Raw genomic sequence first — 230,686 nt, forward strand, 5'->3', positions numbered from 1 at the left:
GGTCAGCGCTGTTGCTGGGCATGCTTGCCGGCAGCGCGGCGTCGATCGCTACGTCGTTCGGCCTGGCCAGAGCGCTGGCGCTGGATAGCTCGGTGACGATGTCGCTGGTGCCGCGTTCGATCACCACGCCATTCGCCATGCCGCTGGCGCAGGATCTCGGTGGCGTGCCGGAACTGACTGCCGTGTTCGTGATGTTTACCGGCGTGTTCGGCGCGATGCTCGGCGGCGTATTGCTCAAGTGGCTGCCGTTGCGCAGTGCGTTGGCGCGCGGCGCGTTGTTCGGGGTTGGCGCGCACGGCGCAGGCGTCAGTCGGGCGCATGAAGTGGGGGGTGAGGAAGGCTCGGTGGCGGGGCTGGTGATGGTGCTGACCGGGCTGCTCAATCTGTTCGCCGCGCCTTTGTTGGCGTCGTTGCTTTGACATGGATCCAAGGAGTTTGCCTGGCTGACCCGCTCAGTCATCAAGCTGGCTGGCAATGCAACTACGCGATCCTCTGCGCCTGACTAGACTGCTCGTACGTGCAGAACAATAAGAACGCAGAGGTGCATACAGTGAGCGTAGCCCCCGTCCAATTGTCCCTTGATGTCAAAGACCAGGTCAGTGCCGCGGAATGGCAGACCCGGGTCGATCTCGCCGCCTGTTATCGGCTGGTTGCGCTACATGGCTGGGATGACCTGATCTTCACCCACATCTCGGCCAAGGTCCCGGGCACCGAAGACTTCCTGATCAACCCGTTCGGGTTGATGTTCCATGAGATCACCGCGTCGAGCCTGGTCAAAGTCGATCAGGCCGGCCACAAGCTCATGGACAGTCCCTACGAAATCAATCCCGCCGGTTACACCATCCACAGCGCCGTGCACGAGGTAAGGCACGATGTGGTTTGTGTGCTGCATACCCACACCGCGTCCGGTGTAGCCGTTTCAGCGCAAAGACAGGGTGTGTTGCCGATCAGCCAGCAATCGCTGTTCGTGCTGTCGAGCCTGGCCTATCACGCCTACGAAGGTGTGGCGCTGAATCACGAAGAGAAGGCGCGCTTGCAGGCCGACCTGGGCGAGAACAATTTCCTGATGCTGCACAACCACGGTCTGTTGACCTGTGGCGGCACCATCGCCGACACCTTTCTGATGATGTTCACCTTCCAGCGCGCCTGCGATATTCAGGTCATGGCGCAAACCGGCGCTGCTGAACTGATTGCCATCGAACCGCAGATCCTGGCGGGCGCCAAAGCGATGATCGCCGGCGTCACCAAAAGTGCTCAAGGCATGGGCGGCGCGCTGGCCTGGCCGGCGTTGCTGCGCAAACTCGATAAACAAGACCCCGGATATAAACTCTGATGCCTCTTGCCGAGATTCCTCTGTGTGTCTGGCGCAAACGCAGCCGGACGTTTGTCTTCCGCGGCCAGTCGATCCGTTACTGGACGGCGGGGCAGGGTGAGCCGCTGCTGCTGATCCACGGTTTCCCGACGGCCAGTTGGGACTGGCACTACCTGTGGCAGCCTCTGGCCCAGCGCTACCGGGTGATCGCCTGTGACATGCTCGGTTTCGGTGACTCGGCCAAACCGTTGAACCACCGCTACAGCCTGCTGGAACAGGCCGACTTGCAACAGGCGCTGCTGGCGCATCTTCAGGTCGAGCAGGCGGTGCATGTGCTGGCCCACGATTACGGCGACAGCGTTGCCCAGGAATTGCTCGCCCGGCATTACGAAAACCGGATCGAGGTCGCCAGTTGCGTCTTTCTCAATGGCGGGCTGTTCCCCGAAACCCATCGTCCGGTGCTGATGCAAAAGCTGCTGCTCAGCCCGCTGGGCTGGATGATCGGGCGTGCGTTCAGCCGTGATGCACTGGTAAAAAGTTTCCGCCAGATCTTCGGTCCGCAGACCGGCCCCAGCGAAAGTGAACTGGATGATTTCTGGAGCCTGATCGAGACCCATCGCGGCCCGCGTATCCTGCACAAACTGATCGGCTACATCCCCGAGCGCCGTGTGCAGCGCGACCGCTGGGTGGCGGCCATGCAGCGTGATGAAATCCCGCTACGGGTGATTGATGGCGAAGTTGACCCGGTTTCCGGTGCGCACATGGTCGAACGTTACCGCGAGCTGATTGCCGACGCCGATACGGTGCTGTTGCCGGGCATCGGCCATTACCCACAAATTGAAGCGCCAGTGCAGGTGCTCAAGCATTACCTGGCGTTTCGTGAGCGCCTGGAGTTGCCGCCGCGCAAGGTCGCGTGCTCCTGAAAGATCAAAAGATCGCAGCCTGCGGCAGCTCCTACACCGATCTTCTGTAGGAGCTGCCGCAGGCTGCGATCTTTTGATCTTTTGACGCCCTCATCATCCCTCACCCTTATCGCGCACCATTCAGCCTCAGCCGTATTCGTTGTGACCCAAAGCCCTGTGCCTGACACTCGGACTCAATACTGGCCTGCTGGAGTTCCTGCGATGAATGAATCCGTACGTTTCGAAGATAAAGTCGTGATCGTCACCGGTGCCGGTGGTGGCTTGGGTCGGGCGCACGCGTTGCTGTTCGCCCGGCACGGCGCCAAAGTGCTGGTCAACGACCTCGGCGGCTCGACCCAGGGCGAAGGGGCCAACGCTTCCGCCGCCGACCGTGTGGTGGCGGAAATTCGCGAAGCCGGCGGCATCGCCGAGGCCAACCACGACTCGGTCACCGACGGCGACAAACTGGTGCAGAACGCCCTCGACGCCTTCGGCCGTGTCGATGTGGTGGTGAACAACGCCGGGATTCTGCGCGACAAGACCTTTCACAAGATGGACGACGCCGACTGGGATCTTGTCTATCGCGTCCACGTCGAAGGCGCCTACAAAGTGACCCGCGCCGCGTGGCCGCACTTGCGCGAGCAAAACTACGGAAGGGTGATCTTCACCGCCTCGACCTCGGGCATCTACGGCAACTTCGGCCAGTCCAACTACGGCATGGCCAAACTCGGCCTCTACGGCCTGACCCGTACCCTGGCCATCGAAGGTCGCAAGAACAATATTCTGGTCAATGCCATCGCGCCTACCGGCGGCACGCGCATGACCGAAGGCCTGATCCCGCCGCAAGTGTTCGAACAGCTCAAACCGGAGCTGGTCAGCCCGCTGGTGGTGTACCTGGCCAGTGAACAGTGCCAGGAAACGTCCGGCCTGTTTGAAGTCGGTGGCGGCTGGATGGGCAAGGTGCGCTGGGAACGCAGCCTCGGTGCTGGCTTCGATCCCCGCAGCGGCTTCTCCCCGGAAGATGTCGCGGCGCACTGGCAGCAGATCGGCGATTTCGAAGGCGCGGCGCATCCGAAGGACAACATTGAAGCGCTGAAGGAAATGATGGCGAATTTGCAGAAGTATTCGCTGTAACGTTTGCCACGCCCCCGCAAATACCGATCCCGTCGGTAATGCCTTCGCCCATAAAAAAGGCCGCTGCAAACGCAGCGGCCAAGGTAAGACGTTGGATCAAGGAGCTACAAATCAACGTCAGTGAACACCGGGGCGATCAATCGAAGCATCGACTCATCTGAAATCGGTCAGCGCTGGCGCGAGTTGCTCAGCAGCCAAGGCTTGGTGCTTTGCGGCGTCTGCCTGAAAGCCCGCTCAGAATAAGCACTTGAACCCGAAGGAAAAATAGCGATTCCGGACATGCACTGTTACGGGGCGTGCAACAGTCTTGATCGCGCCACAGGATCCTGCACGGACTGCGCAAAGTGTTCGCGCCCGGAAATATATCGCTTCGCTGTCTATTCTGGATGGTTGAGTTAGTTACTTTGTATAAAGTTTTGTGCGGATTATTTGTTTGTGAATTTGTCATTTTTTACAGGTGGTTTTTTTGTTTCAGTTAATACCTTGTAATCTATATTTGTTGAAATGAACTGGCGCTTCTTGTTTGTTAAAAATAAAACTATCTTTCGCTATCGCAGTGATGCGGGGTTGCGTTCACTGAACTTGAAAGATAGGACTTGAATATGGATAAGTTATACAAAAGCTTGATGCGAGGTTCTGAAGGTGCAGAAGTAACCTGGAGGGCTGAGTGGGTAAAGGCCGCTGCCGCGCAGAATGATTTGTTCGCTATTGTTGAGGCGATCCCGACAGTTCGGCAAATTGCTCGGCAGGCATTGCAGCAAGAATTGCAGCAGCGGCAGAAGAATATCGATATTGATAATGTTTATATCAATATCACCGATCAGTCTAATGAGATTGAACGTCGTCCTTCGGGGAAACTCTCTGAGGTATTGCTTCATTGTCTTGATAATAATGTGCTGCCGAGCTATCTGGCTGGCGGCGGGGACGGTGTCTTTCACCTGCCCGATACCGTTGGCGAACAGATGAGAGTCAAAGGCTTCAGTATTATCGAGGCTGAGGAGGCTATTACTTATACGCTGCGAAATCTGGAAAGCAGCCTGCGTTCGGAGATGACCAAGTATTGGGCGGCTCCCGTAAAAGTCGCAACAACTGAAAAGACCGGGCTGACAAATAAACAGGCCTTGCAGCAGGCTTATAACGTTGTGCTGACAGCGGAGCTTTCTTTAAAAGCCATGGCGGGATTTCTGGATCACGGCATGGCGACGCGCTATTGCTATTTGTTGAACCTGGAAAACGGCGCCGGCGCTTATAACGTTGTGGTGAGTCCTGAATCCGACTCTCGCACTTCGCTTATTCCGGGGTTTGTCCTCGATAATGCGATGCGGGCGGATCCGCAAATGAAACTGCTCAATGAGCCCACCGGTTATGTCATTCACACGCCAGGCAACGGCTTTGAATACTTCGCCAGGAATCTCGAGGTGCATGCAACGCTGCTGGCGCGTGTATCGGCGTCCGGTAGCAAAATCGCTTTCCCTAAAGCCACGCAAAGTGTGTCCGCTCATTGTGTCGACGCTTACTTGAAGGGACAACTTGAGACGCTTGCAAGTCTGATGCGCGATCGCAAGGGCCAGACTCGAGCGTTCAGCCGGGTATTGCAGGACAATCAGATGTTGTCGGTGATGCGTGCTGACATCGGTCGTCGATTCGATCAAGTGCAGGCAGAACTCAAGCGGACCGAATGGCCACTCTGGCTGAAGAACGGTGGTAACACTCTTCAGCAGCGTTACGTCGAGCTTGAGCACTCGATGGAGAAATATCACTCTGACTACCAGGTGGTTTTCGACAGGTGTTTCTCGTTTAAAGATTATGTCTTGCGTTGTTTTTCCGAGTGGGCGATGAGCGCGTTGGGTGAGCAACTGGAAGCCGAGACGATAAAGGTGCGCAGCGTCCACAAGATGCAACTGGGGGGCCGCACCCTAGAGCAGGTCGATAACCGGACCCTGACGGAATTCATCATCTTCGGTCTGCATGACGAGGGGTATAAAGCCGAAATCAGCCTCACCGGGATGCCGCCCGGCAGCAAGCTGTCCGCTGCTGCACTTGAGCAATGGTTGAACAACATCAACGTGCGCTCGCAGTTTGTATCCAGTCTTCCGGCTGATCCATCGCCGGAGTTTGCACAGGCGTATCGCGACCACTTGCACAGCAACATCGAGTTCGCGCTTTTCGTTGCGCGCCATTCGGGCGTCTTCAGTGAAACCGAAGCGAAGGTAATCGAAAGGGCGCTGGCAGGTGACTCGTCGGTGTCTATCCGCGGATTGAAACTGAGCCTGCAGATCCCGGGGCCCGCCTTGAAAGGTGTGATGGTTTTTCAGGCACCGGAGACTCGGAACTATCTTGTTTATCTGATAACACCTGCAGGCAAGTCTGTTTTCATGACGTTTGCGGATGCATTCGCTCTGAACAAATGGTTTGAATCGGCCATGACCGCTGATCGTCAATACGCGGCGTCATTGATTCATCCGGACTATTTGCACGATGCCGGATCGTTGCGCGGTGCCAGCCGTCACTCCACCCATTATCTATATAAGCTGGATACCCAATACCCGGACCTTTTCCCCAATGGCACAGCGCCGTTGCTCAATGACGTCAAAGTCGCTTATCAGTCTGAACTGGCGTTACACAAGACCATTGCGCCTGCGCCTTACCGCTACCTCGGGATTGAGCCGCGCAAACGTTACGCTCGATTGAATACCGAACTGAAAGCGCTCTCCACCGTAGAGGCAAGGGACAATGCGTTCCCTTCTTTCGAACGCTTTACCCATGATGCGGTAAAGCAGAACCTTGAAAGCCTGTTGCGTTCGCGAGGACGAAATGTCGAGATCAGTCCGGATCAGATTATTGTCCAGACTGACGATTTTCAGAAAAGCGTAACGGATCTGCTCATCGAAGGGCTGTCGTTTGAAGCTGCCAATCCGGCATATCCGAGCAAGTATGACCCGAGGTATTTTTTGACGGGTGGCCATCCGGCAGTCGATCAGCTGGATATTCGCGATCTGTCCTCGTTATCGAAAACATTCCGTCCTGGCGACAGGTATACGGAAATGCTCAATACCGACTATCTGGACGGGAAGCATCCTGGCTATGCATTCAAGCGCGCCGTTCACGCAAAAAAAATTCGCTGTCAGATGCATTACGATCTGCTCTCCAACTACATCGATGGCAGGTTTGGGTCTGACATTTTTTTAGCGCTACAACGGGTTGTCGGGAATTTGAAAGAGGATGTCTATCACTACCCGATCAATGATTCGTCCGCAGAAGGTGATGAAGGTCTTTACGAATTCAATATCGGGAAAACAGGCTTGACCAAGTCGAGGGATCGTACGGTTGCGGGTGTCTACATCCTGCGGATGAACATTCTCGGCCAGTTCCACGACTGGTTATATACGCCCGATGCGCCGGATGGCGTTGCCTATCGACCCATCAACGATTTCATTCCATCGATTCGTTTCCAATATGGACCGATGCGCGATTACTACTTTGACCGGGTTGCAATCGTCGATCAAAAAGTAATCAATGATTATTTTGACGATCTTGCCGCAAGCGGGAAACCCCTGCCTCCGGTCAAGACGCAAGAACGCGCCAAGTTGAACAACCTCTTCACGTTCCATGATCGGAGAGTGCGTCGCGCATTGAGCGATATCGATGAGCGAACCACCAGTCTGAAGGAGGTTATCGCGGGACTGGTTTACGATGGCCTGATCAAAGTGGTGAATGTCATCAGTCTCGCCGTGCCGCCTATTGGCTCCGTGGCCGTTGCGGTGCAGATGATGAAAAGTGTCTACGACGGAGCACAGGCGCAACGGCGCGGTGACTACTCGGCGGCACTGGGATACGGCGCGGACGCGTTGATCGGACTATTTACGCTCGGCCAGGCGGCCACAGCCGGTGCGAGCGCAGAGGTGATCAAGCAGGTGACCAACGTTCAACGATCGTTTCTCGGTCTGGTCGATGATGCACGGTCGGCGGCGCAATTCGTCGCCGAGGCGGCGGGTCATAAAGCGGCAGATCAACAGTTGATCGATTTCTTCACTGAATTGATGAAGGATCGGGCAACCAGCATCAGCCAGACCATCGTGCGCTGATCCCCGGGCTGGCGCCTGGAGATCGCCTGACTCAACCGGCTTGCTCATACCCCATTCGCCAGCTCACGGCCCGCGACGCCGCCAGTAACCGCTGCGCCGCCGGGCCGTCTTCATCAGCGTGGAACAGTGAAGTCGGGCCGACGATGGTCAGCACTGCCGCTATCTGCCCGACTGCGTTGAACACCGGGGCTGACAACGCGTCCACACCTGGCATCAACAAGCCGTGCACATGATGCAGACCGCGTTCGCGGATCTGCTCGCACAAACCGCTGTAGGCATTTTGATCGGCCAGTGGATGGCCGGCGACGGCGATTTCCTGCGCGCGCAACTCATCGGTTTCCCGATGCGGCAGAAAGGCACTGAACACCAGCCCGGTGGACGAGCTGAGTAACGGCAACACCGAACCCAGTTGCGTCACCACCGTCACCGCGCGCACCGCCGGTTCGATGTGCACCACGGTCGCGCCCTGATTGCCCCACACCGCCAGAAAGCAGGTTTCATTCAATTCATCGCGCAACTCGGACAGGGGCAGGGCGGCGACTTTCAGCACGTCCATACTGTTCAGGGCTGCCAAGCCTACACGCAACGCTTCACGGCCGAGGCCGTAGTGGTTGGTGGCGGCATTCTGCTCGGCAAAACCGCTGGCGATCAGTGCCTGAAGATAACGGTGCACCTTGCTCGCGGGCATCTGCACATGTTCGGCCAGACGCGACAGTGAGGTAGAGGGCGACAACTCGGCCAACGCCTTGAGGATGTCGGTGCCGACCTCGGCGGAGCGGACTTTCTGTTTGCCGTTGCTGTCGCTGGTTTTTTCCATGGTGCGGCCGGGATCCGAAAACGAATGGGCGTCTTTATAGCTTGACGCTGGATAGCGAGCAAATTACGTTATGCGTAATCGAATTACGATAATAACAACCCCGGCGTGCGCAAAGCTCTGAGCCAGAGCGATGGGCCACTGCCGACTCCCTGTTCAGGAGGCTCCATGAACCTCGATTCAAACGCGTCGGAGCTGACGTACCAGTCCGGTTTCGGCAACGAATTCAGCAGTGAAGCGTTGCCCGGCGCCTTGCCCATCGGCCAGAACTCCCCGCAAAAAGCCCCGTACGGCCTCTATACCGAATTGCTCTCCGGCACTGCGTTTACCATGACCCGCAGTGAAGCCCGGCGTACCTGGATGTACCGGATTCAGCCGTCGGCCAATCACCCGGCGTTCGTCAAACTGGAGCGGCAACTGGCCGGCGGCCCGTTGGGTGAAGTGACGCCCAATCGCCTGCGCTGGAATCCTCTGGATATCCCGGCCGAGCCGACCGATTTCATCGACGGTCTGGTCGGCATGGTGGCCAATTCGGCGGCGGAAAAACCAGCCGGCATCAGCATCTATAACTATTGCGCGAATCGCTCGATGGAGCGGGTGTTCTACAACGCCGACGGCGAACTGCTGCTGGTGCCGCAACTGGGGCGGCTGCGAATTGTCACTGAACTCGGCGTGCTCGAAGTCGCGCCGCTGGAAATTGCTGTGCTGCCGCGTGGCCTGAAATTCCGCGTCGAGCTGCTTGATCCGCAGGCGCGCGGTTACGTTGCCGAGAACCACGGCGCGCCGCTGCGCCTGCCGGATCTGGGGCCGATCGGCAGCAACGGTCTGGCCAATCCGCGGGACTTCCTCGCCCCGGTCGCCGCCTACGAAAACCTGCAGCAGCCGACGACGCTGGTGCAGAAATTCCTCGGCCAGTTGTGGGGCACCGAGCTCGATCATTCGCCGCTGAACGTGGTCGCCTGGCACGGCAACAACGTGCCGTACAAATATGATCTGCGCCGTTTCAACACCATCGGCACCGTGAGCTTCGATCACCCGGATCCGTCGATCTTCACCGTGCTGACCTCGCCGACCAGCGTGCACGGTCTGGCCAACCTCGACTTCGTGATCTTCCCGCCACGCTGGATGGTCGCCGAGAACACCTTCCGTCCGCCGTGGTTCCATCGCAACCTGATGAACGAATTCATGGGCCTGATCCAGGGCGAATACGACGCCAAGGCAGAAGGCTTCGTGCCCGGCGGTGCCTCGTTGCACAGCTGCATGAGCGCCCACGGCCCGGATGGCGAAACCTGCACCAAAGCGATCAACGCGGAACTCAAACCGGCGAAGATCGACAACACCATGGCCTTCATGTTCGAGACCAGTCAGGTACTGCGCCCAAGCCGCTTCGCCCTCGACTGCCCGCAACTGCAATCCACTTACGACGCCTGCTGGGCCACGCTGCCCGCCACGTTCGACCCGACCCGGAGATAACCCATGACTCAGACTTCCATCACCCGCAGCTGGGTTGCTTCGGCCAATGGCCACGCGGATTTCCCGCTGCAGAACCTGCCGCTGGGCGTGTTCAGCACTGGCGGCTCGGCGCCGCGCGCGGGCGTGGCGATCGGTGAACATATTTTCGATCTGCAGGTGGCGCTTGAAGCCGGCCTGTTCGACGGCCCGGCACGCAGCGCGGTCGAAGCCATGCACGGCGGTCTGCTGAACGCCTTCTTCGACCTCGGTCGTGAAGCCCGCGTAGCCTTGCGCAGCCGCTTGCTGGAATTGTTCGGCGAGGGCAGCACTCATCGCGGCGCCATCGAAGCCCAAGGCGCAAAACTGCTGCCACTGGCTGCCGATTGTCAAATGCACCTGCCGGCGCGCATCAGCGATTACACCGACTTCTACGTGGGCATCGAGCACGCGCAGAACGTCGGCAAACTGTTCCGTCCGGACAACCCGCTGCTGCCCAACTACAAGCACGTGCCGATCGGTTATCACGGTCGCGCCTCCACCGTGCGCGCTTCTGGTACCGACGTGCGCCGCCCGAAAGGCCAGACCCTGCCGGCCGGTGCGAGCGAGCCGACCTTCGGCCCGTGCGCACGACTGGACTACGAGCTGGAACTGGGCATCTGGATCGGTCAGGGCAACGACATGGGCGAGCCGATTGCCATTGGTGACGCCGCCGAACACATCGCCGGTTTCTGTCTGCTCAACGACTGGTCGGCCCGCGATATCCAGGCCTGGGAATACCAGCCGCTCGGCCCGTTCCTCTCCAAGAGTTTTATCACCAGTGTTTCGCCATGGGTGGTGACCGCCGAAGCGCTGGAGCCATTCCGCATGGCGCAACCTGCGCGCCCGGAAGGTGATCCGCAGCCGCTGCCATACCTGTTCGACAAACGTGATCAAGATGGCGGCGCCTTCGACATCGAGCTGGAAGTGCTGCTGCTCACCGAAGCCATGCGCGAACAGAATCTGCCAGCCCATCGCCTGACCCTGAGCAACACTCGCTACATGTACTGGACCGTCGCACAAATGGTCGCGCACCACAGCGTCAACGGCTGCCAGTTGCAGGCCGGTGACCTGTTCGGTTCGGGGACTTTGTCCGGCCCGCAAAGCGGTCAGTTCGGCAGCCTGCTGGAAATCACCGAGGGCGGTAAAAAGCCGATCGAACTGGCCTCCGGCGAAGTGCGCAAATTCCTCGAAGACGGCGACGAAATCATTCTGCGTGCGCGCTGCGCCCGTGACGGTTTTGCCTCGATCGGCTTCGGCGAATGCCGCGGCAAAGTGCTGGCGGCGCGCTGACAGGAGCGGATCATGGATCTCTACACCTATTACCGCTCGACCTCGTCTTATCGGGTGCGTATCGCGTTGGCGCTGAAAGGGCTCGACTACACCGCGTTGCCGGTCAATCTGATCGCGCCGTCGGGAGGTGAGCATCGCCAGCCGGCGTATCTGGCGATCAATCCGCAGGGCCGGGTGCCGGCCCTGCGCACCGATGACGGCGAGCTGCTGATTCAGTCGCCGGCGATCATCGAGTACCTGGAAGAGCGTTATCCACAGCTGCCATTGCTGCCCGAAGACCTCGCTGCCCGTGCTCATGTGCGCGGTGTGGCGGCGGTGATCGGCTGCGATGTGCATCCGCTGCATAACGTCAGCGTGCTCAATCGCCTGCGCCAGTTGGGCCACGAAGAGCCGCAGGTGGTGGAGTGGATCGCGCACTGGATCAGTCAGGGGCTGGCGGCCGTCGAGCAATTGATCGGTGACAGCGGTTTCTGTTTCGGCGAGTGGCCGTGTGTGGCGGATGTTTATCTGATTCCGCAGTTGTATGCGGCCGAGCGCTTCGGTGTTTCGCTGCAGGCTTATCCGCGGATTTGTCGGGTGGCGGCGTTGGCGGCTGAGCATTCGGCGTTCATCAAGGCGCATCCGGCCAATCAGCCGGATACCCCTTAAAGCTTCACCTTGCCCCAATGTGGGAGCGGGCTTGCTCGCGAAAGCGGAGTGTCAGGTACCGGGATGCTGACTGATACACCGCTTTCGCGAGCAAGCCCCTCCCACAGGGGAGATTCGGCGCCCGCCAAAAAAATCATAAAAACAAAACAGGTACCTTGCGATGCATAACCAGATTGCCAGCTTTCGCGCGGCACTCGACGCCCGTCCTGTGTCCCGCTATCAGTGGTTATTGCTGATCCTGCTCGCCTTGCTGCTGGTCACCGACGGCTATGACGCCCAGGTGCTCGGTTACGTGGTGCCGGCCCTGGCTCAGGACTGGGGGCTGGAGAAAGCCGCGTTCGGGCCGGTTTTCAGCGCCAACCTGTTGGGCCTCACGCTCGGCTCGCTCGCGGTGACGCCGCTGGCCGATCGCTTCGGCGTGCGGCGAATCCTGCTCGCCTGCGTGCTGATCTACGCCAGCCTGACGGTGTTGATGGTGTTCGCCGATTCTCTGAACACCTTGATGATCGCGCGCTTCATCTGCGGCATCGGCATGGGCGGTGCGATGCCCAGTGCCATGGCCTTGATGTCGGAATATTCACCGCCGCGTCTGCGCACCTTGATGGTGACACTGGCCGCTTGTGGGTTTTCGTTTGGCGGTGCGGCGGGTGGTTTTGTCGCCGCTGGCTTCATCGACCGCTTTGGCTGGCAAGCGGTGTTCCTTGCCGGTGGTGTCACGCCGTTGCTGCTGTTCCCGTTCCTGTGGTGGATGCTGCCAGAATCGCTGCCGCGTCTGCTGCGCGATGCACCGCCCTATGCGCGTCTGCGCAAAGTCACCGCGCGAATGCTGCCGGACTGGCAACCGCCGGCCGCGACCGTCGAACAGAACGAGCGCGAGCAGGGCAGCAAGCTGACCGTGGTCGAGCTGTTCCGCAACGGTTATGCGCGCCCGACCCTGCTGATCTGGGCGACGTTTTTTGTCAGCCTGATTCTGCTGTATTTCATGATCAGCTGGCTGCCGACGCTGTTGCTGGAAAGCGGTCTGAAACTCAATGAAGCGAATCTGGTGACCTCGATGTTCCTGTTCGCCGGTACCTTGGGCGCGGTGTGCATGGCCTGGTTCGCCGACCGTTTGAAACGCAAGGTGCGGCTGCTCTGCGCGGTGCTGACAGGGGCGGCGCTGTGCACAATTCTGCTGGGCTTGAACCACGACAACCCGCGCTATCTGGTGGCCTGCGTGTTTGCCGCCGGTTTCTGCATCATCGGTGGGCAACTGACGCTGAACGCCTTCGCCAGCAACTTCTACCCGGCGCATGTACGCGCCACGGGCACTGGCTGGGCGTTGGGGGTCGGGCGCTTCGGTTCGATCCTCGGGCCGCTGTTCGGCAGTATGCTGCTGGCGATGCACATTCCGGTGACGCAGATTTTCTTCTTCTGCGCGATACCGGCGGTTATTGCGGCGCTGCTGATCATCCAGGTGCGTTCGCCTTCAGATATCCCGCAATCCAATGTGGGAGCGAGCTTGCTCGCGAAGAACGATAACGCGGTCTGACAGGAAAATCGGTGGCGCCTGCTTCGCGGGCAAGCCACGCTCCCACAAGGGATCGTTGTGATGCAGAAGAATGGGTTCACGCTGAACCCTGTGGGAGCGGGCTTGCTCGCGAAGGCGATTCACGCTTCGATGCATTCATCGCTGACACCACGCTTTGCGAGCAAGCTCGCTCCCACACAGGGATTAGTGGACGACTGAATTCGGCGGCAGGTGCCCAAGCCGCTCAGTCAGGCGCAGGCGCTGGATCGGATCATCACTGAGCAGCAGCGCATGCTCCAGATCGAAGCGCTCCGCGTTCGGGCAATCGAGCCGTTGATACAGGCTGGCGCGAGCCAGATAGTCGGCGGCGCTGGCACCGCCCAGTTCCAGCACGCGTTCGGCATCGATCAGCGCGGCAATGTAATCCTCATGCGCCAGATGCAACTGCCGCAGGTTGCGTGACAGGCGCTGGAGCATCTGCTCTGGGCTGGCGGTGGCCAGATGGTCAGCGTTGAGTTTGAGGTGCGCGCCGTACTGACGTTGCAACAACTCGCAACAGTCATTGGGGTACAGCCGCCGACCGCCGCAGGGATCCAGCAGGTGATCAGCACCGGGTACCCGCAGCAGGAAATGCCCGGGGAAGTTCACCCCGACCAGCGGAATCTCCAGACCACGGGCCAGTTCCAGAGCAATCAGGGACAGGGTCAGCGGCTGGCCGCGGCGGGTCTGCAACACTTTGTGCAACAACGCGACCTGTGGGCGTAGCGGCAGAAAATCGTCCTGAGAGAAGCCCAGATCATTCAACCGCCGCAGCAACGGTTGCGCCAGTTCGCTGACTGGCAGCATCGGCAAGCCGTAGCTGACGCGCTGTTGCAGCTCCTTGAAGTCCTGTTGCAGCGCTTCGACATCGAGGCCTTTTTCGTGCTCGGCAGCCATCCACAGCGCCGCTTCGAACAGCGCGGGCGGTGAACGGTGCAGACACTCGAAAAAGCGTTGGCGCGGACTCATCGAAATCTCCGGGGAATGCCTCGTTTTAGCCCCGTCCGCGCCATTCGTCCAGTACCGGCCAGGTTATGCCGCAAAGTCGCCGTCGAAGCGGGCGCTTATTCCGGTGCGCTTCAGCAATTTTTGGGCGCAAGCCTATACTGGCGTCTACCAGAAGTGATTCGGGAGCCTGCCGATGTTCGCTCTCATGCAAAGCACTCGCCTGGAATCGCTGCACCTCAGCGTTGACCCGGTCACCGGGTTGAAGGCGGTCATTGCCATTCATAACAGTCGCCTCGGGCCTGCCCTGGGCGGTTGCCGTTATCTTGCCTATCCCAACGACGAATCCGCAGTCGAGGACGCCATTCGCCTGGCCCAGGGCATGAGCTACAAGGCGGCACTGGCCGGGCTCGATCAGGGCGGCGGGGTGGCGGTGATTGTGCGCCCGGCGCATGTGGAAAACCGCGCTGCGTTGTTCGAAGCGTTTGGCCGCTGCATCGAGCAGCTCGACGGTCGCTACATCACCGCCATCGACAGCGGCACTTCGGTAGCGGACATGGATTGCATCGCCCAGCAGACCCAGCACGTCACCAGCACCACCTCGGCCGGCGACCCGGCGCCGCATGCGGCGATGGGCGTGTTCACAGGGATTCGCGCCACCGCCATGGCGCGGCTGGGCAGCGACAATCTTGAAGGCTTGCGCGTGGCGATTCAGGGCTTGGGCAACGTCGGTTATGCACTGGCCGAGCAGCTACACGCGGCAGGCGCCGAATTGCTGGTCAGCGACATCGACCACGGCAAGGTGCAACTGGCGATGGAACAGCTCAACGCGCATCCGATCGCCAACGACGCCTTGCTCAGCACACCCTGCGACATCCTTGCGCCGTGCGGTCTCGGCGGGGTGCTCAACAGTCACACGGTGACGCAATTGCGCTGCTCGGCGGTGGCCGGTTCGGCGAACAATCAACTGACGCATCTGGACGTGGCCGATCAACTGGAGCGGCGCGGGATTCTGTATGCGCCGGATTATGTGATCAACGCGGGCGGGTTGATTTATGTCTCGCTCAAGCATCGCGGCGAAGAGCTGGGGACAATTACTGCGCACCTGTCGAAGATCAGTTCGCGGCTGACCGAAGTGTTTGCCCATGCGCAGGCCGAGAAGCGTTCGCCAGCGCGGGTAGCGGATGAGTTGGCAGAGAAAGTCCTATATCGCTGAAAAGCAAAAGATCGCAGCCTGCGCCAGCTCCTACATATGGAATGCGTATTCCCTGTAGGAGCTGCCGCAGGCTGCGATCTTTTCGATTCAAACGTGGTTACTTGGCAGCTTTCGCCGCTTTAACCGGCTTCACTGGAGCTTCTTCCGGCTCAGCCGCTGCGTCTTTTTCGACTACTTCTGCCGGTGCATTGATCAGCTCCGACAGCGCATCAGGCTGGCTCTTGAAGGCCTTGGCGAACACATCGCGGTTCTTCGCCATGTAGATCCCGACTTCTTCAACCTGTTGCTCGTTCAGCGACGGCACGGCTTTTTGCAACACTTCGGACAGCATCTCGGCCAGTTCGAGCATTTTGTCATGACGGTCAGCTTCGGCTTTATCCATGAACAAGCGCTCCAGATCTCGGCTGCTGCGGTATACCACTTCGACGGCCATTCACCACCTCACATGCCTTCACATTTAGTTGTCTTAGCGACTACTGTATTTATATACAGCGAAAGGATAAGCGAATCCCTGCGCTTTGGGTAGTGGCTTTTCAATGTAGACCGGATTCGGGGTTTTTCCTGATTCACGCGCCTCAAACCAAACGACCCGCACACGGCGGGTCGTTTGGTTTATTTGGTTTCAGAACTTACCGCTGGCGTAACCGCCATCGATGGGCATGATCACACCCGTGACGTAAGCAGATTGATCGCTGAGCAGCCAGAGCACCGCGTTGGCCACTTCGTCCGCCGTGCCGAAGCGCTTCATCGACGTCACGTTGATTTTACGCTGAGTGTTTTCCGGTGCGGCTTTCAGGCGTGCCTCGCTGTTCATGCCGCCGAGGATCGGCCCCGGGGCGACCGCATTGACGCGAATGCAGCCGCCGTCTTCCAGCCGCGCATTCTCGATCGACGCCACCTGGGTCATGCCGTTGATCGCCTGCTTGCTGGCGACATAGGCGACCTGGCCGCCAATCGGTACCACGCCGGCGCAGGACGAGGTATTGACGATGGCCCCGGTGCCGCGGGTGAGCATCAGTTGCAGTTCATGGCGCATGCAGTGGTAGGTGCCGTTGACGTTGATGTTCATCACCTTCATCCAGTCCTCCGGGCACGATTGCGCGAGCGCTCCGTATTTGGCAGTCACGCCGGCATTGTTGAACGCGCAATCGAGGCGGCCGTAGGCCGAACGAATGGTCGCGAACGCCTGCTCGACCTGCTCCGGATCACCGACATCGCAGGCGATAAAGCGGCAGTGTTCACCCAGCCGATCGGCCAGCGCCGCGCCTTTTTCCTCGTCCCGGCCGAACACGATCACATCGGCGCCAGCCTTGATCAGGCGTTCGCTGACGGTTTCGCCAATGCCACTGGTGCCGCCGGTGACCAGGCAGACTTTTCCCAGAAAATCGTACATATGTCGCATCTCCTTATGCCAACGCGGGGCGTAAATATTTCGGGTTTACGCAGCAATACACCCGATCCAGTCGCGGATTGCTTTTGTCACTGAAGCACTGGCTGTCCCATCGACATTTGTGGATGTCGGCGGAGCGGCCCTGCAGGGTTTTATTGATCAGGTCGTTGTCGGCAAACAGCGCCCGCGACATCCCCACCCAATCGCATACGCCGTCGGCGAGCAACTGCTCGGCCTTGTCCAGACCGTCGATGAAACCGGCGTAACCCACCGGTACTGTCGACACCGACTTGATCGCCCGCACGCCGGCTTGCAGGTAGTGGTCCATGGTCTCCGAATGCACGATCAACTGGCCGAAGGTCGCGCCCATGCACATCGAACATTCCAGCGCGGCAACGCCGGCCTGACAGAGCGCCTGCACGGTTTCCTTGAGGTCCGGATATTGCAGCCCTTCAGCGCCCAGACGGTCGTCGATGCCCAGACGAATAGTGACGATCAGTTGGCCCTGGGTGCGCTCGCGGATGGCCTTGACCACGTCGAGCAACAGTCGCGCACGGTTCTCTTCGCTGCCGCCATATCGGTCAGTGCGCTTGTTGGTGTGCGGCGAGAGAAAACTGCTCAGCAGGTAGCCGTTGGACGCCTGCAATTGCACCAGACGCGCGCCGTTGGTCCAGGCCAGCCAGGCGGAATGGGCGAACTGCTCGATCACCAGGGCGATGTCGCTTTCGTCCATGATCCGCACGCGATAATCCGGATCAAGTTTCGACACGCGCGGGCAGGGCACGCCGCTCGGGGTCAGCACGGCAACGCCGGTGTGGGTGGTGGTGCCCTGACCGCCGTAATGCTGCAGTTGCACACCCACCGGCGTGTTGACCTGCTCGGCCATGGCGAACATCGCCCTGAGCGATTCGCCCTGCTGCTGTTCGAACAGGCCGAGCCCGGTGCTCTGTAAACGCGATTGCGGCGAGACCGTGGCGTTGCACAGAAACGCCATGGAGCAACCGCCCTCCATGATGCCCTGATAGAACTCGATCATGGCGGGCGTCACACACCCGCTGTGATCGGCCAGGTCCACGCCCATCGACGCGAAGAACAGCCGATTGCGCAACTCCAACCCGCCGGCCAGCCGCAGGGGCTCCAGCACGTGGGGATAGCGCGGCATCATGCTTCCTTCCTTTGTTCGGGCATCGCCGAAGCTTGGTCGAAGGTCATCCACAACGGTTGGCCGAGGACGGGCGCCGGAACCGGGGCGGTTTCTTCGTGGGAGAAGTAAGCGAACTGTTTGAGCACTTCGCGCCACTTGAAACGCAACGGCGAATCCAGCTCTGCCAGGTGCAGTTTGAGCGTGCCGGCCTTTGTCGCGTCGCTGGCGTGCAGCGATTGCAACGGCAGGCTGATCATCCCTTCGTTTTCCAGGTACAGGTAGACGTGTCCGCGCTCGGAGGCCTCAAGCGGACTGTCGCATTGCACTTGCAGGCCGGCCATCGACAGCAGCTCCAGACGGGCGGAGAGGTGACGACCTGAATCCAGGCGCACCAGCACTTCATGGCGGATGCCCTTGAGCGGACGGAACCAGCAGGCGGGGTCGATGTTGATATTGCGCATGCGCTTGAACACCGGCATCTTGATCACTTCACCGTGCAGGCGAATGTCGGCCACCAGCTCGCCCCGCTGGAAGAATCGCGCACGCTTGTCGACCTTGCGCGCCCGCGGCTGGGCCATGCCTTCGTAGTCGCCAACCAGCACATCCACCTGAAACGAAGACTCGGTGTAACGGGGAAAACTCGACAGCAGATCAACGATGGAAATCGACACCTCACCGCGGGCATAACCGCTGTGCTCGTAGAACTGCGCGTACATCGCCTGGCGTGCCGCTTCGATCAGCATCAGGCCGGGCACGTGCTCGTGGTGCTTGCGGTAGAAAAAGTAATTGGCGGTGTCGTTGAACAGGGTGAAATAGAGCAGACCCTGCTGCGGGCAGCCGTCCAGGTTTTTCAGGACATCATGTACCTGCCGGCGCTGATCGAGGCTCAGGCCGTTGCCGCAACCGGGCAGTCGAGCCAGTTTGGCCTCGGTGCTTTCCAGCACCCAGATGCCGCTGAGGATCAGGTGGTCGGTGGCCTTTTCGTAATTCGTCAGCAGTTCCGGCAGACAGTCCGACAGGCCTGCCTGTTCGAGCTCTTCCAGGTCAATGATGGTTGGCAGCGAGCGCAGCACCAGACGTTCGCTGTCCAGCCGATAGGCCTGATTGACGATCTCCAGATCCATTGGATCAAGGTTCGCCCGTTGCACGACGGCGGCCGGCAGCCAGGCCGGCAGCAAGTGGTGAGCGTCGTAAATCAGCACGTCGTCATCGTGGCCCTTGTGGACGATGTCTTTGGCAACTTTCCTGTGCATGTCGATCATGATCATCCCTCTGTGTTGAACGTTGGTTGTAAGGCAGTTGCTATCCATGGCGTGAAATCGACCCACACCGAAAGGTGCTGCTCGACGCGTGTCAGCAGCTTCAGTTGATGTGTTTTCTTGTTTTCTTGTTTTCTTGTTATCGAGTGTCGGGCAGGGTTACTGCACCGTGATGTAGCAGGCGCCCAGGGTTCGGTTGTCCAGAACCTGCAGCGGCGCCAGCCATTTGTAGTCGATGCCGCCACGTCTGAGCAGGCGTCCGATGGCAACCGGGGACACTGACACCAGATGTGAAACGCCGCAGGTTCGGGCGTACTCCAGCGTGGCCATGAACAGGCCGACGGTGTTTTCGTCGGACATCATCTGTTCGTTTTTGCCGCCCTCGGCATCGAGGTCCAGTGAGGTGAAGCGCGACAGCTCCCAGATGTCATCGCCGCACGGGGCAGGCTTGTCGCCGAGCAACGAAGTGAATACTTCACTCAGCAGATACGGCTGGGTGGTGGGCAGCAGGCGGGCGCATCCCTTGATGTTGCCGTCGTGTTCTTCGGCGACGATGTAGTGAGTGCCGCTGTGATCAAATTGGTCGAACTCGAAATCGTCCGGCGTGGATAATTGCCAGCCGAGGCGTTCGACGAACACCTGATAGCGATATTGAGCCAAGCGTTGACGCTTTAGTGTCGTCAACTCGTCATAACGTCCTGACAAGTAATCCATCACAGATTCCGTTTAGTGATTGGTTGGGTGGCGATTAAAGTGCACACTGCGCTCGCATACTACCTGTCACCCTTGACAGCTAGCGGAAACATTTGGAAATATGCTAGGCATGTTGGCAAGAGGCCGACAGCATTAACTGCGGGAAAGGAATCTCTATGTCATATTGGCAGGCTGAACTGTTGGAAAACGCCATGTCTGCAACGGATGTCGAGTTGTTGTTCGACAGTATCAAGACCGTCGCCAGGCAGTTGGAGTTTGATTATGTGGCTTACGGGTCACGCCGACTTTTCCCCATCACCAAACCTTGTCTTTTTCTCGCCAATAATTATTCGCCCGCCTGGCAAGCTGCCTATTCCGCCAATCGTTACCTGGACATCGATCCTTACGTCCAGCGCGCAATGCGCAGCGTGAAACCGGTGCTGTGGGACGCTGAACTCAAGGCTCAGATGCCCGAATTCTGGCAGGATGCGCAGGCTCACGGGCTCTCGGAGGGCTGGGGGCAGACGCTGCTCAACAGCGAAACTCAAGGGCTGGTGACCTTTGCCCGGGGCAGCGGGACGATCACCGCGCAGGAACTCGAAACCAAACAGGCGCAGCTGTCCTGGCTGGCCCAGATTACTCACCTGGGGCTGACGCGCCTGCAGATGCGCGGCGCCGATTCGGTGCTCCCGGTGCCGATAGAACTGTCGCAGAGAGAAAAGGAAATCCTGCAATGGACCGCTGACGGAAAGTCATCGGACGATGTTTCGGTGATCCTCGGTATCAGCAAAAGGACAGTAAACTTCCATATTAACCATTGCCTGAAAAAACTCGGTTGCCAAAACAAGATCGCCGCTGCAGTTAAAGCTTCGCTGATGGGCCTGCTGTGGAAATAATTACCCTGATAATTTATTGGATAACTAACTGGTGAATAACCGGAGTGTTTGTGCGCGAGTTCACAGATTTTCCCGATTAATAATATTTCATTTATAAGCTAATGCCTTTTCAAGCGTAACGAATTCATCAAGAAACTTCAGTTATAGCGTCACAAACATTCCTGGCGACGGTGCCTGTTCAACGGTGCGACCAAACGCCACGGCGCAGGTTTCATGCCGGCTCGCCATGATGCGTGGCCTCGTTTCTGCATGGCGCATAGCGCATACAGAAAACCGTCACGTCCAACCGGCATCATCCGCTCGCATCGGGCTAAGGAACATCATCGTGAAAATCAACTGGGCCGAGAAACTGCGGCAAAACGTGCATCAACTGGCCGAGTCCCTGGGCAACCTGTTCGTCGAGACCTTCCACTACCTGGCGCTGTTCGCCATTGGTGCGGTGACCGCATGGGCGGCGGTGATGGAATTTCTCGGCATGCTCGAAGAAGGCCACATCAAGATCGATGACATTCTGTTGCTGTTCATCTATCTGGAACTGGGGGCGATGGTCGGGATTTACTTCAAGACCAACCACATGCCGGTGCGCTTCCTGATCTACGTGGCGATCACTGCGCTGACCCGCCTGCTGATCTCCAACGTCTCGCACCACAACCCGCCGGACATGGGCATCATCTACCTGTGCGGCGGCATTCTGCTGCTGGCGTTCTCGATCCTGGTGGTGCGTTACGCCTCGTCGCAATTTCCGTCGGTGAAGATCGAAAAGCCGCAACGCAAGCTCGGTGCCGGCTCCGGTGAACACCCCGAGATCGAGAAGGGCGAGCTTTAAAGCCCCATCGACGGCCGAGGCTGGCCGTTGCTCTGCTGCGGTGGCGGAGGCAGCCCGTCACCGCTGGTCATCGCTTCAAGGATCGCCATGGCGCTGTGGCCCTGTTCGATGGCGATGCCGAACTGAATGCTTTGCACCAGCCGCTTGAGCCGTACCGGATCGTTGCGCTGTTCGGCGCTGATCATCCGTTTGGCGACGATTCGGCCGCTGTTCGACAGGGTCAGCATGATGCTGCCGTCCAGCCCCTGAATGCTCAGGTTGATCTGATAGTCCGGCGCGAAGGCATCGGTAATGATCTGAAAAGGGTTGTCCATGATGCGTCACCGCCTGATTGAACGTGCAGTTGTTGACCGGCCGTGATCGGGTTGGTTCGCAATACCTGATCATCGGCGATTCCGTGGCCTGTGTTGTTGCGTTTTGTAGGAGCTGCCGAAGGCTGCGATCTTTTGATCTGCGCTGTTTTGACTTCGGTCATGAAGATCAAAAGATCGCAGCCTCGTTGCACTCGACAGCTCCTACACAGCTCCTGCACAGGTCATAGCAAGGGCTGTGCCGGGAAAATTGTTGGACAATGGATACGGCATAAAAAAGGCGAGCCCATGGCTCGCCTTTGTCATTTGTGGCCCGTTTCAGGGCAGAACCGAGTAGATGATCGCCGACAGTGCAATCAGGCCGATCAGCACCACGAACACGTTGGACGCCTGTCCCGAGTACTGGCGCAAGGCTGGCACACGGCGGATGGCGTACATCGGCATCAGGAACAACAGGCAGGCAATCACTGGCCCGCCGAGGGTTTCGATCATGCCGAGGATGCTCGGGTTGAACGTCGCCACGGCCCAGCAGCTGAGGATCATGAACAGCGCGGTCGCACGGTTCAGCCAGCTCGCCGACATCACCTTGCCACGGCCGCGCAGGCTCTTGACGATCATGCCCTGAAAGCCTTCGCTGGCGCCGATGTAGTGGCCGAGGAAGGATTTGGTGATCGCCACCAGCGCGATCAGCGGCGCGGCGTAAGCGATGACCGGGGTCTGGAAGTGGTTGGCGAGGTACGACAGGATCGAAATGTTCTGCGCCTTCGCTGCTGCCAGATCGGCCGGCGACAGCGCCAGTACGCAGCTGAAGCAGAAGAACATCACCGTCACCACCATCATCCCGTGGGCCATGGCGAGGATGCCGCTGCTCTTGCGTTCGGCCTCGGCGCCGTAGCGCTGCTTCTGGTCAACCGCGAAGGCGGAGATGATCGGCGAGTGGTTGAACGAGAACACCATCACCGGGATCGCCAGCCACAGGGTCTTGAGGAACGTCGACAGCGGCATCGCTTCCTTGGCGCTGGCGAAGAACGCGCCGTTCCAGTTGGGGATAAGGCTCAGGCCGAGCAACAGCAGCGCGGCGACGAACGGATAGACCAGCACGCTCATGGCTTTGACGATCACGTTCTGCCCGCAGCGCACGATCGCCATCAGGCCGAGGATCAGCACCAGCGACAGGATTGCCCGAGGTGGCGGCGCGATGTGCAATTGATGTTCGAGAAAACTGCTCAGGGTGTTGGTCAGTGCAACGCTGTACACCAGCAGGATCGGGAAGATCGCGAAGAAGTACAGCAGGGTGATCAGCTTGCCGGCACCGATGCCGAAGTGTTCTTCAACGACTTCGGTGATGTCGCCCGAACGCCCGGACAAGACGAAGCGGGTCAGGCCCCGGTGGGCGAAAAAGGTCATCGGGAACGCCAGCAACGCCAGAATCAACAATGGCCAGAAGCCGCCGACACCGGCGTTGATCGGCAGAAACAAAGTGCCGGCACCGATGGCGGTGCCATACAGACCGAGCATCCAGGTGGTGTCGGATTTGCTCCAGCCCTTGTGGGCTATTTCGGTGTTGCGTGTGCGATCTACAGCGGGATTTTCGGCAGCAGGTGTACGTACATCGGTCATCGTTTTTGCCTCGTTATTATTTTTGCTCGGGCTCACGGTTGGCGGGCCGCAAGTTGCGGCCCGCCGGGGCGGTCAGGGAACGCGCGTCAGCATTCCACCCAGTTCACGGCCAGGCCGCCCCGTGAAGTCTCTTTGTATTTGTCGTGCATGTCGGCGCCGGTATCGCGCATGGTGCGGATTACCCGGTCGAGGGAAATGAAGTGTTTGCCGTCGCCGCGCAGGGCCATTTGCGTGGCGTTGATCGCCTTCACGGCGGCGATGGCGTTGCGTTCGATACACGGCACCTGCACCAGGCCGCCGACCGGGTCGCAGGTCAGGCCGAGGTTGTGTTCCAGGCCGATTTCAGCGGCGTTTTCCAGTTGCTCCGGGGTTGCGCCGAGCACTTCAGCGAGGCCCGCCGCGGCCATGGCGCAGGCCGAACCGACTTCGCCCTGGCAGCCGACTTCGGCGCCGGAGATCGAGGCATTTTTCTTACACAGAATGCCGACGGCGGCGGCGCCCATGAAAAAAGCGACGACGTCATCGTCAGACGCGTCCGGATTGAATTTCATGTAGTAGTGCAGAACGGCCGGAATGATCCCGGCCGCGCCGTTGGTCGGCGCGGTGACCATGCGCCCGCCAGCAGCGTTCTCTTCGTTGACGGCGAGGGCGAACAGGTTGACCCACTCCATCGCCGACAGCGTCGAACTGATCACGTTCGGCTTGCCGATTTCCAGCAGGCTGCGGTGCAATTTCGCCGCGCGGCGCGGCACGTTCAGCCCACCGGGCAGGATGCCTTCGTGACGCAGGCCTTGCTCGACACACTCGCGCATCACCGACCAGATGTGCAGCAAGCCGTTACGGATCTCAGCGTCGCTGCGCCAGGCCCGTTCGTTGGCCATCATCAGCTCCGACACGCGCAAGTTGTGCTGCTTGCACAGGCTCAGCAGTTCGGCGGCGCTGGAAAAATCGTACGGCAACACCACGTCGCCGGCCGGCGCCACACCGGACTCGGCTTCCGCCGCTTCGATGATGAAGCCGCCGCCAATCGAGTAGTACGTTTGCGTGAACAGCTCGGCGCTTTCGCCAAAGGCTGTCAGCGACATGGCGTTGGGGTGGTAGGGCAGGCTTTCGTCCAGCAGCAGGAGATCGTGCTGCCAGTTGAAGGAAATTTCTCTCTGGCCGGCCAGCAGCAACACGCCGCTTTCGCGCAGTTGCTGGATGCGTGGATCGATGGTCGCCGGATCGATGCTGTCCGGCCATTCGCCCATCAGGCCCATGACCGTCGCGCGGTCGGTGGCGTGGCCGACACCGGTGGCCGACAGCGAACCGTACAAACGGATTTCCACGCGACGCACATCGTTGAGCAAGCGTTGCTCGATCAGCGTCTGGGCGAAGGTCGCGGCGGCGCGCATCGGGCCGACGGTGTGGGAACTGGACGGACCGATGCCGACTTTGAATAGATCGAAAACACTGATAGCCATGCTAAACCCTTACAAGCAATGGAGTAGGAATCGCTGCCATTTTTTGTAGGACAAGCGCAATGTCGGCGATACTGCCTACCTCGGTCCTACGTGACCAACGAAACTTCCTAAGAAAGCCTTTAGCAGGACTAAACGATGAGTCGTCAATTGCATGCCCAGACCTACGTCTGGCTGCAGGTGTTTTCCTGTGCCGCGCGGCACCTGTCGTTCACCCGTTGCGCTGAAGAGCTGCACATCACTCCGGGGGCGGTCAGCCAGCAGATTCGCCAGCTGGAAGAGCGCCTCGGTTTTCGCCTGTTCCACCGACGGGCGCGGGGCGTGGAGTTGAGTGCGGAAGGCCAGCGGTTAGCGATTACCGTCAACGAGGCCTACGGCAGCATCGATGCGGAATTGCGTCGACTGGATGCGGGGATGATCAGCGGGATTCTGCGGGTGCGTTCGATTCCATCGTTCCTCAGCAAATGGCTGACCCCGCGTTTGCCGCGTTTGCAACAGCGTTATCCGGACATCCAGTTACGGCTGGTGGCAGAGGACAGCAGCGTGCCGTTGCATGAGGGCGATTTTGATCTGGCGATTGACCTGAATGACGGCAGCTATCCGGGGCTGTTATCCACAGCCTTGCTTGACGAACAGATTTTCCCGGTGTGCGCGCCGAGCCTGTTGCGTGGACGTCCGCCGCTGCATGGGCCGGTGGACCTGGTGCATTTCCCGTTGTTGCACGACATCACCGCCTGGCGCGGCAGTTATGAATATGCGGAATGGGAGTTTTATCTGAACGCGATTGGCTTTGAAGGTGCCGACGTACGGCGTGGGCACACGTTCAATCGCAATCACCTGACCATCGAAGCGGCGATCGCCGGTATGGGCGTGGCGATTGCCCGGCGCACGTTGCTCAACGATGAACTGGAGCGCGGGACGTTGATTGTGCCGTTCGGCCTGTCGGTGCCTAACCACAAACGCTACGTGCTGCTGTATGCGCCGGGGGCCTTGAGCCATCCGGGCGTGCGCGCGGTGCATGACTGGCTGGTGGAGGAAGCGGCGATTTTCCGCAGCTTGCACCCGTTGAACGACGGGCAATGGTGAGCAGATTTTGCAGGGTTGCGTGGCGACCCAACTCCCGACCTTACCAGTGACTTGCCCGGTTGTCCGGCTTTTTTTGCGAATGAATATTTATCTTTTTTCAGGGGTTGAAATGTTCGTCGGTCGGGCCGATTGTTGTAACCAGGAGGTCAGGAAATCCAATTCAAGGCCTCTGGCGAGCTAGCTGAAATAAGGGATGAACTATGCAAATCCAAGTCAACAGCGATAACCATATTCAAAGCAGTAAGCGACTGGAGGAGTGGGTACGTACAACTATTGAGAGCACGCTCGAACGTTATGAAGAAGACCTGACCCGTGTCGAAGTCCACCTGAGCGACGAGAACGGCGACAAACCAGGTCCCCATGACTTGCGCTGCCAACTGGAAGCGCGGCCAAAAGGCCATCAACCGATTTCCGTCACCCACAAAGCCGATTCGCTGGAACAGGCGATCGACGGTGCAGCCGAAAAACTGGAACACGCGCTGGAGCACCTGTTTGGCAAACTGCGAGGCAAACCTCGCGCCGCCATCGTGCCATTCAGCAAGGCGAATGATGCACTGCTGGAGGAAGAATTTCTCGAGAACGAACAGGCAGCGATCAACAGTTGATACGCTGATTTTTCAAGCCACCCAATGAGAACGGGCCTGCGCAAGCAGGCCCGTTTTTGTTTGTGGCGTTTTTTGCGCAAGGCATCAGAAAGCGGCCCCTCACCCCAGCCCTCTCCCTCCGGGAGAGGGGGCCGACCGAGGTGTCTGACGTGAAACATCGACCTGAAAGACCGACTCGACTATGGATTCGGCAAAGCAGAATCAGGTCGGCGTACTTCGCAAGCATCCCGCAATCAGTCCCCTCTTCCTTGGGAGAGGGTTAGGGTGAGGGGTTTTTCAATCTCAGAACGCGAGGGAGGTTTGCACATACACCGTGCGCGGCTCACCCACGTACTTGCCCTTGTTGTTGTCATCGAACGAGCGGGTGAAATACTGGGTGTTGAAAATGTTCTTCACCCCCACCGCCACGTTCAGATCCGACAATTGCGGGCCGAAGTCATAACCGGCGCGGCTGCTGAACAGCATGTAGCCGGGGATCTTGCCGGTGCTGCCGTCGGCGCTTTCCTTGGAGGTGTTGGCATTGTCGGCGAACTGGTCGCTCTGGAAGCTGCTGTCGAAATTGAGTTTCCACGGGCCTTCGGTGTAACCGACGCCAATCGTGCCTTTATGTTTCGACGAGAACGGCACGCGATTGCCCTTGTTCGGCCCGTCTTCGCGGATGGTCGCGTCAACATAGGCATAAGTGGCGTACACATCGAAACCGGCGAGTGCCGGGCTCAAGTCATCCAGCGCGTAGTTGACGCTGGTCTCGATGCCCTGATGGCGGGTCTCGCCACGGGCGATCACCGAATCGTTGGTCTGGTTGCTTTCGTACTGGTTGTCGAAGTTGATCAGGAACGCACCGATTTCTGCGCGCAGGGCGCCGTTGTCATAACGGGTACCGAGTTCCCAGGTGCGGGCCTTCTCCGGTTTGACTTCGCCGCTGCTCACACGGTTGGGCATCTGACTGTATTGCACGCTGCCGAACGAACCTTCGGTGTTGGCGTACAGATTCCAGCTGTCGCTCAGGTGATACAGCACGTTCAGCGCCGGCAGCGCGGTGTTGTAGTCGCCCTTGTATTTGACGTCGGTCAGGTTGTTGGTCTGCTGCGACTCGATCATCTCGTAGCGCACGCCCGGAGTGATGGTCCATTTGCCGATGTCGATGCGATCGTCGACGAACAACGCATTGGCTTCGGTTCCACCGCGGGTGTCGCGGTCGTTGCGGCTGTCGGTAGTCGGGTATTGGTTGCTGCTGATCGGCGTGCGATAGCGCAACTCGTGGCCGGCCTCGTTGATGAAGCGGTAACCGACGCCGACTTCATGGCTGGTCGGGCCGAGGTCGAAGCCTTGGGCGAAACGCGTTTCGAAACCGCGTACCCAATATTCGCGCGGTGACAGCGAGAGGAAACTGCCCTGATCCAGATAGCCGCTGCGCAGGGTCTTGGTGAAGAAGGTGTTGGCGGTGAATTCGCGGCGATCTTCCTGATAGCGATAGCCGAAGTTGAACATTGTGCGGCGACCCCAGAACTGGTCTTTCAGGCGCGTCGACTGATACGGATCGGCGTCGTAATCGGCAACGCTGAGGCCGCCGGGCATGTCGGCCTTGCCTTCGTAATACTGGGCCATGGCGTTGAAGCTGTTGGCCTCGTCGAGCTGGTATTTACCCTTGAGGATCAGGTCGTCGATTTCGCTGTCGCTGTGTTCACGCCAGTCACCGCCACGGGTGCCGGAGTACAGCAGCGCGCCGCCCAGACCATTTTCGTTGGTGCCGCCGGCCAGCAGGTTGGCGTTGGTCTTGAAGCCGTCATGGCTCGACGACGGACTGGTCTCAGTCTGGAAACCACCCTTGACCGTCGGCGCGTCGGGAATGGCGCGGGTCACGAAGTTGACCACGCCACCGACGTTCTGCGGGCCGTAACGCACGGCGCCGCCGCCACGCACCACGTCCACGGCATCCATGTTGCCCATGCTGATCGGCGCGAACGACAACTGCGGTTGGCCGTACGGTGCGAACGGCACGGGAATGCCGTCCATCAGTACGGTCGAGCGCGCGGCCAGGCGCGGATTGAGGCCGCGAATGCCGAAGTTCAGCGCCATGTCATGGCTGCCGGTGCCGTTGTTTTCCGGGGCGTTGACCCCGGGGATGCGGTTGAGCACATCGCGCGCCTGAGTCGCACCCTGACGTTCGAAGTCTTCGCGGCGGATCACATCGCGGGCGCCGGGGTGTTCGAACACGTTGACCTGCGCCGCTTCACCGAGCCAGTCACCGACGACTTTCGAGGTGTCCAGCTCCAGCGCCGTGTCGCCGACCGGTTGCAGGCTGAAGGCATTGTTGCCCTCGGCGCGAGCTTGCAGGCCGGTGCCTTCGAGCAGCGCATCGAGACCTTGTGCAGCGCTGTAGCTGCCTTCGAGGCCACGGCTTTGCACACCGCTGGTGACTTGCGAGCCAAAGGAAATCAGCACGCCGGCTTCACGACCAAACTGGTTGAGGGCGTTTTCCAGCGATGCCGGAGCGATGTGGTAAACCTTGGTTTCGGCAGCCATGACCGGCAGGGCGCTGAAGCTCAGGCTGGCGCCCAGTATGAGGTTGCGCAGGCGACGGGCCAGTGGCGTGAGGCGGGTGGGGTGCATGAAGGGTGATCCTGAGAAGGTTGAATCAAAGGGGCTTTCCTTCTCTGTCACGCCAGATCTGAAAAACGGCTCACGGTTTACGAATATTTTTTGCATGACTGATTTTGTGGCGAGGGAGCTTGCTCCCCGTTGGGGCGCAAAGCGGCCCCTGTATTGAGGGCCTGCTGCGCAGGCCAGCGGGAGCAAGCTCCCTCGCCACAGTTTTGTTTTAAACCCGGGCCTCGACGCTGACCCAATAGCGGGTAAAGCGCCGCACTTTCACCGGCAGACTGATTTGCAGCAGATCAAGAATCCGCTCGCTGTCGTCCAGTGGATAGGTCCCGGAGATCAGCAGGTCAGCCACTTTCGCATCGCAATGCAACTGGCCGCGACGGTAGCGGCTGAGCTCTTCAAGAAAATCGCCCAGGCGCATGTGCGCGGCGATCAACATGCCGTCGGCCCAGGCGCCGCTGTTGGCGTCCAGTGGCTTGGCTTCGCTGACCGAAGTGGCGCTGAAACTCAGCTGACGGGCGACGGGCAGCCACATCGGTGCGTGCTCGTGGCGGGTCAATTCGACCTGGCCTTCAAACAGCGCCACCTGCGTACGATCGGCAAATTGCCGGACGTTGAGCCGGGCAGCAGCGGTTCTCAACAGCCCTTGTGCCGTGCGCACTTCGAACGCTTGGGCGGTGCTTAGGAGGATCTCGCCTTCCAGCAAACGGATCAGCCGTTGCGTGCTGTCCACGTCCGCTGCGCTCGCGGTGTTGAGCTGCAACTGGCTGCCCGCACCCAGCGTAACCTTGCGGCGCTCCCCCAGCGGACTGCGGTAATCGGCGAGCAGCGTCGGCAGCGGATTGTGCTCGCGCATGCCCCAGGTGACGGCAGAACCGGCACCCAGAAGCAGCAGCAACTTGAGGGTCTGGCGTCGACTGGAAGACTTCGACCCGTTCAACGCGGCGTGGGCCAATGGCGACGCCACGCCGCGCAAGCGCTGGTTGACTCGCTGCATGTGCTCCCACGCGCGACGATGTTCGCTGTGGGCGTCCAGCCATTGTTGCCAGGCTTGTTGCTGACGGGGGGAGAGCGACCCTTGCTGCATTTCCACCAGCCAGTGCACGGCCTGTTCGGCCACTTGCGCGGAGAAATCCGGAGCGCGGTTCATAGGGCGAAATAGCAGCGCAGGGCGGCTTTGTGCAGATGGCGTTTGACCGTGGCTACGGAGATGCCCAGCTCGGCGGCGATTTGCGGATAAGTCAGGCCATCGACCTGCGCCAGCAAAAAGGCGCGCTTGACCAGACGTGGTAAGCCATCGAGCAGTTGGTCCAGCTCGATCAGGGTTTGCAGGATGATCGCTTTGTCTTCTTCCGATGGCGCAACCATTTCCGGCATCTGCGCCAGGGTGTCGAGGTAGGCGCGTTCCAGGTCCTGGCGGCGGTAGTGATTGAACAGCACACGTTTGGCGAGGGTGGTGAGAAACGCGCGCGGCTCGACAATTACCGATTGTTCACGTGCAGTGAGCACGCGGATGAAGGTGTCCTGAGCCAGATCCGCCGCGCTGTCCGGGCAGCCGAGTCTGCGCCGCAACCAGCCGGTGAGCCAGCTGTGGTGGTCGTGGTAGAGCGATTCGACGGGATGGGCGGACGGCAAGGGTATTACTCCGGGCGCACGTTGGATGCGTTAGAGAACAAGAACTGTTCGCATTGTAGGGGCGGGCGAGGGTGTCCGGCAATCAGATGCTTTTGCGTATGAGAATATTTATCATTAATATTGCTCGCCTGTTGGTTCGGCTTGTCGGCCGGACGTTTTTTCGTTTCAGGGTCGAAACATGAAAGGCAAACTCGCCTCACTTCCCATGTCCTATCGTCTGGCTGTCACTTCGCGGGTGCTGGCGGCGGTGTTCGGCGGCTATCTGGTCGCGGCGCTGGCCAGTGTCGCGTTGACGATGTGGCTGCCGTTGAGCCGCGCCGAAGCGGTGGTGACCGGTATGACCATTTCCTTTCTGGTCTATCTGGTCGCGGTGCTGTGGTGCTTCGCTTGCCGCACGGCGTGGTCGGCGTGGGTCGGTTTGCTGGTGCCCAGCGTGATTCTGGCAACGGTGTCGGGTGCCGCGCGGGGCTTGGGTTACGCATGAAAGAGGGCTTTCGTCAGTCGATGGCCTGGCTGCACACGTGGACGGGGCTGGTGTTCGGCTGGCTGCTGTTTGCGATTTTCCTCACCGGAACGCTGGCCTATTTCAAGGATGAGATCAGCCACTGGATGCAGCCGGAAATTCCCGCACGACCCATCAATGCCGAAGCGAGCCTGACCCTGGCGCAAAGTTACCTGCAGCAACACGCCGCCGGCGCCTCGCGCTGGCTGATCGACTTGCCCGACGCCCGTGACCCGGGCCTAACGGTGCGCTGGCAGCAGGCGCCGAACACACCGGGCGAGCGCGGCAAGTTCGAATCCAGAACACTCGACGCGCAGACCGGCAGTGAAGTCCAGGCCCGCGAAAGCCTGGGCGGCGAGTTCTTCTACCGCTTCCATTTCCAGCTGCAAATGCCTTATCCATGGGGCCGCTGGCTGGCGACGATGGCGGCGATGGTGATGTTCGTCGGGCTGATCACCGGCATCATCACCCACAAGAAAATCTTCAAGGACTTCTTCACCTTTCGCCCGCGCAAAGGCCAGCGTTCATGGCTCGACGGGCATAACGCGGTCGGCGTGCTGGTGCTGCCGTTTCACTTGATGATCACCTACAGCAGCCTGGTGATTTTCATGGCGATGGTCATGCCGGCGAGCATTCTGGCGTCCTATAACGGCGACGTGCGCGCCTTTTACGACGAAGTTTTTCCGGCATCGAAGACCCCTGAGCCAGCCAACCGGGCGGCGCCGCTGAGCCCGATGGCTCCACTTCTGGCCAAGGCCAGCGAGCAGTGGGCGGGAGGCAGCACCGCGCGGCTGACAGTGAACAACCCGGGGGACGCGAATGCCTCGGTGGTGCTGTCGCGCCGTGGCGACCGCGTCGTCCACGATTTCGGTCGCGCGGTGACGTTCAACGGCGTCACCGGCGAGCGCCTCGGCAGCACCCCGGAGCAGCCAGTGGCGATGGCCGTCGGCGGCACGTTCTACGGTTTGCACATGGGCCACTTCGCCGGGGCGACGTTGCGCTGGCTGTATTTCATCTGCGGTCTGGCGAGTACCGCGATGATCGGCACCGGGCTGGTGATCTGGCTTGGCAAGCGCCAGCTCAAACACGCCAAGAGCGGCGTGATGCCGTTCGAATTGCGTCTGGTGGAAGTGCTGAACATCGCCAGCATGGCCGGGCTGGTGTTGGCGGTGGCGGTGTTCTTTTTGGCCAATCGCCTGTTGCCGACAGATCTGCTCGGGCGCGCCGATCAGGAAGTGAATGCGTTTTTTATCGCCTGGGCTTTGAGTGTGGTGCATGCGTTGCTGCGCAAAGGGCGCAAGGCCTGGGTCGAACAGCTCGCGCTGGCTGCCGTGCTGTTTATCGCGGCGCCGCTGATCAATCTGACCACACCGTGGAATCTCGGGGTAACGCTGGCGCAAGGTGACTGGACGCTGGCGGGTTTCGATCTGACTTGCCTGGGCGCAGGTCTGTTCCTCGGCTGGGCCGCATGGAAAATGCAGCGTGCCGGCGGCGCCGTCAGCGTGAAAAAAACATCCCGCGAAAAGCCGCGACCGATCGCGCTTGAGCAGGAGGTCAGCTGATGTTGCTGGCGCTGTTGCTGTGCTACGCCGGGTTCAGCGCGTTGTGTCTGTCGATGCCTCGGCACCACGATGAGCTGCTCGGCAACAAACTCTCGGCGCGACGCGCACGGGTTTTGAAACTCGCCGGTTGGCTGTTGCTCGGGCTGTCGCTTTGGGCGGCAGTCGCTGCACACGGCTGGAGTTTCGGTCTGGTCGACTGGTTCGCGGTGCTCATGCTCAGCGCCTTGGCGTTGGTGCTGTTGCTGCCGTATCGCCCACGTCTGGCCCTCGCACTGGCCGGGTTGAGTCTGCTGGCCAGCCCGGTCGCTGCCTGGGCGCAGGTCTGACATGCTGATCGGTCATCCCCCGGAATCCCGCGACGACGAACCGCACGGCGCGCGTGCGCATTTTCTTCAGGTGTTCCTGTCGCAGCGGTCGCAGATGGAAGCGCTGGTCAACCGGCGCGTCGGCTGCCGGGCCACGGCGGCGGATCTGGTGCAGGATCTGTTCCTGCGTTTCTGGCGGCGGCCGCTGGTGCAGGTCGAAGAACTCAGCACCTATCTTTTGCGCTGCGCCGGCAACATCGCCATCGATCACTTGCGCAGCGAAGGCACGCGTGTGCGGGTCAATGAGGGCTGGCAACCGGATGCGCCGGACAGTCACGGCAGCGAACCGCAAGCCGCGCTCGAAGCGGGCAATGATCTGCGCCATGTCGAGGCGGCGTTGCGTGCCTTGCCCGAGCGCACTCGGCAGATCTTTTTGCTCAATCGCATCCACGGCCGCAAATACGCAGACATCGCCAAAGCCATGGGCCTGTCCCAAAGCGCCGTGGAAAAACATATGATGCGCGCCCTCGAGGCCTGCAAGGCCAGCCTGCGCGAACCCGCGCCACGCCTGCCAGGGAAAGCACCGTGAAAGTCACCGACCGCGTCACCCCGACGCCTGCTCAGGAGAAGGCCGCGCTCGCCTGGCTGAGCCTGCTGCACGACCGCCCGAGCACCGGCGATCAACTGACCTTCAGCCAATGGCTGCGCGCCGACCCGGCCCACGCCGAGGCCTACGCCCAGGCGCAAGTGCTCTGGGAGTTGAGCGAAAGTCCGGCGCGTACCTTGGCCGATGAAGAGGCGTTGGCGTTGCAGGGCTACCTCAATGCGATGGATCGTCCGCGTCGTTCAACGCTGCTGCGCTGGTCGGGCGCGCTGGCGATGGCCGCGTGTCTGATGCTGATGATCAGCCTTGGCACGGGTTGGCAGCCGCAGCGCTGGATCGATGATCTGGGTGCCGATTACGTTTCGGCACCGGGCGAGATCCGCACCGTGACCCTGGCCGATCAATCGCAAGTCACGCTGGATGCCGACAGTGCCATCGCGGTGGATTTCAGTCAGGGCGAGCGGCATGTGCAATTGCGTCGCGGTGCCGGATTTTTCAGTGTCGCGCATACGGGGGATCCGTTTGTGGTCGCGGCGGAGAAGGGCGAGGCGCGGGTGCTCGGCACGCAGTTCGAAGTGCGTCTGCAGCCCGGTGGTGCGCAAGTCACGGTGCTGTCCGGGCGTGTTGGCGTGACGGCGGATCGCAACGCGCAACAGCAGATTCTGACCGCCGGCCAGCAAGTGGCTTACGGGCAGGGCAGTGCAGAAAAACTGCACGCGGTGGACAGCGAGGCGCAACTGGCTTGGCGTCAAGGCTGGCTGAATTACTACAAGGCGTCGCTGGCCGATGTGGTGGAGGATCTGCGGCGCTATTACCCGGGACGGATTGTTGTGCTCAATGATGAGTTGGCTGCGCGCAAGGTCAGCGGCAGTTTTCCGAGCAAGGATCCGCAGGCGGTGCTCAGTTCCCTGCAAGGGGTGCTGGGGTTTGAGCAGCATCAGGTGCTGGGGCATCTGATTATTTTGCGCTAGGTCTACTGGCCTCTTCGCGAGCAAGCCCGCTCCCACAGGGGAATGCATTCCAGAATGTGGGAGCGGGCTTGCTCGCGAAGGCGTCAGAACTACCGACACTGCTCCCGAAAAATATTTTCAAATTTGTGGTGAGGTAAACCGCAGCCCCATCCGTGTAGTGACTGAAACTGCGAGTCATTCGCATCCGTTGCGGTTCTACACAGGTCATTGAGCAATGAAGTCCAGGGCAAAATCGGGTTCGGTCAAACAGTGGTTGGGTGTTTCGGCATTGAGTTTTTCGGCGTTGGCGCTGTTGCCGCTGAGTGTGGCGCTGGCCGCTGAAACCGTCAGCAGCCCGACACAGAAACAGTTCAGTTTCTCCCTGAGCGCCAAACCACTGCCCCAGGCTCTGAGCGACTTCAGCCGCGTCACCGGGCAAAGTGTGGTCTACACCGATGAAGCGCCGTACGGCCTCAACGCCCCGGCCGTCAGCGGCCAGATGAGCGCCGAACAGGCGCTGCAACGCCTGCTCAGTGGTTCCGGCATGACCTTTCGCCGTACCGACAGCCACACCCTGGCGCTGGAACCGCAACCCACCGCAGGCGCACTCAATCTTGGCGCGACCACCATCACGTCGATGCGTGACGAGTCGATGAGCTATCAGCCGCCGCAGACCAGTTCGGTGATGCGCTCCTCGGCTTCGCTGCAGGAAATTCCGCAGACCGTCAACGTGATTCCGGCCCAGGTGATCCGTGATCAGGCCCCGCGCAATCTCGACGATGCGTTGGCCAACGTCAGCGGCATCACCCAGGGCAACACCTTGGGCAGCACGCAAGACTCGGTGATGACCCGCGGTTTCGGCGACAACCGCAATGGCTCGATCATGCGCGACGGCATGCCGATCGTGCAGGGCCGTGGCATGAACGCGACGGTCGATCGGGTCGAAGTGCTCAAGGGCCCGGCCTCGTTGCTCTACGGCATTCAGGATCCGGGCGGCGTGGTCAACCTGGTCAGCAAGAAGCCGGAACTGACTCAATACAACGCCCTGACCCTGCGCGGTTCCACCTACGGCGACGGCAAAAATGGCAGCGGTGGCACCTTCGACAGCACTGGTGCGCTGGGTGAATCAGGGCTCGCCTATCGGCTGGTGCTGGACCATGAAGACGAAGATTATTGGCGCAACTACGGCACTCACCGCGAGACGCTGATCGCGCCGTCGCTGGCCTGGTTCGGCGAGCGTACCCAGCTGTCGTTCGGCTATGAACACCGCGAGTTTCTCACCCCGTTCGACCGGGGCACGGTAATCGATCCGCGCACCAACCATCCGCTGGACATCTCGCGCAACGAGCGTCTGGACGAGCCGTTCAACGACATGGAAGGCCGTTCCGACCTGTACCACTTCGAAGCCGACCACGAACTCAACGACGACTGGAAAGCCCATTTTGGCTACAGCTGGAACCGCGAAACCTACGACGCCAGCCAGGTACGCGTGACCGCCATCGACACCAAAAAAGGCACGCTGACCCGCAGCATGGACGGCACGCAAGGCGCGATCAGCACTGACCGTTTCACCACCGCCAGCCTCGAAGGCAAAGTCAACCTGCTGGGCATGCAACATGATCTGGTGTTCGGCGTTGACGATGAGTACCGCAAGATCTACCGCGCTGACCTGATCCGCCAGAAAAGCCTGAGCACCTTCAGCTATGTCAATCCGGTGTATGGCCGTGAAGTCGAAGGCACCACGGTCAGCCCGGCGGACAGCGCGCAGACCGATCTGCTGCGCAGCGATTCGGTGTTTCTGCAGGACTCGATACACCTCAACGACCAGTGGATTCTGGTCGCCGGCGGACGCTTCCAGGAGTACGACCAGTACGCCGGCAAAGGCGTGCCGTTCAAGGCCAACACCGACAGCAACGGGCAGAAATTCGTACCGCGCGCCGGTCTGGTGTATCGCTACACCGACGAATTATCGTTCTACGGCAGCTACACCGAATCGTTCAAACCCAACTCGACCATCGCCCCGCTCAGCGGCAGCAGCACCGTGCTCGACGGCAGCATTGCGCCGGAAGAGGCCAAGTCGTGGGAACTGGGTGCGCGTCTGGATATGCCGGGGCGCATCACCGGCAATATCGCGCTGTTCGACATCAAGAAGCGCAACGTGCTGGTCTCCAATTCTGAAGGCCCGACCACCATTTACAGCGCGGCTGGCGAAGTGCGTTCCCGGGGTCTGGAACTGGACCTGACCGGGCAGTTGACCGATCGCTGGAGCCTGATCGGCGCCTATGCCTACACCGATGCCGAGGTCACCGACGACCCGGACTACAAAGGCAATCGCTTGCAAAACGTGGCGAAGAACAGCGGTTCATTGTCGGCGGTGTATGACTTCGGCAGCGTGATGGGTGGCGACCAACTGCGGGTCGGTGCCGGGGCGCGGTATGTCGGCGAACGCGCGGGCAATGCGGTGAATGATTTCGACCTGCCGAGCTACACCGTGGCCGATGCGTTTGCCACTTACGACACCAGACTCGAAGGGCAGAAGGTCAAGTTCCAGCTCAACGTGAAGAACCTGTTCGACCGCACCTACTACACCTCCGCGGCGAGCCGGTTCTTTGTGTCGATGGGCGATTCGCGGCAGATTTCGCTCTCCAGTACGCTGGAGTTCTGATTCAGGACCGCGTCATCGTTCTTCGCGAGCAAGCCCGCTCCCACAGGTTCCCCGGTCGGACATAAACGTCTTGAACGGCCGCAGACCTTGTGGGAGCGGGCTTGCTCGCGAAGAGGCCCGAACAGGCAATAAAAATCCCGCCTCTAACGCAAAAATGCCTGCCGATATTCCCCAGGCGTCCCACCCAACACCTGCCGAAACCGGTTGGTGAAATGACTGGCACTGGCAAACCCGCACGCCAGTGCAATCTCCCCCAGCGGCAACGCCGTGCCGCGCAACAATTCCCGCGCCCGGTTCAAGCGCCGCGCCAGCACGTACTGATGCGGCGGCAGGCCGAAGCTCACGCGAAACATCCGCGCAAAGTGGTATTCCGACAGCGCACACAATCCGGCCAGTTGCCCGAGGCTGATCGGCTCGGCCAACTGATTGTCGATGAACTCGACCAGTTGCCGCCGCTGATGGGGCGCCAGTCCGCCCTTGAGGCGCACACCCTGCCGGGCGCCGACCTGGCTGAGCAGGGTATGGCTGATCAATTCATGCGCAATGCTGCTGGTCAGCAGGCGTTCGGCCGGTTCGTCCCAATTCAGTGTCAGTAACTGACGAAAGCGTCGGGCCTGCTGCGGATCTTCCAGAAAGGTCTGCTCGCGCAACTGCATCTCTCGCGGCTCGCGATCCAGCAGCGTGACGCAACCCAAGGCAAATTGTTCGGCGCTGAAATACAGATGAGCGAGACGCAGATCGCCGTTGATCACCCAGCCCGATTGGTGATCGGCGGGCAGGATGCACAACTTGTCCGGTCCGCCCTTGCGCCCCGGTTGGCCACGGCGAAAGGTGCCCGTGCCCCCGGCGATGTAGCAGGAAAGCGTGTGGTGGCTCGGCGTTTCGTATTCCTGGGCATCGTGGTGGTTGGTCCACAGGGCCGCAGACAAGCCGTCACCGAGATCGGCGCTGTGCAACAGGCGTGCATTCGGCGAGCGGTTGAGGGCTTGGAAGACTTGCAGGGTATCGATAGCGGCCATATTCGGTTCTCTCCAACGCCTTGCATCCTACTCCGTAGCTTTCGCGCTGCCAGCCTGTCGAGCGACAAAAGCGCAAGAATCTGCAAGCGCCCCGATCGTTGCTGTCGCACCCTGAACCTCCATACAACACAACCCTGTGGCGAGGGAGCTTGCTCCCGCCGCGCTGCGCAGCGGACCCATCAGTGAGTGCTGCGCACTCAAGCGCGAGCAAGCTCGCTTGCCACAGAGTGCCCGGTGTTCTCAGGAGTTTCGTCATGAACCTTTCGCTGTATCTGCTGACCGTGCTGATCTGGGGCACCACCTGGATTGCCCTGAAATGGCAACTGGGCGTGGTGGCGATTCCGGTGTCGATCGTTTATCGCTTCGGTCTCGCCGCGCTGGTGCTGTTCGTGCTGTTGCTGCTCAGTCGGCGGCTGCAACCGATGAATCGGCGTGGCCATTTGATCTGTGTGGCGCAGGGGTTGTGCCTGTTCTGCGTCAACTTCATGTGCTTTCTGACCGCCAGCCAGTGGATTCCCAGCGGGCTGGTGGCGGTGGTGTTTTCCACGGCCACTTTGTGGAATGCGCTCAATGCACGCGTATTCTTCGGTCAGCGCATCGCGCGCAATGTTTTGATGGGCGGGGCGCTCGGCCTGTTTGGTCTGGGAATGCTGTTCTGGCCGGAACTGGCCGGCCATCACGCCAGCCCCGAAACGTTGCTTGGTCTTGGCCTGGCGCTGTGTGGCACCTTGTGTTTTTCGGCGGGCAATATGTTGTCGAGTCTGCAGCAGAAGGCAGGCTTGAAACCCTTGACCACCAATGCCTGGGGCATGGCCTACGGGGCGGCGATGTTGTCGGTGTGGTGTCTGGTCAATGGCATTGCGTTCGACATGGAGTGGTCGCCACGTTACGTCGGGGCGTTACTGTATCTGGTGATCCCCGGTTCGGTGATCGGCTTCACCGCGTACCTGACGTTGGTCGGACGTATGGGGCCGGAGCGTGCGGCGTATTGCACCGTGCTGTTCCCGGTGGTGGCACTGAACGTGTCAGCGTTTGTTGAAGGTTATCAGTGGACGGCACCGGCGTTGTTCGGGCTGGTGTTGGTGATGCTGGGTAATGTCTTGGTGTTTCGTAAGCCGAAAACGCTGGTGGCGCCGGTGCAGGGGAAGTTGGTATGAAACAAACGATCACTGAACATCAGCGCTCGACTTTCAAGGTGATGTAAATCATCACCGGGAATATGAAGTCAATGATATGCCGGGCCCAGTCCTTGGCATTCCATGATTGTGAGGTGTCCATGTCAAACCATTCCACCCCCACGGTTTGCAGGCACACGTAATAAATGAAAATTGCCGCCAGTATGCCCATGATCGAGAACTTTTTTGCCTCATGGAATACCTCTGCAGGCGCATTGATGTGCCGATAGAGTTGATAGGTGCCTATCAGGCATAACGTCGTATACGTTACTTCCATCGTGATGATGAACCAGTAGATCCGGTGATGAATCATCGGTGAATCGATGGCTCGGTATTTTATGGACTCATTGGCGGTGGTAGTGTCCATGCTCAGGATATGAGCCACGTACGTGTAGTTCGAGTCATAGTCGGTAAAGTTGTGAATCATCACCAATACACCAAAGAAGCTGATGTAAGCCATCAATATAACTTTGCTGTAGCGAATAACTTTATCGGTTGTCAGGTTGTTCACGGGATTAGCTCTCCATAGCAGTGGTCGATCATTCGATTGCCAGGCAGAGCTTATAATGCTGTTGTTAAATTGGCTTTGTTGTTCAATTTCAAGTTGTGTAGGGCGGCAACTAACGGGCAAGTGCGGTTCTGCACTTGCCCGTCATTTTTTATCCGCGCCAGACTTGCGGATTGACCAGGTCCTGCGGGCGTTCGCCGAGCAGCGCGCTGCGCAGATTGGCCAGTGCACGATCGGCCATGGCTTCGCGCGTTTCATTCGTGGCGGAGCCGATGTGCGGCAATGTCACAGCATTTTTCAACTGGAACAGCGGCGACTCGGCCAGCGGTTCTTTCTCGTAGACGTCCAGTCCGGCGCCACGGATGCGATTGTTTTGCAGGGCTTCGATCAGCGCCGGCTCGTCGACCACCGGGCCACGGGAGATGTTGACCAAAATCGCCCCCGGCTTCATCAACGCCAATTCGCGATGGCTGATCAGGTGGCGGGTCTTGTCGCTGAGCGGCACCACCAGGCAGACGAAGTCGGCTTCGGCGAGCAACTGGTCGAGGCTGCGAAACTCTGCGCCGAGTTGCTGTTCCAGTTCGGTCTTGCGGCTGTTGCCGCTGTAGATAATCGGCATGTTGAAGCCGAAATGGCCACGGCGGGCGACGGCGGCGCCGATGTTGCCCATGCCGACGATGCCCAGGGTTTTACCGTGGACGTCACAGCCGAACAACGGTGCGCCGACGCTGGCCTGCCATTGGCCGGCCTTGGTCCAGGCGTCGAGTTCGGCGACGCGGCGGGCGCTGCTCATGATCAGGGCGAAGGCGAGGTCGGCGGTGCTTTCGGTGAGCACGTCCGGGGTGTTGGTGAGCATGATCCCGCGTTCATTGAAGTAGTCGAGGTCGTAGTTGTCGTAGCCGACGGAGACGCTGGAGACTACTTCGAGTTTTGTGGCGGTTTCGAGTTGGGCTTTGCCGAGTTTGCGGCCGACGCCGATCAGGCCTTGGGCGTGGGGGAGGGCTTCGTTGAATTGGGCGTTGATGTCGCCGTTCTTTGGGTTGGGGACGATGACGTCGAACTCTTGTTGCAGGCGTTCGATCATGGGTGGGGTGATGCGGCTGAAGGCCAGGACTGTTTTTTTCATTGGGCTTGGGCTCGGCTTCTGGGCTTTATTGCCAAGCAAGCTAACATTTCTGTTTTGGGTTGTCTTGGCGGCCTCTGGGCCGACCATGCTTTGGGTTGATGGGGGACATATCCGTTGCTTCGGGTGCTGCTGCTGGCGGTTTCGCTCTTACAGCGACTCCCTTTGGCAAACGCCCCAAAGGAAGCAAAGGTCTTGGCCCCTGCGTTCGGCCCTCGCTTAGGCTCGGGTTCCTTCGTTGCGGGGTTCATCCGGGGGCATCGCCTCCGGTTTGCTTCGCTGCACCTCCTCTCGATGTATGCGGCTTCGCCGCATGGCGCTGCGCGCCTCCCCCCGGATAAACCCCTCCACTGAGCCTGCCGATGGGGCCGGCACGGCAAGATCAAGAGCTTTCGGCGAGCTGACACTCGGCCATTTGAGTGGTGAAGAGCATGCGGTCTGTCTGGACTGCTTTGCTTTTCTGTAGGAGTGCGCCTGCTCGCGATGGCGGCCTGACAGCCGACCAGTTTCCAACTGACTGACCCAATCCCACTGTGGGAGCGGGCTTGCCAGCGAAGGCGGCCTGACAGCCGACCACTCTCTAACTGACTCACCCAATCCCTGTGGAAGCTGGCTTGCCAGCGATGGCGGCCTGACAGCCGACCAGTCTCTAACTGACTCACCCAATCCCCCTGTGGGAGCGGGCTTGCTCGCGAAAGCGGTGTGTCAGTCACCGAAAGTGTTGGATGTGCTGACGCCTTCGCGAGCAAGCCCGCTCCCACAATGGCTCAGCTGTGTGCTGCAGGTTGGCTGATTTCCACGTTGTCCAGCACCCGATTCACCGCCAGCTCGGCCAGCATGATGATTTGCTGGATCGCCAGTATCGTCTGTCGCTGCGGGCTTTCGACATAGGCCGCAATGTCGCTGGTCATGATGCTTGCCGAGGCCAGTGATTCGCAGGCGTGAACCAGCAGGCTTTCGTCGTCCATGTCGGGGACGACCTGGAACATGCTGCTGGGTTTGTGGAATCTCACAGCGGCGGCGGAAGGTTTCAGGTAATGGTCGAGTGCACGCTCGGCGGCGTCGTGGAGCTTTTTTGAATCGAGGGATTCGTAGGGGGAGGTGCTTTCGGCTTGGGGCGGATTGGGTGTGGGTTTGATCATGGTGGAACTCCATTCGGGATGTGGAGTTCGCCACGTACTGCGACCAAGCAATAGGGTGGCGAACCGTACGCAGGTTGGTCGACCAGGGAATGGAAACCCGGCAGGGCCAAGGCCCTCCCACGCACAGCTCGCCATTAAGCAAGCTTAAAAAGTGCGCCATTCTAAACCCGGACGACCAAGTCCGGTCGTTGATTCGTCAACGACCCCCTGAGCCTATCCACCCCACTTCCGAGTCACAACCGTCAAAACCTGTCGGAAAACTCCCTTCAAATCACCGCTTCTGTAGGAGCTGCCGTAGGCTGCGATCTTTTGATTTTTAAACATCAAGAGCAAAAGATCACAGCCTGCGGCAGCTCCTACAGTGAACACCGTATGTTGAAAATCAGTTGGCGACGCGGGCTCCGGCGAGGCTCCCACTCAACTCATACGCCGCCAGTTCCGCCTGATGCGCCGCCAATATCTCCGGCAGTGACCCGCGCAAATACTCGACCCAGGTCTTGATCTTCGCATCCAGGTACTGCCGCGACGGGTAGATCGCGTACAGGTTGAGTTCCTGCGAGCGGTAGTTGGGCATCATCCGCACCAGCGTGCCGTTGCGCAGGCCTTCGATGGCGGCGTAGACCGGCAGGACGCCGACGCCCATGCCGCTGATGATCGCGGCTTTCATCGCATCGGCGGAGTTCACCAGGAACGGCGAGCTGTTGATGGTGACCATTTCCTGGCCGTCCGGGCCGTTGAAGGCCCATTTTTCCAGGGGGATCACCGGGCTGACGAGGCGCAGGCAGGCGTGGTTCAGCAGGTCTGCGGGTTTTTGCGCGCAGCCGTTGACTTTCACGTAGGCCGGGGAGGCGCAGACGATGCTGTAGGTGATGCCCAGGCGTTGCGAGACGAAGCCCGAGTCCGGCAGTTCGCTGGCGAGCACGATGGACACGTCGTAGCCCTCGTCGAGCAGGTCCGGCACGCGGTTGGCCATGGTCAGGTCGAAGGTCACGTCCGGGTGGGTCTTGCGGTAGCGGGCGATGGCGTCGATCACGAAGTGCTGGCCGATGCCGGTCATGGTGTGCACTTTCAACTGGCCGGCGGGGCGGGCGTGGGCCTGGCTGGCCTCGGCTTCGGCTTCTTCGACATAGGCCAGGATCTGTTCGCAGCGCAGCAGGTAGCGCTTGCCGGCCTCGGTCAGGGCGATGCGCCGGGTCGTGCGATTGAGCAGGCGGGTTTGCAGGTGGGCTTCCAGGTTGGAGACCGCGCGCGAGACGTTGGCCGTGGTGGTGTCGAGTTGCACGGCGGCGGCGGTGAAGCTGCCGGCTTCGGCCACACAACTGAAGGCGCGCATGTTTTGCAATGTGTCCATGGGGTGCTCTCAAGGGAGATGGCAAATTGTGACACGAAGTTTCAGGGGCTGAGACCCCCGACCAACGGATTATCTCGTTAACGGTAACAAAGATTCACAGGAATCCCAGCTTATCGCCACCAAGGCGCCCACCTAGAATTGCGCCGCTCCCTGTAGGAGCTGCCGCAGGCTGCGATCTTTTGATTTTGTTTTAAGGGAATCAAGATCAAAAGATCGCAGCCTGCGGCAACCCCTGCACAAATCCCCGCCTTATCCTCTTTCAGGAATTCGCAGCTGTGCCGCGTCGCATCATCAGAGCGCTTTTGCCGCTCAGTGTTCTGGCTTTTACCCTGGGTCTCAGCGGCTGCATCTCAACGCAAGGAATTGCCCCGCATAGCACGGCATTGGAAGCCGACGCACTGGCCACTGACGACGCCATCGCCCACGCCGCCCGTGACGCCAACTGGCCCACCGCACAATGGTGGCAAGCCTACGGCGACCCGCAACTCAATCACTGGATCGACCTCGCCGTGCAGGGCAGTCCGAGCATGGCCATGGCCGCTGCTCGGGTGCGGCAGGCCAAGGCGCTGGCCGGTGTCGCCGAAGCGGCCGAGTCGTTGCAGATCAATGGCGAGTCGACACTCAAACGCCACAACTGGCCGACCGACCAGTTCTACGGCCCGGGCGAGCTGGCCAACACCACCACCTGGGACAACAACGCCGCGCTGGGTTTCAGCTACGCCCTCGACCTCTGGGGGCGGGAAAGCAATGCCAGCGAACGCGCGGTGGATCTGGCGCACATGAGCGCCGCCGAAGCGCGGCTGGCGCAGCTGGAATTGCAGAACAATATCGTGCGCGCCTACATCGAGCTGTCGCTGCATTACGCCCAGCGCGATATCGTCGCCGCGACGCTAAAACAGCAACAGCAGATTCTCGACCTGGCGCAGAAGCGTCTGGACGGCGGCATCGGCACGCACTTTGAAGTCAGTCAGGCCGAAACGCCGTTGCCGGAGACCCATCGGCAACTGGATGCGCTGGACGAAGAAATCGCCCTGAGCCGCAACCAGATCGCCGCGCTGGCCGGCAAAGGCCCGGGCGACGGTGCGCAGTTGCAGCGGCCGACGCTGGCGCTGGGTGCTGCGCTGAAACTGCCATCGGCATTGCCCGCCGAGTTGCTCGGTCAGCGCCCGGACGTGGTCGCCAGTCGCTGGCAAGTGGCGGCGCAGGCACGCGGCATCGATGTCGCGCATGCCGGGTTTTATCCCAACGTCGATCTGGTCGGCAGCCTCGGCTACATGGCCACCGGCGGCGGGGCGCTGGAGTTTTTGACTGGCAAGAAACTCAATTACAACGTCGGCCCGGCAATCTCGCTGCCGATCTTCGACGGTGGGCGTTTGCGCAGTGAATTGGGCGAAGCGTCCGCCGGGTATGACATTGCCGTGGCGCATTACAACCAGACGCTGGTCAATGCGCTGAAGAACATCTCCGACCAGTTGATCCGTCGCGAGTCGATGGACAAGCAGCAAGCCTTCGCCGCCGAGTCGGTGGCTACCGCGCAGAAGACCTACGACATCGCGATGATCGCCTATCAGCGTGGCCTCACCGATTACCTCAACGTGCTGAATGCGCAGACCTTGCTGTTCAAGCAACAGCAAGTGCAGCAGCAGGTGCAGGCGGCGCGCTTGAGTGCGCATGCCGAGTTGGTGACGGCGTTGGGTGGCGGCCTCGGGGCTGGCAATGATGTGCCCACAGCCGAGCAAACCCAGGCCCCGAAAACCCCGACCCTCCTGCGGTGAACACACGATCTCTTTGGCAATTTAATACCTGTGGTGAGGGGATTTATCCCCGATGGGCTGCGAAGCAGACCCAAGACGAGCGTGTGCAATCTGACTGTGAGAACTCAATTGCCTTGTTTAGGGTTGCTGTGCAACCCGTCGGGGATAAATCCCCTCACCACAGAGTTTGTGTTCACCACAAAAATTGATGTTTGCCACAGATGACTCTTCAGTCCTCAATTATTGAGCAAGACCAAATGACTCCCTTGCCCGCACCTCTACGCTGGCTCTACTCCCTGGAATGGCGCCGGGGTTTGTTTGACTGGGCGCGCAGCGATGGCGTGACCTGGGTGTATATCTTCAAGGTATTGCTCGCCGCGTTCCTCACGCTGTGGCTGGCGATGCGCCTGGAGTTGCCGCAGCCGCGTACGGCGATGATCACCGTGTTCATCGTCATGCAGCCGCAGAGCGGCCATGTGTTCGCCAAGAGTTTCTATCGCTTCCTTGGCACCCTGGCCGGGTCGGCGATGATGGTCACGCTGATCGCGCTGTTCGCGCAGAACACCGAGTTGTTCCTCGGTTCGCTAGCGATCTGGGTCGGCATCTGCTCGGCCGGTGCGGCGCGTTGCCGTAACTTCCGCGCCTACGGTTTTGTCCTCGCCGGCTACACCGCCGCGATGGTCGGCCTGCCGGCGCTGGCGCATCCGGACGGTGCGTTCATGGCCGCCGTCTGGCGGGTGCTGGAGATCTCGCTGGGGATTCTCTGCTCGACGGTGGTCAGCGCCGCGATCCTGCCGCAAACAGCCAGCGCGGCGATGCGCAACGCGCTGTATCAGCGCTTCGGCGTGTTCGCGTTGTTCGTCACCGATGGCTTGCGCGGACGCAGCAAAGCCGAATCGTTCGAAGCGAGCAACGTGCGTTTTATCGCCGAAGCCGTGGGCCTGGAAGGGCTGCGCAGCGTCACCGTATTCGAAGACCCGCACATGCGTCGGCGCAACGGTCGCCTCAGCCGTTTGAACAGCGAGTTCATGGGCATTACCACGCGCTTCAACGCGCTGCATCAGTTGCTGGAACGCTTGCGCGTGAATGACGAAGAACACGTGGTGGCCGCGATCAGGCCGGGCCTGCAGGATCTGGCGGAAGTACTCGACGGCTTCAGTGGCCGCGCCTTGACCAGCCCGGACGCGGCACGTTTGGCGACGGCATTGGCCACTTACAAGGAAGGCCTGCCGACGCGCGTGCGAACCTTGCGCGGCATTTTCCAGGAAACCGGTCCGAGTGAAGCCGAACAACTGGATTTCCACACTGCATACGAGCTGCTCTATCGCTTCGTCGACGACCTGCACAGTTATGCACAGACCCACGCCTCGCTGGCCGATCACCGCCACGAACGTGAGCGCTGGGATGAGCCGTTCACCCCGCAAACCAACTGGTGGGCCGCCGCGGCTTCGGGGATTCGCGCCTCGTTCATCCTGATTGTGCTGGGCAGCTATTGGGTCGCCACCGCGTGGCCGAGCGGCGCGACCATGACCCTGATTGCCGCCGCGACGGTGGGCCTGTCTGCCGCCACGCCGAACCCGAAACGCATGGCGTTTCAGATGGCCTGCGGGACTTTCCTCGGAGCGGTGATCGGCTTCGTCGAGATGTTTTTCATCTTCCCGTGGATCGACGGATTTCCGCTGTTGTGCGTGATGCTTGCGCCAGTGATCGTGCTCGGCTCGTTCCTCGCTTCGCGACCGCAATACGCCGGTGTCGGTCTCGGTTTGTTGATCTTCTTCAGCACCGGTTCGGTGCCGGACAACCTGACCATTTACAACCCTTACACCTTCATCAACGACTACATCGCCATGGTCATGGGCATGCTGGTCTGCGCTGCTGCAGGCGCAATCATTCTGCCGCCCAACAGCCGCTGGTTGTGGAAGCGCCTGGAGCAGGATCTGCGTGGCCAGGTGGTGTACGCGATCAGCGGCAAACTCAAGGGCCTGGCGTCGAGTTTCGAGAGTCGTACTCGTGACCTGCTGCATCAGGCTTATGGTCTCGCCGCCGGGCAGCCGACCGTGCAGAAGAACCTGCTGCGCTGGATGTTCGTGGTGCTCGAAGTCGGCCACGCGATCATCGAATTGCGCAAGGAACAGGCGATCCTCCCAGTGCATCCGGCGTATGCAGAATCGCAGCCGTGGCGTCAGGCGATCCGCGTCATGGGCCGGGCGCTGGTGCGGCTGTTTCTGCAACCGAACCCGAGCAATCTGGAGCGCGCACTGGTGGCGGTCGATCACGCGATCAGTCGGGTCGCCGCGACCGACGAGCCGTTTGCGCCGCACTTCGACACGTCCGCGTTACGCCGGGTGAAGAGCTATCTGCACTTCATCCGCACCTCGTTGCTCGACCCGCAATCACCACTCGCTGCCTATGCCGTCGCCAAGCCCGAAGGACTTGCCCATGCCTCGTGAAATCGCCTTCCACGGCGTGTACATGCCGACCATGACCCTGATGTTCTTTGTCGCTGCGGCGCTGGCCTGGGCGCTGGACCGGTTCCTGTCGGGGTTCGACCTGTACCGTTTTTTCTGGCACCCGGCGCTTTTGCGTCTGAGTCTGTTTACCTGTCTGTTCGGCGCCATGGCGCTGACTGTCTACCGTTGAGAACGTTCTGATGAAAAAGTTTTTCAGCCTGCTCGCGACCCTGCTGGTGCTGGCCCTGGCACTGTGGATCGGCCGGACCCTGTGGGAGCACTACATGAACACCCCGTGGACCCGCGACGGCCGGGTGCGGGCGGACATCATCAACGTCGCGGCCGACGTCACCGGGGAAGTGGTCGACGTGCCGGTGCGCGACAACCAGTTGGTGAAGAAGGGCGATTTGCTGATGCAGATCGATCCCGAGCACTACCGCATCGCGGTCAAGCAGGCGCAGTCGCTGGTCGCTTCGCGCAAGTCGACCTGGGAGATGCGCAAGGTCAACGCGCATCGTCGCGCCGACCTCGACAACCTAGTGATCTCCAAGGAAAACCGCGACGACGCCAGCAACATCGCCGACGCCGCGCTCGCCGATTACCAACACGCACAAGCACAACTGGAAGCCGCCGAACTCAACCTCAAACGCACTGAAGTGCGCGCGGCGGTGGACGGCTACGTGACCAACCTCAACGTGCATCGCGGTGACTACGCGCGCATCGGCGAAGCGAAAATGGCCGTGGTCGACATGAACTCGTTCTGGGTCTACGGCTTCTTCGAAGAGACCAAACTGCCGCACGTACGCGTAGGCGACAAGGCCGACATGCAACTGATGAGCGGCGAAGTGTTGAAGGGCCACGTGGAGAGCATTTCCCGCGGCATCTACGACCGCGACAACCCGGAAAGCCGCGAGCTGATCGCCGACGTGAACCCGACGTTCAACTGGGTGCGTCTGGCGCAGCGGGTGCCGGTGCGCATTCACATCGACGAAGTGCCGGAGGGTGTGTTGTTGGCGGCGGGGATTACTTGCACGGTGGTGGTGAAGCAAGAGTCTGTGGATAACTGACAGACCGCGCCGACTGAATCGCGAGCAGGCTCACTCCTACACTGGATCTCTGCCACACCGAAGATTCCTTGTAGGAGTGAGCCTGCTCGCGATAAGGACAACCCGGTCTTTCAGACCAAAACCGAGTAATCACTCAGCGCAAAACGTCTCCTGCAAATGCCGCCACAGCACCCGCCCGGCCTCGGTCTTTTCAAACACCACCGTCGACCGGCGATCGGTGCGCAACCCGCTCGCATCGCTCTGCTGCTCGCGATAACTCAGGGTCGCGCCATGCGCATGCAGCGCAATCCCGCGCAGCTCACTGAGCTCGATCCTGAACCCGGGCTTCTTCCCGCCTGCCGCGTGAAACAGCGCACGCAAGGCTTCGATATCCAGCGCCCGGCCCAGCGGCGTGACCATGGAAAAATCCGCCGAGAATCGGCTCAGCAAGCGCTCCATTTCGGCTGAATCCTGCTCCACGGCAAACCAGCGTTCGATCACCAGGTGGGCCTGGATCACTTCATCAAAATATTCGTTGTAGTCAGTCATGTGGATTTTTCCTGAAGGGGAGGTGGGCTCAGCAGGGCGAGCACTGTGGAGGCGTCGAAACGCAGCACGGCGATCATGGGCAACAAGGTGAGCAAGGCCGCCGCGACAAAGCAGTATTTGAATCCGTTGCCGCCCAGTGCACCCAACAGCGAACTGAGCAGCGCGGCGCCAAGACAGAAACCGAGCTGGCGATTGATGTTCCACAGAGCGCTGGAGTGGCCCATTTTTTCCGGCGCGATGCCGACAAACGCCAGGCTCTGCGCGGTGACGCTGCACAGGCTGCCGCCCAGTCCCATCAAGGCATAGGCAATGATCAACGGCGCGGCGGCGGGTTGTTCGATGCGCATCAGCAGGACAATCCCCAGGCACTGCAAAAGCATCCCGGTGATCAGCAGCGGTTTGGGGCCAATGCGGTTGAAACTGCGTTTGCCGAGCATGATCGCCACCCCCGATGCGGCCGCCCAGGACAGCATCAGCGCACCGGTCTGCGCGGCGCCGAAACCGAGGTCGTGCAGGTACAACACGGCAATCATGTTGGTGCCGGTAAACACCCCAGGCACAAACAGGTAGATCAGCATCGCCAGGCGCAACGACGGACTCTTTAGCAGTTGCAGGTCGAGCACCGCGTCGGGTTTGTGCCAGCCATCACGCAGGTACAACCATAAGGTCAGGACGCCGAGCAGCAGAACGCCGCTGGCGAGGTGTCGGGTAGCGGCGGCGCTCGCCAGGCTCACGGCAATCAACAACAGTGTCAGGGCTGCCACCGCCAGCAGCAGGCCGCGCAGATCCAGTGTCGGGCGTTCCGTGCCGGGTTGATCCGCTTGCAACCACAGCAGACCCAGGCCGAACGCGAGCAGCGCCAGCGGCATGTTCAGGTAGAAAATCCAGCGCCATGACAACGCCTCGACGATCAGGCCGCCCGCCGCCGGCGACAGGGCTGGCACCATCAGCGCGACCATCAGCACTACGCCGGTAAGGTGCGCGCGTTGCGTCGCTGGATACTGCCGATAAGCCAGGGCCTGACCGATCGGCAGCAACAAGCCGCCACCGAGGCCTTGCAGCAAACGCCAGCCGATCAGGCTTTCAATCGACCCGGCCTGGGCCACCAGACCGGAAGCGATACCGAACAGCAGCAACGAGCCGAGAATCAGCCGCCGTTCGCCCAGCCGTGCCGCCAGCCACACGCTCAGCGGAATGATCAGTGTCAGCCCGAGCATGTAGGCGTTGGTGATCCACGCCAATTGCGTCACCGAGGCCTGTAATTCCCGGGCGATGTCCGGGTAGGCGATGCTCGCGGCGAACATGTTCAGCAGGTCGAGGGCGAACCCGAACAGATACACCAGCGCGACTTTCGAGCGATAGGCCATGGCAGCTTCCCTGTGATGAGACGCGCAGGGTAGTGCGCTTCAGGCGTTAGGAAAACGCTGGTTTGCCTGCTAGTTTGTCAAAATAATTTTGACAGGGAGTGCGCTGGATATGGTCAGTCTGGACCGTTTTGACACTTTCAAAGCCGTGGTCGAGGCCGGGTCGTTGACGGCTGCCGCCGATACCATGGGCCAGACCCGTGCGGTGGTGAGCTTCAATCTCAAGCGCCTGGAAGAAGAACTGGGCGTCACTTTGCTCACACGCAACACCCGGCAACTGGCCCTGACCGATGCCGGCGAGCGCTTCTATCGGCGCTGCCTGCGCACCCTCGACGAAGCGCGACTGGCGATCGAGGAAGCGCGCTCTGAGCATTCGCAACTCAAGGGCACGTTGCGCATCACCACCACCGTGGAGTTTGCCCTGGCCCAAGTGGTGCCGGCGCTGGAGGTGTTTCGCCAGCAACAGCCGCAACTGAACATTCACTTGTCGACATCCTCGACCCACGCCGATCTGATCTCCGAGCGCTTCGACATGGCGATCCGTCTGGGACGCATGCACGACTCCAATCTGCGCGCGGTGCAGTTGTCGAGGTTCGAAGTGTTTGCGGTGGCGGCGCCGCAACTGGTCGAGCGCTTCGCGCCGGTTGCCACGCTGGCAACGCTGGAGTCGATGCCGACGCTGGGCCATGGCCGCGTCCCGGAAATGACCGTGACCGACCCGGCCGGCAGCGAGCATGTCTACCAGCCAAAACCGGGGACCACCGCCATCGTCGCCGACAACTCGGCGACGCTCAGGGCGTTTGCGCTGACTGGCCAAGGCGTGGCGATTTTGCCGCAGTGGCTGATTCAGGAGGATCTGCAGGCGGGGCGATTGGTGCGGTTGCTGGCCGATTATCGCTTTGCCCAGCAGGGTGTTTATGCGCTGTACCCGGATACCCGGCATCTGCCGCTGAAGGTACGGGCGTTTATTGATTTCATGAAGGGCTGGGGCTGAATGCTGGCTGATCTGGCCCCTTCGCGAGCAAGCCCGCTCCCACATTTGGAATGCATTCTCTTGTGGGAGCGGGCTTGCTCGCGAAAGCGTCAACCCGGTCTCAGAGCTTCCCACGCAAGCCGAACCGCTTCATCAACGTCGACTCCAGCAATCCCTTGGGCAATAACGTCGCCAGCAACGGCAACGCGCGGCTGCCATTACCAATGCGGATCAAGCGTGGCGGCGTGCTCTGCTGCACAGCCTTGAGCAACTCAGCCGCAAACTCACTGGCCGGCGTCGATTTCTCCTCCCACATTTGGAATGCATTCTCCTGTGGGAGCGGGCTTGCTCGCGAAAGCGTCAACCCGGTCTCAGAGCTTCCCACGCAAGCCGAACCGCTTCATCAACGTCGACTCCAGCAATCCCTTGGGCAATAACGTCGCCAGCAATGGCAACGCGCGGCTGCCATTACCAATGCGGATCAAGCGTGGCGGCGTGTTCTGCTGCACCGCTTTGAGCAACTCAGCCGCAAACTCACTGGCCGGCGTCGGCTTGTCCTGCGATGCCTTGGCCCGCGCACGAATCCCCTCGCGCAACGGAAACCACGGTGATTGCTCGTTGATCAGTTGCTCGGCTTCGTGCCCGGCATTCTTGGCAAAGCTCGACTGGATCGCCCCAGGCTGGACCTCCATCACGCGGATACCGAACGGCGCCAGCTCCATGCGCAGCGCATCGCTCAGCGCATGCACCGCGGCCTTCGAGGCGCAGTAGGCGCCGGCGAACGGCGTGACCAGTACCCCTGAGACACTGCCGATGTTCACCACCAGCCCCTTGGCCCGGCGCAGCACCGGGAACAGTGCGCGAGTGACGCCGACAATCGAGAACACGTTGGTCTCGAACTGGCGCTGCATGGCCGGCACGCCGCCATCGAGCAGCGGCCCCATCGCGCCATAACCGGCGTTGTTGATCAGCACGTCGAGGCCGCCGTGTTGCTGGTTGATGCGCTCAGCGAGTTGTTCCAGCGCCACACTGTCATTGACGTCCAGCGCGATTGCGCTGAACCCGGCAGCGGCGAGGGCCGCGACGTCTTCAGCCTTGCGCGCACTGGCCCAGACCTCGTAACCGGCGGCTTTGAACGCGTCAGCGAGGGCGCGGCCAATGCCGCTGGAGCAACCGGTAATCAACGCAACGGGCATGGCGCATTCCTTGTGCAAAAAATGGGAGGAGGGGGATCAGTCGGAGAAACTGCCCTGCAAGCGCTCGGCACGAAACTCCAGGGTTTGTGGGCGATAACCGGGGCGCAGTGGAGGCATCGGCAGGCAGTCTTCCCAGTCGCCACCGGCCTGCAGTTCGCCGGGGCCGCGATAGCGCGGGGCGGTGTATTGGTTGTCGGCCAGATTGACCGTGTCGCCCGGCGCGTAAGCTGCAATGCGCCAGCGCAGTTCAGTCAGCGGCACGTCGTTGCCGTTTTTCATTTTCAATTGCAGCGGCCGATCTGCCGGGCATTGCTCCGGTGCATAGCTGATGCGCATCTCAAGGCGCGCCAGTTGCTTGAGCTCGCGGTTGTCCAGCCACACCACCCACATGGCCACCAGGCCCAGACCGACAGCCGCGGCCACGGAGACCGGCACAGCCTTGGCGGGATAGCGCAGCAGCAGAATCAACCAGGTGATGATCAGCAGGATGCCGATGAACATGAGGGAACGCTCCTTGGTTCGTGAGTACCATCCTACCGGAGGGCCGGCGCAATGGACATTCGCGCGTATTCCGAATGTACCGTCAGTCGGTACTGTAATTTCTGACAGTTGAAAATCGTAAAGCGCGGATGCTCTGATGCCCTGAAGCATGGATAACGCTAGTGCCGGGAGCAAGCTGATGAACAAGCATGGCAAAACACCGACGCTTTCAGTAAGCGACCCGCGCGGACTGCAGGTTCGGACGGTTGGTTATTGGCGTGCCGACGACCTTTGCCCAGCTCAAACCCGCGTCAATCGCACGGCGCGCGACGCTGCCGGAAGGGTTGTGGAACAGTGGGATCCGCGCCTGTGGGCACTGCAAACGACCGAGCCGCTGACGCCAGCGAATCTGCGCACCCTTTATTCGTTGATCGGGCAAACGCTGCGTTCCGACAGCGTCGATGCCGGCACGCAGCTGGCGTTGTACGGGCTGGGTGCCGAGACGCTGTACGACTGGGACAGTCGAGAAACCTGGCGCGAGGTGCAACACGACCCGTTGCTGCGTCCGATTGCCGTGTTCGAAGAAGGCGCATCCGAGCCTAGGCGGTGCGTCGAACGTCTCACTTACGGTCAGCCCGGCGCGGGTGATCCCTCCCGGAATCAGCTGGGCCAGTTGATTCGGCACGATGATCCGGCGGGTAGTGTGTGCTCGCAAAGCTTTGCAATCAGTGGGCAATGCATTGAAAGCACGCGGCACTTCACCCTCGACCCCAGCGTCCCCGATTGGCCGCAAAACGTTGATGACCGCCAGCGCTTGCTGGAGCCCGGTGACGGTGCAACGACCCGCTGGCGCTTCGGGCCGCTGGGGCAGGTACTCGAACAAATCGATGCACGTGATAATCGACAGGATCGCGAGTTGACGCTGGACGGTCAGTTGCGCGCCTGCCATCTGCAATTGCGGCACCAGACCAAAGCGCAAACGCTGGTGAGCGACATTCGTTACAACGCTGATGGGCAAGTCACTCAGGAACTGGCGGGCAATGGTGTGCTGACGACGCTGACCTATCAGCCCGAGGATGGTCTTCTGCTAACCCGCCATGCGAGGAAAGCAGGGGGCGAGGTATTGCAACATCTGATCTACGACTATGACCCGATGGGCAACTTGCTGAGCATCGAGGACAAGGCACTGCCGATCCGGTATTTCGCCAACCAGCGTATCGATCCTGCCAGTCGTTTCGACTATGACAGCTTCTACCAGTTGCATGTGGCCACCGGTTGGGAAGCAGGTGCTGCTACTCAAGGTCCGGCGTCCATCGGACGTGACGATCCGGTAGCAGTGAGCAATTATCGACAGACCTTCGACTACGATGAATCCGGCAATCTGCTGCTGCTGACGCATGTTGGCGTGCGCAATGGCCGTGAGCTCAAAGCTGCGCGATCAAGTAATCGCTGTTTGCCTTACCGTAATGGCGTGCCACCGACGGAAGAGGAGATTGCCGCGGCGTTCGATCCCCGTGGCAATTTGCGAGCGCTGTACGCGGGGAGTTCATTGACGTGGAATCTGCGTAATCAGTTGCAATCGGTCACGCCGGTCGAACGTGCCAGCGGCCCCAATGACCGTGAACACTATTGCTACGACGGTGCCGGCCAACGTGTGCGCAAGATTCGCTCACTCCAGACGAATGCCCGCGGCGTCACGGCCCAGGTGCGCTATTTGCCTGGACTGGAGCTACGCACCGACACGGCCACCGGTGAGCAATTGCAAGTGATCTGCGTCGAGGGCCACATCAGCCGTGTACACGTGCTGCACTGGGAAAGTGCTCCGCCCACCGGTTCCAATGACCATTATCGGTACACGCTGACGGATCATCTCGGATCGACCTGCCTGGAACTGGGCGAGGATGCCCGGCTCATCAGTCAAGAAACATTCTTCCCGTTCGGTGAAACGGCGTGGAGCAAGGACACCGAGGCCAGTTACAAAACCCTGCGTTATTCGGGCAAGGAGCGCGATGCAACAGGTCTCTATTATTATGGCTATCGCTATTACATGCCGTGGTTGCAGCGCTGGTTGAATCCTGACCCGAAAGGCTTTATCGACGGGCCGAACCTGTATCAGATGGTGGGTAACTCGCCCATGAACCATGTCGACACCGATGGGGGCGGGAAGACCGCCACATCTGAGTTGGCTGACAGTGTGCAAAAGCAGCAGGCATTAATGAGCACGATGACCTCGGCGGCAGCGGACGTCAGAAACTCATTGCTCAACCACACTCAGGCGCGACACCGGTTTCAGGCCCTGGTCAGGCGCGTCGGCACGCAACTGGCCAGCAGCATGTTCAGCGCAGGCGCTCAAGCCGCAGGGGGCACGATTGGCACTGCAATGGGCACCGTGTTCGGACCGGTAGCCGGTTCGCTTGGGGGCAAGATTGGCACGAAGGTCGGCGATAAGTTGGCGGGTGCAGCCATCGACAAGGTGGTGGACACCTATCAGTTGAACCGACCCATCCATTTCAAGGGCAGCGAATTGAATCCCAAGGCTCTGGTTGAAAGCGTCGAGCCGAAAAAGAAGCTGAGTCTTGCCACAGTGAAACTGCAATTGGCAGCGCATGATCCGCGCACAGCCGACGGTCGATCACGATTGACCGAAATGGCGCGCGCCAAGGTCGAGGGCAAAGTGATCGAGGCAGTCTCTGAAAAACTGGGACCAGAAACTCGGGGGCTGTTCCAGACGGGGCGGGAATTCATCCATGCAGCGCAGGGACTGAATGCTGAGGCGTTAAGCAACACTCATGAACATCTTTCGGCAAACATCGACATGGTCGAGTTCAGGACGCAGGCCATCCTTACCGAGCTGGCAACCACCGGCAGCGCGGATCCGGGGCTTTTCGAAGCGGTCTCCGACTTGTCGATGCAAACGTCCAGTACGCTGCAGAGCCTCCAGCGGACCCAGGACTTTATCGGACTGCTCGCACCGGCTCCTTACGCGGGAAGGCAGCAATCGCTGGGGGGATATTCCCGGCCAAGGCTGACTCGACAACATTCGTTGAGTTGAAAAAAAGCCCCCGCCCAACCCACTGCGGATAGGGGACGCAGCGGGCTGGACGGGGGCTTCTCATTGCCGGGTGATCACTGCGCGATGGTTTTCACCGACACGCCACGTTCGATCGGGGTGGAGCGACCGTAGATATCTTCGAAGCGTTCGATATCGTCTTCACCGAGATAGCTGCCCGATTGCACTTCGATGATTTCCAGCGGGATCTTGCCCGGGTTGCGCAGGCGGTGCACCGAGGCGATCGGGATGTAGGTCGACTGGTTTTCAGTGAGCAGAAAGACGTTCTCGTCGCAGGTCACTTCAGCAGTGCCGCTGACCACGATCCAGTGTTCGGCGCGGTGGTGGTGCATCTGCAGCGACAGGCACGCACCCGGTTTGACCGAGATGTGCTTGACCTGGAAGCGCCCGCCCATGTCCACCGAGTCGTAGGACCCCCACGGACGGTAAACCTCGCAGTGGTTCTGGGTTTCGCTGCGGCCCTGCTCGTTGAGGGTGTTTACCATTTGCTTGACGCCCTGAACCTTATCCTTGTGCGCGATCATCATCGCGTCCTTGGTTTCGACCACGACGATGTTTTCCAGCCCGATCACCGACACCAGTTTGCCGTTGCCGTGGATCATGCAGTTCTTGCTGTCCTGGATTACCACGTCGCCTTTGCTGACGTTACCGTTGGCGTCTTTTTCGTTGACTTCCCACAGCGACGACCAGCAGCCGACATCGCTCCAGCCAGCGGTCAGCGGCACCACGCAGGCGCGCTGGGTCTTTTCCATCACCGAGTAGTCGATGGAGTTGTCCGGGCAGCAGGCGAAGGTAGCTTCGTCCAGTGTGACGGTGTCGGCATCCTGCTGGCTGCGCTCGAGGGTCAGCAGGCAGGTGTCGTAGATGTCCGGATCGTGCTTTTTCAGCTCTTCGAGGAAGCGGCTGGCGCGGAACAGGAACATGCCGCTGTTCCAGTAGTAGCCGCCGGATTCAACGTACTCGGTGGCACGTTTGACGTCGGGTTTCTCGACGAAGTGCGAGACGCGGCTGACGCCCTCGGGCAGCAGCGAGTCGCCGGTGGATTTGATGTAGCCATAGCCGGTTTCCGGTTTGGTCGCCGGCACGCCGAACAGCACCATCTCGCCGTTTTCGGCGGCGACGGTGGCCAGGGCGAGGGCGCGTTGCAGGGCTTTCTGGTCTTCCAGCACGTGGTCGGCCGGCAGCACCAGCATCAGTTCGTCACGGCCTTCGTTGACCAGCATCATCGCAGTCAGCGCTACCGCTGGTGCTGTGTTGCGGCCGAACGGTTCCATCAGGATGCGCTGGCATTCGAGGTTACGGTTGGCTAACTGCTCGTTGACGATGAAGCGGTGATCCTTGTTGCAGACCACGATCGGCGTGTCCATGCCTTCGAACACCAGACGTTCCAGAGTTTGCTGGAACAGCGTGTGTTCACCGGTCAGGGCGAGGAATTGTTTAGGGAATTGCTTGCGCGAAAGCGGCCAAAGACGTGAACCGCTACCACCTGACAAGATCACCGGAATCATATTGTTTACTCCATAAAAATCGATTGGTTAGAGGCACGAACGTTGTGTCGTTTCACTCTTGTTTTTGTCTCGTATCCGAACTGACAACCCGATCAAGGGTGGGAGGGGGCTTGCTCCCGAAGGCGGTTTATCAGTCGACATATCGGTTGAATGTCAGACCGCTTTCGCGAGCAAGCCCCCTCCCACAGTGGGGACGGGGTCAGTCAGGAAAAATGATTAGCGAGTCGACACCGGGCGTTTCACCCAGACTGGCGACAGGCTGCTGCCGGAACCGGTGACGTACAGCACCGCTGCTTCACCGCGCTCAAGGGCGACCGGTTTCACGTCGCCGACTTTCTTGTCGCCTTCGTACAGCGCCAGGCTGACTTTCACCGGGTTGATTTCACGTTCGCCACGGCCCTTGGCCGCCACGTTCGGCACCACGTCGGTCTTGCCGTCGGCGGTCTTCAGGGTCAGCGGCTTGTCGCTGAGGTTCTGCACGCGCACCAGGGATTTCTGCTTGTTCTTGAACGGCGGCTCTTCGATCAGCTGCGGCGCGCCGGACGCGTTGTTGACCAGGGTGTAGTAGTGGTCGCCGGCGAGTTTGACCGGCAGGGTCTGGCTGCCGACCTTGGCGCTGTAGTCACCGCCCGGCATGAAGCTGAAGTCGCTGCTGGCCAGTGGTGCAACGTCGCTCAGGTTGGTGCTGCCGACGGTGGCGCTGACTTCGGCGTTGCTGGCGTTGTAGACCCGCACGAAGGTCGAACCTTTCGGTGCGGTCGGGCCGTACAGCGCGGCGTCGCCACCGGCGAAAGCCTGGACGGAAAGCACGCTGAGGCCTGCAACCAGTGCGAAGCGTTTTGCGAGACGACGAGGAGTAGTTGTGAAAGTCATGGTGTTACCTCTCTTTCAGTTTTGCGCCCGATCGGGCGTCTCGGATTTGGAGTTGATGGCTACGTTTTGTTGGCGAGCACCGGCTTGTTTGAGCTCTGCGACCCACTGTGGGTCGGCGTCGCCGATTTCGTTGTTCACAGGCAGATATCGTTCAGGAAACTCCCAGATCAGCACCTGTGGCGGGCTGTTCTTGAAGTCATCGCTTTTCAGGTAGCTGAGCATCGGCAGGATCGGGCCGTGGCCGTCTTCGGCGTAATTGACCACGTCACTGTGCAGCGCTTGTTTCAGCGCACCGACGAAGTTCCAGTTGGGGTTGGCGCTGTAGCTGGTACCGATCAGCGCGACCGGTACTTCGCTGCTGGCGAACAGCGCGTCGTCACCGGCAGGCTGCTCGGCGGCCACGGTGTTGCGCTTCTGCAGCGGCTCTTGTGCCGGCATCAGGTTTTCGAACAGCGGATCCAGCGGCAGGAACAGACGCAGGTCGCCCTTGTGCGTGACCTTTTCCGCTGGCGTGGTGACAAAGCGCTGCGGCTCGCCGCTGAGCGGGAACTTGTCGGCGATGGTTTTCGCCAGGGTGTTGGCGGCGACTTCAGCGCCTTCCGGGGTCCAGTGGGTGTCGGTGCGCAGGAACACTTGCTGACCGTTCTGCTTGGCCTGTTGCAGCGGGCCGAGCAGATCCGGGGCGAGGATCTTGTCTGCCGCGACACGGGCGTGGAAGTCCTGATAGAGGTTGGCGTGGATGCTCGCCGGCTTCACTTCACCCAGGTGTTCCGGGTACAGGCGCACCTTGGCCGGCACGATCGCCATCACCAGTTTCACGCCTTTCTCTTTCAGAGTCTGGCGCACGCCTTCGACCAGCGCGTAGTTGCCTTGCAGGTTCAGCTCTTCGTTGACGATCGGGTTGAATTCCTCGTCGCTGTACAGCCACTGATCGCGACCGAGCACTACGCCTGGACGACCTTCGTTGAACAGTTTGAAATCCAGCGCCGCCCAGAGGTTGGTGCCCAGACGCTTGATCGGAAACTGATCGTCGTAGTGGGTTTCCACGGCTTTGGTCCAGCGACCGTTAAGCACGGTCGCATCGGCGTTGGTGCTGAAGCCGAAGAAGCTGCGCACCGACCACAGACCGAGCACCAGCAGGGTCACCAGAAACAGCGCGATGTAGAAGATGCGTAATGAGCGGGTCATGTCAGATCCCTCAGAACTGGAAATAAAGGAACGGCGAGAAGCTTTGCGCCGAGAGTTTGAGAATCGAGGCGATGAACAGCAGCAGGATCAGCCCGCGCATCACGTAGCGCGACCAGTCCGCCGTCCAGTAGGCCGGTTGCACCTGGGCTTCGACGCCGACGGTGTAGCCAGGCTCGTGGATGCTCGCCGGGTTTTCGCCAGGCGCGGCTTTGATCATGCCCGGGGTCGCGGTGGCAGGGCCGTTGGCTTCGACGTTGACTTCAGGTTTGCTCTTCACCGGAGGCTGGTTGGTGTACAGATCACGCAGGCCGAAGAACGCCAGGGTTGCGTACGCCACCACCAGGGTCGCCACTTGCAGACCGGTGAGGCTGGCGCGGTTGAGTTCCGACAGCGACCAGTCGCTGAAGCTGAACATCGCGCCGTACATGCGCCCGGCGACGTGCAGGTTTTCGGCACGGAAGATCACCCAGCCCATCACCACCAGCAGGAAGGTCAGCGCCCAGCGGATCGGGTTCAGGCTGCGCGGCGAGGTGTTGATGCCGAGCATTTTTTCGATCGCCAGCCACATGCCGTGCCAGGCGCCCCAGACGATGTAAGTGATGTTCGCGCCGTGCCACAGACCACCCAGCAGCATGGTCAGGAACAGGTTGCGATAGGTCATCAGCGTGCCTTTACGGTTACCGCCGAGGGTGATGTACAGGTAGTCACGCAGCCAGGTCGACAGGCTGATGTGCCAGCGGCGCCAGAACTCGGTGATCGACTGGCTGATGTAAGGCTGCTTGAAGTTTTCCATGAAGCGGAAACCCATCATCAGGCCCAGACCGATGGCCATGTCGCTGTAACCGGAGAAGTCGAAATACAGCTGCGCGGTGTACGCCAGTGCGCCAAGCCAGGCATCCCCGGTGGTCGGGTTTTGCAGGGCGAAGCAGTGGTCGGCGACCACCGCGAGGGTGTCAGCGATGAAGACCTTCTTGATGAAACCCTGCATGAACCGCGTGCAGCCCTCGGAGAACTTGTCGAGGGTGTGGGTGCGGTTGTTGAACTGGTCGGCGAGGTCGCGGAAACGCAGAACCGGGCCGGCAATCAGGTGCGGGAAAATCGCCACGAACGCCGCGAAGTCGATCAGGTTGCGCGTGGCCGGGGTGTCGCCGCGATACACGTCGATGATGTAGCTGATCGACTCGAAGATGTAGAACGAGATACCGATCGGCAGCAGCACGTGGGTCAGGATGAACGGCTCCAGACCGAACGAGCTCATGATCGCGTTGATGCTGTCCACGCCGAAATTGGCGTATTTGAAGTAGCCGAGGATGCACAGGTCGACCGCGACGCCGAGCAGCAGCCAGCGCTGTGCCGGTTTGGTACGCACGCCGGCAGCACCGACTTTCAGGCCGATCCAGTAATTCCACAGGGTGACGCCGGCGAACAGCGCCAGGAAGTCCACCCGCCACCACGCGTAGAACACGTAGCTGGCGATCAGCAGCAACAGGTTGCGATAGCGTTGCCCGCTCAGGTAGTACAAGCCGAGAAAGATCGGCAAGAACAGAAACAGGAACACGTTGGATGAAAATACCATCCCGATCTCTCCATGTTTGAACCAACAGTCAAGGGCCAAAGCCCCCCCAAACCCCCCGTGCTATTGGAGGGGTGATGCGTGTTTCTTTCAGGGTTGCGGAGGGACTTGAAATCTTTCCCTCACCCCCGCCCTCTCCCGGAGGGAGAGGGAGCCTGATCTCTGGCGCTGCCAATATCGAGATCGACTCGGTATTTCTGTGCAGCCTGATCTCGATTGTTTTTCAACACCTGAGATCGACTGGATGTATCAGGTCGGCGGATTTCTCAAAAACACCTCGGTCAGTCCCCTCTCCCTCCGGGAGAGGGTTAGGGTGAGGGGCTTTTAGCCCTTCTCGTGGGACGGGTCGTAGACCTTGGTCAGGTCGCCGCCGAGGCGGAAGGTCTTGAACGGCTGCATGCCGTGCTTCTTCTCGATCACATCCGCCGGGCAGGTGTAGAGGGTGCAGAACGGTTCGAGCCAGGCGAATTTCATGTCCTCTTTCAGGTCGGTCATGTCCTGCTCTTTGCCGTTCTTCTTCTCGAACTGATCCGGGTCTTTTACCCCGGCCAGCACCCGGTCACCCAGACGCTTGAGCGCGCTGTTGTTTTCCTGACGCAGATCGACACCGTTGACCTGGGCGAAACTGGCGATCATCGCCAGTGGCGGCAGGGCGTAGTTGTGATAGGCGAGGGCGCGTTGCTGGCGCTTGAGTTCGTTGGGCAGGAAGCCGTCGGCGTCGATTTGATTGACCCCGACCTTGTATTCCTTCACCGCCCAATCAAACAGGTCGCGACGGTTGGTGGCGATCGAGGTCGCCATCACCGACCACGCGGCCCAGTACGAGTGGTTGTTGGTTTTTTCCAGCGGCAGGTTGTCCCAGTCGCTGACCACCTGATCGGCCATCTTGCTGAACCACGCCTCGATCTGCTGCGCTTCTTGCTGATGCGTGGCCAACGGATGCGAGTCGGAGAACTTCAGGCGAATGTACGAAGAGGCCATGCTGCCCAGCGCCCATTTGCGCATCGATTTGCCGGTGTGGTTGAAGTCTTTCGACATCAACGCATCGGCCTTGGCCCACGCGGTCAGCCAGTTCAGCGTGCAGTCGAGCTGCTCCGGACGACCGTCGCGCATGAACTGCATCACTCGTTTGGCGGTGCCGCGCTCCAGCGTGGTGATGTCCTTGGTGGTGTCGCGGAAGGCTTTTTCCGACTGCACGTTCAGGGTCGCGCGGGCCTTGTCCGAGCCTTCGTACTTGCTGCGAAATTGCAGCGGCCCGGTGTACGGCGCGGGCATCGCATCGCAGCCTTCGCTGTTGTCGCCGCTCTTGAATTTATCCACAGGAGCAAAGTAGCCCTGCGGCGGACGCAGTGGCGCGGCGGCCTGAGTGGCCCCGGCGAACATCGCCAGGGTCAGCAGGGATGGCGCAAGCAAGTGTTTGATCGTTCGATTTCGCATAGCAGACCTCATTGCCCGAGCTGAGCGGTTTGTGGCCCAGCGCCCGGGAATACGTTGCGTTTGCAGATTTTCGCTTCGACTTTTTGCGGCGCGGTACCCGCTTCCGGGCCCTGGACTTCGACAGCCAGCAGATTTTGCGAGGCCCAGTCTTCGTCCGTGCGCAGCTCAAAGGCGAAACGACCGTCGGTGTCGGAGGTTTCCGGTTTCTCGATCTTGATGTCCTCGTGGCGACCGTTCATGTACCAGAGGGTGGCTTGCAGGGTTTTCACCGAGGGGTCGGCGAAGCGGATGTCGACCTGATGGCTGCTGTTCTGCAGGTTCAGGTTTTTGCTGTTGACCAGCAGTTCCTGTTTGCCGCCAGGCTTGAGCGTGGTGCTGGCGGACATTTGCGCGTCTTTGCCTTCGCAACCGTTGTCGAGAAGAGACATCATCTGGCGATAGATGGTTTCCTGGTCGAGGCGGTACAGCGGCGAGAATTCCCAGATCAGAATCTTCGGCGGAGTCTTCTGGAATTCGTCGCTACCGAGGTACTGCAGCATCGAACCTTCGAGACCACCGCCGGGGAAGGCGACGTTGAGAATGTCGGCGCCAATGGCCTCTTCGAGGAAGCCGGCGAAGTTGTAGTTCTTGCCGCTGTGCGAGGTGCCCACGAGGGTGATTTGCGGGTTGCCGGAATCACCGAACAGGTCGCCGTCACCGGCCTCGCCTTTCGGCTCGGTGGTGAACTGGTCCATGTACTGGATCGCGTAACTGGTGCCGCACAGTTGCCCGGCCATGTTGTGCAGGGTGCCGGTCTTGCCCATGCGTCCGGTGCGTTTGGTTTCGAATTCACGCTTGGGAATGTCGGCGAAGGCCGGGATCTGCTTGACCTTCTCGGCGACGATTTTCGCTGTGCGCTGGGCACCGTATGGGGTCCAGTGCTGGTCGCCGCGGAAGTAGAAATCGTGGGCGGGCAGGGTGTCCGGCAGCGATTCGTTGGTCAGCGGCGAGAGGTCCGGCACCACGTAACCCATCTGCGCGAAACGGCCGAGCATGGTCTTGTAGTTGCCCAGCGCTTTCTCGTAATCGAACGCGGCTTTTTCCTGCGGGTTGAGCTTGTTGCGGTTCACCAGGCCACGGGTCGGCTGATAGACGATCACCAGTTCGACGCCTTTGGCCTTGAACGCATCGTGCAGCTGTTGCAGGCGTTTGTAGCCGGCCGGGGTGGTGTTGAACTCGGTGCGCAAATCTTCCTGGGTACGGAACAGCCAGTCGCCCTGCGCCTGCACCAGGGTGGTGAAGTTCTGCTGATAACGCGTGGTGTAGTTCTTCGCGTCATGGGCGGCCGGGCACAGGTTGCAGCACGGTTCGGCGCTGAACTTTGGCGGGGTGGCGCCCGCCGCGTCATCGGCGCGGGCAGCATTGCTGGCCGCCATAATGCCCACGGTCAGGGCCGACAGGCTGAGTAATTTGATCAAGTGTGGGTGCATAAAATTATCCTCAGTCCCGCATTTCGGTCTGGCGTTCGACAGGGTCGATCAGTACGGCTTTCTGCTGGCGCACCAGCAGGTCGAGAATTTCATCCTGGCGCTCGCCAAGGATGCCGTTGAAGCTGATGCCGCTGGATTTGGTCGGCGCCAGCATCGATACGCGATACAGCTCGACGCTCAACGGCGAGTCGATGGCCATCGGCCCGCTGCCGTTGGCCGCCAGTTCACCGCCGACCACGATCAGCGAGACTTGCGCATCGAACGGGTCGAGCTTGATGTCACGGTCGGTGTCGGTCAGGTCCTTGATGTGGCCGTAGACGCCGGTCAGACCGTTGGCCATGGCGACGTTTTCGTAGAGGCGGATGTTCACGCTGTTACGAATGCGGATGCCGTGGCGCTTGTTGCTGATGACCTTGTTGCCCCACAGCAGGTTGTCGGCGGACTCGTAGAGGGTGATGCCGTCGGTGTGGTTCTTGTAGATCTCGTTGTAGGCGATGATGTTGTTGACGCTGTTACGGTCGATCACCAGGCCCGAGAGGTGGTTGTCGTAGCTCTTGTTGTTGAAGATGAAGCTGTCGTTCACTTCTCGGGAAATGATGATGCCGTGCTTCTTCTTCGTACCGTGGACGGTGTTCTCGGCAATGATCAGACCGTGGGAACGGTCGTGCGGGTCGATGCCGTAGACGATGTTGTCCTTGTAGGTGTTGCCCTTGACCACGAAGTCGCGGGTCTCGTAGCAGTAGAAGCCGTACCACATGTCGGAGAACTCGGAGCCGACGATCCAGCCGGTCGGTTCAGGGCGCTTGAGCACCTTGGCCATGTTCGGCGTGTACTGGGAAATACTCACCCCGTACGACTTACTGTTGGCGTAGCCGAAACTGGCCATCTTGCTGTTGACGATGTAGGTCTCGGTGCCGCCCCAGGCCAGCAGAAACGGCCGGAATTCCTTCGGCGAACGGAAGGTGGCCGGGCCGTTGTCCTTCTCGCGCCAGCCGGTGACTTTGGTGTCACGCACGAACAGCTGACCGTCGTTGACCAGGAACGAGCCGGCCTCTTGCGACAGACGCAACTCCTGGGTCTGGCCGTCGATTTCGAGGATGCCTTTACGGCCTACCACGATTGGCAGCTTCGCCAGGTACACGCCCGGCGAGGTCTCGCTGAAGTACTGCTTGGGCAGCTTCTGCGCCAGATCCTTGAGGTTCAGGTAACCGTCGTCGACGAAGATCGCCTGCGGGATGCCGTGCTGACGCACCACCCATTCGGCCATCTTGTTGTCGCCGCCGATGAAGTCCTTCAGCGCGTCTTCCTGCATCATCCGGCGCACGCTGATCTTGCCCGGTTTGCTGCGATTGATCTTCGCGGCAGCGGCCTCGGCGGTGAAGCCGGACAGGTCGGGCAGTTTCGGCTTGGCCAGTTCCAGCGCCTCGGTCGGCGCGCTGCTGACGGTGTAGGTCTTGGCTTGTTGCAGCTCTTTGGCGGTGGTCACAGGCTTGGCCGGTTCCACCGTGGCGAACGCGCCAGCGGAGGCCAGCAGCATGGCGCCGGCCAACAGGCTGAGCGAGCCTTTCCTTGCATGGTGCATGTCGGGCACTCCCTTGGCGGTTTGCATCAGAAGCGCCAGATCACGTCGATGAACGCGCGGTGCATGTACGAATCGACCTGGCTGCCATAGGCATCACCCGGCTTGAACACGCCGCCACGGAAACGCACCAGCGCCGACGGTTCGTCGATCGACTGGCTCAACGCCGCCGGCAACAGGCCTTGCTTGAAGTACTTGGTCACCACCAGATCCATTTCCTGGCCCAGGTCCTTGTTGCCATCCTGCAGCGGCAGCGAGGTGCTGGAGAGGATCGCGCCAGTGACGTCGTCGGTGTTGTTTTCCACGGCGTTGATGCCGTTGCTGCCCACCGGCTTGTTGCCGTCCACGCGCCAGAACTTGTGGTAGATCACGCTGGCGTCGTACTGGTCGTTGAGCATCCACGAACCGAACAGGGTGGCAGTCTGCATGTTGTTCATTTCGCCACGGAACGCTTCGCCGAAACGGTGCACGCGCGAGCGGGTACCGGTGTAGTTGGAGCGGTTGCTCTCCAGACCGTTCTGCTGGTAATCGGCGCTGGCGCGGGCGTAGGCCGCACCGACCTGCCACTGCGGATCAAGGCGCAGACGCACGCCCAGGTCGGTGGCCCAGCCGTTGATGTCATCACTGCGCTTGGCTTGGGCCGGACGGCTGCCATCGGCGTTCAGCGGGTTGACCGAATCAAGGTCGCCGCTCATGCCGGTGATGCTGCCCCAGTAGTTGACGGTGTTGGTGTTGCGCCAGTTGTAGGCGTCGCTGTCGGCGGTCAGACCGAGCCAGCTGATGTCGCCGTTCTGGGTTTTGTCGAGGGTGTCGCGGGGCACGCCCGGTTCGGCGTAATCGAGCTTGCCGTTGTCGTGGGTGTGATGACCGCGAATGCCGACCCAGTTACCCGGCGTCCACTGGTAGGCGGCATCGGCGTAGGCGTGCAGGCGATCCTTGTCTTTCGGCGCGAGCTCTTTGAGGTCGGTGCGGTATTCGCTGAAGCGTTCGGCGACACCGACGTTGGCGCGCAACAGGGTGGTGTCGAAGGTCCAGTTCAGCGCTTCGATGTTGGTGTCGCGCCATTGCCCGTCGTCATTGCGCAGGCGCTGGCGACCGAGCTTGAGCATCTCGCCGGGGTACGGCGTCAGGCCGCTGTAGCCGACCCAGAACTCGCGCATCGCCAAGTAGTTTTTCTTGGTTTTGCGGTCGCTGTTGTCGGTGGTTTGCTCACCGTCCGACTGCTGCAAGGTGTCGGTCTCGATGATGTCGGTCGAGGTCACGGCCTGACCCATGGCGTAGGCACTCCACGCGCCGCTTTCGCCGTAGATCCAAGGACGCAGGTCGAGGCCCACACCGTTGACGTCGCCACCGCTGGCGGTGCCGAGGTCGCGGTCGTCTTCGGACTGGCCGGTGATTTTTACTTCCAGACCGAAGTTCTTGGTTTCAGTGATCGCGGCCAGTGTCGGGCAAGACCAGATCAGCGCGAACGTGAGGCCAATGCCGGCCTTCACAAAGGGATTCAACTTCATAGGGATTCCTCGCCGTCTTCTTCTTGCAGGGCGTGCAGTTGCAGCGTGTTCTGGTTCAGGGCGCCACGGCTGGCCTGTTCCTGTTGCAGCAGGCGCTGGGCTTCGGCCAGACGCTCGGGCGGCAATTGTGCTGCCAGGGTGGTCGCCAGTTCATCGGCTTGCGGGGTGTTCTGCGCCTTGGCCAATTGGCTGAATACGTAGGCGTTGAGCGGGTCGGGCTTGGTGCCCTTGCCTTGGGAAAACAGTTGGGCGATGGCGAAATCGGCGCTGTTCTGGCCATTGCGCGCAGCGGTCAGCAGGTGGTCGAGGGCCTTCTGCGGGTAGACCTTGCCCAGGTAACCACGGCGATAGATCTGGCCGAGGTAATAGTCGGCGGCGACTTCGCGGCCGACGGCTTTCTGGAAGTGTTCTTCGGCGACTTTCGCGTCGGCCGGCACCAGTTTGCCTTCGTAGTAGAGCTTGCCCAGCAACAGTTCGGCGCGCGGCTGGTCGGCGGCGCGGCCGTTGTCCAGGTACTTCATCATCTGATCGACGTCGCCCAGTTCCGGGAAGTCGTAGAGCAGTTGCGCGAGGGTCACCCACGATGCCGGGTAGCCCGGTGCGACCGGTTCGAGCAGCGACTGCGCGGTCTTCTCGTCGGTCTTGCCCAGGGTCGAATCGGCCAGCACGCGGGCCACCGAATCGACGCGCTGCGCGCTGACCGTGCCACGGCTGTAACCGGCCTGCATCTGCTTGATCAGCTCGGCCTGTTGCTCCGGCTGGGCGCGTTTCTGATAGACCGTGGCCAGTTCGACGTAGCAGATGTCGGTGGTGTTGAGCGCGGCCTTGCAGATCTTTTCCACGTCATCCAGATGCTGGTCGTAAGTGCCTTGGGTGCGATACAGCAGCACCTGCGCCAGACCGGCTTCCGGGTAACCGGATTTGCGCCACTGATCGATCTGCTGCTGAGCGTTGATGTTCGGGAAGCTGTGCGGGTATTGCAGGTACAGCATCGCCAGCGGGATCAACGTGTTGCCTTCGCCATTGGCGGCGGCTTTTTTCAACAGGCTTTCGGCTTCGTGGTGCTCGGCTTCGGTGGAACCCGGCTTGGCTACCAGCAGGCGCCCGAGACGGGCCTGAGCCCGTGGCGACACGTCGGCGGCGGCACGGTAAGTCGCCTCGGCCTGTTTGATCTGCTCGGGGTCGCGGCTGTCGACCTGGATATCGGCGAGACCGACTTGCGCCTCGCTGTAGCCCAGGTCTGCCAGTGCGCGGTAGTTCTGCGCGGCGGTGGCGGTGTCGCCACGCTTGAACGCTTCGTTGGCCAGGCGTTGGTCGGGCAGGCCGGCGCAACCGGCCAGACTTACCGCCAGTGCGACTGCACACAGCGGACCCATGTGGGAGCGGGCTTGCTCGCGAAGGCGGTGTGTCAGCCCAAACTGATTTTGAATGTTGAACCGCATTCGCGAGCAAGCCCGCTCCCACAAGGGCTGCGGCGTGTTCAAAAGAGTAGGAATCGTCACAGGCATGTCCTCGACTTAAAGACCGGCAGCCATGGCTTTGTCGATCAGCCAGTTCAGGTTCGGGCCACGGTCGCTGTTCACTTCCACCGGGCGGCCGGCGAAGCTGCTGTCCAGCGGTTCGTCCGGCTGGATCTGCACGCGGATGTCGGAGGATAGGTCGGCGCTTTTCAGGCTGGTGCTGCTGACGATCTTGCCGGTGCGGGTCTGGTCTTCGCCGGCGATCTGGAAGCTCACTGGCGTCCCCGGACGCACGTCGCCGAACTGGCGATAGGAGAAGCGTGCATCGACGGTGGCCTGTGTATTGCGCGGTACCAGAGTGAAGATCACGTCGCCCTTGCTCGCGTACTGACCGTCAGCCACCAGTTGCTGGGCCACGGTGCAATCGCACGGCGAGGTCAGGGTGCCGGTCATTTGCTTGCCGAACAGTTCTTCAACCTTGGCCGGTTGCAACTGGTCTTCGTCCAGATGGCCCTTGAGCACGTCGAGCATGCTGGTGCTGAAGGTCGCCAGCGGGGCGCCTTTGGCGGCCACGCCGTCAGACTTGACCAGGCTCTGCACGGTGCCGTCACGCGGCATGGTGATGTTCATCCCCGGCACGCTGACCAGACCTGCTTGCGCGTGGCTGACGAAGTACATGCCGTACACCGACTTGAAGACGAAACCGAACGCGACCAGACCGATGGCGAAAATGCCGGCGCTGAAAGTCACGGCTTTCAGACGCCCGAACGGGGTCATGCCGCTGCCGCCGTCCTTGACCTTGCGCGCCTTGGTGAAGTTGTCGCGCTGCAGGGTCGCCAGCACTTCACCCATGCTGACGATGTCGCCGGCCAGGTGCGAAGTGATCAGGTGGCGCAGCGTGGAAATATCCTGCGGTTCCAGGTTCTGGAACTGGCAACCGGCGCGGCCGCTCTGGCGATCGTAGGAGCGCACTTGAAGTTCGACGTCCATGGCCAGACCGAGGTTGTCGATGACGAATTGCAGGCGTGCCTTGTACACCTCGCCGAGGGTCAGCGGCAGTTGCCCGGCGTTGAACGCCAGACCACCGGCGGACAGGTCGAGGACCCGCGCTTCGACCGGCGTCCGGTCGGGGCCGAAGAAACGCAGTTTGGCCGGGATTTTCACTCGGGCGTGCTGACGCTGGGCTTCGGATTCATGCACTACGTTGGCGTTGACGGCGGTATTCATGGGGGCGATTTCCTTGTTAATTCAATAGGGGCAGGTCAGACCATCATCAGCAGCACGGCGACGAAAATGCTGCCGGCGGAGAAGGTCATGGTCCGAGACGACCAGGTGTTGAACCAACGTTGAAAGCTGGCGAGATCACGGGTCAGGGAAGTGGGTTGGCGCGTCCAGGATTGCTGGTCGAGGCGGAAGAACACGTAGATCTTCACCAGCGCACCGACGATCTGGTTGTAATACAGAATCACGGGATAGGCCGGGCCGATCCGGTGACCGGAGCACGACAGCAGCAGGGTCAGAATCAGGCGGGTGATACCGATCCACAGCAGGTAGGCGAGGATGAACGCGCCGCCGTACTTGAAGCTGGCGATGATCGCCACGGTCAGGCCCAGCAACGACGTCCACATCGATACGCGCTGATCGAACAGCACCACCGAGGTGAAGGCGCCGAGGCGTTTCACACCCAGGCCCAGTGCTCGCGAGTTCTGGCGCAGGTTGTTGCCGTACCAGCGGAACATCAGCTTGCGGCTGGCCTTGATGAAGCTTTTTTCCGGCGGATGCTCAACGGTGTTGATCGCGGCGTCCGGCACGTAAAAGGTGTCGTAACCCAGGCGCATCAGGCTGAACCAGCTCGACTTGTCGTCGCCGGTGAGAAACTTGAAACGGCCCAGGCGCCAGTGTTGCAGCGAGTCGCTTTCGACGTCGGCGATGAATTCCGGATCGGTCACCACGGTGGCGCGGAATACCGACATGCGCCCGGTCATGGTCAGCACGCGCTTGGACAGGGCCATCGAGCACATGTTGATGTGACGCTGGGCGAAACGCAGCTTGTGCCATTCGCTCATGATGTAGCCGCCGCGCACTTCGCAGAACTCGTTGGTGGTCAGGCCGCCGACGTTGCCGAACAGCTGGAACCACGGCACGGTCTTGCGCACGGTGCCTTCGCCGAGCACGGTGTCGCCGTCGATCACGGCCACTACAGCGCGGTCGTCTGGCAGGTGACGGGAGATCGCGCGGAAACCGTAGGCCAGGCCATCGCGCTTGCCGGTGCCAGGAATGCGCACGAAGTCGAGCTTCACGCGGTCTGGCGGATTCATCCGCGCCCACAGCGCTTTCACCAGCAGCTCATCGGACATTTCGACGATCGAGCAGACCACGGTGGTCGGCAGGTCGCAGTCGATGGCTTCGCGGATCACCGAGCTGTAGACCTGCGCGGTGGTCAGCGCGTCGATACGGAAACTGGTGACCATCAGAAACACATGCGACGGATCCGCCGCCTTACCCAGCTTGCGCACTTTGCGGCGCAGGTGCGGGTAAACGATGTAGAGAAAAATCATGCCGCGCACAAAGTGCGTTGCACCCATCGAGTAGCGCCAGATACCCACGGCGCCAATCAGGAAAATAAAGTCCTTCGACTCGGAGTCGAACGTGGACGTGGGCAGCATCAAGGCCAGGCCCAACAACAAACTGAGGTAAAACAGCCAACCGGCGGCCTGAAGTAGGCCGTGCTTTAGCCTGTGCATAATCTGCATCCGTCTCTATCTCGGGCGAGCCTGTCGGGTGGCCCGATGGGGTTAAGGCAGGCGAAGAACCGGCCGAGGGTTCAAACCCCCCGGCCGGAAGGCTGACTTACCAGCAGATACCTTCAGTGCGAGTACCCGGATTGGTGGCTTTGGCCATGAAGCCGACCAGGTCGATGACCTGTTTGCCTTGCGGTGCTTCCTGGGCCAGCGAGCGGAATTTCTCGTCGCGGTTGCCGAGGATGATCACGTCGGAGTTGTCGATCACCGAATCGAAGTCCGAGTTGAGCAGGGACGACACGTGCGGGATCTTCGACTCGATGTAGTCCTTGTTCGCGCCGTGAACACGGGCGTACTCGACGTTGCTGTCGTAGATGCTCAGGTCGTAGCCCTTGCCGATCAGCATTTCGGCCAGTTCCACCAGCGGACTTTCGCGCAGGTCATCGGTACCGGCCTTGAAGCTCAGACCGAGCAGGGCGACTTTGCGTTTGTCGTGGCTTTCAACGATGTCGAAGGCGTTCTGCACTTGCGATTCGTTACTGCGCATCAGCGAGTTGAGCAGCGGCGCTTCGACGTCCAGCGAACCTGCGCGGTAGGTCAGGGCGCGCACGTCTTTGGGCAGGCACGAACCACCGAAGGCGAAGCCCGGACGCATGTAGTACTGGGACAGGTTGAGGGTCTTGTCCTGGCAGACCACGTCCATCACTTCACGGCCATCGACGCCGACCGCTTTGGCGATGTTGCCGATCTCGTTGGCGAAGGTCACTTTGGTCGCGTGCCAGACGTTGCAGGTGTACTTGATCATCTCGGCGACCGCGATGTCCTTGCGGATGATCGGCGCGTCGAGTTCTTCGTACAGCGATTGCAGAACGTCACCCGAGGCTTTGTCGAACTCGCCGATGACGGTCATCGGTGGCAGGTCGTAGTCCTTGATCGCGGTGGATTCACGCAGGAATTCCGGGTTGACTGCGACGCCGAAATCGACACCGGCCTTCTTGCCCGAGCAGTCTTCGAGGATCGGGATCACCACGTTGGCAACGGTGCCCGGCAGCACGGTGCTGCGCACTACGATGGTGTGGCGGGTGGATTTTTCACGCAGCACGAAACCGATCTCGCGGCACACTGCCTCGATGTAGTTCAGTTCCAGGTCGCCATTCTTCTTGCTCGGCGTACCGACGCAGATCATCGACAGGTCGGTGTCACGAATCGCCTCGGCGAAGTTGGTCGTACCGCGCAGACGACCGGTCTCGATACCCTGAGCCAGAAGTTCGCCCAGACCCGGTTCAACAATCGGCGACTTGCCGGCGTTGATCATGTCGATCTTGTCTTTGGCAACATCGACGCCAACCACGTCATGGCCCCGTGCAGACAGGCAACCGGCACACACTGCGCCAACGTAACCCAAACCAAATATGCTGATGCGCATCGCAATTACCTCTGTGTTTTATCAAGCCATTAGATGGCCGGAGTTAATGGTGTTCAGCGGTCATAGTGCACTCGAAAGTGCGGCATACAGGCGCCACAATGCCGTGTGCAGGCATACTAAGTTCCGAGTGTCTAAATAAGTGCACTCAAGATGTGCGCAACTAGGCCTTAGTTGTTATGACTTGCCCTGTTATGCAGCGGATCTTCTTGCTGGAAGACGCTTGTGCATGTGTTCAGTCCACCTGATGTCGGACGAAAGGCCCGTAGATCAAGCGGTTGGGTGCTCAGGCGAGCACAATTACAGGGGCGCAGCCTTGGCCTTGTAGAGGATGTTTATGGTGCGTATCACCTATCCATCGTTAGTTGATCAGATGAGTGAACCATCTAGGCAAGTTGCTGTGACAACTTGGTTACATGGTTCTCCGCTCTGCGTAAGTTATCTCGTACAAACTCGGCGAGAATCGTTACCGGTGGTATGAGCTATGCATTTGGACATAGTTCCTACCCGCTCATCGCGAAATCTGAAATTTTTTGAAATATTGCCAAAGATGGCACTGGTCTCAATTTGATAGCACTTTCGATTTGGGCCTTTGTTAATCGGTGCGTAATCGAGCTAGATAGTTTTGTGCCACTACCGTAAAAAAATTTACGTGCCACTACTGAAAAAAAGTGCGGCTGTCGAGTGAAACTAAAATTAGAATTGGGCAGGACGATTTTATGGCGCCAATAAAACGGCGAAATGTTGCGAGGGATTTTTGACGTCGTGCGAGCTGCACGACTCTTTATAGAAAGAGTCGTGCAATGGGCATGCTTTATTCCGGGGCGTGGTCGCGCAGAAACACCAGATTGTCCGGTTTCGATTGCTCGGCGCTGTAGCGATAACCCTGCACATCGAACTGCTTGAGCAGGGCAGGATCGTTGATTTTTTCCTGAATCACGAAACGGCTCATCAGGCCGCGGGCCTTCTTCGCGTAGAAGCTGATGATCTTGTACTGGCCGTTCTTCAGGTCCTTGAAATCGGTGTTGATGATCCGCGCGTTCAGGGCGCTGCGTTTGACCGCCGAAAAGTACTCGTTGGAGGCCAGGTTCAGCAGCACATCGTCGCCCTGATCGGCCAGCGCTTCGTTGAGCCATTCGCTGATGCGGGTGCCCCAGAACGCGTACAGATCCTTGCCACGGGCGTTGGCCAGTTTGGTGCCCATTTCCAGACGATACGGTTGCATCAGGTCCAGCGGACGCAGCAGGCCATAGAGACCGGAGAGCATGCGCAAGTGCTTTTGCGCATAGTCGAACTGAGCTTCGCTGAACGATTGCGCGTCGAGGCCGGTGTACACGTCGCCCTTGAACGCGAGCAGCGCCTGCTTGGCGTTTTCCGGGGTGAAGGCGGGCGTCCAGCTACCGAAACGCGCGGCATTCAGGCCGCCGATCTTGTCGGACACGTGCATCAGTTCGCTGATCTGTGCCGGGCTCAGTTCGCGCAGCTGCTGGATCAGCTCCTGAGAGTGATCGAGGTATTGCGGCTGGGTAAAGCGCTGGGTCGCCGGCGGTGTTTCGTAATCGAGGGTCTTGGCGGGGGAAATCACCATCAGCATGAAGTCGTCTCCTTTAATCGTGGGGGCGATTCTAGGGGGTTGGCCGAGTGGACTCCAGCTATGAGGGTAATAGGTATCAGGAAGCTCGGGCTTTTGCGACGGCTGGTGGATTTTCCCCTCACCCCAGCCCGCTCCCGGAGGGAGAGGGAGCTGACCGTGTTGTTCTAGAGTCATACATCGACCTGAAATATCCAGTCGAACTCAGGTTTGAAAACATGAAGATCGGCTCCCTCTCCCTCCGGGAGAGGGCTGGGGTGAGGGCAGCGTCCTTGAAGCTTGCACATCAGCTATAGTGCCGCGCGGGTTTGGTTATGGAGACACCCCTTTGCGCATTGTTCTTTTATTCACCGCGTGGCTGTTGAGCTTCGGGGCCATGGCGGCGCCGGGCGATGTGGCGACGCTGGATCGCAGCACCTGGCCGGAGCAACTGAGCAGCCCGACGCTGTTCGACGTCGCCTCGCGCGCGGAAATCCTCATGTTCGCCCGGGGCCTGCTCGGCACCGAGGCGCTGGACGAGGCCGCGCTGGCCCAGCGCCTTGGGCTGCGCACGGTCAACGTCGACGCGATCAGCCACCTGCGTCAGCGGCTTTGGGAACGTCTGTTGGCCAACTACAACTTCGCCCAGCAGAGCTGCGATCAGGATGCCTCGTTCTGCTTCCTCGTCGAAGACCTGCCTACCCTGCGCGAGCAGGCCGCCAAGTTCGTGGTCAGCGACGACAGCTATTACACCAAGTGGGCCGAGCCGAGCCGGTTGTTTCATCTGCAGTATCTGGACGAGCTGATGCGCAAGGCCGCGCTGTCACCGCAAACCAGCAGCGAAGTCGATCAATTCGGCGACTACGAGCGCAATGGCGACGAGATGCACGATCGACTGTTTCTGCTGAGCTTCGACAGCGCCGCCAATCTGCAGCCGGACAACACCGACTGGATTGCCGACTACCTGCGCAAATCCAATCTCAGCGGCACGTTCTTCCTGTTGGGCAAGGATGTGCAGGCGCGGCTGGCTGATCGCTCGGTGAGCAACCTGCAATCGGAGTTCTCGAAACAGTGTGTGGGCGTGCAGGGTTGGGAGTTCCGTTCCCACAGCTATTGGCAGGACTGGCAGGACTCGGTGCGCCGCAGCGCCGATCTGGTGAAGAACAAGTTGCCGGAGAACTATGTGCCACTGTTCCGTCCGCCGGAGGGGCAGCGCCGCAGTGATGCTGGCAGCTTCTTCCGCAATCAGGGCCTGCAAGTGGCGCTGTGGGACATCGATGCCCAGGACGGCGCCGGCAAGCTCAAGGGCGCACAGAGTGCGCAGCGGGTGCTGACCCTGATGCTGCTGTGGCGTCACGGGGTGATCAATTTCAACATGAAACAGGATGCGGTGAAGACCGCGTTGCCGTGGCTGATCACGCAAACTGCACAAAGCGGCATCGGCTTTGAAGACTGTCAGGACGGGTTTCGCTGACAAGCGCAAAAAAGCCCGGAAACATTGGGCTTGGGGCGATTTTTCCAGAGAATTCGATGCAGGCGGACTTCCGACTTTAGCGGGGTCTGGACGGTCCGCCAAGGGCTTTTCGTCACTCTGCAAAATAAACTTAAAAAAACCGTCAAAGTGCTTTTTTATGTCATGGGTTTTGGAGTATTACGAAGACAGACCGCCGAAACCTGCAACACAGGTGGCGTCTTCCAAGACTCCTTTTGTGTGCAGTTCATCCAGGCCCTCGTGGATGAATTCGGCAGTCACTTCGAGGCGCAGCACCGCCCAGGTATTGCGTCGAATGGCTCCCACAAAGGTGACCGAGTATGGATGATCACGGACGTAGCCCTTCTTCCAACCAGCCAATCCTTTATGTACTCGATACCAACGTATTGATTCACGATCCAAATGCCCTGCTGAATTTCGAAGAACACCACGTCGCGATCCCGATGACCGTGCTCGAAGAGCTGGACAAGCTCAAGAGCGGCCATCACAGCGTTGCTGCCGAATGCCGCCAGGCAATCCGCCTGATCGACAAGACCCTGGGCGATGCCTCCCCCGAGGACGTCGAGCTGGGTGTGCCGATTCAGCGCGGCAAGGGCGGGCCGAAGGGCTTGCTGTCAATTCTGATGAGCAAACAGGCCGAGTCGAACCTGATTCTGCCCGAGCATCTGAACGACAACAAAATCATCAACCAGTTGATCGACCTGCACACCCGTGATCCGAAGAAGGCCGTGGTGCTGGTCACCAAAGACATCAACATGCGCCTCAAGGCGCGCGCCTGCGGGATCGCGGCCGAGGATTACAGCACCGACCAGTTGGTCGATGACGTGTCCCTGCTGCCCAACGGCTACCACAACATGACCGGCTCCTTCTGGGACCGCGTGAGCAAGGTCGAAACCCGTCAGGATCACGGCCGCACCTGGCATCAGGTGCAGTTGATCGACAACCTGCCGGCGGTGCACATCAACGAGTTCATCATTGACGAACAAGGCTTTGTCGGCTGGATCAAGGAAATTCAGGAAGACAAGCTGCTGATCCTCGACCTGCATCAGGAACCGTTGCTGCATCAGGAAGCCTGGGGCCTCAAACCGCGCGACATCTACCAGAGCCTGGCGCTGTATGCGCTGCTGGATCCGGATATCCACCTGGTCAACCTGTCGGGTGCCGCCGGTTCCGGCAAAACCATTCTGGCACTGGCCGCGGCGATCGAGCAGACCATGGTCAGCAAACGCTATCGCCGGATCATCGCGACCCGCAGCGTGCAGGGCCTGGACCAGGAAATCGGCTTCCTGCCGGGTACTGAAGCGGAAAAAATGGAGCCTTGGCTGGGCGCCATCACCGACAACCTCGAAGCCTTGCACATGGATGACGAAAACACCCATGGCAGCGTCGATTACATCCTCAGCAAAGTGCCGTTGCAGTTCAAATCGCTCAACTACATTCGTGGTCGCAGCTTCCAGCAGAGCCTGATCCTGATCGACGAATGCCAGAACCTCACGCCGCACCAGATGAAAACCATCATCACCCGGGCCGGCGCCGGTTCTAAAGTGGTGTGCCTGGGCAACCTGGCACAGATCGACACCCCTTACCTGTCCGCGACCAGTTCCGGGCTGACCTACCTGACCGAACGCTTCAAGGATTTCCCCAACGGGGTGCACATCACCCTGCAAGGGGTGCCACGCTCGATTCTGGCCGAATACGCCGAATCGCATTTGTAACCCTCCACCAGAAAACGGGCGGCCTGACAGCCGCCCGTTTTTTATGGATGAACACATCACCCAATGTGGGAGCGGGCTTGCTCGCGAAAGCGGTGTGTCAGCCACCAAATGTGTGCCTGATACACCGCTTTCGCGAGCAAGCCCGCTCCCACAGGGGATAGTGGTGAATTCATAATCAGTGATGCGGAAATTTGACCCACAGGTTTACAATCCCTGCTCCTGATCAGGAGTAATCCCGTGCTGACTCATCTCGATTCCCAAGGTCGCGCCAACATGGTCGACGTCACCGAAAAAGCCGTGACGTTCCGTGAGGCGACGGCCCAAGCGCTGGTGCGCATGCTCCCCGAAACCCTGCAGATGATCGTCAGCGGCGGCCATCCCAAGGGCGACGTGTTTGCCGTGGCGCGCATTGCCGGCATTCAGGCGGCGAAGAAAACCAGCGATCTGATCCCGCTGTGCCATCCGCTGATGCTCACCGGGGTCAAGGTTGAACTCAGCGCTGAAGGTGACGACAGCGTGCGCATCGTCGCCCGCTGCAAGCTGTCGGGGCAGACCGGCGTCGAGATGGAAGCACTGACCGCTGCCAGCGTCGCCGCACTGACCATCTATGACATGTGCAAAGCGGTGGATCGCGGCATGATCATCGAAAGCGTGCGTCTGCTGGAGAAGGTCGGCGGCAAGAGCGGGCATTTTCAGGCGGAGCAGCCATGAAGCTGACGGTTAAATTCTTTGCCCGTTATCGTGAAGCGCTGGGCGTGGACTCGGTGGAGGTCGAAGGCGATTTCGCCACGGTCGACGCTGTGCGTGCGCTGCTCGCGCAACGCGAGGGCGCCGAAGTGCTGAGCGAACAGAACCTGATGTGCGCACGCAACGAAGACCTGTGCCCGCTCGACGAGCCGGTGAGCGATGGCGACGAAGTGGCGTTTTTCCCCACCGTGACCGGAGGCTGAGGCATGGCGATTCGGGTGCAGTCCATGGCGTTCGATCCCGGCGCTGAAGTCAACGCGATGCACGCGGCGAATGTCGGTGTCGGCGCGGTGGTGAGCTTTGTCGGCTACGTGCGCGACTTCAATGACGGGCTGGATGTGGCGGGTATGTTCCTCGAGCATTATCCGGGCATGACCGAAAAAGCCCTTGGCAAGATCGCCGTCGAGGCCGAGCAGCGCTGGCCGTTGCTGAAGCTGGAAGTGCTGCACCGCATCGGCGCGCTGGAGCCTGGCGAGCCGATCGTGTTTGTCGGTGCGGCCAGCGCCCATCGCCAGGCGGCGTTCGACGCCTGCGCCTTCGTCATGGACTACCTGAAAACCCGCGCGCCGTTCTGGAAAAAAGAAACCACCAGCGACGGCCCGCGCTGGGTCGAGGGGCGTGACAGTGATCATGCCGCTGCGGATCGCTGGAAGAAGTAATTACTGCATCGCCCTCTAGTCAGCCATCGCTGGCAAGCCAGCTCCCACATTGGATCTGTGTCGTTCCCAAATCCAATGTGGGAGCGAGCTTGCTCGCGAAGGGGCCATCTGTAACACCAAAAACCTCGCAGACACACTCTCTTCCCTAATTGACGGCTTGTACCTATAAGTCCAATATGGATTTCCAAGTACAAAAAAAGCTTCAATCTTGCCGCTCGTAGCTCCCTGCTCCCAGCTGCTCTTCTTCGTCTTGCCAAACCAACAACAACCCGCGAGAGAACGAACATGAAGAAACTCCCCCTGATCACCGGTCTGGCCCTGAGCCTGTTGGCGTGCACCAGCTCGTTTGCCGCCGAGAAAACCCTGCGCATCGGCATTGAGGCCGCTTATCCACCGTTCGCCTCGAAAACCGACAAGGGTGAGATCGTCGGTTTCGACTACGACATCGGCAACGCCCTGTGCGCGCAGATGAAGGTCAAGTGTGTGTGGGTCGAGGGTGAGTTCGATGGCCTGATTCCTTCGTTGAAAGTGAAGAAAATCGACATGGCTTTGTCGTCGATGACCATCAACGAAGACCGCAAGAAGTCGGTGGATTTCACCCACAAGTACTACTTCACTTCGTCACGGCTGGTGATGAAGGAAGGCGCCACGGTCGATGACCAATACGCCAGCCTCAAGGGCAAGACCGTCGGCGTGCAGCGCGCCACCACCACCGATCGTTATGCTACCGAGGTGTTCGAACCGAAGGGCATCAACGTCAAGCGCTACGGCAATAACGAAGAAATCTACATGGACCTGGCGGCCGGGCGGCTCGATGCGATTTTCGCCGACACCATCCCGCTGAACGATTTCCTGTCGATGCCACGCGGCAAGGGCTATGCGTTTGTCGGGCCGGAGCTGAAGGATCCGAAGTACGTGGGCGAGGGCGCGGGGATCGCGGTGCGCAAGGGCAATACCGAGCTGGTCAGTGAGTTGAACACGGCCATCGACGGGATTCGGGCGAGTGGCGAGTATCAGAAGATTTCCCAGAAGTATTTCAAGTCCGACATCTACGGCGACTGATAGTCCGCTATCGCGAGCAGGCTCACTCCTACAGGGGAACGCATTCCAACTGTAAGAGTGAGCCTGCTCGCGATGGGGCCGGAACTGCCAATGCAGATCTTCAGCCCTTCAATTCCTTCAAATGCTTATACACCGTCGCCCGCCCCATGTTCAGCACATTGGCCACATAGTTCGAGGCGCTCTTGCCCTTGAACGCGCCTTCGGCGTGCAGGGCCAATACCAGTTCGCGCTTGTGATCGCGGGTCAGCAGATTCAGGCTCAGCTGCCGCTCGCGCAGCCAGGCGTGGAGGAAGGTGTTGATGCGTTCCTGCCAGTCATCGCGAAACAGTGAATCCGGCTGCGGGATCAGTTTGCTCGGCGACAGGAACAGATCCAGCGCGGCCTTGGCATTCTCGAACAGCGAAATATTCAGGTTGATGCACAGCACCGCCAGCGGCCGCTCATCGTGGTCGCGCAGCACGGTGCTCAGGCTGCGGATTTTCTGGCCGTCCCAATTGAGCTTTTCGTACGGGCCGATGTTGCGCTCGCTGACCTCCTCGCTGAGCATGTCTTCAAGCGATGAATCGTCGCCGATCTCGCGCTTGGACAGGTTGTTGGCGATGTAGTCGACCTTCTGCGTGCGCAGGTCGTGCAGCACCACTTCGGCGTGGGGAAAGAACAGCGTGGCGATGGCGTCGGCGATGGCACGGAAGTTATCCAGTGCCGGATCGAATTCGGGGGCGGTCATGATTGTGGAGCTCCAGGCGGCGTCAGCGCCCCCGTGCACGGGGGCGCTGCGAGTGTGCCGCAATCCGTTGGGCGCGTCATCCGCAGGGGGCATCAGCGCAGTCGTGAAGGGGAGAGCATGGCGCTGCTCAGGCCGAACTGCTGCAACGACTCAGGCAACGGCTGACCACGCACCAATGCCGCGCTGGCCTGGCCCATGGCCGGTGAAGTCTGAATACCGTAACCGCCCTGGGCCGCGACCCAGAACAGCCCCGGCACCTGCGGATCGAAACCGCTGAGCAGATCACCGTCGGCGACGAAGCTGCGCAGTCCGGCCCAGGTGCGGGTCGGGCGGCGGATAGTCAGGGTCGTAGCCTCTTCGATCTGATAGATGCCCATGGCGATGTCCAGCTCTTCCGGTTGCACGTCATGCGGTTCGACCGGGTCGGCGTTGGCCGGCGAGCCGAGGAACATCCCGGCGTCGGGCTTCATGTAGAACGATTCGTCGAGGCTGACCAGCATCGGCCAGTGATGAATGTCCACGCCCTCGGGGCCGGCGAAAATGAACGCCGCACGGCGTTTCGGTTGCAGGCCCAGCGCCTGGGCGCCAGCCAGCGCGCCGATCTGGTCAGCCCAGGCGCCGGCGGCGTTGATGATGACCGGCGCGCGGAAGGTCTGACCGTTGGTTTGCACCTGCCAGAGGCCAGCGGCGTCGCGCGTCAGGCCCAGCACTTCGCAATCGGTGTGCACCTCGCCGTTGTTGCGGCGGATACCGCGCAGGTAGCCCTGATGCAGGGCGTCGGTGTCGATGTCACTGGCGGTCGGATCGTAGATCGCGCCGTGGACTTTTTCCCGACGCAGGATCGGCAGACGGGCGCAGGCTTCGTCGGCGCTGAGCAGCTGCATTTCTGGCACTGTGGCTTTGGCGCTGAGGTACTGGTTGTTCAGCTCGGCGGCGTCACCGCTGAAGTCCACGGTCATTTCGCCGCGCGGTGTCAGCAATGGGTGCTCACAGAAACCGCTCGGCGGATGGTCGAAAAACTCACGGCTGGCCAGTGTCAGCGCCCGCACCTGCGGCGTACCGTAGGCGGCGGTGTACAGCGCGGCAGAACGCCCGGTGGAGTGATAGGCCGGGTGCGATTCACGTTCGAGCACGATCACTTTGGCGTGGGGCGACAGCCAGAAACCGGTGGAAGCGCCGGCAATCCCGCCGCCGATGATGATGAAATCTGCCTGGCTCATGAAAGTCTCCAGTTGCTCGCAATATTGGAAAATTCGCTGATCCCCTGTGGGAGCGGGCTTGCTCGCGAAGGCGGTATGTCATTCGGCAAATGCGTTGCCTGATACGGCCTCTTCGCGAGCAAGCCCGCTCCCACAATGGGATTTGTGGTGTTAGTGGGTTAAGAGATAAACCGCATTCGCCAGCGCAATGTCTTCCAGGCCCAGGCCAATTGAACGGAAAAATACGTGACGGTCGTAACCGGGGCGCGGCACTTTCTCGCTGAGCAGGTCGGCGAGGTCACCGACAATCGCAGACTTGTCCCAGCCATGCTGCTCGGTCGCGATCAACATCTCACCGGCCGAGCCCGGCGTGGTCAGCCGATAGTCACAGAACACTTGCATGTCGCTCAGGCTCTGCGGCGGCACCTCATGGGCGCGTGGCGCGTTGGTGCTGATCGAGGTGATCAGCGCCGGTTTGCTCAAGCTGGCCGGGTCGATCACTGGGCCGGCGGACGAGGTGCATAGCATGATCACGTCCGCGTCTATGTGGGCGACATCGCGGCTGTCGGCAATCTTCACCCCCGGGTAGATCTCTTTCAGCAGCGCCCGGGTTTCAGCGTCTTCCGACAGGCTCGGCGAATACACGCTGATGTTCTGCCAGTCGCGCAGACCTTTCACGTAATGCAAATGAGCCTGGGCAACCTTGCCGCTGCCGATGAGCGCCAGTCGTTGGGCATTCAGCGGGGCGAGGGCATCGACTGCAACGGCGGTGGTCGCTGCAGTACGCGCGGTGGTCAGTTCACCGGCATCGCAAAGCAGCAGCGGTTGGCCGGTTTTCATCGACATTAATAGGGTCCACGCTGTCACCAGTGGCCCTTGCTCGCGGACGATGTAGGGCGAGGTCTTGACCCCGTACACGCCGTCCTCGGCCAGCACCCCCAGATAATTGATGAAGTCGCCGGCGCCCTGCGGAAACTCCACCAACTGCTGCGCCGGTTGCACGGCGTGGCCGGCGGCGAGGTCGCGGAACAGTTTTCGCAGGATCTGCGGCACGTCGATGCGCGCCAGCAGCTCGCGGGCCTGGGTATGGTCGATCACGTAGGGTGTACTGGACATATCAGGCTCCACGGTCTGGATGTAAACTAATTTGTCCATTATGGACTTTTAGTTATCTACCGCAAGCGCCTGTTGAAAACGCCGGGCAAAAAAAAGCGCAGTCCGTTGCCGGCTGCGCTTTTTGCGTTACAGATCGCTTACTGCGGCTGCGGACGCTTGCGTTCAACAGCGCGCAACAGGTGCGTCGGTGGTGTTTCGCAGCTGATCTTGCGACCGAGTTTTTCTTCGATCGACGGCAACTGGTAGGAGTCGTCCTCGCCGGCGAAGCTGATCGATACACCGTCGGCGCCCGCGCGACCGGTACGGCCGATGCGGTGCACGTAGTCGTCCGGCACTTCCGGCAGGGTGAAGTTGATCACGTGGCTGATGCCGTCGATGTGGATGCCGCGACCGGCGACATCGGTGGCCACCAGCACGCGGATCTTGCCTTCGCGGAAGCCTTCCAGGGTCTTGATGCGCTTGTGCTGCGGCACGTCGCCGGACAGTTGCGCGGCGTTGATGCCGTCCCGCACCAGGCGTTCTTCGATACGGCGCACTTCGTCCTTGCGGTTGGCGAAGACGATCACGCGCTCCCAGCCGTTATCGTTGACCAGGTTGTAGAGCAGTTTGTATTTGTCAGCCGCGGCCACCGCATAGATGTGCTGCTCGACGTTTTCGTTGGCCACGTTGGTGATTTCGATTTCGACGATTGCCGGATCGGTGGTCCATTGCTTGGCCAGGTTCATCACGTCTTCGGTGAAGGTCGCGGAGAACAGCAGGGTCTGACGCTCGGACTTCGGCGGGGTCTGGCGAATGATCTGCCGCACTTGCGGGATGAAGCCCATGTCGAGCATGCGGTCGGCTTCGTCCAGCACCATCACTTCGACCATGTCCAGGTGCACGTCGCCGCGCTGGTTGAAGTCGAGCAGACGGCCCGGGGTGGCGACGAGGATGTCGCAGTGGCGCGCTTCGAGGTGCTTGAGCTGCTTGTCGAAGTCCATGCCGCCAACGAACGTCATGACGTTGAGGCCGGTGTACTTGGTCAGGTCGGCAGCATCCTTGGCGATCTGCACCACCAGCTCACGGGTCGGCGCGATGATCAGTGCACGGGGTTCACCCATGTAGCGTTCTTTCGGCGGCGGCGTCTGCAGCAACTGAGTGATGATCGAGATCAGGAACGCGGCGGTCTTGCCGGTACCGGTCTGCGCGCGGCCGATGGCGTCTTTGCCGGCGAGGGTGAAACCCAGCACCTGCGCCTGGATCGGCGTGCAGTACGGGAAGCCCAGGTCCTGGATGGCGTGCATCAGTTCCGGAGCGAGCTTGAAATCGTGAAAGCGGGTTTTGCCTTCCTGGGGTTCGACAACGAAATCTTCGAGTTTCCAGGGAATGACCGGTGCCTTGGGCTTCGGTTCGCGGCGCGGCCGGGGTGGTTTCGGCGCTTCGGCGCGGACCGGTTCGGTAGCGACGGCAGGTTGCGGCTCAGGCTGGGGTGTCGCTACCGGAGCCGGACGTTCAGCCTTGGGCACATCGCTGCGAGGGCCGGGGGCGTGCGACGGCGCACTGGGGACTGGCGCGAGCTGCTCAGCCTCGCTTTTACCGAACATTTTCTTGAGTGCTTTGAGCACGGTCATCTCATCAATTGGTTAAGGAATGTACGCCGGCCAGTGTAATGCAAGAAACGGGCGCGGCGTAGTGGGATGATCAAAGGGGCGATGCAGCTGAAACGATCAACGCAGGCGTTCGCCCAGCCAGACGCCGATATCACGAATTTCTTCGGGTAACACTTCGTGCTCCATTGGGTATTCCTGCCATGTCACGGTGACACCATGCTTCACCAAATGCTCATAGGCGCTGCGCCCCATCGAGTTCTGCACCACGCCGTCGAACTGGCCGTGCAGGCACAGCGCAGGAATACGCTGCTGACTGGCTGAAAGCTCCATCTCGTCAGTGAAGGTCGGGGCATAGGTGGAGAGGGCAAGTACGCCACCCAAAGGACCTTGCCACTTTATATAAGCGGTGTGCAGAACGACGGCGCCCCCCTGGGAAAACCCGGCGAGAAAAATCCGCGAAGCGTCTATTCCGCTGGCGCGCTCCTTTTCGATCAATTCAATGATGCGATCCGCCGACGCTTCCAACTGCTCACGGTCAATCGACCGCGCCGGGCTCATGGCCTTTATGTCGTACCAGCTCGGCATCTCGTAACCACCATTGATGGTGACGGGCAGGGTAGGCGCTTGCGGCAATACAAAGCGGGTAGTCAGCAGGCTTTCCTGCAGCGCTTCGGCGACCGGCAAGAAGTCATAGCGGTCCGCGCCGAGGCCGTGCAGCCAGATCACGCAGGCGTCTGCGGGCTTTACGGGTTCAAGAATCAGGGGCTCGGTCATGGCTGCTCCAAAAATGTGCGGGCGCTCTCAATAAGTGCGTGATTGAGGTGCGCGTCCGGTCGATCCGTTAAGAAGATGTCGCAAGGCTACAAGTTTTGCTATTGACCTGTCGCGCAATCGCTTCAGCAAGCGGTGTGGTACGGGCTTTGCTATGGAGGATTCTGTACGAAGCGTCCTACGCCTTGCGGTAACACTATCAGTGTACGTCTTGCGACGGGATTGCAAAGAATCCGGTGATGGATGTTCGCCAATGGCCGCTACGGGCAAAGCGAACGTGAAAGGGCTACAGCCCGTTCGGCCGATTGGTGAGAAGTGAGTTGTCCATGATGTGGATTTTCTCCTACTAGACTCATAGCGAAGGTCTTACGTCGGTTGACCCCAAAAAAAGCCAACACGGGTCAACAACGCCTCAAAAGGGTGCGACTGGACTCAAGCTCCGACACAACAAGAGCAAAACTGGAGGTTTGAATGAAGATGTTGAAATCCACTCTGGCGGTCGTGACTGCAGCAGCAGTACTCGGCGTCAGCGGGTTCGCTCAGGCGGGTGCAACCCTGGATGCCGTGCAGAAGAAAGGTTTCGTGCAGTGTGGCGTGAGCGACGGTCTGCCGGGTTTCTCCGTGCCGGACGCTTCGGGCAAGATCCTCGGGATCGACGCTGACGTCTGCCGCGCTGTGGCCGCTGCCGTATTCGGCGACGCCAACAAGGTCAAGTTCAGCCAGTTGAACGCCAAGGAGCGCTTCACCGCGCTGCAGTCCGGCGAAATCGACCTGCTCTCGCGCAACACCACCATGACCAGCTCGCGTGACGCCGGCATGGGCCTGAAATTCCCGGGCTTCATCACTTACTACGACGGCGTGGGCTTCCTGGCCAACAACAAGCTGGGCGTGAAAAGTGCCAAGGAACTGGACGGTGCAACCATCTGTATCCAGGCCGGTACCACCACCGAACTTAACGTCTCCGACTACTTCCGCGCCAACGGCCTGAAGTACACCCCGATCACTTTCGACACCTCCGATGAAAGCGCCAAGTCGCTGGAATCCGGTCGTTGCGACGTGCTGACCTCCGACAAGTCGCAGCTGTACGCACAGCGCAGCAAACTGGCTTCGCCAAAAGACTACGTGGTGCTGCCGGAAACCATCTCCAAAGAACCGCTGGGCCCGGTCGTGCGTAACGGCGACGACGAGTGGCTGGCGATCGTTCGCTGGGTTGGCTACGCGCTGCTGAACACTGAAGAAGCCGGCGTGACGTCGAAAAACGTGTTGGAAGAAGCCAAATCCACCAAGAACCCGGACGTCGCTCGTCTGCTGGGTGCTGACGGTGAATACGGCAAGGACCTGAAACTGCCGAAGGACTGGGTTGTGAAAATCGTTTCGCAGGTCGGTAACTACGGTGAAATCTTCGAGAAAAACCTCGGCAAGAGCACTCCGCTGGAAATCGACCGTGGCCTGAACGCGCTGTGGACCAACGGCGGCATTCAGTACGCACCACCAGTGCGCTAATGGTTCTATCACCCGGCGGGCCAACCGCCGGGTGATGTTCTGTTCCATTTCTTCCGGGGCACTTCATGCAAAATTCAATCGGCGCACCAAAGCAGAGGCTCAGCCTCAGCGATCCGCGAGTGCGTGCGTGGCTGTTTCAGATCATCACCGTCGTGGCGGTGGTCGCCATGGGCTGGTATCTGTTCGACAACACCCAGACCAACCTTCAGCACCGGGGCATCACTTCCGGTTTCAGCTTTCTGGAGCGCAGTGCCGGGTTCGGCATCGCTCAGCACCTGATCTCCTACACCGAAGCGGACAGTTACGCTCGGGTGTTCGTGATCGGCTTGCTCAACACCCTGTTGGTGACCTTCATCGGCGTGATCCTGGCGACCCTGCTGGGCTTCATCATCGGTGTGGCGCGGCTGTCGCCGAACTGGATCATCAGCAAACTGGCGACCGTGTACGTGGAAGTGTTCCGCAACATTCCGCCGCTGCTGCAGATCCTGTTCTGGTACTTCGCGGTATTCCTGACCATGCCGGGACCGCGCAACAGCCACAACTTCGGCGACACCTTCTTCGTCAGCAGCCGGGGCCTGAACATGCCGGCCGCGCAAATGGCTGACGGCTTCTGGGCGTTCTTCATCAGTGTGGTGCTGGCCATCGTCGCCATCGTGCTGATGTGCCGCTGGGCCAACAAGCGTTTCGAAGACACCGGCGTACCGTTTCACAAGTTCTGGACCGGCCTGGCGATCCTGCTGGTGATCCCGACCTTGTGCGCGCTGATCTTCGGTGCACCCCTGCACTGGGAAATGCCGCAACTCAAGGGTTTCAACTTCGTCGGCGGCTGGGTGCTGATCCCGGAACTGCTCGCGTTGACCCTGGCGCTGACCGTGTACACCGCCGCGTTTATCGCGGAAATCGTCCGTTCGGGGATCAAGTCGGTCAGCCATGGCCAGACCGAAGCGGCGCGTTCGCTCGGCCTGCGCAACGGCCCGACCCTGCGCAAGGTGATCATTCCGCAAGCCTTGCGAGTGATCATTCCGCCGCTGACCAGCCAATACCTGAACCTGGCGAAGAACTCGTCGCTGGCCGCCGGTATCGGTTATCCGGAAATGGTTTCGCTGTTCGCCGGCACCGTGCTCAACCAGACCGGTCAGGCCATCGAAGTCATTGCCATCACCATGAGCGTGTACCTGGCGATCAGTATCAGCATTTCCCTGCTGATGAACTGGTACAACAAGCGCATTGCGCTGATCGAGCGGTGAGGAAACGCGCATGACAACCCATACTTTCAAACCCGACATGCCACCGCCGGCCAAGGTCTTCGGCCCGATGGCATGGATACGCGCGAACATGTTTTCCAGCTGGCTCAACACCCTGCTGACCCTGTTTGCGTTTTACCTGATCTATCTGGTGGTACCACCGATCCTCAGTTGGGCGATTCTCGATGCCAACTGGGTCGGCACCACCCGCGCCGACTGCACCAAGGACGGCGCCTGCTGGGTGTTCATTCAGCAGCGTTTCGGCCAGTTCATGTACGGCTACTACCCGACCGGCCTGCGCTGGCGCGTCGACCTGACCGTGTGGCTGGCGGTGATCGGTGTGGCGCCGCTGTTCATCTCGCGCTTCCCGCGTAAAGCGGTGTACGGTCTGAGCTTCCTGGTGATCTACCCGATTGTCGCCTGGTGCCTGCTGCACGGTGGCGTGTTCGGCCTCGACGCCGTGGCGACCAGCCAGTGGGGCGGTCTGATGCTGACCCTGGTCATCGCCACCGTGGGTATCGCCGGCGCCTTGCCGCTGGGGATCATTCTGGCACTGGGCCGGCGCTCGAACATGCCGGCGATTCGTGTGGTCTGCGTGACCTTCATCGAGTTCTGGCGCGGCGTGCCGTTGATCACGGTGCTGTTCATGTCCTCGGTGATGCTGCCGCTGTTCCTGCCCGAAGGCATGAACTTCGACAAGCTGCTGCGGGCGCTGATCGGGGTGATCCTGTTCCAGTCGGCCTACGTTGCCGAAGTGGTGCGCGGCGGTCTGCAAGCGATCCCCAAAGGTCAGTACGAAGCGGCAGCGGCGATGGGCCTCGGTTACTGGCGCGCCATGGGCCTGGTGATTCTGCCGCAAGCCTTGAAGCTGGTAATCCCCGGCATCGTCAACACCTTCATTGCGCTGTTCAAGGACACCAGCCTGGTGATCATCATCGGCCTGTTCGACCTGCTCAACAGCGTCAAGCAAGCCGCTGCCGACCCGAAATGGCTGGGCATGGCCACCGAAGGCTACGTGTTCGCCGCCCTGGTGTTCTGGATTTTCTGTTTTGGTATGTCGCGCTATTCCATGCATCTGGAACGCAAGCTCGACACTGGCCACAAGCGTTAGGAGTTCTCTGTAAATGAGCGAAGCAATCAAAAAGCCTGTCGGCCCTGAAGGCATTATCCAGATGCAGGGCGTGAACAAGTGGTACGGCCAGTTCCACGTGCTGAAAGACATCAACCTCAACGTCAAGCAGGGCGAGCGTATCGTCTTGTGCGGCCCGTCGGGTTCCGGCAAATCGACCACCATCCGCTGCCTCAACCGTCTGGAAGAGCACCAGCAGGGCCGCATCGTTGTCGACGGCGTGGAGCTGACCAACGACCTCAAGCAGATCGAAGCGATCCGCCGCGAAGTCGGCATGGTGTTCCAGCACTTCAACCTGTTCCCGCACCTGACCATCCTGCAAAACTGTACGCTGGCGCCGATGTGGGTGCGCAAGATGCCCAAGCGCAAGGCCGAGGAAATCGCCATGCATTATCTGGAGCGCGTACGCATTCCGGAGCAGGCGCACAAGTTTCCGGGGCAACTGTCCGGCGGTCAGCAACAGCGTGTGGCGATTGCCCGTGCGCTGTGCATGAAACCGAAAATCATGCTGTTCGACGAACCGACCTCGGCCCTCGACCCGGAGATGGTCAAAGAGGTGCTGGACACCATGATCGGCCTCGCCGAAGACGGCATGACCATGCTCTGCGTGACCCACGAAATGGGCTTCGCCCGCACCGTGGCCAACCGGGTGATCTTCATGGACAAGGGCGAAATCGTCGAACAGGCGGCGCCGAACGACTTCTTTGACAACCCGCAGAATGACCGCACCAAACTGTTCCTGAGCCAGATCCTGCATTGATTGCCTGAGAAGCTCGCCTGACAAAAAGCCCTGCCGGTATGCCGACAGGGCTTTTTTCATGGGGGCGAATCAGCCCGCATTTGTTTTGCGTTCCAGTGCCAGGTGCACGGCACGCAGCGCGTTGAGTCGGCCGTGCCCGTAGTAGTGACTGTGGCCGTTTTCGTCGTACTGGCCGCGCGGCCCGTCATCGGGGTGGCCGATCTTGTCGCAGCAATCGGCAAGTATCTGGCGTACCGCAGAGCGATCAAGCTCGGGATTGACTCCGAGCACCAGCGCAGCGATGCCCGCGGCGCCGGGGCAGGCGCTGGAGGTACCGCTGAAGGTGTCGGTGTAGGCCGGCAATGTGGCGGCGGCAAATTTTGCGCTCAAATCAGTGGTACGGATACCCCGGGTCTGCGGGATCGAAGTCGCAGGCTTGAACTTCGGATCGGGGTGTTGCTGATCTCCGCTGGGAAAGCAGCACCAGAGCGACTTGCCATAGTCACTGTAGGCACTGCGCCGGTTCTGATCGTTGCAGGCACCTACCGCAATGACGTGGGGGTGGCTGGAATAGCCATCGTTATCGGCGCACTCGTTACCGTTTCCCGCGCCAAAAAAGATCACACAGCCTTTGCCATTGCGGCCCTTGGTGGCGGCGTATTCGATTGCCAGCCGCGTGCTGGCGGCCAGGGGAAACACTTGCGTGTGACGCGGGTCCGCCGGGTCGGCCCAATGCCCTTCAGCCGGCCCCCAGCTGCAGGAAATGACGTCGGCTCCCTGATCGGCCGCCCAGAAAAAGGCGTCGGCCTCCGCGCGGGCTCCCAAGGGTTTGGTGAGTTTCAATGGCATCAGGCTGGCTTTGGGGGCGACACCGCTGGCGCCGTCCTCGCCATTGGCGCAAGCCACCCCGGCAGCGGCCGTACCGTGGCGTTCCAGGGCGTTCAGTGGGCGCGGCCCGCCTTTGGCGTTACGTCGGTCAAAGTTCTTTGCACCGACCACTTTGCCTTCTCCGGAAAATTCGGGATGGTCAATATCAAACGCGTCATCGATGACTGCGATGACGATGCCTTCGCCCTGCGCGAGCTCATGTGCGGCTTCGACGTTGGCGCTGGCATCGATTTCAACCTGATAGGTCACGGTGGTTTTCTTCAGGTGCCACTGATTGGCATGGATCGCTCGGCGTTGACCCTGGCGCAGCAGCTCCGGGTGGCAGTACTCGATCTCGTCGCGTTCCAGCCATTCACTCGTGAGGGTGCAGATATCGATGCCATGGGTGGCGGGGTGATGCACAAAAAAGGCATTTTTTGCATACGGCACCTGTTGCTTGATCATCAGGCCCAGCGCTTGAAGTATGACCATGCACTCAGTGGCTTTCAGTGAGTCGATGAACTTCAAAAAGATATTTTCGGTATAGAGCACCGGCTCCTGAGTGATGGGATCCACCAGCACGCTGCCCGCGAAGCGCACGTCGGGCAATTTGCGTAGCAGCGCCTTGCGTTGCGATGCGTCCGAGTGTCCAGGCAGTTTGAAAATCTGCACATCAGCGTCCTCGACATGCAGCAACAGCTCGCAACCTTCCAGCGCTGCGTGAGCAGATTCGCAGCAAAGCGTTTGGGCCAACTGCGTTCCCGCGTGGCTGCGGACTGCCAGCAATTGGCGATTTTTCTGCAGAACAAAAGGGCGGTCGTGCTGCTTGCCGAAATTGACTTCTACCATGAGCGTGCTTCTTCCTTTGGATAATGACGGGGCAAAATGCCCCTGGATCAATGTCCAAAGTCTGCAGTCCAGCGTCTGCAAGTGATGTCGGCAGTATTCCTGCGGAATGTGGGAAATCACTTCGCCTGTCAGCGGTTTTTACAACTCGACATGTAGGATTGGTGTCCCGTTGTTCCTTCCTGCGTGGGGTTGTGTGGAGCACCGCAGCTGACTAAGATGTCAGAAAATTCATCCTATGATTGGATGAAAGGGCGAATTTCATGACAGACATCTCACCTTTGATCAAGCGATCCCTGGTCGATCAGGCCTTGGATCAGTTGCGCCAACGCATCAGCGATGGTGTGTGGCAGGTCGGCGAACGGCTGCCGACCGAGCCTGAGTTGTGCGCCGAACTGGGCATCAGCCGCAACACGGTGCGCGAAGCCATGCGCGTGCTGGCGTTTTCCGGGTTGATCGAAATCCGGCAGGGCGACGGCAGTTATCTGCGCGCAGTGGTCGATCCGATGGACACGCTCAAGGCGTTGTCCCGTTGCTCGCTGGAGCAGGCGCGCGAGACCCGGCACATTCTCGAAGTCGAGGCCATTGGCCTGGCCGCGCTGCGTCGCACCGATGAAGATCTCGCCGCATTGCGCGAAGCGCTCGGCACCAGCGGCAGCCACTACCACGGCGATCTCGACACTTACATTGCCTGCGATCTGGTGTTCCACCGCCGTCTGGTGGACGCCGCGCACAACCCCACCCTCAGCGAGTTGTATCGCTATTTCTCCAGCATCGTCGGCGCGCAATTGCGCCAGACGCTGAACATCGTCCCGCGCCGTCAGGAAGTGTTCGACCTGCACATCGAGTTGCTCGATGCCGTCGAACAACGCGACCCGGAACGGGCCAAAGCCATATCGAGGCAGTTGATCAATGAACCTTGAAAGCGAGAAAAACTTTTCAACCCCCAAGCGCACGGCGGAGCTCGAAGAGCTGCTGATCGACGCCGAGGCTGACGACGAACAAGTACAGCAAAGCCATCCGCTGGTGCGCCGGCCGTGGCTGTTGCTGCTGGGGCTGATTCTGGTGGCGCTGAACCTGCGCCCTGCGCTGTCGAGCATGGCGCCGCTGCTCAGCGAAGTGTCGAAAAGCCTTGGTCTGTCTGCGGCTCAGGCCGGTTTGCTGACCACGTTGCCGGTGTTGTGCTTAGGACTGTTCGCGCCGCTGGCGCCGATTCTGGCGCGGCGTTTCGGCGCTGAGCGGGTGGTGCTGGGGATTCTGCTGACCCTGGCCGCCGGGATTATTGTGCGCAGCAACTTCGGTGAGATCGGGCTGTTTGCAGGTAGCGTGCTTGGCGGTGCGAGCATCGGCATTATCGGCGTGCTGCTGCCGGGCATCGTCAAACGCGACTTCGCCAGACACGCCGGAACCATGACCGGCGTCTACACCATGGCCCTGTGCCTGGGCGCCGCGATGGCGGCGGGTTCGACCGTGCCGTTGAGCGAACACTTCGACCACAGCTGGGCGCTGGGCCTGGGCTTCTGGGTGATCCCGGCGCTGGTGGCGGCGTTGTTCTGGCTGCCGCAGGTCGGGCAGAAACACGGCGCGCACAACGTCGCCTATCGGGTGAAAGGTCTGCTGCGCGATCCGCTGGCGTGGCAAGTGACCTTGTATATGGGCCTGCAATCGTCGCTGGCGTACATCGTGTTCGGCTGGTTGCCGTCGATCCTGATCGGCCGCGGCTTGACTCCGACCCAGGCCGGCCTGGTGCTGTCCGGCTCGGTGATCATCCAGCTCGCCAGCTCCCTGGCTGCGCCGTGGCTGGCGACCCGTGGCAAGGACCAGCGCCTGGCGATCGTGGTGGTGATGGCGCTGACCCTCGGTGGTCTGTTCGGTTGCCTGTATGCGCCGATTGAAGGGCTCTGGGGCTGGGCGATTCTGCTGGGGCTGGGGCAGGGCGGTACGTTCAGCCTGGCGCTGACCCTGATCGTGCTGCGCTCGCGGGATTCGCATGTGGCGGCGAACCTGTCGAGCATGTCCCAGGGCTTCGGCTACACCCTGGCGTCGATGGGGCCGTTCGCGGTCGGCGTGGTGCATGACTGGACCGGCGGCTGGAATGCTGTGGGCTGGATCTTCGGCATCATTGGCACCGGTGCGATCATTGCCGGCCTTGGTGCCGGCCGTGCGCTGTACGTGCAAGTACAAAGCGAAAAGATCTGACACGGTTCAACTTGTAGGAGTGAGCCTGCTCGCGATAACGGTGTGTCGGTCAACATTGCGCTGACTGATACACCGCTATCGCGAGCAGGCTCACTCCTACAGTGGTTCTGTGTGCGGCTGATATTCGCTTTGCGAATGCCGATAGTGTTTCTGCGATTTGCAGCTTATCGTGCTGGCAATCTGTCCATTTCCGGAGTTTGCCCATGAGCGAAGCCCACGCCGCCCTGATCACTCGCTTCTACCAGGCCTTCCAGCGCCTCGACGCCGAGGCCATGGCCGCCTGCTATACCGACGATGTGGTGTTCAGCGATCCGGCTTTCGGTGAACTGCGCGGGCGCGATGCCGGCGACATGTGGCGCATGCTCACCACCCGCGCCAAGGACTTCTCCCTGACCTTCGACAATGTCCGCGCCGACGAGCGCAGCGGCGGTGCGCACTGGGTGGCGACTTACCTGTTCAGCCAGACCGGCAACGTGGTAATCAACGATATCCAGGCGCGCTTCGTCTTTCGCGACGGCAAGATCTGCGAGCACCACGACCACTTCGACCTGTGGCGCTGGTCGCGTCAGGCCTTGGGTTTCAAAGGCCTGCTGCTCGGCTGGACACCGCTGGTGCGCAACGCGGTCCGGGCGCAGGCGCTGAAAGGTCTGAAGGCATTTCAGGCTACTCGCTGATAAGATCGCGGCCTGTTTCCTACACGTCCAGATCCCGAAGTGACTAGCCTCAGCGAAAAACCGGTTGAAGTCGTCGAGCCAGCGAGCAAGGCCTGGTTCGTCTACCTCGTGCGCGCGGCCAACGGTTCGCTGTATTGCGGGATCAGCGACGACCCGGTGCGCCGCTTCGCCAAGCATCAAAGCGGCAAGGGCGCGCGCTTCTTCCTGTCCAGCCCGGCGATGGCGCTGGTCTACACCGAGCGTTGCCGCGACAAGAGCGACGCGTTGCGTCAGGAACGGCTGATCAAAAAACTGCGCAAGAGCGCCAAGGAATGCCTGGTCGCGTCTTATCAATCTGACTGATCGGTTCCCATCAGGCAGATCTGTAGGCTGCTAACCAAATGCACGCTAAGCTGCGGACTCACTTTCTGTGCGGCGGAGCCGAGCATGTCCGAGTTGATTCTGCATCATTACCCGACCTCTCCATTTGCCGAAAAGGCTCGTCTGCTGTTGGGCTTCAAAGGCTTATCCTGGCGCTCGGTGCACATTTCGCCGGTGATGCCCAAGCCGGATCTGACCGCGCTGACTGGCGGCTACCGCAAGACCCCGGTGTTGCAGATCGGCGCCGACATCTATTGCGACACATCGTTGATTGCCCGTCGTCTGGAGCAGGAAAAAGCCCTGCCGGCGTTTTTCCCGGAAGGCCAGGAAATGACCAGCGCCAGCTTCGCCGCTTGGGCCGATTCGGTGGTGTTCCAGCACGCGGTCAGCCTGGTGTTCCAGCCAGAATCGGTGGCGGTGCGTTTCGGCAAGTTGCCGCCGGAAGCGATCAAGGCCTTTATCGCTGACCGTGCCGGGCTGTTCAGTGGCGGCAGCGCCACGCGGCTGTCGGCCGAACAGGCCAAGCATCAGTGGCCAACGCTCATGGCGCGGCTTGAGCAGCAGTTGCAGCGCGAGCAGGGCGACTTCCTGTTCGGTGAACCGTCGATTGCCGACTTCGCCCTGGCGCATCCGCTGTGGTTCCTCAAGGCGACGCATGTCACTGCGCCGTTGGTCGATGAGTATCCGGCCGTGACTGCCTGGCTGGCGCGCGTGCTGGGTTTTGGTCATGGTGCCGCGAGTGAGATGACTGCCGAGGAGGCGCTGGAAGTCGCGCGCAGTTCGACGCCGGCGGCGTTGCCGGATGAGCAGTTTGTCGATCCGAACGGTTTCAAGGCCGGGCAGCAGGTGGCGATTGCCGCGACAGATTACGGGGTTGATCCGGTGGTGGGTGAGTTGCTGTTTGCTGGCCGCGAAGAGCTGATCCTGCGTCGCGAAGACCCGCGTGGCGGCGTGGTGCATGTGCACTTCCCGCGCTTTGGATTCCGCATCGAAGCCCGCTGATCTCGCAAGTCAGATACATAACCTGTGGGAGCGGGCTTGCTCGCGAATGCGGTGAATCAGTCGCGATCATTATTGACTGGCACACCGCTTTCGCGAGCAAGCCCGCTCCCACAGTTGTTATTTCAGGGCAGCGAGAATTTCGTCCGGGTCAAACCCGCGAATCAACGTGCCATTCACGTCGATCAGCGGAATCCCGCGCCCGCCCAGCGCCTCATACGCCTTGCGCGCCTCGGCGTCCTTCTCGATGTCGAATTCCTTGAAAGGAATCCCCTTGCTGTCGAGAAAGCGCCTGGTCTGCTTGCAGTAGCCGCACCAGTCGGTGGCATACAGCACGACACGGGCCTGCGCTCGCGTCTGCTCAGAGACCAACTGCGACGGGTTGAACACCCGCTCGATCTTGCCCCAGTTCTGATAGATCACCACCACCAGCAGAACCAGCGCGACCTTCTTCAGTACATTGCCGAGCATCAGTTGCGGCGCTTGAGCTGATCAGTGAGCGAGGTCGGCAGGCCCTTGATGATCAGGGTGCCAGCCTCTTCGTCGTACTCGATCTTCGAGCCCAGCAGGTGCGCTTCAAAGCTGATCGACAGGCCTTCGGCGCGGCCGGTGAAGCGGCGGAACTGGTTAAGGGTGCGTTTGTCCGCGGGAATCTCCGGCGACAGACCGTAGTCCTTGTTGCGGATGTGATCGTAGAAGGCTTTCGGGCGTTCTTCGTCGATCAGCTCCGACAGCTCTTCCAGGCCCATCGGCTCGCCGAGCTTGGCCTGGCTGCTGGCGTAATCGACCAGGGTCTTGGTTTTCTCGCGGGCGGAGTCTTCCGGCAAGTCTTCGCTCTCGACGAAGTCGCTGAAGGCCTTGAGCAGGGTGCGGGTCTCGCCCGGGCCATCGACGCCTTCCTGGCAGCCGATGAAGTCGCGGAAATACTCCGAAACCTTCTTGCCGTTCTTGCCCTTGATAAACGAGATGTACTGCTTGGATTGCTTGTTGTTCTGCCACTCGGAGACGTTGATCCGCGCCGCCAGATGCAGCTGGCCGAGGTCGAGGTGACGCGATGGGGTCACGTCCAGTTCATCGGTCACCGCCACGCCTTCGCTGTGGTGCAGCAGGGCAATCGCCAGGTAGTCAGTCATGCCTTGCTGATAGTGGGCGAACAGCACGTGGCCACCGACCGACAGGTTCGATTCTTCCATCAGCTTTTGCAGGTGCTCGACCGCGACTTTGCTGAACGCGGCGAAGTCCTTGCCACCGTCCATGTATTCCTTCAGCCAGCCGCTGAACGGGAACGCACCGGATTCCGGATGGAACAGGCCCCAGGCTTTGCCCTGTTTGGCGTTGTAGCTCTCGTTGAGGTCGGCGAGCATGTTCTCGATGGCCGCGGACTCAGCCAGTTCGGAGTCACGGGCGTGCAGAACTGCGGGCGTGCCGTCGGGTTTTTTGTCGATCAGGTGGACGATGCAATGACGGATCGGCATGGGCTTCTCGGCTGGTGGAAGGGAGGAGGGCAGGCTCCCCCGAAAAAGCGCCCAGTGTACCGCAACCACTGGTTTTGGCGCGGGGTGAAGGGCAAATCCAGGGCGGGTGGGTGCCCTTATGCAGTTTTTTACCGATTTAGAGCAATAAACCTGACCAAATGGGTAGCTAGAGGCGGATATTTCCCCGTCTCTGTGCTAGTTTTGCCCGGTCTTACGCGAAGTCACTGCGTTAAGCGTGCAATCAGCATTTGTCAGGTCGAACCAAACCCTGATTTCGGCATCTATAACCCGACTCGTCGTGGTTATCGCCGAGGGTGCCAGATCCAGAAGATCGGGCTCGATGGCTGACACTGCACTCTGCAATCCATATGAATTTGATAGGGAAGGAACACTACATGGCTCTTACTAAAGACCAACTGATCGCCGACATCGCTGAAGCTATCGACGCGCCGAAAACCACCGCGCGTAACGCTCTGGACCAACTGGGCCAAATCGTTGCCGATCAGCTGGAAAACGGCGGCGAAATCACCTTGCCAGGTATCGGCAAGCTGAAAGTGACCGAGCGTCCTGCCCGCACTGGCCGTAACCCTTCGACTGGCGCTGCCATCGAAATCCCTGCCAAGAAAGTGATCAAGCTGGTTGTGGCCAAAGGCCTGACCGACGCTGTGAACAAGTAAGACGCAGCGATAAAAAAACCGTGCACCGGAGCGATCCGGGCACGGTTTTTTTGTGTCTGCGATTTGGCGATGCACCTCGAACCTTTGTAGGAGTGAGCCTGCTCGCGATAGCGGTGTGTCAGTCACCTTGATGTCGGCTGATACACCGCTTTCGCGAGCAAGCCCGCTCCCACAAGTAGCTCAGTGTCAGCGAACCCAGCGCTCGCGACGCCAGATCTGCTGCTCGGACTTGGTCTGGAAGGTCCAGGCCACGAAGCGGCTCTGTTTCTGCCCTTGCGACATCTCCACCACCTGGCTTTCCAGTACGCCGGCCTTTTTCAGCGCGGTTTCGATGGCAGGCAGGTTCGAGGCTTTCGACACCAGGGTGCTGAACCACAGCACCTTGTGCTGGAAGTTCGCGCTTTCGGCGATCAGTTGGGTCACGAAACGTGCTTCGCCGCCTTCACACCACAGCTCGGCGGACTGGCCACCGAAGTTCAGTACCGGCAGTTTGCGTTTTGGATCGGCCTTTCCCAGTGCGCGCCATTTGCGCTCGCTGCCCTTGGTCGCTTCCTCCATCGAAGCGTGGAACGGCGGGTTGCACATGGTCAGGTCAAAGCGTTCACCCGGTTCCAGAAGGCCGATCAGGATGTGCTTGCGGTTTTCCTGCTGGCGCAGCTGGATCACCTTGTTCAGCCCGTTGGACTGGACGATGGCCTTCGCGGCAGCCACTGCGGTCGGATCGATTTCCGAACCGAGGAAGTGCCAGCGGTATTCGCTGTTACCAATCAGCGGATAAACGCAGTTGGCGCCCATGCCGATGTCCAGCACGTTGACGATCGCGCCGCGCGGCACTTTGCCGTCGTTCATGCTCGCCAGCAGGTCGGCGAGGAAATGCACGTAATCGGCACGGCCCGGGACCGGTGGGCACAGATAATCCGCCGGAATGTCCCAATGCTCGATGCCATAGAACGCCTTGAGCAGCGCCCGGTTGAACACGCGCACCGCGTCGGGGCTGGCGAAGTCGATGCTTTCCTTGCCGTACGGGTTGGTGATCACGAATTTCGCCAGTTCCGGCGTGGTCTTGATCAGCGCCGGGAAGTCGTAGCGACCCTGGTGGCGATTGCGCGGGTGCAGGCTGGCCTTTTCACGCGGCTCGACGGCTTTGGCCGGGGTCGCGGCATCAGGCTTCTTGCGCGCAGGTTTGGGTGTGCGGGGGGCGTTCATGGGTGTGATCGATTCGGGTATGGCTGAAAGTGGCGGGTATTGTCCCACATCTAAAGGCAACACCGTTCAAACTGTGGGAGCGGGCTTGCTCGCGAAAGTGGTGTGTCCGCCAACACATAGGTTGAATGACACACCGCATTCGCGAGCAGGCTCGCTCCCACAGGGGATTCGTGGCGATTCTTGAATAAAAAAGGGAGGCCTTTGCGGGCCTCCCTCTTTCATTGCGGCTTGCCGTTACAGGCTGGAAATCCGCGCGTGCTGCTCGGCCAGTTTGCCCAGGGCTTGTTCAGCCTCGGCCAGCTTGGCGCGTTCCTTCTCGATGACTTCGGCCGGGGCCTTGTCAACGAAACCGGCGTTCGACAGCTTGCCACCAACGCGCTGAACTTCGCCCTGCAGACGCAGGATTTCCTTGTCCAGACGTGCCAGTTCGGCGCCCTTGTCGATCAGGCCGGCCATCGGCACCAGCACTTCCATCTCGCCGACCAGCGCGGTGGCGGACAGTGGCGCTTCTTCGCCAGCGGCCAGAACGGTGATCGACTCCAGACGCGCCAGCTTCTTCAGCAGTGCTTCGTTCTCGGTCAGACGACGCTGATCTTCAGCGCTGACGTTCTTCAGATAGATCGGCAGCGGTTTGCCCGGGCCGATGTTCATCTCGCCACGGATGTTGCGCGTGCCGAGCATCAGACCCTTGAGCCATTCGATGTCGTCTTCGGCGGCCGGATCGATGCGCTCCTCGTTGGCCACCGGCCAAGGTTGCAGCATGATCGTCTTGCCCTGAATACCGGCCAGCGGCGCGATGCGCTGCCAGATTTCTTCAGTGATGAACGGCATGAACGGGTGCGCCAGACGCAGCGCCACTTCCAGGACGCGCACCAGGGTGCGACGGGTGCCGCGCTGACGCTCGACCGGGGCGTTCTCGTCCCACAGCACTGGCTTGGACAGTTCCAGGTACCAGTCGCAGTACTGGTTCCAGATGAACTCGTACAGCGCTTGCGCGGCGAGGTCGAAACGGAATTGATCCAGTTGACGGGTCACTTCGGCTTCGGTGCGCTGCAGTTGCGAGATGATCCAGCGATCCGCCAGCGACAGCTCGTAGGCTTCGCCGTTCTGGCCGCAGTCTTCGCCCTTGTCCAGAACATAACGCGCGGCGTTCCAGATCTTGTTGCAGAAGTTGCGATAGCCTTCGACGCGGCCCATGTCGAACTTGATGTCGCGACCGGTGGACGCCAGAGAGCAGAAGGTGAAACGCAGGGCGTCGGTGCCGTAGCTGGCGATGCCGTCGGCGAACTCGTCGCGGGTCTGCTTCTCGATCTTCTTCGCCAGTTTCGGCTGCATCATGCCGGAGGTGCGTTTCTGCACCAGGGCTTCCAGCTCGATACCGTCGATGATGTCCAGCGGGTCTAGGACGTTGCCCTTGGACTTGGACATCTTCTGGCCCTGGCCATCACGCACCAGGCCGTGCACATAAACGGTCTTGAACGGTACTTGCGGGGTGCCGTCCTCGTTCTTGATCAGGTGCATCGTCAGCATGATCATCCGGGCAACCCAGAAGAAAATGATGTCGAAACCGGTGACCAGCACGTCGGTGGAGTGGAATTTTTTCAGGAACTCGGTCTTTTCCGGCCAACCGAGGGTGGAGAACGTCCACAGCCCCGAACTGAACCAGGTGTCGAGCACGTCGTTGTCCTGCTGCAGCGCAACGTCCGGGCCGAGGTTGTGCTTGGCACGCACTTCGGCTTCGTCGCGACCGACGTAGACCTTGCCCGACTCGTCGTACCAGGCCGGAATCCGGTGGCCCCACCACAACTGACGGCTGATGCACCAGTCCTGGATGTCGCGCATCCACGAGAAGTACATGTTTTCATACTGCTTCGGCACGAACTGGATACGGCCGTCTTCAACGGCAGCAATCGCCGGCTCGGCCAGCGGCTTGGTGGAAACGTACCACTGGTCGGTCAGCCACGGCTCGATGACGGTGCCGGAGCGGTCGCCTTTCGGCACTTTCAGGTTGTGATCGTCGACGCTGACCAGCAGGCCGGCGGCGTCGAATGCAGCGACGATCTGCTTGCGCGCTTCGAAACGCTCGAGACCGGCGTACTCGGTCGGGATCTTGCCGTCGATGCTGTCGTTCAACGTGCCGTCGAGGTTGAACACCTGGGCTGCTGGCAGCACGTTGGCGTTCTTGTCGAAGATGTTCAGCAGCGGCAGGTTGTGGCGCTTGCCGACTTCGTAGTCATTGAAATCGTGGGCCGGGGTGATTTTCACGCAGCCGGTGCCGAATTCAGGATCGCAGTAATCGTCGGCGATGATCGGGATGCGGCGGCCAACCAGTGGCAGCTCGACAAATTTGCCGATCAGGGCTTTGTAGCGCTCATCGTTCGGGTTAACCGCGACGGCGGAGTCGCCGAGCATGGTTTCCGGACGGGTGGTCGCGACGATCAGGAAATCGTTGCCTTCAGCGGTTTTCGCGCCGTCGGCCAGCGGGTACTTGAGGTTCCACAGGAACCCTTTCTCGTCGTGGTTTTCCACTTCGAGGTCGGAAATCGCCGTGTGCAACTTGGTGTCCCAGTTGACCAGACGCTTGCCGCGGTAGATCAGGCCGTCTTCGTGCAGGCGTACGAAGGCTTCTTTAACCGCTTCCGAGAGACCGTCGTCCATGGTGAAGCGCTCGCGGCTCCAGTCCACGGACGAGCCGAGGCGGCGGATCTGGCGGCTGATGTTGCCACCGGACTGATCTTTCCACTCCCAGACTTTCTCGAGGAATTTCTCGCGGCCCAGGTCGTGGCGGTTCTGGCCGGTGGCTTCCAGTTGACGCTCCACCAGCATCTGCGTGGCGATACCGGCGTGGTCGGTGCCCGGCTGCCACAGGGTGTTGCGACCCTGCATGCGGCGGAAACGGATCAGGGCGTCCATGATCGCGTTGTTGAAACCGTGACCCATGTGCAGGCTGCCGGTGACGTTCGGCGGCGGGATCATGATGGTGTAGGAATCGCCCGCGCCTTGCGGTGCGAAATAGTTCTCGGACTCCCAGGTGTTGTACCAGGAAGTTTCAATGGCGTGCGGCTGGTAGGTCTTATCCATGCGCGGCGGGACCCTATTGGCATTTATTCAGGAAAAGCCGGGAAGTATAGCGGGGCATGGGGCCGAGGGCGAGCGGGGGGGCGTCTGGGCGGACACTAATGTTGGAAGGAAACCTTTGTGGTGAGGGGATTTATCCCCGATGGGCCGCGCAGCAGCTCCAATATTTCATTCACGCTGCGTATTTGCAGGGTTCACGACTGCTGCGCAGCCGATCGGGGATAAATCCCCTCGCCACAAGGAGATCCATCCGGGTTATTCGTACTGGCTGAGGAGCCGCTCCATCCGCGCCTCGAGGCGGCGTTTGATTTCGGTTTCGATGTGCGGCGCGAAGTCGTCGATCACGTCCTGCATGATCAATTGCGCGGCGGCGCGCAGTTCGCTGTCCAGGTGCAGCAAGGCGTCCGGGCCTTTATCCACAGGTGCAACAGCAGGTGCCGGGGCCGGAGCGGGTGGTGGTTCGATGGCGGGCGGCGTGGCGTCGACGGCCTCGAACAACATCGGAATCTGTTCCTGTTCACCGTCATCGACCGTGTCGGTCAGCAGTGGCGGTTGCAGGTTGTCATCGCCGAGCAACTGGCGGATCGATTCGAGATCGTCCAGCAGGTGTGCAGGCTTTTGCAGCGGTTTTGGAGTGTCCATCGGCGTACTCAGAGTCGCTGTAAACGGTGATCTTGCAGAGGATAGCCCTGTTCGCGGTAGAAACGGAAACTCTCCCGTGCCGCCGCGCGAATCGCCGGATCTTCCACCACCACTTCCGCCACGCGGGCGAATTTACTGGCGAAAGCCGGGACTTTCAGGTCGAGGTTGACCAGCAAGTCCTGATGCTCGCCGCAGTCAGCGCCCGTTCCCAGCACGATCAAACCGTCCGGTTCGCTCTCGGCAGGGCCGTGCGGCACGAACGTTTCGCCCTTGAACGCCCACAGACGCGCATCGAGATCATCGCGCTGAGCAGCATCGCTGCAATGCAGGTAGATGCGATGGCCCATGCGCCAGGCTTTCTCGGTGAGCTTGCAGGCAAAGTCCAGGCGAGCCGAAGGATCGGCGCTGGGCAGGATATAGAAGTCGACTTTGGTCATTGCGGTTCCTGAGCCTTGAGCGGCGTCACCGCAAAGTGACGCCGCCCAGGTTCATCGGTTTCAGGCTTTGGCGCGGTCCAGCAGGTATTGGGTCAGCAGCGGAACCGGACGGCCGGTGGCGCCCTTGTCCTTGCCGCCGCTGGTCCACGCGGTGCCCGCGATGTCCAGGTGCGCCCAGTTGAGGTTCTTGGTGAAGCGCGACAGGAAGCACGCGGCGGTGATGGTGCCGGCCTTCGGCCCGCCAATGTTGGCGATGTCGGCGAACGGGCTGTCCAGTTGCTCCTGGTATTCGTCGAACAGCGGCAGTTGCCAGGCGCGGTCGTCAGCAGCTTTGCCGGCGCTGAGCAGTTGCTCGATCAGTTCGTCGTTGTTGCCCAGCAAGCCAGACGTGTGTGCACCGAGTGCAACCACGCAGGCACCGGTCAGGGTGGCGATGTCGATCACTGCTTGTGGCTTGAAGCGCTCGGAGTAGGTCAGGGCGTCGCACAGCACCAGACGGCCTTCGGCGTCGGTGTTGAGGATTTCCACGGTCTGGCCGCTCATGGTGGTGACGATGTCGCCCGGACGCGAAGCATTGCCGCTCGGCATGTTTTCGGCGCAGGCGAGGATGCACACCAGGTTGATCGGCAGTTTCAGTTCGAGCACGGCACGCAGGGTACCGAACACGGAGGCCGCGCCACCCATGTCGTACTTCATTTCGTCCATGCCGGCGCCCGGCTTGAGGCTGATGCCGCCGGTGTCGAAGGTGATGCCTTTACCGACCAGCGCGTAAGGCTTCTCGGACTTCTTGCCTCCGTTGTATTGCATGACGATCAGGCGCGGCGGCTGGGCGCTGCCCTGGCCGACGGCGTAGAACGAGCCCATGCCCAGGGATTTGATCTTCTTCTCGTCGAGGACTTCGACTTTCAGATCCTTGAACTCTTTGCCGAGGTTCTTCGCTTGCTCGCCGAGGAACGTCGGGTGGCAGATGTTCGGCGGCAGGTTGCCCAGATTACGGGTGAAGGCCATGCCGTTGGCGATCGCGGTGGCATGGTTCACGGCGCGCTGCACTTCGGCCTGCGCAGCCTTGATGGTCAGCAGGGTGATTTTCTTCAGGGCGCGCGGTTCGGCTTTCTGGCTCTTGAACTGGTCGAAGGTGTATTCGCCGTCCACTAGGGTTTCCGCCAGCAGACGGATCTTGCCGTAGCTGTCGCGGTTCTTGACGATGATTTCATCCAGGGCCAGCACGGCATCGCTGCCACCCAGACCTTTCAGGGTGTTGAGGATGCCAGCCACGATTTTACGGAACGGACGGTCGCCCAGTTCTTCATCCTTGCCCGCGCCGACCAGCAGCACGCGCTCGGCTTTCAGGTTCGGCAGGCTGTGCAGCAGCAGGCTCTGACCGACCTTGCCGGCCAGATCGCCACGCTTGAGCACGGCGCTGATCGCGCCACCGCTCAGCTCGTCGACCTGTCTGGCGGCGACGCCGAGTTTGCGGCCTTCGCCGACGGCAACCACCAGGGTGGCGGTTTTCAACGTTTCTGGGCTAACGCTTTTTACAACCAGTTCCATGTCCGGATCCCTGAATGAATGGTCAACACACAGGCGTTCGACGGTGTCCGCAGTCGCCTGCTTATAGATAGAAGAGGCGCAGGTCTGTGCCTGCGACGAAGGCGGCAGTTTGAACCTCGCTCACCGCGCCTGACAACCCTCGGTTGTGCGATCTTCAACGGAATCTACGCTTGGGTGAGTGTGCGCAGTGACAGGCGCCCTCAATCACAGGATAATGCCGCATCTTTTTTCGACGGCTCTGCCTTGCGGGTCGCTCGAAACGTTTGCTTGTTTGGCCGCCTTAGCCTGACAACCCTGGAGTGTCTGGTTTGATCGTCTTCCGTTATCTGTCCCGTGAAGTAATGTTGACCCTGAGCGCCGTCAGCGCCGTGCTGCTGGTCATCATCATGAGCGGTCGCTTCATCAAATACCTTGCCCAGGCCGCTGCGGGCCAACTCGATCCGGGATCGCTGTTCCTGATCATGGGTTACCGTCTGCCGGGTTTCATGCAACTGATCCTGCCGTTGGGTCTGTTTCTCGGGATCCTGCTGGCTTACGGCCGGTTGTACCTCGAAAGCGAAATGACCGTGCTCTCGGCCACCGGCATGAGTCAGCAGCGTCTGCTGCGCATGACCCTGTTCCCGGCGACGCTGGTGGCACTGGTGGTGGCGTGGCTGAGCCTGAGTCTGGCCCCGCAGGGCGCCAACCAGTTCCAGCTGCTGCTGAACAAGCAGGACGCCCTGACCGAATTCGATACCCTCGAACCTGGCCGTTTCCAGGCGTTGCGAGACGGCACTCGGGTGACCTACACCGAAAGCCTGACCGACGATCGCGTCAACCTCGGTGGCGTGTTCATCTCGCAGAAAAACCTCGGCTCCGATCAGAAGGACCGCGGGATTTCCGTGCTGGTGGCCGAAAAAGGCCGCCAGGAAGTTCACTCGGACGGCAACCGCTATCTGATCCTGCACAACGGCTATCGCTATGACGGCAGCCCGGGTCAGGCCGATTACCGCGCGATCAAATACGACACCTACGGCGTATTGCTGCCAAAACCTGATGCCAGTGACGAAGTCACCGACCGTGACGCGATCCCGACTTCGACCCTGCTGGGCGCCGACGACGAGCGTTCCAAGGCCGAACTGCAATGGCGGATTTCCCTGCCGTTGCTGGTGTTCATCGTGACCCTGATGGCGGTGCCGCTGTCGCGGGTCAATCCGCGTCAGGGCCGTTTCCTGAAGCTGCTGCCGGCGATTCTTCTTTATATGGCTTACCTGACCATCCTGATTGCCGCCCGCGGCGCCCTCGAAAAAGGCAAGATCCCGCCGGCCCTTGGCCTGTGGTGGGTGCACGGGATCTTCCTGGTCATCGGTCTCGGCCTGCTGTACTGGGAGCCGATGCGTCTGAAGCTGGCCAGCCGTCGCAGCGCTGCGCTGGAGGTGGCCCGTGGTTAAACTCGACCGCTACATCGGCAGCAGCGTATTCGTGGCGATCATCGCCGTGCTGGCGATCATTCTGGGTCTGGCGACCCTGTTTGCCTTCATCGACGAGATGAGCGACGTCAGCGATACCTACACGCTGACCGATGTGCTGAGCTTCGTCCTGCTCACCGCGCCGCGTCGCCTGTACGAAATGCTGCCGATGGCCGCGCTGATCGGCTGTCTGATCGGCCTCGGCAGTCTGGCCAGCAGCAGCGAACTGACGGTCATGCGTGCCGCGGGTGTGTCCATCGGGCGCATCGTCTGGGCCGTCATGAAGCCAATGCTGGTGTTGATGCTGGCCGGCGTACTTATCGGCGAATACGTGGCGCCGGCCACCGAAAGCATGGCCCAGGCCAATCGCTCGCTGGCGCAAGGCAGCGGCGACGCGCAGAGCGCCAAGCACGGCATGTGGCACCGTCAGGGTGAGGAATTCATCCATATCAACGCCGTGCAACCCGACGGCCTGTTGTATGGGGTGACCCGCTATCACTTCGACAAAGAGCGCCACCTGCTCAGCTCCAGCTTCGCCAAGCGTGCGGAGTTCGACGGCAAGCGCTGGCTGCTCAGCGACGTGACCACCACGGTGTTCCACGAGCGCAGCACCGAAGTGGTGAACGCGCCGAGCGAGGAGTGGGACGTGTCGCTGAGCCCGCAACTGCTCAATACGGTGGTGATGGCGCCTGAGTCGCTGTCGATTTCCGGTCTGTGGGGCTATATCCACTATCTGGCGGATCAAGGCCTGAGCAATGGCCGCTATTGGCTGGCATTTTGGGTCAAGGTGTTGCAGCCGCTGGTCACCGCCGCGCTGGTGCTGATGGCGATCTCCTTCATCTTCGGTCCGTTGCGCTCGGTCACCCTCGGTCAGCGAGTGTTCACCGGTGTGCTGGTGGGCTTCACCTTCCGCATCGTCCAGGATCTGCTTGGCCCTTCGAGCCTGGTGTTCGGTTTCTCGCCGCTGTTCGCGGTGCTGGTGCCAGCCACGGTCTGTGCGCTGGCGGGTGTGTGGTTGCTGCGACGGGCCGGCTGATGGCCGCGTTGTTGCCAACGCTTTAACCGCGAAAACGCCTCGGTCGACAGATCGGGGCGTTTTCGTATGCAATCGGGGTGACAGGCGAACGTGACGCTTGCGCCGTGTATCAGGTACAATTCCCGGCTATTTTTCGGCGGGCCAAGCCTGCAGCCTTTTTGAGTGTTGATCCGTGAGTGATTTGAGTCATATCCGCAATTTCTCCATCATCGCCCACATTGACCATGGCAAGTCGACGCTGGCTGACCGTTTCATCCAGATGTGCGGTGGCCTGGCCGAGCGTGAAATGGAAGCCCAGGTACTGGATTCCATGGATCTGGAGCGCGAACGCGGGATCACCATCAAGGCCCACAGCGTTACCCTCTATTACAAAGCCAAAGATGGCGTCACCTACCAGCTGAACTTCATTGACACCCCGGGTCACGTCGACTTCACCTACGAAGTCAGCCGTTCCCTGGCCGCGTGTGAAGGGGCGTTGCTGGTGGTCGATGCCGGTCAGGGTGTTGAAGCCCAGTCCGTGGCCAACTGCTACACCGCCATCGAGCAAGGCCTCGAGGTCATGCCGGTGCTGAACAAGATCGACCTGCCACAGGCTGAGCCGGACCGCGTCAAGGACGAGATCGAGAAGATCATCGGCATCGACGCCACCGACGCCGTCACCTGCAGCGCCAAGACCGGCCTGGGTGTCGACGAGGTGCTCGAGCGTCTGGTCGCGACCATTCCTGCGCCGACCGGCAACATCGAAGATCCGTTGCAAGCGCTGATCATCGACTCCTGGTTCGACAACTACCTGGGCGTTGTCTCCCTGGTGCGCGTGCGTCATGGCCGCGTGAAGAAGGGCGACAAGATCCTGGTGAAATCCACCGGCAAGATCCACCTGGTCGACAGCGTTGGTGTATTCAACCCGAAGCACACCGCTACCGCTGACCTCAAGGCTGGCGAAGTGGGCTTCATCATCGCCAGCATCAAGGACATTCACGGTGCACCGGTCGGTGACACCCTGACCCTGAGCTCGACTCCGGATGTACCGGTTCTGCCCGGTTTCAAACGCATTCAGCCACAGGTTTACGCCGGTCTGTTCCCGGTCAGCTCCGACGACTTCGAGGACTTCCGTGAAGCGCTGCAGAAACTGACCCTGAACGACTCGTCGCTGCAGTACACCCCGGAAAGCTCCGACGCACTGGGCTTCGGCTTCCGTTGCGGGTTCCTCGGCATGCTGCACATGGAGATCATCCAGGAGCGCCTCGAGCGCGAATACGACCTGGATCTGATCACCACCGCGCCAACGGTAATTTTCGAGCTGGTGCTGAAAACCGGTGAAACGATTTACGTCGACAACCCGTCCAAACTTCCGGATGTGTCGGCCATCGAAGACATGCGCGAGCCAATCGTGCGCGCCAACATCCTGGTTCCGCAGGAACACCTGGGAAACGTCATCACCCTGTGCATCGAGAAACGCGGTGTGCAGGTCGACATGCTGTTCCTCGGCAATCAGGTGCAGGTCACTTACGACCTGCCGATGAACGAAGTGGTCCTGGACTTCTTCGACCGTCTCAAATCCACCAGCCGCGGCTATGCTTCGCTGGATTACCATTTCGATCGTTACCAATCGGCTAATCTGGTGAAACTGGACGTGCTGATCAACGGTGACAAGGTCGACGCCCTGGCGTTGATCGTGCACCGTGACAATTCGCACTTCAAAGGTCGCCAGTTGACCGAGAAGATGAAAGAACTGATTCCTCGTCAGATGTTCGACGTGGCGATCCAGGCGGCCATTGGCGGTCAGATCGTTGCCCGGACAACCGTCAAGGCACTCAGAAAGAACGTATTGGCCAAATGCTACGGCGGTGACGTAAGCCGTAAGAAAAAGCTGCTTGAAAAGCAAAAGGCCGGTAAGAAACGCATGAAGCAGGTCGGCAACGTGGAAATTCCACAAGAAGCCTTCCTTGCCGTGCTCAGGTTGGAATAGTCAGGTCCTATGTCACTAAATTTCCCGCTGTTGCTGGTCATCGCCGTGTTGGTCTGCGGCCTGTTGGCGTTGCTCGATCTGCTGTTCCTGGCGCCGCGTCGGCGTGCTGCCATTGCCTCTTATCAAGGCAGTGTCAGCCAGCCCGAGCCCGTGGTGGTCGAGAAGCTGAACAAAGAGCCGTTGCTGGTTGAATACGGTAAGTCGTTCTTTCCGGTGCTGTTCATCGTGCTGGTGCTGCGTTCGTTCCTGGTGGAACCGTTCCAGATCCCGTCCGGCTCGATGAAACCGACTCTGGACGTGGGCGACTTCATTCTGGTGAACAAGTTTTCTTACGGGATCCGCCTGCCGGTGATCGACAAGAAAATCATCGAAGTCGGTGATCCGCAGCGTGGCGATGTGATGGTGTTCCGCTACCCGAGCGACCCGAACGTCAACTACATCAAGCGTGTAGTCGGTCTGCCGGGCGATACGGTGCGTTACACCGCCGACAAGCGTCTGTTGGTCAATGGCGAGTCGATTGCCGAGCAACTGGTCGGCTCCGAGCCGGGCACGCTGGGCAGCGCGGAACTCTACAAGGAAAAACTCGGCGCTGCCGAGCACCTGATCCGCAAGGAAATGAGCCGCTACCGCGCTACGCCGGACCATACCTGGACCGTGCCGGCCGGGCACTACTTCATGATGGGCGACAACCGCGACAACTCCAACGACAGTCGCTACTGGGATGACCCGAACATTCCCAAGGATCTGCTGGGCATGGTTCCCGACCAGAATATCGTCGGCAAAGCCTTCGCTGTCTGGATGAGCTGGCCGGAACCGAAACTCAGCCACCTGCCGAATTTCTCGCGGGTTGGCCTGATCAAGTAATCAATCACGGCGCTGTTGACCACAGCGCCGAATGCATTTCTGGAGTCGACACAAATCGGCACCAGGGCATGAAGCCACGATATTCAGGACGTCATTTTTGAACACAGCGTTAATTGTCCCAGGCCTGCGCCGTACCCCGGCGATGGCAGTGGAATCCAGCCACGAACTCAGCGTGGGTAAACCGTGAGCGTTTCTCTAAGCCGTCTCGAGCGCCAGCTCGGTTACACCTTCAAGGATCAGGAGCTGATGCTGCTGGCCCTCACGCACCGCAGCTTTGCCGGGCGTAACAACGAACGCCTGGAATTCCTCGGCGATGCCATCCTCAACTTCGTCGCTGGCGAGGCGCTGTTCGATCGCTTCCCGCTGGCCCGCGAAGGCCAGTTGTCGCGTTTGCGCGCACGTTTGGTGAAGGGTGAGACACTGGCGGTGCTGGCCCGTGGTTTCGACTTGGGCGACTACCTGCGTCTGGGCTCGGGCGAACTGAAAAGCGGTGGCTTCCGTCGCGAATCGATTCTGGCCGATGCCCTCGAAGCGCTGATCGGTGCGATCTACCTCGATGCCGGCATGGACGTCGCTCGCGAGCGCGTACTGGCCTGGCTGGCCGGTGAGTTCGAAGGCCTGACGCTGGTCGACACCAACAAGGATCCCAAGACCCGTCTGCAGGAACATCTGCAATCGCGCGGTTGCGAACTGCCACGCTACGAAGTGGTGGATATCCAGGGTGAGCCGCACTGCCGTACCTTCTTCGTCGAGTGCGAAGTGGTCTTATTGAATGAAAAAAGCCGAGGTCAGGGTGTGAGCCGTCGTATCGCCGAACAGGTAGCGGCCGCCGCAGCACTGATTGCCCTGGGCGTGGAGAATGGCAATGACTGATACAAACGCAACTCGCTGTGGCTACGTTGCCATCGTCGGCCGTCCCAACGTCGGCAAATCGACGTTGCTGAACCACATCCTCGGCCAGAAGCTCGCGATCACCTCGCGCAAGCCGCAGACCACCCGCCACAACATGCTCGGGATCAAGACCGAGGGTGACGTGCAGGCGATCTACGTCGACACCCCCGGCATGCACAAGGGTGGCGAAAAGGCCCTGAACCGCTACATGAACAAAACCGCTTCGGCGGCGTTGAAAGACGTCGACGTGGTGATCTTCGTGGTTGATCGCACCAAGTGGACCGAAGAGGACCAGATGGTGCTGGAGCGCGTGCAGTACGTGACCGGCCCGCTGATCGTCGCGCTGAACAAGACCGACCGCATCGAAGACAAGGCCGAGCTGATGCCGCACCTGTCGTGGTTGCAGGAACAGCTGCCGAACGCGCAGATCATCCCGATTTCCGCGCAGCACGGGCACAACCTCGACGCGCTGGAAAAGGTCATCGCCGATCACCTGCCGGAGAACGATCACTTCTTCCCGGAAGACCAGATCACCGACCGTAGCAGCCGTTTCCTCGCCGCCGAACTGGTGCGCGAGAAAATCATGCGTCAGATGGGCGCCGAGCTGCCGTACCAGATCACCGTCGAGATCGAAGAGTTCAAGCAGCAGGGCAAGACCCTGCACATCCACGCGCTGATCCTGGTCGAGCGTGACGGGCAGAAGAAGATCATCATTGGTGACAAGGGCGAGCGCATCAAACGCATCGGCACCGAAGCGCGCAAGGACATGGAGCTGCTGTTCGACTCCAAGATCATGCTCAACCTGTGGGTCAAGGTGAAGGGCGGCTGGTCCGACGACGAGCGTGCTTTGCGTTCGCTGGGTTACGGCGACCTGTAAATAGCGGTTTTCCGAAACACCGGAGAACCCCCTGTGGGAGCGGGCTTGCTCGCGAATGCGCAGTGTCAGTCGACCTATGCTTTGACTGATTCAGCGCTTTCGCGAGCAAGCCCGCTCCCACAGTAGTTTTGGGTTGTGAGTAAAACCGCGTTTCTTCATCGAGAACTCCATGTCGCAAACCCCACCTCCCGCCCAGCTCGCCTACGTCCTGCATTCGCGCGCCTACCGCGAAACCAGCGCGCTGGTCGACTTCCTCACGCCGCAAGGGCGGCTGCGGGCGGTGTTGCGCAGTGCGCGGGGCAAGGCCGGGACACTGGCGCGGCCATTCGTGCCGCTGGAAGTCGAGTTTCGTGGCAAGGGTGAATTGAAGAACGTCGGGCGCATGGAAAGTGCCGGCAACGCGACCTGGATGGTCGGTGAGGCGCTGTTCAGTGGCCTCTATCTCAATGAGCTGCTGATCCGCCTGCTGCCTGCCGAAGACCCGCACCCGGCGGTGTTCGACCATTACGCTGCAACACTGCTGGCCCTGGCCGAAGGTCGCCCGCTGGAGCCGTTGTTGCGCTCGTTCGAATGGCGCCTGTTGGACGATCTCGGTTACGGCTTCTCCCTGAATACCGATATCCACAGCGAACCGGTCGCGCCGGACGGTCTCTATCGTCTGCAAGTGGATGCCGGACTTGAACGGGTGTTTCTGTTGCAGCCGGGCCTGTTCAACGGCACCGAACTGCTGGCCATGGCCGAAGCCGACTGGACCGCGCCCGGCGCACTGTCGGCGGCCAAGCGTCTGATGCGTCAGGCACTGGCCGTGCACTTGGGCGGTCGCCCCCTCGTCAGCCGCGAGCTATTTCGCAAGCCCTGATATGCTGTGCGCCGAATCTTTCCCTTCAGGAGCGCATCCGTGACCACCAGCAATCGCATTCTTCTTGGCGTGAACATCGACCACGTCGCCACCCTGCGTCAGGCCCGTGGCACACGCTACCCGGATCCGGTCAAGGCAGCGCTGGACGCGGAAGAGGCGGGCGCCGACGGCATCACCGTGCACCTGCGTGAAGACCGCCGGCACATTCAGGAGCGCGACGTGCTGCTGCTCAAGGATGTGCTGCAGACCCGCATGAATTTCGAAATGGGCGTCACCGAAGAAATGATGGCGTTCGCCGAACGCATCCGTCCGGCGCACATCTGCCTCGTCCCGGAAACCCGTCAGGAGCTGACCACTGAAGGCGGTCTGGATGTAGCGGGGCAGGAAGAACGCATCAGGGCAGCGGTCGAGCGCCTGTCGAAGATCGGCAGCGAGGTGTCGCTGTTCATCGATGCTGACGAACGTCAGATCGCTGCGTCGAAGCGCGTTGGTGCGCCGGCCATCGAACTGCATACCGGGCGTTACGCTGATGCCGAAACTCCGAGCGAAGTCGCTGAAGAGCTGAAGCGTGTGGCCGACGGCGTGGCGTTTGGTCTGGCGCAGGGCCTGATCGTCAACGCCGGGCATGGCCTGCATTATCACAACGTCGAAGCCGTGGCGGCGATCAAGGGCATCAACGAATTGAACATCGGCCATGCGCTGGTGGCGCATGCGTTGTTCGTGGGCTTCAAGTCGGCAGTGTCCGAGATGAAAGCGCTGATTCTGGCTGCCGCCAAGCCCTAAGCAACACCCCAGAACCCAATGTGGGAGCGGGCTTGCTCGCGAAGGCGGTGTATCAGTCAAAGAATATGTCGACTGACACACCGCCTTCGCGAGCAAGCCCGCTCCCACATTGGATTTATGCTGTTGGTTAGAGCGGGGCAGGCTCTTGAGCCGGTTTTGACTTGTCGATACCGGGCACATGCAGATTGCCCTCGGCCACCTGATCGCCTTCAAGCTGCGGCTGGGTCACCCAGGTCAGGATGTCGTAGTAGCGACGGATGTTCGCCACGAAATGCACCGGCTCGCCGCCCCGGGCGTAGCCGTAGCGGGTCTTGCTGTACCACTGTTTCTGCGACAGGCGCGGCAGCATCTTCTTCACGTCCAGCCACTTGTCCGGGTTCAGGCCTTCGCGGGACGCCAGTTTGCGTGCGTCATCGAGGTGACCGCTGCCGACGTTGTACGCCGCCAGGGCAAACCAGGTGCGATCCGGCTCCTGAATCGATTCGTCGAGCTGATCCTTCATGTAGGCCAGGTACTTGGCGCCGCCCATGATGCTTTGCTTGGGATCGAGACGGTTCGACACGCCCATCGCCTGAGCGGTGTTCTGGGTCAGCATCATCAAACCGCGCACGCCGGTTTTCGAAGTGACTGCCGGTTGCCACAGCGATTCCTGATAACCGATGGCCGCCAGCAGGCGCCAGTCGACTTTCTCTTTCTTGGCGTAGGTTTTGAAGTGCTGTTCGTATTTGGGCAGGCGCTGCTGCAAGTGCTGGGCGAAGGTGGTGGCGCCCATGTAGCCGAGGACATCGACATGGCCGTAATAACGGTCTTTCAGGCGCTGCAGGGTGCCGTTCTTCTGCACCTTGTCGAGGTAGGCGTTGATCTCGTTGAGCAGGCTGTTGTCTTCGCCAGCAGCCACCGCCCAACTCTGGCTGCGCGCATCGCCGAGGTCGAAGGCCACGCGGATGTTGGTGAAGTACACCTGGTTCATCGCCACTTCGTTGGAGTCGACCAGCGTCAGGTCGATCTGGCCTTCATCGACCATGCGCAACAGGTCGACCACTTCAACGGCGTCGGATTCTTCGTATTCGATGCCCGGAAATTTCTTTTTCAGCTCCGCCAGTTGTTCGGCGTGGGTGCTGCCCTTGAGCACCATGATTTTCTTGCCGACCAGATCACCCGGGTCGGTAGGGCGCGACTGGCCGTTGCGATAGATGATCTGCGGAGTGACTTCGAGGTAGGAGTGGGAGAACCGCACCTGCTTCTTGCGATCCTCGCTGCTGACCAGACCTGCCGCCGCCAGCACCGGGCCGTTCGGCTTGCCGATCTGGTTGAACAGGTCATCAAGGTTGTCGGCGGTCTCGATCTTCAGTTCAACCCCCAAATCGTCGGCGAAGCGCTTCACCAGCTCGTATTCGAAGCCGGTTTCACCGCTGCGATCCTGAAAGTAGGTGGCGGGGCTGTTACGGGTAATCACCCGCAGCACACCATCCTCCTTTACGCGCTCGAGTGTGTTGGGTTTATCAACACAGCCACCGAGCATCAGGAAGAGTCCGGTTGCGATCAGCCATTTGGCGTACCGCGGACGCAAAGCCGTTGGGAAAAACATCTGCGCAGTATACGCAAACGGCTGCGGGCGCCATATCTCGACAGTGAGCGGCTTGTCTGCTAGAGATCACAAAACCGCACGAAACCCCGCAGGAATGGGGCTGAACGGCATTTTGTGACAGGAAAAATAAGCGCGGCTCGTGCACCCTCGGAATTTGACTTCAAAGGCAGAAACACAGATTGATATCCGAGTGCAACCGTGCGTAGCGTTTCGGGTGATGTTGAGGGCGGTTTAGGCTAGAATGCACGGCCTCAAAGCACACCCCTTCCCGAGGCTGTCCCGAAGATGTTGATCCTGCGCGGCGCTCCTGCCCTTTCTGCCTTTCGCCACAGCAAACTCCTTGAGCAACTGAGCCAGAAGGTTCCAGCTGTCAGTGGCCTGTATGCTGAATTCGCTCACTTCGCCGAAGTCACCGGCGTCCTGACCGGCGACGAACAGCAGGTGCTTGCGCGCCTTCTGAAGTACGGCCCAAGCGTTCCGGTACAAGAGCCGACCGGTCGTCTGTTTCTGGTGTTGCCGCGTTTCGGCACCATCTCGCCATGGTCGAGCAAGGCCAGCGACATCGCCCGCAACTGCGGCCTGAGCAAGATCCAGCGCCTGGAGCGCGGCATCGCGTTCTACGTGGCCGGCCAGTTCAGCGACACCGAAGCCCAGCAAATCGCCGACGTGCTGCATGACCGCATGACCCAGATCGTTCTGGGCAACCTGGAACAGGCCGCCGGTCTGTTCAGCCACGCCGAGCCGAAGCCGCTGACCGCGATCGACATCCTTGGCGGCGGTCGCGCCGCACTGGAAAAAGCCAACACCGAACTCGGTCTGGCCTTGGCCGAAGACGAGATCGACTATCTGGTCAACGCCTTCAACGGTCTCAAGCGCAACCCGCACGACATCGAACTGATGATGTTCGCCCAGGCCAACTCCGAGCACTGCCGCCACAAGATCTTCAACGCCAGTTGGGATATTGACGGCGAGAGCCAGGAAAAAAGCCTGTTCGGCATGATCAAGAACACCTATCAGATGCACAACGAAGGCGTGCTGTCCGCTTATAAGGACAACGCCTCGGTGATCGTCGGCAACGTCGCCGGCCGCTTCTTCCCGGATCCGGAAACCCGCCAGTACGGCGCGGTGCAGGAGCCGGTGCACATTCTGATGAAGGTCGAGACCCACAACCACCCGACCGCGATCGCCCCGTTCCCGGGCGCATCCACCGGTTCCGGTGGCGAGATTCGCGACGAAGGTGCAACCGGTCGTGGCGCCAAACCGAAGGCTGGTCTGACCGGTTTCACCGTATCCAACCTGCAGATCCCGGGCTTCGAACAGCCGTGGGAAGTGCCGTACGGCAAGCCTGAGCGCATCGTTACCGCGCTGGACATCATGATCGAAGGCCCGCTGGGCGGCGCCGCGTTCAACAACGAATTCGGGCGTCCGGCCCTGACTGGCTACTTCCGTACCTTCGAACAGTCGATCACCACCCCGCACGGTGACGAAGTTCGTGGCTACCACAAGCCGATCATGCTCGCCGGCGGCATGGGCAACATCCGTGAAGAACACGTCAAGAAAGGCGAGATTCTGGTCGGCTCCAAGCTGATCGTGCTTGGCGGCCCGGCCATGCTCATCGGTTTGGGCGGCGGTGCCGCTTCCTCGATGGCCACCGGTACCAGCTCGGCGGATCTCGACTTCGCTTCCGTACAGCGTGAAAACCCTGAGATGGAGCGTCGCTGCCAGGAAGTCATCGACCGTTGCTGGCAACTGGGCGACAAGAACCCGATCAGCTTCATCCACGACGTGGGCGCGGGCGGTCTGTCCAACGCCTTCCCGGAACTGGTCAACGACGGCGACCGCGGCGGCCGTTTCGAACTGCGCAACATTCCCAACGACGAGCCGGGCATGGCCCCGCACGAAATCTGGTCCAACGAATCGCAGGAACGTTACGTTCTGGCGGTCGGTCCGGCCGATTTCGAGCGCTTCAAGGCGATCTGCGAACGCGAGCGTTGCCCGTTCGCCGTGGTCGGCGAAGCCACTGCCGAGCCAAAACTGACCGTGACCGACAGCCACTTCGGCAACAACCCGGTGGACATGCCCCTGGAAGTGTTGCTGGGCAAGGCCCCGCGCATGCACCGTTCGGTGGTTCGCGAAGCCGAGCTGGGCGATGATTTCGATCCGTCGAACCTCGACATCAGCGAGTCCATCGAGCGCGTCCTGCATCACCCGGCCGTGGCGAGCAAAAGCTTCCTGATCACCATCGGCGACCGCACCATCACCGGCCTCGTGGCCCGTGACCAGATGGTTGGCCCATGGCAGGTTCCGGTGGCCGACGTCGCAGTTACCGCCACCAGTTTCGACGTCTACACCGGTGAAGCGATGGCGATGGGCGAGCGGACTCCGCTGGCGTTGCTGGACGCTCCGGCGTCGGGCCGCATGGCCATCGGCGAAACCCTGACCAACATTGCCGCCTCGCGCATCAACAAGATCTCCGACATCAAACTGTCGGCGAACTGGATGTCCGCCGCCGGCCATCCGGGCGAAGACGCGCGTCTGTACGACACCGTGAAAGCGGTCGGCATGGAACTGTGCCCTGAGCTGGGCATCACCATTCCGGTCGGCAAGGACTCGATGTCCATGGCCACCCGCTGGAACGACAACGGTGAAGAAAAAACCGTGACCTCGCCGATGTCGCTGATCGTGACCGGTTTCGCGCCAGTGGCTGACATCCGTCAGACCCTGACCCCGGAACTGCGCATGGACAAGGGGACCACCGACCTGATCCTGATCGACCTCGGTCGTGGTCAGAACCGTATGGGTGCTTCGATCCTTGCTCAGGTTCACGGCAAGCTCGGCAAGCAGGCTCCGGACGTCGATGACGCCGAAGACCTGAAAGCCTTTTTCGCGGTGATCCAGGGCCTCAACGCCGACGGTCACCTGCTGGCTTACCACGACCGTTCCGACGGTGGTCTGCTGACCTCCGTGGTGGAAATGGCGTTCGCCGGCCACTGCGGTCTGAGCCTGAACCTGGACAGCGTTGCCGAAAACTCGGCCGAAATCGCTGCGATCCTGTTCAACGAAGAACTGGGTGCAGTGATCCAGGTTCGTCAGGACGCCACCCCGGACATCCTCGCGCAGTTCAGCGCGGCCGGTCTGGGTGACTGCGTGTCGGTGATCGGTCAGCCGATCAACAATGGCCAGATCAACATCACCTTCAACGGTGACACCGTGTTCGAAGGCCAGCGTCGTCTGCTGCAACGTCAGTGGGCCGAGACCAGCTACCAGATCCAGCGTCTGCGCGACAACGCCGACTGCGCCGAGCAAGAGTTCGACGCGCTGCTGGAAGAAGACAACCCGGGCCTGAGCGTCAAGCTGAGCTACGACGTCAACCAGGACATCGCCGCGCCTTACATCAAGAAGGGTATCCGCCCACAGGTTGCCGTGCTGCGTGAGCAGGGCGTCAACGGTCAGGTGGAAATGGCGGCAGCGTTCGACCGCGCCGGTTTCAACGCGATCGACGTGCACATGAGCGACATTCTCGCTGGCCGCGTCGACCTGAACGAGTTCAAAGGTCTGGTGGCCTGCGGTGGCTTCTCCTACGGCGACGTACTCGGCGCCGGTGAAGGCTGGGCCAAGTCGGCGCTGTTCAACAGCCGTGCCCGCGATGCGTTCCAGGGCTTCTTCGAACGTAACGACAGCTTCACCCTCGGCGTGTGCAACGGTTGCCAGATGATGTCCAACCTGCACGAGCTGATCCCGGGTAGCGAGTTCTGGCCGCACTTCGTGCGCAACCGCTCCGAGCAGTTCGAAGCGCGCGTGGCGATGGTGCAGATCCAGGAGTCGAACTCGATCTTCCTGCAGGGCATGGCCGGTTCGCGTATGCCGATCGCCATCGCTCACGGTGAAGGCCATGCCGAGTTCTCCAGCGAAGAAGCGCTGCTGGAAGCCGATCTGTCCGGTTGCGTGGCGATGCGTTTCGTCGACAACCATGGCAAGGTCACCGAAGCCTACCCGGCCAACCCGAACGGCTCGCCGCGCGGGATTACCGGTCTCACCAGCCGCGACGGTCGTGTGACGATCATGATGCCGCACCCGGAGCGGGTGTTCCGCGCGGTGCAGAACTCGTGGCGTTCGGAGGACTGGACCGAGGATGCTCCTTGGATGCGCATGTTCCGTAACGCGCGCGTCTGGGTGAACTGAGGCCTGTGTACAAGCTCGGGTTTTTTGTTCCTGACAGTCATGTCGAGGTGGTCAAGGACGCTGTATTCGCTGCCGGTGGTGGGCGGATCGGGGACTATGACCACTGTGCTTGGCAGGTGCTTGGGTCTGGTCAGTTTCGGCCTTTGGACGGCAGTCAGCCGTTCATTGGTGAGGCGGGGCAGGTTGAGCGGGTCGAGGAATGGAAGGTTGAGCTTGTCGTTTGTGACGAGTTGATTCGTGATGTGGTGGCGGCTTTGAAGTTGAGTCACCCTTACGAGACGCCGGCTTATGAGGTGTGGCGGCTGGAGGATTTCTGATCTTTTTGCCGCTGGAACGGGAAACCCGCAGATGAGTGATTGTCTGCGGGTTTTTTGTTGGCTGCGATTTGCTTTTCTGTAGGAGTGAGCCTGCTCGCGATGGCGCCCTGACAGGCGACCATGCTCTGGCTGACTGTGTGAATATCCGTTTCTGCGGGTGCTGCGGCTGGCGGTTTCGCTCTTACAGCGAGTCACTTTTGACAAACGCCTCAAAAGTAACCAAAAAGTCTTGCTCCTACGTTCGGCCCGCTCGCTGGGGCTCGGGGTCCCTTCGCTCCGGGATTGATCCGGGCGCAGCGCCTCCGGTTTGCTTCGCTGCACCTCCTCTCGCTGTGTTTGGCTGCGCCAAACGGTCGCTGCGCTCCCACCCCCGGATCAATCCCTCCACTCAGCCTTCCGACGTCGCCCGTGGATCAAGATCAAGAGCTGCAGCCGAGCTTGCGCTCATCCTGTTGAGTGGTGAGGAGCACGGGTATTCGGCTTTGGGTTTGCGGTGCTCTCGCCCCTCATCGGAACGCCGCCCGCCCAGCCCTCTCCCGAGGGAGAGGGAGCCGATTTTTGGGCTTTTGAAAGTCTGAGTTCGACTCGGTATCGCATGTCGGCGTAGTTCTCCCAAACACCTCGGTCAGTCCCCTCTCCCTCTGGGAGAGGGTTAGGGTGAGGGTTGGCTTTTGGCTGTTTAAATCTGTGTCAAATAACCAGAACCTTCCCACAAGGTTTTCAGGTTGTCCCTCGGACGCTCGGTCTCTAGGCTTTGTCTGTCGCTGCCAATTCAGCGACCGGGCGTGAGATCCCCGGAATGCTTGCAACTAGCGCCAACACCACGATAATTGGCGCCAGCTCAATCTGCTGCCTGCTTTATGGCGGCTGTGTGCGGGCAGACTTCGGTCTGGCCGGTTGCCTGCTCCGGTGGATCTCACCCTGCACATAGCTGCCACCTCTTTGCCGCGTGAGATCCGGCGAACGATGGCATCTTCACACGCCATAGCAGGAGTTGAATTTTGGACAAACTGATCTCCGATCCACCCCACAAAACCACATCACCACCCGTAGAAGCCATCCGCGTCGAAGACCTGACGAAAGACCGTGAAGCCATCAAGCGCGCTGTCGATTTCTACTTCACCCCACAACCCGCTCAGGCGCATCAGCCCAGCACGATGTTCCTGGTCAACCCAAGCATCGACACCGAAACCCTGCTGGCCCACGCCTACGAATCGTTGGGCTGCGCCAGTGCCATGGCCAGCAACTTCGCCAGCGAACTCAGCGGCCTGCAACGCAGCACCGCACTGGCGATCCAGCAAATCGTCATGCTCGCCGAACTGGCGGTAAACCGCGCGCTGGATCGAGTCGATCCACAAACCTGACGAGCGCCCATCGTTCATCGCCAGCAGGCTGGTTCCCACATTTGAAATGCTTCACTGTGGAAGTGAGCTTGCTCGCGAAAGCATTTTCCTAGCTGTCGGAATACTTCCTGTACCTCATCAATTAGTAGATTTTTCCTACCGGGTTTTCAGGTTGTCCCTCGGAAGCAGCCTCTCTACCTTGGGTTGTCTCTGGCAAACAGCGAACTTGGCAATAGACCGAAAACGGGATGTTGCTCTTTTCACTGAGCCGTCGCTATGACTCTGAGGTTTAAAATGGAATTGCTTCCCGTCGTTACGCCCCGTATCAACACGAACACCGCGTTGGGGCGGGCGCTGGTATCGATGTTCAAGTCAGTCGAGGCGGAACTGATTCAAGAGAACGCTGCGCCGGGGGCGGTCAAGATCATCGTGTTTGGAGGATGCGCGGTTCACCTCTACACCAATCACCGCATATCGTTGGACGTCGACGCGGAAATCTATGAGGCTTGTATTCCGGCAGGATTCGACCTGCGTACGCTGCTTGCCGAGGTGCCGGAGCCGTTTGTCGATGAGCGTTCTGCGCGAAAGATGGAGTTGAACTACGACTTGCAATACAACACTAGCTTTGGCCCGATTCACGAAGATTATTGGTCTCGAAGTATTCCCATGCCAGAGTTTTCGCGGGTGTCCCCTCTCCGTGTACATATTGCTGCACCCGTCGACATAGCCATTACAAAACTGGGCAGGGCTACCGATCACGATATCGCCGACATCAATGCCCTTCTCAGGTTTGGATTCATACTGACCAGCGAGCTCCGGCGTCTGGCATTGCAGGCCATTGATGTATATGTTGGCAACAAAGAGCCACCAACTTCGGTTCTGACTAACATATTGCAAGACTATCTGGAGAAGGGAGATGACGAAGGTGAATGACGCGCACGTCCTCTCATCCGCGTTGGATACTCTCGTCAGGAGCCCTCTCAATCAGGCCGATGACGTCGCGCTGGTGAACGCTGCGAAAGAAGTGTGGTACTCGAATTCTAGTGTTGAAAGCGAGGTTAAGGCGTTTCTGAAAAATCACAGTGACGATATAGAACGCCGTCGCGCGGCTTACCTGTTGGAGCGGTTTACGCGCTTCTCTTGTGTGTCTGATAGTCGCGTGCTGGAAACGCTGCATGCGTTGCAGCTTTTCGCGCACTCGACGCCGAAGCAGGATGTTGCACCTCCAAAGATGGTTTCGTTACGCAATCGCAAGGATCAATTAGCCGTCTCTTGGGGGTTAGCAGAAAGCCTTGGATTGAAGGTTCAAACGCTGATGCCATTCCAGACTCGCCATTACCAGGCAGAACAGCATTTACCCTGAGCTGAACGTGTCAGCGATAAAAAAAACCGGCCTGAGCCGGTTTTTTTGTGTTGATTAAACCTTGACGCTGACCTCACTCCGATTAACCAACGCCTCAATCGCCCCACTCAAACTCGCCGCTTTCTCGCCAATCAACAAATGCCAGACCCCACCTTCCAACGGGCTGACACCCTGGCAACCCAGCTCTTTCAACTGAGCCTCGGACAACGCTTTACCATCGACCAATTGCAGGCGAATACGGGTCAGGGCGATGCAGTCCAGCTGCAGCACATTCTCGCTACCGCCCAACGCCGTCAGCCATTGCTGGGCTTCCGGTGCAGCGACCATTGCAGCTTTCGATTCCTCGACCACTACCGCAGGCGCAGCCACCAACGCACGCCCCAGCGTCGGCATGGCGAGGCGGATTTCGTCGGCGATGCTGTCGGCCAATGGCCCGACCACCACCTGCAAGCTGCCGCCCTTGCCCGGGCGTACCACGGCCATCGCACCCAGTGCCTTCAAGTCAGCATCGGATGCCTTGTTGCGATCGACCATTTCCAGGCGCAGACGAGTCGTGCAGGCGCCAACGGTGAGCAGGTTCTCGGCACCGCCCAAGGCCTTGATGTACGCAGCGGCACGTTCGTTTTCCGTAAGCACCGACTTCTCGGTGGCAGCCACGTCCTCGCGTCCCGGCGTCTTCAGGTTGAAACGACGAATACAGAAATCAAACACCGCGTAATACACCACGGCGTACGCCAGTCCGACCGGGATCACCAGCCAGCCATTGGTCGAGCGCCCCCAACCCAGCACCATGTCGATGAAGCCGCCGGAGAAGGTAAAACCGAGGTGGATGTTCAGCGCATTGGTGATCGCCATCGACAACCCGGTCAGCAGCGCATGCAGCAGATACAACAACGGCGCCAAAAACATGAAGGCGAATTCAATCGGTTCAGTCACCCCGGTCAAAAACGACGTCAGCGCCATCGACAGGAAAATCCCGCCCATGACCTTACGGCGCTCCGGCAACGCGTTGCGGTACATCGCCAGGCACGCAGCAGGCAGGCCGAAGATCATCATCGGGAACATGCCGGTCATGAACTGGCCGCCCTTTGGATCGCCGGCGAAGTAGCGTGACAGGTCGCCGGTGACCAGTGCGCCGGTGGTCGGGTCGGTGAAGTTGCCGAATACGAACCACGCCATGTTGTTGAGGATGTGGTGCAGGCCAGTGACGATCAGCAGGCGGTTGAACACGCCGAAGACGAAGGCGCCGAAGCTGCCGCTTTCCATCATCAAGGTGCCGAAGCTGTTGATGCCGTGCTGGATCGGCGGCCAGATGTAGCCGAACACCACGCCCAGCGCGACGGCGGCGAAACCGGTGACGATCGGCACGAAGCGCCGGCCGCCGAAGAATGCCAGGTACTCCGGCAGCTTGATGTCCTTGAAGCGGTTGTACAGCGCGCCGGCCATCAGGCCGCTGACAATCCCGGCGAGCATGCCCATGTTGATGCTCGGGTCGAGCACCTTGAGCGTGGAGATCATCACCAGGTAACCGATCACCCCGGCCAGGCCTGCGGTGCCGTTGTTGTCCTTGGCAAACCCGACAGCGATGCCGATGGCGAAGATCATTGCCAGGTTGGCGAAGATCACTTGCCCGGCATCGTGGATGATCGCGATGTTCAGCAGGTCGGTGTCACCCAGACGCAGCAGCAGGCCGGCAATCGGCAGGATCGCGATTGGCAGCATCAGCGCACGGCCGAGGCGTTGCAGGCCTTCGATGAAGAGTTGGTACATGGTGGTTCTCCCTGCTCTTTATAGAGAGCTTGTTGTTAGTGCAGAGGCCAATGCTGGTGGCAGGCGTGACGAACCGCAGCGGCGCTGTTCAGTTTCAACAGGTCGAGGCTGAGGCGTTGGCATTCGGCCTCGTGCAACTGGCGCACGCGATCCTTGATTTCACCGATCTGCACCGGGCTCACGGACAGCTCGGTCACGCCGAGGCCGATCAACACCGGTGTCGCCAGTGGGTCGGAGGCGAGGGCACCGCAGACGCCGACCCAGCGCTTGTGCACTGCCGCACCTGCGCAGGTCATGGCGATCAGTCGCAGCAGCGCCGGGTGCAGGGCATCGACCCGAGCGGCCAAACCTGCGTGGTCGCGGTCCATCGCCAGGGTGTATTGCGACAGATCGTTGGTGCCGATCGACAGGAAGTCGGCATGCTCGGCCAGTTGTTCGGCTTGCAACGCAGCGGCGGGGACTTCGATCATCACGCCGATTTCCGGGCGCTGATTGATGCCCAGTTCCAAGCACAGCGCATCGACCCGCTGGCGGATGTGCAGCAGTTCGTCGACTTCGGTGACCATCGGCAACAGGATCCGGAAACGGCGCAGCGGGCTGACTTGCAGCAGTGCGCGCAGTTGCTGATCGAGGATTTCCGGACGGGCCTGAGCCAGACGAATGCCGCGCAGGCCGAGCACCGGGTTGGCTTCGGCGGGCAGCGGCAGGTAGTCGAGTTGCTTGTCGCCGCCGACGTCGATGGTGCGGATGATCACCGAGTGCTCGCCCATGGCATCGAGCACGGCTTGATAGGCGGCACGCTGCTCTTCGATGTCCGGCGCGGTCTGCCGGTCGACGAACAGAAATTCGGTGCGCAGCAGGCCGACGCCATCGGCACCGTTGGCAAAGGCGTCTGCCGCTTCATGGCTGGAAGCGACATTGGCGACCACTTCGATCGCCACGCCATTGCGGGTTTCGGCGGGCAGATGCGCCTTGGCCTGTTGCGCATCGCGGCGTTGCTGACGCTCGATTTGCGCCTGTTGTACTTCGGCCAGGCGTTCGGCGTTCGGCGTCAGTTCGAGGCGACCGCCATCGGCATCCAGCACCACTGACTGACCTTGTGCTTGATCGAGTAATGCGGCGCCCAGTGCAACCAGGCACGGCAGACCTTTGCCGCGCGCCAGAATCGCCACGTGCGAAGTCGCGCCGCCCTCGGCCATGCACAACCCGGCGACACCTTGGGCGCTGAGTTGCAGCAGATCCGACGGCGTCAGTTCATGCGCAGCGACGATGGCGCCGGCCGGCACGTCGTAATGCCAGGCTTCGCCGAGCAGGGCGCGCAGGACACGTTGCTTGAGGTCGCGCAGGTCGTTGGCGCGTTCGGCCAGCAGCGCACTGCCGGTGTGTTGCAGCACTTCGCACTGCACGTCGATCGACTGGCTCCACGCGTGGGTCGCCGCCGTGCCTTGGTCGATGGAATGCTGCGCGGCGTCGAGCAGGGCCGGGTCTTCGAGCAGGGCCAGATGCGCGGCGAAGATCGCTTCTTCGTCGGTGCTCTTGTGCTTTTTCGCTTGGGCGAGGGTAGCGTTGATTTCGCCGCGAACCTGATTCAGCGCGGCTTCAAGTTTCTGCAGTTGCTCAAGCGGAGCATGATTGCCCGCATCTGCCGGCAGGCTGATCGCGTTCAGGCGAAACAGCGGCCCGCCGACCAGTCCCGGCGCGGCGCACACACCCTGCAGCACGCCAGCTTCGGCCGGGCGCTTGCGCGGTGCGGCGCTGACCGGTGCAGCGGCGTGATGATCGTCGGGCAGGGCAGTCGCCAACGCATTGAGCAAGGCCTGCAGCGCGGTTTCGGCGTCCGGTCCCTGACAGCTGACCTGCACCTCATCCTGCTCGCCGATGGCCAGTCCCATCAGGCCGATCAGGCTGTTGCACGGCGCCGATTTGCCGGCGAAGTGCAGCTGCGACTGGCTCTTGAAACCTTGTGCGGTCTGGCGAATCAGCGCGGCGGGGCGCGCATGCAAGCCGCCGCGATGCGCCACCAGCACCTGACCCTGAACCTCTGGCCCGCCAACCGCTTCGACGCTCGCCGCAGAGCTGTTGCGTGCAATGATGTGCAGCAACGGCTCGCCGACCTTCACCGCTCTGAGCGTGATCGGGCGCACCTGGAAATCCTGGCTGTTGGTCAGGATCAACAGGCTGACCAGGCTTTTGCACTGCTGGCCGACCTTGTCCAGGTCATAGCGCAACAACGGTTGGCCGTTGCTGACCCGCGCGCCTTCCTTGACCAGCATCGAGAAGCCTTCGCCGTTCAGTTCAACGGTGTCGAGGCCCAGGTGCAGGAGGATTTCTGCGCCGTTGTCGGCACGCACGGTCAGTGCGTGGCCGGTGCGGGCGACGTGGATGATCACCCCGGCGCAGGGCGAATACAGGGTGTCGTTCAGCGGATCGATGGCGATACCGTCGCCCATCGCGCCACTGGCGAACACCGCGTCCGGGACTTTGGCGAGCGTGAGCACCGGGCCGCTGAGCGGGGCGCTGAGGGTCAGCTCTTTATTGTTGTTGTGCATGGCTCGGTCTCATCAGGTGTGCAGTCATTCGGGCTTAGTGCGTACGGGTCACTTTGCTCAGGTGGCGCGGCTGATCCGGGTCCATGCCGCGGGCCACGGCTAAACCTGCGGCCATCACGTAGAAACTCTGGATCGCCAGGATCGGATCGAGGGCCGGGTGTTCGGCGCGGCTCAGGGTCAGGTCGCGCTCGAGGATGTCGTCCGGCGCCGCCAGCAGCACACGGGCGCCGCGTTGACGCATCTCTGCCGCAAGGCTGATCAGACCGGCCTGTTCGGCACCGCGCGGGGCGAACACCAGCAACGGGTAATGCTCGTCGATCAGCGCCATCGGGCCGTGACGGACTTCGGCGCTGCTGAAGGCTTCGGCCTGGATCGCCGAGGTTTCCTTGAATTTCAGCGCGGCTTCCTGAGCGATGGCGAAACCGGCACCACGGCCAATGACCATCAGGCGTTCACAGTCGCGCAAGGCGTCGATCGCGGTGCTCCAGTCCTGTTGCGCCGCGTCGCGCAGGCCTTCGGGTAGGGCGTTGTGCGCTTCCAGCAGTTCGCTGTCTTCTTTCCAGTGCGCGATCAGGCGGGCGCTGGCGCTCAGGGTGGCGATGAAGCTCTTGGTCGCGGCGACGCTGCTTTCGGTGCCGGCGAGCAACGGCAGGCTGAATTCACACGCCGCTTCCAGTGGCGAATCGGCGGCATTGACCATCGATACGCTCAGTGCGCCGCGCTTGCGTAGCAGACGCAGACTGTTGACCAGATCCGGGCTCTGACCTGATTGGGAGAACGCGAACGCCACCTGACCGCTGACCTTCAGCGGCGCCTGCTGCATGGTCACCACCGACATCGGCAACGACGCCACCGGTACGCCCAGTTGCTGCATGGTCAGGTAGGCGAAGTAGCTCGCTGCATGGTCGGAACTGCCACGCGCGACGGTCATCGCCACTTGTGGCGGCTGACGGCGCAGGCGCCCGGCGATTTCGATCATCTGCGGGTCGAGCTGTTGCAGTTGGGCTTGCACGGCCTCGAACGAGGACAGCGCCTCTTCAAGCATTTTTGAAGTCAATGTCTTCTCCTTCGACCATGACGGCGGTCAGTGTGAGTGAGCGATCCAGCCGCACGCAGTCGGCCCAGGCACCCGGTTCGAGGCGCCCGCGTTCGTTGATGCCGAGGTAGTCGGCGGGGAATTGCGAAAGACGTTGCGAGGCCTCGGCGATCGGCAATCCGATCTTCACCAGATTGCGCAGGGCCTGATCCATGGTCAGGGTGCTGCCGGCCAGCGTGCCGTCGGGCAGGCGCACGCCGCCCAGGCATTTGGTCACGGTGTGGCTGCCGAGCTTATATTCACCGTCGGGCATGCCGGCGGCCGCGGTCGAATCGGTGACGCAATACAGGCATGGGATCGAACGCAGGGCCACGCGGATCGCACCGGGATGCACGTGCAGCAAGTCCGGGATCAGTTCGGCGAATTTGGCGTGGGCCAGCGCGGCGCCGACGATCCCCGGTTCGCGGTGATGCAGCGGGCTCATGGCGTTGTACAAATGGGTGAAACTGGTCGCGCCAGCCTCCAGAGCGGCGACGCCTTCCTCGTAGCTGCCGAGGGTATGGCCGATCTGCATGCGGATGCCCCGGCTGCTCAGTTCACGAATCAACCCGTCGTGACCGGCGATTTCCGGGGCGATGGTGATCACCCGGATCGGCGCCAGCGCCAGATATTCCTCGACCTCGGCCATCAACGCGGTGTGGGCGAAATTCGGTTGCGCGCCGAGTTTGCCGGGGTTGATGTACGGGCCTTCGAGATGCACACCGAGTACCCGGGCGGCACCTTGCGGACGCTGTTCGCAGAACTCGCCGACCTCTTTCAGCACGCTGGAGATCTCGGCACTCGGCGCGGTCATGGTGGTGGCCAGCAGCGAAGTGGTGCCGAAGCGCACGTGGGTGCGGGTGATGGTCTCGAAGGCACTGGCACCTTCCATGATGTCTTTGCCGCCACCGCCGTGGACGTGCAGGTCGATGAAACCCGGCAGCAGGTACGGCAAGTCATTGTCGGCCGGATCGCAGGTCACGCCTTCGATCGACACGACTTTGCCGTGTTCGTGGATCAGCCGGCCGCGAACCCAGCCGCTGGCGGTGAGGATGTTGTCTTCGGACATTTCGGTTCTCTCGTTTGGCCTGGCTGCTGATCAGCGGCGAAGCTCTGCAACAAAGTCGTAGTAGTCGTTGCGGCAATAGGTGTCGGTGACTTCGATCGGCGTGTTGTCTTCCAGATAGCCGACCCGGGTCATCAGCAGCATGGCGGTGCCGGGGGCGATGCCGACCAGCGCGGCGAACTCGTCCGAGGCGTTGATCGCCTGGATGTGCTGCAGGGCGCGGACGATCGGTTTGCCGATGCCGTCGAGGTATTCGTAGAGTGAATCGCCGACCAGGTGCGGCTTGGGCATGATCGAGGCGGGCAGGGTGCTCATCTCGATGGCCATCACCGTGTCGTCAGCCTTGCGCAGGCGTTTCATGCGCGCGACCTTGTCGTTCGGCGACAGGCTCAGGCGGATCAGTTCTTCGTGAGTCGGCAGGGTGATTTCGCGTTCCAGCCACTGCGAGCTGGGGACGAAACCCTTGAGGCGGAGCATTTCGCTGAAGCCCGAGAGGCGTGACAGCGGTTGTTCCAGACGGGGTGTGATGAACGTGCCGGAACCTTGCAGGCGGCGGATCAGACCTTGATCGAGCAGCACTTCCAGCGCCTTGCGGGCGGTGACCCGGGAGATACCCAGTTGCTCGCTGAGGTTGCGCTCGGACGGCATCGCCTGCTCGGCCTTCCACTGCCCGGAATGGATCGCCGATTCCAGATTGCGCGCCAGCTGCAGGTACAGCGGCGTCGGCTGGGAGTCATCTGGGCGTAGGGCCTGGAGGTCGTTCATGTAGGTCATTTCCGACGCGAGTATAGGATTGTTGTTGCTCGCTTGTGGGGCGGAAATTAATACCACTTGAATACCATGTCAACGCAGGGAATTGGCGTGTAGCCCAATGAAATGGCGGTTTTCGAGGGTTGTGGTTTGAAGTGGTATTAGGGGTGGGCTTTAGAAAGCAGAAGATCGCAGCCTGCGACAGCTCCTACAGTGGGAAGTGGTATCAACCCTGTAGGCGCTGCCGCAGGCTGCGATCTTTTGATTTATTTTTTTCAGGTGACCAGTGGTCGCTGGTTAAGGACGGATCTCGATCATCGTGCCGTCCGGCACCAGACCCCAGACTTCACGCATGTCCATGTTGCGCATGGCGATGCAGCCGTCGGTCCAGTCCAGGGTGTGGAACAGGTCTTCGGGGGTTTCTTCCGAATCCGGGGTGCCGTGGATCATGATCATCCCGCCAGGCTCGACGCCTTCGCGGCGGGCGCGGGCCGAATCGCTGATGTTCGGGTAGGAGATGTGCATCGCCAGGTTGAATTTTTCACTGACCTTGCGCCAGTCGATCCAGTAGAAACCTTCGGGCGTGCGTTTGTCGCCTTCAATCAGTTTCGGTCCTTTTTTCGCGCCCTTGCCCAGGGAAATGCGATAGGTCTTGATCGGCTTGCCGTCGGCGATCAATTGCAGTTGATGAGCCGATTTGAGCACCAGGATTTTTTCGATCATCGGGGTATTCGATGGCGTCACGGTGGTCACGAATGACGCTTGGGATACGGTGACGAACGACAGGCAAAACAGGGCAAGCAACCAGCGCATTGAAACGATTCCCCAGGGAGTGACGCAGATATTTTATTTATAGAAGCTTTTAGGTGATGGCAGGCTGCGTCAACGGCGGAATCGATTCGGAGCGAACCGGGTAGCTTTCGGCGCGGCGATCAGCGAAGAAGCATTCTAAGGTACGCCCCACGGTGCGGAAAGCCAGCTCGTCCCACGGGATGTCGGCTTCGTCGAATAGTTGTACTTCGAGGCTTTCGGGCCCGGCAGCAAAGTCCAGATCGGCCAGTTCGGCACGGAAGAACACGTGCACCTGACTGATGTGTGGCACGTCGATCAGCGTGTAGATGCTCAGATTACGCACTCGGGCGCAGGCTTCCTCGGCGGTTTCGCGGATCGCGGCTTGCTCGATGGTTTCGCCGTTTTCCATGAAACCGGCGGGCAGCGTCCAGTAACCGAGGCGTGGCTCGATGGCGCGGCGGCAGAGCAGCACTTTACTGCCCCAGGTCGCGACGCAACCGGCGACGATATTGGGGTTTTGATAGTGAATGGTCTGACAGCTGTCACAGACAAATCGCAGCCGCGAATCGCCTTCGGGAATGCGCTGGGTCACCGGGTTGCCGCACTGGCTGCAAAATTTCATGCTGGGGTTCCTGAATGCTGCGCCTATCTTGGCGTGCAGCGGTGCCGGTCGGCAAGTTGTCGTTTCGCGACATGGCCCGGCGAGGGGCTTGGGCGGCTGCCATGATTGGTGCATGATGCAGGGTAAGGTACAGATCGAGAACACTCATGCTGGACGAGCTACTGCATAGGGTAAGCAACCACACACCGCGCACGCTGGAGACCGATAAACGTTTCCCCGAGGCCGCTGTTCTGGTGCCGATCACCCGCAGTGACGAACCCGAGCTGGTGCTGACCCTGCGCGCCAGCGGCCTCTCGACCCATGGCGGCGAGGTGGCCTTTCCCGGCGGGCGCCGCGACCCGGAAGACCCCGATCTGATCTTCACCGCTCTGCGCGAAGCCGAGGAAGAAATCGGCCTGCCACCGGGGCTGGTCGAGGTGATCGGTCCGCTCAGCCCGCTGATCTCCCTGCACGGCATCAAGGTCACGCCGTATGTCGGGGTGATCCCGGACTTCGTCGAATACCAGGCCAACGATGCCGAGATCGCCGCAGTATTCAATGTGCCGCTGGAGTTCTTCCGCAAAGACCCGCGCGAACACACGCACCGTATCGATTACCAGGGCCGCAGTTGGTATGTGCCGAGTTATCGCTACGGCGAATTCAAAATCTGGGGTTTGACCGCTATCATGATCGTCGAACTGATCAATCTGCTCTATGACGAACAGATCAGCCTGCATCATCCGCCCAAAAGCTATATCAACACCTGAAGCCATCGCTCGAATGGCCCGTCATCGTGAGCCCTGAGGAAAACAAGATGAAATACCGCCTGGGCGACGCCCGCGTCGAAACCCATCCACAGAGCTGGGTCGCGCCCAATGCCGTGCTGGTGGGCAAGGTCAGATTGGAGGAGGGCGCCAACGTGTGGTTCAACGCCGTATTGCGCGGCGACAACGAACTGATCCTGATCGGCAAGAACAGCAACGTCCAGGACGGCACGGTGATGCACACCGACATGGGCTATCCGCTGACCATCGGCACCGGCGTGACCATCGGTCATAACGCCATGCTGCATGGCTGCACCGTCGGCGATTACAGTCTGATCGGCATTAACGCGGTGATACTCAACGGCGCAAAGATCGGCAAGAACTGCATCATTGGCGCCAATTCGCTGATCGGCGAGGGCAAGGAAATTCCGGATGGTTCGCTGGTGATGGGCTCGCCGGGCAAGGTCGTGCGTGAACTCACCGAGCCGCAGAAAAAAATGCTCGAAGCCAGCGCCGCGCACTATGTGCACAACTCGCAGCGCTATGCGCGTGACCTGGTAGAGCAGGAAGAATGAACACGCCTGAAAGACCCGTTGCCTCGCCGTGCGTGAATATCTGCGCCCTGGATGAGGACGATATTTGCACCGGCTGCCAGCGCACGGTCGCTGAGATCACCCGCTGGGGACGCATGACCAATGACGAGCGGCGGGTGGTGCTGGGGTTGTGTCATGAGCGGGCGAAGGCGAGTGGGTTGGTGTGGATGGTTCCCGGAAAATCAGGCGCCTGACAGGCCGCCTTCGCGAGCAAGCCCGCTCCCACATTGGATTTGTGTTCACCTTCGATCAACTGTGGGAGCGGGCTTGCTCGCGAAGAGGCCAGAACAGCCGCTACTTCTTATTGGCCCAACTCAAAGCCTGAAGTAACCTGTGCGCCAATTTGACAGGTCGCCCCCATGATTTTCCTCATCGCCTACATCAGCAGCGTCGTGCTGATCAACTTCGCTTTCTCCACCGCGCCGCACCTGGACATCATCTGGTCGGCCTGGGGCGGGTTGGTGTTCGTGTTGCGCGACATGGTGCAAACCCGTTTCGGCCACGGTGCGCTCGTGGCGATGCTGGCGGCGCTGGTGTTGTCCTACGTCACTTCCGATCCATCCATCGCGTTGGCCAGCGCCACGGCGTTCGCGGTGTCGGAAATCATCGATTGGCTGGTGTTCAGCGTCACCAAACGGCCGTTGCGCGACCGCCTGTGGATCAGCTCGGCGCTGAGCATTCCCCTCGATACCTTCATCTTTTTCGGCATGATCGACCTGATGACGCCACCGGTGATCATCACCGCACTGGTCTCGAAGTTTGCCGGCGTCACTGCCGTCTGGCTGATCATGGCCTGGCGCGAGCGCAAACAGGCTGTCGCCAGCTGAGCCAAACCCTGCGGTTCATGTAAAATGCCGCGCTTTCTCCCCATGGAAAGCGCGTCTGGCGTTGCTTTCCTCGATGATCCGCTTCTTTGAGGACCTGAGATGACCCGTATCGGAACTCCATTGTCGCCGACCGCGACCCGCGTATTGCTGTGTGGCTGTGGTGAGTTGGGCAAGGAAGTGGTGATCGAGCTGCAACGCCTGGGCGTTGAAGTGATTGCCGTCGACCGTTACGCCAACGCGCCGGCCATGCAGGTGGCGCACCGCAGCCACGTGATCAACATGCTCGACGGCGCCGCGCTGCGTGCAGTCATCGAAGCCGAGAAACCGCACTTCATCGTGCCGGAAATCGAAGCCATCGCCACCGCCACGCTGGTCGAGTTGGAAGCCGAAGGCTTCACCGTGATCCCGACCGCCCGCGCCGCGCAACTGACCATGAACCGCGAAGGCATCCGCCGTCTGGCCGCTGAAGAGCTGGACCTGCCAACCTCGCCGTACCACTTTGCCGACACCTTCGAGGACTACAGCAAAGCCGTTCAGGATCTGGGCTTCCCGTGCGTGGTCAAGCCAGTCATGAGCTCGTCGGGTAAAGGCCAGAGCCTGCTGCGCAGCGCCGAGGATGTGCAGAAGGCCTGGGATTACGCGCAAGAGGGCGGTCGCGCCGGCAAAGGTCGGGTGATCATCGAAGGCTTCATCGATTTCGACTACGAAATCACCCTGCTGACCGTGCGCCACATCGGCGGCACCACGTTCTGCGCACCGGTCGGTCACCGTCAGGAGAAGGGCGACTATCAGGAATCCTGGCAGCCGCAGGCCATGAGCCCGATTGCTCTGGCTGAGTCCGAGCGCGTGGCCAAAGCCGTGACCGAGGCCTTGGGTGGTCGCGGGCTGTTCGGCGTCGAACTGTTCATCAAGGGCGATCAGGTGTGGTTCAGCGAAGTTTCGCCGCGCCCGCATGACACCGGTCTGGTGACCCTGATTTCTCAGGATCTGTCGCAGTTCGCCCTGCACGCGCGCGCCATTCTCGGTCTGCCGGTGCCGCTGATCCGTCAGTTCGGCCCTTCGGCTTCGGCAGTGATTCTGGTGGAAGGGCAGTCGACCCAGACCGCGTTCGCCAACCTGGGCGCAGCGCTGAGCGAGCCGGATACGGCGTTGCGTCTGTTCGGCAAGCCTGAAGTCAATGGTCAGCGCCGGATGGGCGTGGCGTTGGCGCGGGATGAGTCGATTGAGGCAGCGCGTGCCAAGGCGACCCGGGCTGCTCAGGCTGTTGTTGTAGAGCTGTAAACCGAGGCGCGGCATTCGCGAGCAAGCCCGCTCCCACATTGGATCTGTGGCGTACACAAAACCAATTGTGGGAGCGGGCTTGCTCGCGAAGCTTTTGATCTTCTGTCAGGCAACCTGATTCAGATCGTTATTGCGCGTTTCCTTCAGGCACAGCACAGCAATCAGGCTGAGCACCGCTGCCGCCGACACATAGCCGCCGACATAACTCAAACCACCCATTGCCACCAGTTTCTGCGCGAAGAACGGAGCCGCCGAGGCGCCGACGATCCCGCCGAGGTTGTAAGCGGCCGATGCGCCGGTATAGCGCACGTGGGTCGGAAACAGTTCCGGCAGCAGCGCGCCCATCGGGGCAAACGTCACGCCCATCAGGAACAGCTCGATGCACAGGAACAGCGCCACGCCCCAGGTCGAACCTTGCGTCAGCAGCGGCTCCATCAGGAATCCGGACAGAATCGCCAGTACACCGCCGACGATCAGCACCGGTTTGCGCCCGTAACGGTCGCTGGCCCAAGCGGACAACGGCGTTGCGGCGGCCATGAACAGCACGGCAAAACACAGCAGTCCAAGAAACGTTTCACGGCTATAGCCGAGGGTGGACACGCCGTAGCTCAGGGAAAACACCGTCGAGATATAAAACAGCGCATAGCACACCACCATGGCCGCTGCGCCAAGCAGGGTTGGCGCCCAGTATTGGCTGAACAGCTCGACCAGCGGCACTTTCACCCGTTCCTGACGAGCAATGGCGTTGGCGAATACTGGCGTTTCATGGAGCTTGAGGCGCACGTACAGGCCGACCATCACCAGTGCCGCGCTGAGCAGAAACGGAATCCGCCAGCCCCAACTGCGGAACTGCTCGTCGTCGAGGGTCATGGCCAGGGTCAGGAACAGGCCATTGGCTGCAAGAAAGCCGATTGACGGGCCAAGCTGCGGGAACATGCCGAACCACGCCCGTTTGCCCTTGGGCGCATTCTCCGTGGCCAGCAATGCCGCGCCACCCCATTCGCCACCCAATCCCAAACCCTGACCGAAACGCAGCACACACAACAAAATCGGTGCCCAGGCGCCAATGCTGGCGTAACCCGGCAGCACGCCGATCAGCGTGGTGCACACGCCCATCAGCAAGAGCGAGGCGACCAGTGTCGACTTGCGCCCGATACGGTCACCGAAGTGGCCGAACAAGGCCGAACCCAGCGGTCGGGCGAGGAAGGCGATGCCGAAGGTGAGAAACGCCGAAAGCATCTGCGCGGTGCCGGACGTCTGCGGAAAGAACACCGGCCCGATCACCAGTGCAGCGGCGGTAGCGTAAACGTAGAAGTCGTAGAACTCGATGGCGGTGCCGATGAAACTCGCTGTCGCCACGCGGGTGGCGGAGTTGGTCGGCTGGGCAGGCGCGGTGGCGCTGTAAGCGGTACTGGTCGTCATGCGGTGATCCCTGACAGTCATGAGCTCCGTTGGAGCGAATTATTATGGTTGAACACCCAGGGATGTGGGATGAGACGCGAGCGCTGTTTCGAGTAGGAACAGTCGTCGGGGTGGTGCGGAAAATTACCGAAACCGTTGGCGTGCGGGGTAAGCACAGGGCTCGGCGGCGCTTGGGTAAGCGGCTCGATTATAGGAAGGGGGCTAACAATCAAACAAGAGCAAAAGATCGCAGCGGATTGACGTCGATTGATCTTCCTGTGGCGAGGGAGCTTGCTCCCGCTGGGTTGCGAAGCGACCCCAACACATTTACGGCCGTTGCGCGCCCGAGCGGGAGCAAGCTCCCTCGCCACAAAAGCGCCTAAACCTTGGCGGGCACCGCGCTCGTATGCCAGATCAGCACCTTGCTCACCCGGTTGTCCTCGGTCTCGAGAATCTCCAGCCGATAACGCCCGATCTTCAGACACACCGCGCTGTCCGGAATGGTCTCCAGCGCTTCGGTCACCAGACCGTTGAGGGTTTTCGGGCCGTCGCTCGGCAAATGCCAGCCCAGGCATTTGTTCAACTCGCGGATCGACGCAGTGCCGTCGATCACCATGCGCCCGTCGGGCTGCGGATGGATGTGCGGGTTGTCGAGGCTGTGCTCGCTTTCGAATTCGCCGACGATTTCTTCGAGAATGTCTTCCAGAGTGACGATGCCCAGCACTTCGCCGTACTCGTCCACCACCATGCCCAAGCGGCGCTGCTGCTTGTGGAAGTTCAGCAGTTGCAGTTGCAGCGGGGTGCTTTCCGGAACGAAGTACGGCTCGTAGCTGGCGGCCAGCAGCGCTTCGCGGGTCAGCTGGCCATCGTTGAGCAGATGGCGGATCTGCCGGGTGTTGAGCACCGCTTCGACCTGGTTGATGTCGCTGTGGAACACCGGCAGGCGCGTGCGCTTGTTGTGGCGCAGTTGTTCGATGATCTCTTCGATCGAGTCGTCGAGGTTGATGCCGTCGACATCGCTGCGTGGCACCAGAATGTCGTTGACCGTGATGTTGTCCAGCGCATGGATGCCTGAGACCGGGTGGGTGCGAGACGGGTGTTCCGGATCGTTATCAGGGTCGGCAGGTTCTTCGTCTTCACTTTGCTGCACCACCTGGGGTTTGCGCGCGAAGGGACGCAGCAGCAGACCGCTGATGCGGCTCAGCAGCCAGGCCAGCGGGTAAAGAATCTTCAGCGGAACGGCCAGCAGGGTATTGCCGAACGACAGCACTGCATCCGGATAGCGCTGGGCCACGCTGCGCGGAAAGTAGTCGGCAAACACCAGCAATACGGCACCCGCACCGAGGCAGGCGGCCCACGGGCCGTTCTCTTCGCAGAGGAAGATCGCCAGCAGCGTGGCAATGATTACCGCGAGGGCGCGGCACAGGGTGTTGCACAGGATCAGACTGTCGAGCGGGAAGCTCAGCTTCGCCAGCGGTTTATCGCTGGCGCGCGAGGCGGTGCGTTGCGCGAGCAAGTGCTGCTGCGCGATTTCGACGGCGGTAAACAGCCCCGACCATAAAATCAGCAGGACAAATACCGCGAGCATCGGCCCTATGGGCAAACCGTCCATTTATGCCGCCCGTCAGATGTGCAGGATGTATTCACGAACCAGTTTGCTGCCGAAATACGCCAACATCAGCAGGCAGAAACCGGCGAGGGTCCAGCGAATCGCCTTGTGGCCACGCCAGCCGAGGCGATTGCGGCCCCACAGCAGCACGCTGAACACGATCCAGGCCAGGCACGCCAGCAAGGTCTTGTGCACCAGATGCTGGGCGAACAGGTTCTCGACGAACAGCCAGCCGGAGATCAGCGACAGCGACAGCAGCGTCCAGCCGGCCCAGAGGAAGCCGAACAACAGGCTTTCCATGGTTTGCAGCGGCGGGAAGTTCTTGATCAGGCCCGACGGGTGCTTGTGCTTGAGCTGGTGATCCTGCACCAGCAGCAACAAGGCCTGGAACACCGCGATGGTGAACATGCCGTAGGCGAGGATCGACAGCAGGATGTGGGCGAGGATGCCCGGCTCTTCGTCGATGATCTGCACCGTGCCGGCCGGGGCGAACTGCGCCAGCAACACCGTGGCCGCGCCGAGCGGGAACAGCAGCACCAGCAGGTTTTCAACCGGGATCCGCGAGCAGGCCAGTAGCGTCAGGGCGATGACAGCCGCGGCGATCAGGCTGGCGGCGCTGAAGAAGTCCAGGCCCAGGCCGATCGGCGTCAGCAGGTGAGTGAGCAGGCTGGCGCTGTGGGCGAGCACGGCGAGGATGCCGAGCGTAACCAGCAGGCGCTTGTTCGCCTTGGCGCCGGAGGCCAGGCGGGTGCCCTGATAAAGGGTCGCAGCGGCATAAAGAAGCGCGGCGGCGATGGTAGTCAGCAAACTGGGTGACAAGGGGAGCATAAATCCTGTTAGGCAGGCCCGAAAGGCGCTGAGTTTGGCATAGAACCGCCACACCACGAAAGTGCGAGGTGTCCGCCCGACGCAGTCTTCGCTATAATCCGCGACCTGCCCACGCCGCAGGCTCGCCGAGCACATGTTGAATCCGGTCTGGGCCGCCATTATCCCGGTCTACACAGGGCCTGAAAGGATCGCGCAATGTTTGAAAACTTAACCGACCGTCTCTCGCAGACGCTGCGCCATGTCACCGGCAAGGCGAAGCTGACTGAAGACAATATCAAAGACACCCTGCGCGAAGTGCGCATGGCGTTGCTCGAAGCCGACGTCGCCCTGCCGGTGGTCAAGGACTTCGTCAATTCGGTCAAGGAGCGCGCTGTCGGCACCGAGGTGTCGCGCAGCCTGACGCCGGGCCAGGCGTTCGTGAAGATCGTCCAGGCCGAACTCGAAAGCCTGATGGGCGCGGCCAACGAAGACCTGAACCTGAGCGCCGTGCCGCCAGCGGTCATTCTGATGGCTGGTCTGCAGGGTGCCGGTAAAACCACCACGGCCGGCAAACTGGCGCGCTTCCTTAAAGAGCGCAAGAAGAAGTCGGTGATGGTCGTGTCGGCGGACGTTTACCGTCCTGCGGCTATTAAACAGCTGGAAACCCTGGCCAACGACATCGGCGTGACGTTCTTCCCGTCCGACCTGAGCCAGAAGCCGGTGGACATCGCCACCGCAGCTATTAAAGAAGCCAAACTGAAATTCATCGACGTGGTCATCGTCGACACCGCCGGTCGTCTGCACATCGACGAAGAGATGATGGGCGAGATCAAGGCGCTGCACGCCGCGATCAACCCGGTCGAAACGCTGTTCGTGGTCGACGCCATGACCGGTCAGGACGCCGCCAACACGGCCAAGGCCTTCGGTGATGCGCTGCCGCTGACCGGTGTGATCCTGACCAAGGTCGACGGTGATGCCCGTGGCGGTGCCGCGTTGTCGGTTCGCGCAATCACTGGCAAGCCGATCAAGTTCATCGGTATGGGCGAGAAGAGCGAAGCGCTCGATCCGTTCCACCCTGAGCGTATTGCTTCGCGGATCCTCGGCATGGGCGACGTGCTCAGCCTGATCGAACAGGCCGAAGCGACCCTCGACAAGGACAAGGCCGATAAACTGGCCAAGAAGCTGAAGAAGGGCAAGGGCTTCGACCTCGAAGACTTCCGCGATCAGCTGCAACAAATGAAGAACATGGGCGGCCTCGGCGGACTAATGGACAAACTGCCGAGCATCGGCGGTGTCAACCTGTCGCAAATGGGCAATGCCCAGAATGCTGCAGAGAAGCAGTTCAAACAGATGGAAGCCATCATCAACTCCATGACGCCGGCCGAGCGCCGCGACCCTGAGCTGATCAGCGGTTCGCGCAAGCGCCGGATCGCCATGGGTTCCGGCACTCAGGTGCAGGACATCGGTCGCTTGATCAAGCAGCACAAGCAGATGCAGAAGATGATGAAGAAATTCACCGCCAAAGGCGGCATGGCGAAAATGATGCGCGGCATGGGCGGTATGTTGCCCGGCGGCGGCATGCCGAAAATGTGATTCAGGACACCAAGACTTCGCCGGTCGTCGCACCGGCGCAGACCCTGCAAGGACGCAGGATCAACAGCAAACCCGCACTCGGCGGGAGCTGACTGGCCGTTTTCATCGACGGCTCTATATGCAAATCCGCACGGCATGCCATAGGCGCCGGAAAAAGTCATTTGCAAAAGTCCGGATATTCCTTAGAATATGCGGCCTTTCGGGCACCCATGCCCGCTGTGCATTTAGATTTGCAGCACCGACTACAGGAACGATGTTCACATGCTAACAATCCGTCTTGCCCTTGGCGGCTCCAAAAAGCGCCCGTTTTACCACCTGACCGTAACCGACTCGCGTAACCCGCGTGACGGCTCCCACAAAGAACAGGTTGGCTTCTTCAACCCTGTTGCCCGTGGTCAGGAAATCCGTCTGTCCGTGAACCAAGAGCGCGTAGCCTACTGGCTGAGCGTTGGTGCACAGCCATCTGAGCGTGTTGCTCAGTTGCTGAAGGAATCTGCCAAGGCTGCAGCCTGAGCAGTATGAGCGCGACGCCAGAAAAAGCTGATGACCTGATCGTTGTCGGCAAGATTTTTTCGGTTCACGGCGTTCGCGGCGAGGTGAAGGTCTTTTCCTTTACCGATCCGATTGAAAACCTGTTGGACTACCGCAACTGGACGCTTCGGCGCGAAGGCGTGGTGAAACAGGTCGAGCTGGTCAGCGGCCGATCCACTCAAAAGGATCTGGTTGCCAAGCTCAAAGGCCTCGACGATCGCGATGAAGCCCGTCTTCTGAGCGGTTATGAGATTTGCATCTCGCGAAGCCTTTTGCCCAACCTGACAGGCGACGAGTACTACTGGTACCAGTTGCAGGGTCTGAGCGTCATCAACCAGGACGAGCAATTGTTCGGCAAGGTTGATCACCTGTTGGAGACCGGCGCGAACGATGTATTGGTGGTCAAGCCCTGCGCGGGCAGCCTGGATGATCGCGAGCGGTTGTTGCCCTATACGGAGCAATGCGTGCTGGCAATCGACCTGGATGCAGGCGTGATGCGGGTGGAATGGGACGCGGACTTCTAAGCAATGGCCAGCCTGCGCGTAGACGTCATTACGCTGTTCCCCGAGATGTTCTCGGCCATCAGTGAGTACGGCATTACCAGTCGTGCGGTCAAACAGGGGCTGTTGCAGCTGACCTGTTGGAATCCGCGGGATTACACGACGGATCGGCATCACACTGTGGACGATCGCCCGTTTGGCGGTGGTCCGGGCATGGTGATGAAGATCAAGCCCCTGGAAGATGCTCTGGTTCAGGCCAAGGCAGCAGCCGGGGAGGCGGCGAAGGTGATTTACCTGTCCCCCCAAGGCCGTCAACTGACTCAGTCGGCGGTACGCGAGTTGGCAAAATCGGATGCATTGATCCTGATTGCCGGCCGCTATGAAGGCATTGACGAGCGCTTTATTGAGGCTCATGTCGATGAAGAGTGGTCGATTGGTGACTATGTACTGTCTGGCGGCGAGCTGCCGGCCATGGTCATGATCGATGCGGTTACACGACTGCTGCCCGGAGCTTTAGGGCATGCGGATTCCGCTGAGGAAGATTCCTTTACGGATGGTCTGCTGGATTGCCCGCACTACACCCGACCTGAGGTGTATGCGGATCAGCGTGTTCCCGACGTGTTGCTAAGTGGCAATCACGCGCATATCCGGCGTTGGCGTTTACAGCAGTCCCTTGGTAGGACCTATGAACGACGCGCCGATCTTCTGGAAAGCCGCTCGCTTTCTGGAGAAGAGAAGAAGCTGCTCGAGGAATACATCCGCGAGCGGGACGATAGTTAACAACGTATCGATGGTAGATCAGTTGATTTACCTTAGGAGCACAGCATGACCAACAAAATCATCCTTGCACTCGAAGCAGAGCAGATGACCAAAGAAATCCCTACCTTTGCCCCAGGCGACACCATTGTCGTTCAGGTGAAAGTGAAGGAAGGCGATCGTTCCCGTCTGCAAGCGTTCGAAGGCGTTGTCATCGCCAAGCGTAACCGCGGCGTGAACAGTGCGTTCACCGTTCGTAAAATCTCCAACGGTGTTGGCGTAGAACGTACTTTCCAGACCTACTCCCCGCAGATCGACAGCATGGCTGTTAAACGTCGCGGTGACGTACGTAAAGCCAAGCTGTACTACCTGCGCGACCTGTCGGGTAAAGCAGCTCGCATCAAGGAAAAACTGGCTTAAGTCCAGCTTCCGATGCAGAAAAAAGCAGCCTACGGGCTGCTTTTTTGTTGCCTGCAATTTATCCACAGCATTTTTGTTTCAGGCCAGAACCATGACCACCCGTGACCAGGAAATCGAACGCCGCACCGAACTCTCGGTGACCCGCGTGACCAAAGCCGTCTTCCCGCCGACCACCAACCACCACAACACCCTGTTCGGCGGCACCGCGCTGGCGTGGATGGATGAAGTGTCGTTCATCACCGCTACGCGTTTCTGCCGTTTGCCGCTGGTGACCGTGTCCACCGACCGCATCGACTTCAATCACGCGATCCCGGCCGGCTCCATCGTCGAACTGGTGGGCAGGGTGATCAAAGTGGGTAACACCAGCCTCAAGGTCGAGGTGGAAGTATTTGTTGAGAGCATGAGTTGCGATGGCCGCGAGAAGGCGATCCATGGGCAATTCAGCTTTGTGGCCATCGACGATGACAAGCGGCCGGTGCCGGTGCTGCCCGGATTTCTTGCCTGATCCGGAACCGAGTCGCGGCCTTCGCGAGCAAGCCCGCTCCCACAGGTTTTGTGTCGTCTACAACGTTTATGTACGACACGGACACTGTGGGAGCGGGCTTGCTCGCGAATTCGTCAGATCAGGCGCCGCTGCTCTCAGGCTGGATCAACGCCAGCAACGTCCACCCGGATCCCGGTTTCAAAGCAGTCTCCGGCGTCACCACATGCACCCAGCCACTGTCATCGCGCATGAACAGCAGCGTCGCCCGATTGCCATGCAATGCCTGGTAATCCTCCCAACCGAAACCGTCCGTCAGCGTCGTGCTGTACACCTCGGCGCCGTTGCTGATCAGGCTGGCCAGCTTGGCGTAGGTCAGCGCCTCGCTCCCCAGCTGATTGCCGCGATGTTCCAGGCTTGCCCGATGCTTGTCACTGCGACGACTTTCCTGACCACTGGCCAGACCAAACAGGCGTTGATGACCAAAGTCGTGTCGAAAACGCATCGCCGCCAGGGTGTTCAGTTCGCCCGACGGCGATAGCGCCAGCAGATGCCCCAGCCCGACCAGATCCAGATGCGCATCGGCATGCTGCGAAGCCGGGTTACCAAAGTACGTCGGCAAACCCTCCATGCGCGCCGCACGAATATTCTCCCAGCTCGAATCGGTCAACAGTACGCGGCTGCCCAGTTGCTGCAATGACTTGCCCAGCAACCGCGCCGGGCCGTTGGCGCCGACGATCAGGAAGCCGCTCGGCGCCGGTTCAGCGACGTTCAGCAAGCGTGCAAGTGGCCGAGCGGTTGCGCTTTGCAGCACCACGGTGCCGATGATCACCGCGAAAGTCAGCGGCACCAGCAGCAGCGCACCTTCGTGCCCGGCTTGATCCAGACGAATCGCGAAAATCGCCGACACCGCCGCCGCCACGATCCCGCGCGGGGCGATCCAGCACAGCAGGGCGCGTTCACGCCAGCTCAGGCTGGAGCCGGCAGTGCTCAACAGCACGTTCAGCGGGCGCGCGATCAGTTGAATCACCAGCAGCAGAATCAGCACCAACGGCCCGAGGCCGATCAAAGCATGCAGGTCCAGCCGCGCCGCCAGCAGAATGAACAACCCGGAAATCAGCAGCACGCTGAGGTTTTCCTTGAAGTGCAGGATGTGCCGCACATCCACGCCCTTCATGTTCGCCAGCCACATGCCCATCAGCGTCACCGCGAGCAGGCCGGACTCGTGCATCACCTGGTTGGATGCAATGAAGATCCCCAACACCGCCGCCAGCGAGGCGAGGTTATGCAGGTATTCCGGCAACCACTGGCGCCGGATGATGGTGCCCAGCACCCAGCCGCCGACGACCCCGAATACGCTGCCGCAGACAATCACCCCGCCGAAGGTCAACAGGCTCTGTTCGAGGCCGTTGCCCTCGGAGCGGGCGATGATGAAGCTGTAGACCACCACCGCGAGCAGGGCGCCGATCGGGTCGATGACGATGCCTTCCCAGCGCAGGATGTTGGCGATCGAGGCTTTCGGCCGCACCACCCGCAGCATCGGCACGATCACCGTCGGGCCGGTCACCAGCGTCAGGCTGCCGAACAGGATCGCCAGCAGCCAGTCGAAGCCGAGCAAAAAATGGGTGGCGACGGCAATCACCACCCAGGTCGTGAACGCGCCGATTGTCACCAGCCGATGCACGACGCTGCCGATCTCGCGCCATTCCGACAGGTGCAGGGTCAGACTGCCCTCAAACAGGATCAACGCTACCGCCAGCGACACCAGCGGCATCAGCAACGGGCCGAACATTTCCTGCGGGTCGAGCCAGCCCAGCACCGGCCCGGCGAGAATCCCGGTCAGCAACAGAAACAGAATCGCCGGCAGCTTCAGGCGCCACGCCAGCCACTGGCAACCCAACGCAGCGACGCCGATCCCGCCAAATGCCAAGAGAATTTGCTGCTCGTTCATTGAAGCTCCCTGTTCCTTGAAATTGCGGGCTATGAAAGACTAGCGGCCATTCCTACAGTTCACTCTACATTTGCGCACAGCCCCGGAGGTTGTGTGCCTTGAGCGCCCATGCCTGCCATCGACCATCCACTGATTGACCAATTCCTCGACGCCCTGTGGCTGGAAAAAGGCCTGTCCGACAACACCCGTGGCGCCTACCGCAGCGATCTGGCGCTGTTCAACGGCTGGCTGCAAGAGAAAAACCTCGAGCTGATCAATGCCGGTCGTGAGTTGATCCTCGATCACCTGTCCTGGCGCCTGGAGCAGAACTACAAGCCGCGTTCCACCGCCAGATTTCTTTCCGGTGTGCGTGGTTTTTATCGCTATCTGCTGCGAGAAAAGCTGATTACGGTCGATCCGACCTTGCGCGTCGACATGCCGCAACTCGGTCGGCCTTTACCCAAATCATTGTCGGAAGCCGACGTCGAAGCGCTGCTCAAGGCGCCGGATCTGAGCGAAGCCATCGGCCAGCGTGACCGCGCCATGCTTGAGGTGCTGTACGCCTGTGGTCTGCGCGTGACCGAACTGGTCAGCCTGACGCTGGAGCAGGTCAACCTGCGTCAGGGCGTGCTGCGGGTGATGGGCAAGGGCAGCAAGGAGCGCCTGGTGCCGATGGGCGAGGAGGCGATTGTCTGGGTCGAGCGCTATATGCGCGATGGTCGCAGCGAGCTGCTCGGCGGGCGCCCCAGCGATGTACTGTTCCCCAGCCAGCGCGGCGAGCAAATGACCCGTCAGACCTTCTGGCACCGGATCAAGCATTGGGCCAAGGTCGCCGGGATCGGCAAATCGCTGTCGCCGCACACCTTGCGTCACGCCTTCGCCACGCACCTGCTCAACCACGGCGCCGATCTGCGGGTGGTGCAGATGTTGCTCGGGCACAGTGATCTGTCGACCACGCAGATCTACACCCATGTGGCCCGCGCGCGCTTGCAGGACCTCCATGCCAAACACCACCCAAGAGGCTGATGCAACCTTCAATGTTGGAGTCATTACCTGTGGCGAGGGGATTCATCCCCGACGGGCTGCGCAGCAGCCCCAAAAACTTTGCGTTCAATAAAATTCCAAAGTATCCATTTACGACCGCAGCGCCTGCATCGGGGATAAATCCCCTCACCACAATAATGTGTGCCAGTCAGCCTTGAGTGTCTTGTGTCAGGCGCATTCGGCCATGCGAGCCTTATGTGGTAGGCTTTGCCGGTTTGCACGATGGACGGTTATGACCCGGTGTTCCGGCACGGGCGTTCTGACCGTTTCATTTGTCCGCCTTCAGGAGTTCTCATGCGTCTGACCCAGATTTTCGCCGCCGCAGCCATTGCGTTGGTCAGCACCTTTGCCGTCGCCGATGACGCGGCCGACAAAGCCATTCGTCAAAGCCTGGAAAAACTCGAACTCGAGGTTCCGGTAGAAAGCATCAGCGCCAGTCCGTTGCCGGGCATGTATGAAGTCAAGCTCAAGGGCAGCCGCGTGCTGTACGCCAGCGCCGACGGCCAGTACATCGTTCAGGGCTACCTGTTCCAGCTCAAGGACGGCAAACCGGTCAACCTGACCGAGAAGACCGAACGCCTGGGCATCTCCAAACTGATCAATGCCATTCCAGTGGCCGAAACCGTGGTGTATCCGGCGGTGGGTGAAACCAAATCGCACATCACCGTGTTCACCGACACCACCTGCCCGTACTGCCACAAGCTGCACGCCGAAGTGCCTGAGCTGAACAAGCGCGGCATCGAAGTGCGCTACGTGGCGTTCCCGCGTCAGGGCCTCGGCTCGCCGGGTGACGAGCAGTTGCAAGCCGTGTGGTGCTCGACCGACAAGAAAGCCGCCATGGACAAAATGGTCGATGGCAAGGAAATCAAGGCCGCCAAGTGCGCGAACCCGGTTTCCAAACAGTTCGCTTTGGGTCAGTCGATTGGCGTGAACGGCACACCGGCCATCGTTTTGGCTGACGGACAAGTCATTCCGGGCTACCAGCCGGCGCCACAAGTCGCCAAACTGGCGCTGGGCGCCAAGTAATTCGCATCGTCACGGTCCGCCGTTGACGATCATGGTCCGGCAGCAACATCGCCGGGCCATTAATAGAGAGCCGCGAACACGCGGTTGTTTTCCGGCCGACCTTGCGTCGGCCGTTTCATGGGGAGTTCACAGTGAATCCGGTCAAAGTAGGCATCTGTGGGTTAGGGACCGTCGGTGGCGGTACCTTCAACGTACTTCAGCGCAACGCCGAGGAAATTGCTCGTCGTGCCGGGCGTGGGATCGAAGTGGCACAAATTGCCATGCGCACGCCAAAGCCTCAGTTCCAGACGACCGGTATTGCGATTACCAACGATGTCTTCGAAGTGGCCACGAACCCTGAGATCGACATCGTCATAGAGCTGATGGGCGGCTACACCGTTGCCCGCGAGCTGGTACTCAAGGCCATCGAGAATGGCAAGCATGTGGTCACCGCGAACAAGGCACTGATCGCCGTTCACGGTAATGAGATTTTCGCCAAGGCACGCGAGAAAGGCGTGATCGTGGCATTCGAAGCGGCCGTGGCCGGTGGCATTCCGGTGATCAAGGCGATCCGTGAAGGCCTGTCCGCCAACCGCATCAACTGGGTCGCCGGGATCATCAACGGCACCGGTAACTTCATCCTCACCGAAATGCGCGAGAAGGGTCGCACCTTCGAAGACGTGCTGGCCGAAGCGCAAGCGCTGGGCTACGCCGAAGCCGATCCGACCTTCGACGTCGAAGGCATCGACGCCGCGCACAAACTGACGATTCTGGCCTCCATCGCGTTCGGCATTCCGCTGCAATTCGACAAGGCCTACACCGAAGGCATCACCAAGCTGACCACCGCCGACGTGAATTACGCCGAAGCGCTGGGCTACCGCATCAAGCACCTCGGTGTGGCGCGCAGCACCGCTGCCGGCATCGAGCTGCGCGTACACCCGACGCTGATCCCGGCCGATCGTCTGATCGCCAACGTCAACGGCGTGATGAACGCCGTGATGGTCAACGGTGACGCCGCCGGTTCGACCCTGTTCTACGGCGCCGGTGCCGGCATGGAGCCGACCGCTTCGTCGGTGATCGCCGACCTGGTGGACGTGGTTCGCGCCATGACGTCCGATCCGGAAAACCGCGTGCCGCACCTGGCCTTCCAGCCGGACTCGCTGTCGGCGCATCCGATCCTGCCGATCGAAGCCTGCGAAAGCGCCTACTACCTGCGCATCCAGGCCAAGGACCATCCGGGCGTACTGGCTCAGGTGGCGAGCATCCTCTCGGAGCGCGGCATCAACATCGAGTCGATCATGCAGAAGGAAGTCGAGGAACACGACGGTCTGGTACCGATGATCCTGCTGACCCACCGCGTGGTCGAGCAGCGTATCAACGATGCGATCGCCGCCCTCGAAGCCCTGGCCGGCGTGAATGGTCCGGTTGTACGGATCCGCGTCGAGCACCTGAACTAAGTCGTTGTCCTGCAATGGCCCCGTGAAAGGGGCCATTGTTGTGCACACTCTCCATTGGAGTCAGTCATGCGTTACATCAGTACCCGCGGCCAGGCACCGGCCCTGAATTTCGAAGACGTCCTGCTGGCCGGTCTGGCCACCGACGGCGGTCTGTACGTCCCGGAAAACCTGCCACGTTTCACCCAGGAAGAAATCGCTTCCTGGGCCGGTCTGCCTTATCACGAGCTGGCCTTCCGCGTGATGCGCCCGTTTGTCACCGGCAGCATTCCTGACGCCGATTTCAAGAAGATCCTCGAAGAAACCTACGGTGTGTTCTCGCACAGCGCCGTTGCGCCGCTGCGTCAGCTCAACGGTAACGAATGGGTGCTCGAGCTGTTCCACGGCCCGACCCTGGCGTTCAAGGACTTCGCCCTGCAACTGCTCGGTCGTCTGCTCGATTACGTGCTGGAAAAGCGCGGCGAGCGCGTGGTCATCGTCGGTGCCACCTCGGGTGACACCGGTTCGGCCGCCATCGAAGGCTGCAAGCACTGCGAAAACGTCGACATCTTCATCCTGCACCCGCACAACCGCGTGTCCGAAGTGCAGCGTCGGCAGATGACGACGATTGTCGGCGAGAACATCCACAACATCGCCATCGAAGGCAACTTCGATGACTGCCAGGAAATGGTCAAGAACAGCTTCGCCGACCAGAGCTTCCTCAAGGGCACGCGTCTGGTGGCGGTGAACTCGATCAACTGGGCGCGGATCATGGCCCAGATCGTCTACTACTTCCACGCAGCCCTGCAGCTGGGCGGCCCGGCGCGTTCGGTGGCGTTCTCGGTACCGACCGGCAACTTCGGCGACATCTTCGCCGGTTACCTGGCGCGCAACATGGGCCTGCCGATCAACCAGTTGATCGTCGCGACCAACCGCAACGACATCCTGCACCGCTTCATGAGCGGCAACCAGTACGTCAAGGAAACCCTGCACGCCACGCTGTCGCCGTCGATGGACATCATGGTTTCGTCGAACTTCGAACGCCTGCTGTTCGACCTGCACGGTCGCAACGGCGCGGCGATTGCCGGGCTGATGGATTCGTTCAAGCAGGGCGGTGGTTTCAGCGTCGAGCAAGAGCGCTGGACCGAAGCCCGCAAGCTGTTCGACTCGCTGGCCGTGGATGACGCGCAAACCTGCGAAACCATCGCCGAAGTCTACGCGCAATGCGGCGAAGTACTGGATCCGCACACCGCCATCGGCGTCAAGGCCGCGCGCGAATGTCGCCGCAGCCTGGACATCCCGATGGTGATCCTGGGTACCGCACATCCGGTGAAATTCCCGGATGCCGTGGAGAAAGCGGGTGTAGGAAAAGCTCTCGAACTGCCTGCACATCTTTCTGATTTGTTTGAGCGAAACGAGCGCTGCACCGTTCTGCCAAACGAGCTGAAAGCCGTACAGGCCTTTGTCAGCCAGCACGGCAACCGCGGCAAGCCGCTGTAAGCCGAAAAAGCTGTCACATTTTGAAGCCCGTCTCCTGACGGGCTTTTTTGTTTCTGCTGCCACACTGCTCGGGTTTTCGCCCATGAAGGACGGGTGAGTCGATCACGAAGGAAGTGGCAATGCTGTTTGAAAGAGGATGGAAACACGCCCTGAAGCGGGTTTTTCTGTTGTGCCTGTTGGTTGGCTGGCGCGTGGGCGTTGCGGCGCATCTGGCGCATGATGAAGAGCAGTTGAACATCGGCACCGTTGTGCTGAGTGAAGCCGAGCGGCAATGGGTTCGCGATAACCCGACGGTGATCGTGGCGGCGGAGCAGTACCCGTTGTACCTGTTTCTGGATGAGCATGGTCATTGGAGCGGCTTGAACAATGATGTGCTCAAACGCATCAGCGCCATGACCGGGTTGCAATTCGTTTACCGGGAGTCGTTTTCCACCGCGCAGATGCTCGAACGCCTGGAAACCGGTGCCGCAGACATGAGCACGACCCTGGCGATGAATGATGAGCGCCGGTTGAGCCTGGATTTCAGTCATGCCTTTGGCGGTGCCGGCTGGGTATTTGTCGGCCGCGCCGGCGAGCCTGGAGTGCAATCGCTGGAGCAGTTGGCCAAACGGGTGCTGGTGTTGCCGGGTCGGCATGCGCTGGAGGGGGTTATCCGACGCGATTATCCGTCCATCGAATTACGTTCGGTGAAAACCTATGCCGAGGCGCGGGCGCTGGTCGAAAGCGGTGAGGCCTATGCCACCATCGAAAACGAAATCGGTGCGCAGCTCTATCCCTCAGGCTTGCTGAAGGTTGGCGAATTGCTGGAGGGAAAATGGGAGGCGGATCTTCTGGCCGTGCGCAAGGGGCAGCCGCAATTGCTGAGCATCCTGAACAAGGCGCTTGAAGCGTTCCCGGCTTCCGAACTGCGGGCCATTCGCCTGAACTGGCTGGGCGGCATCGGGCCGAAACCAGCTGCTGCGGGCTGGCAACACTGGTCGCGTTTGGGCTACTGGGGTGTGTTTGTGGTGGGGGCTTTTTGTGGGTTGTCGCTGTTATGGCATCGGCGAATGGCGGCGCTGATCAAACAGCATCGAGACGTGCAAAGCCAGCTCGGTGATCAATTGGTCTTCCAGCGCGCGCTGATAGACGCCATGCCTGACCCGGTGTTCGTTCGCGACCTGGAAGGGCGTCTGATCCTCTGTAACAAAAGCTACGAAGAGGCGTTGTCGATCCGCTTTGAGCAGGTGCAGGGGTGTCGCTTGATCGACGTCGATGCCCTGCCGCGTGCCACCGCCGGCATGCTGCATGAGGAGTTCATGATTCAGCTGAGAACCCGCCGAACCCGCTTCAGCAGACGTCGCCTGCAATTCAAGCAGGGTAATCGCGACATCTATCAATGGACGGTGCCGTTTTACTGTGCCAGTGGGGAGTTGCGAGGCCTGCTCGGCGGGTGGTCGGATATCACCCGGCGTGATGCGGCAACGACGGGACATCCGCATTGATATAGGGAAATTTCCTATATCACGCGCTTCCTTTTCCGATGGGGGACTGAAGGAGGCTGCCCTAAAGTGGGCAGCAACTGCGGACGAGTCCGCGATTGCCGTTTCAGAGGTCGTCCATGCGCTCGCTCAAAGTACTGATTCTCGAACCCGATCCTTATCGAATGATGGCGTTGCACCAGATGCTCAATGCGGTCGGTATCTACGACGTGCTGACAGCGCCGTCGCTAGCGTCCGCAAAGTGCTCGCTGGAGCGCCGCACCCGGGTCGACATAGCGATTTGCGATCCGCAACTGCGCGGCGGAGAGGGCCTGGCGCTGATCCGTCATCTGGTGGCCGGGCGGGAAGCGCGGGCGCTTATCCTGCTGGGGCGTGTGACACCCGGCCTGCTGAGTGATCTCGAAAGCCTGCTGCACCAGCAGGAGCTGAAACTCCTGGGGCGTTTGCAAACGCCGGTCTCGGCGGTGCTGATGCGCGGGCTGCTGGACAGCTACCTGCAAGCGGCAGCCCATCCGGCGGGGGCTTGAGCCGATGGTTATGTTTCTGTCATCTTCACCGTGCATGCTCTGACAGACCGCTAACTGCTCCGGGAGCAGCGCGGTATTCAGAACTTTCTTCTCGGGCCGGTGGTCATTTATTGTGAACACGCCCCAGGCACAATGTTTTCGGACTATTGAGTGGAGATCGAGATGGAAAGTATCAGTCTATTGCTCGGTGAGGCTCTGAGCCCGTATCAGGTGACGTTGACTCCGTGTGGCGCCCATGGCGAATGCCTGGTGACGCTGAAGAACAGCAACGGCGCCCTCGTGGTGGAGCGCGAATTCAATCAGGCGCAGTTGACCGACAAACGCCTTCTGACAGATGTGGTTGACGGTTTGCACCGTGACGTCCTGATCGCCGAAGGGCGGCTGGAGCCCTGTGTGATCGCGGCCTTGCGCAATGCGGCGCTGGATAAGCGTGCGGCCCTGTAAAGATGAAATATTTTTTGTGGGAACCTTCCTGCATCCCCGTCAGTCAGACCCCATAACAGCAGGATCAAGCATTGTGCTCCGGTGCTTGTCGCTTGCTGCTACGGGTCTTTAAGCAGACCGCGTTTAACCCCGAGTTGTCTCCCCACTGCTCGGGGTTTCTTTTTGCCCGCAGGTTTTACTGCGTGGCCTGTTGCTCGAAAAAAATCCGCGCCTGTTGCAGATAATCCGTGCGCATTTCGGGGTCCAGCCAGTCGGCATACGACTGGTTCAGTTGCTCGTGGGGCAGGGTACGCAGCAGTTGGTTGATCTCACTGATCGCCTGACGGCCCTGAGGAGTATCGGAACACCCGACAAAGCCAGACAGATACTTGCCGGTGCCGCGAATCGGAAAGAACACCAGTTCGTCTTCGGCAATTTGCGCCTGCTGCGCCTGATAGCGGATCTCCGGCCAGTAACCCAGCACCACTTGCAGACGCCCCAGGCGCTGCATCGACAGCAGGCTGCTCAGGGCGTCGTTGCCATAATGCGGCGTCAACGCACCGCCGGGAGCCTGCTTGAGCAGACTGTCGAGATACTCGCCGTAACTGCGTTCCGCGACGACTCCGACCTTGATCTCGCCATTGGCCAGAAATGCCGGCAGATCGACTTCACCGTCGATCAGGTACGGCGCCAGTACGTCGCGATCTTTCTGACGCACCACCAGACCATTACTGACAGCGCGAAACGCCGGGATAGAGAAAGTGATCCATTGCGTGCGCTCCTTGCTCCAGATCAGCGACGGATCGCAGGTGAAGGACGGCTCGTGCAGCATCTGCATGCCGCGGGCGCGATTGACCCGCATCAGCGTGTGTTCGTATTGCGGCATGCCGGCGATCAGCATCGGCATCAGTTGATCGATGACGCCCTGGCCCTTTTTCGGGCCTTCGAAGATGGTCAGGGGCGGCAGGTCGCGCAGCAACCAGACCAGCGTGGGTTTCGCTTGCGCCCAGGCGGGCAGGGCGAGCAGAAACAACAGGCCGAACAGCCGCCACGTCCACCAGTGGTGGGCGCGGTTGGCGTCCGATGTCTGCCGATGTTTCAGCTTAGATAGCTCCGTCTGCGCGCAACCGGGCGATCTGCTGTTCGTCGTAGCCAAGATCGTGCAGTACCTGCGCATTGTGTTCACCGAGCTGCGGCCCGACCCATTCGGAAGTGCCCGGTGTCTCAGAGAGTTTCGGCACGATGCCCGGCATCTTGAAAGGCTTGCCGTCCGGCAGCTTCGCCTGCAGGAACATTTCCCGGGCGAGGTACTGCGGATCGCTGAACATGTCCTCGGCACTGAAGATCCGGCTAGCCGGCACTTCCGCCTGATTGAGCAGGTCGAGCACGCTTTGCAGCGGCAGCGAATTGACCCAGCGGTCGATCACGCCATACAACTCGTCGCGGCGACTGTCGCGACCGTCGTTGCTCGCCAGTGTCGGGTCGTTGGCCAGATCCTCGCGGCCGATGATCAGCATGAAGCGCTTGAAGATTGCGTCGCCATTGGCACCGATCTGCACATGCTTGCCGTCGGCGCTGGTATGGATCGATGACGGCGTGATGCCCGGCATGATGTTGCCGGTGCGCTCGCGGATGAAGCCGAACACGTCGAACTCCGGCACCATGCTTTCCATCATGGCGAAAATCGCCTCGTACAACGCGACATCGACTACCTGGCCGAGACCGCCGTTGACCTCACGATGACGCAGCGCCATCAGCGCGCCGATCACGCCCCACAACGCGGCAATCGAATCGCCGATGGAGATTCCGGTGCGCACCGGTGGCCGGTCTTCGAAGCCGGTGATGTAGCGCAAACCGCCCATGGACTCGCCGACCGCGCCGAAGCCCGGTTGATCCTTCATCGGCCCGGTCTGGCCGAAACCGGAGAGGCGCACCATCACCAGTTTCGGATTCAGCGCGTGCAGGGTTTCCCAGCTCAGCCCGAGTTTTTCCAGCACGCCGGGGCGAAAGTTTTCGATCAGGATGTCGGCTTCGCCCAGCAGTTTTTTCAGGATCGCCAGGCCCTCGGGGTGCTTGAGGTTCAGCGTCAGCGACTTCTTGTTGCGCGCCTGGACGAACCACCACAGCGAGGTGCCTTCATACAATTTGCGCCACTTGCGCAGCGGATCACCGCCGTCGGGCGATTCGATCTTGATCACTTCGGCGCCGAACTCGCCGCAAATGCGCGAGGCAAACGGCCCGGCAATCAACGTACCCAATTCAATGACTTTCACACCGCTGAGCGGTTTGTTGGCGAACGGCATACTGAATCCTGTAGGACAAGGCTGAGCGGATACAGCGTTTTAACATAGCCGGCTGTCAGACGCCGCAGGTTGATCGCCATCAATTCGATGATTGCCTACGGCATCGGTTAGACTTGCCGACTTTCCTCGTATCAAGAAGCCCGTTCATGGCCCAGCCGTCTACCACGTACAAATTCGAACTGAACCTCACCGACCTCGACCGTAGCGTCTACGAGAGCGTCAAGCAGACCATCGCCCGTCACCCTTCGGAAACCGAAGAGCGCATGACCGTGCGGCTGCTGGCCTACGCCCTCTGGTACAACGAACTGCTGTCGTTTGGCCGTGGTCTGTCGGACGTGGATGAACCAGCGCTGTGGGAAAAAAGCCTGGATGACCGCGTTCTGCACTGGATCGAAGTTGGCCAGCCGGACGCCGATCGTCTGACCTGGTGCTCGCGTCGCACCGAACGCACCAGTCTGCTGGCCTATGGCAGTCTGCGCGTGTGGGAAGGCAAAGTGGTGCCGGTGGCGAAGAACCTGAAAAACGTCAACATCGCCGCCGTGCCGCAGGAAGTACTGGAAACCCTGGCCAAGGACATGCCGCGCGTCATCAAGTGGGACGTGATGATCAGCGAAGGCACGATCTTCGTCACTGACGACCGTGGTCAGCACGAAGTCCAGCTGGAATGGCTGGCCGGTGAACGCGGCTGATCCTGCGCCGCTTACTGATTAATCCCACGTATTCAAGAGAAGTTTCCGTTAGCCCATGCGTATTGATCCTCGACCGTTGCCTGCCACGCTGCCGTTTCTCGGTGACCTGCCACCTTTGCTGACCCGTTTGTACGCGGCGCGGGGCGTGCAATCCGAGGCGGAGCTGGATAAAAGTCTGGCGCGGCTGATTCCGTTCCAGCAGCTCAAGGGCATCGAGGCAGCGGTGGATCTGCTGGTGACGGCGCTGGAGCAGCGTCAGCGGATTCTGATCGTCGGTGACTTCGACGCCGATGGCGCGACGGCCAGTACGGTCGGCGTGCTTGGCTTGCGTCTGCTGGGCGCGGCGCATGTCGATTATCTGGTGCCGAACCGCTTCGAATACGGCTATGGCCTGACCCCGGAAATCGTCGAAGTCGCCCTGACCCGCGAACCGCAGTTGCTGATCACCGTCGACAACGGCATCTCCAGCGTCGAAGGCGTGGCGGCGGCGAAGAAGGCCGGGCTCAAGGTGTTGATCACCGACCACCACTTGCCCGGCGATGAACTGCCGCTGGCCGATGCGTTGGTCAACCCGAACCAGCCCGGCTGCGAGTTTCCGAGCAAGGCGCTGGCCGGGGTCGGGGTGATTTTCTACGTGTTGATGGCCTTGCGTGCACGCCTGCGCAGTCTCGGCTGGTACGAGAGCAAGCCGCAGCCGAACATCGGCGAACTGCTGGATCTGGTGGCGCTGGGCAGCGTTGCCGACGTGGTGCCGCTGGATGCCAACAACCGGATTCTGGTGCATCAGGGGCTGGAGCGGATTCGCGCCGGGCGTGCACGACCGGGGATCAAGGCAATTCTTGAAGTGGCCAAGCGTGACGCGGCGCGGATTACCTCCACCGACCTGGGTTTTATCGTCGGCCCGCGTCTGAACGCGGCGGGGCGCCTGGATGACATGAGCCTCGGCATTGAATGCCTGCTCACCGCCGATGCCAATCTGGCGCGGGAAATGGCTGCGCAACTGGACGGCATGAATCAGGATCGCAAAACCATCGAGCAGGGCATGCAGCGCGAGGCGCTGGCCCAGCTCAAGGATTTGCCGGTGGAATCGATGCCGTTCGGCCTGTGCCTGTTCGATCCCGAGTGGCATCAGGGCGTGATCGGCATTCTCGCCTCGCGGATGAAAGAGCGTTATTTCCGCCCGACGATTGCCTTCGCCGATGCCGGTGACGGTTTACTCAAGGGCTCGGGGCGTTCGGTGCAGGGTTTCCACATTCGCGACGCCCTGAGCGTGGTGGCGGCGCAGCATCCGAACCTGATCGCCAAGTACGGTGGTCACGCGATGGCGGCCGGTCTGACTTTGCCGCAAGAGAATTTTCCGCTGTTCGCCGAAGCTTTCGATGCCGAAGTGCGTCGGCAACTTCGTGAGGAGGACCTGACCGGGCGCATGCTTTCGGATGGCACGCTGGCGGTCGAGGAATTCCATCTGGAACTGGCCCGCGCCCTGCGCCATGCCGGGCCTTGGGGCCAGCACTTCCCGGAGCCGCTGTTCCATGGCGTGTTTCAGTTGGTCGAGCAACGGGTGGTCGGCGAGCGGCACCTGAAAGTGGTGCTGAAAAGCGAGTGCGGGTCGGTGAAGCTGGATGGCATCGCTTTCGGCATCGACCGTGATGTCTGGCCGAACCCGACCATTCAGTGGGTCGAGCTGGCCTATAAGCTCGACGTCAACGAGTTCCGGGGCAACGAGACGGTGCAACTGATGATTGCCCACATCGAACCGCGCTGACGCCATTCGCGAGCAAGCCCGCTCCCACAGGCACGGTGTTGTCTTTGTGGGAGCGAGCCTGCTCGCGAAAGCACCCTTTCACACACTGAATCACTCTGAACCCTCCCTCATCCCCGGTTGTCGACTAGGCTCTAAGCACTGCTTGATTGGCCTTGTGACGTCTTGTCGATTTTTTGCCCGCGGGGGCGGGTGCTGCACTTTTCCTGTCACTCGTCGACTTTTCAAACAGAACCCTGGAGCCTGCCCACTGATTTGAGAGGTGCCCCATGAGTCTGCTGCTCGAACCCTTTACCCTTCGCCAACTGACCCTGCCCAACCGCATCGCCGTGTCGCCTATGTGCCAGTATTCCAGCGTCGACGGTCTGGCCAACGACTGGCATCTGGTGCACCTGGGCAGCCGCGCAGTGGGCGGTGCCGGCCTGATTTTCACCGAGGCCACGGCGGTCACCGCCGACGGGCGGATCACCGCCGAAGACCTCGGTTTGTGGAACGACGAACAGATCGAACCGCTGCAACGCATCACCCGTTTCATCACGGCTCAGGGTGCGGTTGCTGGCATTCAACTGGCCCATGCCGGGCGCAAGGCCAGCACCCATCGGCCATGGATCGGCAAACACGGCAGCGTCAAGCCGGAGGATGGCGGCTGGACCCCGGTCGGGCCGTCGCCGATTGCCTTCGACCCGCAGCACACGCAACCGAAGCAGCTGGATGAAGGGCAAATCGCCGAAGTCATCCAGGCCTTCGTCGCTGCGGCCAAACGTGCGTTGACCGCAGGTTTCAGCGTGGTCGAGGTGCATGCCGCCCACGGTTATCTGCTGCATCAGTTTCTGTCGCCATTGAGCAATCAGCGCCGCGATCAATACGGTGGTTCGTTCGAAAACCGTATTCGGCTGGTGTTGCAAGTCACCGAGGCCGTGCGCGAGGTCTGGCCACAAGAGTTGCCGGTGTTTGTCCGGGTTTCGGCCACCGACTGGGTCGAAGACGGCTGGAACCCGGATGAAACCGTGGAACTGGCGCGCCGCCTCAAGGCACTGGGAGCGGATCTGATCGACGTCTCTTCCGGTGGTACCGCCGCCAACGCCGAGATTCCGGTGGGGCCGGGTTATCAGACGCGCTTCGCCGAACGGGTGCGCAAGGAATCAGGCATCGCCACCGGCACCGTCGGCATGATTACCGAGCCGGCGCAGGCCGAGCACATTCTGCGCACCTGTCAGGCCGACATCATCTTCCTCGCTCGCGAGCTGCTGCGGGACCCGTACTGGCCGCTGCATGCCGACGATGATCTGGGTGGGCGCAAAGCGGTATGGCCGGCGCAGTATCAGCGCGCGACCCATCGTGATCAGCCGATTCACGAGTCTGATCTGCGCGATTGATTTCAGGTCTGGGTAACGTCTATAAAACCCGCCATTGAACCGGCGGGTTTTTTCTTGCCTGCCATTTGCCAAGGAAGTCGAGCATGTTGATCGAGCGAGAACTGACCGAACACGACTTGCCGTTGCTGGCGCAGATCGACCGCAGCGAGCTGGTTGAAGAATGTTATCGGCTGGAAAACGGTGAGCTGATTCTGTACCCGGTGCATTTCGACATGCGTGGCTGGCCGGAAGGCGAAGCTGAGGAAAACGCGCTGGCGCTGGAGAAGTGCTTGCGGCGCGGTGGCTGGTTGTACGGGGTTTTCGATGGGCAGGCGCTGATCGCGGCGGTGGTTGTGGATAACCGGGTTATTCACAATCAGGGGTTGAGCATGCGCCAGTTGAAGTTTCTGCACATCAGCCGGGATTACCGCGGGCAAGGGCTGGGGGCGAAGTTGTTTGCGCTGGCTTGTAAGCAGGGTCGGCGATTCGGTGCCCAGGCGTTGTATGTTTCAGCGACTGAATCGCGCAACACTGTGGAGTTTTATCAGAGACAGGGTTGCCGGTTGGTTGATCAGGCGGATCCGGAGTTGTTTGATCAAGAACCCAGAGACATTCATCTGTATTGCCCACTGACCTGACGCAGTTTCTTCAATAACCGATGTTGAATGTTCTGACGCATTCGCGAGCAAGCCCGCTCCCACCCTGGTTCTGTGTCGGTCGCAAACTGTGTGATCGACCGGGATCCAGTGTGGGAGCGGGCTTGCTCGCGAGGAGGCCCTTACAGGCGCCTCAAATCATCAAGGATACTTGCGCTTGTCCGGCGCCGGCGGGAAGTACTGGTACAACCAGGTCTCGCTCAATGTGCGGTCATTGGTGCGGATGAACAGGCGCAGTTCCACCGGGTCGACGCTGTCGCTGGTCGGGTACCAGTCGAACAGGATCCGGTAACCCTTGATGTCATCGAGCACCAGCACGCTGAAGTCCTGCACCTTGCCGTTGGAGCAGGTGACCACCGGTTCGATCCCGGTGCCCTGCGGCAGGCGATCGAGACCGCCACCGGTGAAGTCCACGGCAAAACGTCGGGCCCAGACCGGCGGGTAATGCTCGCCCGGTGCCCAGCCTTCGACGAAACCACCCATACCCGACCGGGTCGCATGCACTCGCGCTAGCGGCGTGCCGACCGGTGGCAGGGCGCTCCAGTAGAGCTTGTAGCCATAGTTCAGCGAGTCGCCGGCGGCCACTGGCTTCTTCGGGGTCCAGAACGCGACGATGTTATCGAGCGTTTCGCCGGTGGTAGGAATTTCCAGCAGATCGATGGAGCCTTCGCCCCACGCGGTGGTCGGTTCGACCCACAGGCTCGGGCGCTTGCTGTACCAGTCAACGGTGTCCTGATAGTTGGCGAACTCGTGGTCGGTCTGCACCAGGCCGAAGCCTTTCGGATCGGTATCGGCGAACGCGTTGAATTGCAGGGTCGCCGGGTTGTTCAGCGGGCGACAGATCCACTCGCCGTTGCCGCGCCACATCGCCAGGCGATCGGAGTCGTGGATCTGCGGGTGAATGGTGTCGCACATGCGCCGTTCGTGGGTACCGCAGCTGAACATGCTGGTCATCGGTGCGATGCCCAGTTGCTCGATGGCAGTACGCGCGTTGATGTGGGCGTCGATCTCCATCACCACGCGCTCGGCCTGGCAATCGATGTCGAAGCGGTAGGCACCGGTGGCGCTCGGCGAGTCGAGCAGCGCATAGACCACAAAACGCGTGGCGTTCTGATCCGGGGTCTCGAACCAGAATTTAGTGAAGTCCGGGAATTCTTCGCGCTTTTTCGCGTAGGTGTCGACGGCCAGGCCGCGAGCGGAGAGGCCATATTGGCCAGTCGCGTCCACCGCGCGGAAATAACTGGCGCCGAGGAACGACACCACGTCATGGCGATCCAGCTCCGGCGCCTTGAACAGCTTGAAGCCGGCAAACCCCAGGTCGCCCTTGAGCTGCTGGGTGTCGACTGAGGTGTTCTCGTAATTGAACAGCGTCGGGCGGAAATGCACCTCGCGCGCGGTGCGGGTCTTCGGATCGACGCTGTACATGCGCACCGGCTGGCGGAAACCCATGCCGACGTGGAAGAACTGCACGTCCAGCTGACCCTTGTTTTCTTTCCACAACGAATGATCGCCGTCGTAGCGGATCGCGTTGAAGTTCTGCGGGGTCATAGTCGCCAAAGTCGGCGGCAGCACCTGTTTGCTGTCCTGATAGGCCGTTCCGGCCAATTGCTTGGCTTGGCGCTTGAGCGCTTCGAAGTCGAAAGCCTGGGCCTCGCCATCGGCGGCGCCACCATTGGCTGCCCAGGCACGGGCGGCCAGCAGGCCGGAAGCCGAGAGACCGGTGTAAGCCGCAATGGCCATCGACGCTTTGAGCAAATTCCTGCGGTGCATAAATACAACCTGTCGTGAGCAATCCCGCGCCTTTCCTGGCACGTGCTGGATCAGAAATTACGGTTCGGACAAGCCTTCGGCCAAACGCAACGGACTATAAACAGATGCCGGCTAGCTTAAACGGTTCGCTCGCCGAGCAAAATTCGTTGATTCACAGTGACAGAGTGTCAATGAAACAAGACATGTCGGTTAAAAATCTGACAGGGCGTTCTGATTTATGCGGCATATCTGCTTTTTTCGACTAATTACTCTAAAAACCGCTTTTCAGCGCCGATTTAATTTCTATTCTATGGGCATGACCGGTGTTGACCGGTAGGGCACACGGCGCTGCTGTAAGGGGCAGGGCGATGTGGTGGTTTAGCAATTCTTTGAAGTATTGAAGGACATCGTCCATGGCAAAAATACAAGGTATCGCCGAAATGCTCGGCATCTTCCCCTGCCTCGGCAGCGGCCGTAGAAGGCGTCGTTTGAGTTCTGAAGAGCTGAAGCTGGTGGAGCGTTATCGCGAGTTGTCGGAGAGTGACCGGATAGCGATGCGGTATCTGGTGGATGCGATGCGGAGTGTTTCGCGGTTTTGAGTGGAAATAAAAAGGGGCGGACTGAAAGGTCCGCCCTTTTTTATTTGGATCAGCTACACGTTCCCAGGACTGGATACGGCCGCTGGCCGCGCATCAACTCCGGCACATCCCGCCATTTGACCCACGCCTGCTGTTGCCAGTGCAGCAGCGGTACGGTAACGCCTGCCCAATGCATTGAGCTCAAGCTCGGGTGGTTTTCCACAGGGCTTGATTGAGTTTCGCGCAGCATCGGGATGACTTCATGGCTCAGCCATTGGCGCAGGTGTCGGTTTTCCGGGACGAAGTGATGGACGAGCAGGGCGAACAAGCCGGACTCGCTGACCATCGCGCAATCGATGATTTCGCCGTCCCGACGCAGGAGGACATGGCGACGCTGGTCGGGATCGAGTTTCAGGGTGAGGCGTTCGTTCAGGGGGTAACCCATCAAGCGACCGAGATCTTGCACGCAGAACCAGGCTTCGTGGTCTTGCATGAAGGCGTGGAGGAAGCGGTTGTGGCGGGTGAAGGCGGTGGGGGTGAAGAAAGCGGAGCTTTCAGAAGGAATTTGTACATGGTTAGGCATTTTTCGACTCCAATATTGAGAATAGAGCCGCCACTCAAATGAGTGCGGTCACGCCGTTTTGATATTTATTCCGGCTCCGACACCGGGCCGCTGATTTCGCCGCCGAGAGAAAGCCTATCGGCTAGCAACCTACGACGCCAAGTCGGTTCTATCGATACCTTCTGTAGGAAAGAGGATTTATAGCTGAGGGTCGTATCTGTAGGAAATGCCTGTTTTTGCATTGGCGCCAGCGAGACCGCCCCTCACCAGTGTTTTTTCCGTTATTTGTTTGAATATTGCGCATCGTTGCAGATGCCGGCCCGTCGTTTCAGGGCTCAAAGGATTGTGACGAATAAAGGAGAATTCAATGAAGGTATCTCTCAAGCAGATCAACGGCCCTTGGGATCAGGGCTGGGTGCTGGACAAACACATGGTAAGTAGTACCTTTCTTGGCAACGATGATCGCGGACACCCATGCTTCGATAATCAGCGTACTGAGATTGGTGAGGCGACCTACCAGCTCAAATACCAGAAGGATTGGACTCAGGTCAGTCCACTTGCCCAGGCAGTAGCGACAAATGTGTTCCCAAAACTGAACCAGGTCGGGTTTGTAGTGCCTATGCCCGCTTCAAATATTCGTCAGCGACAACCGGTGACTGAAGTTGCCCTGGCGTTGGGACGAATTATCGGTCGGCCGGTTTTCACGGATTTGCTTCGAAAAGCGACCACGGGAAAGTCGCTCAAGGATTTACATTCCAAAGCCGACAAGGTTGCCGCGATTGGAGACAGTTTCACTGTCAATGATGAAATCACCACCGATGGATGCTGGAATGTTTTGGTTGTAGATGATTTGTTTGATAGCGGAGCGTCGATGGACGCGGCCTGCGCTGTTCTGCGTAAATATCCGAAAGTAGGGAAAATTTATGTCGCAGCGCTAACTTGGAAGTGAATTCAATGACCACTGTATTTATTGCTGGCTCTATCAACATCAAGAACCTTGATCCGAAGGTTAAAGAGCGCATCAATAATATCGTCGCGTCAGATTTTGAGGTGGTGGTTGGGGATGCAGGTGGCGCCGATACCTCCATTCAGGAGTACCTGCTGAGTCTCGAACGATCCAAAACCACGGTGTTCTGCAGCGGTTCTGCTCCTAGGAATAATCTTGGACAGTGGCCCGCCAGAACAGTCGACTCCAAGCATTCCAAGGGGTCGAGAGCCTTCTTCACCGAGAAAGACGTCGTCATGGCCGAAGCAGCTGACTACGGTTTGATGATCTGGGACGCAAAGAGCACCGGCACGCTCAGCAACGTCATTGAACTGTTGTCGAGAAAGAAGAAGTCGCTTGTCTTCGTCAACAAGGAAAAGGAATTCAAAGTGGTCGGAGACGTCAGTCAGCTCGAAGAGTTGATTGCATTCATGTCCGATCACGCCAAGCAAAAAGCCAATGAAAAAATCAGGTTGTTCGATCGTATTTCGTTACTGAAGCACGATCAGGCAGAGCTTTCTTTTTGATGACTTTTCTCGTCTTTGCTGAACCCCGACACTTTGTCGGTGCCGGGGTCAGAAGCGCTTAGCGACTCACCTTCCAAGCATCCCCAGCCGGCGCCTTCCCATGGTCATACGGCTTGCCAATCCACATGTAAACCAGCCCCAGCCCAATCACGATCACCGTGCTCAACACCATCGCATAGTTCACATACCAAGCCGCATCCGGCGTACGCGGCCAGGCCATGTTGATGATCGCGCCGACGCCATACACCAGCGCGCCGATGTTCACTGGCCAGCCCCAGGCGCCGAGGGTGAATTTGCCGCTGGGTTTCCAGCCTTTCATCCGCGCATACAAAGCAGCCAGTACGATCATCTGGAACGCGAGGTAGATGCCGATGGCGGCGAAGCTGACGATGGTGGCCACGGCGTCTTGCAGGAAGAAGCCGAGGGCGATGATCAGGGCGGGCAGGACGCCGGACACGAACAGCGCGGCAACGGGCACCTGAGTTTTAGGAGAAATCTTTTTCAACAGTCGGCTGCCGATGACCATTTCATCGCGAGCGTAGGAGTACAGCAGACGACTCGCCGCAGCCTGCAGGCTGATGACGCAGGAGATGAAGGAAATCATTACCACGCCCATCACTACTTTCGAGCCGATCGGGCCGAAGGCGTTGTTGAGGATGGTGGTGACCGGGTCCTTGTCGGTGCCGTTGATCACCGCTTGCATGTCCGGCACGGCGAGGATCAGCGCCAGGCAGGCGAACATCGCCGCGACGCCGCCGATGTAGATGGTCATGCGCATGGCCACCGGGATTTTTGCGCTGGGGTTCGGAGTTTCTTCGGCAACGTCGCCGCAGGCCTCGAAGCCGTAGTAGAGGAACATCCCGGCCAGCGAAGCGGTGAGGAACGCCGGCAGGTACGAGCCGTCGACGCGGATGTCGAAGGTGTTGAACAGCACGCTCAGAGGCTGGTGACGCTCGAAGATCAGCAGGTACACGCCGACGATTACCGCGCCGACCAGTTCGCAGAGGAAGCCGAACATGGCGATACGCGCCAGCACTTTGGTGCCGCTCAGATTGACCAGCGTGGCGAACAAGGTCAGCACCAGCGCGATGACGATGTTGGTGTTGTTGCTCGGCTCAAACCCGAGCATCGCCGCCAGATACGGGCCGGCACCGACGGCCACCGCCGCGATGGTCACGCACAGGGCGATGGAGTAGATCCAGCCGACCATCCACGCCCATTTCTTGCCGACCAGACGCCGCGCCCATGGATAAACGCCACCGGAAATCGGGAACTGCGAAACCACTTCGCCGAAGATCAGGCACACCAGCAACTGGCCGCAACCGACCAGTAGATAGGCCCAGAACATCGGTGGCCCACCGGCCGCGAGGCACAGGCCGAACAGGGTATAAACCCCCACGACCGGTGACAGATAGGTGAACCCTAAAGCGAAGTTTTCCCACAGGCTCATGCTGCGGTTGAAGTTCGAGGTGTAGCCGAGTTTGCGCAGTTGTTCGGCATCGCTGTCGGCAACGGCGGCCGAGAGTTCGGGTGAGGCACTCATGTGTTTTGCTCCGGGAAATCGGCAGATTTCGGATGGCCGAAGCCGTGGCGGGGCTTTGTGGGCGCCGCCCGGGTCGGTAGTTATTGTTTTGGAATCCTGGTGGTGCGTAATGCCGGTTTTCTTCCTGAAACCGAGGTGACGCCTTCGCGAGCAAGCCCGCTCCCACCTTGGAATGCGTCCCCCTGTGGGAGCGGGCTTGCTCGCGAAGCTTTTAAAGGCTTAGTGCTTGAACATCACATGCCGAACCGTGGTGTAGTCCTCCAGCCCATACATGGACATGTCCTTGCCGTAACCGGACAATTTCTGACCGCCATGGGGCATTTCGCTGACGAGCATGAAGTGTGTGTTGACCCAGGTGCAGCCGTACTGCAACCGCGCCGACAAGCGATGCGCGCGTCCGACATCCGCCGTCCACACCGAGGAGGCGAGGCCGTAGTCGGAGTCGTTGGCCCACTCCAGCGCCTGCGCTTCATCGGTGAACTTGGTTACTGACACCACCGGCCCGAACACTTCGCGGCGGACGATCTCGTCATCCTGTTGCGCGTCGGCCAGCACCGTCGGCTCGAAGAAGAAACCGTCGCCTTCCACAGCCTTGCCACCGGTGATCAAGCGAATGTGCGACTGTGCCACGGCGCGTTCGACGAACGCGGCGACGCGGTCGCGATGTTGCGCGGTGATCAGCGGCCCCAACTCGGTCGACGGATCATCCTGCAAGCCGTACTTGATGCTGCTGACCGCCGCGCCGAGCTTCTCGACAAACTTGTCGTAGATGCCCTGCTGCGCGTAGATCCGGCACGCGGCGGTGCAGTCCTGCCCGGCGTTGTAGAAACCGAAGGTGCGGATGCCTTCGACGGCGGCATCGATGTCGGCGTCGTCGAAGATGATCACCGGCGCCTTGCCACCCAGTTCCATGTGCATGCGTTTGACGCTGTCGGCGGTCCTGGAAATGATGTTCGAGCCAGTGGCGATGGAGCCAGTCAGCGAGACCATGCGCACTTTAGGATGCGTGACCAACGGGCTGCCGACGGTAGGACCGCGACCGAACACCAGATTGAGTACACCGGCCGGGAAGATTTCCGACGCCAGTTCGGCCAGACGCAACGCGGTCAGCGGGGTTTGTTCCGACGGCTTGAGCACCACGGTATTACCGGCAGCGAGGGCCGGGGCGATTTTCCAGGCGACCATCATCAACGGGTAGTTCCACGGCGCGATGGACGCGATCACTCCCACCGGGTCGCGGCGGATCATCGAGGTGTGGCCGGGCAGGTATTCGCCACCGGCCGAACCGCTCATGCAACGACTGGCGCCAGCGAAGAAACGGAACACGTCGGCAATCGCCGGGATCTCGTCGTTCAGTGCAGCGCTGTAGGGTTTGCCGCAGTTGTCGGATTCGAGTTTCGCCAGTTCCTCGCCGTGGGCTTCGATGGCGTCGGCGAGTTTGAGCAGCAGCAGTGAACGGTCTTTCGGTGTGGTTTGCGACCATTCGGCGAACGCGTTATCGGCGGCGCGCACGGCGGCATCGACCTGGGCCTCGGAGGCTTCGTTGATCTCCACCAGTATGCTGCCGAGCGCCGGGTTGAGCACCGGTTGGGCCGGGCCTTCGCCGTTGACCAGGTGGCCGTTGATCAAGAGTCTGGTTTGCATGTCTGTTGTCCTCTTCGAAGCAATTGTTATTTTTCTGAAGAAACCGGGATCCATTGTGGGAGCGGGCTTGCTCGCGAAAGCGGTGGGTCAGCCGACATCAATGCTGAATTTGATTGCCTCTTCGCGAGCAAGCCCGCTCCCACATTTCGATCCAGTTTCTTCAGTTATTCGGTTATTTCTCGCCACTGCCCGCGACACTCTCGCCACCCCGGGTCAGGTAATACGCGCCGAGAATCGGCAGCATGGTCACCATCATCACCAGCATGGCGACGACGTTGGTCACCGGCACATCCCGTGGGCGGCTGAGCTGGTTGAGCAGCCACAACGGCAACGTGCGCTCATGCCCGGCGGTGAACGTGGTGACGATGATTTCGTCGAACGACAGCGCAAAGGCGAGCATGCCGCCGGCCAACAGCGCCGAGCCGAGGTTCGGCAGGATGATGTAGCGGAAGGTCTGCCAACCATCGGCACCCAGATCCATCGAGGCTTCGATCAAACTGTGCGAAGTACGCCGCAGACGGGCGATGACGTTGTTGTAGACGATCACCACGCAGAACGTCGCGTGACCAACGATGATGGTGAACATCCCCGGCTCGATCCCCAGTGTCTTGAACGTCGCCAGCAGCGCGATCCCGGTGATGATCCCCGGCAGGGCGATCGGCAAAATCAGCATCAGCGAAATGCCCTGCTTGCCGAAGAAATCGCGGCGGTACAACGCTGCCGAAGCCAGCGTACCGAGCACCATCGCGATCAACGTGGCGATGGCGGCAATCTGCAGCGAGAGCTTGATCGCCTCCAGCACATCCGGCCGCGAAAACGCCACGCTGAACCAGTGCAGGGTGAAGCCCTTCGGCGGAAAGCTGAACGCCGCTTCCTCGGTGTTGAAGGCGTAAAGAAAGATGATCAGGATCGGGAAGTGCAGAAACACCAACCCGCCCCAGGCGGCAATGCGCAGGCCCAGTGAAGCGCGCTCAGAGTGCATCGAAGGCCCCCAGACGTTTGACGATGGACAGGTAAACCGCGATCAGCACAATCGGCACCAACGTGAACGCTGCGGCCATCGGCATGTTGCCGATCGCACCTTGCTGCGCGTAGACCATGCTGCCGACGAAGTAGCCCGGCGGGCCCACCAGTTGCGGCACGATGAAATCGCCCAGGGTCAGCGAAAACGTGAAGATCGAACCGGCAGCAATCCCCGGGATCGACAACGGCAAAATCACCTGCATGAAGGTCTGGCGCGGCCTGGCGCCGAGATCGGCAGACGCCTGCAACAGCGACGGCGGCAGACGTTCCAGCGACGCTTGAATCGGCAGGATCATGAACGGTAGCCAGATGTAGACGAACACCATGAACCGCCCCAGATGCGAGGTCGACAGGGTGCTGCCGCCGACGCCGGGAATCCCCAGAATGAACTGCAACACCGGCTCCAGCCCCAGGTGCTGGACGAACCACTGCGCGACACCACCCTTGGCCAGCAGCAACGTCCAGGCGTAGGCCTTGACGATGTAACTGGCCCACATCGGCAGCATCACCGCGATGTAGAAAAACGCCTTGGTCTTGCCCGTGGTGTAGCGCGCCATGTAATAGGCAATCGGGAACGCGACGATGGCGCTGGCGATCGACACGACGATGGCCATGCTCAGCGTGCGCAGGATGATGTCGAAGTTGGACGGCTGGAACAGCGCGGCAAAATTCGCCAGCGTGAGGTCAGGGGTGACCGCCATGGTGAAGTCGTCAAAGGTGTAGAACCCCTGCCACAACAGCACCAGCAACGAGCCGAGGTAGATCGCGCCGAACCACAGCAACGGCGGCACCAGCAGCAGCGACAGATAAAGATTCGGCTTGCGATAGAGCAGGTTGGAAAACCGCCGCAACGGCGGTGCCTGGGTCATTGCGAGCGTGCTCATTTCAGACCCCGCTCGCGACGGTGTCATGCAGCGGGATCATCGCTTCCCGCGCCCAGCGTGCGCTCAGGCGCTGGCCGGTCTGGTGCTGCGCGCTGCTATCGATCCACTGATTGTTGGCGTGGCTGATGCTCAGGGTCTGGCCATTTTCCAGCGTCAGTTCATAGCGCGTGGCGCTGCCCTGATACTGGATGTCGTGGAGCAGACCGCTGACTTCGATTTCATGGCTGGTGAGCGGGCCTTCGGCAAAACGCACGTGTTCCGGGCGAATCGAAAACGGCTGCGGATGGCCGCTGAGCTGGCGCGCCAGATCGCCACGAATCACGTTCGAAGTACCGACGAATTCGGCGACGAAGGTTGTAGTGGGTTTCATGTACAGATTGCGCGGGGTGTCGACCTGTTCAATGCGGCCCTTGTTGAACACCGCCACGCGGTCGGACATCGACAGTGCTTCGGTCTGATCGTGAGTGACGAAGATGAAAGTGATGCCGAGCTGGCGTTGCAGCTTCTTCAGTTCACTCTGCATCTGCTCGCGCAATTTCAGGTCGAGGGCGCCCAATGGCTCATCAAGCAACAGCACGCGCGGGCGATTGACCAAGGCGCGGGCGAGGGCGACACGCTGGCGCTGACCGCCGGACAACTGCACCGGTTTGCGTGCGCCGTAGCCACCGAGGGCGACCATGTCCAACGCCTCTTCGGCGCGCTTGTGGCGTTCGGTTTTGCTCACGCCTTTGACCTTCAAGCCATAGGCGACGTTGTCCAGCACGTTCATGTGCGGGAACAGTGCGTAATCCTGGAAGACGGTGTTCACATCACGTTGATAGGGCGGCAGACCGGCGGCTTCGGCGCCGTGAATGCGGATCGAGCCGGCGCTCGGTTGTTCGAATCCGGCGATCAGGCGCAGGCAGGTGGTTTTGCCCGAGCCGGAAGGGCCGAGCATGGAAAAGAACTCGCCGTCCTGGATATCGATGGAAACCCGGTCAACGGCTTTCACTTCGCCGAACTGCCGGGAAACGTTGGTGAACTGGACTGCAAGCGTCATGGTGCGGTGCTCCGGTAAAGCGGGCTTTCAAAGAATGATCGGGTGTTGCGTCGAAAAGATCGCAGCCTGCGGCAGCTCCTACAGGAAGTGTGTAGGGCGCTGAAATTGCTTTTAGCTCCCTCTCCCTCCGGGAGAGGGCGGGGGGTGAGGGTGGCTTTATTGGCCATTGCTCTGAAATCAAGGGCAAAGCCAAAAGCCACCCCCTCACCCCAGCCCTCTCCCCCAGGGGGGGAGAGGGGAAAGGGAGTTAGACCAAGTTGCTCTCGGGCTTACCTGCCGCCCATGATCGCAATGTAATCCTGAGTCCAGCGGCTATAAGGCACGAACTTGCCGCCCTCGGCCTGCGGGGTTTTCCAGAAGGCGATCTTGTCGAACTGGTCGAAGCCATTGGTCTTGCAACCCTCGGCGCCGAGCAGTTCGCTCTCCTTGCACGCCGCCGGCACGGCTGGCAGCGAACCAAACCACGCCGCCACGTCACCCTGGACTTTCGGCTGCAACGACCAGTCCATCCACTTGTACGCGCAGTTCGGGTGCTTGGCTTCGGCGTGCAGCATGGTGGTGTCGGCCCAGCCGGTGGCGCCTTCTTTCGGGATGGTCGAGGCGATCGGCTGTTTCTCGTTGATCAGGCCGTTGACCTGATACGGCCAGGCGCTCGACGCGACAACACCTTCGTTCTTGAAGTCGCTCATTTGTACCGTGGTGTCGTGCCAGTAGCGGTGAATCAATGGCTGCTGCGCGCGCAGCAGATCGAGCACGGCCTTGTACTGCGCTTCGGTGAGTTGATACGGATCCTTGATCCCAAGCTCAGGTTTGGCGGTCTTCAGGTACAGCGCCGCATCGGCGATGTAGATCGGGCCGTCATAAGCCTGCACGCGGCCCTTGTTCGGTTTGCCGTCGGGGAAATTCTGCGCGTCGAACAGGACGTTCCAGCTGGTCGGCGGCGTCTTGAACACGTTGGTGTTGTACATCAGCACGTTCGGCCCCCACTGATACGGGGTGCCGTAGGTCTGGTTGTTGACCACGTACCACGGCGCATCTTTCAGCCGTGGATCGAGGGTTTTCCAGTTCGGGATCAACGCGGTGTTGATCGGTTGTACGCGCTTGCCGACGATCAACCGCAGCGAGGCATCACCCGACGCGGTGACCAGGTCGTAACCGCCCTTGGCCATCAGGCTGACCATCTCGTCGGAGGTCGCGGCGGTCTTGACGTTGACCTTGCAGCCGGTTTCTTTCTCGAAACCGCTCACCCAGTCGTAAGCCTTATCGCTCTCGCCACGTTCGATGTAGCCCGGCCAGGCCACGATATCCAGCTGACCCTCGCCGGCGCCGACCGCCTTCAGCGGCTCGGCAGCTTGCAGGCTGGCGCTGGCCAGCAAGGCTGTGGTGATTGCACTGAGCAGTGCGGTCTTGTGCACGAACATGGTTGAACCCTCTTCTTTAAATTATGGTCGGGGCAGTTGTGAACGCGGTGCAGCATGCCGTTGGCGGCTTGTTATTAGCGTAGTCAGAGATGCTGGCCGTGGCGGGCCATGATGTGCCGCACCACGCTGTAGTCCTGCAGCGAGTCACTGGATAAGTCTTTGCCGTATCCCGAGCGTTTCAGCCCGCCGTGGGGCATTTCGCTGACCAGCATGAAATGGCTGTTGATCCACGTGCAGCCGTACTGCAAACGGGCGGCGACCTGCATTGCCTTGTCTAGATTCTGCGTCCACACCGACGAGGCGAGGCCGTATTCGGAGTCGTTGGCCCAGTCCACGGCTTGCGCGAGTTCGTCGAAGCGGGTCACGGTGACCACCGGGCCGAACACTTCGCGCTGGACGATTTCATCAGTCTGTTTGCAACCGGCCAGCAGCGTCGGCTGGTAGAAGAACCCAGCGCCGGAATGCACCGCCGCGCCGGTCACGCGCTCGATGTGCGGCTGGCCGAGGGCACGCTCGACGAAACTGGCGACGCGGTCGCGCTGGCGGGTGCTGATCAGCGGGCCGATCTCGTTGTCGGCATCGCGCTTGCCGGCGAAGCGCAGGCTGCTGACCGCTGCGCCGAGTTCGGCGACCAGTTTGTCGTGAATGCCTGTTTGCGCGTAGATCCGGCACGCGGCGGTGCAGTCCTGCCCGGCGTTGTAGTAACCGTAGGTGCGCACGCCGTCGACCACCGCTTGAATATCCGCGTCGTTGCAGACGATCACCGGGGCCTTGCCGCCGAGTTCCAGGTGTGTGCGTTTGAGGGTTTTCGCTGCAGCCTGGAGAATCTTCTGCCCGGTGACGATATCGCCGGTCAGCGAGACCATGCGCACCTTGGCGTGCCCGACCAGATGGCTGCCGACGCCTTCACCGCCGCCGCAGATGATGTTGATCACCCCGCGCGGCAGGATCTCGGCGAGTGCTGGCGCCAGTGCGAGGATCGACAGCGGTGTGTGTTCGGATGGCTTGAACACCAGCGTATTGCCGGCGGCGAGGGCCGGGGCGATTTTCCACGCGGCCATCATGATCGGGTAGTTCCACGGCGCAATCGACGCCACCACGCCAATCGGATCGCGACGCACCATGCTGGTGTAACCCGGCAGGTACTCGCCACTGAGCTGACCGGTCTGGCAGCGCACGGCACCAGCGAAGAAGCGGAACACGTCGACGGTGGCGGTCAGATCGTCCTGCCGCGCCAGGTGCAGCGGCTTGCCGCAGTTCAGCGCTTCGAGGCGAGCGAGGTAATCGGCGTGTTTTTCAACGGCGTTGGCGATGTCCAGCAGCAGGTTGGAACGTTGTTGCGGCGTGGTGCGCGACCATTCGCCAAAAGCGCGATGGGCGGCGAGGATCGCGGTTTCGACCTGCTCGGTGCTGGCCTCGGCGATGTGGGTGAGGATTTCACCGCTGGCCGGGTTGAGGATCGGTTCGACAAAACCCTGCCCGGCGACCAGTTCGCCGTCGATCAACAACGCGGTACACATCGGGGTCTGCACGCCAGCCATTTTCCGCGATCTCTTTTCTTGTGTGGTCATTGTGGCTCCCGTGCCCGGGAGCCGACCGTCTTATAGATGCAGCAAGACTAGTGCGCGGCTCCGAGGTCGACAAATTCTAAATACTGAAGGTGGCATTCGATTAAATAGATGGCTTGCGTCCGCCGTGCGGTTGTTCGCGGGCCACGGTCAAAAACGGGTCGACCAGAGCGGGACGTGCAGTACCGCGGCGCCAGGCCAGTCCGACGTCGAGGGTCTGGTTGAGGTCGGCGATCGGCCGCGCTTCAATGATGTCGCCTTCAAGTGACCATGGGCGGTAAGTCATGTCCGGCTGGATCGACACACCCAAACCCGCCGCCACCAGACTTCGCACGGCTTCGGTAGAGGCGGTGCGCAGAGTAATCTTCGGTTGCAGCCCGGCGCCGCGCCAAAGCCTTTGGGCGTTGCGATCCATTTCATCAACATTCAGTTGAATCAGCGGTTCGCGAGCGACGTCGGCGAGGTTGATGCTGTCGTGTTCCAGCAGCGGATGCTGGGCCGGCAGCCACAGACGATGCGGCGAGTGAGTCAGCACTTCGGTCTGCAGGGCGTGGCGGTCTTCGAGGTTGGAGAGAATCAGCACGCCGACATCGATCTCGCCGCTGACCAGCAAATGCTCGATGTACGGCCGCTCGTCCTCCATCACGCGAATCTCGACGTTGGGATAGGCACGCTGGAACCGGGTCAGTAAATCGGCGAGGTAATAACCGGCGACCAGGCTGGTTACGCCGACGATCAACTGTCCGGCGACCTGATCGGTGCTCTGTTGCAGGCTGCGCTTGGCGTTATCCACCGTGGCCAGAATCAGGTGCGCCTGCCGCAGGAACTGGTGGCCCTGGTGAGTCAGGGTCATGCCCTTGGCGTGGCGGCTGAACAGGCTGACGCCGATTTCCTCTTCCAGTTGCTGAATCGCCAGGGTCAGGGTCGATTGGGAAATGAACGCGGTTTGCGCGGCGGCGGAAATCGAGCCGGTCTCGGCCACCGCGATGAAGTGACGGATCTGACGCAGGGTCATCATGAGGGGGGGTACCCGGTGGGCGGTTTTTATAGATTGGCCTGAGTGTATATCTATTTTCGCGAAGGGCCTGCGCCTGCTGAGCAACATCTGGAAGCACACTTGCGGGCAGGGCCGGGGCACTTTCGAACTAGGCTGAGGGCCTGATAGATCCGGATAACCCCTGTTTTGGAGGCGGAATATGAACACCCGTGGATTGCTCGATCAACTACTCAAGTCTGGCCAGGATCTTTTGCAGAACAAGGCCGGTGGCGCGCAGAACAAACCCGCGGCTGGCGGGCTGGGCGGTTTGCTGGGTGGGTCTTCAGGCTCCGGTGCGCTGGGCGGCCTGCTCTCGGGGGCAGGCGGTGGTGCTCTGGCGGCCGGGGCCATGGGCCTGCTGCTCGGCAGCAAAAAGGCGCGAAAGGTCGGCGGCAAAGTTGCGGTCTACGGTGGCCTCGCTGCCCTTGGTGTGCTGGCCTATAAGGCTTACGGCAACTGGAACGCCCAGAAAGGCACCGCCCCACAAACTGAACCGCAAACCCTGGATCGTCTGCCACCGGCGCAAGCCGAGCAGCACAGCCAGGCGATTCTCAAGGCACTGGTCGCCGCCGCCAAGGCTGACGGCCACATTGATGACCGTGAGCGCCAGTTGATCGAAGGCGAGTTCACCAAACTCGACAACGATCAGGAACTGCAACACTGGCTGCACGCCGAACTTAACAAACCCCTCGACCCAAGCGACGTCGCCCGTGCTGCGAGCACACCGGAAATGGCGGCGGAGATGTACATCGCCAGTGTGATGCTGGTGGATGAGGAGAGCTTTATGGAGAAGAGCTACCTGGATGAACTGGCGAAGCAGTTGAAGCTGGAGCCGGGGTTGAAGGTTGAGTTGGAGAAGCAGGTGCGATAGTTGTGAATTGATACCTCATCCAGGCCGATGAACATCATCAAAATCATCGGCCTTCGGAGTAGCAACGATGCCTTTCGCTTCTTGAGCGCGGTAATACGCCTCAATCGTCAACAATGGATCGATACGCGCTTTGACAATGCAAGCTTCCTTTTGCCATGGATACTCATGTAACTGCTTGGACAGAGTCTTCAGACCACCTGTGATCCATCCCTTTTCCGACTGATCCCTCCATCGTCTTGTGTTGCGGCCTGTTTTCACATCGTAGGCTGCAGTTACGGGATCAAGATGGCGGCTTTGCTCAAGCACAGGCAAGTCGGGCAATGGCTGCGTTACATCCATGTAGCGCTGCAGGCAGTCCCAGAAAGCGAGTGCGTTGGCCTGATCCAGCCCGAGCGAGTGAACCTTGGTGGCCAAGCAAATTTTATTATCCGTATAGCGGTGATTTAACCACAGCGCATAGTCATGGGAGCCGAAGCCATTAGGAAGCAGCTGAAGCACTGGGTCGAACTCTTCAAACGGGGCAACGAATAACTTTCGGAAACGCCTTTTGAACCTGAGCATGCCGTCAGTTCGATTGAATTCGCTGCCATCGTGTGTGCTGATTTTGCTATGAATCCACAGCAGTGCGTCGGTACCAAGGGACGCTACGAAATACAGAAAGGCGCCTGCCCATAGGGCGATACACATAGAGTTTGCACTGAATAATGAGTCTTTTATCCAATAGGTAGCAATTGCACCGGCTACAAATCCCAATATTTGCATGTGGTGAAGAAATTTATTTCCCGTCATGAATAACACGAGAGAGGAGAGCATCAAAATGGCAGTTGAAATACCAATGATCGCTCCTCCTGCGGTGCCAGGGTTGCCATATCCTAACTCTGTGCCTATAGAACCAAAGACCCCCAAAACCCAAGGCGCCCAGATGAACGAATAGCTGATGAGCTTAAGTACGAAGAAAAAATGGGTGGCTTTGCTGGCGTTCTGAAACTTCCAGCGTTCATGACTGCAATAGGATTCTATAACGTTATCGATTTTTTTATCCGAGTCAGAAAGTCTGATCGCTTCAAGTTGAGAGCTGACTTCCACCTCCGGTTCTAAATTGGCGTAATTGCCAAATGCGAGATGAGTGTTAAACATTCCGGTCCGGTTTGCATCTTCCGGCCAGCGAGGTGGTGGCAAAGGTTTTTTGCTATCGCTTCGATATGCTCCAATCGTATAAGTCGTATCTCTTTCTGTAATCATACTTTAGACTCGATTATCTCAATCTGCCAATAAGCTGGTGCGTCCTCGGCTGGAATTTTATCCGAAGGTGTTTGGCGATCTTTAGAAGTAAATGCTTTCCATTTTTTTGGGCTAGGTTGAGGCAGCACTAAAATATCTTCTGTTTCGTTAACGCTGAGTTCAAATTGCGCGCTGATTTTAAGCCCCTCCGTCATGTCAAAGCTATAGCGTTGCAGTGGATTAAGGTGCACGACGGGAAGGCTAGGTGACAGAATGTACAGTACACTGGTCGCATCGAGTGGTAAGGCAGAGATCTTTGGATTCGTCGCCGGTACACGGTGATACCGTTTGACCGCTAATAATCCAGACTTCTCTAATTTGCTTTGGAATTCTTGTACGATCAATCGGAACTTTTTATCATTTTCAAACATTGCGAGTAGAGGCGAGCTCAAAACTACAGCCCAGTCATTGTCATTCAGCAGTTGCTTTTCAGGAAGCACGCATTCCAGTGCCGAGTCAGGCTTTTTTGACCGATTGTTATCTGCGTTTTGTAATGCGATTCGATGAGCCGCTGGCGCCTTTTTGCGCCATTGCGATAAGCGCTCAACAAATATCTGGGGCCTCCCGATGATGCCCAGAAGTTGCTGATAAGCTATTTTCTGGTCTTTTAAATGGGTAAAAATATCACTCTTGCCAATGAGGCTATCCAACATTCCTGCCTCGGCAAATTGAATCCCAAAAGGGCCTTTTTTTACGATTATTTCAGTATCGCTGTCAGTGAATATATTCGCAGCAATTGTGCCGCCGACAGTCATTAACACGCCAGCGAGCAAGATGTATGGATTTACAACCAGACCTAATCCATAAGCGCCCCACAAGCCGCTGCCAACTGCAACAACTCCATACGCTGCGGCGGCATCAGTATCGCCCTGACTGAAGGATCGGTAACTGTCCCATCCGCCCAGTACCGCACCTCCAAGGGTTGCGATACCGCCTACCGAACGAAGTAATGGTAGTTTTGAACTGCCCGTCTGGTTTTTTAGATTCTTTGCCCAGTTTGTGGAGATTTTCGCTATGTCAAATCGCGGCTTGGTTAACTTTTGCTCCATCGTTGAACCGAGTAGTAGCTTGCTGTGGCTTCCCAGCGCTGCAGATAAATCCAGTGTTGCGCTGGCTATCCCTGCGCTTCCTCGAAGGGTCTCATCACTACTGTTGAGGTCTTTATAGGCTTTTATCTGTGCCCAAATATTATATGTTGCAAACGCAACCATGAGTGTTGGTATTGTTTTGTTTTTCTCTAAAGTTTGCGTAGCTGAACTCATTTGTACGCGAAAGGCGCTGTAACTTGCCAGGTCCGGGTGGTCCTTGGGTATTGCAATTACGGTTAAGTTACGCAGGCTTGGTCGTGAGGAGGCGCCGATTCGTGGACTTGTGCTACCTAAAATTCCACCTGATTGATTATGCAACGTCGCATAGCGATAACTTTTTCTGGTTAGTGCCTGACGTTCGACTTCAGTGATTCCACCGCGCAAACCAGCGCCTTGTACACCAATAACAACATAATCCTGTGCGAGCGCTTGGCCTTGTTGCATCAGTTTTATAGTTGCTACTTTTGGCAGTAGCACTGAGAGTGTAGAAAATGCGGGCGTGAATATACGATCAAGCTGAATTTTTGAGGCGTTTTGAGATAGTCGGCCAATTTGCGCGACTACACTTGCGCCAAAGTTATCGAATAAGTCAGCGAGAAAATAAACGAAACCCTTCCCCGCACTTGGCTGATCCACTGCTCCGGTCAACGTGGATGTCAGGATCAAAGTACTCAGCCCGGTCAATGCTGGGTCGGGCGCTTGGGCTGTTTTTCGAAGTTTGATAATTCGTTTTATCGTCTCTGGAAGCTGTTCCTGGTTTTTTGCTAATAACAGTGAGCCAAGCGGGTGCTCACCTTTCAATATGGCCTCGCAAATGCGATTTGCGGACGTAGTAATCTCTTTGTATCCTTCACCGGTATACATTGCATCGCAACGATCAGGTAACTGATTGAGCGCCTCAAGTATTTCGGTCATTAAACTGTAAGGCTCTAAGAGGCCCTCATCATTTCTATAGCACCAGTCAAGAAGGACTGTGTGCACTTTTCTGTCAGTTATTTCAATAAGGCGAGCCAGTCTTGCGGCCAATTGCTCTCGACATTTTTTTCGCTCCTCTTCAAATACGACACTCTGCAATTTGGGCAAATCGACCTTGTCTTTTAAGTCGGCCAATGGCCCTTCGAGCGTGCTGTACAAAACCTGAGCATATTGTCCATGTTGCTGATGGGGAACAAGAGCATTCAGAGTCTGCAGATAATCAACACATTCGCGAATTTGCGTCGTCGCGTGGCGCACTTCGTATAGCGGATCGTCGAGAATCATCCCAATCAGATGCGGGTAACCACGCAGTCCGTTTTGGGTCAGCAAATCCTCTCCAGCCTCCAGGGTCGGTAGAGCCGGCGGTGGCGCGTGTTTTATTTTTTGAGCGAGCTCTTCTTTGCGCTTTTGCAGCTTCACGATTAGCGCATCGGGTTTGAAGGCTGCGAAGTCCGGCGTGAACTGTGCAGGATCTTCCATAGCCGCTTCAATGCTGAAGTCGCGTGAACGCAGGCCTTTGGTCAGTTTTGCGATCGGTGTCGCGGGGTGAATTGATGTGGGTTTCCAGATCGTCGTCTCACCCGCTGTTGCTGCCCAGGCGGAGGCCATATTTTGGCTGCGGGCCCTTATTCGGCTCGGGTCTTCTTCCAGCCAGGTGATGTATTCCCACGTCCAGGAAACTTCACTAAAAGCCATGCTGAATTGTCGACCCAAAAAGCGGCCGTCGAGCATCATCGGTACCAGGATCAACTGCTGATTGACGCCTACTGGCTCACGTTTATCGGCGTTGCCTTTTTGATCCGCCACTTTTCGCCAGTGGACCAGGTCGACTTCGGCCAACTGCCCTTTACCATCAGTAACGAGTTCACGCCAAACCTTGTTGTTTTGGAACACATAGACGCGACCCACCCGCGGCACGCCGCCCTGCAGCGTTTCATTGAGCTTGTCGTGGCCGGGCAGGCGGGCCAGAGGTGTGACTGCAAGCACAATATTTTTCTGGAACCTGTCCAGTTCTTCAGTGGTTTTCGCGTCCACCATGACGGGAATCTGCAGGTGCCCGCCGTCGATACGTTCTACGTTAAGCACCAGCCGGTATTTTTGATCATTCTCGTAGTCGACCTTCTTACGCGTTCCTTCGTTAATGGACTTGTCCTTGAACTCACTCATGCCTTGTCCTCTGGCCCCAGCAATTGCAATTGGCTGCCTGATTCGGGATCGCCCCACACATCGACGATGAGGGCCTCTTTACCTTTTTCGCTGGTATTTCTCGCGGCGGGTTTATTTAGCGGTGCGTTGCCCAGGAGTTGTCCGACCGGCGCGGTATCTGCTGGCTTGGGTGGCACTGGCAGTGCCGCTGCAGCTCCCGTCCCGCTAACTGGACTGCCGCCGGAGTTCATGTCTATCACCGGGCCGCTCAGTGTAACGCCACTGGCGTCGATCTTGATGAAGCTGCCGCCGCCAATCAGGGTCAGTTCGCTACCGGCTTCCATTACGATTTTGGTGCCACTATCAAGATGAATCTCTTGGCCGGCGTCGATGAACTGACCGGTGCCGATCTTGATGTGCTGGTTGACGCCCACGGTCAGGTGGTCGTTGGCGCGGGCTTCGACTTTGCGGTCTTCGTAGACGGTGTGATGTTCTTCGGCTTTGAATTCCGTGTAGCTGTTCTGCTCGACGGTGTCGTGGCGTTCGTTACCGACGCGGATCTTCTGGTCGTGCTCGATGTTCTCGTCCCAGTCGCGCTGGGCGTGGAGGAAGATCTGCTCCTGACCTTTTTTGTCTTCGATGCGCAGTTCGTTGTAACCGCCGCCCCCCATCGAGCTCAGGGTTTTGAAGGTGCTACGGGTCTTGTTTGCCGGCAGCTCATACGGGACGGTGTTTTCCTTGTGGTACAGGCAGCCGCTGATCAGCGGTTGATCGGGGTCGCCTTCAAGGAAGGTGACCAGCACTTCCATGCCGATACGCGGGATGGCGATGCCGCCGTACTGGGCGCCGGCCCAGGCGCTGGAGACGCGCAGCCAGCAGCTGGTCTTGTCGTCGGCCTGGCCTTCGCGGTCCCAGTGGAATTGCACTTTGACCCGACCGTACTGGTCGCAGTGGATCTCTTCACCTTTGGGGCCGGTGACCACGGCGCTCTGGCTGCCGAGGATGCGCGGTTTCGGATGGCGCAGCGGTGGACGGTTCGGCACGTCCCACGGCGTTGCCTGGAAGCGGTTGCGATAGCCCTGATGGAAATCGTCTTTCAGTGCGGTGGTGTCGCTGGTTACCGATTCTTCCAGCACTTGCGGCTGCTTGCCTTCGTGCAGGACTTCAGTGAGCAGCCACAGGTCGTTCCACTTGGCCTTCGGGTGCTCGGTCAGGGCGAGGAAGTGGCCGCTGACCAGCAGCGGCTGATCGCTCTTGCCTTCGGCGAGCTGGAAGTCGCTGCGGTGACGTTCGAGGGCGCGTTTGGCCAAGTGCTTGCCGCGCTCGCGGTCGATGAAGCGGCCCGGGTAGTCGTAGTCTTCGAGATCGGGCAGGGCGTCGCCGCGGTTTTCGCTTTCCAGGGTCAGGCGCGGTTTTTCGAAGTCGTAATCGCGGCGCGTGGTACGGCTGGTGCGGGTTTCCAGGCGCAGGTCGAAACGCTTGATCACCGGGTTACTGGCGACCATGCCGGAGTCTTGCTGGTAGGCCACAGGCTGGAGTTTCGGGAACACCGTCTGGTCATCGCCGAACACCAGCTTGTGCGCCGTGGCGCTGTGCTGGAAGTGGTAGTGAATACCTTCTTCCTCGCACAGACGCTGGATGAAATGCAGGTCCGATTCATCGTATTGCACGCAGTAGATGCGCTCGGGATAGATCGAACCGGTCTTGAATTCGTAGGCGTTGCTCTGGATGCCGTGCTCTTCGAGAACCATGCCGATGATTTTCGGCACCGTGAGGTTCTGGAAGATCCGTTGGTTGACGCGGTGCGCCAAGTACGACAATTGCGGGCGCAGGGTCACCGAATAGCGCGTCAGGCGCTTGCCGGAATCGCCCTGGGCGGCGCGGTAGATCTGGCCGTGGATGCCGCTGCCATCGGGCGACAGCTGCAGAAAGGCCGGTTTGTGCAGCAGGGTTTCGAGGTCCAGCGACGGCTGCTCACTGACCAGCTCCACCTCAAAGACAAAAGGCTGGCTGATGGCTTCCCGGCCGGTCAGGGTGAATACCTGAAAATCGGCGGAGAGCCCTTCGATGGTCAGGGCAAAGTGGGTTTCATTGGCCGGCGCGAACATCCCTTGTTCCTCGTGCTGTACAGCGGCGTTCGTCGACAACCGCAAGGCGGTTCAACGCACGCGAAATTCTGGAGGGGCGTAAACAACATCGACCAGCAGGGCTGGTCGATGCTTGTAACGATCAGCCGTAATTAAACGACTGGAGCACGCCAGTCATCGGAACCCGAAGTACCGGATACTTCGTGGGTCCAGGTGATTTTGCGGTAGGTGAACTGCACTTCTTCCAGGTGGGTGAAGTGCGAGTTGCCTGGATCCTGGCAGTTGTGCATTTTGTTGTTGATGGCGACGATGATCGCGTCTTCCAGTTTGGTGGTGTAGTAGTGCTCTTGAGTACCTTGAGCAGAAGTACGGTACCACTGGATAACGATTTCGCTCATGCGCTCGCCGGAGGTCAGAGCAGCTTGCAGCAGAGGCGAAGCCTTGTCGTAGACCTTGGTGATGATCACTGGCTTGTGAACGCGCTGACCGGTTGGCTGACCGGATTGCGGGTCACGCGGGATGATCACGTCGTGGCTGAAAGCCTGAACCATGACCTGGTCTTCGTGGCCTTCCTGGTAGGTGTTGCCAACGGAGTCGGCGGTGAAGGCGCCGGCAGTGATCAGGCCTTGTTTTTCGCCGGTAACCGACATGTACGCTGGTGTTGCCATGGGGTGCTCTCCTTGCGGATAAATTTAGGGTGCCCGGGAGGCGAAATCGCCCGGTGGGTGCCTGACTGTTATCAAGGAGCGTGCCAGATTTGCCAAGGACTCCGTGATCCGGGGGTTAAACTGCTCTAAAGGTCATGTTTCAAGATGTTTCATGCCAAAAAAATGCGAAAAGTGCGCAACTTCTTGCGCAGTGGTGTGCAAGAAGTTGCGCACTCGGCTACAGGCTCCGGCACACGGGCTCTGTAGCAATTCGAGTAGCGAAAAAACGCGATCAAGTGCGCAAGAAGTTGCGCATAAAGGCGCATTGCCATTATTTGGCGAGATGTCGAGGGCCGCAAATGACCGATCCAGCGCCCCTTTTTGCCATTCCATCACTGGCACGCCAGCCCCGGATTGTCGGACAGTCCCACCCCAGAGCCTTCCCGCGAACCACGTCGGGCCGGCCCGAGGGTTAAAAAGCGTCTTATAAATGAAACACCGCCCTCGGCTATACTCCCCGCATTTCGACTTAGGCACGAGGAATCACTGTGAAGAACTGGACGTTACGCCAACGCATTTTGGCGAGCTTTGCGGTGATTATCGCCATCATGTTGCTGATGGTCGTCGTTTCGTATTCCCGCCTGCTGAAAATCGAAGCCAGTGAAAGCAGCGTGCGTGATGACGCCGTTCCCGGCGTCTATTACAGCTCGATGATCCGCGGCGCGTGGGTCGACAGTTATCTGCAGACCCAGGAACTGCTCGGCCTCAAGGAAGGGCAGGGCATCAGCAGCGAAGACGCGGCGGACTACAAGGCCTTCGAGACGCGCCTGCAGGAGCAGATGGCCAACTACCGCAACACCGTCACCACCGACGAGGACCGGGTCGAGTTCGCTGCGTTCGAGAAGGATCACGACAACTACATGCAGATCCAGGATCAGGTGCTCGACTTGCACAAGCGCAACCTGGAAGCCGACGCGGTCAAGCTGTTCACCGAGAAGCTGACCCCGGCCTGGTACACCGGCCGCATGAAACTCAACGACATCATCGGCGAAAACAAACGGGTCGCTGATCAGGCCATGGCCAACATCGACGAAGCCGTGGCGGCGGCCAAGGTCAGCATGTTCGTCTCGCTGCTGGTGGCCGTGCTCGCAGCCGGGGCCTGCGGTCTGTTGCTGATGCGCGCGATCATGGCGCCGATGAACCGCATCGTGAAGATTCTCGAAATCATGCGTACCGGTGACCTGAGCAGCCGTCTGAACCTCGATCGCAAGGACGAGTTCGGCGCGGTGGAAACCGGCTTCAACGACATGATGACCGAGCTGACTTCGCTGGTGTCCCAGGCCCAACGCTCCTCGGTGCAGGTGACCACTTCGGTGACCGAAATTGCCGCCACCTCCAAGCAGCAACAGGCCACCGCCACCGAAACCGCGGCCACCACCACCGAAATCGGCGCGACCTCACGTGAAATCGCCGCCACCTCGCGGGATCTGGTGCGCACCATGACCGAAGTGTCCACCGCCGCCGATCAGGCCTCGGTACTCGCCGGTTCCGGCCAGCAAGGCCTGGCGCGCATGGAAGACACCATGCACTCGGTGATGGGCGCGGCCGATCTGGTCAATGCCAAACTGGCGATCCTCAACGAGAAGGCCGGCAACATCAATCAGGTGGTGGTGACCATCGTCAAGGTCGCCGACCAGACCAACCTGCTGTCGCTCAACGCTGCCATCGAGGCAGAGAAGGCCGGCGAGTACGGGCGTGGTTTTGCCGTGGTCGCCACCGAAGTACGGCGTCTGGCGGATCAGACCGCCGTCGCCACTTACGACATTGAGCAGATGGTCCGCGAGATCCAGTCGGCGGTGTCTGCTGGCGTGATGGGCATGGACAAGTTCTCCGAAGAAGTGCGCCGGGGCATGGCCGAAGTGCAGCAGGTCGGCGAGCAGCTGTCGCAGATCATCCATCAGGTGCAGGCGCTGGCGCCGCGGGTGTTGATGGTCAACGAAGGCATGCAGGCCCAGGCCACCGGTGCCGAACAGATCAACCATGCGCTGGTGCAGTTGGGCGACGCCAGCAGCCAGACCGTCGAGTCGCTGCGTCAGGCCAGTTTCGCCATCGACGAACTGAGCCAGGTGGCCGTCGGGCTGCGCAGCGGCGTTTCGCGATTCAAAGTCTGATGAGCGAAATCACCGCCAAACGCAGCGCTGCGCCGGTGGCGAAGCAGGCGTTGTTCCTGCTGTTTCGCATCGGCAGCGAGCGTTACGCCTTGCGCGCCACCGAGGTGGCGGAAGTGTTGCCGCGCCTGCCGTTGAAGCCGATTGCCCAAGCGCCGAACTGGGTCGCCGGGGTGTTCGCCTACCGCGGTGCGGTGGTACCGGCCATCGACCTCAGCGCGCTGACTTTCGGCCATCCCGCCGAGGCGCGCACCAGTACGCGGCTGGTGCTGGTGCATTACCGTCCGGATGAACGGCAGCCGTCGCGCTGGCTCGGGCTGATCCTTGAGCAGGCGACCGACACCCTGCGCTGCAACCCCGAGGATTTCCAGCCGTATGGCCTGGACAATCGTCAGGCGCCGTACCTCGGCCCGGTGCGCGAAGATGCCCAGGGGCTGGTGCAATGGGTGCGGGTCAACGACTTGCTGGATGACGCGGTGCGCAGCCTGCTGTTTCCGGCGCCGCTTGGGGCGCAGTCATGAGCAGCGACCAGCGTTTTTTCGATTTCCTCAAGGAACGCATCGGCCTGGATGTCACCTCGGTGGGGCCGGCGATCATCGAGCGCGCGGTGCGCCAACGCATCACGCTCTCGCAAGCGGCGCACAGCGATGAATACTGGCAACTGCTGCAGGGTTCGCGCGACGAACAGCAGGCGTTGATCGAAGCGGTGATCGTCCCCGAAACCTGGTTTTTCCGTTATCCGGAATCCTTCGCCACCCTCGGCAAGCTGGCGCGCAAGCGGCTGGACGAATTGAACAACATGCGCGCGCTGCGCATCCTCAGCCTGCCGTGCTCGACCGGCGAAGAACCCTATTCGATTGCCATGGCCTTGCTCGATGCCGGGCTCAAGCCGCATCAGTTCAAGGTCGACGGCATGGACGTCAGCCCGCTGTCGGTGGACAAGGCGCGGCGGGCTCTTTACGGCAAGAACTCGTTTCGGGGGCAGGATCTGGATTTTCGCGAGCGTCATTTCACCGCCGAGCAGGACGGCCATCGGGTCAGCGAAGCGGTGCGTGAGCAGGTGCGCCTGCAGGCCGGCAATGTGCTGGATCCGACGCTGCTGGCGGGTGAGCCGCCGTTCGATTTCGTGTTCTGCCGCAACCTGTTGATCTATTTCGACCAGCCGACCCAGAAGCAAGTCTTCGAAGTGCTCAAGCGTCTGACGCACGTTGATGGCGTGTTGTTCATCGGCCCGGCCGAGGGCAGTCTGCTCGGGCGCCTGGGCATGCGCTCGATCGGCATCCCGCAGTCGTTTGCCTTCAGTCGACACGCTGAACCCATGCCCGAACCTGTGGCATTGCCGACCCCGACCCCTTTGCCGGTGCGCCAACCGCTGCGCAGTCCGCCGCCAGTATCGCCGCCGGTGCGTCCGCGGCCGTTTGCCAGCGTTGCACCGTTGCCCGTCAACAGCAAAAGCGCCAACCCGGACGCGGCGACCTTGCTCGCCAACATCGCCGCGCTGGCCAACGAAGGCAAAAGCGCCGAGGCCCGTGCGGCGTGCGAGCAATACCTGCGCAGCCACGAACCGGTGGCGCAGGTGTTCTACTGGCTCGGCCTGCTCAGCGACGTGGCCGGCGCCGCGCTCGAAGCCCAGAGTCATTACCGCAAGGCCTTGTACCTTGAACCGCAACACCCCGAAGCGTTGATGCATCTGGCCGCGTTGCTGCAGGCCCAGGGTGACAGCGCCGGTGCCAGACGATTGCAGGAACGCGCCGCCCGCAGCGGCCGCACCGCCGACAGTGAGCGTAAACGATGATCCCGTCCGACACCTTGAACGTCACCCACGAAGACGCCCGGGCCATCGATGATTGCTGGAACCGTATCGGTATTCATGGCGACAAGTCGTGCCCGTTGCTGGCCGAGCATATTCATTGCCGTAACTGCGCGGTGTATTCCGCCGCCGCCACGCGCCTGCTTGACCGCTATGCGTTGCAGCAGGACGAGCGCGACCCGGTTGCCATCGCGGTTGAAACCGACGTCAAAACCCGTTCGTTGCTGATGTTTCGCCTCGGCGAAGAATGGCTGGGACTGGCCACCCGCAGCCTGGTGGAGGTAGCGCCGCTGCAGGCGATTCACTCGTTGCCGCACCAGCGTTCGCGGGCCTTGCTCGGCGTGGCGAACGTGCGCGGCGCGCTGGTCGCGTGCCTGTCGCTGGTCGAGTTGCTCGACCTTGATGGCAACGCCGCACCAGCCACCGGCGCGCGGATCATGCCGCGCATGCTGATCATCGCCGCCCACGGCGGACCGGTGGTGGTGCCGGTGGACGAGGTCGACGGCATCCACGCCATCGATGAAAAAATTCTCGACGCCGCGTCGCGTGCCGGCGGTGAGCACAACAGCACGGCCAGCGCCAAATACACCCGTGGTGTCCTGCAATTCCGGGGGCGCAGCCTGCGTTGGCTGGATGAAGAACAGCTGCTGTCCGCCGTGACCCGGAGCCTCACATGACCCCCGAGCAAATGCGCGACGCCTCGCTGCTGGAGCTGTTCAGCCTGGAAGCCGAAGCCCAGACACAGGTGCTCAGCAGCGGGCTGCTGGCGCTGGAGCGCAACCCGACTCAGGCCGACTATCTGGAATCGTGCATGCGTGCGGCGCACTCGCTCAAGGGCGCGGCGCGGATCGTCGGCATCGACAGCGGTGTCAGCGTCGCCCATGTGATGGAAGATTGCCTGGTCAGCGCGCAGGAGGGGCGGCTGTTGCTGCGGCCCGAGCACATCGATGCGTTGTTGCAGGGCACCGATCTGTTGATGCGCATCGCCACGCCGGCCAATGCTCCGCAAGCGCCGGACATCGAAGCGTATGTGGCGTTGATGGGACTCCTGCTCGACCCTTCGGCAGCGCCCGCAGTGGCGCCGCTGCCCATGGCCGAATTGCAGATGCAGGCGCCGCCGCCTGCGCCGATTGAAACCCCGGCGCCATCGATCGATACAGCGCTGGAAACCTCCGACCCGGCACCGCGCAAGAACAAGCGCACCACCGAGGGCGGCGAGCGCGTGCTGCGGGTCACCGCCGAACGCCTGAACAGCCTGCTCGACCTGTCGAGTAAATCGCTGGTCGAAACCCAGCGCCTCAAGCCGCATCTGGCGACCATGCAGCGCCTCAGGCGCATGCAGAACAACGGCCTGCGGGCGCTGGAAAGTCTCAATGTGCACCTCAAGGAACATGCGCTGAGCCTTGAGGCCCAGGAAGCCCTCGAAGATGCGCGGCGCCTGCTGGCCGAATCCCAGCAATTGCTCGCGGAAAAGAACGCCGAGCTCGACGAGTTCGCCTGGCAAGCCAGCCAGCGCGCCCAGGTGCTCTACGACACTGCGCTGGCCTGCCGCATGCGCCCGTTCGCCGACGTGCTCACCGGTCAGGTGCGCATGGTTCGAGACCTGGGGCGCAGCCTCGGCAAACAGGTGCGGCTGGAGATCGAAGGCGAGAAGACCCAGGTCGACCGCGACGTACTGGAAAAACTCGAAGCGCCGCTGACTCACTTGCTGCGCAACGCGGTTGACCACGGTATCGAAACCCCGGAACAACGCTTGCTCAAGGGTAAGTCCGAAGAAGGCCTGATCCGCCTGCGTGCCTCGCATCAGGCCGGTTTGCTGGTGCTGGAATTGAGCGATGATGGCAATGGCGTCGATCTGGAAAAGGTCCGCCGCAGCATCGTTGAACGCCAATTGTCACCGGCAGAAACTGCCGCGCAGTTGAGCGAAGAAGAACTGCTGACCTTCCTGTTCTTGCCGGGTTTCAGCCTGCGCGACACGGTGACCGAAGTGTCCGGGCGTGGCGTCGGTCTTGATGCGGTGCAGCACATGGTGCGGCAACTGCGCGGCGCGGTGGTGCTGGAGCAGACGGCGGGCGAGGGCAGCCGCTTTCATCTGGAAGTGCCGCTGACCCTGTCGGTGGTGCGCAGTCTGGTGGTCGAAGTCGGCGAGGAGGCTTATGCGTTTCCGCTGGCGCATATCGAACGCATGTGCGATCTGGAGCCACAGGACATCGTGCAGATCGAGGGCCGTCAGCATTTCTGGCACGAAGGTCGGCATGTCGGGCTGGTCGCGGCCAGCCAGTTGCTGAATCGTCCGGCCAGTCAGAGCAGCGGCGAAACCCTCAAGGTCGTGGTGATCCGCGAGCGTGACGCAATCTACGGCGTGGCGGTGGAGCGGTTTGTCGGCGAGCGCACGCTGGTGGTGCTGCCGCTGGATGAGCGACTGGGCAAGGTTCAGGATATTTCCGCCGGGGCGCTGCTCGACGACGGTTCGGTGGTGCTGATCGTCGATGTCGAAGACATGCTGCGCTCGGTGGACAAACTGCTCAACACCGGGCGTCTGGAGCGCATTGCCCGCCATGGCAATCAGGCCGCCGAAGTGGCGCGCAAACGGATTCTGGTGGTCGATGACTCGCTGACCGTGCGCGAGTTGCAACGCAAGTTGCTGCTCAATCGCGGCTATGACGTGGCGGTCGCGGTGGACGGCATGGACGGCTGGAACGCGCTGCGTTCGGAGGACTTCGATTTGCTGATCACCGACATCGACATGCCGCGCATGGATGGCATCGAACTGGTCACCCTGTTGCGCCGCGACAACCGCCTGCAATCGCTGCCGGTGATGGTGGTCTCGTACAAGGATCGTGAAGAGGACCGGCGTCGTGGACTGGACGCTGGCGCCGACTATTATTTAGCCAAGGCCAGTTTTCATGACGACGCCCTGCTTGATGCAGTGGTTGAGCTCATTGGAGGAGCGCGGGCATGAAAATCGCAATCGTCAACGACATGCCCCTGGCGGTGGAGGCTTTGCGCCGCGCGCTGGCCTTCGAGCCGGCGCATCAGGTGGTCTGGGTCGCCAACAACGGCGCCGAGGCGGTGCGGTTGTGCGCCGAAAACACCCCGGATCTGATCCTGATGGACCTGATCATGCCGGTCATGGATGGCGTCGAAGCCACGCGACGGATCATGGCCGAAACCCCGTGCGCGATCGTTATCGTCACGGTCGACCGTCAGCAAAACGTGCACCGGGTTTTTGAAGCCATGGGCCACGGCGCGCTGGACGTGGTCGATACCCCGGCCATTGGTGCGGGGAACGCGCAGGAAGCGGCGGCGCCGTTGCTGCGCAAGATCCTCAACATCGGCTGGCTGATCGGCGAGAAAACCCCGCGCTCGCGTCCGGTGCCGACGCCTCACCGCAGTTCGGCGTCGTGCAAGCGGCTGGTGGCGATCGGCTCGTCTGCCGGCGGACCGGCCGCGCTGGAAGTCCTGCTCAAGGGCCTGCCACGCCATTTCTCGGCCGCCATCGTGCTGGTGCAGCACGTGGATCAGGTGTTTGCCGCGGGCATGGCCGAATGGCTGGCCAGCGCCAGTGGCCTCGATGTACGCCTGGCCCGCGAGGACGAGCCACCGCAGGCCGGCGCGGTGCTGCTGGCCGGCACCAACCACCATATTCGTTTATTGAAAAACGGCACGCTGGCCTACACCGCCGAGCCGGTCAACGAGATCTACCGGCCTTCGATCGACGTGTTTTTCGAAAGTGTCGCCAGCTATTGGAACGGCGATGCCGTCGGGGTTTTATTGACCGGGATGGGACGCGACGGGGCGCAAGGGCTTAAGCTCATGCGCCAGCAGGGTTATCTGACCATCGCGCAGGACCAGCAAAGCAGTGCGGTGTACGGCATGCCCAAGGCAGCAGCGGCGATCGATGCGGCCGTCGAAATCCGTCCACTGGAAAAGATAGCGCCACGATTGCTGGAGGTTTTCCCCAAATGAACAGGCTATTCCGCAATCCTGGCCCCCGCAGTACTCAGGTGACCGCCCATGAATGATTTACAGATCGACGACATTAAAACCGACGAAAACGCCGCCATGGTGTTGTTGGTGGACGATCAGGCGATGATCGGCGAAGCCGTGCGCCGTGGGCTGTCGAATGAAGAGAACATCGACTTCCACTTCTGCTCCGATCCGCACCAGGCCATCGCCCAGGCGGTACGGATTAAGCCGACGGTGATTCTGCAGGACCTGGTGATGCCCGGCCTCGACGGCCTGAGCCTGGTGCGCGAATACCGCAATCATCCGGCGACCAAGGACATCCCGATCATCGTGCTGTCGACCAAGGAAGACCCGCTGATCAAGAGCGCGGCGTTCTCGGCCGGGGCCAACGACTATCTGGTGAAACTGCCGGACACCATCGAGCTGGTGGCGCGCATCCGCTATCACTCGCGCTCCTACATGACCCTGCTGCAGCGCGATGCGGCGTACCGTGCGTTGCGCGTCAGCCAGCAGCAATTGCTCGACACCAACCTGGTGCTGCAACGGCTGATGAACTCCGATGGGCTGACCGGGCTGTCCAACCGCCGGCACTTCGACGAGTACCTGGAGCTGGAATGGCGCCGGTCGTTGCGGGAACAGAGCCAGTTGTCGTTGCTGATGATCGACGTCGATTACTTCAAGTCCTACAACGACAGCTTCGGCCACGTTGAAGGCGATGAGGCGCTGCGCAAGGTCGCCACGGCGATCCGCGACGCCAGCGCCCGACCGTCGGACCTGCCGGCCCGCTACGGCGGTGAAGAGTTCGCGCTGGTGCTGCCGAACACCTCGCCGGGCGGCGCACGACTGGTGGCAGAGAAACTGCGCCAGACCGTGGCGGCGCTGAAGATTCCGCACAACACCCCGGGCGACGGGGCGAGCCTGACCATCAGCATCGGTCTGGCGACCATGGTGCCGCAGGCGGGCAGCGATTGCCGGCTGCTCGATTTCGGCGGCGGATCGTGGGTTGTACCTGGCGAAGAACAACGGGCGTAATCAGGTGGGTATCGAATAGGTTCGCAATCCCCCTGTGGGAGCGGGCTTGCTCGCGAATGCGGAGTATCAGTCGACATCGATGCTTAATGACACACCGCCTTCGCGAGCAAGCCCGCTCCCACAAGGGATCTGCGTCAGGCCATGTCAAGTGAATCGCCTCAACACCCGCCAGACGGGCTGCCGTGACAGCGTGATTACGTTATACTCGCCGGCTTTCAAAAGTTCGCCAACGAGTGCTGCCCGTCATGGAAATCAACCCGATCCTGAACACCATCAAGGACCTGTCCGAGCGCTCCGAAACTATTCGGGGGTATCTTTGACTACGATCAAAAGCATGAGCGTCTGATCGAAGTCAATCGCGAGCTTGAAGATCCTGCAGTCTGGAACAAACCTGAATACGCCCAGGAACTGGGCCGCGAGCGAGCATCGCTGGCGCAGATCGTCGACACCCTGGATGAGCTGTCCAGTGGTCTGGCCGATTCCCGCGAGCTGCTCGACATGGCCGTTGAAGAAAACGACGAAGGCGCGGTAAACGACGTCGTTGAACTGCTTCAAGGGCTTGAAGAGTCACTGGCCAAGCTTGAATTCCGCCGCATGTTCAGCCACGAGATGGACCCGAACAACGCCTACCTGGACATCCAGGCCGGCTCCGGCGGCACCGAGGCCCAGGACTGGGCCAACATCCTGCTGCGCATGTACCTGCGCTGGGCGGACAAACGCGGTTTCGACGCGACCATCATGGAACTGTCGGCCGGTGAAGTCGCCGGTATCAAAGGCGCGACCGTGCACATCAAGGGCGAATACGCCTTTGGCTGGCTGCGTACCGAGATCGGCGTGCATCGCTTGGTGCGCAAGAGCCCGTTCGACTCCGGCAACCGTCGCCACACCTCGTTCTCTGCGGTTTTCGTCTCGCCAGAGATCGACGACAAGGTCGAAATCGAAATCAACCCGGCAGACCTGCGGATCGACACCTATCGTTCCTCCGGTGCCGGTGGTCAGCACGTAAACACCACCGACTCGGCCGTACGTATTACTCACGTACCGACCAACACCGTGGTCAGCTGCCAGAACGAGCGTTCCCAGCACGCCAACAAGGACACCGCCATGAAAATGCTGCGGGCCAAGTTGTACGAGCAGGAAATGCAGAAGCGCAACGCCGCTTCCCAGGCGCTGGAAGACACCAAGTCGGACATCGGCTGGGGTCATCAGATCCGTTCGTACGTGCTCGACGCGTCGCGGATCAAGGACTTGCGCACCAACATTGAACGCAGCGACTGCGACAAGGTGCTCGACGGCGACATCGACGAATACCTGGAAGCCAGCCTGAAGTCGGGGCTGTAAAAGACGCACGCAGGGTCGCTGATGCAACGCGATCCCTGTAGGAGCCAGCCCTGCTGGCGATTCCCGGGCCGCCAGGTCCGGGGGCAACGAACCTGATGGAATATCTGAAGACATGAGCGACCAACAACTCGACCCGCAAGCCCTGCAACAGGAAGAAAACTCCCTGATCGCCCTGCGCAAGGAAAAGCTGGCTGCCGAGCGCGCCAAGGGCAACGCCTTCCCGAACGACTTCCGCCGCGAAAACTACTGCGAAGATCTGCAGAAGAAATACGCGGACAAGACCAAGGAAGAGCTGGCCGAGGCTGCAATCCCGGTCAAGGTTGCCGGTCGCATCATGCTCAACCGTGGCTCGTTCATGGTGATCCAGGACATGACCGGTCGCATCCAGGTCTACGTCAACCGTAAAACCCTGTCCGAAGACACCCTGGCCGCCGTCAAGACCTGGGACATGGGCGACATCATTGCCGCCGAAGGCACCCTGGCGCGTTCCGGCAAGGGCGACCTGTACGTCGAAATGACCAACGTGCGCCTGCTGACCAAGTCGCTGCGCCCGCTGCCGGACAAGCACCACGGCCTGACCGACACCGAACAGCGCTACCGTCAGCGTTACGTCGACCTGATCGTCAACGAAGAAGTGCGCCAGACCTTCCGCGTGCGTTCGCAAGTGATCGCGCACATCCGCAGCTTCCTGATGAAGCGCGACTTCCTCGAAGTCGAAACGCCGATGCTGCAGACCATTCCTGGCGGCGCCGCAGCCAAGCCGTTCGAAACCCACCACAATGCGCTGGACATGGAAATGTTCCTGCGTATCGCGCCTGAGCTGTATCTGAAGCGTCTGGTGGTTGGCGGTTTCGAGAAAGTGTTCGAGATCAACCGCAACTTCCGTAACGAAGGCGTTTCGACGCGTCACAACCCTGAATTCACCATGCTGGAGTTCTACCAGGCTTACGCCGACTACGAAGACAACATGGACCTGACCGAAGAACTGTTCCGTGAACTGGCACAGCTGGTGCTGGGCAGCACCGACGTGCCGTACGGCGACAAGGTGTTCCACTTCGGCGAGCCGTTTGCCCGTTTGTCGGTGTTCGACTCGATCCTCAAGTACAACCCTGAGCTGACTGCCGATGACCTGAACGACATCGACAAGGCGCGCGCCATCGCCAAGAAGGCCGGCGCCAAGGTGCTGGGCTTCGAAGGTCTGGGCAAGCTGCAGGTGATGATTTTCGAAGAACTGGTCGAGCACAAGCTGGAGCAGCCGCACTTCATCACTCAGTACCCGTTCGAAGTGTCGCCGCTGGCCCGTCGTAACGACGAGAACCCGAACGTCACCGACCGTTTCGAGCTGTTCATCGGCGGCCGTGAAATCGCCAACGCCTACTCCGAGTTGAACGACGCGGAAGACCAGGCCGAGCGCTTCATGGCGCAGGTGGCCGACAAGGACGCCGGCGACGACGAAGCCATGCACTACGACGCCGATTTCGTGCGCGCGCTGGAGTACGGCATGCCGCCAACGGCCGGTGAAGGTATCGGCATCGACCGCCTGGTGATGTTGCTGACCAACTCGCCGTCGATCCGCGATGTGATCCTGTTCCCGCACATGCGACCGCAAGCGTAAACGTTTCAGTTAAAAAGCCGCCTAAAACAGGCGGCTTTTTATTGCCTGTCTGGTACAAATGTATCAATTGGTTAATTTTGCAATAGCAGAGGAAGTCCAGTCGTGATGGTTGCAATCGCTCAAGAAGGTGCAGCGGGTATCGCCACTGCGGTCGCTGAAAGTGTTCAGTACCAGGGCCGCAAGGCCAGCCGACAGGGCAGTGAGCAGCGTCGACAGGACATTCTCGACGCGGCGATGCGCATTGTCGTGCGTGACGGCGTGCGCGCCGTGCGCCACCGTGCGGTGGCGGCCGAGGCCGGTGTGCCGCTGTCGGCCACCACCTATTACTTCAAGGATATCGATGACCTGCTCACCGATACCTTCGCCCAATACGTCGAACGCAGCGCGGCCTACATGGCCAAGCTGTGGATCAACAACGAAGGCCTGCTGCGCGAGATGGTCGTCAGGGGCGACGGTAGCCCCGAGTCGCGCTCGCAACTGGCGGACGACATCGCGCGGCTGATGGCCGACTATGTGCACCGGCAATTGGTCAATCGCCGCGAACACCTGATGGCCGAGCAGGCGTTCCGCCAGGAAGCGCTGCTCAACCCGCGGCTGGCGGATCTGGTGCGCTCGCATCAGCAGATTCTGCTGCAGGGCACCTGCCAGTTGTTCCAGGTGCTGGGCTCGCGTGAACCGCAGCAAGATGCCAAGGTGTTGACGGCGATTATCGGACGGATGGAATATCAGGGCCTGCTCAACGACGCCGAGCCTTTGGCCGAACAGGACATGCTCGGGATTCTGACGCGGTACATGCATCTGGTCCTCGCCTCGGTCTGACAGCTGATGGAAATCCCCTGTGGGAGCGGGCTTGCTCGCGAATGCGGTATCACATTCAACGATTCAGTTGACTGACCCACCGCCTTCGCGAGCAAGCCCGCTCCCACAAGGGGACTGAGCCGGATCATCAGGGCGACGCGTGTTCATAGGGAGTATTGAATGAAAGCCTGGCGTGGCGTGCTGATCGCCCTGTCGTTCCTGCTGCTCAGTGGCTGTCTGGTGACCTTCAAGGATCCGCTGCCTGCCAGTGACCCGGTGCCCAAGGGCCTGCTGGGCAAGTGGTCGAGCACCAATGCCTGGGGCGAGCCGATGAACCTTGAGCTGACCCGCGTCGGCAACGATCGCTATCAGGCCATCACCTGGTTCAAGGCCCGGCCTCACGAGCGCGAGGCGTTCCCGTTCACCGTGTCGCGCCATGGCAGTCGCTGGTACCTGTCGGCGAAAGTGCCGGCGCGTTACGGTGGCCAATACACCATCGCCGGGTTCGAACTCACCGACAAACACGAGCTGGTGGTGTACAACCTCGACCTCGAACAGATCAATCAGGCGATCAAACAGCAAACCCTCGACGGCAAGGCTTTCCAGACCGAGGACGATGGCGACGGCGTGCAAGTCGACAGTAGCCTCGACAAGGTCTTTGCTTACCTCGACGATCCGGCCAATTCCGATGTATTCGTCGAGGCCGCGCGCTATCAGCGCCAGGCCCGCGCCAAATAATTCAGTTTTCTACAGGAGTTTCGGGTGGACGATTACCAGCAGACGATACGCACGCTGTCCGATCGCATTGTGCTGGCGCAGACGCCGATCCGCGTGCTCGATGCGGTGAAGTGGGACGAGAACATCCGCAAGGGCTTTCTCAAGGCCAAGGGCAAGGAAATGCCGGCGGTGGATCGCGACTACTACCTCAATCGGCCGCTGTCCTTCGATTCGAGCAAGGTCAAACTGGAATTCCAGAACATCGAGCGCGACATCACCCGCCAGCTCGGCCAGTTCAACCCGGTCGGGCAGATCATGCGGCGCATGTGCAAGGAATACCGCATGGTGGTGCGCATGCTCGAAGCGCGCGGCACCGAGGATTTCGGCCTGATCTCCCAGGAACTCTACGGCGCCGCCTCCGATGCGTTCCACGCCGGCGACCCGACCCTGGCCGACCTCGGCCTGATGATGTCCGACTACCTGAACAACATTGATGGCCGTGGCGACCTGAAGGACGAGCCGAAGGTCCTCACCGCCAAGGATGCCGTTCACCTGCTGCAAACCCGGTTGAACAAGGTGTTCGGCGAGGCCGAGGAAACCATCCGCGTGTTCGAGTCCGACGGCATCGTCGCCGACGCGGCGGCAGGCGCCGACTACATCAAGATCCGCACCGACGCGCTGTTCAACGACCGCGACGTGCGTGCACTGGAAGTCCACGAAGGTCTGGTGCACGTCGGCACCACGCTCAATGGCTTGAACCAGCCGATCTGCACCTTCCTGTCCAAAGGCCCACCGTCGTCGACGGTGACCCAGGAAGGCCTGGCGATCTTGATGGAAATCATCACCTTCGCCTCCTACCCGAGTCGCCTGCGCAAACTGACCAACCGCACCCGCGCCATTCACATGGTCGAGGAGGGCGCGGACTTTTTGCAGGTGTTCGAGTTCTTCCGCGAGCAGGGCTTTGAAATGGCCGAAAGCTATGGCAACGCCAGCCGGGTGTTCCGTGGTTCGACCCCGACCGGTCTGCCATTCACCAAAGACTTGTCCTATCTCAAGGGCTTTATCATGGTTTACAACTACATTCAGTTGGCCGTGCGTAAGGGCAAGCTTGAGCAAGTGCCGCTGCTGTTCTGCGGCAAGACCACCCTGGAAGACATGCGTACCCTGCGTCAGTTGGTCGATGAAGGTCTGGTGGTGCCGCCGAAATATTTGCCGGAACAGTTCCGTGACATGAACGCGCTGTCGGCGTGGATGTGCTTCTCCAACTTCCTCAATCACTTGAGCCTGGACCGGATCGAGGCGGATTACTCCAACATCCTCTGAACCACACACAAACCCCTTGTAGGAGTGAGCCTGCTCGCGATAGCAGTGTGTCAATCAACATAAATATCGACTGGCACACCGCTATCGCGAGCAGGCTCACTCCTACAGTTTTTGACTGTATTCCAATTCGAATTCTGCGAGGTTTCACCGGATGAGAATCCTCGGCATCCTTTGCCTGCTCCTGACCCTCAGTGGTTGCAGTTCGTTGTTGTTTTACCCCGAGCCGGGCCAGATCTTCACCCCGGAAAAAGCCAAGCTCGAATACCGCACCGTCACATTGGTCACGACGGATGGCTTGAAGCTGAACGCCTGGTGGCTACCAGCCAAACCTGGCGTTGAAGTCAAAGGCACAGTCCTGCACCTGCACGGCAACGGCGGCAACCTGCCGATGCACCTCGGCGGCAGTTGGTGGTTGCCGAAAAACGGCTATCAGGTGCTGCTGGTGGACTATCGCGGGTATGGCTTGTCCGAGGGCAAGCCGAGCCTGCCGGCGATCTATCAGGACATCGACGCCGCGTTCGCCTGGCTCGACAAGGCGCCAGAGGTCAAAGGCAAACCGCTGATCCTCCTAGGCCAGAGCCTCGGCGGCTCGATGGCCGTGCATTGGCTGGTGCAGCACCCGGAGCGGCAGAAGCAACTCAAGGCCTTCGTGCTCGACGGTGTGCCCGCCAGTTATCGCAGCGTCGGCCAGTACGCCCTCAGCACTTCATGGCTGACCTGGCCGTTTCAGGTGCCGCTGTCGTGGCTGGTGCCGGACGGCGACAGCGCGATCAACTCGATGCCGCAGCTCACGGGCGTGCCGAAACTGATCTTTCACAGCATCGATGACCCGCTGGTGCCGATGGCCAACGCCATCCGCCTGTATCAGGCTGCGCCGCCACCGCGCGTGCTGCAGCTGACCCGCGGCGGCCACGTGCAGACCTTCGGCGACCCTGTCTGGCGCCAGGTGATGCTGCGCTATCTGGAAGATCCCGAACATTTCAACGGCCTGCGCCGCCTCGGCGAGATCCCGAACTACCCGCAAGCCCCGAATTCTGAAGATGAGAGTCCGCAATGACTGAAGAACGTAACGCCATCCCGCTGATCATCACCGGTATCTGCAGCATCCTCGGCACCGTCGGGGCGCTGTGGTACTACGGTTACCTGCACTTCGCCAAACCCGAGGATGCGCTGCTGCTCAACGAATTCACCATGCTCAAGACCGTGCCGGGCGAAGACTACAAAGTCTCACTGGACCCGGCGCCGCAAATGGCGCAGTGCATCGATGGCGTGCTGGTGCTGTTCGACACCGAGCAGAAAGGCCTGACCGGGGTGCTGATCAATGCGCAGAAAAAAGCCGTGCGCTGCATGGGTGAAGAGACTCCGCAGAAGCTGGAGGAGTGATTCTGCAGGTTCAGCCCTCACCCTAACCCTCTCCCAGTGGGAGAGGGGATTGACCGAGGGGGCCTTCGAGTTACGCCGACCTGAAAGATTGTGTCGATTATTGATTCGGCCAAGCACTTTCAGGTCGATGTATTTCTTGAGAATCCCCCATTTGGCTCCCTCTCCCTCGGGAGAGGGCTGGGGTGAGGGGCCGCAATTTCAGCTCCCACCAAAAAAGCCCCGCCTGATCACTCAGGCGGGGCTTTTGCGTTAGCGCGTGTTGCTTAGTTCGAGCTGACCGCCGAACGTGGCATCACTGGCTGGTTGTCGTTGGAAATGGTCACTTCCACACGACGGTTCATCGCACGACCCGAGACGCTGCTGTTATCAGCAACCGGGTATTCCTTGCCATAACCCTGAACCACGATGCGCGAAGGATCTACGCCCATCTTGATCAGAGCGACTTGTACCGAGGTCGCGCGACGCTCGGACAGCGACTGGTTGTACGAAGCCGCGCCGGTGCTGTCGGTGTAACCCTCGACGATCACTTTGCGATCAGGGTTTTCCTGAAGGAATTGCGCCAGTTTGTTGATGTTCACCAGACCGCTGGATTTCAGGTCAGCCTTGTTGGTGGCGAACAGCACGTCACCGAAAGTCACCAAGGTACCGCGATCGGTCTGCTTGGCGTTCAGGCTCTGCTGCAGTTGTTTGATCTGCTGATCACGAGCGTCCAGACGCGCCTGAGCACGTTGCGCGGCAGCGTTTTTCAGGTTGTTTTCAGCGGTGCGCAGGGCGATGGTCTGCTTGGCCACTTCCACGCGCTGGTTGGTCAGGTAGGCCAGTTGGTCAACCTTGGCTGCGTCTTGCTTGTCCAGATAAGCCTTGTCGGCCTTGTCCAGGTAATCGCTGGCGTCCTTGGTTTCCAGGGCAGCGACTTTGCTTGCCTGTGGGTTGGCCTGCAGGCCGGCGTAGTTGGTGCGCGCCTGTTCCAGGTTCGGGTTAGGCGGAGTGGAGCAGGCAGCCAGGGCAACGCTTGCGGCCAGAAGAGCGGGGATCATCAGTTGCTTACGCATAATTTGTCGTCCTTTCTATCGATAAAAGTTTCAGCTTTGCGATTCGGGATGCGCGCTTACTGCACGGTGCGCTGACTTTCCTGACGCAGTTCCTGAACACCTTTCTGGGAATCCTTCACAGCCTGTTCGGCCTTGGCAGCCTGAGCCTTGCGTTCTGCTACGCGAGCGTCCCATTCAGCTTGTTCGGCGAGGGTGCGAGCCTGTTCATACTTCTTGTCGTGCATGGCAATTTCGGCTTGCTTGAGCTTGTCCTGAGCCTGCTTCATTTCCACTGCAGCGAACTCGGTACCACCGGCGCTGACGGCGCTGTTGACGGCCGATTGAGTCACGGCGTACTGCTCGGTCGGCGGGTTACCGGCGCAACCGGCCAGAACGAAGCTGGTACCGATAGCCAGAGCAGCCAGTTTCAGACCGCGCAGGTGGGAGAACGAGGTTTGGGTCTTCATGGTCTTCAACTCCATTGTTTAACTCCTGATAAAACCGAAAATCCATCCTGGTCGAGGAGCCGCAAGCGTCGTGTAAAAGCGCGTTTTTGAAACGCTCGTTCCAGGCGTGGTTACAGCTTCCGACCGGAGGCGTTTTTCAAAAGTTCAGAAAAGATGGCCTATCGCCAAAATTTTTTTTGACCAAACGGACAAGGCTCTAAACCGGGAACTTTGGAGGCGGGGAGAGGTACGCGCGGGGGAAAGTCAGAAAACTTTTCAAAAGGAAACACGACCCTGTAGGAGTGAGCCTGCTCGCGATAGCAGTGTGTCAGTCAGCATCAAAAGCCACAGATACACCGCTATCGCGAGCAGGCTCACTCCTACAGTTTGATCTTTGTTGTGTCAGTGTTTTTGCTTGCCGGCAGCGGCGGATAAATCCTGCAGATGCCGGCGAGAAAGCGCCAGAAACCGCGGTGTCGGCCCGACATCTTCATACAGCGGATCACCTTCCTCATCAGTCGCCACCACCGTCGAGCCTTTCACATACGGCAGGCTCGCCTCGAACTCTTCGAGCGCGGCGCCGATCAGTTCGCCGAGCAGTTCTTCCGGGTGGCGTTTGGGGTACATCTCGGCGATCGCCGCCAGCCGCGCAGCGGCCTCGACGTCCAGATGAATCGTGTAGCCGGTGTCGGTCAGGCGACCCTTGGCGTTTTCTTCCCAATGCTGGGCGAGTTCACGAATTTTCATGATGACCTCATTTCGCGCCTGCTCGTGGCAGGCCTGGGTGAGTGTCCGGCGGGGCCGGCGGCAAGCCGTTGTACGGCTTACTGTTGAGACTAGCTTCAAGCCACAAGGTTTAAAGTCCCTTCGTCGTCTGCTTGTAAGAAGCGCCGTAGAGCGGCACTCTCTGGGCAAAGCATTCGTTTCTGCGCCGTCCCGATTAACGCTGGAGAACTGCTGATGACCGATATTGATGCACGCTTGCGCGAGGACGTTCACCTGCTCGGTGAGCTGTTGGGCAATACCATCCGTGACCAGTACGGCGAGGAATTTCTCGACAAGATCGAGCAGATCCGCAAGGGCGCCAAGGCCGACCGCCGTGGCTCGATGGACGCCGAACTCAGCGCCAGCCTCAATCAGTTGAGCGAAGACGAACTGCTGCCGGTGGCGCGGGCGTTCAACCAGTTTCTCAACCTGGCGAACATCGCCGAGCAGTATCAGCTGATTCATCGCCGCGAAGAGTCGCAGCCCGCGCCGTTCGAGTCCCGCGTGCTGCCGGAACTGCTCGCCCGCCTGCGCAATGAAGGTCACAGCGCCGAATCGCTGGCGCGACAACTGGCGCGCCTGGAAATCGAACTGGTGCTGACCGCCCACCCGACCGAGGTGGCGCGGCGCACCTTGATTCAGAAGTACGACGCGATCGCTGCGCAACTGGCCGCGCAGGATCATCGCGACCTGACCAGCGCCGAACGCGAACAGATCCAGAACACCCTGCAACGGCTGATTGCCGAAGCCTGGCACACCGAAGAAATCCGCCGCACCCGGCCGACCCCGGTCGACGAAGCGAAATGGGGTTTTGCGGTGATCGAGCATTCGCTGTGGCAGGCGATCCCCAACCATATGCGCAAGGCCGACAAGGCGCTGTATGAAGCGACGGGCCTGCGCTTGCCACTGGAGGCGGCGCCGATTCGCTTTGCCTCGTGGATGGGTGGCGATCGCGACGGCAACCCGAATGTCACGGCCGCAGTGACCCGCGAAGTGCTGTTGCTGGCGCGCTGGATGGCTGCCGACCTGTACCTGCGCGATGTCGATCACCTGGCCGCCGAGCTGTCGATGCAGCAGGCCAGCGACGCGCTCAAGGCCAAGGCCGGCGACAGCGCCGAACCTTATCGGGCGGTGCTCAAGCAATTGCGCGAACGCCTGCGCGCCACGCGCAACTGGGCGCACGCCTCGCTCAGCGCTACAACGCCAGCGCCAGCCGATGTGTTGCACAACAACCGCGATCTGCTCGATCCGCTGGAGCTGTGCTTCAACTCGCTGCACGAGTGCGGCATGGGCGTGATTGCCGACGGGCCGCTGCTCGATTGCCTGCGCCGGGCGGTGACCTTCGGCCTGTTCCTGGTGCGCCTCGATGTGCGTCAGGATTCGACGCGACACAGCTCGGCAATGACCGAAATCACCGACTACCTCGGCCTTGGTCGCTACGAAGACTGGGACGAAGAACAGCGCATCAGCTTCCTCACCCGCGAATTGAGCAATCGTCGCCCACTGCTGCCGGCGCATTTCAAACCGTCCGCCGACACCGCTGAAGTACTCGCCACCTGCAAGGAAATCGCTGCCGCACCGGGCGCCTCGCTGGGTTCCTACGTGATCTCGATGGCGGGCGCCGCCTCCGACGTGCTGGCAGTGCAACTGCTGCTGAAAGAGTCCGGCGTGCTGCGGCCGATGCGTGTGGTGCCGCTGTTCGAAACCCTCGCCGACCTCGACAACGCCGGGCCGGTGATGGAGCGTCTGTTGCTGCTGCCGGGCTACCGCGCGAGGCTGCAAGGCCCGCAGGAAGTGATGATCGGTTATTCCGACTCGGCCAAGGACGCCGGTACCACCGCGGCGGCGTGGGCGCAATATCGCGCGCAGGAGCGGCTGGTGGAGATCTGCCGCGAGCAGCAAGTCGAACTGCTGTTGTTCCACGGTCGCGGTGGCACCGTGGGCCGTGGCGGCGGTCCGGCGCACGCGGCGATTCTGTCGCAGCCGCCGGGCTCGGTGGCGGGGCGCTTCCGCACCACCGAGCAGGGCGAAATGATTCGATTCAAATTCGGCCTGCCGGACATCGCCGAGCAGAACCTCAATCTGTATCTGGCTGCCGTGCTGGAAGCGACGTTGTTGCCACCACCGCCACCGACGCCCGAATGGCGACACCTGATGGATGAACTGGCCGCCGATGGCGTCGCCGCGTACCGCGCCGTGGTGCGTGAAAATCCGCAGTTCGTCGAGTATTTCCGCCAATCGACGCCGGAGCAGGAACTGGGGCGCTTGCCCCTTGGCAGCCGTCCGGCCAAGCGCCGTGCCGGTGGGATCGAGAGTCTGCGGGCGATTCCGTGGATCTTCGGCTGGACGCAAACGCGGCTGATGCTGCCGGCGTGGCTCGGCTGGGAAACTGCGCTGAGCAAGGCGCTGGCGCGTGGCGAGGGCGAACTGCTCGGGCAGATGCGCGAACAGTGGCCGTTCTTCCGCACCCGTATCGACATGCTGGAAATGGTCCTGGCCAAGGCCGACGCCGACATCGCGCTTTCGTACGACCAGCGTCTGGTCGAGCCGGACTTGCTGCCGTTGGGCGCGCAGTTACGCGACCTATTGTCGCAGGCGTGTGCGGTGGTGCTCGGCTTGACCGGGCAGTCGCAGCTGTTGGCACATAGCCCGGACACCCTGGAATTCATCCGTCTGCGCAACACTTATCTTGATCCGCTACATCTATTGCAGGCCGAGCTGTTGGCCCGATCACGGCAGCAAAATGTCGAGCAGGGCAGCCCGGTGGAGCAGGCGCTGCTGGTGTCTGTGGCGGGGATTGCCGCCGGGTTGCGCAATACCGGCTAAGGTTTTTGCGGTGGCATCAGGCACCCGGTGCACAGGCCGGGTGCTGCTTTGTACACAGGGAGGAAGTGCGGGCAGGCGACAGTTAGTGATGGGGTTGCGACTTGGGTTACCGCGTCGCAAGGTCGCGGCGGGCGCCGGTTTCTCCGACTTTTGGCGTCTTGTGTGGGCGCAGCCTGCTGTGTATCTTGATCAGCCTTTGGCCGTTTGTGCGGCCACGACCCGTTTTTTAAGATTGGCCCAAAGAGGCGAATCCCGTTGTTTTCTATATAAAAAATTGAGGAGCACATCGATGCGCGTCATTCTGCTGGGAGCTCCCGGGGCCGGTAAAGGTACTCAGGCTAAGTTCATCACCGAGAAATTCGGCATTCCGCAAATCTCCACCGGCGACATGCTGCGTGCAGCGGTCAAGGCTGGCACTCCGCTGGGCGTTCAAGCCAAGAGCATCATGGATGCCGGCGGCCTGGTGTCGGATGACCTGATCATCGCGCTGGTGCAGGATCGCATCGCTCAACCAGACTGCGCCAACGGCTTTCTGTTCGACGGTTTCCCGCGCACCATTCCACAGGCCGAAGCGCTGGTAACTGCCGGTGTCGAGCTGGACGCCGTGGTTGAAATCGCTGTTGAAGACGAAGAAATCGTTCAGCGTATCGCCGGTCGTCGCGTTCACGAGGCCAGTGGCCGCGTCTACCACATCGTCTACAACCCGCCGAAAGTGGCTGGCAAAGACGACGTTACCGGCGACGATCTGGTGCAGCGCAAGGACGACACCGAAGAAACCGTACGTCATCGCCTGTCGGTCTACCATTCGCAGACCAAGCCGCTGGTGGACTTCTACCAGAAGCTTTCCGCTGCCAACGGCAAGCCGAAGTACAGCCACATTCCGGGCGTAGGTTCGGTTGAAGCGATCACCGCCAAGGTGCTCGAAGCGCTGAGCTGAAAAAGCTGATCGGCTGCATCATCCACGGCCCGCTTGCGGGCCGTAGTTGTTTATACTGACGCACTTTTTCCCCCACCTGTTTTGGATACATCGATGAGCACCTTGCTGGCCCTGGACACCGCGACCGAAGCTTGCTCCGTTGCCTTGCTGCATGACGGCAAGGTCACGAGCCATTACGAGGTGATCCCGCGTCTGCACGCGCAGAAGCTGCTGCCGATGATCCAGCAACTGCTGGCGGACGCTGGCACCACGCTGCAAGCGGTGGACGCGATCGCGTTCGGTCGCGGGCCGGGTGCGTTTACCGGTGTGCGGATCGCCATCGGTGTGGTGCAGGGGCTGGCGTTCGCGCTGGATCGTCCGGTGCTGCCGGTGTCCAACCTCGCCGTCCTGGCGCAACGTGCATATCGCGAACACGGCGTGAGCCAGGTCGCGGCGGCTATCGATGCGCGGATGGATGAAGTGTATTGGGGCTGCTACCGCGAGACGGCCGGTGAGATGCGTCTGGTGGGTGCCGAAGCGGTGCTGCCGCCGGAAGTCGCGGCGCTGCCGGCCGATGCCAGCGGTGAGTGGTTCGGTACAGGTACCGGTTGGGGCTATGGCGAGCGGATCGCGGTCAACCTCACCGGCTCCGATGCCGGCATGTTGCCTCACGCCGAAGACCTGCTGACCCTGGCGCGGTTTGCCTGGGAACGCGGCGAGTCGATCCCTGCCGATGACGCGCAACCGGTTTACCTGCGCGACAAAGTCGCCACCCCCAAGGCTCGCTGAGGCCTGACTTCTGGCGGGGAAGCTTCTGTGGTGAGGGGATTTATCCCCGATGGGTCGCGAAGCGGCCCCAAAATCGGCGACTGCTTCGCAGCCGATCGGGGATAAATCCCCTCACCACAAAAGCCCTCCACAAACTCCGTGTCTTATTCCAAATTCTGCCAATCGTCAGTTTCCAACCCCGGGCTTTAAACCTTTTGCGCTTTATGTGTTCTAGTTATCACTCGGCAATTTGCTAAGTCGGCCAAGTGCCGCTAAATTGCCATCATCGATACCGAGCATGAATTTATGCGTATAGACGGCCTCTCCTCTCAGTCCTACCCCATCAAGCGCAAGCCTCGCAAAGGCAATGTGGCGCTGGATGAATCCGTCGACGATATCGACGGCGAGCTGGAATTCCCGACTGAAGAGCAACTGGCCGCCCGCGCTGCCAAAGCCTCCGCACAACGCCTGGCCAATCTGCCTGCCCGTCAGCAAGACATGATTTATCACCGCGCCATGAGCAAAAGCGTAGCGATGGCCCTCGCCAGCTACCTGAGCACCGCCGGTTTTGTCGATTGGGATGCGGATGTGCTGGGCCTCGACCTGTACATCTGATGGATCTGCCTTACTACCTCGGTTGTCCGTCCTGGAGTGAAAACGCCTGGCGCGAGTATCTGTACCCCGAAGACGCCAAGACCTCCGACTTCCTCGCTCTCTACTCCCAAGTGTTCAACGCCGTCGAAGGCAACACGACCTTCTACGCCAGTCCGTCGCCGGCCACCGTGCAGCGCTGGGCCGAGACCATGCCCGAACACTTTCGCTTCACCGCCAAGTTTCCCGGCGACATCAGCCACAGCGGTGATCTGCGCGATCAACTGACCGCCGCCGAAACCTTCGTAAACCTCCTCAGCCCGCTCGGCGAACGCGTTTCGCCGCTGTGGCTGCAACTGTCGAAAAGCTTCACCCCGCATCGACTGCCGGAGCTGACCGCGTTCATCGACGCGCTGGACCGGCCACTGGCGGTGGAAGTGCGTCACGAACAGTTCTTCGCCAAGGGTGAGAGCGAACGCCTGCTCAATCGCTTGCTGCTCGACCGTGGCGTAGAACGCATCTGCCTCGATCCACGGGCGCTGTTCAGTTGCCTGTCGACCGAGTCTTCGGTGATCCACGCGCAATCGAAAAAGCCCCGGGTGCCGACGCGGCCGGCGGCGTTCACCCAGTTCCCGCAGGTGCGCTTCATCGGCCACCCCGAGCTGGAAGCCAATGATCCGTTCCTGGTGCCGTGGGTGGCGAAAATCGCCGAGTGGATCGAAGAGGGCCGCACGCCGTACATCTTCCTGCACACCGCCGACAACGTCATGGCGGCGAAGCTGGCGCAACGTTTTCACGCACAATTGATGCAACGTTTGCCTGGCCTGCCATCCCTGCCTGAGCTATACAGAGAACCCGCCGCCGAGCAACTCGGCTTGCTCTGAGGCGGATTTTCCCCCAGCCCAGGAGCCTGCCGATGGACGCCCACGCCCTTCAAGAACAAACCCGCAAAGCCCAGGCCTTCAAGGCCCTGCACGAGCGTCCGGGGATTTTCGTGATTCCCAACCCGTGGGATGCCGGCTCGGCGAAGATGCTCGCCAGTCTGGGCTATCAGGCACTGGCAACCACCAGTGCCGGTTACGCGTTTTCCCAGGGCAAGGCCGACGGCGCCCTGAGTCTCGATGACACCTTGGCCAACGTCCGGGCGATTGTCGCGGCCACGGATTTGCCGGTAGCGGTGGATCTGGAAAACGGTTTCGCCGATGACCCCGCCGAATGCGCGAAAAGCCTGTTGCGTGCCGCCGAGGCCGGCGCGGTGGGTGGTTCGATCGAGGACGCCACGGGCCGTGCCGATGCGCCGATCTACTGCTTCGAACACGCCGTTGCACGCATCGAAGCCGCCGTCGCTGCGGTGCGCACGCTGCCATTTCCCTTCATCTTGACCGCCCGCGCGGAAAACTACCTGCACGGCAATCCCGATCTCCACGACACCATTCGCCGCCTGCAAGCCTTTGCCGAGGCGGGCGCCGACGTGCTGTACGCGCCGGGTTTGCGTAACGCCGAAGAGGTGTTGGCGGTGGTGCGCGCGGTGGCGCCAAAACCGGTCAACGTGCTCATGTCCGGCGGTTTGAAACTGACCGTACAGGAGTTGGAAGAAATGGGTGTGCGCAGGATCAGCACCGGCTCGGCGTTGGCCTTGGCAGCATTCGGCGAGTTCTTCCGCGCGGCTGAAGAGATCCAGCAGCGCGGGACGTTCGGCTTTACGTCGCAGTCGATGCCGTACGCCAAGGCCAATCAGTTTTTCAAAGGCTGAGCATGGGTCGCTGGATCGCGCTGTCGTTACTGCTGATCATCGCGGGTGCCGTGCTCAGCGTCTGGCGCGGCTGGCTCGATGTGCCGGCCGAGTGGAACCCGTGGGCGCCGCTGGACGTGAAGGCAGCGCCGAACGGGTTGACCGGTTTCAAGCTGATGCGCCTGCGCGGCAATCCCGAATTATGCGCACAAGTCCTGAGCAACTCGGGTCTGCGCGTCACCGCGCAAGCCGACAGTCCCGATGCCAAGTGCCCGCTGATCGGTACCGTGCGCGTGCAGGGCGGTGAGGTGGCGCTGAGCAGCAGCTTCCTCGCCAGTTGCCCGCTGGCGGTGGCTTACGCGATGTTTGAACGACACACCCTGCAACCCGCCGCGCAATCTGTTTACGGGCAGAGGGTGGCGCGGCTTGATCACCTCGGCAGCTTTGCCTGTCGCAATGTCTATAACCGCGAGAGCGGGGCGTTCAGTCGGCATGCCAGTGCCGATGCGCTGGACATCGCCGGTTTTCGGCTGGCGGACGGGCGCAGTATCAGCGTGCTCAAGGACTGGCCGAAACAGAATCAGGACGCGCGGTTTCTGCGGCAGGTGCGCGATGGCGCCTGTGAGGCGTTCAGTGTGGTGTTGAGTCCGGATTACAACGCCGCCCACCGCAATCACTTTCATGTCGATGTCGGGCGCTGGAGCGTGTGTCGCTGAGGGATCAGGCGGCGAGGCGCAGGTTCTGCAGGACGATCGGGCGCGCCCAGCCGTTATCGAAGTCCAAAGCCTTCTGCTGCTCGACGATTTCCTCCGGCGGGAACGGCGGATAAGGTTTTTGCAGCAGATCGAGGTCGAATTCGGCAATTGGCAGGTACAGCGGCTTCTTCTGCGGCGCCGGGCCAGGCTCGGGAAGCGGCTGACCATTGTTGATCACGATTGGACGGACCCAGCTGCTGTCGAAGTCCTGCTGCTCTTGCTGAGCCTTGAGTTCTTCTGGCGGGAACGGTGGGAACGGCTTGTCCAGCAGATCGGTTTCGAACTCGGCGATCGGCAGGAACAGCGGCTCCGGCGGACGCACTTCGGTGTCGACCACGTCGCACTGACGCTGCTCGACGATGTGCGCGTGCAGCTCGCTGCCCAGGGTCGGTTCTTCCGGGCTGTTCAGGTCAACCGGTGGAAAGGTGCCACAGGCCGGCACCACATCACTCGTCTGTTCGGCCATCGCCTGGGCAAAGAAATCCTGCCACAGGTGACTGACGCCGCCCAATGCTTGAGTGTTATGACGGCTGAAGTCGCCCTTGGGCGAAATGTAGCCAATCGATGTGGGAAGAATGCCTGACATTTTTTTCGGTTGACGCTCAGCTCTGGCAAAATGCGCGTTGATTGGTTTATCGGCCACTTTTTGCCGATCCTTAACTTTTTTGAGCGTGTTTTCATGATTGAGCAACCCGCGGCCTGCCGCATCCATGTCCAGGCCCTCGGCCCGACGTTTGAAGCGCAAGCCGAGCAGTGGGCCGAGCGTCTGGGCCTGCCGCTGCAGGTGGACGGCGGCGAGTTCGCCTTGCAGGTCGGCGAGCAGGGTTTGCAGCTGCAGCAGCGCGGCCCGGACGCACCAGGGCCGGTGCGGGTGGATTTCGTCGAAGGTGGCGCGGCGCATCGGCGTCTGTACGGCGGCGGCAGCGGGCAGATGATCGCCAAGGCGGTCGGCATTGCTCAAGGCGTGCGCCCACGGGTGCTGGATGCCACGGCGGGGCTGGGCAAGGATGCGTTCGTGCTGGCCAGTCTGGGTTGCGAGATGAGCCTGATCGAGCGTCAGCCGTTGATCGGCGCGTTGCTGGAGGATGGTCTGGCGCGGGCGGCGGAAGATTTCGATGTGGCGCCGATTGTCGCGCGGATGAAGCTGCTCAAGGGCAACTCGATCGAGGTCATGCGCAACTGGGAAGGCGAGCCGCCGCAGGTGATCTACCTCGACCCGATGTTCCCGCACCGCGAGAAAACCGCGCTGGTGAAGAAGGAAATGCGCCTGTTCCGGCCACTGGTCGGGGATGATCCGGATGCGCCGGCACTGCTGGAGGCGGCGCTGGCGTTGGCGACGCACCGGGTGGTGGTCAAGCGCCCGCGCAAGGCACCGTGCATCGAGGGGCCGAAGCCGAGCCATGCGCTGGATGGCAAGTCGAGCCGGTATGACATCTACCCGAAGAAAGCGTTAAAACCTTAAGACCGAGTTGCGCCCATTCGCGAGCAAGCTCGCTCCCACATTTGGAATGCATTTCAAATGTGGGAGCGAGCTTGCTCGCGAAGGCGTCCGCAAAAACTCCGCAAAATCAGCGCCGATACGCCCGCATGAACAACCCCACCACCTCCTGCACATGACTCTCTGAAGCCTCTTCGCTCAGCGGCTCGCCGCAGCAATACAACAAACGAAAATTCCCTGCGCCCTTGATCAGGCAGAAGAAATGCTCGGCCGCATTACGCGGCAGGTCGATGCTCAGCGCGCCGGTCTCGTCGATGCGTTTCAGCAGCCGCTCCATGCCTTGCACCATGCGCTCGGGACCGGCGTCGTAGAAAATCTGTGACAGCTTCGGATCCTGCGTGCCCAGCGCCATCATCAAGCGATGCAGATTCACCGACTCGTCGCTGTTGATCAGTTGATGAAAGCCTCGGGCAATGTTCAGCAACACATTTTCCACGGGGATTCCGGCGGGCAATTCGAAGAACAGCGGCGGTAACTGCTCCTCGCATTTGGCCATCACCGCGGAGGAGAACAGCGTCTCCTTGTCGTTGAAGTGGCTGTAAACCGTCAGTTTCGACACGCCAGCCTCGGCGGCGACCGCGTCCATGCTGGTGTTGGCGTAGCCGTGACTCAGAAACAGGATTTTCGCCGCGTCGAGGATCGCCCGGCGCTTGGCCGGATCCTTCGGACGGCCCGGGCCGTTTGGAGCTGCAAGATTGTTCGACATTCTTCGCTTTTAATACTGGACTGGTGAGTTTGCTATTAATACCATACCGGCCAGTATAAATATTCCAAGCACCATTAGCGAAAGGTCCGTCACCATGTTCCGCCATGCGTTGTCGTTTGCCGTGCCAGTCAGCCTGGCTGTTTTATTGTCCGCATGCGGTCAGGAAGAGGCGACGCAAGTCAGCATTCGACCGGCCATGGTGGTGCAGCCAGAGCCTTCGGCGCAGGCGATGGAAAGTTATCCGGGCGAGGTGCGCGCCCGTTACGAACCGGATCTGGCATTCCGCATTGGCGGCAAAGTCAGCCGACGACTGGTCGAAGAAGGTCAGCGCGTGAAGGCCGATCAGCCATTGGCCGAGCTCGATCCGCAGGATGTGCGCCTGCAACTGGAAGCCACCCGCGCACAGGTCGCCGCCGCCGAAGCCAATCTGAATCTGGTGCGCGCCGAGCGTGACCGCTACAAGACGCTGATGGAACGGCAGATGGTCAGCCGTTCGGCCTACGACAACGCGGAAAATCTCTACCGTTCCGGCGAGGCCCGCCTCAAGCAGATCAAGGCCGAATTCAACGTCTCGAGCAACCAGGCCAGTTACGCCGTGTTGCGCGCGCCGCAGGACGGCGTGGTGGCCAAGCGTTCGGTGGAAGTCGGGCAAGTGGTTGCCGCCGGGCAAACCGTGTTCACCCTCGCTACTGATGGCGAGCGCGAAGTGTCGATCAGCCTGCCGGAGCAGAGCTTCGGGCGGTTCAAGGTCGGCCAGCCAGTGACCGTTGAACTGTGGACCCAGCAGAACCAGCGCTTCGCCGGGCAGATTCGTGAACTGTCGCCGGCAGCCGACCCGAAATCCCGCACCTTCGCCGCGCGCATCTCGTTCACCAGCGGCAAAGTCCCGGCTGAGCTCGGGCAGAGCGCCCGGGTGTTCGTGCAATCGGCGGATGCTGTGCCGCTGTCGGTACCGCTTTCGGCCCTGACTGCCGAGAACGGCGCGACCTACGTCTGGGTCGTCAACGCCAACAACACCTTGAAAAAGACTCCAGTGCGTATCGGCCCGTTTGGCGAGAAAAGCGTGCCGGTGCTCGAAGGCCTGAATGCCAGCGACTGGGTAGTCGCCGCCGGGGTTCACGTATTGCTCGAAGGTCAGCAGGTGCGGCCTGTGGATCGCTCCAACCGTGTGGTCAATCTGGCGGACAAGGAGTAAGTCCCGATGCGCTTCAACCTTTCCGAATGGGCGTTGCGTAATCGCCAGATCGTACTGTTCCTGATGCTTTTGCTGGCCATCGTCGGCGCCTTGTCCTACACCAAGCTCGGCCAGAGCGAAGACCCGCCGTTCACCTTCAAGGCCATGGTCATTCAGACCCGCTGGCCGGGGGCGACCGCGCAGGAAGTCTCGCGTCAGGTCACTGAACGCATCGAAAAGAAATTGATGGAAACCGGCGAGTACGAACGCATCGTGTCGTTCTCCCGCCCGGGTGAGTCGCAGGTCACGTTCATTGCCCGCGATTCGATGCATTCCAAGGAAATCCCCGACCTCTGGTACCAGGTGCGCAAGAAGGTCAGCGACATTCGCCAGACCTTGCCGCCGGATATTCAGGGGCCGTTCTTCAACGATGAATTCGGCACTACGTTCGGCAACATCTATGCGCTGACCGGTGACGGCTTCGACTACGCGGTGCTCAAGGACTACGCCGACCGCATCCAGATCCAGCTGCAACGAGTCGAAAGATGTCGGCAAGGTCGACCTGCTCGGTTTGCAGGACGAGAAGATCTGGGTCGAACTGTCCAACGTCAAACTCGCCACCCTTGGCTTGCCACTGGCGGCCGTGCAGCAAGCGCTGCAAGAGCAGAACGCGGTGTCCACCGCCGGCTTCTTTGAAACCGGCAGCGAGCGCGTGCAACTGCGGGTCTCGGGGAATTTTCAGACGGTCGAGGAGATCAAGAACTTCCCGATCCGCGTCGGTGACCGGACGTTCCGCATCTCCGATGTCGCCGATGTGCATCGCGGTTTCAACGATCCACCGGCGCCGCGCATGCGCTTCATGGGTGAAAATGCCATTGGCCTCGCAGTAGCGATGAAGGACGGCGGCGACATTCTGGTGCTGGGCAAAGCGCTGGAAGGCGAGTTCTCGCGCCTGCAGAAAAACCTCCCGGCCGGCATGCAACTGCGCAAGGTGTCCGACCAACCGGCAGCGGTGAAAACCGGGGTCGGCGAATTTGTCCAGGTGCTGGTCGAGGCACTCGCGATCGTGTTGCTGGTGAGCTTCTTCTCCCTCGGCGTGCGCACCGGCATGGTGGTCGCGCTGACCATTCCGCTGGTGCTGGCGATGACCTTCGCCTGCATGTATTACCTGGGTATCGGTCTGCACAAGATCTCGCTCGGCGCGCTGGTGCTGGCGCTGGGCTTGCTGGTGGACGACGCGATCATCGCCGTGGAAATGATGGCGATCAAAATGGAACAGGGCTTCGACAGGATCAAGGCCGCGAGCTACGCCTGGACCAGCACCGCGTTCCCGATGCTCACCGGTACGCTGATCACTGCAGCCGGGTTTCTGCCGATCGCCACCGCGCAGTCCGGCACCGGCGAATACACCCGTTCGATCTTTCAGGTGGTGACCATCGCGTTGCTCGCCTCATGGGTGGCAGCGGTGATGTTTGTGCCGTATCTGGGGGAAAAACTCCTGCCGGATCTGGCGAAGATTCATGCGGCCAAACATGGCACGACTGACGGGCAAGCCGACCCGTATGGCACGCCGTTTTATCAACGGGTTCGACGTCTGGTGGAGTGGTGCGTGGCGCACCGCAAAACCGTGATTGTGCTGACAGTGGGGCTGTTTATTGCGTCGGTGATGCTGTTCCGTTTCGTCCCGCAGCAGTTCTTCCCGGCCTCCAATCGATTGGAGTTGATGGTCGATCTGAAACTCGCTGAAGGGGCGTCGCTGGCCAACACCACGGCCGAGGTCAAACGCCTGGAGGCGATGCTCAAGGATCACGCCGGCATCGATAACTATGTGGCGTATGTCGGCACCGGTTCGCCGCGCTTCTACCTGCCGCTGGATCAACAACTGCCGGCGGCGAGCTTCGCTCAGTTTGTGGTATTGGCGAAAAACATCGAAGAGCGCGAGACACTGCGCACCTGGTTGATCGAGACCCTTAACGAGCAATTCCCGACTCTGCGTTCGCGGGTTACGCGTCTGGAAAACGGTCCGCCGGTTGGCTATCCGGTGCAGTTTCGCGTCACCGGTGAGCACATCGAGGAAGTCCGTGCGCTGGCGCGCAAAGTGGCGGCCAAGGTGCGCGAGAACCCGCATGTGGTCAACGTGCACCTGGATTGGGAAGAGCCGAGCAAAGTGGTGTACCTGAACATCGATCAGGACCGTGCCCGGGCGCTCGGTGTGAGCACGGCCAATCTGGCGAAATTCCTCCAGAGTTCGCTGACCGGCTCGAGTGTCAGCCAGTACCGCGAGGACAACGAGTTGATCGAGATTCTGCTGCGCGGCACGGTGCATGAGCGCACCGAGTTGACGTTGCTGCCGAGTCTGGCGGTGCCGACCGATAACGGTCGCAGTGTGGCGCTGTCGCAGATTGCCACGCTGGAGTACGGGTTTGAGGAAGGGATCATCTGGCACCGTAATCGTCTGCCGACCGTGACAGTGCGTGCCGACATTTACGGCAAGGAGCAGCCGGCGACGCTGGTGAAGCAGATCGAGCCGACGCTGGATCCGATCCGTGCCGAATTGCCTGACGGGTATCTGCTGGATGTTGGCGGTACGGTGGAGGATTCGGAGCGTGGGCAGAAGTCGGTGAATGCCGGGGTGCCGATGTTCATTGTGGTGGTGCTGACGTTGCTGATGGTGCAATTGCGCAGTTTCTCGCGCACGGCGATGGTGTTTCTGACGGCGCCGCTGGGGTTGATCGGGGTGGTGTTGTTTCTGATGGTGTTCCGCCAGCCGTTCGGGTTTGTGGCGATGCTGGGGACGATCGCGCTGTCGGGGATGATCATGCGCAACTCGGTGATTCTGGTGGATCAGATCGAGCAGGATATTGCCTCTGGTCTTAAGCCTTGGCAGGCGATTATCGAGGCGACGGTACGGCGGTTTCGGCCGATTGTGTTGACGGCTTTGGCGGCGGTGCTGGCGATGATTCCTTTGTCGCGCAGTGTGTTTTTCGGGCCGATGGCGGTGGCGATCATGGGGGGGTTGATTGTGGCTACGGCTTTAACGCTTTTGTTTTTGCCTGCTTTGTATGCGGCCTGGTTCCGAGTGCGTCGCGACGCTTGATGGTTTTGGACTTGGCGGCCTTTGGGCCGACCAGGTTCCTGGGGTTTTGGGTGTATATCCGTTGCTTAGGGTGCTGCCGCTGGCGGTTTCGCCCTTACGGCGAGTCACTTTTCCAGACGCCGAAAAGTAACCAAAAGGCTGGGCCCCGGCGTACGGCCCTCGCTTAGGCTCGGGTTCCTTCGTTGCGGGGTTCATCCGGGGGCATCGCCTCCGGTTTGCTTCGCTGCACCTCCTCTCGATGTATGCGGCTTCGCCGCATGGCGCTGCGCGCCTACCCCCGGATAAACCCCTCCACTCAGCCTGCCGATGGGGCCGGCACGGCAAGATCAAAAGCTTTCGGCGAGCTGACACTCGGCCATTGAGTGGTGAAAAGCATGTGGTTTGTCTGGACTGCTTTGCTTTTCTGTGGGAGCTGGCTTGCCAGCGATGGCGGCCTGACAGCCGACCAGGCTCTAACTGACTCACCCAATCCCACTGTAGGAGTGAGCCTGCTCGCGATGGCGGCCTGACAGCCGACCAATCTCCCACTGACCGCAGCCAATCCCACTGTGGGAACTGGCTTGCCAGCGATGGCGGCCTAGTAGCCGACCAATCTCCAACTGCCCACACCCAATCCAAATGTGGGAGCGGGCTTGCTCGCGAAGGCGGCCTGACAGTCGACCAATCTCCAACTGCCTGCACCCAATCCCTCTGTAGGAGTGAGCCTGCTCGCGATGGCGGTCTAGTAGCCGACCAATCTCCAACTGCCCACACCCAATCCAAATGTGGGAGCGGGCTTGCTCGCGAAGGCGGCCTGACAGTCGACCAATCTCCAACTACCTGCACCCAATCCCACTGTGGGAGCGAGCTTGCTCGCGAAGAGGCCCGCCCAGCCATCCAACCTCTTTGCTCTGTTTAAAAATGTTCCAGATAACCAGAACCTTCCCACAAGGTTTTCAGGTTGCCCGTCGGAAGCGCGATCTCTAGCCTGAGTCTGTCGTTGCCAATTCAGCGACCGGGTCTGCAAGCCCGCCGATAGTTTGTTAGGTGCTGATCAGCGCCCCTATAATCGTGGCGCTTTTTAGCGGCCATCGTTTTATGGTGGCTGTGTGCGGGATACCTTTGGGTATGCCGAGGGCCTAACAACTCGGTCTTGCAGACCCGTGCACAGCTGCCACCCGTCATCTGCAAGTGATGGTGGTAGCTCCACTTGAATAGTTAGGAGTTCAACCATGTTCAAACACACCCCGAATCCCCCCGAATCCGAATCCGAAACCACCCCCGGCCGACCAACCGACCCCGTCTCCCCCTACGCCTTCCTCGACTCGCGCAAGCTCCACGACGCAGCCCTGCGTGCGCTCGATCACTACCTCCTGCCCCAGCCTGAAAAACAGCCCAAACCCGTCACTCAGCCCAGCACAATCTTCACTGTCCTCCCCGAAGTCGATTCCGAAACCTTGCTGGCCCATGTCTGTGAAACTCTGGCCTCGGCCAATGTCATGGCCAGTGAGTTGGCGTTTACCCTGAGCGGTCCGACGTGCAGTCAGCTTCTCGGTATCCAGCAGATGATTTCGCTCGCGGAGCTGTCGGTTAACCGCGTCCTCGATCAAGTCGATCCGCAAGGCTGACACGCAAAAAAGCCCGCCGACCTTCACAGGTTCAGCGGGCTTTTGCGTACAGCGGCAAAAATTACAAGGTGCCGAACACTTTCTTCGCCAGACCCGTCGCTGCAGCAGCCGGATTCTTGCGAATGGTTTCTTCCTGTTTGCCGATCATTTCGAACAGGCCATTGAGCGCTTGTTCGGTGACGTAGTTTTCGACGTTGGCGCTCTTCGCATCCACCACGCCGAGGGTCGCGGCCTGGCCGGCGAAGGCGTTGTACTTTTGTGCGACGCCGACTTTGTCGGTGGCTTGTTTGACGATGGGCAGGAACTTGGCGCGGATCTGTTCGCGGCTGGTTTTGTCCAGGTATTGGGTGGCCGAGTCGGTGCCGCCGCTGAGGATGCCTTTGGCGTCGGCCACGGTCATTTTTTTCACGGCGTCGACGAGGATCGGTTGGGCCTGGGTCACGGCGCTTTCTGCGGCCTTGTTCATCGCGGTTTCGAGTTCGTCGACCTGGGCGCCCATGCCGAAGGCTTTCATCTTGCCGGCGACTTTGCCGAGTTTGCCCGGCAGTTCGATTTTCACTTCCGGGTTGTTGCTGAAGCCGCCCGGGGTGCCGAGTTGTTTGACGGCGATTTGCGCGCCTTGGGTCAGGGCGTCCTTGAGGCCGCCGGTGGCGTCTTGTTGCGAGAGGTCGCTGAGCGACAGTGCCAGGGCGCTGGCAGAGATCATCAAGCCCGCGCACAGGCCGGCGAAGCGAAGGGTAGGGCGGAGCATGGCAGCTTCCTTGAAAGACAATTAGCGAATGGCGTCGACGCGGATTTTCAGCGGCTGCGGATCGTTGCCGTCCAGTTGCACGGCGTGGTTCTCGGTGGTGATGAACATCAGCTCGCCGTTGACTTCGATGCGCGCGCTGACCGAGTAGCGGTGGCCGGGTTTGACCTGGGCCGGATCGTAACTCAAGTGGAACGGCAGCGGCACCTGGCCTTTGACCGGGCCTTTCTGTTCGTCGATGACCACCGCCGGTGCGTCGGCCAGCGACACGTCCTGCAGGCTCACGCTCAGGGTCGCGCTTGGTGGCAGGGCGATGCGTTGCAGGTAGAACACTTCGCCGTCGAGGCCGACTTTGCCGGCGGGGGTGGTCGACTGGCAGGCGCTCAACAGGGTAGCTGCGGCGAGAAGGGTGAGTTTTTTCATCGGGACCTCTGAGACGGTTGCGCCGGAAGAATCCCGGCGCCGAAGGAAATCTAGCGGATTTTGGTGCCAGCGTCAGTGAACAAACGTAAGGGTTTTTCCAGCCACTGCATTAATTTCTGAAACGACAGCGCGCTTGTGTTGGGCATCGCGGGAGCCAGTTCGACTTGTTCAGGCGAGATCACAAGACGTTGATGGTAGCGGTTTTCAATACCCGTCAGTGCATAGCGTTTACCGGGTATAACGCTGTCAGGATCATATTTCAGATAAAACCCGGAGACTGACTGTTCGTCCTGTTTGACATGCACCAGCTCAACTTCGGGAGACTCTGCTTCATGCAGACTGATGGTGACCGCTTCTTCTGGCGCAACAATCTCGGCTTCTTGAGCCTCGACATATAGAAACCCGATCGGGCTCAGGTGCAGGGTTTGGCGATGGGGAGTGTTGTTGACAGTGACGAAGTAGTCCTGCTCGATCAACAACGGTATTTGGTCATGAAGGATCTGCACATTGACTTGGTACCTGACGCCTACATCGCCGTAGTGATGAGGGAAGTCAAATTTCCAGCCGGCGTCGAAGATCGCAGCACGGTGCCAGTCCTTGATGTTAATAGGCGATTGGGAATTGAAAACTTTGACGCTGACAATGGTTTCATTGACACCATCGGCAGGCGCATGGAATTCGGGCGGTAGGCGGAAGTCCAGGATTACTGCGCAAGTTTCTTCGGTTAACAGGCTCATCTCGATATCCGTATCGTGATTGGTGGGTTGCGCCTATTAATCCATGAATCAACTAACGGGGCCATTGAAGTGCGCGCCCGTTAGTTGTCAGCAAGTTTCAGACTTGTGGTGTATCCGCTGTTTCGGCGGCATCTTCACTGCGATGCAAGGCCACTTGACGAATCGACAGGCGAATCTCCGCCGGCAACACGCGTTTGGCCGCGCCTTCGGCCAGTTCTCCGAGCAGTTCGTGGTAGCTCAGCTTACCCGCTTCGTCGCGGCGCAGCACGTCGAGGTCGAGCAGGGTCTGGATGAAGTGGCGGAACAGGCTCTTGTCGAAGAACTCCGGGGCATTCAGACCGTGGAGGATCGACAGGCGCTGGGCCATGACCGTGCACAGATCCTCCAGCTCTTCGGCGCTGATGCTGTTCTGGCCGCTGTTGAGCAGCAGGGACACGGTCATGTAGAAGCGCTGCAAGGTCTGCGCGATGCTTTTCGACAGCAGGGTCAGCAGCACAAAGTGCCGCGAACTTGGCGCCGGACGCATGTACACGTCCTTCTCGAAACGCAGCAGGCCTTGCTCGACGAAGGCTTCCAGCCATTGATCGACCACGGCGTCCAGTTCCTCCAGGCTCCAGCGAATGAACAGCTCCGATTGCAAGTACGGATACAGCGCGCGGGTGTAGCGCAGGATCTGCTCGCGGCTCATGCGCGAGGTGCTCTGGAAGAAGCTCGCCAGCAGCGCCGGCAAGGCGAAGATGTGCAGCACGTTGTTGCGGTAGTAGGTCATCAGGACGGCGTTCTGCTCGTCCAGATAGAGAATCTTGCCCAGCGCATCGTTCTGCTCGGACAGCAGATCCATGTCCTTCACATGCTCGATCAGCGCGCGACCATCGCCTTCCGGCAGGGTCGTGTGCGGCGAGTAAGGGACTTTGCGCAGCAGCGCCAGATACAGATCCAGCACCCGCGCCATGGCCCGATCGTCCAGTGCCAGGCGGGTGGTCGAGAGCAGCGCCAGCGCCACCAGATTGACCGGGTTGATCGCCGCTGCTTCGTTCAAGTGCTGCGCGACTTTCTCGCCAAGGCGGTTGGTGGTCTCGTTGAGCCACGCCGGTTTGTACTGCGGGCCGAGTTCCTGCTGGCGCCAGTCTGGCTGTTCGCTGTCGAGGAATTCCGCGAGTTTGATCGGCTCGCCGAAGTTCACAGCGACCTGACCGAAGCGCTGCTTGAGCGCGCCGATGACTTTGAAGATGTCGAAGATCGACTCTTTCTTCTTGCTCGCGCCACGCAGTTCGCCGAGGTAGGTACGACCTTCCAGCACGCGCTCGTAACCGATGTACACCGGCACGAAAACGATCGGCATCCGCGACGAACGCAGGAAGCTGCGCATCGTGATCGCGAGCATGCCGGTTTTCGGTTGCAGCATGCGCCCGGTGCGCGAGCGGCCGCCCTCGACGAAGTACTCGACCGGGAAACCTTTGGTGAACAGGGTGTGCAGGTATTCGTTGAACACCGAGGTGTACAGCGGATTGCCCTTGAACGTGCGGCGCATGAAGAACGCGCCGCCACGGCGCAGCAGGCTGCCGATCACCGGCATGTTCAGGTTGATTCCGGCGGCGATGTGCGGCGGGGTCAGGCCGTTGCGAAACAGCAGATACGAAAGCAGCAGGTAGTCGATGTGGCTGCGGTGGCACGGCACGTAGATCACTTCGTGACCCTGGGCGACCTTCTGCACGCCTTCGATGTGGTTGACCTTGATCCCGTCGTAGATCTTGTTCCAGAACCAGCTCAGCACCACTTCGAGGAAACGGATCGCGGTGTAGGTGTAGTCCGAGGCGATCTCGTTGCCGTAGCGCAGGGCCTGGGCCTTGGCTTTTTCCGGGGAGATGTTCTCGCGTTCGGCTTCGTCGAGGATCGCTTGCTTGACCAGCGGCTGGTTGAGCAGGCCCTTGACCAGATTGCGCCGGTGGGAAATGTCCGGGCCGATCACCGCGGCTTTCATATTGCGGAAGTGCACGCGCAGGATGCGCTGGGCCATGCGCACGGTGCGTTCGTGGCCCTTGTTGTGCTCGATCAGTTCGCGCAGGTGGATCGGCGCGGAGAACTGCACGCGGGTCTTGCGCCCGAGGACGATGATGCTCAGCAGCCGACGCAGGCGCCCGGTGACCGCCCAACTGTCGGCGAACAGCAGCTTCCACGGGCTGTTTTCGCTGTCCGGCGACTGGCCCCAGAACACGCTGACCGGAATGATTTGCGCATCTTCGGCGGCGTTCTGGGTCAGGGCGCTGACCAGACGGGTCAGGGTCGGCGGTGCGCCGCGCTTGTCCTGACGGCCGAGCCAGTCCGGGTCCGGCGTCAGATAGAAAAACGCCGCCGGTTCGATCAACGGCCCGACCGACACCGGCAGCACCGGACGCGGCAGGCCGGCCTTGGTGCACTCGGTGTCGACTACTGCCAGATCGGTGAGCGAGGGATTTTGCAGGACGTAGAACACCGGACGACTGCGGTCGAGGTTGAGGGTGAACGACGACTGGTTGATCGTCTCCGAGCGAACCCAGAGGTACAACAGTCGGCGCAAGGTGCCAAACACAAGACGGCGGAACGGGGAACGGGTCATACGGCTTCTGCGTGAGTGGATAAAACCGAGCGTTTGCTCGGGCGGTCGACAGTTTGCCGTATTAGTCGAAAATCGGCAAAAAAGCGGCGAAGTAATCTCCTGTTGAGACTTTTTGCGCCTGTCATATACTCGGCAATCTGTCGCCGGGGCCCTTTATGGACGTCGGGCGCAGGCTGACGTTCCGCAAAGGCTTTCCTGCGAAAAGCCTGTTCAATAATAAAAAAGGAGTATGAACAGATGGCAACACGTGAAACCGGCAATGTGAAGTGGTTCAACGACGCCAAGGGCTACGGCTTCATTCAGCGCGACGACGGGGTGGACGTGTTCGTGCACTACCGCGCGATTCGCGGTGAAGGGCATCGCTCGCTGACTGAAGGTCAGCAGGTTGAGTATGCGGTGATTACTGGCGAGAAGGGTTTGCAGGCTGAGGATGTGGTAGGTCTGTAACACAACCCTCCAAAACACCCCAAAACCAAATGTGGGAGCGGGCTTGCTCGCGAATACGTCGTGTCATTCAGCACATCTGTAGCTGATACACCGCATTCGTCGGAACGCCGCCCGGAGCAAGCCCGCTCCCACATTTGGATCTGCGTTGACTGTTGTTACGCGGTTTTCCAGGTGATTTCTTCTTCACCGTCGGCGCTGATGCGAATCCAGCGATCAGCCGTTTCCTCACCCTCTTCCTCGACCCACGTGCCCGGTGCGCAACGCACTTCGACGTTCAGCGCGGCAAAGGCTGCACGGGCGCAGGCGATGTCGTCGTCCCATGGGGTCGCATCGCTTTCCAGGTACAGGCTGTTCCACTTGCCCACGGCTTTCGGCAACCAGGTCACCGGGATGTTGCCGGCCTTGCACTTGTAGGTCTGGCCTTTCTGTACCCAGTCGCTGCACGGGCCCAGAGCCTCACCGAGCCAGGCGGAAATCGCCTTGTGGTCGACGTCGGCGTCTTTCAGGTAAATCTCGATATCCGGTTGGCGCATGGATGTCCTCACTGCGGGTCTGAAAAATCCATTCGCGGATTTAGCCGGCCCCAGGCACTTGCCCGAGACCAAAAGTTATTGAAGAACGAAATAATCGTAGCGCATCGACACGGTGGTCACGAACGACTCGGCCTGTTCGATCACGGCGGCGCGGCGTTCGGCACTGGCGCGCCAGCCGTGGGGCGTCATCGCCAGCAGGTTGGCGCGATCCTCGGGCTTGTCCAGCGTCAGTTTGAATTCCAGAGTTTCGCTGTGCGCCAGCGCCATGCCTTCCGGCACCAGGGCCAGATGCTTGTCGTCGGTGTATTCGCGCACTTCGTCGTACAGACGTTCGCGCAGTTCCATCAGGTGGCCGCTGGTCGGGCCGACCTTCATCAGGCCGCCGCCGACGCTGAGCAGGCGCTTGGCTTCTGCCCAGTCCAGAGGGCTGAAAACGCTGGCGAGAAACTGGCAACTGCCCGACGCCAATGGCACGCGGGCCATGCTGGCGATCAACCAGGTGATTGCCGGATTACGCTTGCAGGCGCGTTTCACCGCCTCGCGGGAGATGTCCAGTGCGTAGCCATCGGCGTCCGGCAGGGCATCGGCGATCTGTGCGGTGTAGTAACCCTCGCCGCAACCGATATCGACCCAGCGTGCCGGCGCATAACTCGCCGCCAGCTCGGCCAGACGCTTGGCCACCGGCGCGTAATGCCCGGCGTTCAAGAAGTCGCGGCGCGCCTCGACCATCGCCTGATTGTCGCCAGGGTCACGGCTGTTCTTGTGCTGTACCGGCAACAGGTTCAGGTAGCCCTGACGCGCACGGTCGAAGCGGTGGCCGGCGGGGCAGACCACGCCGTTGTCGACGCTGTTCAGCGGTTCACTGCAGATCGGGCACACGAGCATCAGGCGAGCAACTTGATCAGGGTCTGGTAGTAGATCTCGGTCAGCACGTCGAGATCGGCCGCCAGCACACGCTCGTTGACCTGGTGGATGGTCGCGTTGACCGGGCCCAGTTCAACAACCTGCGTGCCCATGGTCGCGATGAAGCGGCCATCGGAAGTGCCGCCGCTGGTCGACGCCTTGGTCTCGCGGCCGGTGATGTCCTTGATGCTCGACGACACCGCGTCGAGCAGCGCGCCCGGCTCGGTGAGGAACGGCAGGCCGGACAGCGCCCAGTCGATGTGCCAATCCAGATTGTGTTTGTCGAGGATGTCGGCCACGCGTTTCTGCAGGCCTTCGACGGTGGATTCGGTGGAGAAGCGGAAGTTGAACACCGCCACCAGATCACCCGGGATCACGTTGGTCGCGCCGGTGCCCGAGTTGAGGTTGGAAATCTGGAAACTGGTCGGCGGGAAGAAATCGTTGCCATGATCCCAGTGCTCGGCGGCCAGTTCGGCCAAGGCCGGGGCGGCGAGGTGGATCGGGTTCTTCGCCAGATGCGGGTAGGCCACGTGACCCTGCACACCGCGCACGGTGAGCTTGGCGCCCAGCGAGCCGCGACGACCGTTTTTCACCACGTCACCGACCAGTGTGGTGCTCGACGGTTCGCCGACGATGCACCAGTCCAGACGCTCCTTGCGCGCCACCAGACGTTCCACCACAGCCTTGGTGCCGTGGTGCGCCGGGCCTTCTTCGTCGCTGGTGATCAGGAACGCGACCTTGCCCTTGTGGTCCGGGAAGTCGGCGACAAAGCGCTCGGCGGCCACGGTCATCGACGCCAGGCTGCCTTTCATGTCCGCCGCGCCGCGACCGCAGAGCATGCCGTGTTCATCGATCACCGCGTTGAACGGGTCGATCTGCCAGGCGGTCACCGGACCGGTCGGCACCACGTCGGTGTGGCCGGCGAAGCACAGCACCGGGCCGTCGTCGTTGCCGTGGGTGGCCCAGAAGTTGTCCACGTCCTCGATGCGCATCGGCTCGAGGGTGAAACCGGCATCGCCCAGGCGCTGCATCATCTGCTTCTGGCAATCGGCGTCGACCGGCGTCACGGACGGACGGCGGATCAGGTCGATGGCGAGTTGGAGGGTCGGCGAAAGGTCGGCGTGGGCCGTCATGGAAAACTCCGGAGTCATGAATGTGGGCGCGGACTGACTGTAGGAGTGAGCCTTCTCGCGATTGCAGTGTGTCAGTCAACTTAAACATTGATTGTTACAACGCAATCGCGAGCAGGCTCACTCCTACAGGGGATGGTGTCCGGTCAGTCAGACCGTGTATCCCGCCAAGCCCTGCAAAATGGCGGTTATCTTAAAGCAAAACGGCGACCATTGGCCGCCGTTTAGTGGATCAAAGAGGAATTAGACGACAGGCGCCGGTTCAGGCGCTGTCGCAGGTTTTGGCAGCGACGAGAGGAACGCCATGATCAGCGCGGCCAGGTACGGCAGCGACTGCACCAGCAGCATCGCCACCCAGAAGCGCATGTCGTTGCTCGGAATGCCCTGCACCAGGTAGATCCCCAGCGCCGCGCCCCACAACAGCAGCATGATGAACAGCTCTTCCCGCGCTTCGGAAATCGCCACCCAGAAACCATGGTTGTCGGCGTTTTTCGGCGTGCGGAAGAACGGAATGCTGCTGGTGAAGAAGCCGTACAGCACCGCTTTGGCGATGGTGTGCGACAACGCCAGGCCAGCCAGTGCGGCGCAGAACGCATCTTTGAGGTTCACGCCCACGGCGCGACGGTAGAGGAAGATGATCTTGCCGACCTTGAACACGAACAGCGCCAATGGCGGGATTGCGAAAATCAGCAGCGGCGGATCGACCCGTTGCGGCACGATGATCATCGCCGCCGACCACAGCAGGGCGCCGACGGTGAAGAAGATGTTCATGCCGTCCGCGACCCAAGGCAACCAGCCCGCGAGGAAGTGGTAACGCTGGCCACGGGTCAGCTCGGTGTCCTTGCCGCGCAGCAGGCTGCGGGTGTGGCGCTTGATGATCTGGATCGCGCCGTAAGCCCAGCGGAAACGCTGTTTCTTGAAGTCGATGAAGGTGTCCGGCATCAGACCCTTGCCGTAACTGTCGTGGTAATACGCCGCCGACAGGCCTTTCTCGAACACGCGCAGACCCAGCTCGGCGTCTTCACAGATGCACCAGTCGGCCCAGCCCAGCTCTTCCAGAACCGAACGGCGGGTCATGGTCATGGTGCCGTGCTGGATGATCGCGTCGCGGTCGTTGCGGGTGACCATGCCGATGTGGAAGAAGCCTTTGTATTCGGCGTAGCAGAGCTTCTTGAAGGTGCTTTCGTTCTGGTCGCGATAGTCCTGCGGCGACTGCACCACGGCGATTTTCGGATCGGCGAAGTGCGGCACCATGTGCTTGAGCCAGTTCGGATGCACGCAGTAGTCGGAGTCGATCACCGCGATCACTTCGGCGTCCTTGGCGGTGTGCGGAATCAGGTAGTTCAGCGCACCGCCCTTGAACCCGGCCAATGGCGCAACGTGGAAGAACTTGAAGCGCGGGCCGAGGGTGGCGCAGTAGTCGCGCACCGGCTCCCACACGGCCGGGTCTTTGGTGTTGTTGTCGATGATCAGGACTTCGTAGTCCGGGTAATCGAGGGCGGCCAGGGCATCGAGGGTCTGTTTGACCATCTCCGGCGGCTCGTTGTAGCAAGGGACGTGGATCGAGACTTTTGGTCTGTAGTCCGAATCGCCCACCACCGGCAGGAATTCACGCCGGCGCTTGTGGGTCCAGACCGCTTCGGCCAGTTCATGCGCTTCGGTCAGCAACACGATGAACACCCCGAGCGCACCCAGTGCCAGGAGGAAACCCACCGTCAGGCTGAACCACGTGCTGTATTGCTGGCTGTAGTCGTAACCGATCCACACCAGCACCGAACCGCAAAGGAACGCGATAAAGGTCAGGAAGGTGCGGCCACGCTGGCGCAGGGCCGAGCCGTCGATCATCAGCAGGGTCAGCGACAGCAGCGCCAGCACCACCGAACCGATGGCCAGCACGCGCCATTGCGGGATGGCGACCACCGGGCCTTCGAAGTTGAATTTCTGTTGGCGGGCGGCATTGAACACGCCCCAGTAGGCGCCCACTGAACCTTCGTCACTGGCCTTCCACGGCTGGTCGAACGCTTCGATCACGAAGTAGTTGAAGCCTTGGCGGTTGAGTTTGTTGACCAGCGTACGCAGATAGATAGCCTGATCCGCCGGCGACGCGTCGGCGCCACCGCGCATGCGCCCGTTGCTCGGCCAGCCGACTTCGGACAGCAGCAGCGGCTTTTTCGGGAACAGCTTTTTCAGGTCACGGGCGCGGTCGAAGACGAACTGTCCGGCCTTGTCGACCGGAATGAATTCCCAGTACGGCAGCACGTGCGCAGCGATCAGGTCGACGTGCTTGGCCAGTTCCGGGTGTTCTTCCCAGACGTGCCACTGCTCGGAGGTGGTCACCGGCACTTTCACCGCCGCGCGCACGCGATCCAGCAGCACGCTCAGTTGCTCGGCAGTGATTTCCTTGCGGAAGATCGCCTCGTTACCGACCACCACACGAACCACGCTGCGCGAGGTGTTGGCCAGTTCGATGGCGCGCTGGATCTCGCGCTCGTTGCGTTCCTGATCGGGGCTGATCCAGATCCCGAGGGTCACGCGCAGACCGAATTCTTCCGCCAGTTTCGGGATGTCCTGCAGCGAACCGTCGACCGAGTAGATGCGGATGTTGTCCGTCAGCTTGCTCATGATCTCCAGGTCGCGGCGCATTTCGTCGTCAGTCGGATACTGATCCTTCTGCGGGAACTGGCCCTGCTGGAATGGCGAATAGGAAAAACCGGAGATCTGTTCCGGCCAGTTGGGCGCGGAGACCGGGCGGTTGATCAGCGCCCAGAAACCGGTGAACAGGGCGGCGATTGCCAGAACCACCACCAGGTTGAGACCAAATTTACGCGATGACATAGCTATTTCGGGTTCCAAAGGCTGTGGAACGAAGGAACGGATCGGCTTACGCCAAAAGGGCGCGAATCCTACACCGGCAGTTCACTGCTCGTACACCGGGCAGGAAAATGCCCGACATTGGGCAGTCCAACCTGATTTAAGTTCTTTAGTAACAGCTTGTAAGAGAAAACTTTGTTATTCAGTTATAGCAATTCCCCTGGCGAGGGAGCTTGCTCCCGCTGGGCCTGCGAAGCAGGCCGCTTTTTGAGGGCCGCTTCGCGACCCAGCGGGAGCAAGCTCCCTCGCCACAAAGGTTGTGTGAAAACGGCGGCATTCACCGTTCATAGCGTCAAAGATGCTCTTGGCCGCCGACGGCCCTATAATGCGCGCCGGTTTTTGGGGTAATGGTCATGAGTACAGAAGATCCGCGGTTTGCAGGCATCGCCCGTTTGTATGGCATCGAGGGCCTTGAGCGCCTGCGTGCGGCCCATGTGGCGATTGTCGGCGTCGGTGGCGTCGGTTCCTGGGCGGCGGAAGCCATGGCCCGCTGTGGCGTGGGGCGAGATTTCGCTGTTCGACCTCGACGACGTCTGCGTCAGCAACGCCAACCGCCAGTTGCATGCGCTGGACAGCACCGTCGGCAAACCCAAGGTCGAAGTGATGGCCGAGCGCCTGCGCGGGATCAATCCGGATTGTACGGTGCATGCGGTGGCGGACTTCGTGACCCGCGACACCATGGCCGAGTACATCACGCCGAACATCGACTGCGTGATCGACTGCATCGACGCGGTCAACGCCAAGGCTGCACTGATCGCCTGGTGCAAACGCCGCAAGATCCAGATCATCACCACGGGCGGTGCGGGTGGGCAGATCGATCCGACGCTGATTCAGGTCTGCGACCTCAACCGTACCTTCAACGACCCGCTGGCTTCGAAAGTGCGCTCGACCCTGCGCCGCGACTACGGTTTCTCGCGCACCGTGACCCGCCATTACAGCGTGCCGTGCGTGTTCTCCACCGAACAACTGCGCTATCCGAAACCGGACGGCAGCATCTGTTTGCAGAAGAGTTTTGTCGGCGACGGGGTGAAGCTCGACTGCGCCGGCGGGTTTGGCGCGGTGATGATGGTCACGGCGACGTTCGGCATGGTCGCGGCGACCAAGGCGGTGGACAAGATTGTGGCGGGTGTGCGGCGACCGGCTGACCGAGTAAAACCTCAGGTTTGATGCCGGGGCTGAGGGCCTCTTCGCGAGCAGGCTCACTCCTACAGGGGGACGCATTCCAATTGTAGGAGTGAGCCTGCTCGCGATGGCTGCGAAGCAGCCGCTTTATTTAGCCAACTCATTCATCCGCTGGAGCACGGCATTCAAGCCATTACTGCGCGAAGGCGACAACTGCCGCGAAAGTCCCAACTGATTGAACCACTCGGGCAAATCCACCTGCCGCAACTCGGCAGCGCTCAAGCCGTTGACCCGCAACAGCAGCAACGCCACCAACCCACGAATCATCCGCGCATCGCTGGCAGCGCTGAACTGCCAGTGACCGTCCTGCAACTCACCCACCAGCCACATTTGGCTCTCACAGCCATGCACGCGATTGGCTTCACATTTGTCCGCGTCATCCAGCGGCGGCAGACGATCGCCAAACTGCATCAGCAACCGCGCCCGTTGTTCCCAACCGGCGGCATTCTGAAAGGTCTGCAGCGCTTCGGCGGCGGCGAGCGGCAGGCTCATCGCAGCAACTCCAGGGCCTGATCCAGCGCTTCGAAGAAACGCTCCAGATCCTCGGAGTCGTTGTACAGCGCCAGCGACACACGAATAGCACCGGCCAGCTCAAAGCTTTTCAGCAACGGCATGGCGCAGTGATGCCCGGCGCGCACGGCGATACCTTGCTCGGTCAGCAAGTGCGCCAGATCGGCGTTGTGCACACCCTCGACGACGAAACTCGCCAGCGCCAATTGCGGCTTGCCCAGCAGACGAATGCCGTTGCGCGCGGCCAGGCCTTGCAGCAGGTAGGCGTGCAGCGCCGCTTCATGGGCCGACACCGCGTCCTGATCCAGGCCAGCCAGATAATCGAGGGTCGCGCCGAGGCCGATCACGCTGGCAATCGGCGGCGTGCCCGCTTCGAAGCCCAGCGGAGCAGGGCGGAAGCGTGCATCGTGATAATTGGCTTCCAGCACCATTTCGCCGCCGAACTGCCACGGCCGCAGTTGCTCAAGCGCCTTGTTGCGCCCGAACAGCACGCCGAGACCATCGGGGCCGTACAGCTTGTGGCTGGAAAACACATAAAAGTCGCAACCCAGCGCCTGCACATCGTGGCGACCGTGCACCACACCCTGGGCGCCATCGACCACGGTCAGCGCCTTGTGCGCCTTGGCCATCGCCAGCAGCGCTGGTAGCGGTTGCCAGGCACCGAGCACGTTGGACAGCTGACTGACCGCCAGCAAGCGAGTGCGCGGGGTGATCAGACGCACAGCGGCGCCGAGGTCGATCACCCCGTCGGCGTCCAGCGGCAGGATCACCAGTTTCAGCTCGCGACGCTGTGCCAGTTGCTGCCACGGCAGCAGGTTGGCGTGATGCTCCAGGGCGCTGATGACAATTTCATCGCCCGGGTGGAAAAGATGTTCCAGGCCGTAGGCCAGGAGATTCAGCGCACTGGTGGCGCCATGGGTGAAGATGATCTGCCCGCTGTCACCGGCATTCAGCCACTGGGCAACCTTGAGCCGACTGTCTTCGAACGCCTGCGTCGCGTGGGCGCCGGGCAGATGCTGCGCACGATGCACATTGGCCGCGCCGTTGGCGTAGTAGTGCGTTAGCGCGTCGAGCAGGGCCTGGGGTTTTTGCGTGGTGGCGGCGTTGTCCAGATAGGTCTGGTCTTGCCGTTGCAGGGCGGCGATGGCCGGAAAGTCGGCGCGCCAGGGGGAGGGAATCATCACAGTTTTCAGCCCTGGTGAAGAGGGGCGGGATGTACGCCGAACCTTGTGGGAGCGGGCTTGCTCGCGAATGCGTCCTGTCAGTCAATAAGTTGCTGAATGACACTACGCCTTCGCGAGCAAGCCCGCTCCCACAGGGGGGATCATGTGGCTGCTTAGTTGTGAGCGTGCAGCGCTTCGTTCAGCTCGATCGCCGATTTGTGGGTTTTGCATTCCACGGCACCGGTTTCCGAATTGCGACGGAACAGCAGGTCAGTCTGACCGGCCAGTTCACGCGCCTTCACAACCTTGACCAGGTTGTTGTGCTCGTCCAGCAGCGCCACCTTGGTGCCGGCGGTCACGTACAGGCCCGACTCGACGGTGTTGCGGTCGCCCAACGGGATACCGATACCGGCGTTGGCGCCGATCAGGCAGCCTTCACCCACCTTGATCACGATGTTGCCGCCGCCCGACAGGGTGCCCATGGTCGAGCAGCCGCCGCCCAGGTCCGAACCCTTGCCGACGAACACGCCAGCGGACACGCGGCCTTCGATCATGCCTGGGCCTTCGGTGCCGGCGTTGAAGTTGATGAAGCCTTCGTGCATCACGGTGGTGCCTTCGCCCACGTAAGCGCCCAGACGCAGACGTGCCGCGTCAGCGATACGCACGCCGGCCGGAACCACGTAGTCGGTCATTTTCGGGAACTTGTCCACCGAGAACACTTCCAGCAGCTCGCCGCGCAGACGCGCTTCCAGTTGCATTTCGGCCAGTTCGCTCAGGTCGATTGCACCCTGGCTGGTCCAGGCCACGTTCGGCAGCAGCGGGAAGATCCCGGCCAGGCTTACGCCGTGTGGTTTGACCAGACGATGCGACAGCAGGTGCAGCTTGAGGTACGCCTCAGGCGTCGAGGTCAGTTGTGTGTCTTCGGCCAGCAGGGTGGCGACCAGTGGCTTGTGGCTCTCGGCCAGACGGGTCAGCAGCTTGCCTTGAACGGCGTCGATGCCTTTGACCGCTTCAGCCAGTTGCGCAGCCTGTGCAGTGGTGAAGGTGATGGCCTGGTTGCCTTCGGTGTAACCGAGGATCGGCGCAACAGCGGCGACCAGTTCGGCCGACGGGTTGAGCAGTGGCTGAGCGTAGAACACTTCCAGCCAGGCGCCTTGACGGTTTTGCGTGCCGACACCAAAGGCGATGC

General features: G+C 60.5%; 197 protein-coding genes and 5 pseudogenes (2 of these 202 running past the window's edge). 109 read left to right on the plus strand and 93 right to left on the minus strand.

Translation table 11 applies throughout. The annotated features are described in order from the left end of the window. The 5 genes from ACOYXI_RS23955 to ACOYXI_RS23975 all read left to right on the plus strand — a co-directional run. Positions 1-419, plus strand: the 3' portion of a protein-coding gene (locus ACOYXI_RS23955) for an LrgB family protein (protein ID WP_097090405.1). Its footprint begins 268 nt before the window's first position; 419 of the gene's 687 nt are visible here — the last part of the coding sequence; its start codon lies off the left edge, out of view; it ends in the stop codon at positions 417-419. A gap of 131 nt (positions 420-550) precedes the next feature. Continuing rightward, on the plus strand, positions 551-1,333 hold the full coding sequence (locus ACOYXI_RS23960) for a class II aldolase/adducin family protein (RefSeq protein ID WP_135294979.1): 783 nt from the start codon (positions 551-553) through the stop codon (positions 1,331-1,333). Beyond that, entirely contained in the window at positions 1,333-2,235 is a 903-nt protein-coding gene (locus tag ACOYXI_RS23965) for an alpha/beta fold hydrolase (RefSeq protein ID WP_461675368.1), read from the plus strand. The genes ACOYXI_RS23960 and ACOYXI_RS23965 overlap by 1 nt, the downstream gene beginning before the upstream one ends. 201 nt (positions 2,236-2,436) lie before the next feature. Beyond that, entirely contained in the window at positions 2,437-3,348 is a 912-nt protein-coding gene (locus tag ACOYXI_RS23970) for an SDR family oxidoreductase (protein ID WP_139053832.1), read from the plus strand. Positions 3,349-3,950: 602 nt separating this feature from the next. Continuing rightward, positions 3,951-7,433: a dermonecrotic toxin domain-containing protein gene (locus ACOYXI_RS23975; protein WP_461675369.1), complete on the plus strand. Its 3,483-nt coding sequence runs from the start codon at positions 3,951-3,953 to the stop codon at positions 7,431-7,433. A 31-nt stretch (positions 7,434-7,464) separates the two neighbouring features. Here the strand turns inward: ACOYXI_RS23975 and ACOYXI_RS23980 are convergent, their stop codons facing one another. Beyond that, on the minus strand, positions 7,465-8,250 hold the full coding sequence (locus ACOYXI_RS23980; protein ID WP_097090409.1) for an IclR family transcriptional regulator: 786 nt from the start codon (positions 8,248-8,250) through the stop codon (positions 7,465-7,467). Positions 8,251-8,415: 165 nt separating this feature from the next. Here ACOYXI_RS23980 and hmgA point away from each other — a divergent pair, with 165 nt between their 5' ends. From hmgA to ACOYXI_RS24000, 4 genes are all read left to right on the plus strand, one after another. Further along, a complete protein-coding gene (gene hmgA, locus ACOYXI_RS23985; protein WP_461675370.1) occupies positions 8,416-9,720 on the plus strand; it encodes a homogentisate 1,2-dioxygenase in 1,305 nt (434 codons plus the stop codon). Between the two features lie 3 nt (positions 9,721-9,723). Continuing rightward, on the plus strand, positions 9,724-11,028 hold the full coding sequence (gene fahA, locus ACOYXI_RS23990; RefSeq protein ID WP_134785459.1) for a fumarylacetoacetase: 1,305 nt from the start codon (positions 9,724-9,726) through the stop codon (positions 11,026-11,028). 12 nt (positions 11,029-11,040) lie between these two features. Further along, a complete protein-coding gene (maiA, locus tag ACOYXI_RS23995) occupies positions 11,041-11,676 on the plus strand; it encodes a maleylacetoacetate isomerase (protein ID WP_098967252.1) in 636 nt (211 codons plus the stop codon). 160 nt (positions 11,677-11,836) lie between these two features. After that, complete coding sequence (locus tag ACOYXI_RS24000) at positions 11,837-13,207, plus strand: MFS transporter (protein WP_096795383.1); 1,371 nt, start codon at positions 11,837-11,839, stop codon at positions 13,205-13,207. Positions 13,208-13,390: 183 nt separating this feature from the next. Here the strand turns inward: ACOYXI_RS24000 and ACOYXI_RS24005 are convergent, their stop codons facing one another. Beyond that, positions 13,391-14,194, minus strand: a complete 804-nt coding sequence (locus ACOYXI_RS24005) for a SirB1 family protein (RefSeq protein ID WP_461675371.1) — start codon at positions 14,192-14,194, stop codon at positions 13,391-13,393. Between the two features lie 172 nt (positions 14,195-14,366). Here ACOYXI_RS24005 and ACOYXI_RS24010 point away from each other — a divergent pair, with 172 nt between their 5' ends. Continuing rightward, positions 14,367-15,386, plus strand: a complete 1,020-nt coding sequence (locus ACOYXI_RS24010; protein WP_047597781.1) for a Glu/Leu/Phe/Val dehydrogenase family protein — start codon at positions 14,367-14,369, stop codon at positions 15,384-15,386. Between the two features lie 178 nt (positions 15,387-15,564). Here the strand turns inward: ACOYXI_RS24010 and ACOYXI_RS24015 are convergent. From ACOYXI_RS24015 to ACOYXI_RS24035, 5 genes and pseudogenes are all read right to left on the minus strand, one after another. After that, positions 15,565-15,819 (minus strand): annotated as a pseudogene (locus ACOYXI_RS24015) (YebG family protein); the annotation flags it as partial. A gap of 189 nt (positions 15,820-16,008) precedes the next feature. Next, complete coding sequence (locus tag ACOYXI_RS24020) at positions 16,009-16,779, minus strand: SDR family NAD(P)-dependent oxidoreductase (RefSeq protein ID WP_225137569.1); 771 nt, start codon at positions 16,777-16,779, stop codon at positions 16,009-16,011. 13 nt (positions 16,780-16,792) lie between these two features. Next, the gene (locus ACOYXI_RS24025; RefSeq protein ID WP_282413465.1) at positions 16,793-17,941 is read right to left on the minus strand and encodes an NADH:flavin oxidoreductase; all 1,149 of its coding nucleotides are present in this window, start codon (positions 17,939-17,941) and stop codon (positions 16,793-16,795) included. Continuing rightward, entirely contained in the window at positions 17,938-19,182 is a 1,245-nt protein-coding gene (locus ACOYXI_RS24030; protein ID WP_115990443.1) for an AfsA-related hotdog domain-containing protein, read from the minus strand. Before ACOYXI_RS24030 ends, ACOYXI_RS24025 begins: the two co-directional genes overlap by 4 nt. A 156-nt stretch (positions 19,183-19,338) precedes the next feature. Next, complete coding sequence (locus ACOYXI_RS24035; RefSeq protein ID WP_027610891.1) at positions 19,339-19,893, minus strand: acyl-homoserine-lactone synthase; 555 nt, start codon at positions 19,891-19,893, stop codon at positions 19,339-19,341. 155 nt (positions 19,894-20,048) lie between these two features. Between ACOYXI_RS24035 and ACOYXI_RS24040 the strand changes: the two genes are divergently transcribed. Both ACOYXI_RS24040 and ACOYXI_RS24045 read left to right on the plus strand, forming a co-directional pair. Then, positions 20,049-20,768 (plus strand): autoinducer binding domain-containing protein, encoded by a 720-nt coding sequence (locus ACOYXI_RS24040; protein WP_027610892.1) that lies wholly within the window; start codon positions 20,049-20,051, stop codon positions 20,766-20,768. A gap of 325 nt (positions 20,769-21,093) precedes the next feature. Further along, positions 21,094-21,594 carry a phosphate-starvation-inducible protein PsiE gene (locus tag ACOYXI_RS24045; RefSeq protein ID WP_003221775.1) on the plus strand — a complete coding sequence of 167 codons (501 nt, stop codon included), beginning with the start codon at positions 21,094-21,096 and terminating at the stop codon, positions 21,592-21,594. Here the strand turns inward: ACOYXI_RS24045 and ACOYXI_RS24050 are convergent. The 3 genes from ACOYXI_RS24050 to ACOYXI_RS24060 form a co-directional block, all read right to left on the minus strand. Further along, positions 21,591-21,908, minus strand: coding sequence for a DUF3509 domain-containing protein (locus tag ACOYXI_RS24050; RefSeq protein ID WP_007968083.1), 318 nt, complete (start codon positions 21,906-21,908; stop codon positions 21,591-21,593). The genes ACOYXI_RS24045 and ACOYXI_RS24050 overlap by 4 nt on opposite strands. 315 nt (positions 21,909-22,223) lie before the next feature. Continuing rightward, positions 22,224-23,525: an HAAAP family serine/threonine permease gene (locus ACOYXI_RS24055; RefSeq protein ID WP_115988185.1), complete on the minus strand. Its 1,302-nt coding sequence runs from the start codon at positions 23,523-23,525 to the stop codon at positions 22,224-22,226. 86 nt (positions 23,526-23,611) lie between these two features. Then, positions 23,612-24,988 (minus strand): L-serine ammonia-lyase, encoded by a 1,377-nt coding sequence (locus ACOYXI_RS24060; protein ID WP_461675372.1) that lies wholly within the window; start codon positions 24,986-24,988, stop codon positions 23,612-23,614. Between the two features lie 135 nt (positions 24,989-25,123). Between ACOYXI_RS24060 and ACOYXI_RS24065 the strand changes: the two genes are divergently transcribed. Together ACOYXI_RS24065 and ACOYXI_RS24070 are read left to right on the plus strand one after the other, a co-directional pair. Further along, complete coding sequence (locus tag ACOYXI_RS24065; RefSeq protein ID WP_461675373.1) at positions 25,124-26,071, plus strand: LysR substrate-binding domain-containing protein; 948 nt, start codon at positions 25,124-25,126, stop codon at positions 26,069-26,071. Positions 26,072-26,271: 200 nt separating this feature from the next. Further along, positions 26,272-26,676 carry an HPF/RaiA family ribosome-associated protein gene (locus tag ACOYXI_RS24070; protein ID WP_027610895.1) on the plus strand — a complete coding sequence of 135 codons (405 nt, stop codon included), beginning with the start codon at positions 26,272-26,274 and terminating at the stop codon, positions 26,674-26,676. A 282-nt stretch (positions 26,677-26,958) separates the two neighbouring features. Here ACOYXI_RS24070 and fecA read toward each other — a convergent pair whose 3' ends face one another. The 3 genes from fecA to ACOYXI_RS24085 form a co-directional block, all read right to left on the minus strand. Further along, entirely contained in the window at positions 26,959-29,289 is a 2,331-nt protein-coding gene (gene fecA / locus ACOYXI_RS24075; RefSeq protein ID WP_461675374.1) for a TonB-dependent Fe(3+) dicitrate receptor FecA, read from the minus strand. 208 nt (positions 29,290-29,497) lie between these two features. Beyond that, on the minus strand, positions 29,498-30,430 hold the full coding sequence (locus tag ACOYXI_RS24080) for a DUF4880 domain-containing protein (protein WP_461675375.1): 933 nt from the start codon (positions 30,428-30,430) through the stop codon (positions 29,498-29,500). Then, positions 30,427-30,915: a sigma-70 family RNA polymerase sigma factor gene (locus ACOYXI_RS24085; RefSeq protein WP_134785466.1), complete on the minus strand. Its 489-nt coding sequence runs from the start codon at positions 30,913-30,915 to the stop codon at positions 30,427-30,429. Before ACOYXI_RS24085 ends, ACOYXI_RS24080 begins: the two co-directional genes overlap by 4 nt. Positions 30,916-31,093: 178 nt before the next feature. On the opposite strand from ACOYXI_RS24085, the gene ACOYXI_RS24090 reads away from it, so the two are divergent. The 6 genes from ACOYXI_RS24090 to ACOYXI_RS24115 all read left to right on the plus strand — a co-directional run bounded on the left by ACOYXI_RS24090 (position 31,094) and on the right by ACOYXI_RS24115 (position 37,503). Continuing rightward, positions 31,094-31,399, plus strand: a complete 306-nt coding sequence (locus ACOYXI_RS24090; RefSeq protein ID WP_007967542.1) for a DUF3649 domain-containing protein — start codon at positions 31,094-31,096, stop codon at positions 31,397-31,399. Then, positions 31,396-32,979 carry a PepSY-associated TM helix domain-containing protein gene (locus ACOYXI_RS24095; RefSeq protein WP_461675376.1) on the plus strand — a complete coding sequence of 528 codons (1,584 nt, stop codon included), beginning with the start codon at positions 31,396-31,398 and terminating at the stop codon, positions 32,977-32,979. Before ACOYXI_RS24090 ends, ACOYXI_RS24095 begins: the two co-directional genes overlap by 4 nt. Then, the gene (locus ACOYXI_RS24100) at positions 32,979-33,305 is read left to right on the plus strand and encodes a DUF3325 domain-containing protein (protein ID WP_461675377.1); all 327 of its coding nucleotides are present in this window, start codon (positions 32,979-32,981) and stop codon (positions 33,303-33,305) included. The genes ACOYXI_RS24095 and ACOYXI_RS24100 overlap by 1 nt, the downstream gene beginning before the upstream one ends. Position 33,306: 1 nt before the next feature. Continuing rightward, the gene (locus tag ACOYXI_RS24105; protein ID WP_003221797.1) at positions 33,307-33,873 is read left to right on the plus strand and encodes an RNA polymerase sigma factor; all 567 of its coding nucleotides are present in this window, start codon (positions 33,307-33,309) and stop codon (positions 33,871-33,873) included. After that, positions 33,870-34,859, plus strand: a complete 990-nt coding sequence (locus tag ACOYXI_RS24110) for a FecR family protein (protein ID WP_461675378.1) — start codon at positions 33,870-33,872, stop codon at positions 34,857-34,859. Before ACOYXI_RS24105 ends, ACOYXI_RS24110 begins: the two co-directional genes overlap by 4 nt. 214 nt (positions 34,860-35,073) lie before the next feature. Next, the gene (locus ACOYXI_RS24115; RefSeq protein WP_210558925.1) at positions 35,074-37,503 is read left to right on the plus strand and encodes a TonB-dependent siderophore receptor; all 2,430 of its coding nucleotides are present in this window, start codon (positions 35,074-35,076) and stop codon (positions 37,501-37,503) included. 143 nt (positions 37,504-37,646) lie between these two features. Here the strand turns inward: ACOYXI_RS24115 and ACOYXI_RS24120 are convergent, their stop codons facing one another. Further along, entirely contained in the window at positions 37,647-38,522 is an 876-nt protein-coding gene (locus ACOYXI_RS24120) for a helix-turn-helix domain-containing protein (protein ID WP_027610904.1), read from the minus strand. A gap of 254 nt (positions 38,523-38,776) precedes the next feature. Here ACOYXI_RS24120 and ACOYXI_RS24125 point away from each other — a divergent pair, with 254 nt between their 5' ends. Continuing rightward, on the plus strand, positions 38,777-39,679 hold the full coding sequence (locus tag ACOYXI_RS24125) for a DMT family transporter (protein WP_134785470.1): 903 nt from the start codon (positions 38,777-38,779) through the stop codon (positions 39,677-39,679). 19 nt (positions 39,680-39,698) lie between these two features. Here ACOYXI_RS24125 and ACOYXI_RS24130 read toward each other — a convergent pair whose 3' ends face one another. The 4 genes from ACOYXI_RS24130 to ACOYXI_RS24145 all read right to left on the minus strand — a co-directional run bounded on the left by ACOYXI_RS24130 (position 39,699) and on the right by ACOYXI_RS24145 (position 43,821). Beyond that, positions 39,699-40,208: a DUF2165 family protein gene (locus ACOYXI_RS24130; RefSeq protein WP_210558926.1), complete on the minus strand. Its 510-nt coding sequence runs from the start codon at positions 40,206-40,208 to the stop codon at positions 39,699-39,701. A gap of 148 nt (positions 40,209-40,356) precedes the next feature. Next, the gene (locus ACOYXI_RS24135; RefSeq protein ID WP_135294993.1) at positions 40,357-41,331 is read right to left on the minus strand and encodes a 2-hydroxyacid dehydrogenase; all 975 of its coding nucleotides are present in this window, start codon (positions 41,329-41,331) and stop codon (positions 40,357-40,359) included. 764 nt (positions 41,332-42,095) lie between these two features. Beyond that, positions 42,096-42,470, minus strand: coding sequence for a DUF6124 family protein (locus ACOYXI_RS24140; protein WP_461675379.1), 375 nt, complete (start codon positions 42,468-42,470; stop codon positions 42,096-42,098). Positions 42,471-42,852: 382 nt separating this feature from the next. Continuing rightward, entirely contained in the window at positions 42,853-43,821 is a 969-nt protein-coding gene (locus ACOYXI_RS24145; RefSeq protein WP_223008447.1) for a LysR family transcriptional regulator, read from the minus strand. A 275-nt stretch (positions 43,822-44,096) separates the two neighbouring features. On the opposite strand from ACOYXI_RS24145, the gene ACOYXI_RS24150 reads away from it, so the two are divergent. The 4 genes from ACOYXI_RS24150 to ACOYXI_RS24165 all read left to right on the plus strand — a co-directional run bounded on the left by ACOYXI_RS24150 (position 44,097) and on the right by ACOYXI_RS24165 (position 49,092). After that, complete coding sequence (locus tag ACOYXI_RS24150; protein WP_461675380.1) at positions 44,097-45,596, plus strand: efflux transporter outer membrane subunit; 1,500 nt, start codon at positions 44,097-44,099, stop codon at positions 45,594-45,596. Between the two features lie 236 nt (positions 45,597-45,832). After that, a complete protein-coding gene (locus ACOYXI_RS24155) occupies positions 45,833-48,025 on the plus strand; it encodes an FUSC family protein (protein WP_461675381.1) in 2,193 nt (730 codons plus the stop codon). Then, a complete protein-coding gene (locus ACOYXI_RS24160) occupies positions 48,015-48,215 on the plus strand; it encodes a DUF1656 domain-containing protein (protein ID WP_003221811.1) in 201 nt (66 codons plus the stop codon). Before ACOYXI_RS24155 ends, ACOYXI_RS24160 begins: the two co-directional genes overlap by 11 nt. Before the next feature lie 10 nt (positions 48,216-48,225). Continuing rightward, complete coding sequence (locus ACOYXI_RS24165) at positions 48,226-49,092, plus strand: efflux RND transporter periplasmic adaptor subunit (protein WP_027610912.1); 867 nt, start codon at positions 48,226-48,228, stop codon at positions 49,090-49,092. A 129-nt stretch (positions 49,093-49,221) separates the two neighbouring features. Here the strand turns inward: ACOYXI_RS24165 and ACOYXI_RS24170 are convergent, their stop codons facing one another. Together ACOYXI_RS24170 and ACOYXI_RS24175 are read right to left on the minus strand one after the other, a co-directional pair. Beyond that, positions 49,222-49,620 (minus strand): DUF4440 domain-containing protein, encoded by a 399-nt coding sequence (locus ACOYXI_RS24170; protein WP_135294997.1) that lies wholly within the window; start codon positions 49,618-49,620, stop codon positions 49,222-49,224. Then, on the minus strand, positions 49,617-50,987 hold the full coding sequence (locus tag ACOYXI_RS24175; RefSeq protein WP_461675382.1) for an MFS transporter: 1,371 nt from the start codon (positions 50,985-50,987) through the stop codon (positions 49,617-49,619). Before ACOYXI_RS24175 ends, ACOYXI_RS24170 begins: the two co-directional genes overlap by 4 nt. Positions 50,988-51,096: 109 nt before the next feature. Here ACOYXI_RS24175 and ACOYXI_RS24180 point away from each other — a divergent pair, with 109 nt between their 5' ends. Further along, complete coding sequence (locus tag ACOYXI_RS24180; RefSeq protein ID WP_223008443.1) at positions 51,097-51,978, plus strand: LysR family transcriptional regulator; 882 nt, start codon at positions 51,097-51,099, stop codon at positions 51,976-51,978. A gap of 100 nt (positions 51,979-52,078) precedes the next feature. On the opposite strand, the pseudogene ACOYXI_RS24185 reads toward ACOYXI_RS24180, so the two are convergent. The 3 genes and pseudogenes from ACOYXI_RS24185 to ACOYXI_RS24195 form a co-directional block, all read right to left on the minus strand. Beyond that, positions 52,079-52,267, minus strand: a pseudogene (locus ACOYXI_RS24185) (SDR family oxidoreductase); the annotation flags it as partial. Between the two features lie 61 nt (positions 52,268-52,328). Then, positions 52,329-53,153 (minus strand): SDR family oxidoreductase, encoded by an 825-nt coding sequence (locus tag ACOYXI_RS24190; RefSeq protein ID WP_134785478.1) that lies wholly within the window; start codon positions 53,151-53,153, stop codon positions 52,329-52,331. A 36-nt stretch (positions 53,154-53,189) separates the two neighbouring features. After that, positions 53,190-53,654: a multidrug transporter gene (locus tag ACOYXI_RS24195; RefSeq protein ID WP_098967290.1), complete on the minus strand. Its 465-nt coding sequence runs from the start codon at positions 53,652-53,654 to the stop codon at positions 53,190-53,192. A gap of 178 nt (positions 53,655-53,832) precedes the next feature. Between ACOYXI_RS24195 and ACOYXI_RS24200 the strand changes: the two genes are divergently transcribed. Beyond that, entirely contained in the window at positions 53,833-56,685 is a 2,853-nt protein-coding gene (locus ACOYXI_RS24200; RefSeq protein WP_461675383.1) for an RHS repeat domain-containing protein, read from the plus strand. Positions 56,686-56,759: 74 nt separating this feature from the next. Here the strand turns inward: ACOYXI_RS24200 and ACOYXI_RS24205 are convergent, their stop codons facing one another. The 13 genes from ACOYXI_RS24205 to yaaA all read right to left on the minus strand — a co-directional run bounded on the left by ACOYXI_RS24205 (position 56,760) and on the right by yaaA (position 75,059). Then, positions 56,760-58,211, minus strand: coding sequence for a mannose-1-phosphate guanylyltransferase/mannose-6-phosphate isomerase (locus ACOYXI_RS24205; RefSeq protein WP_090281856.1), 1,452 nt, complete (start codon positions 58,209-58,211; stop codon positions 56,760-56,762). Positions 58,212-58,427: 216 nt separating this feature from the next. After that, complete coding sequence (locus ACOYXI_RS24210; protein WP_007969549.1) at positions 58,428-59,084, minus strand: alginate O-acetyltransferase AlgF; 657 nt, start codon at positions 59,082-59,084, stop codon at positions 58,428-58,430. A gap of 15 nt (positions 59,085-59,099) precedes the next feature. Next, positions 59,100-60,272: an alginate O-acetyltransferase gene (locus tag ACOYXI_RS24215; protein ID WP_461675384.1), complete on the minus strand. Its 1,173-nt coding sequence runs from the start codon at positions 60,270-60,272 to the stop codon at positions 59,100-59,102. A gap of 10 nt (positions 60,273-60,282) precedes the next feature. Further along, entirely contained in the window at positions 60,283-61,848 is a 1,566-nt protein-coding gene (locus ACOYXI_RS24220; protein WP_139053803.1) for an MBOAT family O-acyltransferase, read from the minus strand. A gap of 321 nt (positions 61,849-62,169) precedes the next feature. Beyond that, complete coding sequence (locus ACOYXI_RS24225; protein WP_098967296.1) at positions 62,170-63,282, minus strand: mannuronate-specific alginate lyase; 1,113 nt, start codon at positions 63,280-63,282, stop codon at positions 62,170-62,172. Positions 63,283-63,290: 8 nt separating this feature from the next. Then, on the minus strand, positions 63,291-64,751 hold the full coding sequence (locus tag ACOYXI_RS24230; RefSeq protein ID WP_461675385.1) for an alginate O-acetyltransferase: 1,461 nt from the start codon (positions 64,749-64,751) through the stop codon (positions 63,291-63,293). 10 nt (positions 64,752-64,761) lie between these two features. Continuing rightward, positions 64,762-66,333, minus strand: a complete 1,572-nt coding sequence (gene algG, locus ACOYXI_RS24235; RefSeq protein WP_134785481.1) for a mannuronan 5-epimerase AlgG — start codon at positions 66,331-66,333, stop codon at positions 64,762-64,764. A 26-nt stretch (positions 66,334-66,359) separates the two neighbouring features. Beyond that, the gene (locus ACOYXI_RS24240; protein WP_461675386.1) at positions 66,360-67,841 is read right to left on the minus strand and encodes an alginate export family protein; all 1,482 of its coding nucleotides are present in this window, start codon (positions 67,839-67,841) and stop codon (positions 66,360-66,362) included. Continuing rightward, on the minus strand, positions 67,838-69,343 hold the full coding sequence (algK, locus tag ACOYXI_RS24245; protein ID WP_461675387.1) for an alginate biosynthesis TPR repeat lipoprotein AlgK: 1,506 nt from the start codon (positions 69,341-69,343) through the stop codon (positions 67,838-67,840). Before algK ends, ACOYXI_RS24240 begins: the two co-directional genes overlap by 4 nt. 15 nt (positions 69,344-69,358) lie before the next feature. Then, positions 69,359-70,528: an alginate biosynthesis protein Alg44 gene (locus tag ACOYXI_RS24250; protein WP_098967301.1), complete on the minus strand. Its 1,170-nt coding sequence runs from the start codon at positions 70,526-70,528 to the stop codon at positions 69,359-69,361. Positions 70,529-70,563: 35 nt separating this feature from the next. Continuing rightward, positions 70,564-72,045, minus strand: coding sequence for a mannuronan synthase (gene alg8 / locus ACOYXI_RS24255; protein ID WP_461675388.1), 1,482 nt, complete (start codon positions 72,043-72,045; stop codon positions 70,564-70,566). Positions 72,046-72,151: 106 nt separating this feature from the next. Continuing rightward, entirely contained in the window at positions 72,152-73,468 is a 1,317-nt protein-coding gene (locus ACOYXI_RS24260; protein ID WP_123587182.1) for a nucleotide sugar dehydrogenase, read from the minus strand. 811 nt (positions 73,469-74,279) lie between these two features. Then, the gene (gene yaaA / locus ACOYXI_RS24265) at positions 74,280-75,059 is read right to left on the minus strand and encodes a peroxide stress protein YaaA (RefSeq protein WP_108181747.1); all 780 of its coding nucleotides are present in this window, start codon (positions 75,057-75,059) and stop codon (positions 74,280-74,282) included. Between the two features lie 373 nt (positions 75,060-75,432). On the opposite strand from yaaA, the gene ACOYXI_RS24270 reads away from it, so the two are divergent. The 6 genes from ACOYXI_RS24270 to ACOYXI_RS24295 all read left to right on the plus strand — a co-directional run bounded on the left by ACOYXI_RS24270 (position 75,433) and on the right by ACOYXI_RS24295 (position 80,710). After that, positions 75,433-76,509, plus strand: coding sequence for a polysaccharide deacetylase family protein (locus ACOYXI_RS24270; protein WP_431188391.1), 1,077 nt, complete (start codon positions 75,433-75,435; stop codon positions 76,507-76,509). 338 nt (positions 76,510-76,847) lie between these two features. Next, positions 76,848-78,242: a PhoH family protein gene (locus ACOYXI_RS24275; RefSeq protein WP_095139594.1), complete on the plus strand. Its 1,395-nt coding sequence runs from the start codon at positions 76,848-76,850 to the stop codon at positions 78,240-78,242. 237 nt (positions 78,243-78,479) lie between these two features. Further along, complete coding sequence (gene moaC / locus ACOYXI_RS24280) at positions 78,480-78,953, plus strand: cyclic pyranopterin monophosphate synthase MoaC (RefSeq protein WP_027610932.1); 474 nt, start codon at positions 78,480-78,482, stop codon at positions 78,951-78,953. Continuing rightward, positions 78,950-79,192, plus strand: a complete 243-nt coding sequence (gene moaD, locus ACOYXI_RS24285) for a molybdopterin converting factor subunit 1 (RefSeq protein ID WP_098967306.1) — start codon at positions 78,950-78,952, stop codon at positions 79,190-79,192. Before moaC ends, moaD begins: the two co-directional genes overlap by 4 nt. Positions 79,193-79,195: 3 nt before the next feature. Next, positions 79,196-79,648, plus strand: coding sequence for a molybdopterin synthase catalytic subunit MoaE (moaE, locus tag ACOYXI_RS24290; protein ID WP_215501762.1), 453 nt, complete (start codon positions 79,196-79,198; stop codon positions 79,646-79,648). A gap of 285 nt (positions 79,649-79,933) precedes the next feature. Then, positions 79,934-80,710 carry an ABC transporter substrate-binding protein gene (locus ACOYXI_RS24295; RefSeq protein ID WP_027610934.1) on the plus strand — a complete coding sequence of 259 codons (777 nt, stop codon included), beginning with the start codon at positions 79,934-79,936 and terminating at the stop codon, positions 80,708-80,710. Between the two features lie 100 nt (positions 80,711-80,810). On the opposite strand, the gene ACOYXI_RS24300 is transcribed toward ACOYXI_RS24295, so the two are convergent. The 5 genes from ACOYXI_RS24300 to ACOYXI_RS24320 all read right to left on the minus strand — a co-directional run bounded on the left by ACOYXI_RS24300 (position 80,811) and on the right by ACOYXI_RS24320 (position 86,115). Beyond that, entirely contained in the window at positions 80,811-81,437 is a 627-nt protein-coding gene (locus tag ACOYXI_RS24300; protein ID WP_098967310.1) for a helix-turn-helix transcriptional regulator, read from the minus strand. Positions 81,438-81,529: 92 nt separating this feature from the next. Then, positions 81,530-82,657 (minus strand): NAD(P)/FAD-dependent oxidoreductase, encoded by a 1,128-nt coding sequence (locus ACOYXI_RS24305; RefSeq protein WP_210558936.1) that lies wholly within the window; start codon positions 82,655-82,657, stop codon positions 81,530-81,532. A 150-nt stretch (positions 82,658-82,807) separates the two neighbouring features. Then, positions 82,808-83,752, minus strand: coding sequence for an ornithine cyclodeaminase family protein (locus tag ACOYXI_RS24310; protein ID WP_461675389.1), 945 nt, complete (start codon positions 83,750-83,752; stop codon positions 82,808-82,810). 137 nt (positions 83,753-83,889) lie between these two features. Then, a complete protein-coding gene (rhlB, locus tag ACOYXI_RS24315; RefSeq protein ID WP_135295008.1) occupies positions 83,890-85,362 on the minus strand; it encodes an ATP-dependent RNA helicase RhlB in 1,473 nt (490 codons plus the stop codon). A gap of 96 nt (positions 85,363-85,458) precedes the next feature. Continuing rightward, positions 85,459-86,115, minus strand: coding sequence for an alpha/beta hydrolase (locus tag ACOYXI_RS24320; RefSeq protein ID WP_461675390.1), 657 nt, complete (start codon positions 86,113-86,115; stop codon positions 85,459-85,461). Between the two features lie 468 nt (positions 86,116-86,583). Here ACOYXI_RS24320 and ACOYXI_RS24325 point away from each other — a divergent pair, with 468 nt between their 5' ends. The 4 genes from ACOYXI_RS24325 to ACOYXI_RS24340 all read left to right on the plus strand — a co-directional run bounded on the left by ACOYXI_RS24325 (position 86,584) and on the right by ACOYXI_RS24340 (position 90,748). After that, positions 86,584-87,615 (plus strand): amino acid ABC transporter substrate-binding protein, encoded by a 1,032-nt coding sequence (locus tag ACOYXI_RS24325; RefSeq protein ID WP_007965188.1) that lies wholly within the window; start codon positions 86,584-86,586, stop codon positions 87,613-87,615. Between the two features lie 65 nt (positions 87,616-87,680). Next, positions 87,681-88,862: an amino acid ABC transporter permease gene (locus tag ACOYXI_RS24330; protein WP_027610940.1), complete on the plus strand. Its 1,182-nt coding sequence runs from the start codon at positions 87,681-87,683 to the stop codon at positions 88,860-88,862. 10 nt (positions 88,863-88,872) lie between these two features. Next, positions 88,873-89,970, plus strand: coding sequence for an amino acid ABC transporter permease (locus ACOYXI_RS24335; protein ID WP_007965184.1), 1,098 nt, complete (start codon positions 88,873-88,875; stop codon positions 89,968-89,970). 13 nt (positions 89,971-89,983) lie between these two features. Next, positions 89,984-90,748, plus strand: coding sequence for an amino acid ABC transporter ATP-binding protein (locus ACOYXI_RS24340; RefSeq protein WP_003221897.1), 765 nt, complete (start codon positions 89,984-89,986; stop codon positions 90,746-90,748). Positions 90,749-90,817: 69 nt separating this feature from the next. Here the strand turns inward: ACOYXI_RS24340 and ACOYXI_RS24345 are convergent, their stop codons facing one another. After that, positions 90,818-92,524 carry a S8 family peptidase gene (locus tag ACOYXI_RS24345; protein WP_461675391.1) on the minus strand — a complete coding sequence of 569 codons (1,707 nt, stop codon included), beginning with the start codon at positions 92,522-92,524 and terminating at the stop codon, positions 90,818-90,820. Positions 92,525-92,703: 179 nt separating this feature from the next. Between ACOYXI_RS24345 and ACOYXI_RS24350 the strand changes: the two genes are divergently transcribed. The 5 genes from ACOYXI_RS24350 to ACOYXI_RS24370 all read left to right on the plus strand — a co-directional run bounded on the left by ACOYXI_RS24350 (position 92,704) and on the right by ACOYXI_RS24370 (position 96,675). After that, positions 92,704-93,363 (plus strand): FadR/GntR family transcriptional regulator, encoded by a 660-nt coding sequence (locus ACOYXI_RS24350; protein ID WP_285375447.1) that lies wholly within the window; start codon positions 92,704-92,706, stop codon positions 93,361-93,363. Next, positions 93,353-94,639 carry a CynX/NimT family MFS transporter gene (locus tag ACOYXI_RS24355; protein WP_183785814.1) on the plus strand — a complete coding sequence of 429 codons (1,287 nt, stop codon included), beginning with the start codon at positions 93,353-93,355 and terminating at the stop codon, positions 94,637-94,639. The genes ACOYXI_RS24350 and ACOYXI_RS24355 overlap by 11 nt, the downstream gene beginning before the upstream one ends. Before the next feature lie 203 nt (positions 94,640-94,842). Beyond that, positions 94,843-95,313: a nuclear transport factor 2 family protein gene (locus tag ACOYXI_RS24360; protein WP_027610944.1), complete on the plus strand. Its 471-nt coding sequence runs from the start codon at positions 94,843-94,845 to the stop codon at positions 95,311-95,313. A 39-nt stretch (positions 95,314-95,352) separates the two neighbouring features. Beyond that, positions 95,353-95,655 carry a GIY-YIG nuclease family protein gene (locus ACOYXI_RS24365; protein ID WP_097086337.1) on the plus strand — a complete coding sequence of 101 codons (303 nt, stop codon included), beginning with the start codon at positions 95,353-95,355 and terminating at the stop codon, positions 95,653-95,655. Between the two features lie 84 nt (positions 95,656-95,739). After that, a complete protein-coding gene (locus ACOYXI_RS24370; protein WP_461675392.1) occupies positions 95,740-96,675 on the plus strand; it encodes a glutathione S-transferase family protein in 936 nt (311 codons plus the stop codon). A 117-nt stretch (positions 96,676-96,792) separates the two neighbouring features. Here the strand turns inward: ACOYXI_RS24370 and ACOYXI_RS24375 are convergent, their stop codons facing one another. Next, a complete protein-coding gene (locus tag ACOYXI_RS24375) occupies positions 96,793-97,143 on the minus strand; it encodes a glutaredoxin family protein (protein WP_461675393.1) in 351 nt (116 codons plus the stop codon). Further along, positions 97,143-98,147 (minus strand): nucleoid-associated protein YejK, encoded by a 1,005-nt coding sequence (gene yejK / locus ACOYXI_RS24380; protein ID WP_003221908.1) that lies wholly within the window; start codon positions 98,145-98,147, stop codon positions 97,143-97,145. The genes ACOYXI_RS24375 and yejK overlap by 1 nt, the downstream gene beginning before the upstream one ends. A gap of 395 nt (positions 98,148-98,542) precedes the next feature. On the opposite strand from yejK, the gene ACOYXI_RS24385 reads away from it, so the two are divergent. Further along, a complete protein-coding gene (locus ACOYXI_RS24385; protein ID WP_003221909.1) occupies positions 98,543-98,824 on the plus strand; it encodes an HU family DNA-binding protein in 282 nt (93 codons plus the stop codon). A gap of 186 nt (positions 98,825-99,010) precedes the next feature. Here the strand turns inward: ACOYXI_RS24385 and rlmF are convergent, their stop codons facing one another. The 5 genes from rlmF to ACOYXI_RS24410 all read right to left on the minus strand — a co-directional run bounded on the left by rlmF (position 99,011) and on the right by ACOYXI_RS24410 (position 105,738). Next, positions 99,011-100,030: a 23S rRNA (adenine(1618)-N(6))-methyltransferase RlmF gene (gene rlmF, locus ACOYXI_RS24390; protein ID WP_139053792.1), complete on the minus strand. Its 1,020-nt coding sequence runs from the start codon at positions 100,028-100,030 to the stop codon at positions 99,011-99,013. A gap of 234 nt (positions 100,031-100,264) precedes the next feature. Continuing rightward, positions 100,265-103,111 (minus strand): valine--tRNA ligase, encoded by a 2,847-nt coding sequence (locus tag ACOYXI_RS24395; RefSeq protein ID WP_461675394.1) that lies wholly within the window; start codon positions 103,109-103,111, stop codon positions 100,265-100,267. 252 nt (positions 103,112-103,363) lie between these two features. After that, positions 103,364-103,750 carry a DNA polymerase III subunit chi gene (locus ACOYXI_RS24400; protein ID WP_134785499.1) on the minus strand — a complete coding sequence of 129 codons (387 nt, stop codon included), beginning with the start codon at positions 103,748-103,750 and terminating at the stop codon, positions 103,364-103,366. An 8-nt stretch (positions 103,751-103,758) separates the two neighbouring features. Then, positions 103,759-104,187, minus strand: a complete 429-nt coding sequence (locus ACOYXI_RS24405) for a DNA polymerase III subunit chi (RefSeq protein ID WP_098967338.1) — start codon at positions 104,185-104,187, stop codon at positions 103,759-103,761. A 60-nt stretch (positions 104,188-104,247) separates the two neighbouring features. Continuing rightward, the gene (locus tag ACOYXI_RS24410) at positions 104,248-105,738 is read right to left on the minus strand and encodes a leucyl aminopeptidase (RefSeq protein WP_210558944.1); all 1,491 of its coding nucleotides are present in this window, start codon (positions 105,736-105,738) and stop codon (positions 104,248-104,250) included. Positions 105,739-106,046: 308 nt separating this feature from the next. On the opposite strand from ACOYXI_RS24410, the gene lptF reads away from it, so the two are divergent. From lptF to pdxJ, 8 genes are all read left to right on the plus strand, one after another. Further along, positions 106,047-107,168 carry an LPS export ABC transporter permease LptF gene (gene lptF, locus ACOYXI_RS24415; protein WP_098967341.1) on the plus strand — a complete coding sequence of 374 codons (1,122 nt, stop codon included), beginning with the start codon at positions 106,047-106,049 and terminating at the stop codon, positions 107,166-107,168. Further along, entirely contained in the window at positions 107,161-108,222 is a 1,062-nt protein-coding gene (lptG, locus tag ACOYXI_RS24420; RefSeq protein ID WP_007965162.1) for an LPS export ABC transporter permease LptG, read from the plus strand. The genes lptF and lptG overlap by 8 nt, the downstream gene beginning before the upstream one ends. Before the next feature lie 172 nt (positions 108,223-108,394). Further along, positions 108,395-110,191, plus strand: a complete 1,797-nt coding sequence (lepA, locus tag ACOYXI_RS24425) for a translation elongation factor 4 (RefSeq protein ID WP_003221926.1) — start codon at positions 108,395-108,397, stop codon at positions 110,189-110,191. 9 nt (positions 110,192-110,200) lie between these two features. Next, on the plus strand, positions 110,201-111,055 hold the full coding sequence (lepB, locus tag ACOYXI_RS24430; RefSeq protein WP_096795193.1) for a signal peptidase I: 855 nt from the start codon (positions 110,201-110,203) through the stop codon (positions 111,053-111,055). A gap of 183 nt (positions 111,056-111,238) precedes the next feature. Continuing rightward, the gene (rnc, locus tag ACOYXI_RS24435) at positions 111,239-111,928 is read left to right on the plus strand and encodes a ribonuclease III (RefSeq protein WP_024011703.1); all 690 of its coding nucleotides are present in this window, start codon (positions 111,239-111,241) and stop codon (positions 111,926-111,928) included. Further along, positions 111,921-112,823, plus strand: coding sequence for a GTPase Era (gene era / locus ACOYXI_RS24440; RefSeq protein ID WP_003221935.1), 903 nt, complete (start codon positions 111,921-111,923; stop codon positions 112,821-112,823). Before rnc ends, era begins: the two co-directional genes overlap by 8 nt. Before the next feature lie 169 nt (positions 112,824-112,992). After that, entirely contained in the window at positions 112,993-113,682 is a 690-nt protein-coding gene (gene recO, locus ACOYXI_RS24445; protein WP_007965159.1) for a DNA repair protein RecO, read from the plus strand. Positions 113,683-113,721: 39 nt separating this feature from the next. Beyond that, a complete protein-coding gene (pdxJ, locus tag ACOYXI_RS24450) occupies positions 113,722-114,465 on the plus strand; it encodes a pyridoxine 5'-phosphate synthase (RefSeq protein WP_134785501.1) in 744 nt (247 codons plus the stop codon). A 127-nt stretch (positions 114,466-114,592) separates the two neighbouring features. On the opposite strand, the gene mltF is transcribed toward pdxJ, so the two are convergent. Further along, positions 114,593-116,053 carry a membrane-bound lytic murein transglycosylase MltF gene (mltF, locus tag ACOYXI_RS24455; RefSeq protein ID WP_097086355.1) on the minus strand — a complete coding sequence of 487 codons (1,461 nt, stop codon included), beginning with the start codon at positions 116,051-116,053 and terminating at the stop codon, positions 114,593-114,595. A gap of 285 nt (positions 116,054-116,338) precedes the next feature. On the opposite strand from mltF, the gene purL reads away from it, so the two are divergent. The 5 genes from purL to ACOYXI_RS24480 all read left to right on the plus strand — a co-directional run bounded on the left by purL (position 116,339) and on the right by ACOYXI_RS24480 (position 123,258). Then, entirely contained in the window at positions 116,339-120,235 is a 3,897-nt protein-coding gene (gene purL, locus ACOYXI_RS24460; protein ID WP_134785502.1) for a phosphoribosylformylglycinamidine synthase, read from the plus strand. A 5-nt stretch (positions 120,236-120,240) separates the two neighbouring features. Beyond that, positions 120,241-120,552, plus strand: coding sequence for a YqfO family protein (locus tag ACOYXI_RS24465; protein ID WP_098967364.1), 312 nt, complete (start codon positions 120,241-120,243; stop codon positions 120,550-120,552). Between the two features lie 1,001 nt (positions 120,553-121,553). Beyond that, complete coding sequence (locus ACOYXI_RS24470) at positions 121,554-121,916, plus strand: DUF6124 family protein (RefSeq protein ID WP_134785503.1); 363 nt, start codon at positions 121,554-121,556, stop codon at positions 121,914-121,916. 273 nt (positions 121,917-122,189) lie between these two features. Beyond that, complete coding sequence (locus ACOYXI_RS24475; RefSeq protein WP_185022082.1) at positions 122,190-122,828, plus strand: DUF6036 family nucleotidyltransferase; 639 nt, start codon at positions 122,190-122,192, stop codon at positions 122,826-122,828. Further along, positions 122,812-123,258, plus strand: coding sequence for a hypothetical protein (locus tag ACOYXI_RS24480; protein WP_007967820.1), 447 nt, complete (start codon positions 122,812-122,814; stop codon positions 123,256-123,258). Before ACOYXI_RS24475 ends, ACOYXI_RS24480 begins: the two co-directional genes overlap by 17 nt. Before the next feature lie 54 nt (positions 123,259-123,312). Here the strand turns inward: ACOYXI_RS24480 and nagE are convergent, their stop codons facing one another. The 7 genes from nagE to ACOYXI_RS24515 form a co-directional block, all read right to left on the minus strand. Continuing rightward, positions 123,313-125,028 (minus strand): N-acetylglucosamine-specific PTS transporter subunit IIBC, encoded by a 1,716-nt coding sequence (gene nagE, locus ACOYXI_RS24485; protein ID WP_461675395.1) that lies wholly within the window; start codon positions 125,026-125,028, stop codon positions 123,313-123,315. 35 nt (positions 125,029-125,063) lie between these two features. Then, a complete protein-coding gene (gene ptsP, locus ACOYXI_RS24490; RefSeq protein ID WP_461675396.1) occupies positions 125,064-127,577 on the minus strand; it encodes a phosphoenolpyruvate--protein phosphotransferase in 2,514 nt (837 codons plus the stop codon). Between the two features lie 34 nt (positions 127,578-127,611). Continuing rightward, positions 127,612-128,634 (minus strand): SIS domain-containing protein, encoded by a 1,023-nt coding sequence (locus ACOYXI_RS24495; RefSeq protein ID WP_098967372.1) that lies wholly within the window; start codon positions 128,632-128,634, stop codon positions 127,612-127,614. Then, positions 128,615-129,721: an N-acetylglucosamine-6-phosphate deacetylase gene (nagA, locus tag ACOYXI_RS24500; RefSeq protein WP_135295019.1), complete on the minus strand. Its 1,107-nt coding sequence runs from the start codon at positions 129,719-129,721 to the stop codon at positions 128,615-128,617. Before nagA ends, ACOYXI_RS24495 begins: the two co-directional genes overlap by 20 nt. A 30-nt stretch (positions 129,722-129,751) precedes the next feature. Further along, positions 129,752-130,483, minus strand: a complete 732-nt coding sequence (locus tag ACOYXI_RS24505; protein WP_027610964.1) for a GntR family transcriptional regulator — start codon at positions 130,481-130,483, stop codon at positions 129,752-129,754. A 282-nt stretch (positions 130,484-130,765) separates the two neighbouring features. Further along, the gene (locus tag ACOYXI_RS24510) at positions 130,766-131,281 is read right to left on the minus strand and encodes a L,D-transpeptidase family protein (RefSeq protein WP_027610965.1); all 516 of its coding nucleotides are present in this window, start codon (positions 131,279-131,281) and stop codon (positions 130,766-130,768) included. A gap of 49 nt (positions 131,282-131,330) precedes the next feature. Beyond that, complete coding sequence (locus ACOYXI_RS24515) at positions 131,331-131,882, minus strand: NUDIX hydrolase (protein ID WP_027610966.1); 552 nt, start codon at positions 131,880-131,882, stop codon at positions 131,331-131,333. 146 nt (positions 131,883-132,028) lie between these two features. Between ACOYXI_RS24515 and ACOYXI_RS24520 the strand changes: the two genes are divergently transcribed. The 5 genes from ACOYXI_RS24520 to purT all read left to right on the plus strand — a co-directional run bounded on the left by ACOYXI_RS24520 (position 132,029) and on the right by purT (position 135,326). Further along, on the plus strand, positions 132,029-132,628 hold the full coding sequence (locus ACOYXI_RS24520) for a CoA pyrophosphatase (protein ID WP_007967803.1): 600 nt from the start codon (positions 132,029-132,031) through the stop codon (positions 132,626-132,628). A gap of 47 nt (positions 132,629-132,675) precedes the next feature. Next, positions 132,676-133,200, plus strand: coding sequence for a gamma carbonic anhydrase family protein (locus tag ACOYXI_RS24525; protein ID WP_042606912.1), 525 nt, complete (start codon positions 132,676-132,678; stop codon positions 133,198-133,200). Then, on the plus strand, positions 133,197-133,412 hold the full coding sequence (locus tag ACOYXI_RS24530; RefSeq protein WP_098967375.1) for a DUF1289 domain-containing protein: 216 nt from the start codon (positions 133,197-133,199) through the stop codon (positions 133,410-133,412). The genes ACOYXI_RS24525 and ACOYXI_RS24530 overlap by 4 nt, the downstream gene beginning before the upstream one ends. Positions 133,413-133,577: 165 nt before the next feature. Beyond that, positions 133,578-134,045 carry a VUT family protein gene (locus ACOYXI_RS24535; protein ID WP_007967799.1) on the plus strand — a complete coding sequence of 156 codons (468 nt, stop codon included), beginning with the start codon at positions 133,578-133,580 and terminating at the stop codon, positions 134,043-134,045. 99 nt (positions 134,046-134,144) lie between these two features. Further along, on the plus strand, positions 134,145-135,326 hold the full coding sequence (purT, locus tag ACOYXI_RS24540) for a formate-dependent phosphoribosylglycinamide formyltransferase (protein WP_115986555.1): 1,182 nt from the start codon (positions 134,145-134,147) through the stop codon (positions 135,324-135,326). A gap of 105 nt (positions 135,327-135,431) precedes the next feature. Here the strand turns inward: purT and ACOYXI_RS24545 are convergent, their stop codons facing one another. The 3 genes from ACOYXI_RS24545 to ACOYXI_RS24555 all read right to left on the minus strand — a co-directional run bounded on the left by ACOYXI_RS24545 (position 135,432) and on the right by ACOYXI_RS24555 (position 139,164). Continuing rightward, positions 135,432-136,748 carry an MFS transporter gene (locus ACOYXI_RS24545; protein WP_098967376.1) on the minus strand — a complete coding sequence of 439 codons (1,317 nt, stop codon included), beginning with the start codon at positions 136,746-136,748 and terminating at the stop codon, positions 135,432-135,434. A 358-nt stretch (positions 136,749-137,106) separates the two neighbouring features. After that, positions 137,107-138,339, minus strand: a complete 1,233-nt coding sequence (locus tag ACOYXI_RS24550; RefSeq protein WP_134785508.1) for a transporter associated domain-containing protein — start codon at positions 138,337-138,339, stop codon at positions 137,107-137,109. Between the two features lie 12 nt (positions 138,340-138,351). Continuing rightward, complete coding sequence (locus ACOYXI_RS24555) at positions 138,352-139,164, minus strand: cytochrome C assembly family protein (protein WP_027610969.1); 813 nt, start codon at positions 139,162-139,164, stop codon at positions 138,352-138,354. Between the two features lie 195 nt (positions 139,165-139,359). On the opposite strand from ACOYXI_RS24555, the gene ffh reads away from it, so the two are divergent. From ffh to ACOYXI_RS24585, 6 genes are all read left to right on the plus strand, one after another. Then, positions 139,360-140,736: a signal recognition particle protein gene (gene ffh, locus ACOYXI_RS24560; protein WP_008081630.1), complete on the plus strand. Its 1,377-nt coding sequence runs from the start codon at positions 139,360-139,362 to the stop codon at positions 140,734-140,736. A gap of 261 nt (positions 140,737-140,997) precedes the next feature. After that, complete coding sequence (rpsP, locus tag ACOYXI_RS24565) at positions 140,998-141,249, plus strand: 30S ribosomal protein S16 (RefSeq protein ID WP_003185073.1); 252 nt, start codon at positions 140,998-141,000, stop codon at positions 141,247-141,249. Positions 141,250-141,254: 5 nt separating this feature from the next. Next, the gene (rimM, locus tag ACOYXI_RS24570; protein WP_003221979.1) at positions 141,255-141,791 is read left to right on the plus strand and encodes a ribosome maturation factor RimM; all 537 of its coding nucleotides are present in this window, start codon (positions 141,255-141,257) and stop codon (positions 141,789-141,791) included. 3 nt (positions 141,792-141,794) lie between these two features. Continuing rightward, the gene (gene trmD / locus ACOYXI_RS24575) at positions 141,795-142,547 is read left to right on the plus strand and encodes a tRNA (guanosine(37)-N1)-methyltransferase TrmD (protein WP_003221981.1); all 753 of its coding nucleotides are present in this window, start codon (positions 141,795-141,797) and stop codon (positions 142,545-142,547) included. Positions 142,548-142,592: 45 nt separating this feature from the next. Further along, the gene (gene rplS, locus ACOYXI_RS24580; RefSeq protein WP_003175895.1) at positions 142,593-142,943 is read left to right on the plus strand and encodes a 50S ribosomal protein L19; all 351 of its coding nucleotides are present in this window, start codon (positions 142,593-142,595) and stop codon (positions 142,941-142,943) included. 91 nt (positions 142,944-143,034) lie between these two features. Next, complete coding sequence (locus ACOYXI_RS24585) at positions 143,035-143,448, plus strand: acyl-CoA thioesterase (RefSeq protein ID WP_461675397.1); 414 nt, start codon at positions 143,035-143,037, stop codon at positions 143,446-143,448. A 118-nt stretch (positions 143,449-143,566) separates the two neighbouring features. Here ACOYXI_RS24585 and ACOYXI_RS24590 read toward each other — a convergent pair whose 3' ends face one another. Further along, on the minus strand, positions 143,567-145,375 hold the full coding sequence (locus ACOYXI_RS24590) for a cation:proton antiporter (protein WP_098967382.1): 1,809 nt from the start codon (positions 145,373-145,375) through the stop codon (positions 143,567-143,569). Between the two features lie 108 nt (positions 145,376-145,483). Here ACOYXI_RS24590 and xerD point away from each other — a divergent pair, with 108 nt between their 5' ends. The 7 genes from xerD (at position 145,484) to ACOYXI_RS24625 (ending at position 152,788) form a co-directional block, all read left to right on the plus strand. Then, positions 145,484-146,380, plus strand: a complete 897-nt coding sequence (xerD, locus tag ACOYXI_RS24595) for a site-specific tyrosine recombinase XerD (RefSeq protein WP_007967784.1) — start codon at positions 145,484-145,486, stop codon at positions 146,378-146,380. 312 nt (positions 146,381-146,692) lie between these two features. After that, entirely contained in the window at positions 146,693-147,424 is a 732-nt protein-coding gene (gene dsbC, locus ACOYXI_RS24600) for a bifunctional protein-disulfide isomerase/oxidoreductase DsbC (RefSeq protein ID WP_007967782.1), read from the plus strand. Between the two features lie 131 nt (positions 147,425-147,555). Then, a complete protein-coding gene (locus ACOYXI_RS24605; protein ID WP_007908972.1) occupies positions 147,556-148,860 on the plus strand; it encodes a homoserine dehydrogenase in 1,305 nt (434 codons plus the stop codon). A gap of 66 nt (positions 148,861-148,926) precedes the next feature. Next, entirely contained in the window at positions 148,927-150,336 is a 1,410-nt protein-coding gene (gene thrC / locus ACOYXI_RS24610) for a threonine synthase (protein WP_027610971.1), read from the plus strand. Between the two features lie 119 nt (positions 150,337-150,455). Continuing rightward, complete coding sequence (locus ACOYXI_RS24615) at positions 150,456-151,820, plus strand: transporter substrate-binding domain-containing protein (protein ID WP_461675398.1); 1,365 nt, start codon at positions 150,456-150,458, stop codon at positions 151,818-151,820. A 116-nt stretch (positions 151,821-151,936) separates the two neighbouring features. Further along, positions 151,937-152,344: a response regulator gene (locus tag ACOYXI_RS24620; protein WP_461675399.1), complete on the plus strand. Its 408-nt coding sequence runs from the start codon at positions 151,937-151,939 to the stop codon at positions 152,342-152,344. 162 nt (positions 152,345-152,506) lie between these two features. Then, positions 152,507-152,788 carry a DUF3509 domain-containing protein gene (locus tag ACOYXI_RS24625; RefSeq protein WP_041063178.1) on the plus strand — a complete coding sequence of 94 codons (282 nt, stop codon included), beginning with the start codon at positions 152,507-152,509 and terminating at the stop codon, positions 152,786-152,788. Positions 152,789-152,963: 175 nt separating this feature from the next. On the opposite strand, the gene ACOYXI_RS24630 is transcribed toward ACOYXI_RS24625, so the two are convergent. Further along, positions 152,964-153,923, minus strand: a complete 960-nt coding sequence (locus ACOYXI_RS24630; RefSeq protein WP_225137657.1) for a TIGR02285 family protein — start codon at positions 153,921-153,923, stop codon at positions 152,964-152,966. Continuing rightward, positions 153,871-155,070 carry a CaiB/BaiF CoA transferase family protein gene (locus ACOYXI_RS24635; protein WP_095138297.1) on the minus strand — a complete coding sequence of 400 codons (1,200 nt, stop codon included), beginning with the start codon at positions 155,068-155,070 and terminating at the stop codon, positions 153,871-153,873. Before ACOYXI_RS24635 ends, ACOYXI_RS24630 begins: the two co-directional genes overlap by 53 nt. A 146-nt stretch (positions 155,071-155,216) precedes the next feature. Here ACOYXI_RS24635 and ACOYXI_RS24640 point away from each other — a divergent pair, with 146 nt between their 5' ends. The 4 genes from ACOYXI_RS24640 to ACOYXI_RS24655 all read left to right on the plus strand — a co-directional run bounded on the left by ACOYXI_RS24640 (position 155,217) and on the right by ACOYXI_RS24655 (position 159,514). After that, positions 155,217-155,759: a YaeQ family protein gene (locus tag ACOYXI_RS24640; RefSeq protein ID WP_003222001.1), complete on the plus strand. Its 543-nt coding sequence runs from the start codon at positions 155,217-155,219 to the stop codon at positions 155,757-155,759. 55 nt (positions 155,760-155,814) lie between these two features. Next, positions 155,815-157,524: a single-stranded-DNA-specific exonuclease RecJ gene (recJ, locus tag ACOYXI_RS24645; protein ID WP_027610978.1), complete on the plus strand. Its 1,710-nt coding sequence runs from the start codon at positions 155,815-155,817 to the stop codon at positions 157,522-157,524. Between the two features lie 266 nt (positions 157,525-157,790). Continuing rightward, a complete protein-coding gene (locus ACOYXI_RS24650) occupies positions 157,791-158,897 on the plus strand; it encodes an NADH:flavin oxidoreductase/NADH oxidase (RefSeq protein WP_134785512.1) in 1,107 nt (368 codons plus the stop codon). Between the two features lie 83 nt (positions 158,898-158,980). Further along, entirely contained in the window at positions 158,981-159,514 is a 534-nt protein-coding gene (locus ACOYXI_RS24655) for a GNAT family N-acetyltransferase (RefSeq protein WP_461675400.1), read from the plus strand. A 159-nt stretch (positions 159,515-159,673) separates the two neighbouring features. Here ACOYXI_RS24655 and ACOYXI_RS24660 read toward each other — a convergent pair whose 3' ends face one another. Further along, complete coding sequence (locus ACOYXI_RS24660; RefSeq protein WP_103485374.1) at positions 159,674-161,302, minus strand: glucan biosynthesis protein D; 1,629 nt, start codon at positions 161,300-161,302, stop codon at positions 159,674-159,676. A 392-nt stretch (positions 161,303-161,694) separates the two neighbouring features. On the opposite strand from ACOYXI_RS24660, the gene ACOYXI_RS24665 reads away from it, so the two are divergent. Further along, complete coding sequence (locus ACOYXI_RS24665) at positions 161,695-161,880, plus strand: hypothetical protein (protein WP_003222012.1); 186 nt, start codon at positions 161,695-161,697, stop codon at positions 161,878-161,880. A gap of 49 nt (positions 161,881-161,929) precedes the next feature. Here the strand turns inward: ACOYXI_RS24665 and ACOYXI_RS24670 are convergent, their stop codons facing one another. After that, a complete protein-coding gene (locus ACOYXI_RS24670) occupies positions 161,930-162,442 on the minus strand; it encodes a BRO-N domain-containing protein (RefSeq protein WP_134785513.1) in 513 nt (170 codons plus the stop codon). Between the two features lie 346 nt (positions 162,443-162,788). On the opposite strand from ACOYXI_RS24670, the gene ACOYXI_RS24675 reads away from it, so the two are divergent. Both ACOYXI_RS24675 and ACOYXI_RS24680 read left to right on the plus strand, forming a co-directional pair. Further along, entirely contained in the window at positions 162,789-163,370 is a 582-nt protein-coding gene (locus tag ACOYXI_RS24675; RefSeq protein ID WP_064120575.1) for a ComF family protein, read from the plus strand. Positions 163,371-163,375: 5 nt separating this feature from the next. Continuing rightward, the gene (locus ACOYXI_RS24680) at positions 163,376-163,933 is read left to right on the plus strand and encodes a hypothetical protein (RefSeq protein WP_123587135.1); all 558 of its coding nucleotides are present in this window, start codon (positions 163,376-163,378) and stop codon (positions 163,931-163,933) included. Positions 163,934-163,991: 58 nt separating this feature from the next. Here the strand turns inward: ACOYXI_RS24680 and ACOYXI_RS24685 are convergent, their stop codons facing one another. The 8 genes from ACOYXI_RS24685 to ACOYXI_RS24720 all read right to left on the minus strand — a co-directional run bounded on the left by ACOYXI_RS24685 (position 163,992) and on the right by ACOYXI_RS24720 (position 174,073). Then, on the minus strand, positions 163,992-165,476 hold the full coding sequence (locus ACOYXI_RS24685) for an APC family permease (protein WP_266275603.1): 1,485 nt from the start codon (positions 165,474-165,476) through the stop codon (positions 163,992-163,994). 219 nt (positions 165,477-165,695) lie between these two features. Continuing rightward, positions 165,696-167,120, minus strand: coding sequence for a gamma-aminobutyraldehyde dehydrogenase (locus ACOYXI_RS24690; protein WP_461675401.1), 1,425 nt, complete (start codon positions 167,118-167,120; stop codon positions 165,696-165,698). A gap of 172 nt (positions 167,121-167,292) precedes the next feature. Beyond that, positions 167,293-168,102: an ABC transporter permease gene (locus ACOYXI_RS24695; RefSeq protein WP_098967399.1), complete on the minus strand. Its 810-nt coding sequence runs from the start codon at positions 168,100-168,102 to the stop codon at positions 167,293-167,295. Beyond that, positions 168,092-169,027 carry an ABC transporter permease gene (locus ACOYXI_RS24700; protein WP_096795795.1) on the minus strand — a complete coding sequence of 312 codons (936 nt, stop codon included), beginning with the start codon at positions 169,025-169,027 and terminating at the stop codon, positions 168,092-168,094. The genes ACOYXI_RS24695 and ACOYXI_RS24700 overlap by 11 nt, the downstream gene beginning before the upstream one ends. Before the next feature lies 1 nt (position 169,028). Then, positions 169,029-170,066: an ABC transporter ATP-binding protein gene (locus ACOYXI_RS24705; RefSeq protein ID WP_461675402.1), complete on the minus strand. Its 1,038-nt coding sequence runs from the start codon at positions 170,064-170,066 to the stop codon at positions 169,029-169,031. 269 nt (positions 170,067-170,335) lie between these two features. Then, positions 170,336-171,487 carry a putative ABC transporter substrate-binding protein YdcS gene (ydcS, locus tag ACOYXI_RS24710; RefSeq protein ID WP_096795797.1) on the minus strand — a complete coding sequence of 384 codons (1,152 nt, stop codon included), beginning with the start codon at positions 171,485-171,487 and terminating at the stop codon, positions 170,336-170,338. Between the two features lie 83 nt (positions 171,488-171,570). Continuing rightward, on the minus strand, positions 171,571-173,028 hold the full coding sequence (locus ACOYXI_RS24715) for a gamma-aminobutyraldehyde dehydrogenase (protein WP_134787552.1): 1,458 nt from the start codon (positions 173,026-173,028) through the stop codon (positions 171,571-171,573). A gap of 130 nt (positions 173,029-173,158) precedes the next feature. Beyond that, positions 173,159-174,073 (minus strand): LysR family transcriptional regulator, encoded by a 915-nt coding sequence (locus ACOYXI_RS24720; protein WP_007967749.1) that lies wholly within the window; start codon positions 174,071-174,073, stop codon positions 173,159-173,161. 178 nt (positions 174,074-174,251) lie between these two features. Between ACOYXI_RS24720 and ACOYXI_RS24725 the strand changes: the two genes are divergently transcribed. Next, positions 174,252-174,962, plus strand: a complete 711-nt coding sequence (locus tag ACOYXI_RS24725) for a tellurite resistance TerB family protein (RefSeq protein WP_461675403.1) — start codon at positions 174,252-174,254, stop codon at positions 174,960-174,962. A 15-nt stretch (positions 174,963-174,977) separates the two neighbouring features. Here ACOYXI_RS24725 and ACOYXI_RS24730 read toward each other — a convergent pair whose 3' ends face one another. The 4 genes from ACOYXI_RS24730 to ACOYXI_RS24745 all read right to left on the minus strand — a co-directional run bounded on the left by ACOYXI_RS24730 (position 174,978) and on the right by ACOYXI_RS24745 (position 182,207). Further along, entirely contained in the window at positions 174,978-175,649 is a 672-nt protein-coding gene (locus ACOYXI_RS24730; protein WP_098968482.1) for a hypothetical protein, read from the minus strand. A gap of 551 nt (positions 175,650-176,200) precedes the next feature. Further along, entirely contained in the window at positions 176,201-179,473 is a 3,273-nt protein-coding gene (locus ACOYXI_RS24735) for a hypothetical protein (RefSeq protein ID WP_461675404.1), read from the minus strand. After that, complete coding sequence (locus ACOYXI_RS24740) at positions 179,470-181,560, minus strand: type VI secretion system Vgr family protein (protein WP_134785517.1); 2,091 nt, start codon at positions 181,558-181,560, stop codon at positions 179,470-179,472. The genes ACOYXI_RS24735 and ACOYXI_RS24740 overlap by 4 nt, the downstream gene beginning before the upstream one ends. Before the next feature lie 131 nt (positions 181,561-181,691). Then, positions 181,692-182,207 carry an Hcp family type VI secretion system effector gene (locus ACOYXI_RS24745; RefSeq protein WP_003226246.1) on the minus strand — a complete coding sequence of 172 codons (516 nt, stop codon included), beginning with the start codon at positions 182,205-182,207 and terminating at the stop codon, positions 181,692-181,694. A 527-nt stretch (positions 182,208-182,734) separates the two neighbouring features. Between ACOYXI_RS24745 and ACOYXI_RS24750 the strand changes: the two genes are divergently transcribed. The 14 genes and pseudogenes from ACOYXI_RS24750 (at position 182,735) to ACOYXI_RS24815 (ending at position 198,342) form a co-directional block, all read left to right on the plus strand. Next, the gene (locus ACOYXI_RS24750) at positions 182,735-184,357 is read left to right on the plus strand and encodes a methyl-accepting chemotaxis protein (protein ID WP_134785519.1); all 1,623 of its coding nucleotides are present in this window, start codon (positions 182,735-182,737) and stop codon (positions 184,355-184,357) included. After that, positions 184,357-184,875, plus strand: coding sequence for a chemotaxis protein CheW (locus ACOYXI_RS24755; protein ID WP_461675405.1), 519 nt, complete (start codon positions 184,357-184,359; stop codon positions 184,873-184,875). Before ACOYXI_RS24750 ends, ACOYXI_RS24755 begins: the two co-directional genes overlap by 1 nt. Continuing rightward, complete coding sequence (locus ACOYXI_RS24760; protein WP_461675406.1) at positions 184,872-186,149, plus strand: CheR family methyltransferase; 1,278 nt, start codon at positions 184,872-184,874, stop codon at positions 186,147-186,149. Before ACOYXI_RS24755 ends, ACOYXI_RS24760 begins: the two co-directional genes overlap by 4 nt. Then, entirely contained in the window at positions 186,146-186,841 is a 696-nt protein-coding gene (locus tag ACOYXI_RS24765; RefSeq protein WP_461675407.1) for a chemotaxis protein CheW, read from the plus strand. The genes ACOYXI_RS24760 and ACOYXI_RS24765 overlap by 4 nt, the downstream gene beginning before the upstream one ends. After that, positions 186,838-189,126: a response regulator gene (locus ACOYXI_RS24770; RefSeq protein WP_461675408.1), complete on the plus strand. Its 2,289-nt coding sequence runs from the start codon at positions 186,838-186,840 to the stop codon at positions 189,124-189,126. The genes ACOYXI_RS24765 and ACOYXI_RS24770 overlap by 4 nt, the downstream gene beginning before the upstream one ends. Then, positions 189,123-190,133: a chemotaxis-specific protein-glutamate methyltransferase CheB gene (gene cheB / locus ACOYXI_RS24775; RefSeq protein ID WP_461675409.1), complete on the plus strand. Its 1,011-nt coding sequence runs from the start codon at positions 189,123-189,125 to the stop codon at positions 190,131-190,133. The genes ACOYXI_RS24770 and cheB overlap by 4 nt, the downstream gene beginning before the upstream one ends. A 48-nt stretch (positions 190,134-190,181) precedes the next feature. Further along, a pseudogene (locus tag ACOYXI_RS24780) lies at positions 190,182-191,184 on the plus strand (diguanylate cyclase domain-containing protein). 226 nt (positions 191,185-191,410) lie between these two features. Next, positions 191,411-192,506 (plus strand): peptide chain release factor 2 gene (gene prfB, locus ACOYXI_RS24785; RefSeq protein WP_096795805.1). Its coding sequence is split into 2 segments (ribosomal slippage): positions 191,411-191,482 and positions 191,484-192,506, totalling 1,095 coding nucleotides; the frame shifts between segments, so codons are not numbered across the junction. Between the two features lie 112 nt (positions 192,507-192,618). Next, positions 192,619-194,121 carry a lysine--tRNA ligase gene (gene lysS, locus ACOYXI_RS24790; protein ID WP_041063265.1) on the plus strand — a complete coding sequence of 501 codons (1,503 nt, stop codon included), beginning with the start codon at positions 192,619-192,621 and terminating at the stop codon, positions 194,119-194,121. A 105-nt stretch (positions 194,122-194,226) separates the two neighbouring features. Further along, complete coding sequence (locus ACOYXI_RS24795) at positions 194,227-194,940, plus strand: TetR/AcrR family transcriptional regulator (protein ID WP_461675580.1); 714 nt, start codon at positions 194,227-194,229, stop codon at positions 194,938-194,940. A 159-nt stretch (positions 194,941-195,099) separates the two neighbouring features. Then, entirely contained in the window at positions 195,100-195,657 is a 558-nt protein-coding gene (locus tag ACOYXI_RS24800) for a hypothetical protein (RefSeq protein WP_461675410.1), read from the plus strand. Between the two features lie 24 nt (positions 195,658-195,681). Beyond that, positions 195,682-196,959: a flavohemoglobin expression-modulating QEGLA motif protein gene (locus ACOYXI_RS24805; protein ID WP_095667407.1), complete on the plus strand. Its 1,278-nt coding sequence runs from the start codon at positions 195,682-195,684 to the stop codon at positions 196,957-196,959. 151 nt (positions 196,960-197,110) lie between these two features. After that, positions 197,111-198,016 carry an alpha/beta hydrolase gene (locus tag ACOYXI_RS24810; protein WP_461675411.1) on the plus strand — a complete coding sequence of 302 codons (906 nt, stop codon included), beginning with the start codon at positions 197,111-197,113 and terminating at the stop codon, positions 198,014-198,016. Continuing rightward, a complete protein-coding gene (locus ACOYXI_RS24815; RefSeq protein ID WP_461675412.1) occupies positions 198,013-198,342 on the plus strand; it encodes a hypothetical protein in 330 nt (109 codons plus the stop codon). Before ACOYXI_RS24810 ends, ACOYXI_RS24815 begins: the two co-directional genes overlap by 4 nt. 263 nt (positions 198,343-198,605) lie before the next feature. On the opposite strand, the gene ACOYXI_RS24820 is transcribed toward ACOYXI_RS24815, so the two are convergent. The 3 genes from ACOYXI_RS24820 to ACOYXI_RS24830 all read right to left on the minus strand — a co-directional run bounded on the left by ACOYXI_RS24820 (position 198,606) and on the right by ACOYXI_RS24830 (position 200,566). Next, positions 198,606-199,394 carry an OmpA family protein gene (locus ACOYXI_RS24820; protein ID WP_007964218.1) on the minus strand — a complete coding sequence of 263 codons (789 nt, stop codon included), beginning with the start codon at positions 199,392-199,394 and terminating at the stop codon, positions 198,606-198,608. 56 nt (positions 199,395-199,450) lie between these two features. Continuing rightward, a complete protein-coding gene (locus tag ACOYXI_RS24825) occupies positions 199,451-199,855 on the minus strand; it encodes a DUF4398 domain-containing protein (protein WP_007964219.1) in 405 nt (134 codons plus the stop codon). A 366-nt stretch (positions 199,856-200,221) separates the two neighbouring features. Then, positions 200,222-200,566, minus strand: coding sequence for a hypothetical protein (locus ACOYXI_RS24830; protein ID WP_003222064.1), 345 nt, complete (start codon positions 200,564-200,566; stop codon positions 200,222-200,224). A gap of 213 nt (positions 200,567-200,779) precedes the next feature. Between ACOYXI_RS24830 and ppc the strand changes: the two genes are divergently transcribed. The 7 genes from ppc to ACOYXI_RS24865 all read left to right on the plus strand — a co-directional run bounded on the left by ppc (position 200,780) and on the right by ACOYXI_RS24865 (position 208,133). Further along, positions 200,780-203,410 (plus strand): phosphoenolpyruvate carboxylase, encoded by a 2,631-nt coding sequence (gene ppc, locus ACOYXI_RS24835; protein ID WP_461675413.1) that lies wholly within the window; start codon positions 200,780-200,782, stop codon positions 203,408-203,410. Positions 203,411-203,699: 289 nt separating this feature from the next. Then, the gene (gene adk, locus ACOYXI_RS24840) at positions 203,700-204,347 is read left to right on the plus strand and encodes an adenylate kinase (RefSeq protein ID WP_003222067.1); all 648 of its coding nucleotides are present in this window, start codon (positions 203,700-203,702) and stop codon (positions 204,345-204,347) included. A 93-nt stretch (positions 204,348-204,440) separates the two neighbouring features. Next, entirely contained in the window at positions 204,441-205,115 is a 675-nt protein-coding gene (tsaB, locus tag ACOYXI_RS24845; protein ID WP_461675414.1) for a tRNA (adenosine(37)-N6)-threonylcarbamoyltransferase complex dimerization subunit type 1 TsaB, read from the plus strand. 285 nt (positions 205,116-205,400) lie between these two features. Continuing rightward, complete coding sequence (locus ACOYXI_RS24850; RefSeq protein ID WP_003222071.1) at positions 205,401-205,709, plus strand: hypothetical protein; 309 nt, start codon at positions 205,401-205,403, stop codon at positions 205,707-205,709. Continuing rightward, positions 205,709-206,569 carry a DUF72 domain-containing protein gene (locus ACOYXI_RS24855; protein WP_103368432.1) on the plus strand — a complete coding sequence of 287 codons (861 nt, stop codon included), beginning with the start codon at positions 205,709-205,711 and terminating at the stop codon, positions 206,567-206,569. Before ACOYXI_RS24850 ends, ACOYXI_RS24855 begins: the two co-directional genes overlap by 1 nt. A 32-nt stretch (positions 206,570-206,601) precedes the next feature. Then, the gene (locus ACOYXI_RS24860; protein ID WP_461675415.1) at positions 206,602-207,438 is read left to right on the plus strand and encodes an isocitrate lyase/PEP mutase family protein; all 837 of its coding nucleotides are present in this window, start codon (positions 206,602-206,604) and stop codon (positions 207,436-207,438) included. Positions 207,439-207,440: 2 nt separating this feature from the next. Continuing rightward, entirely contained in the window at positions 207,441-208,133 is a 693-nt protein-coding gene (locus tag ACOYXI_RS24865) for an extensin-like domain-containing protein (RefSeq protein WP_461675416.1), read from the plus strand. Positions 208,134-208,137: 4 nt separating this feature from the next. Here ACOYXI_RS24865 and ACOYXI_RS24870 read toward each other — a convergent pair whose 3' ends face one another. After that, positions 208,138-208,758, minus strand: coding sequence for an energy transducer TonB (locus tag ACOYXI_RS24870; protein WP_123587365.1), 621 nt, complete (start codon positions 208,756-208,758; stop codon positions 208,138-208,140). 93 nt (positions 208,759-208,851) lie between these two features. Here ACOYXI_RS24870 and ACOYXI_RS24875 point away from each other — a divergent pair, with 93 nt between their 5' ends. Further along, positions 208,852-209,634 (plus strand): class I SAM-dependent methyltransferase, encoded by a 783-nt coding sequence (locus tag ACOYXI_RS24875; RefSeq protein ID WP_461675417.1) that lies wholly within the window; start codon positions 208,852-208,854, stop codon positions 209,632-209,634. A 106-nt stretch (positions 209,635-209,740) separates the two neighbouring features. On the opposite strand, the gene ACOYXI_RS24880 is transcribed toward ACOYXI_RS24875, so the two are convergent. Further along, positions 209,741-210,376 (minus strand): TetR/AcrR family transcriptional regulator, encoded by a 636-nt coding sequence (locus tag ACOYXI_RS24880; protein ID WP_135295046.1) that lies wholly within the window; start codon positions 210,374-210,376, stop codon positions 209,741-209,743. A 94-nt stretch (positions 210,377-210,470) separates the two neighbouring features. On the opposite strand from ACOYXI_RS24880, the gene ACOYXI_RS24885 reads away from it, so the two are divergent. From ACOYXI_RS24885 to ACOYXI_RS24895, 3 genes and pseudogenes are all read left to right on the plus strand, one after another. After that, complete coding sequence (locus tag ACOYXI_RS24885; RefSeq protein WP_461675418.1) at positions 210,471-211,571, plus strand: efflux RND transporter periplasmic adaptor subunit; 1,101 nt, start codon at positions 210,471-210,473, stop codon at positions 211,569-211,571. 6 nt (positions 211,572-211,577) lie between these two features. Beyond that, positions 211,578-214,647: pseudogene (locus ACOYXI_RS24890) on the plus strand (efflux RND transporter permease subunit). Between the two features lie 1,211 nt (positions 214,648-215,858). After that, positions 215,859-216,254 carry a DUF6124 family protein gene (locus ACOYXI_RS24895; protein WP_461675419.1) on the plus strand — a complete coding sequence of 132 codons (396 nt, stop codon included), beginning with the start codon at positions 215,859-215,861 and terminating at the stop codon, positions 216,252-216,254. Between the two features lie 61 nt (positions 216,255-216,315). Here ACOYXI_RS24895 and ACOYXI_RS24900 read toward each other — a convergent pair whose 3' ends face one another. The 4 genes from ACOYXI_RS24900 to plsB all read right to left on the minus strand — a co-directional run bounded on the left by ACOYXI_RS24900 (position 216,316) and on the right by plsB (position 220,758). Then, complete coding sequence (locus tag ACOYXI_RS24900; RefSeq protein WP_086792179.1) at positions 216,316-217,005, minus strand: DUF4197 domain-containing protein; 690 nt, start codon at positions 217,003-217,005, stop codon at positions 216,316-216,318. Between the two features lie 21 nt (positions 217,006-217,026). Continuing rightward, positions 217,027-217,425: a YbaY family lipoprotein gene (locus tag ACOYXI_RS24905; RefSeq protein ID WP_098967439.1), complete on the minus strand. Its 399-nt coding sequence runs from the start codon at positions 217,423-217,425 to the stop codon at positions 217,027-217,029. A gap of 50 nt (positions 217,426-217,475) precedes the next feature. Beyond that, complete coding sequence (locus tag ACOYXI_RS24910; RefSeq protein ID WP_134785534.1) at positions 217,476-218,162, minus strand: hypothetical protein; 687 nt, start codon at positions 218,160-218,162, stop codon at positions 217,476-217,478. A gap of 97 nt (positions 218,163-218,259) precedes the next feature. After that, on the minus strand, positions 218,260-220,758 hold the full coding sequence (plsB, locus tag ACOYXI_RS24915) for a glycerol-3-phosphate 1-O-acyltransferase PlsB (RefSeq protein WP_461675420.1): 2,499 nt from the start codon (positions 220,756-220,758) through the stop codon (positions 218,260-218,262). Between the two features lie 237 nt (positions 220,759-220,995). Between plsB and ACOYXI_RS24920 the strand changes: the two genes are divergently transcribed. Beyond that, the gene (locus ACOYXI_RS24920; protein WP_016771489.1) at positions 220,996-221,205 is read left to right on the plus strand and encodes a cold-shock protein; all 210 of its coding nucleotides are present in this window, start codon (positions 220,996-220,998) and stop codon (positions 221,203-221,205) included. A 155-nt stretch (positions 221,206-221,360) separates the two neighbouring features. Here ACOYXI_RS24920 and ACOYXI_RS24925 read toward each other — a convergent pair whose 3' ends face one another. From ACOYXI_RS24925 to ACOYXI_RS24940, 4 genes are all read right to left on the minus strand, one after another. Beyond that, positions 221,361-221,738, minus strand: a complete 378-nt coding sequence (locus ACOYXI_RS24925) for a hypothetical protein (RefSeq protein ID WP_007964251.1) — start codon at positions 221,736-221,738, stop codon at positions 221,361-221,363. 75 nt (positions 221,739-221,813) lie between these two features. After that, on the minus strand, positions 221,814-222,623 hold the full coding sequence (locus tag ACOYXI_RS24930) for a putative RNA methyltransferase (protein WP_461675421.1): 810 nt from the start codon (positions 222,621-222,623) through the stop codon (positions 221,814-221,816). Further along, positions 222,623-223,774 carry a succinyl-diaminopimelate desuccinylase gene (gene dapE / locus ACOYXI_RS24935; protein ID WP_461675422.1) on the minus strand — a complete coding sequence of 384 codons (1,152 nt, stop codon included), beginning with the start codon at positions 223,772-223,774 and terminating at the stop codon, positions 222,623-222,625. The genes ACOYXI_RS24930 and dapE overlap by 1 nt, the downstream gene beginning before the upstream one ends. A 240-nt stretch (positions 223,775-224,014) precedes the next feature. Beyond that, entirely contained in the window at positions 224,015-226,606 is a 2,592-nt protein-coding gene (locus ACOYXI_RS24940) for a glycosyltransferase (protein ID WP_096795823.1), read from the minus strand. Positions 226,607-226,989: 383 nt separating this feature from the next. Here ACOYXI_RS24940 and tcdA point away from each other — a divergent pair. Next, positions 226,990-227,809 (plus strand): annotated as a pseudogene (tcdA, locus tag ACOYXI_RS24945) (tRNA cyclic N6-threonylcarbamoyladenosine(37) synthase TcdA). A 102-nt stretch (positions 227,810-227,911) separates the two neighbouring features. Here the strand turns inward: tcdA and ACOYXI_RS24950 are convergent. From ACOYXI_RS24950 to dapD, 3 genes are all read right to left on the minus strand, one after another. Continuing rightward, positions 227,912-228,316, minus strand: a complete 405-nt coding sequence (locus ACOYXI_RS24950) for a SufE family protein (protein WP_098967452.1) — start codon at positions 228,314-228,316, stop codon at positions 227,912-227,914. Continuing rightward, a complete protein-coding gene (locus tag ACOYXI_RS24955; protein WP_461675423.1) occupies positions 228,313-229,518 on the minus strand; it encodes an aminotransferase class V-fold PLP-dependent enzyme in 1,206 nt (401 codons plus the stop codon). The genes ACOYXI_RS24950 and ACOYXI_RS24955 overlap by 4 nt, the downstream gene beginning before the upstream one ends. 152 nt (positions 229,519-229,670) lie before the next feature. Beyond that, positions 229,671-230,686, minus strand: partial view of a 2,3,4,5-tetrahydropyridine-2,6-dicarboxylate N-succinyltransferase gene (gene dapD, locus ACOYXI_RS24960; protein ID WP_139055356.1) — the 3' portion only. Its footprint extends 19 nt past the window's final position; 1,016 of the gene's 1,035 nt are visible here — the last part of the coding sequence; the start codon falls outside the window, past its right edge; its stop codon occupies positions 229,671-229,673.

The organism is Pseudomonas sp. G3-19 (assembly GCF_054855875.1).

Excerpts from the sequence above, each read along its gene's own strand:
- ACOYXI_RS23965 (WP_461675368.1), top strand. The coding sequence starts at position 1,333 with ATGCCTCTTGCCGAGATTCCTCTGTGTGTCTGGCGCAAACGCAGCCGG.
- ACOYXI_RS23970 (WP_139053832.1), top strand. The coding sequence starts at position 2,437 with ATGAATGAATCCGTACGTTTCGAAGATAAAGTCGTGATCGTCACCGGT.
- ACOYXI_RS23975 (WP_461675369.1), top strand. The coding sequence starts at position 3,951 with ATGGATAAGTTATACAAAAGCTTGATGCGAGGTTCTGAAGGTGCAGAA.
- ACOYXI_RS23980 (WP_097090409.1), bottom strand. The coding sequence starts at position 8,250 with ATGGAAAAAACCAGCGACAGCAACGGCAAACAGAAAGTCCGCTCCGCC.
- hmgA (WP_461675370.1), top strand. The coding sequence starts at position 8,416 with ATGAACCTCGATTCAAACGCGTCGGAGCTGACGTACCAGTCCGGTTTC.
- fahA (WP_134785459.1), top strand. The coding sequence starts at position 9,724 with ATGACTCAGACTTCCATCACCCGCAGCTGGGTTGCTTCGGCCAATGGC.
- maiA (WP_098967252.1), top strand. The coding sequence starts at position 11,041 with ATGGATCTCTACACCTATTACCGCTCGACCTCGTCTTATCGGGTGCGT.
- ACOYXI_RS24000 (WP_096795383.1), top strand. The coding sequence starts at position 11,837 with ATGCATAACCAGATTGCCAGCTTTCGCGCGGCACTCGACGCCCGTCCT.
- ACOYXI_RS24005 (WP_461675371.1), bottom strand. The coding sequence starts at position 14,194 with ATGAGTCCGCGCCAACGCTTTTTCGAGTGTCTGCACCGTTCACCGCCC.
- ACOYXI_RS24010 (WP_047597781.1), top strand. The coding sequence starts at position 14,367 with ATGTTCGCTCTCATGCAAAGCACTCGCCTGGAATCGCTGCACCTCAGC.
- ACOYXI_RS24020 (WP_225137569.1), bottom strand. The coding sequence starts at position 16,779 with ATGTACGATTTTCTGGGAAAAGTCTGCCTGGTCACCGGCGGCACCAGT.
- ACOYXI_RS24025 (WP_282413465.1), bottom strand. The coding sequence starts at position 17,941 with ATGATGCCGCGCTATCCCCACGTGCTGGAGCCCCTGCGGCTGGCCGGC.
- ACOYXI_RS24030 (WP_115990443.1), bottom strand. The coding sequence starts at position 19,182 with ATGATCGACATGCACAGGAAAGTTGCCAAAGACATCGTCCACAAGGGC.
- ACOYXI_RS24035 (WP_027610891.1), bottom strand. The coding sequence starts at position 19,893 with ATGGATTACTTGTCAGGACGTTATGACGAGTTGACGACACTAAAGCGT.
- ACOYXI_RS24040 (WP_027610892.1), top strand. The coding sequence starts at position 20,049 with ATGTCATATTGGCAGGCTGAACTGTTGGAAAACGCCATGTCTGCAACG.
- ACOYXI_RS24050 (WP_007968083.1), bottom strand. The coding sequence starts at position 21,908 with ATGGACAACCCTTTTCAGATCATTACCGATGCCTTCGCGCCGGACTAT.
- ACOYXI_RS24055 (WP_115988185.1), bottom strand. The coding sequence starts at position 23,525 with ATGACCGATGTACGTACACCTGCTGCCGAAAATCCCGCTGTAGATCGC.
- ACOYXI_RS24060 (WP_461675372.1), bottom strand. The coding sequence starts at position 24,988 with ATGGCTATCAGTGTTTTCGATCTATTCAAAGTCGGCATCGGTCCGTCC.
- ACOYXI_RS24065 (WP_461675373.1), top strand. The coding sequence starts at position 25,124 with ATGAGTCGTCAATTGCATGCCCAGACCTACGTCTGGCTGCAGGTGTTT.
- ACOYXI_RS24070 (WP_027610895.1), top strand. The coding sequence starts at position 26,272 with ATGCAAATCCAAGTCAACAGCGATAACCATATTCAAAGCAGTAAGCGA.
- fecA (WP_461675374.1), bottom strand. The coding sequence starts at position 29,289 with ATGCACCCCACCCGCCTCACGCCACTGGCCCGTCGCCTGCGCAACCTC.
- ACOYXI_RS24080 (WP_461675375.1), bottom strand. The coding sequence starts at position 30,430 with ATGAACCGCGCTCCGGATTTCTCCGCGCAAGTGGCCGAACAGGCCGTG.
- ACOYXI_RS24090 (WP_007967542.1), top strand. The coding sequence starts at position 31,094 with ATGAAAGGCAAACTCGCCTCACTTCCCATGTCCTATCGTCTGGCTGTC.
- ACOYXI_RS24095 (WP_461675376.1), top strand. The coding sequence starts at position 31,396 with ATGAAAGAGGGCTTTCGTCAGTCGATGGCCTGGCTGCACACGTGGACG.
- ACOYXI_RS24100 (WP_461675377.1), top strand. The coding sequence starts at position 32,979 with ATGTTGCTGGCGCTGTTGCTGTGCTACGCCGGGTTCAGCGCGTTGTGT.
- ACOYXI_RS24105 (WP_003221797.1), top strand. The coding sequence starts at position 33,307 with ATGCTGATCGGTCATCCCCCGGAATCCCGCGACGACGAACCGCACGGC.
- ACOYXI_RS24115 (WP_210558925.1), top strand. The coding sequence starts at position 35,074 with ATGAAGTCCAGGGCAAAATCGGGTTCGGTCAAACAGTGGTTGGGTGTT.
- ACOYXI_RS24120 (WP_027610904.1), bottom strand. The coding sequence starts at position 38,522 with ATGGCCGCTATCGATACCCTGCAAGTCTTCCAAGCCCTCAACCGCTCG.
- ACOYXI_RS24125 (WP_134785470.1), top strand. The coding sequence starts at position 38,777 with ATGAACCTTTCGCTGTATCTGCTGACCGTGCTGATCTGGGGCACCACC.
- ACOYXI_RS24135 (WP_135294993.1), bottom strand. The coding sequence starts at position 41,331 with ATGAAAAAAACAGTCCTGGCCTTCAGCCGCATCACCCCACCCATGATC.
- ACOYXI_RS24140 (WP_461675379.1), bottom strand. The coding sequence starts at position 42,470 with ATGATCAAACCCACACCCAATCCGCCCCAAGCCGAAAGCACCTCCCCC.
- ACOYXI_RS24145 (WP_223008447.1), bottom strand. The coding sequence starts at position 43,821 with ATGGACACATTGCAAAACATGCGCGCCTTCAGTTGTGTGGCCGAAGCC.
- ACOYXI_RS24155 (WP_461675381.1), top strand. The coding sequence starts at position 45,833 with ATGACTCCCTTGCCCGCACCTCTACGCTGGCTCTACTCCCTGGAATGG.
- ACOYXI_RS24160 (WP_003221811.1), top strand. The coding sequence starts at position 48,015 with ATGCCTCGTGAAATCGCCTTCCACGGCGTGTACATGCCGACCATGACC.
- ACOYXI_RS24165 (WP_027610912.1), top strand. The coding sequence starts at position 48,226 with ATGAAAAAGTTTTTCAGCCTGCTCGCGACCCTGCTGGTGCTGGCCCTG.
- ACOYXI_RS24170 (WP_135294997.1), bottom strand. The coding sequence starts at position 49,620 with ATGACTGACTACAACGAATATTTTGATGAAGTGATCCAGGCCCACCTG.
- ACOYXI_RS24175 (WP_461675382.1), bottom strand. The coding sequence starts at position 50,987 with ATGGCCTATCGCTCGAAAGTCGCGCTGGTGTATCTGTTCGGGTTCGCC.
- ACOYXI_RS24180 (WP_223008443.1), top strand. The coding sequence starts at position 51,097 with ATGGTCAGTCTGGACCGTTTTGACACTTTCAAAGCCGTGGTCGAGGCC.
- ACOYXI_RS24190 (WP_134785478.1), bottom strand. The coding sequence starts at position 53,153 with ATGCCCGTTGCGTTGATTACCGGTTGCTCCAGCGGCATTGGCCGCGCC.
- ACOYXI_RS24195 (WP_098967290.1), bottom strand. The coding sequence starts at position 53,654 with ATGTTCATCGGCATCCTGCTGATCATCACCTGGTTGATTCTGCTGCTG.
- ACOYXI_RS24200 (WP_461675383.1), top strand. The coding sequence starts at position 53,833 with ATGAACAAGCATGGCAAAACACCGACGCTTTCAGTAAGCGACCCGCGC.
- ACOYXI_RS24205 (WP_090281856.1), bottom strand. The coding sequence starts at position 58,211 with ATGATTCCGGTGATCTTGTCAGGTGGTAGCGGTTCACGTCTTTGGCCG.
- ACOYXI_RS24210 (WP_007969549.1), bottom strand. The coding sequence starts at position 59,084 with ATGACTTTCACAACTACTCCTCGTCGTCTCGCAAAACGCTTCGCACTG.
- ACOYXI_RS24215 (WP_461675384.1), bottom strand. The coding sequence starts at position 60,272 with ATGACCCGCTCATTACGCATCTTCTACATCGCGCTGTTTCTGGTGACC.
- ACOYXI_RS24220 (WP_139053803.1), bottom strand. The coding sequence starts at position 61,848 with ATGGTATTTTCATCCAACGTGTTCCTGTTTCTGTTCTTGCCGATCTTT.
- ACOYXI_RS24225 (WP_098967296.1), bottom strand. The coding sequence starts at position 63,282 with ATGCGAAATCGAACGATCAAACACTTGCTTGCGCCATCCCTGCTGACC.
- ACOYXI_RS24230 (WP_461675385.1), bottom strand. The coding sequence starts at position 64,751 with ATGCACCCACACTTGATCAAATTACTCAGCCTGTCGGCCCTGACCGTG.
- algG (WP_134785481.1), bottom strand. The coding sequence starts at position 66,333 with ATGCACCATGCAAGGAAAGGCTCGCTCAGCCTGTTGGCCGGCGCCATG.
- ACOYXI_RS24240 (WP_461675386.1), bottom strand. The coding sequence starts at position 67,841 with ATGAAGTTGAATCCCTTTGTGAAGGCCGGCATTGGCCTCACGTTCGCG.
- ACOYXI_RS24250 (WP_098967301.1), bottom strand. The coding sequence starts at position 70,528 with ATGAATACCGCCGTCAACGCCAACGTAGTGCATGAATCCGAAGCCCAG.
- alg8 (WP_461675388.1), bottom strand. The coding sequence starts at position 72,045 with ATGCACAGGCTAAAGCACGGCCTACTTCAGGCCGCCGGTTGGCTGTTT.
- ACOYXI_RS24260 (WP_123587182.1), bottom strand. The coding sequence starts at position 73,468 with ATGCGCATCAGCATATTTGGTTTGGGTTACGTTGGCGCAGTGTGTGCC.
- yaaA (WP_108181747.1), bottom strand. The coding sequence starts at position 75,059 with ATGCTGATGGTGATTTCCCCCGCCAAGACCCTCGATTACGAAACACCG.
- ACOYXI_RS24270 (WP_431188391.1), top strand. The coding sequence starts at position 75,433 with ATGGCGGCGCCGGGCGATGTGGCGACGCTGGATCGCAGCACCTGGCCG.
- ACOYXI_RS24275 (WP_095139594.1), top strand. The coding sequence starts at position 76,848 with ATGGATGATCACGGACGTAGCCCTTCTTCCAACCAGCCAATCCTTTAT.
- moaD (WP_098967306.1), top strand. The coding sequence starts at position 78,950 with ATGAAGCTGACGGTTAAATTCTTTGCCCGTTATCGTGAAGCGCTGGGC.
- moaE (WP_215501762.1), top strand. The coding sequence starts at position 79,196 with ATGGCGATTCGGGTGCAGTCCATGGCGTTCGATCCCGGCGCTGAAGTC.
- ACOYXI_RS24295 (WP_027610934.1), top strand. The coding sequence starts at position 79,934 with ATGAAGAAACTCCCCCTGATCACCGGTCTGGCCCTGAGCCTGTTGGCG.
- ACOYXI_RS24300 (WP_098967310.1), bottom strand. The coding sequence starts at position 81,437 with ATGACCGCCCCCGAATTCGATCCGGCACTGGATAACTTCCGTGCCATC.
- ACOYXI_RS24305 (WP_210558936.1), bottom strand. The coding sequence starts at position 82,657 with ATGAGCCAGGCAGATTTCATCATCATCGGCGGCGGGATTGCCGGCGCT.
- ACOYXI_RS24310 (WP_461675389.1), bottom strand. The coding sequence starts at position 83,752 with ATGTCCAGTACACCCTACGTGATCGACCATACCCAGGCCCGCGAGCTG.
- rhlB (WP_135295008.1), bottom strand. The coding sequence starts at position 85,362 with ATGACCGTGCTCAAAGCACTCAAGAAAATGTTCGGTAAAAGCGAGGCT.
- ACOYXI_RS24320 (WP_461675390.1), bottom strand. The coding sequence starts at position 86,115 with ATGACCGAGCCCCTGATTCTTGAACCCGTAAAGCCCGCAGACGCCTGC.
- ACOYXI_RS24325 (WP_007965188.1), top strand. The coding sequence starts at position 86,584 with ATGAAGATGTTGAAATCCACTCTGGCGGTCGTGACTGCAGCAGCAGTA.
- ACOYXI_RS24330 (WP_027610940.1), top strand. The coding sequence starts at position 87,681 with ATGCAAAATTCAATCGGCGCACCAAAGCAGAGGCTCAGCCTCAGCGAT.
- ACOYXI_RS24335 (WP_007965184.1), top strand. The coding sequence starts at position 88,873 with ATGACAACCCATACTTTCAAACCCGACATGCCACCGCCGGCCAAGGTC.
- ACOYXI_RS24340 (WP_003221897.1), top strand. The coding sequence starts at position 89,984 with ATGAGCGAAGCAATCAAAAAGCCTGTCGGCCCTGAAGGCATTATCCAG.
- ACOYXI_RS24350 (WP_285375447.1), top strand. The coding sequence starts at position 92,704 with ATGACAGACATCTCACCTTTGATCAAGCGATCCCTGGTCGATCAGGCC.
- ACOYXI_RS24355 (WP_183785814.1), top strand. The coding sequence starts at position 93,353 with ATGAACCTTGAAAGCGAGAAAAACTTTTCAACCCCCAAGCGCACGGCG.
- ACOYXI_RS24360 (WP_027610944.1), top strand. The coding sequence starts at position 94,843 with ATGAGCGAAGCCCACGCCGCCCTGATCACTCGCTTCTACCAGGCCTTC.
- ACOYXI_RS24370 (WP_461675392.1), top strand. The coding sequence starts at position 95,740 with ATGTCCGAGTTGATTCTGCATCATTACCCGACCTCTCCATTTGCCGAA.
- ACOYXI_RS24375 (WP_461675393.1), bottom strand. The coding sequence starts at position 97,143 with ATGCTCGGCAATGTACTGAAGAAGGTCGCGCTGGTTCTGCTGGTGGTG.
- yejK (WP_003221908.1), bottom strand. The coding sequence starts at position 98,147 with ATGCCGATCCGTCATTGCATCGTCCACCTGATCGACAAAAAACCCGAC.
- ACOYXI_RS24385 (WP_003221909.1), top strand. The coding sequence starts at position 98,543 with ATGGCTCTTACTAAAGACCAACTGATCGCCGACATCGCTGAAGCTATC.
- rlmF (WP_139053792.1), bottom strand. The coding sequence starts at position 100,030 with ATGAACGCCCCCCGCACACCCAAACCTGCGCGCAAGAAGCCTGATGCC.
- ACOYXI_RS24395 (WP_461675394.1), bottom strand. The coding sequence starts at position 103,111 with ATGGATAAGACCTACCAGCCGCACGCCATTGAAACTTCCTGGTACAAC.
- ACOYXI_RS24400 (WP_134785499.1), bottom strand. The coding sequence starts at position 103,750 with ATGGACACTCCAAAACCGCTGCAAAAGCCTGCACACCTGCTGGACGAT.
- ACOYXI_RS24405 (WP_098967338.1), bottom strand. The coding sequence starts at position 104,187 with ATGACCAAAGTCGACTTCTATATCCTGCCCAGCGCCGATCCTTCGGCT.
- ACOYXI_RS24410 (WP_210558944.1), bottom strand. The coding sequence starts at position 105,738 with ATGGAACTGGTTGTAAAAAGCGTTAGCCCAGAAACGTTGAAAACCGCC.
- lepB (WP_096795193.1), top strand. The coding sequence starts at position 110,201 with ATGTCACTAAATTTCCCGCTGTTGCTGGTCATCGCCGTGTTGGTCTGC.
- era (WP_003221935.1), top strand. The coding sequence starts at position 111,921 with ATGACTGATACAAACGCAACTCGCTGTGGCTACGTTGCCATCGTCGGC.
- recO (WP_007965159.1), top strand. The coding sequence starts at position 112,993 with ATGTCGCAAACCCCACCTCCCGCCCAGCTCGCCTACGTCCTGCATTCG.
- mltF (WP_097086355.1), bottom strand. The coding sequence starts at position 116,053 with ATGTTTTTCCCAACGGCTTTGCGTCCGCGGTACGCCAAATGGCTGATC.
- purL (WP_134785502.1), top strand. The coding sequence starts at position 116,339 with ATGTTGATCCTGCGCGGCGCTCCTGCCCTTTCTGCCTTTCGCCACAGC.
- ACOYXI_RS24475 (WP_185022082.1), top strand. The coding sequence starts at position 122,190 with ATGGAATTGCTTCCCGTCGTTACGCCCCGTATCAACACGAACACCGCG.
- ACOYXI_RS24480 (WP_007967820.1), top strand. The coding sequence starts at position 122,812 with ATGACGAAGGTGAATGACGCGCACGTCCTCTCATCCGCGTTGGATACT.
- nagE (WP_461675395.1), bottom strand. The coding sequence starts at position 125,028 with ATGTACCAACTCTTCATCGAAGGCCTGCAACGCCTCGGCCGTGCGCTG.
- ptsP (WP_461675396.1), bottom strand. The coding sequence starts at position 127,577 with ATGCACAACAACAATAAAGAGCTGACCCTCAGCGCCCCGCTCAGCGGC.
- nagA (WP_135295019.1), bottom strand. The coding sequence starts at position 129,721 with ATGTCCGAAGACAACATCCTCACCGCCAGCGGCTGGGTTCGCGGCCGG.
- ACOYXI_RS24505 (WP_027610964.1), bottom strand. The coding sequence starts at position 130,483 with ATGAACGACCTCCAGGCCCTACGCCCAGATGACTCCCAGCCGACGCCG.
- ACOYXI_RS24510 (WP_027610965.1), bottom strand. The coding sequence starts at position 131,281 with ATGCGCTGGTTGCTTGCCCTGTTTTGCCTGTCGTTCGTCACCGTATCC.
- ACOYXI_RS24515 (WP_027610966.1), bottom strand. The coding sequence starts at position 131,882 with ATGAAATTTTGCAGCCAGTGCGGCAACCCGGTGACCCAGCGCATTCCC.
- ACOYXI_RS24520 (WP_007967803.1), top strand. The coding sequence starts at position 132,029 with ATGCTGGACGAGCTACTGCATAGGGTAAGCAACCACACACCGCGCACG.
- ACOYXI_RS24525 (WP_042606912.1), top strand. The coding sequence starts at position 132,676 with ATGAAATACCGCCTGGGCGACGCCCGCGTCGAAACCCATCCACAGAGC.
- ACOYXI_RS24530 (WP_098967375.1), top strand. The coding sequence starts at position 133,197 with ATGAACACGCCTGAAAGACCCGTTGCCTCGCCGTGCGTGAATATCTGC.
- ACOYXI_RS24535 (WP_007967799.1), top strand. The coding sequence starts at position 133,578 with ATGATTTTCCTCATCGCCTACATCAGCAGCGTCGTGCTGATCAACTTC.
- purT (WP_115986555.1), top strand. The coding sequence starts at position 134,145 with ATGACCCGTATCGGAACTCCATTGTCGCCGACCGCGACCCGCGTATTG.
- ACOYXI_RS24545 (WP_098967376.1), bottom strand. The coding sequence starts at position 136,748 with ATGACGACCAGTACCGCTTACAGCGCCACCGCGCCTGCCCAGCCGACC.
- ACOYXI_RS24550 (WP_134785508.1), bottom strand. The coding sequence starts at position 138,339 with ATGGACGGTTTGCCCATAGGGCCGATGCTCGCGGTATTTGTCCTGCTG.
- ACOYXI_RS24555 (WP_027610969.1), bottom strand. The coding sequence starts at position 139,164 with ATGCTCCCCTTGTCACCCAGTTTGCTGACTACCATCGCCGCCGCGCTT.
- ffh (WP_008081630.1), top strand. The coding sequence starts at position 139,360 with ATGTTTGAAAACTTAACCGACCGTCTCTCGCAGACGCTGCGCCATGTC.
- rpsP (WP_003185073.1), top strand. The coding sequence starts at position 140,998 with ATGCTAACAATCCGTCTTGCCCTTGGCGGCTCCAAAAAGCGCCCGTTT.
- rimM (WP_003221979.1), top strand. The coding sequence starts at position 141,255 with ATGAGCGCGACGCCAGAAAAAGCTGATGACCTGATCGTTGTCGGCAAG.
- trmD (WP_003221981.1), top strand. The coding sequence starts at position 141,795 with ATGGCCAGCCTGCGCGTAGACGTCATTACGCTGTTCCCCGAGATGTTC.
- rplS (WP_003175895.1), top strand. The coding sequence starts at position 142,593 with ATGACCAACAAAATCATCCTTGCACTCGAAGCAGAGCAGATGACCAAA.
- ACOYXI_RS24585 (WP_461675397.1), top strand. The coding sequence starts at position 143,035 with ATGACCACCCGTGACCAGGAAATCGAACGCCGCACCGAACTCTCGGTG.
- ACOYXI_RS24590 (WP_098967382.1), bottom strand. The coding sequence starts at position 145,375 with ATGAACGAGCAGCAAATTCTCTTGGCATTTGGCGGGATCGGCGTCGCT.
- xerD (WP_007967784.1), top strand. The coding sequence starts at position 145,484 with ATGCCTGCCATCGACCATCCACTGATTGACCAATTCCTCGACGCCCTG.
- dsbC (WP_007967782.1), top strand. The coding sequence starts at position 146,693 with ATGCGTCTGACCCAGATTTTCGCCGCCGCAGCCATTGCGTTGGTCAGC.
- thrC (WP_027610971.1), top strand. The coding sequence starts at position 148,927 with ATGCGTTACATCAGTACCCGCGGCCAGGCACCGGCCCTGAATTTCGAA.
- ACOYXI_RS24615 (WP_461675398.1), top strand. The coding sequence starts at position 150,456 with ATGCTGTTTGAAAGAGGATGGAAACACGCCCTGAAGCGGGTTTTTCTG.
- ACOYXI_RS24620 (WP_461675399.1), top strand. The coding sequence starts at position 151,937 with ATGCGCTCGCTCAAAGTACTGATTCTCGAACCCGATCCTTATCGAATG.
- ACOYXI_RS24625 (WP_041063178.1), top strand. The coding sequence starts at position 152,507 with ATGGAAAGTATCAGTCTATTGCTCGGTGAGGCTCTGAGCCCGTATCAG.
- ACOYXI_RS24635 (WP_095138297.1), bottom strand. The coding sequence starts at position 155,070 with ATGCCGTTCGCCAACAAACCGCTCAGCGGTGTGAAAGTCATTGAATTG.
- ACOYXI_RS24640 (WP_003222001.1), top strand. The coding sequence starts at position 155,217 with ATGGCCCAGCCGTCTACCACGTACAAATTCGAACTGAACCTCACCGAC.
- recJ (WP_027610978.1), top strand. The coding sequence starts at position 155,815 with ATGCGTATTGATCCTCGACCGTTGCCTGCCACGCTGCCGTTTCTCGGT.
- ACOYXI_RS24650 (WP_134785512.1), top strand. The coding sequence starts at position 157,791 with ATGAGTCTGCTGCTCGAACCCTTTACCCTTCGCCAACTGACCCTGCCC.
- ACOYXI_RS24655 (WP_461675400.1), top strand. The coding sequence starts at position 158,981 with ATGTTGATCGAGCGAGAACTGACCGAACACGACTTGCCGTTGCTGGCG.
- ACOYXI_RS24660 (WP_103485374.1), bottom strand. The coding sequence starts at position 161,302 with ATGCACCGCAGGAATTTGCTCAAAGCGTCGATGGCCATTGCGGCTTAC.
- ACOYXI_RS24665 (WP_003222012.1), top strand. The coding sequence starts at position 161,695 with ATGGCAAAAATACAAGGTATCGCCGAAATGCTCGGCATCTTCCCCTGC.
- ACOYXI_RS24670 (WP_134785513.1), bottom strand. The coding sequence starts at position 162,442 with ATGCCTAACCATGTACAAATTCCTTCTGAAAGCTCCGCTTTCTTCACC.
- ACOYXI_RS24675 (WP_064120575.1), top strand. The coding sequence starts at position 162,789 with ATGAAGGTATCTCTCAAGCAGATCAACGGCCCTTGGGATCAGGGCTGG.
- ACOYXI_RS24680 (WP_123587135.1), top strand. The coding sequence starts at position 163,376 with ATGACCACTGTATTTATTGCTGGCTCTATCAACATCAAGAACCTTGAT.
- ACOYXI_RS24685 (WP_266275603.1), bottom strand. The coding sequence starts at position 165,476 with ATGAGTGCCTCACCCGAACTCTCGGCCGCCGTTGCCGACAGCGATGCC.
- ACOYXI_RS24690 (WP_461675401.1), bottom strand. The coding sequence starts at position 167,120 with ATGCAAACCAGACTCTTGATCAACGGCCACCTGGTCAACGGCGAAGGC.
- ACOYXI_RS24695 (WP_098967399.1), bottom strand. The coding sequence starts at position 168,102 with ATGCACTCTGAGCGCGCTTCACTGGGCCTGCGCATTGCCGCCTGGGGC.
- ACOYXI_RS24700 (WP_096795795.1), bottom strand. The coding sequence starts at position 169,027 with ATGAGCACGCTCGCAATGACCCAGGCACCGCCGTTGCGGCGGTTTTCC.
- ACOYXI_RS24705 (WP_461675402.1), bottom strand. The coding sequence starts at position 170,066 with ATGACGCTTGCAGTCCAGTTCACCAACGTTTCCCGGCAGTTCGGCGAA.
- ydcS (WP_096795797.1), bottom strand. The coding sequence starts at position 171,487 with ATGTTCGTGCACAAGACCGCACTGCTCAGTGCAATCACCACAGCCTTG.
- ACOYXI_RS24715 (WP_134787552.1), bottom strand. The coding sequence starts at position 173,028 with ATGGCTGGCGTGCAGACCCCGATGTGTACCGCGTTGTTGATCGACGGC.
- ACOYXI_RS24720 (WP_007967749.1), bottom strand. The coding sequence starts at position 174,073 with ATGATGACCCTGCGTCAGATCCGTCACTTCATCGCGGTGGCCGAGACC.
- ACOYXI_RS24725 (WP_461675403.1), top strand. The coding sequence starts at position 174,252 with ATGAACACCCGTGGATTGCTCGATCAACTACTCAAGTCTGGCCAGGAT.
- ACOYXI_RS24730 (WP_098968482.1), bottom strand. The coding sequence starts at position 175,649 with ATGTGTATCGCCCTATGGGCAGGCGCCTTTCTGTATTTCGTAGCGTCC.
- ACOYXI_RS24735 (WP_461675404.1), bottom strand. The coding sequence starts at position 179,473 with ATGAGTGAGTTCAAGGACAAGTCCATTAACGAAGGAACGCGTAAGAAG.
- ACOYXI_RS24740 (WP_134785517.1), bottom strand. The coding sequence starts at position 181,560 with ATGTTCGCGCCGGCCAATGAAACCCACTTTGCCCTGACCATCGAAGGG.
- ACOYXI_RS24745 (WP_003226246.1), bottom strand. The coding sequence starts at position 182,207 with ATGGCAACACCAGCGTACATGTCGGTTACCGGCGAAAAACAAGGCCTG.
- ACOYXI_RS24755 (WP_461675405.1), top strand. The coding sequence starts at position 184,357 with ATGAGCGAAATCACCGCCAAACGCAGCGCTGCGCCGGTGGCGAAGCAG.
- ACOYXI_RS24760 (WP_461675406.1), top strand. The coding sequence starts at position 184,872 with ATGAGCAGCGACCAGCGTTTTTTCGATTTCCTCAAGGAACGCATCGGC.
- ACOYXI_RS24765 (WP_461675407.1), top strand. The coding sequence starts at position 186,146 with ATGATCCCGTCCGACACCTTGAACGTCACCCACGAAGACGCCCGGGCC.
- ACOYXI_RS24770 (WP_461675408.1), top strand. The coding sequence starts at position 186,838 with ATGACCCCCGAGCAAATGCGCGACGCCTCGCTGCTGGAGCTGTTCAGC.
- cheB (WP_461675409.1), top strand. The coding sequence starts at position 189,123 with ATGAAAATCGCAATCGTCAACGACATGCCCCTGGCGGTGGAGGCTTTG.
- lysS (WP_041063265.1), top strand. The coding sequence starts at position 192,619 with ATGAGCGACCAACAACTCGACCCGCAAGCCCTGCAACAGGAAGAAAAC.
- ACOYXI_RS24795 (WP_461675580.1), top strand. The coding sequence starts at position 194,227 with ATGGTTGCAATCGCTCAAGAAGGTGCAGCGGGTATCGCCACTGCGGTC.
- ACOYXI_RS24800 (WP_461675410.1), top strand. The coding sequence starts at position 195,100 with ATGAAAGCCTGGCGTGGCGTGCTGATCGCCCTGTCGTTCCTGCTGCTC.
- ACOYXI_RS24810 (WP_461675411.1), top strand. The coding sequence starts at position 197,111 with ATGAGAATCCTCGGCATCCTTTGCCTGCTCCTGACCCTCAGTGGTTGC.
- ACOYXI_RS24815 (WP_461675412.1), top strand. The coding sequence starts at position 198,013 with ATGACTGAAGAACGTAACGCCATCCCGCTGATCATCACCGGTATCTGC.
- ACOYXI_RS24820 (WP_007964218.1), bottom strand. The coding sequence starts at position 199,394 with ATGCGTAAGCAACTGATGATCCCCGCTCTTCTGGCCGCAAGCGTTGCC.
- ACOYXI_RS24825 (WP_007964219.1), bottom strand. The coding sequence starts at position 199,855 with ATGGAGTTGAAGACCATGAAGACCCAAACCTCGTTCTCCCACCTGCGC.
- ACOYXI_RS24830 (WP_003222064.1), bottom strand. The coding sequence starts at position 200,566 with ATGAAAATTCGTGAACTCGCCCAGCATTGGGAAGAAAACGCCAAGGGT.
- ppc (WP_461675413.1), top strand. The coding sequence starts at position 200,780 with ATGACCGATATTGATGCACGCTTGCGCGAGGACGTTCACCTGCTCGGT.
- adk (WP_003222067.1), top strand. The coding sequence starts at position 203,700 with ATGCGCGTCATTCTGCTGGGAGCTCCCGGGGCCGGTAAAGGTACTCAG.
- tsaB (WP_461675414.1), top strand. The coding sequence starts at position 204,441 with ATGAGCACCTTGCTGGCCCTGGACACCGCGACCGAAGCTTGCTCCGTT.
- ACOYXI_RS24850 (WP_003222071.1), top strand. The coding sequence starts at position 205,401 with ATGCGTATAGACGGCCTCTCCTCTCAGTCCTACCCCATCAAGCGCAAG.
- ACOYXI_RS24855 (WP_103368432.1), top strand. The coding sequence starts at position 205,709 with ATGGATCTGCCTTACTACCTCGGTTGTCCGTCCTGGAGTGAAAACGCC.
- ACOYXI_RS24860 (WP_461675415.1), top strand. The coding sequence starts at position 206,602 with ATGGACGCCCACGCCCTTCAAGAACAAACCCGCAAAGCCCAGGCCTTC.
- ACOYXI_RS24865 (WP_461675416.1), top strand. The coding sequence starts at position 207,441 with ATGGGTCGCTGGATCGCGCTGTCGTTACTGCTGATCATCGCGGGTGCC.
- ACOYXI_RS24870 (WP_123587365.1), bottom strand. The coding sequence starts at position 208,758 with ATGTCAGGCATTCTTCCCACATCGATTGGCTACATTTCGCCCAAGGGC.
- ACOYXI_RS24875 (WP_461675417.1), top strand. The coding sequence starts at position 208,852 with ATGATTGAGCAACCCGCGGCCTGCCGCATCCATGTCCAGGCCCTCGGC.
- ACOYXI_RS24880 (WP_135295046.1), bottom strand. The coding sequence starts at position 210,376 with ATGTCGAACAATCTTGCAGCTCCAAACGGCCCGGGCCGTCCGAAGGAT.
- ACOYXI_RS24885 (WP_461675418.1), top strand. The coding sequence starts at position 210,471 with ATGTTCCGCCATGCGTTGTCGTTTGCCGTGCCAGTCAGCCTGGCTGTT.
- ACOYXI_RS24895 (WP_461675419.1), top strand. The coding sequence starts at position 215,859 with ATGTTCAAACACACCCCGAATCCCCCCGAATCCGAATCCGAAACCACC.
- ACOYXI_RS24900 (WP_086792179.1), bottom strand. The coding sequence starts at position 217,005 with ATGCTCCGCCCTACCCTTCGCTTCGCCGGCCTGTGCGCGGGCTTGATG.
- ACOYXI_RS24905 (WP_098967439.1), bottom strand. The coding sequence starts at position 217,425 with ATGAAAAAACTCACCCTTCTCGCCGCAGCTACCCTGTTGAGCGCCTGC.
- ACOYXI_RS24910 (WP_134785534.1), bottom strand. The coding sequence starts at position 218,162 with ATGAGCCTGTTAACCGAAGAAACTTGCGCAGTAATCCTGGACTTCCGC.
- plsB (WP_461675420.1), bottom strand. The coding sequence starts at position 220,758 with ATGACCCGTTCCCCGTTCCGCCGTCTTGTGTTTGGCACCTTGCGCCGA.
- ACOYXI_RS24920 (WP_016771489.1), top strand. The coding sequence starts at position 220,996 with ATGGCAACACGTGAAACCGGCAATGTGAAGTGGTTCAACGACGCCAAG.
- ACOYXI_RS24925 (WP_007964251.1), bottom strand. The coding sequence starts at position 221,738 with ATGCGCCAACCGGATATCGAGATTTACCTGAAAGACGCCGACGTCGAC.
- ACOYXI_RS24930 (WP_461675421.1), bottom strand. The coding sequence starts at position 222,623 with ATGCTCGTGTGCCCGATCTGCAGTGAACCGCTGAACAGCGTCGACAAC.
- dapE (WP_461675422.1), bottom strand. The coding sequence starts at position 223,774 with ATGACGGCCCACGCCGACCTTTCGCCGACCCTCCAACTCGCCATCGAC.
- ACOYXI_RS24940 (WP_096795823.1), bottom strand. The coding sequence starts at position 226,606 with ATGTCATCGCGTAAATTTGGTCTCAACCTGGTGGTGGTTCTGGCAATC.
- ACOYXI_RS24950 (WP_098967452.1), bottom strand. The coding sequence starts at position 228,316 with ATGAGCCTGCCGCTCGCCGCCGCCGAAGCGCTGCAGACCTTTCAGAAT.